Below are 230,686 nucleotides of genomic sequence, written 5' to 3' on the forward strand. Positions count from 1 at the left end.
ATGACCGCTCAGGCGATAAGCATTGACTAGCTGAACAACCTCAACCTGCTTTCGCTCGTGCGCAATATTCTCCGCACCTTCACCGGGCGCAACCATGGGCCGGGCTCTATTTCGGCCCAGTAATTCAAAATATTCGATAATTTCAGAGTGACGAACATCCGACCCCATACCGCCATTAACGGTAGGTAGCTGATCGAAATAATCACGCCATTGCTCCGGAACTGATGCCGGATCCTGAAGATAGGACTCGTAGACTTCCTCAACATAGGCAGCATTACTGCCGGATATGTGGCCCGTTTTCCAAAGGGCCTCCATCACACTTTCTTGCATGGTTTATTTACCACCTTCAAATACCAGCTCTTTTTGGAGCTGCTGAACACGCTAATAATTGTTTGCCGTAGAACTTTTACATTAGCCCAAGCACAATCTGTAGATTGGAAAATGCAAAACTCCCCTTGTCTGGCACGACTCTCAAGCAACCCGGATCACGAGTCCGCTCGAAGCCGCCTCCTTCGCCAATAAGTAAAGATAACCCAATACTCTAGCTTGAAAAACCCCTTACTTATATTGAAAGAAACCGGAGCGGCATTAAGCAAAACTCCGGTAACCTCTTTTTTCTGTAACCCATTTAAAAGTTACGGAAGTACTATAAACCTAGTTTCACTGTACTACTCACTGTGCTACTCACCTAATACTCGCCGAATACCCACTTAACACTCACTGTTATTACTAGGCGCCGCGATGTAAAAGCATACTGCGAATATGACCAATTGCACGTGTGGGGTTCAAACCTTTCGGACAAACATCCACGCAATTTTGAATACCGTGACAGCGGAATACACTGAACGGATCATCAAGTTTAGCCAAGCGCTCATTGGTAGCGGTGTCGCGGCTATCAGCCAGAAAACGATACGCTTGTAACAAGCCCGCAGGGCCAATAAATTTGTCAGGATTCCACCAAAACGATGGGCAGCTGGTTGAGCAGCACGCGCATAAAATACACTCGTAAAGACCGTCCAGTTTTTCACGCTCTTCCAAAGACTGCAAACGCTCGATAGCCGGTGGTGGGTTATCGTTCTGGAGGAATGGATCAACCTTAAGGAACTGTGTGTAAAACTGGCTCATATCGATAATGAGGTCCCGAATAACCGGAAGCCCTGGCAGCGGGCGAAGAACCAATTTATTCTTCTTTACGCAGTCACTCAGGGGCGTAACACAGGCCAAACCGTTTTTACCCGCAATGTTCAGCCCATCGGAGCCGCACACGCCTTCACGACATGAACGCCGGAAAGTGAGCGTAGGATCTTCGGCTTTTAACATTTCCAATACATCCAGCACCATCAGGTCTTTACCTTGAGTGTCTACCTCATAGGCCTGCATGTAAGGCTCTTTATCCGTTTCCGGGTTGTAGCGATAAACTTCAACTTTCAACATAGTTACCTACACCCCTTATTAATAAGTACGAACTTTTGGTTCGAATGCTTCCATGGTTTTTGGCGCAAAATTAACATCGCGCTTGCCCACACGCTTATCGCTTGGGAAGTACATAGAATGGCATAACCAGTTTTCATCATCACGTACTTGGAAATCTTCGCGGGCATGGGCGCCGCGAGATTCTTTGCGTTCCTCTGCTGCAATAGCCGTTGCTTCTGCAACTTCGAACAGGTTTTGAACTTCCAGCGCTTCTATTCGAGCCGTATTAAAGGCATTACTTTTATCGACGAGCGTTAGGTTTTCAATACGACCGCGCAGATCGGCTAATTTCTTAATGCCTTCCTGCATGAACTCACCATTACGGAATACACCAAAGTGATTCTGCATAATATTTTGCAGCTCGGTACGCAAAACAGAAGCGTTCTCGCCTTCGGTGCTGGTATTTAATTTATTCAGCCGAGACATTGAAGCTTCGAGATCAGATTCGGAAGGGTCACGTAACTCAATGCCTTCGCGTAAAGATTTCTCAATATACAAACCTGACGCACGACCAAATACAACTAAATCGAGCAGTGAATTTCCGCCTAAACGGTTTGCGCCGTGAACAGAAACACAGGCTACCTCACCACACGCATAAAAACCTTCAACAACTTCGTCTTCACCCTTGGCATTGGGTACGAGGACCTGGCCGTTAACGTTGGTAGGAATTCCGCCCATCATGTAATGGCACGTGGGCACAACCGGAATAGGCTCTTTTATAGGGTCGGCATGGGCAAAAGTACGGGACAATTCAAGGATACCCGGCAGTCGCTGATTTAGCGTGTCTGCACCCAAATGGTCGAGTTTCAGGAATACGTGATCGCCATTTTCGCCGCAACCGCGCCCTTCGAGTATTTCCATAACCATTGAGCGAGCAACAACATCGCGTCCGGCAAGGTCTTTGGCATTGGGCGCATAGCGCTCCATAAAACGCTCACCATCTTTGTTTACCAAATAACCGCCTTCACCGCGGCAACCTTCGGTTACAAGTACACCAGCGCCGTGGATACCGGTTGGGTGAAACTGCCACATTTCGATATCTTGTACGGGAAAGCCCGCACGTAATGACATACCAATACCATCGCCGGTATTAATGTGAGCATTTGTGGTTGATGCAAAGATACGACCAGCACCACCCGTAGCCAATACCGTGGCCTTGGATTTAATGTGGACAACTTCGCCATCTTCCATGTTAATAGCAATTACGCCACAAACAGCGCCGTCTTGGTTTTTAACCAGGTCTACAGCAAACCATTCGTTTAAGAAAACAGTCTCATTTTTAACATTGCCCTGGTAGAGCGCGTGCAACAGTGCGTGACCGGTACGGTCTGCCGCAGCACAGGTTCTTGCAGCCTGCCCACCGCGGCCAAAGTCTTTAGACTGGCCACCAAACGGACGCTGGTATATACGGCCGTTTTCAGTACGAGAAAAGGGTAACCCCATATGCTCCAGTTCGAATACCGCTTCGGGGCCGACTGAACACATATATTCAATGGCATCTTGGTCGCCAATGTAATCTGACCCTTTTACGGTGTCATACATGTGCCAGCGCCAATCGTCTTCTGGGTCAGAGCTTCCAATTGCGCAAGTAATACCGCCCTGCGCCGATACTGTGTGGGAGCGTGTGGGAAATACCTTGGTGACAACCGCGGTTTTAAAACCAGACTGTGCCATTTGAAGAGCCGCGCGCATACCGGCACCGCCGCCACCAACAACAATACCGTCGAATGAAATTGTTCTGATATTCGCCATTAACTAAACCCCCACAGGATTTCAACACCCCAAACCAGAAATGAAATACTGATGAGTGCATAAATAAGAAGGGCAAGCATACGCAACTTAAGTGCGGCATTACCAATCATACGCGTTGTTATGTAGTCGGTTAATACGCCCCACAGGCCAATCCAGCCGTGGGCAATCGTACAAACCAAAACTAAGAGGCTGAAAATACGCATCCACAGCTGGTCAAACAAACCGCTCCATTCCCCGTACGTCAACCCCGGATGCAGGACAATAAAACCCACTACAACCACGGTATACACAGCCAGCACAACAGCGCTAAAGCGTTGTACTAACCAATCGTAGAGGCCACTGCGCCCCCAGCTTGTAACGGCCGTTACCATACCCAAACTCCCGCACCAATGATGAATACAATTGAGAGAAACAACGTAATTTTCGCGCCCAGCTTGCCCCCTTCGAGACTTTCACCGTAGCCCATATCCATGATCAAGTGCCTAACACCCGCCACAAAATGATAGGCCAGCGCTGCAAGCACACCCCATAGAATGATTTTCGCCCAAAGGGCGGAGAGTATCTCACCAAGCGCGTTAAAACTTTCCTCGGAGGAAAGACTCATATCGAGCATTAACAGCAGCAGGATGACACCCGCCAACATAACAACGCCAGAAACGCGATGGAGTATCGAAACGATCGCCGTTATAGGAAACTTAATTGTGGAGAGATCCAAATTAACAGGTCTGTTATTTTTCACGGTTTTGTCGCACCTTAACTTTACCGGGTTTGTATACAACTAAAATTCAGTAGCCAGAATTCAGTACTGCCCTTGCCCGCTCGCTCACCCGCAAGTGTTGGGCCCGGCCGACCTACTTGAGCATTATTTGCTCAAAAAAACTGGGCGAAGCCACACCAACATCCCTACGAGCTGATGAAAACCGGATCGAGTTTACTGAATATGTTAGGGAAGGCGAAATTAGTGATAAATGCGCCATAACCTTGTGCGCGAATGCGCTGTCGGAAACGCGCCGAATTATAGTGAGCCAATAGTGAAATTACAAATGTTTATAAGCACTTAGGCCTGACCAACCAAGCCTGTTATGGCATTTAACGCACCATTTTGGGGTGCCCCCCCAAAAAAATCACCACAATCGACCATAACGTCTAAAATTCAACCATTCCAGCTTTAGTAAAGCAGGTTTTTTTGATTCTGCTCAGCGCAAGACTACACCTTCTGAGAGAAAATTCTCTATAATCTGGCCTCTTCACGGTGACATCACCCTGAGAGCTTGTGGTATTAGCCCGTTTTTTGGCCAATACCCAAAGGGAACCAGGTTGCAGTCACCGTACATGAGCAAAACCATTGGCGTAATAAAATACTACCAAGGAGGGATGCTCTGAAGTACCTCAGTTGCAATATACTGATCTCTCGATACCTCACCTTCCCACTATAGATACAAGGAATGGCGGGTATCAGCATTAAATAACAAGCGAAGGGGTATAAAGCACCCCATCGCATCTCGAGTGATTGCCCAAAAAGTAGTCGCGCAACTTATAGTTCTTGTGCATTTTCCCTTAGTTTTTTGGTTGCACATTTTTTGTTACACAGGAGTCCGAAATGACTGATAAGAAAGCAAACCTTACGGTCGAAGGCCTGGATGGTTCAATTGATCTGCCCGTTTACTCAGGCACGATTGGCCCCGATGTCATCGATGTCAGAGCTTTAACCGGCAAAGGATACTTCACTTATGATCCCGGCTTTGTTTCTACCGCGTCCTGCGAATCTAAAATTACCTATATTGACGGTGACGCCGGGGTTCTTCTTCACCGCGGGTACCCCATTGAAGTTCTTGCCAATCAGTCTGACTATTTAGAAACTTGCTACCTTTTGCTTCACGGTGAGCTGCCCTCACAAAGCGAATACAGTGAGTTTGTCAAAATCATCACCAATCACACCATGGTCCACGAGTCGATTTCCCGCTTTTTCCGCGGTTTCCACTACGACTCACACCCAATGGCGATGATGTGCGGCATTGTAGGCGCCCTGTCGGCCTTCTACCATGACTCGCTCGACATCAACAACGCGCGCCATCGTATTATTTCTGCCCACCGCCTTATTGCAAAAGTACCGACCCTCGCAGCCATGTGCTACAAGCACTCTCAAGGTCAGCCCTTCATGTACCCAGACAACAACCTGGGCTATGCAGAAAACTTCCTGCACATGATGTTCGGTACACCGTGCAACGACCCAGACGTTAACCCCGTTATCGCCCGCGCCATGGACCGTATATTCCTGCTGCATGCCGACCACGAGCAAAACGCCTCTACGTCCACTGTACGCCTCGCAGGCTCATCAGGCGCTAACCCCTTCGCATGTATCGCAGCGGGCATTGCAACGCTGTGGGGGCCTGCTCACGGCGGCGCCAACGAAGCCGTGCTGAATATGCTCGAAGAAATTGGCGACGAAAAGAATATCGATAAATTTGTAGCTCGCGCAAAAGACAAAGATGACCCCTTCCGCTTGATGGGCTTTGGTCACCGCGTATACAAAAACTTCGACCCACGCGCACGGGTAATGAAAGAAACCTGTGATGAAGTGCTTGAGGAGCTGGGCCTAGAAAACGATCCGCTGCTTAAAATCGCTAAGCGTCTAGAAAAAATCGCTCTGGAAGACGAGTACTTCATCGAGAAGAAACTCTACCCCAATGTTGATTTCTACTCAGGCATTATCATGAAGGCTATTGGTATTCCTACCGACATGTTCACGGTAATATTCGCTACCGGGCGCACCGTTGGCTGGATTGCCCACTGGCACGAAATGATTACCGACGGCTACAAAATTGGACGCCCTCGTCAGCTGTATACCGGTGCACCTACTCGCGACTTCCCAGCGCGAGATTCACGCACCGATGCCAACCCCTCTAATTTCTAATTTTTAGAAATACCGCCAGAAAGGCCGCCTGCTTCGCACGCGGCCTTTTTTATTACCCTTTTTCCACTTTTATTGCACTCTTTCCTTTGGGTTAAGCCTTGAATTTCGATTTCGAGGCACAATTTTTCGGAACTCATAATAACAAAGCATACTCATAGCCCTGCTCAGTCATACTGGGATCAGTTAACAAACGATTACAACAAGATTGGAGTCATTGATGATTCGTGCAAATCGTATTAGCCGGCGATATGGTGATTTCACCGCCGTCGACGGTGTTTCCTTCACTATTGAAGCTGGAGAAATCGTGGGCCTGCTTGGCCACAACGGCGCAGGCAAAACCACCATCATGAAAATGCTAACGGGCTATATAGAGCCCAGCGCGGGCGACATCTCAATTGACGAGCTTACGCTTGCAGACAACGCCAACGCTATTCAGCAGTGGATCGGGTACCTGCCCGAGAACCTGCCGGTTTATCCTGAAATGACGGTTATGGACTACCTCTTTTATTGCGCACAAATGCGCAACATTGCCGAAGCAAAACAGGAAGAGCATGTACTAGATGCCATATCCAAAACAGAGCTAACCAGCAAAGCGTTACAGCCAATCGCCACGCTTTCCCGTGGTTTCAAGCAGCGTGTTGGTGTTGCCCAGGCGTTAATCCATAACCCCAAAATATTAATTCTAGATGAACCAACCAACGGCCTAGATCCCAGGCAAACACACCAGATGCGCGACCTGATTCGCGGCCTAGCCAAACAAGCTACCGTCATTATCTCCACCCATATAATGCAAGAAGTCGACGCCCTGTGTGACCGGGTGCTTATTCTGGACAATGGCGCACTTGCCGTGGACCAAACCATGGAGGTGTTACGCAGAAGCGATACGATTGCGTTAACCACCACAGCAACCGAAGCCAATGTGAACGCGCATTTAGCCGAGTTTTACCTTAAAAACAACTCAGCGGAAACGCCGCCAGCGGTAATGGTTAGCACCACGGACAACCAAAACCTGTATCACCTACCTGTTACCGAACAAGTTAACATTCAGGCGCTCTGTTCGTGGATGAGTAATCAACTAGTACACGACAAAGACGAAATATTTGCCATACACCCACTGTTACGTGATTTGGAAACTGTTTTTAGAAATATCCAAGAACTAAAAAATAACAATGCGCACAACCCCGAAAGCCCGGAGACTGCAGATGTTGCCTGATAACAAAATATTCTCTACCGCTGCCATGCATGTAGCGGCCAAAGAGTTAAAGCTATTTTTCTCTTCGCCTATTGCTTACCTGTTCTTAGGCGTATTTGTTGCGTTTACTTTATTTATTGTTTTCTGGGGGAAAGCTTTCTTTGCGCGGAACATAGCCGATGTTCGCCCCATGTTCGAATCAATGCCTGTACTGCTCATATTTCTTAGCGCAGCACTTACTATGCGCATGTGGAGCGAGGAACGCCGCAGCGGTACCCTTGAGCATGTATTAACCCTTCCTGTTTCCAGCTGGCAGTTTGTACAGGGCAAATTTGCCGCCTGTAAAATATTGTTGGTTATTGCCCTAATATTAACACTGCCACTACCTATAACGGTTTCACTCATAGCCGACCTTGACTGGGGGCCGGTTATTTCCGGTTATTTAGCGGCAGCACTTCTAGGTTCAGCTTACCTGGCCATCGGCCTGTATATTTCCAGCAGAAGCGACAATCAAATTGTTAGCCTTATACTAACCACAGTGGTTTGTGGCATGTTCTACCTACTGGGTACAGGCGTATTTATTAAATTAGTCAGTAACGAAACAGCAGAAGTATTGCGCTCACTCGGCTCTGGCTCACGCTTTGAATCGATTACCCGCGGCGTATTGGATGTTCGCGACTTTTATTACTACATCAGCATTGCCGCTGTATTTTTAGTACTGAACCGTTACGGACTTGAAAAAGATCGCTGGGCAACCGACGGCGACAAAGCCCACCACAATCGCTGGCGCCTAAGCTCCGCGCTGGTACTAGCAAATGTTATCGCATTCAATTTTGTGTTGGCGCCATTTTCTGCCTTACGTATCGATACCACCGAAGGAAAAATATATTCCATTGGCAAGGCCAGCCAGGGCTATTTAAAGCAACTGCAGGAGCCGTTACTTATTCGCGGCTATTTCAGTGCAAAAACCCACCCCTACCTTGCACCGCTTGTACCAGAAATTCAGGATTTATTAAAAGAATATGCAGAAGAAGGCGCAGGCAATATACGCGTTGAAATTGTAGACCCAGCCACGGACAGCGATGCCGAAGCAGAAGCCGGCAGCAAGTACGGCATAAAACCCGTGCCCTTTCGCGTCGATGACCGCTACCAATCTGCCGTGGTTAACTCCTACTTTAATATTCTTATTCAATACGGAGACGAATATAAAGTAATGGGCTTTGAAAACCTCATTGAAGTTAATGCACGCGGTGAAAATGATCTGGACGTAAAGCTGCGCAATCCAGAATACGACATCACCAACACGATTAAGCAAGTACTTTATGCCTATCAATCTGGCGGCAATCTGTTTGATAGCATCAGCGGCAATGTTAGCCTTACCGCCTATATTTCCACCGAAGATCGCTTGCCAGAAACATTGCGCGAATTTAATGGCGCCCTAAAAAATGTACTGACCAAGGCAACTGAAGATTCACGCGGAAAATTCTCTTTTGCTTTTGTCGACCCCGACGCTAACGGCGGAGCAGTCGCCGAGGAAATTGCTGACACCTACGGCTTTCAACCAATGGCATCGAGCATTTTTGACATTACAACCTTTTACTACTACTTAGTGCTCAGTAACGACGAGATCGCTGTGCAAATTGCACTACCAGAAGATTGGACCGAAGACGCCCTTAACCGCGCATTGGACACAGGCCTTAAGCGCTTTGCCACTGGCTTTACCAAAACTATCGGTATCGTTGCGCCGGAATCAAACCCCTATGCAGCACAAATGGGCCAGCCGGTACCCGCCAGCTTTGAAGCACTGCAACAATTACTCAACGAGAATATGACCTCTAAACCGGCCAAAATTAACGCAGGGAAAGTAGCCGAAGATTTGGATTTGCTCATGGTTTTGGCGCCGGAAAATCTCGACGAAAAAGCCGTTTTTGCCATTGATCAATTTCTAATGCGCGGCGGAACCGTGGTAATGGCAACGTCGCCCTACAAGGCGCAAATACAACAACAGGGTTTAGTGGCCAACGCCCACACCTCCAACCTCGAAGGCTGGCTTGAGCACCACGGGGTAACCATTCAAGACTCCCTGGTAATGGACACACAAAATTCAGCGTTCCCGATTCCTGTTGCACGCCAAGTTGGTGCGTTCTCGGTACAGGAAATCAGCATGCTAGATTACCCCTACTTCCTCGAAATAAGAGAACAGGGATTAAATGCAGACAACCCGATCACCTCTACCCTGCAACAACTGACAATCCCCTGGGCATCTCCCATTACGGTGAATGACGAAAAAAACACATCGCGCACGGTTGTGAAACTTGCTGAAAGCTCACCTTCCAGTTGGCTCAGTAAAGCACTAGATATCAACCCCCAAATGACAGAAAGCGGCGAGCCTAGCTTTACGGTTGGGGAATTTGTTGGCGCACAACCGTTGGCTATCGCCATAAGTGGGCGTTTTAATTCTTATTACACGGGAAAAGACTCACCACAACTGCAGAACAAAACCGACACGCCCGAAAACAAACAAGATGACGCTAATACCGACGTTGCCACGGAAGAAAGCCCAGAGGTTATTAGCGGCATTATTGAGCACTCACCTGAATCTGCGCGCTTAATTGTGGTCAGCTCAAACAGCTTTGCAGAAGATAGCGTACTGCGCATTCAAAGCTCTATGGCGGGCAACAATTACGTCAACCCGCAGCAGTTTGTTATAAACGCCGCGGAGTGGAGCCTAGAGGACGAAGGCCTGCTCAGTATCCGTTCACGCAGCCACTTTAACCGCACACTACCGCCACTAACCGACAAAGAGCGGCAGTTTTGGGAGGCCGTAAATTACAGCCTTGCTGTGGCCGGTCTATTACTGATTTACCTGTATGTGCATTGGAGAAGGCGAGCTAATGAATCACGGTATAGACAAATGCTGACCAACCTTGTGACAAAAACACACCGCGAAGAAGAAGGAGCTGCAGCATGAATAAAGCCGTAAAGATTCTCAGCATACTTTTGGCCGCACAGTTAATTTTTGTTCTGGGCACACACCTGTCTAGCCAAAAGGCCGATGGCCTTCCTTCCGCTGCACTTATGGACCCAGACACATTAATGAGCGAAGAAATAATCATTAACGGAGAAGGTAGCGAAACCAAACTGATCAAAACGGAGGATGGCTGGCAGCTGCCCGATTACGGCAACCTGCCCGCTAGCTCATCCAAAGTAGCGCAGCTATTAGACACACTGAAAAGCACCAGCGTAAACTGGCCGTTAGCCAGTTCTGAAGCCGCCGCAGAGCGGTTCGAAGTTGCAGATTCAAACGCACAAAAAAGTTTGACGTTTACCCGCAATGGAAAAGCCCAAGCAACGCTCTATTTGGGCACCAGCCCCAGCTATCGCAAAGTACATGCTCGGCTTTCTGACAACAACGACATATTCTCCATCGAACTGGCTCAGCACGATGTGCCTGCAAAGGCCGAAAGCTGGTTGGAGAAAAATCTGTTGTCGGTAGACGGCGACGTAGAAGCCGTAGCCACCGAAGCTTTCAGCCTTTCAAGGGTAGACGGTAACTGGATGATGGAAGGACTGCCGGAAGGCAAAGCGTTCGACAGCCAAAAGGCGGAAGACTGGACCAAGCTGTTCAATAGGATTTTGGTTAATCGACTGGTGGAAGGCAAGGATCAAATGCAATCCGTTGTTATCCACAACCCGGTATTCACCGCCACCGTTACCACTGCAAATGGAGAAACAAACTATGCTTTCTACCAAAAAGAAGACAAGTGGTATGTTAAAACCTTCGGCGACACACCGCTGTTCGAAATTGCCAAGTACCAGGCGCAGCCGGTTATTGATGTCACGCCAAACAGCTTTACTGTGACGGAGGTAGAACCTCCAGCCGAGGAAGCCGCCAACCTCCCTCTATAACCAAACCGCACAGAAACCCCTCTAAAAACGCTCAACTTCCTATAAGTTGGGCGTTTTTTTATGAAAATTCGGCATAAATGCGGCTAACACTGTCTATATTCTGTCGCTCCTGCTATTATCCGCGCCCATTTTCGCGCCACGGGCCACAAGCTCAACACGGCTCGACTACACTAATCTTTATTCTCCCACCCACAAGGTAAACCATGGCCGAGCCCAGCAAAGGCACCATCGAAAGCTTTAAAGACCTCGATCTGCCCGATTACATTCTTAGTGCCCTTAGCCATGTTGGCTACGAACGCCCTTCCCCCATCCAAGCAGCCACCATACCGGTGCTATTGGCGGGTAAAGACCTTGTGGGCATGGCGCAAACGGGTACGGGTAAAACAGCGGCTTTCGCGCTGCCCATACTCGCAAACATTGATATCAAAAACACAAAACCTCAAGCGCTGGTTTTGTGTCCAACGCGTGAACTTGCCCTGCAAGTTGCCGAGGCCTTTCAGGCCTATGCGTCACAAATGCCCAATTTCCACGTACTGCCTATATACGGCGGTCACGATATGCGCGCCCAATTGAAGGGGCTAAGACGTGGAGTTCATGTCATTGTCGGCACACCTGGTCGCTTGCTAGACCACTTAGACCGTCGCAGCCTCGACCTCAGCAGCCTTAAAACGCTAGTGCTCGACGAAGCCGACGAGATGCTGCGTATGGGATTCAACGAAGATGTTGAGGCCATACTAGACAAAACCCCCGGCACCCAACAAATTGCCCTGTTTTCCGCCACCATGCCAGCGCCTATACGCCGGGTAGCGAATAAATATCTCAAACAGCCGGAAGAAGTGCGCATTGAAACGGCTGTAACCACCAATGAAAACATTGAGCAGCATTATTGGCTGGTTTCCGGTACCAACAAATTAGATGCGCTAACCCGAATTCTTGAATACGAAGAGTTCGATGGCATGCTTATTTTTGTGCGTACTAAAACAGCCACCGTAGATTTATCCGAAAAGTTAAACGCTCGCGGTTTTTCTGCCTCGCCCCTAAACGGCGACATGAATCAAACACTTCGCCAGCGCACAGTAGAGCAACTAAAGAACGGCAAGCTCGATATGGTTATCGCTACCGATGTTGCCGCTCGCGGGCTGGACGTAGAACGCATAAGTCATGTGCTGAATTTCGATATCCCCTACGATGACGAAGCCTATGTGCATCGTATTGGCCGCACCGGCCGAGCAGGACGAAAAGGGAAAGCCATTCTATTTGTTGCTCCCCGTGAGCGCCGCATGTTGCGCTCCATTGAAAAAACAACGCGACAAAGAATCACGCAAATGGAATTACCCTCGCGCGCAGATTTAATCGATAAGCGCGCAGCTAATTTTAAAGCGTCAATTAAAGACGCCATGGAAAACGAAAACAAAGACTTCTTCCAACGCATTGTGGGCGAGATCTGCCACGAACAGGAAGCTAGCCCGGAAGATGTTGCTGCAGCATTGGCGTACCTGCTACAGAAAGACTTACCCATTCTACCCAGCAAAGATCAACCCAAAGCACACGACGACAAACCACGAAAAGACCGCAATAAAAGCCGTGAAGATAGCCGTGGCGATACCCGCGATGATACCCGTAAAGAGAATCGTAGCGAAAAACGAAGCGAGCGAGACAAACCCCGCAAACAACCGAACGACTACATAGACGATAAGGGTATTCCAAACCTAGGGAATGCACAGTCCCTAAAAGAATACCCGGAAATCGTAATGGAACGCTTCCGTATCGGTGTAGGCCATAACGATCAGGTTGCACCCGGTGAAATTGTCGGCGCGATCGCCAACGAAGCCGATATCGACGGCTGCTATATTGGCCAAATTAAGATATACGACGATTTTACCACTGTCGATCTGCCTGCTGGGATGCCAAACGAACTCTTTTCTCAACTGAAGAGAACACGTGTACGCCAGAAGCCGATAAACATTGAACGAATCTCAGCCGACAACGAGAAGAACGCAAAGGCTAAGCAAAGTTCGCACAAGAAAGCTAAACCCGGAACCGCTGATACGGCAAAGAAAAAAGAAGGAAAAAGTATGCAAGCCCGTAAGCCGCGTAAAAAACCGGATGGCAAAACCCAGTAGTCGTGCCACCCAATAGTTTAGGTAGCGCAGGCCTATAGCCTGCCGCTGCGCTTTAATTTTAAGTATTCATTGACCAGATCGATATGCAGATGATACGGAAGGGAATCCGTTATTATCGTACCCTTCCCCTGCAATTGAGCTAAAACCCGACGCCGACGCCGAATGTGATCCGTAGTACCACAAAACGTAAGCGCATCGTTAAAACTGGAAACGGGCTTTTCTAATAGCTGATCCAAATACACATCACGTAAACTGGCAACCATCACGATATGTTTTTTACGCAACAGCTCAACCGCTGTCGCTAGATCTTCAACATCCTCTTCCCTGACATTGGTGATCAATATCACTAACGAGCGCTTTGTACTGCGCTGTAAAAATTGTTCAGCGGCCTGCAGGTAATCGCTGGTATCGGTACTACTGTGCAGGTCGTAAAGTTGATTAAGGATCGTGTTAATCCGCGCGGGCCCTTTAATCGGTGACAACCAGCGCTGATCACCGGCAAAACTCATTATTCCTACCGCATCACCCTGTCGCAATGCAACGTAACTCGTTAGCAATAAAGCGTTAAGTGCGTGATCAAAATGGCTGATGTGATCATCCTTACTGCGCAAACGACGGCCGCAATCGAGCATAAACACAACGTCTTGATCGCGCTCATCCTGGTACTCGCGCGAGATCGGCTTACGCTGCCGAGAAGTGGCTTTCCAATCTATTTGACGGAGTGAATCCCCTTCGCGAAACTCCCGTAACTGATGGAAATCACTACCCTCACCTCGGCGCTGCTGCAGATGTATACCCAGCTGCGCGACCTGGTGCTCCAGGCCAATACTGGCTGAATTGGCAATAGGCGCAAAATTCGGATACACCTTAACGGTCTCTTCATCGCCCAGTTTTTCTAGCCTTTGCCATAAGCCCCAACGGGTATTGACGCGCATACACGTTTGCCCAAAAGTTGCTGGTCCGCGGGTTATAGGCAGTACCGGGTAAGTGACCTTCTTCTTGCTCTCCGGTGCAATGGTTACGGTAACCGGTAACTCCTGCGCTTCAATACACCGTGGGTAAAGGTCCGTTACATCAACCGTAACGGGAAATGCGTAACCATTGCGTAATTCCAACGTAACGGGGGCGTGTACGCCCAATGCAAGGCTATGAGGTAACTCACGAACAACCGAAAGCTTCCAAAAGCGGCGATGACGAAACAAATCGAACACAGCAACCAATACCAAAATTGTCGAGACCAGAGCCCATGCGGTTTCTATATCGCTGAACTGTGAAGAGCCAACCAACATATCGGCCTCTGCAGCGCTCTGTACGGTCATCACACGCACAGCAAACACTACAATGGCCATCACCAGCCATAGCAAAAGTAACCTGAGTAATGTCCGCGATGGCCTCATAAGCGTGGAGCGTCCACCCCGTCTAGAATTTTCGTTAGAACCTGATCAACACTAAAACCATCAATTTCCATTTCCGCAGAGAGCGCAACGCGATGGCGTAACACCGGCAATGCCATTTGCTTCACATCGTCGGGCAGAACGAAGTTGGCGCCACGCAGTAACGCATGAGCCCGCGCACAACGAATCAACCCGATACAAGCGCGAGTACCCGCACCGCGCATCAAAGAGGTGGTTTCGCGCGTAGCACGCACAAGCCGAACCGCATACTCCACGACCTGATCATCGACAACCGTATTGGCAACCACTTTCTGCAAGCTAAAGACCTGAGCTGGGGTAAGCATGGGCTGAGCATCTTTAAAGGCGTCTTGGTCATCGACAAAGCCGGTGGTAACAAACTGGGCCAATTTAACCTCGTCAGCGTGCGAGGGGTAATCAATAATTACTTTTATCAAAAACCGATCAAGCTGTGCCTCCGGTAGTGGGTAGGTCCCCTCCTGCTCAATAGGGTTTTGCGTTGCCATTACCATAAAAGGGGTTGGCAATTCTTTAGCGTTCCCTTCCAGCGTTACTTGTCGCTCCTGCATCACTTCCAGTAAAGCCGCCTGGGTTTTGGCCGGTGCGCGGTTTATTTCGTCTGCCAGCAAAATATTGGTGAATACTGGCCCCTTACGCAGCCTGAATTTACTTTCGTTCATATCGTAGAGAACGTGCCCGGTAATATCGGCGGGCATTAAGTCTGGGGTAAACTGAATGCGCTTAAATTCACCGTCAAAACAGTTAGCCAAAAGCCGTACGAGCAACGTTTTACCCAGCCCCGGTACGCCTTCCACCAACACGTGCCCATTAGACAACAGTGCAATCACAATTTGATCTACAACGCCTTTCTGCCCTACCAATTCAGAATTAATACGCTCACGTAATTTTGCAACAACGGTTTGCGCTTCAATAAACGCTGAAGAATGTTGTGGCTGAGTGGGCTGTGGAGCAGATGTTTCCTGAATATCGGTTTCGTTATTCTCTGTCATAAGCTGTCTCTAATTCGCTGTAAGGTTCTCACCGTTTTCTGAAAATTATCTTCGTTTAATTTATCGCTACTGGTCATTGCGGCCTTTACAGTATCTTCTGTGTGGCCGCTAAGCTCGCTCAACATTTTCAGCCTTTTACTATCAGCCGCAACATCGTAACCACTCACCCGCTTCTCCGCCTGCTGGCGTATGTCCTCACGAACGGGTAATAACAGTTCTGTTTGCCAGTTTCCTCGCCACATGTAGCCAGCACTTGCGGCTATATGCTCCGCTGACGATCGACGTATGCGAATAATTTTTTCTCGCACGGGGCCAAATCGGCGCATACTGAACCAGATCCACATCACCATAAACGTTGAAAAAGCAATGAGCACTTCCGGCATAAATACACGCAACATAAACCCTAGCGAGGGCATGTCCGTGCCATACAAAATCGCCATGCTTGAGGGGCTTGCTAAAATTTGCCAAAGAAACGCATGGTCAAATTTACCAATATTGTCTGACCGAAAAATATTAGTGTCAGACACCACCGTCAGCAGCCCAGCACCGGTTTCGATTTGTAGAAAATGAACACCATAATCACTACCACGCCAGTAAATAGGCTCGTAGTTATCGGCATCATAGGGCTCATCCGAAAACGCCGGATGATCGATGGCAAGAGAGGCATCAAACTCAACCCATACCTGGCCGCTATCTTCTCCAAAAGTTAAAGGCGTAAGTCTTTCTCGATCCACCTCAGACTCGTAGATATCCATTTTCTGTCGGGGCGTTTTTTCTTCTATTTCTTCACGTGCCGCCACGCCCTGCTTTTTCAGCTCCTCATTAAATTTATTTAATCCATCGATAAACTTTTCACTACGTTCCCGCTTTTTCTCTTCCGTTGTTTTTTCTTCGCCTTCAGCTTCAACTTCGCTATCATCGTTAAGCGACTCAAAAAACTCCTCACTCAAAAACTGAGGTTCATAATCGGTTTCATAGGCAGACAGCTCGTAGTATTCGAGTAACCGATCATTTTCAGAGCCTTCTGCCTCTTGAACGCCAACAATAAGATGGCCTCCAGCCTCTACCCAGCTTACGAGTTCGGTTAGCCTTGAGTCCGAAAGGATTTGCCCGGTACCTGCCAAAAGTAACGTGTCGTAATGAGCTAAATCGCCCAATTTCAAATAGCTATCGGCGCTACTAACTTCCGTGCCCAGAGACTCACTGTACATTTGTGCGGCCAAAAACGGATTACGCTTTGCCGCTTTGGTCCAACCTAAATCTTTCTCTTCCTCGTATTGCTCGAAAAAGGTAAAAAACAAATACCCGAGAAGCAGCGTTAACACAGCGGCAAGTAAAATATTCGCACGATTACTCATCAGGGAATACCTCGTGCCACTGGCTACACAATTGCTGAATATCGATACCTGCAGGCGATATATGCCCATAAGCCAGCTGCTGCCAACAATGGGTGAGCGTGGATACATACACAGATAAAGGCGTATTCCCACGTAACGTCACAATTGCCACACACTCGCCTTCGGTATTGCTGTCGGCAAATCGAAATTCATACTGGTGAATTAGACCAACCAATAACGCGCGGTAGAATAAACTAACAGCTTCGCGTTTATCCCCCTGCTCCCATAATTGCCAAACAGCCGTCGGCACATTGTCTGGAATGCTTTCTTTGGTAACATCCAGACCAAACATAACGTCCGGTGGCTGATGGTCATCTATCGCCGACTCAGAGGAAGACACAAAGTCACCAATGGGCTTCCTGAATTTGTAGGCAACAAAAATAATAACCAGTACTAGCAACGCCCACAAAATATACTCAATGTAGGCCAAAGGGGCCGCTAAAAACTTCACTATTGAGGACAGAGAATCGGAGTGCTCGACTAACCACTTAACCATGGCAATAAACCAAGGGGGTATTTCTTCTGGGTCAGATTCTTCAAAATCCTTGAATCGCCAACCGCTAACCGTCTCGATTTTATGGAACTCAGCCTCGGCGAGTACGTCGAAAATTTTGTCCTTAGACGCTTCACCTTCAGCCGACAGCGGGATTTCTCGCTCAAAAACGGGGCTGACTTCTACAAAGGGTAAGTTGATATCACCGGCGACAATTTCAGTGTCATCCCGCACTGGCTCTCCAGCTTGTGCATGGGCTACAGTAGGGCTACCGATAGCAAGCGCTAAACTAAGCACCACGCCACAGAGTAATACACTCAAAGTCGTACCGGGTTTGAAATCCATTTTTTTCTGGTACACAGAGGCAATATGCCTAAAACGAATTTCAACATCCCAAGCTTCCAGCTCTATGCGGCGGCTAATGTACAGGGCAAAACCGGCCGTTGCATAAAAGGGCCCAACAAGGCACATTGCCACTAGACTGGTAAAATTAGTAATCCACACCACCATTTCATCCTGCTCCACCAACAGGTCAAAATAGTCAATATCAACTTGTTCTGGCACCATAATAGCGAGAAATGCAACAAAGCCAATGGTCAGAAAAGACTCCAAATGATATCCCACAATTGTCAACCACGTTGCGGTACCCGTGTGATGCCGATGAAGTAAAGCCTGCCGGGAAGAACGCTGATCTCCCTTCAAATGCTCCAACACAGTTAAAGGCATATCAAACGATCGCGTTGGGCTAAATCGTCGAATGGTGAGCCAGAGGAAAATATCGGTTTTATAAAGTCGCCATAAATTCCTAAACACCTCTCGAGCGCCGACATTTTCACCAAATAGCTTTCGACTAACAATGTAAAGCGGCCCCCTATCCCAAAGCGGTTTTAACCACCAAACAATTAGATAAGGCAACCAAGCCTGTTTTGGAAACAAAAGCACCAGCAGTGTAAATACAGTTGCAGCGGGAACCGCCCAACTAAGGAAAATAGACACCCACCACTGACGTGCCACAACCACACCAAGATCAACGGCTTCCCAAGGAGAGCGCAGACGCGCCTCGACACTAATACGATCGAGATTCATAGCGTCTGCCCGAAAAAATAAAATAGCTAATAACAACAACCCAGAGTGTTAAGCCAACACCGTATTTGAGTAAATTCGGTAACGACGTCGTTGATGACCAAAAAGCTTCAATAAAAGCGGCGATTATCAACATAATAATGGAGCCGTATATAATCACCACGGAATCACGACCAGCATCTCTTAGTGCATGAATCATGCGCTGATTACCGGGGTTAATCATGGCATAACCGAGCTTTAAACCCGCCGCTCCGCTAAATACAATGGCGGTCAATTCAAATGAACCATGCCCCGCTACAAATGGGAAAAAAGTAGAACCGTAGCCCAATTGCGTGAGGTGCCCCGCAACAGCGCCAATGGTTAAACCGTTGAAAAAAATAAAAAATATAGAGCCTATACCAAACAAAATACCGCCCGCGAAACAACGAAAACTCACGCCAATATTGTTCTGAATATAGAAACCAAACATGAACATATCGGTTGAAGAATCGCGCTCTCGCCCGAGCTTCCGGTTGGCGGGGTCGTACATATCCTCCATCATGCCCGCTTCTGGCTGGGACATAAGGCTATAGATGAATTCTTCGTTAAAATAACACGCCAACGCCATACCTAGGAAAGGGATCAAAAACAGCGCCATTGCCGCGTATACAAATGCCCTGTTGCGCCGAATGGCACTAGGAAAACCAAATACCAAAAAATCGAGCCACTGAAAATGGAACCGATTATTGTGTTGGTAAAAGAGATGATGCGCTTTAATAACGCGATCATTCAGCCTATCGACTAGCTGCGGGCTGTAGCGGCGATGCTTAGCAATGGCCATTTGATGGCAAAGCTGACGAAACAGCTTAGGAAAGCGATTATCTGGCGTACCAGAATCGCTTTCTAAAATTTCTTCGAGAGCTTGCCAATCATCTTTATGTTTTGCTTCAAAACTCTGTTGTTTCATTTACAAGCGGAAACCTACGTTAATTCCTATTACCTAATAACCAATTACCAACCCCTTGAAGGTACTTCACAGCACTATCGCCTTCTTTATGGGTGACATCTTTTAGAATATCGGCAATTTCCTGTTTACGCCCCTCCGATAGCTGCGCGTGCCGCTGAGAGAAACCGGTAAAAGCAACTTGATCGTTAATAGAAAGTGCAACAGGAGGAGGATGACTGGCCACATCGGGCAGCGTATCAAGATCTTTATTGGTTTCGTTTCGACGATGAATAACAACGGAGCCTGCCGCGAGATCACCCAATCGTTGAAAATTTTGGGTACTGCACATCACCAACAAACCCAGCGTATAGCCGAAGGGAATGATATCGGCAGCGCGGAGCAAATTCCGTATGAGTGATGTACTCCAGGTAATGGGCGTTAGGTCGTCATTAACAACGGCAATACCCATCGATTTTTTCCCGGGCGTTTGACCTTTGCGTAACACCTCAAAGAGCACCGGGTAAAACCATTCCGCTACAAACCACATAATCAAGAAAATGCCCCAACCGGCTTTCCCGGTAAAACCGAGAACAATCATCAACACGATGAGAGCAATTACGCGGTAGGCAAAATCGATGGCGAACGCCAACACACGTACTACCGGCCCAGCGAGCTGCGCGGTTAAATCGATAGCCTCGGGGGTTTCCACATGATAACTAGTGTCCAATAACGTCTGCATATCCGTCGCCAGGGCCTACTGATGATGTGCTAGGCCACTACTACTGGGCTCCCCTATCTAACGATTTATCACTTTAACTTGGGAATATACCTTGATAGCATCAGGATATTCAAGGGAGCCTCCAAATATTGGTCTTCGAGTCGGTAGCAGATGCGACTTATTAGGGCCATCCGCCAGCCCGAGCGCTATGACTCTACCTCTACACGTCATTCGCACCCAAACCCAGGCAAGTGAATAACGAACCGGAAATCGAACAAAAATACACCAAATCACAGCTTATTGCCGCTTGCAACGCTGCCGTGTACAACCAGCAGCCTAGGGACTAATACATCTAGGAAATCCACCTGAGTATGCCACGAGCGGTACCTATTGCTGAGCTAATATACATTATTTAGGTTCTCACACACCCGTAATAGCCAAATCAACCAAGATGCTGTGCTTCCTCTCTCCCTATGCTCCCTCCTAATGGGTAAATAATAAAAAGCTTTTATCGTGGGTATGTCAATATCGTACCCTAGCCTCCCTTTCCAAGCCGACCAACGTCGTAATGAGGTTGGCGAAAGCGCGTCCTTCGGGGCTATGGGTGTAATTATTTGACTAGTGTAAATAGGCGTCAATACAATGTTCAACACACGCCAGAAATCATTTAAAAATCAGGGAAACAATGATGATCACTCTTTCACAATTAACTGAGCTGTTAGGATGGGCATCCTTAATCAATATCGGCTATCTTTTTCTAGCTACCATAGCACTAACCCTTATGAAAGGAACAATATCATCTATCCATAGCAAAATGCTTAATATAGACGAAAAGGAATTAGGTGCTAAGTATTTTGATTTTTTAAGCCGCTATAAAATAATGACGTTAGTTTTTATGGTTGCACCGTATATCGCCTTAAAAATCATGGGGCAATAACCATAAACGAGCCCAGCCACAACCGTACACATTACAATTTAAGGGTTTATTTCGCGAGCAACGCGGGAATTGAAATGATTTGGCAGTAAAGACACGCAGGGCGTTGTACTACCGTAAACACATCCGCCTTTGCCACCACACTCTCGCTTAGATACCGCTTGAGTATGCCATATTTTAAAAACTGCAATTGATAATTTAACAAGCTTACGCCACTGCGTTTCGCTACTACATTTCGCTACTACATTTGGATAAAAACACCATGTATAAATCAGCAATATTGTTTTTTGCTTTAAGCTGTACACCAATGGTATACGGCGAGAACAACCCTGGTCACGCCGAGCATGCGGATGAACACAAAAGTGCTGCTACACATAAAAACGTTACTGAACATATCCACCCCACCTTAAATCATGGCGCCAAATGGCAAATGGATCACCATACGCGTAAAATGTTCACCTCTATGAGCGAGCGAGTTCACACAGAAGGAGATCTCAAGGACATTGGAGGAAAGCTGAATGACGACCTACAAAAATTAATTGAGGGCTGCACGATGACCGGCGCAGCACACGATCAACTACACATTTTTTTAACACCATACATTCCAGCGGTAGCCAAGCTGGCTGAGCAAGGCACTAAAGAGGCATTCCAAGAAGTAAAACGGGCACTTGATGATTACCAGAGTTACTTCGAATAGTTTAGCGAAAAAAAATCTTGGCATTTAAAATAGGTTCAGATACTACATTAATGAGCCTTATCGTATCGATTCTCTGGGATCATCCAAAAGAAAGCAAAAAAAACTGGGATTGAACCAGAATTAAAGCTGGAGAACTCACCAGTATTGGAAAAACAAAACGCTGCGCTGCAGATCCCAAGGTGAAGCCCTTCGATTGATTAAAGCCAAACCTTACAATAGGACGCAAGATGAAAACTATTGGTATTCTAGGCGGTATAGGCCCTGAGTCTACAATCGACTACTATCGCAAAATCATAGCCGCTTATCGGCAACGTGAACCTAACGGTAACTACCCACAAATAATAATAAACAGCATCAACCTTAAACAGATGTTGGAGCTTATTACCAATGAACAATTTGACGACGTCATCAGCCTTCTTGTCACTGAACTGAAAAAACTTGCGGATGCAGGTGCAGACTTCGCATTACTGGCCTCAAACACTCCCCATGTAGTGTTTGACAAAGTACGGGAATTGTCATCACTGCCACTGATAAGTATTGTAGAAGAGGCGTGCCATAAATCGATTGAACTCAACTTACAACGAGTAGGCCTGTTCGGCACCAAATTCACCATGCAAGGAAAATTTTACCAACAAGTATTCTCGCAACACAGTATTCAAGTATTTACCCCAGACGAAACAGAGCAAAAATACATTCATAGCCGTTACATGGGCGAGCTGGTTGAAGGTGTTGTACGTAATGAAACAAGATCTCAACTGCTCTCTATAGCCGCCAAAATGAAACGTACGCATAACATACAAGGCCTTATTCTTGGGGGCACTGAACTTTCTTTAATACTAAAAAATAGCGACTTTACCGATATGTTTGCACTTGATACAGCGGCAATCCATGTTGAAAGCGTAATCAAAATTCTCGATCTGTAATGGTCGGTATTAATTTTTCACGCAGCGTTAGATTTTTGGGCGCTAACAAGAACCATCCTAATACACCGCTGGCCACTTAGGTTTTACCATTGATGATATAAAACAATATAAATTCCTATCAAACAAGTGGCTGCACCCCTAACCGAACGTCACATTCACTTTAAGCCAACAAACACTATGTACATACGTAAACCTTTTGAAATTACCGACCGAACTGAAATAGACGCATTTATTGAAGCCAATGCATTTGGACAACTTATCTCCCTCTCCGAAGGCCGCCTGCTTTCAACACACCTTCCTTTTTTACTGTCTGAGGATAAAACCACATTACTTGGCCATTTAGCACTTCAAAACCCACAGGCCAGCGACATTCAAAACCAGGAAGTTTTAGTAACACTACAAGGCGCCCATAACTACATATCACCGACTTGGTACTTAACTCCAGGCGTGCCTACCTGGAACTATCAAGCCGTGCATATCTACGGCCGGTGTACACTATTTGACGATACCGAAGTTCTGAGAGACCTAGTTGACGCACTTACTAGCCGATACGAATCTGAACTGCCTACGCAGTGGAATCCTGAGTACAGCTCAGGTATGTTAAAAGCCATTGTCGGTATTGAAATCGCTATGAACGAGGTTCAGTGTCAATACAAACTTAACCAAAACCGCTCTACACAGGACCAGCAGCATGTTATCAATCAGCTGGAATCAAATGGATCACATCAACTGGCTAAGGCTATGCGCGCAAACCAAAAGTAGTGTGGTAAGCCAAGTTACTTTTACTCATATACGCACGTAAGCTAAAAATCTGGGAGGGCCATAGCGCAAACTCACTACCGGTAGAGTGCCTACAACGATTTTACGTTACCCGAACCAGAAATCTTTGTTTCCAGTTTTGGGTTGCCTCTATAGGCAATATCTCCACTGCCCGAAATACGCGTTTTCAGTAATGTCTTAGCATACACTTTTGCATCCCCTGCCCCGCTAATTTTCACGTCTACGTGTTCAGCTTCGAGGTTTTCCATTTTGATATCACCAGAGCCTGATATATTCAACTCTAGTTTGCGCACTTTTCCGTTAGCTTTAATATCTCCTGAACCAGAAATCTGGGCCGTAAAAGTGTCGGCTTGAATATTGTCGATTTCGAATGAACCAGCACCCGATATACGCACACTGTTTAGTTCTCTCACCGAAATTTCGATTTCTATATCGTCACCCCAGCGTCGATTTTTTTCTTCAGTAATGGTCAGTATGCCGTTCTTAAGCTTTAGTTTTAAGGTTTTGAAGACATCTTCATCTGCGATAATCTTTACCCGCTGTTCTTCACCCACTTTCACTTTAACGTCCCCAGGCACCCGCAGCTTTATCGCACTGAAAGGGTCTAAGTCGTAGGTCTTCAAGACATCGGCAAAGCCATTCTGGCTAAGGCATAAAATGGCAGTAGCAAAAAGAGGAGCGAAAAAATTGCGGTTTACTGTGAACAAAGACATGCTTGCGGTTCCTTTTAATGATGGTGTTCTAAGCATTACGCCACTAACGCGTGATGAGCCAGCTATGGTTTACCCAACTACTCTAGGTGCTAGACTTAACATCATGAACTATGCCAAGGTTAACCCCACGCTATCTCATTGATTTTTATAGCAATTTCCACACTGTCGTAAAAACACGCTTCCTTCCGATCATTTCACTTGCTAACATTCAGCCAACTAAACTAACTAGTGGCGCAAATGGCTAACCCACATACCCCCCCTAAAGTCATCGGTGAATCCAATGCCTTCCTTGAAGTATTGGAACAGGTTTCGCAGATGACCCAACTGAACAGACCCGTTCTAGTGATTGGCGAACGGGGGACCGGCAAAGAACTCATAGCCGAGCGGCTTCACTACCTCTCAGACCGCTGGAGTAAATCATTGATAAAGATGAATTGCGCCGCACTCAACCAAGAACTACTAGAATCTGAACTATTTGGGCACGAGGCAGGAGCCTTTACAGGAGCCAGTAAGCTCCACAAAGGACGTTTTGAGCGGGCCGATGGTGGCACATTGTTTTTAGACGAAGTGGGTACCATGTCTATGCGTACCCAAGAAAAACTGCTGCGCTTTGTAGAATACGGGGAATACGAACGCCTCGGTGGTAGCTCAACACTCACAGCGGATGTGCGCCTAGTAGCGGCAACCAATGTCGATTTACCTGAATTGGCTGACGAAGGGATGTTCCGCCATGACTTACTCGACCGCCTCGCCTTCGATGTCGTTACCTTACCCCCCCTCAGAGCGCGCCACGAAGACATATTACTGCTTGCCGAACACTACGCCCTAAGTATGGCAAAAGAATTAGGCCTACCGTTTTTCTCCGGGTTTTCACCCGAGGCCGTCGCACAACTGCACAACCACCCTTGGCCCGGCAATGTGCGCGAGCTTAAAAATGTGATTGAACGGAGTGTGGCGCGGTGGGGAGCAGAGCCAGAACCCATAGAAGAAATTCAAATAGATCCTTTTTCCTCTCCCTACCGGCTGCAACGTAAAACCCAACCCAAGATTGCACACTTAACACCAACGCCCCCTGCAACGGCTAAAGCACCTGCGGTAAAGCCAGAGCTACAGAATTTGCCCTTAGATTTTAAGGAGGAGGTAGAAAACTTCGAAAAGCGCCTGTTAGACCAAGCACTCAAAGAGGCGCGCTTTAATCAACGGAAGGCAGCGGAGCTACTGGGCTTAAGCTACCACCAATTGCGCGGAAGCCTTAAGAAATACTCCTTAGCGAAAGAAGCCGATGCGCAGGAAAACTGACACCTAACCTTCTAGCCCATGAGGTTGAGGGCTTTATCTTCCTCTAGGGCCATTTCATTGCGGTAATCAACACTGTCGTCGGAATGAAAATTTGTCTGTGCATTACCCAATAGGTACTCTTCAACATTGCAATCATAAAAGTGCAAAGCTCAAACGGGTATCGTCGATACTGCGTTGCCACTTTAGGCCTCGTATTTCCAACTCAAATCGTTTCTCAACACTCACATTAACCAAAATACCGATTCACGTCTTTGGTTTACAAGGGATGGCACCATAATCGCCATAAACTTTAACCTAGCCTTCGCTTACCCTTCCCCGCCCCTCAAAAATATTTTATTGCACCGCAAGGTATCTGTTACCTACATTTTCTTTGATTTTCACCATACGCTATCCTTACTTTGTCCTTTTACCCACCCAAGCCGCATTACTCTGCGTGCACCTCCTTGAGGGAACATAACGAGAAGGAATCTTCCATGCACAAACCCTACGTCTTACCCGCCTCTATTATCACGATCGGTGCTCTAGCCATCGCTTTACTGGTTTTTTTTAAACCCACACCCGAACCAGCCCCGCCCGAGACAACGCCCGCAAACGTTAAAGTATCTGTTATCCCTGCACAGAAGCTAGTAACACGCCTCAGCGTTACCACTCAGGGTACCGTCACCCCTCGAAGGGAGATCGATTTACTCTCGCAAGTTGCCGGACAGATCTTGAGCGTGGAAACTAATTTTGTAGATGGCGGCTTTTTCGAAACATCTCAAGTACTTATCCAAATTGATGATCGCGAATACCAGGCTGCACTGCTAAGGGCCAAAGCCCAAGTTGCCGAGGCACAATACCGGCTCGCAGAAGAGAAAGGCGTAAGTCGTCAAGCCAAGCGTGAATGGCGTGACTTAGGCAACCAAAACGCCAACGATCTATTCCTACGCAAACCACAACTGGCCTCAGCACAGGCCAATTTGGAGTCTGCTCGCGGTGCCTTAGACATGGCAGCATTAAACCTAGAACGCACCCGCATAATGGTGCCCTTTAACGGTCGGGTAAAACAAACGTATGTGGATCTAGGCCAGTACACAACGCCTGGCAGCCGCTTAGCAACCGTGTACGATTCAACACTGGTTGAAATACGCTTACCGCTGACTGAACAACAGGCCGCCCTTATCGACCTACCACTGCTTCCCCAGAGCATGGGCGCTACCTTACGCCTGCCGCCCGTTGCCATTCGCGCTAGCGTTGCCGGTGAAAAACACACCTGGCTAGGCGTCCTTACCCGAACGGACTCTTTTGTAGACGCCAACTCCCGAATGTATTACGCCATTGCTGAAGTGCGCAACCCCTTTCTCACCAGTGATGGGCAGGTGGCCCCACTATTGCCCGGTTTATTTGTTGAGGCTGAAATTGAAGGCCGTGAAATCACCGATGTAATTCAACTCCCCAGAAAAGCACTATTCGAACGCGATAAAATATTCTCGTTGGACAGCCATAATAAAATCAGTTCGAACACTGTGCGTGTACTGCGCAAATCCGAAGAGTTTGTATGGATTCAGGCAGGGTTTGACGATCAAACGTTGGTATCGACAGAAAAGCAGGGCCTTACACCCGCTGGCAGCGTTGTCGACCCCATTCACTTAGATGCACCAACACAGCTTGAAATTCAAACGGCCGCAACACCAACGCCAACGTCAATCGATGACGAAACCAAAGGACTATAGCCATGGGCGCACTGATTCGATGGTTCGTAGACAACCCCATCGCCGCAAATTTACTCATGATTGCCATGCTATTGGGTGGCTATTTCAGCGTAGACAGCGTTAAGAAAGAAACCTTTCCCACTTTTACCGGCGATGTAATAAATGTTTCAATGGTATACCCCGGTGCAGGCCCTTCTGAAGTTGAACAACAAATTGTAGTGCGTATTGAAGAGGCCATTTCAGACTTGCCCGGCATTTATCAAATCACTTCAGAGTCACGCGAAAGCTACGGCAATGTAAGTGTTGTGGTTACTGAAGGTTTTGATGTTCGCACCCTCATCAGTGATATTAAAGTACGTGTAGATGCGATTAACACATTTCCGGTTGCAGCCGAGCGCCCCACCATTCAGCAGTTTGTCTACCGCGAATTTTTAATGTGGATGGCGCTCTACGGCGATGCTGATTTACGTACAATGAAAAACCTCGCTTACCAAATTCGCGACGAAATGTCCGTACTCCCCGGTATTTCCGAAGTATTGGTAACCGGACTAAAAACCGACGAAGTGGCGATCGAAATTTCTGAAGCCTCACTTCGCCGCTACAACATTAGCTTTAACGAAGTGGCTGCTGCCATTCGCCAGACATCTCTCAATGTACCCGCGGGAACCATAAAATCAAAAGACGGCGACATTCAAATTCAAACCCGCGCCCAAGCTTATGACTACGACGATTTTGCCCAAATTGTAGTCCGTAGCACGCGTGACGGTCAGCAACTTCTATTAGGCGAAATAGCCGAGATCAACGACGGTTTTTCTGAAGAAAATGTACTTTTCCGTATGAACGGCAAGCCAGGCCTGAATATGGAAGTGAAAATGAGTGACGACCCGCTACTGTTTGAAGGCACAAAAAATGCGAAAAAATATATAGAAGAATTTCAGCAACTTTTGCCACAGGGCTTATCGTTGAAAATAAACTTTGAAGCAAAGTCGATGTTCGACAGTAGGTTCGATCTGTTAAAAGACAATGCCCTCAGTGGTTTAGCCTTAGTTTTTATTATTCTTATGCTTTTTCTACGGCCCATTTTAGCGCTGTGGGTTGTAGTGGGCATAGGTACCACATTTGCCGGTGCCATTTGGTTACTGCCGCTTTTCAACGTATCCATCAATATGCTTTCGATGTTTGCTTTTCTTATGGTGCTGGGTATTGTCGTAGATGATGCGATTATTGTTGGGGAAAGTGTGTACCGCCATCAACAAAGAGGCGAAAAAGGCAACTTGGCCGCTTATTCGGGCACAATGTCTGTTTTAAAGCCAGTTTTTCTTGCAGTAGTGAGTACTATACTTTTCTTTCTGCCTATGATCGACGTTCCCACCACAGTACTAGTCTATACCCAATCGATCTTTTTCGTCGTTCTATTGTGCCTTATCTTTTCGCTCGTTGAAGCTCTACTCATACTACCCTCTCACTTGTCACACATGAAGCCAGAAACACCCAGTCGGTTTGCACCGTTGCGAAAACTGGAAAGCCTCCGCCACTGGTTTTCTTCTCACATGGATAGTTTTGCACATAACACTTATTTACCCTGGCTAAAAAAATGCATGGCCCATAAGGGCAGTACGTTTTTGCTGTTCTTCTTTATTTTCACCGTTGCCGTGGTGTTAGGCCAAACCGGTTGGGTAAAAAGCAGTTTTCAACCAAACGTTCCACGACCGTTTATCATGATTAACGTAGGCTTTGCAGACGGAACACCCTTTTCAACAACCAAAGCCACCGCAGAACATATTAGAAACCAGATGGATGTTGTTTCCGCAGACGAAGAACTCATTGCACAAAATAGCGGTAAGCCATTTACGCGCGAACTCAACATGTCCGTGAACGGCACTTCGGCCACTATCTTTTTTGGCCTAACGCCGGCCGAAGAGAGAACTATTGAACTCGAAGTGGTTGCCAACAAACTGCGCGAACTGATCGGCCCACTACCAGAAGCAAAATCCTTCTCGCTCAACTTTTCCATGGGTGGCGACAGTACCGACATAACGTTAAACATGAATATGCTCGAAAACCGATCCAGCATACAACAGCAAGCCGTCGCAGACGTATTAGCAACGCTGGCTTCTTACCCAGGTGTTTTCAATGTGCGCAGTGATTTAGATTCCGAGCGCACAGAGGTGGAAGTGGACTTAAAACCCTATGCCGAAACACTTGGCATTACGCTCGGCGATGTTGCCAAACAGGTGCGCCAGGGCTTTTACGGTGAGGAAATTCAGCGTATCCCAAGAGCAAAAGAAGACGTACGGGTAATGTTGCGCTACCCGGCGGACGAAAGGCGTACGCTCGACACACTGGATGATATGCGTATCCGCACACAAGACGGCCGAGAAATACCCATTAATGCCGTTGCAGATGTACAGCTGGTACCTGGGTCCAGCACTATTCGCCGAGTAGACCGCAGACGTAACATTAGCATCACCGCAGAAGTGGAAGAAGGTACTGATGCCACTCAAATTGTCGACGAAATACTGGGGGCGAATCTCACTAACTGGAAGCAGCAATACTTGGGCTTCACATTGTCTACAGATGGAAACCTACGAAACCAAGAAGAATTTGGTGCCAACTTCGGCGTTAATTACTTATTAGCACTCATCGTTGTGTACGCATTATTCGCGATAGCCTTTCGATCACTTTACCAGCCCGCGCTCATCATTCTCGCAGTGCCTTTTGGGTATGTGGGGGCTTTAATAGGGCATATGATTTGGGGCACTAATATCAGTATATTTTCGTTCTTCGGTATCCTCGCCTGCTCGGGCGTTGTGGTAAACGATAACCTGGTATTACTTGAACGTATTAATACCCTCAGGGAACGAGGTGAAAGCGTAAAAGACGCTGTGTTAAATGCTGGAATCGATCGCTTCCGCCCGATTGTGCTCACCTCTATTACCACTTTTGTTGGGCTGCTACCCATATTGTTTGAACGCAGTACTCAAGCCATGTTTTTACAGCCAATGGTTATAGCCCTCTCACACGGCGTGGCTTTTTCTTCAATCGTTACCTTGTTCCTCGTTCCTTGTGGCTACTACGCCAGCGAGAAAGGCAAAGAACGTCTTTCTGGGGTTTGGAGCAGGTTTAAGATTAAATACTTAGGGGAGGTAACAGCCATTGAAAACACACCTTCCGATTAGCAAGCAAATAGTATAGCCGTGACAAGCCGTTAACTGTCCACTTTAAGGCACGGCTATTATCAACTTAACGAATAAGTTATTTAGCTAACCACTGAATAACTTGTTCGCACCGGCACCACCATACCACGTCGTAATTCAACTCATGATTTTGAGGGCTCAATCGCTTTTGCCAATCACCTACAGGGCACCGCTATTAATTGAGTTTAGTCGCTACCGCTGGCAGTCGATGTGTGAATGATAGCACTGATCAATCCTAACCAATAAGTGAAACGTTAACCTTCAACCGGAGCAACGCTGGCTTACCGCCAACACACCGTGTGGCAGCGCAAAGTCGTTGCTGAAATCAGTCGACCTATACTATGTATAACCTTAGCGCCGTGCTTTTTTATGGTTTATAGTTTAAGGGCCCCTCTATCAACAAAACACAGCCTGGAGACCAAGTGAAAAACTATCAACTGGTACTCACTGAACACCTAAATCACTACGGCTATTTGTTCGGCGGCACGTTATTAAAATGGGTAGATGAATCTGCGTATATAGGCGCCCGTTTAGATTACCCAGGAAAAAGCTTCGTAACCGCCGGGCTAGAAAAAGTCAGCTATAAAAAGCGCGTTGAACTCGGCAGTATTCTTTCGTTTCAAGTTGAAAAGCAAAAGGTTGGAAATACCAGCATAACCTACAAAGTAGTCGCCAGCGTTGCCAGCTCTACCAGCAATTCCGATGAAGAAGAGCCAGAAATATTCTCAACAGAAGTCACTTTCGTATGTATCGACAAAGACGGCCGTAAATGCTCAATACATTAAGGGCACATCTATTAATTGATTAAAAAGAGCCGTGGCCTTTGAACATTAGCTCAACAATCGGCTAGGCTATTTCGACAAGAATGGGCGGCTGAACATTTGTTCTGCGCTTTTGACTAGATTCAACACGCGGGCGTTTTTGCGCTGTAGCACTTCTAAACTGTGCAACATTATTTTTGGCAGTCAACGGAATTTGCACAATAAACTGTGTGTATTGCTTTAAATGGTAGCGTATATCCACCTTTCCACCCATAGATTTAGTATGCTCCTTTACCAAATCTAACCCTACACCGCGGCCAGCATGCTCCTGTTTTTGTGCAAGCGTACTAAAGCCGGGTAAAAACAATGAATTCAATAAGTCCTCACGCGATAATCGTGCTGTACGCATAACACTGTAATCATATTTTACGACCAAGCGTTTACGCACTTCATCAAGGTCTATACCTCTACCATTATCACGCACCACAACAAACAAGCCCTGCTTTGTTCGCTTGGTATAAACCGATACAGCGCCCAGGCTGGGCTTACCAGATCGGCTTCGTTCTACGGGGGTTTCTATACCATGAGCCACAGCATTACGAATAAGCTGTATAACAATATCCTGCACCTTCGCTTGATACTCTTTGGGGATTTCGGCAATTTTGAAGTTATCGAGATTAAGTGCAACTTGCTTGCCGTAGCTTCTACTCACATTTAATGCCAACACCTGAAATGCAGCATTAATACCCCCATTACTACTATCACGCTTATTTTGTACCGGCGGAGCTTTTCTAGATTTGGCTTTAGATTCGAGCGCGGTTTTTTTTATTTGCTGACACACTTTCACAATTTTTCGCATATACAAGCCGACAACCTGCAATTGCGCTTTCTCAACACGCTGCAGGCGGAGCATACGCTCCAGCGAATCCTCCAAACCGACAATAAGCTTACTCAAACCACCAATGCCAACAACCGTCGCTTCACCCTTAAGTTTATGCGCCACACGAGCCATGGCCCGAATCGTATTCTGGGATGCAGGCTTACGTAACAGCAGGTTTATATCGGTAACACCCTCGTTCATACTTTCTAGTAGCAGGGTTAGGGTGATGGCATCGACTTTCATAACAAGCACTGGTTGAAATTCATTCGACGCCAGTATGTCACAGGGCGTAGCGGCGAGAATAGCGAAACAACGGGCTTGATGCTGGAGTGTGATGGGTGTCGTAACGGCTTGGTGAACCGACGCATAATTCAACAGGCTGACGGCGCAATTAGCCTTCAGCTCTCACCCCTTGGGGTGCTCGATAGCATGGCGAACAACCTGCTGAATGGCTTCGAGCGGAATATTATCCTTCATACGAAAGTTGATACAACCTTGGCCCGCTTTATATTCGGGGTAAGCCAACTTAAACGCTTCGATATGGTGGGCACCACAGGTGTATAGCGACACGTAGCTCTTCTGATTGGCAATTGCCACCCAGCCCTCAGAATAACTATAGGTAGGCATTTTGTAGTGCATGTCGACTTTAGCATCCGGAAAACAAGCGAGTATCGCCTCATGTAGCAGTTTAAGCTTCTCTCTCCGCTTTTCCGGCAAAGCGGCAAAATAGTTTTCTACATCCGTATTCATCTAGCCTCCACCATCATTTTTCGTATTGACTATGCATTATTTTAGAAGCCGATTTGAAAATATAAAGGGAAGCTTAGCGGTATTTTAAAAAAATATAGCTATCCGCCAAACGGTAGCCTGGCCAACAGTCGCAAAACAATAGTTTTTGGGCGCCGAACCAAGGCCAAACTGTCGACCTTCCAGATAGAAGCCTAACGAGCCCTTGGTAGGCGTCATCCGAAATTATTGCCCTCTACCGGCTTTAATGTACACAGGTTATGGGATTCTACTGACGGACACCTCCAATAATTGAATTTTGCCTCTGTAGGGTCTGGCGAGCCTTAGCGTAAGGCACACGGCATAGCGGAAGGCTGGCTGCCTTGCCAATTGGGCCAACGCCGCAATAAGGTTTGCCAGGCCACGCCCTTAGGCGCTTTGTGTGCGATTCATAGAGCAGCCCTTACCGCACTTCATCTATTTTAATACCCCAAAACGCCTGCGCCAATATGAACACACGGCCGCATACAAGCGCAAAGCCTACTCGCCCTGCAATACTTTCCAAGAGACTTCGCAAGTATTATCTTCCATCGCAACATGGAAAGAATCATCCGCAATGGTCACCGCAAAGCTCATAGTCCTACTGACAGATGTAGAGAGATTCTGTAGCTCCGCCCAAGGAAACTGAATAACATTTACCGCGAGGGAGGAGCACTTCTTTTTCGACTGTTCCCACCATGTATCCGACTTCGAATTAAAGGTGTATACCCAAACTCCGCCTGCCTGCCTTGTGGCTTTTTTAATACTGTCTGGGTTCGGCTCACCCACCACGATCCACTGCGCTATTTGACCATCAAGGGTTTTCAGCCATATATCAGGTGCTTCCGGTGTAGAAAGCCCCTTAGTAAACTCAAGCCCCTCACCGGCATGAAGACAAAAACCAAGAACACGAGCCATCATACGTTCAACCTTTTCACTGGGGTGCTGAGCAACAGTAAGATTTAAAGTGCTGTAATAATCACGATTAAGGTCTGAAAGCGATATCGTAAATTTGTAAATAGTTGCGCTAAGAGCCATTGGCTAGATCCGGTTAATGATAGAGAGGTAAGTTATTTAAATGCCTAACTGACGAACGGCATTTCGTGCGGCTTTGTCCACCAATGCAAACAAATGATCTGTCGACGTTTTATTTTTAGATGCTTTATGCCCCTCGAGTTTAAGTAGCTGGCAGTGGATATGCTTACTCTTCAACTTGTCTATGAGTGCATAAAACTGCTGGTAAAGATCAGCATTATTCAAGCGCTTGCCATTTTTCGAAATATAATTATTCGCCTCCAGCTTTTTTCGCCTAGCGGCCAACCCCACCAAGGTTTGACAATCGGTATAACATTCTAAGGAGGCCGGCATGCTGGTGTTGTCGTCACACAACAAACCTAATGCCCATAAGAATGTTTGCAGCTCTAATCGAGTAGAGCTGGTATTCATAAATTGCTTCGTGCGAATACGGCTTTTTAGGCGCTCTAGTGACTCACCCGCATCGAAAACCAACAAATAGGCACCGCAACCAATGCCTGTAGCTGGCTGAACACTTCCATCCGTAAATATTTTCACTTATTAACCTTTTTAACACGTAAATTGTGTTGGTTAACCATTTCTAATGAGCCGTTCCAAATATCCCACACAGCGTGGTTCACCCAACCATCATCCCTGTACTGAGGGTCGGCTATCAATCATCATAAGATCCAGGGTTTTTTGCGCCTTTTCTGGGTTCGTAAGATCTTTAACTTCCAACATTTCACATTCGTCCCTCACCATTTCGTCAATACGAGTGGGGTAATGTCGGCAGTCTTCCGGGCGGTCATGATAAATCGCGCAGGTATACTTTTCCTCATTCGGCAACTTCTCCAACCAAGGACATCGCTCTAACAACACCCCGGTAGCCGGGTCTGTCCAAATATTACCGTTGTTGGTATAAGCATAGATAGGGGGCCGAAACGCATCCCAAAATTCAATTTCTTCGGCACTGGCCGATAAACCGCCGTTGCCGTATTTAAGACAGCACTTTCCACACTGGTTACAGGCTCGCATAAAGTTACCACCCCAAAATAGGCTTGGCTTGCCCGCCTACACCTAAGCAAAGATCAATTCGGCCGCATTGTATCAGCCTATTGCCACGCAGCGCGCGCAGAACACTCTATGTGTTTGATATTATTGACTATTTAACAGGCGACACCCCGTATGGAACACCCCAAAACTGCCGCCGCAGCAGCACTCAACGGTCTGCCAAGCCACGCCCCATCGGACCTACACTCCGATCACCACGGGTTTCTCTATCGTCTCATGCCAAACGGTATTGGATACTGTATCATTCGCGACAATTCAACATTGATTTTTGGCGCGCAGCATTATTTGCCCAGCGCCCCTAGGGTGGTTTAAAAATGAAGGTTTGTGGTATAGAAATTAAGGGGAAAGAGGCTGTTATTTGCCTCCTGAGCAGTGACAACGGCCTGTTTGAAATATCAGATTGCCGCGTACGCAGCCTAACACTAAAAGACCCCGATACCAGCGAAGGTCTACTCGGGTTTCAGACGACTTTGGCAAAATTGGCCGAAGACTATAAAGTAGAGAAAATCATCATTAAAGAACGTCCCAAAAAAGGCAAATTTGCCGGGGGAGCCGAAGGCTTTAAAATGGAAGCCGCCATTCAGCTAATCGACACTGTGCAGGTTAGCCTCATGTCAGCTTCTCGCTCAAAGGTGCTCTTAAAAGCCAAGCCCCTGCCCATTTCATTTTCGGAAACCGACTTAAAAGCATTTCAAGAAACCGCTTTTAAAACAGCCTACGCCGCACTTATTGATATTAACGAAGTGGTAGAGACTAGTAATGACAGAGTTTAGCCAACTAAACCTACACCCGTCTCTGGGTAGAGCGATAGATAAGCTCGGTTTTACACAAGCTACCGACGTACAGGCGAAAACAATACCCGCGGTTATGCAGGGTAACGACATAATGGTATCTGCACGCACAGGTAGCGGAAAAACCGGTGCTTTTGTGCTGCCAATGTTGCACCGATTTTTACTGGACCCCCAAAACAAAACCGCTACACGCGCGCTAATACTGGTTCCCACCCGTGAACTTGCACTGCAAACTGTTAAATCTTTTGAAAGTTTCGCAGCGTACACGCAAATTAAAATTGGCCGCATTATGGGCGGTGAAGCCTACAGGCATCAAGTAGCGACACTACGGAAAAACCCCGAAGTATTAGTGGCCACACCTGGACGCTTAGTGGAGCATATAAAAAATGGCAATATCGATTTTTCTGATTTAGAAATCCTAGTGCTCGATGAATCCGATCGCATGCTCGACATGGGTTTCAAAGAAGCCATGCACACCATTGCAGAAGCCTGTAGCCCTGCCCGGCAAAACCTCTTGTTTTCCGCTACCCTCAAACATAAAGGCATTGGAGGCATAACCGGGCTGCTGAAAAACCCAGAGCGCATCCAAATAGACGATGCAAAAGATGGCCATGCCAACATTACCCAACAGCGCGTACTGGCCGACGACGACCGCCACAAAGAAAAATTGATTGTTCGCCTAGTGGAAGAACAGGAAGCCGAGCGCGTTATTGTATTTTGTGCTACGCGGTTACAGTGCCAAAAAGTAAGCAACATGCTGCGCGCGAACAAGTTAGTATCGGAATACATTCACGGCGAAGTAGAGCAAAACGATAGAAAACAATTGCTCAATCGTTTTAGAGACGGAAAAATACGCGTATTGGTTGCCACTGATGTTGCCGCTCGCGGGTTAGATATTAGCGATGTGGACATGGTAATTAACCATAGCATCGCCTTCTCCGGTGACGACCACGTGCACCGTGTCGGCCGAACCGGCAGAGCTGATAAAGAAGGCTTAGCCATTACCTTGGTTGGCCCCAACGAATGGAATGTCATGTCGAGCATAGAGCGTTATTTAAACATACGCTTAACGCCGCGCAAGGTTACAGGGTTAGAGGCGCAATACGCAGGGCCCAAAAAGCTGAAAAGTTCGGGCAAAGCGGCCGGGCCCAAAAAGAAAAAAAGTAACCTTGCCACCGGTAAAGCAGGGAAAAAAACCACCGGTAAAAAATCGACGGCCGCCAAAAAAACACAGCCCAAGCGCGCGCCTAAGGCCGCATCCAGAACACCCTTAGGTGACGGGTTATCTCCTTTACGTCGTAAAAAACCGTCAGATTAACCCAGCGCTTACCTAAAGCGCTGCTCAATTAAGCGCTTTAGGCACCTCACTTTGCGTGTGGTACCTGCGCAAAGCAAAATGTACGGGGCCCTGTGCCTGATGAAGTCTTTTAACGCCGAGTTGAGGTACCCACAAGACTCTCGAGAGGCACCCGCGTTACTTGCACGTCCTCTTTATTGGTTGCATAGGCTACATATAACGCATTTTGCCACACCACAGCCTTTGGGTAACTGTAGCCTATCCGTTTGTACTGCCCTTCGAACCGCATGGGCTGTAAATCCGCTCCCCCCGAACGCAATAAATAGGCTTTGTTAAATTCTCGCCCGTTTTTACTCAGAGAAATAACCAGCGGAATGCGCGTTTTATTGTGGCTAGGGTTATTCACGAGGTACGCAGTGCCATCCGGTAAATTTCCGGCACACTGTTTTGAGCGAGAGTCAGGAAAATTTGTTACTGTCGGTTTTGTCCATGTTTTTCCATTATCCCTACTGATAGAAGCCAGTTTTTTAAATGTGCTCGCCTGATCCCGAAAAACCATAACCGGGTTACCATCGGCACGGTAAAACCAACTTGGCTCAATCTCCCTGCTAGTATTTTTATTGAACGGCAAATTGGCCATTTCGCCTTTCGTCCAACCCGCTATACCCAGCCTATCATCAGTAAAATAAGGCGCAACTTTTAACCCTGGCGGCTGATGAAACGCACTAATAATTCTACCGTTTGGAAGCGCATGAACATCTTGCTCAAACACCCCGTCTACCGGCTGCCCGGTGTTGGCTAACACCCTCTTGGGTTCCGACCAACGAACACCGTCTTGGCTTAACCTATATTCTGTGTACCCGGCTTTCGGCTCAAGTTCTTTTGGCCACACATTAACGTAAGCCACTAAGATTTCACCATCAGTCCACCAACCACCACTGGTGCGCATGCCGTTGTCCAACGTTGGGGCCAGTACCAAAGGCGACGACCAATTAATACCCCCTAGCGCACGACTATAAGCCACCCAAGTATCAGCGGAGTCTTCGTCACGATTGGAACTTTGCCACTGAGCATAAAGATAGCCTTTAAAACCAATAAGCACCGCTCCGTTAGCGTATTGGTCCGAGTCGCCGGACGGCTTATACACGGTATTGGTTATTGTATGCTTGGCAAATACCAGGCCCAGTGATTCTGGTTGTGAAAAATCGAACAATTCGGAAGTCGCATAAAAGGGTTTACCCTCCGGTTCTTTAGCGAAGGATAAACCGGCAAACCCAATTAGTGTCAGGTAAAAGCAAAATACTGATTTTTTAAAGAATGCCATCATCACAGCCATGAAGGTAGAATTTAGACAACAGACAATCGAAGCTAAACAGAGCTTACAACACGTTAGAGTCGACTAAAACGGCGTTTATCTATCTATTTTTTTAATGACGTTATAGGTCTTTATACTAAGAATGGTGACTGAAAGCACAATCGTCACGCAGTTTGCCACGATTATCACTGGGTCTTTTCGAAGTAAACCGTACGCCAGCCATAATACAACCCCCGCATTAAAGGCAACGTACATCAGTAGCGACAATGAACTGGTATCGCGAGTACGCACCACCTTAATTGCCTGAGGCAAAAAAGAACTGGTGGTTAAGCAAGCGGCGGCATACCCAATAAATTCGGCGTACAGCATTTATTACATCCTTCTACTGGGGCTTGAATAGGTACATGCATAAGTGCGGCAAGTACTTACCTGAGGGTATTCTTGCCTCTAGACACTGTACAGGCATGGTCGAACATCGAAACATTGCTCAATCAACGCTACCCACAAATTGCTCGAGAAAACGTGGTACAAGCAAAAAACTCTGATATTCTGCCACCACTATACTCTAGCCTCTGTATTCTTAACGAGAAAGCCCTATGTCCTCCATTTCAATTGACAACTTTGATGATTTTTTAGCCATAGCGCGGGAGCAAACGGAGCCTCAACGCTTACTCATTGTACTAGCCAAACGGGAATTACCCGATGGCCACACACCCGCTCAAGCCGAACAGTTCGAAAAAGGCGAAGGCGGCCATTTGGCACCTATAGCCGGTGTAGACAAATTACCCGAAGACATAGACAGTTTTGCCACATTCGCAGACGAAACCAAGCAGGTAACAGAAACCTGGGACGCCATATTTGTAGCAGCATTGGTAGGAGAAGCTCAATTACCCAGCGCCGAAGAAACCGACATGGCAATGGAAAAAGTATTACACAGCATTCGCGACGGTAACATTAGCAACCTATTGGTATTCGACAATGAGGGGTTACCGCTGGAATTAATTGCGGGCTAAGTACTTGAACGTTTAGCGTACGCTCTGGCATATACTCCAGTCGCTTGTAAAGGCGCAAGACTATAGAACAAGCCCTACTCACGTAAACGCACCCAGCGTATGGGATGCGCTTAGAGCTCACTACCACTTTAAAACGCCCGATCCGGAACTCGATAACAACCCTATAAAGGATTAAAAGTTAGTTTAGACCTGAGCAACGCCTGATAAACAGCTGATACATTAACGCCCCACTATGGAACGGCCGTTTCAGCTTCAGGGTCAGTACTACTGGCAACGCCGTTTTGTGTCATTTTAAACATGTACCAGTACGTTTTTCCGCTTTCCAACCCTTCATCAATAAACTCACCTGAAATTGTCGCTCCTATTACTATCCGAGTGCGCCCTGTATCAGTATTTTTATCATTGCGATAAAGCTCCAAATAGGTTATATCCGGTACAAAATTTTGCAGATCCCAGGTTACCGTCACATTAGTTCCATTTACCACCGTGCTCAAATTTGTAACCCCGGGCTCGGCAGGCTCAGGATCATTTGACACCGCATCTACCGGAATCGTGGTTTCAGCTTCAGGGTCAGTACTAAAGGCCTTCTCAATTCCATTTTGGTTCATTTTAAACATATACCAATAGGTAGTACCTGGCACTAAACCGGTATCTCTAAATGTACCAGCCAAATCTGCACCGGGAACTATACGTGTTCGGCCTGCCGCCTCGTTTTTATCATTTCTATACACTTCAAGATAGGTTATTTCCGGCTCGAAGTATTTTAGATCCCAAGCCAACTCAATGGCGGTACCATCAACAACCGTCGTTACGTTTGTAACAGGAATTTCATTGACATAAGGCACACGAATTTCAGCTTCAGAGTCAGTGTTATTAACCACGGCTCCTTGAGTAACTTTAAACATATACCAATAGGTATTACCTGACTCTACTGTTGTATCTACGAAACTACCCGAAGCATCAGCTCCAGCAACAACTATAGTACGGCCAGCGGTGTCGTTAATATCATTACGGTAAACCTCTAGCCCAGTGACCACTGGGGAATAATTTTGCAGGTCCCAGCTCAAGATAACGCTAGTACCATCTAACTCAGTCGTTAGATTTGTACTTGGAATACCAAGCCCTTCACTATTATTAAAAACAGCTGTGAGGGCTGTATCAGCATTACCGGAAATGTATTGATACAGCGCACTATCAGAAATTTGTGTGTCATCTTCATCTAACCACTGTGTAAATACATCGCCATCGTTGGCTAACGCCTTTAGGGTAATAGGTGTGCCATCCGGGTAGGAAAACCCGTTCGTAAATGTTCCCGCACTCCCACTAGGGCTGGTAATATCCAAGGCGTACTTAGGCTTTAATGCATCAACTAGAGGCGCTAACGCGACATTGCTACTCAACTCTTCCACACCTTCTGCCACTAAGCGGGCAAGCTCTACAGCACCGGCCTCTTGAAAATGCACGGTGTCAGACCGGCCATCCGCGAAGTTGGCATATTCACCTGCGGCGAAACCCATATAATAAAAGCGGTTAGCGTAGTCCTCTCCAACAAACTCCAACAACGCCTTATTTTTTTCATCTAGATCAATAAGGGCTACGTCAAGATCGGCCGCCAGAGTTCGGACAGCACCAGGATGCTCATGGTAGGCATCATAAGGGCTGCCGTCGTTCCATTGATTACGTCGTACAGTCGATACAAATACTGGCGTTGCACCAAGTGCAATAGTCTCATTGGCAAAACTAGTCATGTAACCTTCAAATACGCCACCCGTTCGTGCCGATCTATCGGGGTCATCAAACGCTCGATCATTAATACCAAACTGTATGAAAACAAAATCGCCTTCAACTATACCCGCTTTAACATCATTCCAGTGATCGTTATAGAAACTCTTTGAGCTCCTGCCACCAAGTGCGGCATTGTCAACACTGATTTTTGTACTATCAAAGAAAGGCTGTAAAACTTGGCCCCATCCAGTTTGTGGATAATAACTTTCCGCATAATTCGCTACCGTCGAATCCCCAATTAAAAATGCTGTAGGTACAACAAGGGGGACCTCACCATTGAATGCAGCTGCAACCTTAAGGTTTCTAGAGGGCATGGCGATTTGAAGAATAGTCTCGTCTTCAATTAACGCACCTAAACGATACCAGGCATTAAATGAATCATCAGTACCCGGAATAGTTTTAAGTGTTAAAGGTGTATCTTTCGGATAAGCGTTATTTTTGGTAATAATACTATCATTTGCGCCTACATTTTCGACTGTTAAGGCATAGCGCTGCTTAATGAGCGGTAATAAAGACTGAATATCGTTACGAGCACTTAACTCTTCAATACCTTCTACTATTAGTCGAGACATTTCGATAGCACCGAATTCTTGGAAATGAGTACCGTCATCACTGCCGTCGGGATAATTCTCATATTCGCCTGAGTCGAGAATTAAATATAAATAATGTGAAGCTTGTTCAACACCGAGAGAGTTTACAAGATCGTAGGACATCATATTCAAATCAACAAAGGCCACATCCAATTCGGAAGCGACTTTGGCCATAGAGCCTCGGTAATCATTACCACTCTCGGTAAAAACATTTCTAAGCACATCGCCACTATAAGCATTCATCACCATTGGGCTCACAAGTATAGGGACAGCCCCGTTGGCAATAATTTCATCGACATACTTTGTTAGATAGCCTTCAAAATCTTCGGGAGAGGTATAACGCTCCGGTTTAGTATCTCTATCATTATGGCCAAATTGGATGAGTACGAAATCTTCAGAGCCAATTTCGTCAACAACACTATCCCAAAGCCCGACTTCGTTATAGTAGCTTCGTGAGCTACGACCACCACGAGCGCGGTTTTCTATTTGTACTTTTTGTTCGTCAAAGTAGTACTCGAGAACTTGCCCCCAGCCAGTTTGAGGATAATACGATGTGCCATAGTTCGCGACAGTCGAATCGCCGATAACGAATATTTGTGTTTTTTCAGGCGCGGCTGTCGGCGCGGCTGTCGGCGTGTCCGTCGGTGCGGCTGTCGGCGTGTCCGTCGGCGCGGCTGTCGGTGCGGCTGTCGGTGTGTCCGTCGGTGCGGCTGTCGGTGCGGCTGTCGGTGCGGCTGTCGGTGTGTCCGTCGGTGCGGCTGTCGGTGCGGCTGTCGGTGTACCAGTCGGCCCTGAAGAACCGCCACCACAACCTCCAATCATAAATACCATTAAAATTAGTACAAGAAAACGACTCATAGTGACTCCCTATTAACATAAGTAATATTATTAAAATATGCCTCAGGTAGGACTATGGCACTAACCCCAAGGCTTTCAGTCAATATAAAACATAATTGGCCACATTCAATCATTTTTATTCGAGATAATAACGTATTGGTGACTGTAAATGATCGATACTGGGTGGAATCTTCGACCAAAGCCGCCCATCTACAGTAAAAATGTTGCAATCCGCTCTCATCTCCCAGAAAAATTGGCGTGTAAATTTACTTATGCCTCCCTACTCAGCGACTAAACTATGGGAATACGTCAATGACTTCTTGAGAATAGATACAACACTAAAACCCCATTTTTTGCTTGCTTACAGCTAAAAGTAAACTGGACCCCATAAACGGCTACGTAAAATGGGTCTATTAAGAGAGCCTGTAATCAAACTTATTCGGTACTCGAGGTAAAGCTTTTGAGTAACCCGGAATCCTAGACTACCAAGAGTTACCTAACCCCTACCCCTTGTTAACCACAGACGGCAAACACCATACTCCCTGACCCTATTCCGTACCCGCTATAGTATTTTGTAGTTAAGGGTGCCCTGCCCGCTGGTGCACTCAAGCTAAATAATTGTACTCGTTCAATTTCAGTATCTACCGTCATTTGGTGTACTGTTGCCAGCTCAACTTTCCTAGCTCACAAAAAACATCCGTAAAAACCTGTAAGCCAACATTAAAGCCGACTCAATAATCGTAATTGAAATAACTCCACCCTAGCCATGCTACAAAAACGAAATAAGCGGTATGTTAAAACTGCGGAACCGCATGGTTACAGATTCTAATTCGTTTACAGCCAATAAAAACAATGGCTTAATTACCGCGTCTTTTCGTTGCGATTTCCAAACCCGTTAACATTATAAGAAACAGGGGTTTTTTGGGATGCTCTGTTCGCAACTCCGAGCGCCTTGCCCTGTGGTCTGGGCATTTCAAACTACAGCAGAGGAAATGCTATGAAACAAGCTAGTTCGCGGGCAATTATTTGCCTGCTGATTTCGTTCGCAACAATCAATATTAATGCGGCCGAATGTGAGTATGAAATCAGTAGTGATTGGAGCGATGGGTTTACCGCCTCCATAAACATTATTAACAGCAGTAACACTCCACTGAATAACTGGGATGCTTCTTGGCAATATTCAGATGGCTCCCGCTTGGTCAACAGCTGGAATGCCACAGTAACGGGTGACAACCCTTACACAGCGTCACCTTTTAACTGGAATAGCAACATCGAACCTGGGCAAGTGGTGTCGTTTGGCTTCCAGGCAGAAAAAGGCGTACCCGGAAGCGCAGCAGAAATACCGCTGGTAACCGGCAGTGTTTGCGATTTAGCTTCAAGCAGCTCATCTAGCAGCTCAAGCTCAAGCTCATCCTCTAGCAGCTCAAGCTCAAGCTCATCCTCTAGCAGCTCAAGCACATCCAGCAGTAGTTCCAGCTCGTCGAGTAGCAGTTCGAGTTCCTCTTCAAGCTCAAACTCCTCGTCCAGTTCGTCTTCGAGTACAGCGGTAGACATTGAGCTGGTGCGCGTATACCCCAATTTGAGCTTTACCCAACCTACTGGCCTATTTCAGGCTCCGGGCGATAACACGCGCTGGTATCTGCTGGAGAAAGAAGGTCGTGTTGTGTGGTTTAACGCAGCCAGTGACACCACTACCGCAGTGAATACCTATATTGATTTAACCACTATTATTGATGATTCCAGTGAAGGCGGACTACTGGGCATGGCGTTTCATCCCAACTATCAAAACAATCGTCAGGTATTTTTAAGTTTTACTGAGCCCGGTGCAAACAACGGGAGTTTAATTTCCTATATCTCCCGCTTTACTGAATCGTCTAACGGCAGCACGCTAGACACATCAACACGACTGGATATTATTTCCGTAGACCAGGTGTTTAATAATCACAACGGCGGCAACATAGCCTTCGGGCCAGACGGTTACCTCTACGGTGCTTTTGGTGATGGTGGTGCAAACGATCCATTCGACAACGGTCAAAATCCCAACAATCTATTAGGCGCATTCATTCGCGTTGATGTCGATAGCGCATCGCCTTACGCTATTCCCTCGGATAATCCATTTGTTAACGGTGGCGGCGCGCCTGAAGTTTACGCCTACGGTTTGCGCAACCCGTGGCGCTGGAGTTTCGATTCTGAAACCGGCGACCTCTGGGCAGGCGATGTGGGTGAAGGTCGATTCGAAGAGGTGGATATAATTTTATCGGGTGCTAACTACGGATGGCGTTGCATGGAAGGTAACGAGGTCACTATCAGTGAATGCTCCACCGGTGGCCCCTACGAACCCCCCATTATAGATTACGGTCGCAGCACAGGCGAAACCGTAACCGGCGGCTATGTATATCGCGGCAGTAATATACCCGGGCTTTATGGCCAGTATGTGTTTGGCGACTACGCGCTTGGCAAAATCTGGCGGCTTGTCGAATCCAACGCTGGCACCTATGAAATGGAATTGCTAACAGACAGTACCGTCTGGATTTCACACTTCGGAGAAGCAAACAATCGCGAGTTATTTGTGGTGGATTACAGCGGCGGCGGCGTATATGCAATCGTTAGCACTACATCGTCGTCCAGTAGCAGCTCGTCAAGCTCGTCCAGTAGTAGTTCGTCCAGCTCTTCCAGCAGCAGTTCTTCAAGCTCTTCCAGTAGCAGTTCGTCAAGCTCCTCCAGCAGCAGTTCGTCAAGCTCCTCCAGCAGCAGTTCGTCAAGCTCCTCCAGCAGCAGTTCTTCAAGCTCTTCCAGCAGCAGTTCGTCAAGCTCTTCTGTAGGTCAGGGTAATAACTGTAACTGGTATGGCTGGGTACTGCCTATCTGTGAAAATAGCGATAATGGTTGGAGCAACGAAAATAGCCAAACCTGTATTGGTCGCACCACCTGTGGTGATCGCGTAGTAAACTAACCACAGCTAAACCCGACAGTGGGCTAATGCTTAACAGCCCACCGTCGGTCTCTTTATCGGTTTTTTTTATCGCCTAATTAAAGCCTTTCTGTACCGCCTAATACCTTAATATTACACCACTCATTAGCCCTAGGTAATTTAGTGCTATTGAGTAGCGTGTAATTTACTCGGCTCGCCTGCACCCCAGAAACTCGTACGAGCGAACCAACCTCCCCTCTAAAGACCAAACCTCAACTCAACTCAATTTTGGCAAGCACATAAGCATGATCACTGGGTTTATCGGTGTCGGCTCCGGGCTCTGCGCCGATTAACTCGTTGCCGTGAATAATTTCATAATCTACTTTGTCAGTATCGACAAACTGCTTGGGTACGATACCGTGCATAAGCACCTGTAATTTGCCTCGGTGGTTATAGTCATAGCGTGTTTCTGGTGGGAGTGAAAGCACCAAATTTGTATTAGATGTACCTACCAGGGCATTCAACGTGCTGCTGTGTTCGTGGTCGTTAAAATCCCCGGTAATATAATAATTTTGGCCTTGCTTTAACAACTGCTCCGTTTCGCGGTGTATCGCCTCTGCTTGCTCAATACGCACACCCTCACGCAAGTCCACGCCCGGGTTTAACGGAGCAAAAATACTTAACTGCTCTCGCTTTGAAACAAGATGAACATTAATAACGGTCATGGTTTTGTCGCTAGCCCGCTCTTTAAAAGTCGCCATTAACGGCTTTCGCGACCCAACAAAGCAGGGCTCGTTGGCGCCAATGAGCTGTACAGAATTTGGCACAAGCGTAACCCGCTTGGGGTTGTACAAATATCCGTTGCGAATATTGCCGCCCGGCTGACCACCATCGGCACCCGGTTCCGGTGGAATATCCACCCAATGATACTCCACCCCGCTTAACTGTTTTATCAGCACAATTAAAGCAATATAGGTTTTAGAAGCATCAACCACCTCGGTTAGCTCTGCACCATCATTGTCTTGAATCTCTTGCAGAGCAACAATGTCAGGGGTATTGGCCTGCAGTACCACGGCCTCCGCAAGCGTATGGAAGCGCCCATCGCCCCAGTCGTCATCCACATCCGTTCTCGGGTTTTTAACAAGCTCAGCGGCCTCCAGATGGCAATCCAAATTAAAACAATTGAGGGTAAGAATCGTTAGCGCACCATCACGGCTACTAATGCGACTTTTCTGCAAAGCAATGGGGTTATCTGTAAATTCAAAAGTCTGTTGCGCGGCAATTTGCCATGCGCCTACACGGTATTGTAAAGGCCCAACCACATCGGTTAATAATGTAGTGCCCACATTCAGCTGGGGCGCTTGCTTGTAGTTGCGAAGACGAAACCCAGGAAACCAACGACCACCGCTACGGGCCTCCACTATTACACCACCCTCTTTGGTTTTAATCACATCGGGCTCGTTAAAATGATGGGGTAAAGCGCACACGTAATCGCCAAATAAATTACTGGGTGCAATAAAAGTGGATTGTGCCGGAATGGCAAGTAACATACCCTCTAAGCTATTAAGCATCACCGCGAGAGCCTCACTCGCAAGAGGCAACAGCTCGGGCGATAAGGTTAACGGCGTTATTAGCGGGCCTTCCTCCTGTACTAAATATAAACTACTAAGCTTTATTTGCGTTACCGGCCGTGCCGAATCGTCCTTTAAAAAATTAACGCATTCGCCAGCAACTTGCACTAGGTGGCCCACCTTAATATTTTTGGTAGTGCCATACACAAAAACAGCATCAGAACGCTGCCCATCCCAAGTTACGTTGGGCGTTTGCATATAAAACCCTCTACGTAAAACGCCAGTGATTACACCCTGCGTTTCTACTTGATCACCGGCAAAACCGGAGTTCAGTGTGTCACCCTGAATTTCTCTAATCGCTAATATACCTTCCACGCTACTCCCACCATTTATAGGGTTCTCTAAATAATACTAATATTTATGCCTTTCGGTAAAAATTCGCTCCCCTTTTTTTACTCAACGCACAGGACAATAAAACCAGCATCCATAGGTTCCACAGCCGTCATGCACATTGCAAACGTATTTCCCACCCTCATTTTCTTAGCAAAAAAACGGAACCGTACGCCCACATTAGCACTTGCACACCAACTTACACCACTGCGTAAGGGCTGACCAATACCGCGCCTAAGAAAAACACAAAATGCTCTTGAAACCACCTTAACCTTTACGCCCCCCTCTTTGACTAACATGGTTTGTGAGCCGCTTGGTTCACGAATGAAACAGCAGAACCACCAACGCCTAAGTGTATATTGCCGCTAGGGGTGTGGCTATGCACTATGAGTCGTAACCACCCTGCGGTTCTGCACAGCAATAGCCCCCTAGCCCTAAGCCAGAGCGACCTGGACACACGCTAGCGCAGGTATAAGATTAAAAAAACAGGTTTTTTATCTTATTTAAAGAAGATCCGTTTAAAGAAAGGTCCACTGGATAAAGGCAATAGGTGAAGGTGAAAAAACCGGCCAAAATATTGCTGGTAGCTTTTCACTGTTCGCCCCCCTATCCTATGTCGCATATTGAATTACACATTAGAGGGAATCTTATTATGGTGTGCAATAGTGTCCCAATAGGTAATGCGCCTGCCCTTATTGACATGAGGTAGCCGTTCATGGCTACGAGCTACTTCTTCGTCTCCACCACCACCACAAAATAATAACAGCCCTTGTCCGGCGTCTGCTTGGGTAAGAGACAAACGCAACAGCTGCTCAGGCCTATCTGCGAAAAAACCTAGCACAGCCGATTGATGCTTCGCATAGCAAGCTTGCAGGTAATCATCACTAAAATCGGTTTTGCGATCAAAGGAAGGAAAAACGGCCTGAAAACAACGCTTTATATCGTCTTCAAAAACTGTGCTATCTCGCACCCATTGCTTACGCATGCTTTTCAGCAAACGCCTTATGGATAAAACCCAATCTACCAATGGCCGCTCCAAGTATACAAATTTCGCTCCGGGGTAACGGCTATATAAGGATGCGTAATCTACAAATACAGGGGTATCCGCAACCACATCGGCCTGATCGAACGCTGTTTCACTATAGGCCGTATGAGCAACCTTAAACCCATAATCGAGCAAGTAAGTACACACGCTTGTGGTGCCTGTTCTAGGCAGGCTTACAACAAATACTTTTTGAGTGCTAATAGAGGCGCCCCTATGCTGCCATGCAAGCCATTACCATAAAACTAGGAAAAATAGTCTTTCATCCAATTGTAATAATGGTTCTGCGTTAATTCTCGCAATTGAATTTCTTCAAATTTGTCAGAGGGATCCTGCTCTATAAAAGAAAATTGAAAACGCACGATACCCGGCATATCGTCATGTAATACAACGATTATACGTTTGCCCGATTTTAAACAATCGATAGTCATCGTATCAGCCATAATCCCCACGGTACGAAGCTTACGGCTTACCCCTACCACAGGGTTTATTTCGCTAAAATCACGTTGAATCCGTGTGTGCGCCTCGGTCACGTAATCTGACAATATTTCTAACGGGTCTGTTTTATTTGTTTCATCGTTCATGGAGTTTCTTATTTCAGTTGAATATTTGCATCGTTGAAGCTAATGAGGGCTTACAACACAGCATTCTATCACCTCTGTATCTTGCCGGAAAACCAACGAAATTGGGCAATCACACTTGAGGATGTCTCTATTAATCGCTTCTGGCCTCGGCTTTGTGTGCGGTTGCTGCGCAAAGCAAAATTTACAGGCATGCTGGTGGCCTAGCGAAATTCATTCATGCCGTACATAACTCGTACATTAAGCCCCGAGGGGTGCATATCGATAGATTCCCGTATATCGTGAAATTACGCAGCGCCCTCTGTATGATAACGAGGAAATTAGTCAACGAATTCCAAATTAAGAAGAGCGAGTAAAAGTAATATTAGAAAATGTGAAGCATTCCAACTTGCGGAGTTACCAGCAGGGCTTTTCGACAATATAAGCGTGGCTTTATCAACAACTATCCGCGCCATTTAGGCGCAACGCTATAAGCTTAGCCGTGAATGACTTAACCTTGCCTCCAGCAACACCGTGAATATGGCCTATTAGCGAATCCACATTGACTTATCTATTTTCAACATCAATAAGAGAGAACCATGAAAACCATTGGAATAGGGATAGCCGGTGCTCAACTGGGCGCACGTATGCATTTAGCAAATTACGCGAACTTGCCCAAGGGGGAAGTTGACGTGCGCGGAGTGTGCTCGAAGAACCTCACCAGTGCTGAAGGTTTTGCGAAAAAAGCCGGTATTGGGTTTGCAACCGATAATTTCGATGACTTGCTAGCGAGACCCGACATTGATGTTATCGACATCTGCGTTCCTCCAGCACTGCATCATGAATTTGCCATTCGCGCTGCAAATGCCGGAAAGCACATCATTATGGAAAAGCCACTCACCGGCTACTTTGGTTCTCCTGGTGATGCCGAACCCATTGGCGAGCACGTAGCTATGTCTGTTATGCGCAAAGGCGCAAGACAAAATGCGGAAGCCATACGCGAGGCCGTTCAGCGCAATGGCGTTAAATTTTGCTACGCCGAGAACTGGGTATATTCACCGCCCATTGTAAAAATGCGCAAATTAATCGCCGCGTCTAAGGGTTCAGTATTAGAGATTCGTGCGGAAGAAAATCATTCGGGTTCCAACTCGAAAGCCTCACAAGAGTGGAAATCGACAGGTGGCGGTGCTCTTTTACGGATGGGCGTACATTCAGTGGGCGCCTGTTTACACCTCAAACAATGGGAAGGCCAAATACGGCGAGGAATGCCAATTCTACCCGTTGCGGTGCTCGCAGACACCACAAATTTAATCCGTAGCCAAGCTTCTGAACTGGCTCGTGATGCCGGTGCTCATCGCTGGATAAGTTCTAACCCAGGAGACGTTGAAAACTGGGCAAATCTCATAATTCACTTTGAAGATGGTAGTCGCGGCAATGTTACAGTGAGCGACTCAGGTCTCGGCGGCCTTAACACCCGTGTTGTGGCCTTTATGACCGACGGTGTTATTAAAGCAAACATGACCGCCAACGATGCAGTAGAAACTTATGCACCCGATGTCGGCGTATTTGGAGATGAGTACTTTACTGAAAAACTCGAAACCCATGCGGGATGGAACAGACCTAGCTGTGACGAAGACTGGTTTCGTGGGTTTGCGCAAGAAATTGCTGATTTTGTTCAGGCATTACGCAATGGAACAGAGCCACTTGCCGGAATTGACCTTGCTATTAGTTGCGTCGATGTTATTTACGCCGGATATCAATCCGCACAGGAAGGAAGGCGTATAGATTTACTTTAGGGCAGTTCCATTAGTCACTTTTAACCCGTGACTTTTGCGCTTCACGGTTTTATTTACAGTTTAATTTCTACAAAGGCAGACGAGTTATTCTGAAGCAAACGCGGGCCCCGAAAACACTAGATTACAGTATTTTTAGGTATGACGAATTCAGCGGTGCGTGCATGCAAGTTTGTAAAAGAAATTAAATTCCACCCGGACACTATTGCCTATAGGAAAAAAATACCGACCTGTAGTATGGGTTAGCCAAAGACACCTCCCACGATTTACTTTTGGGTACTTACACTAACCACCCCACACAAACTTTTAACACCTGCAGAACCGATAAACCCGTTACCTATCGGCTACATTTTCTATAGCGTCGCAGACCAATCTTCTATTGTTACTTATATAGGAGTTTTTCGTGAACACTTTGGAGCACCCCTGGCCAAATATCCATCCAGCAACAACCATGAGTATAGCCAGGGTAGTTCCAGATCTCGCCGCCGTGTTTATCCACATAGGATTGAGTAATATCGCGTGTCACATTGGCATCTTTACCACCAATAATATGGAATTGCAGAATATCCCGTGGGAAAACGTCCAACTCAATGGGGTTAAGCGATCCTTTCAAAGCCGTGTAGTGATGATTTTTAGTCCATAGGGTAGTATTCAAGTTACCCGCCACAGTAACAATAGCGGCTACTTGGGGCACTCGTGGTGCCATAAGGGTTACCAATGCACCTCCGCCGCTAAAACCGAATAAAATAACTTTTTTATTCGGTTGTTCACGCAACAGGGCCTTTAGCGCCTGCACCATACTGCTAACCACTTCTTCAGAGAAGCGCGAAGAAGTCCATAATTTAGTGTTACAGTTTCGACTTTTATCCGGGCCGTAATAACAGGGGCGGCCTATAAAAACCGCAGCTCTGCTATCCTCACCAACCAAATTTAACACGAGCGAACTCTTTGGGGTAGGATTGGAGGCAACAACGAAGCGATGCCGCCAAGGTACTCCGTCACCGGCTACATACACATGTAGGTACGGGCTTTCCTCGACTGTATTGTAAAACAGCTTGTGATCGAATAGCTCGCTAGAAAATACGTTTTCCTGCAGGCCATAATGAGTTACCAACTGCGGAATAAAGCTTGGCCCTGTTGCGCAACCGGCAAGCAACACTAGAAAGCTAAAGAGGTATACAATAAATCTGAATCGCACGTTAAAAATCCCTGCCCTCAAAAATCTAAAATTCGCGCATAAAAAGGTGTCGTAATCAATACAAGCCTATAACGCCAGTGAAAATTATAAAGCATCCATCCATTCGACTACATTTCCCTCGATGCGGCTTGCCAGTATTGTCCAATCGGGGGCGCTAGTGTCGCCCTACTGACTTAAATCTTTAGGATGTATTAAAATCGCTATTACCCGACTTGATACCGAAATGGAAATAGTAGCATTGCGAGGGTACCCACACGCCATTTCGGCTTAATCCCGCCAAAAAATCATACTTATTCCGCTAACCGCGCTCTAACGATGGTTTAAACCGCACGACATGCAGCTTTACGCGCCATCATTCCGCTACCTACAGTCATAAATTGAAACATTTAGTCTTACGTATTCCCCTCCAAAGGGTTTTCACAAGCTCCCTACTGGTAAGCGTCCCTTCCCACTTTCTTTAATTGGCGATAAATAATTTGAACCACATTCATAGTTGCTACGACATAAACATAAGCCCGTTGGCAGTACTCTTAAAACTACCAAAGCATGCCCAACAGACACACTTACTTTTCACTTAAAAATCTTTGGAGAACACCATGAAACGTTTCATATTAATTCTATCCTTGTCTTTACCACTTATTTCTGTAGGCACTATGGCCTACGAGATTTGCAGCGACCCTGACGGCGGATTTGAATTGGATTGTAACGATGGCTATTCCACTAACTGGCCATTACCACCAAATGAAATTTCTGCCAATGCGGTATGCAGTGACCATGGTGGTGTTGCGGCTGGCTACCCTAGGCCCATAATAAAAATAAGTAAACAACCAACAGAGGGTTGTCAAAATACAGGTTTCCTAAACATAGACTTGGGGGCAGTTACACTTAATTCTACTAGCCGAAACCGATAACACCTTAAGTGTCACACTTATAGACCGGCACAAAAGCAACAGTTTGAACCTGCCCAGCTTAACAACACTTCTTTTCGGACTCTGTTCAGCAATTGAAGTGTGCGTTAAGCGGGGAAGTTCAATATACGCTTAGGGTATTCAATTGACGCTAAATGACCATTTCGTGCTCGTACACGCCACTCTTCCAGTATTTTGAGTTACTAACGTAAAACTTTGATCTTACGGAATTTACCCAATGGATTTTCCAAAAATTCTCTACTGGTGGGTGTCCCTTCTAACTGCTTCCCTTAAAGCTGTGCTAGTGGGTGTCCATTCTAGCTGCTTTCGTAAATTCTTTAAGAGTGCGTGTCCCTGCAATTCTTCGTGTCCCTGCAATTCTTTACGTGTCCCTGCTAGCTTTCTAGCTGCTTCTGTCCCTTCTAGCTGAGCTGGTGGGTGTCCATTCTAGCTGCTTTCGCAAATTCTTTAAGAGTGCGTGCCCCTGCTAACTTGTGCTAGCTGCTTTCGCAAATTCTTTAAGAGTGCGTGTCCCTGCTAACTTCTTAAGAGTGCGTGTCCCTGCTAACTTCCATGTCCCTGCTAACTTCGATAACCCCCTCAACCCCTCAACCCCTCAACCCCTCAACCCCTCAACCCCTCAACCCCTCAACCCCTCAACCAAGCCTCCTAAACGCGCCTATCCGAAAAGTAACCATGTAAATTTTTCGTAGGAGCAACCAAGAAAACACCTAAAATAAAATTTTCCACCCACATGCAAGACAAATTATTAACATGTGATATAACTTAATCAAAATCATATAGGAAAAACAAATTGTCATATAAGTTTATACGCGACAAAGGAAACCCATCATAACAACGAAGTTTTTTAATTTTCGCTTCAAATTGATCTAACCAAATATCTATAGCTGATATAAAACCCTAGAACACTGACTTTCATATAAATTCAATTCATGGGGGAACAATACTGTATATAGACCAAAACATTTGCTGCCCATGAAACAAATTGATTAAGATGCTGTCGCCAAATTTAATCTATTAATCATTATATGGATTAACAAAAAAAACAAAAAACTAGAAAATAAATTTTTTCTGCACCTACCTAACACTACGGAAGCACTGTATCGAGCTAGACGTCGACAATTCATTTTGGCCTGACCAAAAAACCGGACAGGAGGGCATATTATTGGGGAATACGTCTACCAAACGAATTAAGCCGCTTATGTCGTTTACATCTTCTAAATTTTTAAACCGGAATAAATGGCCGTTTTCAACCGCACAGCCAAGGGGGGCTATTGCTCTAATCTTTATGCCTTTATAAGGGATTAAGTTTGACAACTTTCTACCGCAGCCAACCGATAAAAAAAATGCGGCCAACGATTTCAACTACCTCACATGTTAGGAGTATGCGTTATGTATAGAGTAAAAAAGCTTTCGAGTGCAGTGATAGCCGTATTATCCGCCACGACAGCCATGCCCTCTTTATCACAAAATGACCAGGTTGAAGAGGTATTAGTGACGGGGATTCGAGCCAGCCTAGAAGCCTCTATGGACATTAAACGGGAGTCTGCTGGCGTGGTAGACGCCATTTCAGCGGAAGATATTGGTAAATTTCCAGACACAAACCTCGCCGAATCCTTACAACGCATTACGGGTGTATCCATCGACCGAGTCAACGGCGAGGGATCTCAAATCACAGTTAGAGGTTTTGGCCCTGCCAACAACATGGTCACCCTCAATGGTCGTACCATGCCAGCGGGTTTCACCTACGGTGGTGGCAGCGGTGCAGGCGGAACCTTTGGTGGCGCAACGCGCGCGTTCGACTTTGCCAACCTAGCATCAGAAAGTGTGAGTGGGGTGCAGGTGTATAAAACCGGCCGCGCTAATGTCTCCTCAGGCGGAATAGGTGCAACAGTCAATATCACCACCACCCGTCCATTAGAAAAAGAAGGTTTAGCCGTGAGCGTGGCGGGTAAAGCGGTAAACGATACCACTACCCGCATTGGCGATAGTATTACTCCCGAATTGTCAGGCCTAGTCAGCTGGAGCGACGGCACCTTTGGCGCCTCGATTGCGGGTAGCTACCAGGTAAGACATTCCGGCGCAGCGGGCGCTTCTGAAAATAATTGGAACATTGCAGAATGGGATTCTGAAAACCCACCGCTCTATGGCTTTACAGACGATGTCGTAATTACAAACCCGCCCGCAGAAGGTCAGTTATTTGGGCGCCCTAACGATTTTAGATGGGCTTATTCAGACAAAGAACGTGAGCGTATCAATACCCAACTTACACTTCAGTGGGCACCTACAGACGCTATTGAAACAACATTGGACTACGTATACGCCGAAAACAAACTATGGGAGCACCGTGGAGAATGGGCCCAGTGGCTATCCAACGGCAATTCAATCGACGCCGTAACCTTTGACGATAGCCAGGTCGCAACACCTATCTATATTCACGAAACACATATCCCCTCCAACAGAGATGTTGGTTATGAGCAGCAATTACGAGAGCAAACAAACACGCTCGACTCCATCGGCTTCAGAGCCGACTGGGAGGTAAATAATACCCTCAGCCTCGGCGTCGACGTGCACAACTCCAGCATGGAGAATTTGCCAACAGGTTTGGGCGATGCCGGCGAAATTGCCATTAGCTTGGGCGCACCTGTTTCCGGTGGTTTTACATACGACTTTAGTGGCGACATGCCAATCGGCAGCTTCGACTTAGAAGATTCAAACACCAATGGCAACGGCGTACTCGACGAAGGAGACGTAGGCAGCGCTCAGGGGCGAATATGGTACGCAGCGCAAACCATGGATATCACCCAAATAAAATTCGATGGCTCACTCACCTTCGACAACGGTCATTTTGATTTCGGTATTGAACGTACCGAAACCGATATGGTGCAGCAAGCCTCCAACCGGCAAGCAGGCCTCGGCAATTGGAACGTCACTAACCCCGGGGAGTTTGAACAAGGGACTTTCGAGACCTTTAATTTCGCCTCGCAATTCGACGATTACAACATGAGCAACTCCTACCAATCAGGTATTAGGGCCAATTCGGTGAAAGACTTATGTCGTCAAACCGAAGCCCTCTACGGTGTTGGGGGCTCGGTAGCCGACCAAGGATGGGTGTGTGAAATCGAACGCAATTTTAGCCAAGACAACCAAGTTGAAGAATCCGTTACCGGAGTATTCTTCCAGCTTGCCTTGGAAGGCGACCTAGCCGGTAAGCCATACCACATCTTGGCCGGCGTGCGCTACGAAGAGACCAACCTAACCTCCACAGCCCGCTTACGTCGTCCACTGTACCGAGTATGGCAAGGTAACAACGACTTTCAAGTAACGGAATATGCCGAAGGCGACAAAGTACCTATTGCTGTTGAAAACGACTACAGCAATATGCTGCCAAGTTTTGACTTCGACTTAGAATTATTAGACAACCTGGTTGGCCGCTTTTCCTTCAGTAACACCATAGCCCGAGCCAACTATGGCGACCTCTACGCGGGTGCCAGCGGATTTGGGCAATCCGACCCAACGGGCTACCGAGGCGCGACCCCAACCGCAAGGCGTACAAGCCCTGAATTACTACCGCTAGATTCAAAGAACCTGGACCTATCACTGGAATGGTATTTTGATGAAGGCAGTTATGCATCGGTAGGGGTATTCGAGAAGCGGGTGAATAACTTTGTGGGAACCGGGCAGTCTGAAGAAAGCCATTACGGTATGGTCGACGCTAGCTGGGCGGGTGATGACCCCAATGCAAACACACGCATGAATACGGTCTACCAAGAGCTTGATGGTATCGGCTACAACGACCCCGATGCCGACCAATTGTTCGCCATGGCCACCTGCGTAACCTACACCGAAGACTATCTCGATGGTCACTCCCTGCAAGATGTACAAACGCTGCAAGCCGCATGCGCCAACCCCGCTAACTTTGATCCAGACAATGAAGATACCATCAATATAGATGGCGAAGACGTTGTATTTTTGAACTGGGTTGAAGGCCCCTATGATGTGAACGGCTTAATGACGGATACACAGCATCCCGATTTTATCGCCGACCCAGAAGCACAGTGGTTAACCTCGTTCCCCACTAACAACAAAGAAGCAAAAATTTACGGATCTGAATGGGCCGTGCAACACTTCTTTGGCGACACAGGCTTTGGTGTACAAGCAAACTATACCGTTGTGAATGGTGATGTAAGCTTCGATGACCTGGCCTCCCCCACCGAGGAACAGTTCGCACTACTAGGGTTAAGCGATACCTTGAACTTAGTCGCCATCTACGAAAAATACGGTTTCCAAGCACGCCTTGCTTACAACTGGCGAGACTCATTCCTGCGTCAGACTAACCAAGGAGGTTCAAGAAACCCCGTTTATGTAGATGAATACTCGCAACTCGACCTGAACGCCTCCTATGAATTTTTTGAAGGCTTTAGTGTATTCATGGAGGGCTTAAACATTACCGGCGAGAATGTACGCTGGTACCAACGTTCAGACAAAATGACCCGCTACGTAGAAGAGCTTGGCCCCCGCTACCAGATAGGCGCGCGCTATAACTTCTAAAGCTACGCAATAGATCAAGCCAGCAATAATTCGTTTAACCTCCCTATTTACCCCGGCCAACCGCCGGGGTTTTTTAAGCTATTTTTCGGTATGAACAAGTAGCATTGATACAACAGAAAAACAATCACTAGAAAAATTCGGCCACCCCTAACGCCAAAAAAGCCAAGCCCACACACAGCAATCAAAACAGACTGAAGCTAGGCACGCGGTGTCGATGGTTTAACCTGACTAATTCGTGCTCGTACGCGCCACTCTTCCAGTAATTACAGTTACTATCCAAAAACATTGATCTTTCGTATTTTTCCCTCATGGTTTTTTCACATACTCGTTACTAGCGCACGTCCTATTTTACTTTATCTCAATGTGGCGCATTTTTCATTAATGTGGTCGCCCGATCTTTCCCAACGACCATTTTCCAATTTTAGTGTGAGCCAATGCTCACCGATTTAACACTATTTGCATTACCTATTTGGATTCAGGAAGAATACTCATACATTACCCGTTATAGTAGGTTTGACTGGCATTAGGAATGCAGTGCTTACAATTGAGCGTTCAGGTACCCCCGCCCCGGGAGCCATAACCCTAATAATGATTAATTACACTAAACATTTTTCTTAACACTTCACCCATCTACTCCCCCTTAACAACACTACGGGTAGCATTTTATTTGAGCGGATCGTTCAAACTAAACTAGATTCGCGGTTTCATTTGGTATTTAAAAAGCACTTGAAGCAAAAATAGTGTTTGAACATTAACAATGCCTAAAAAGCAATTGCCTAAATTCTCAAAGAGGAAGGTTAGCATGACATTCTTGTATCGAAAAATCCTGCTCAATGTCGCCTTTATTGCCTTATCCGGCATGTCCGCGAGCACCTATGCCTGCGAAGGTGTAAATGAGTATCCCAATTGGCCCGCAAAAGATTGGGAAGGCGGCGTTCCCAATCATGCTAATGCGGGCGATCAACTGATTTATCAGGGCTTACTGTATCAAGCAAACTGGTATACCAACTCCATTCCTGCAAGTGATTCCTCTTGGAGCTTGATAAATCGTTGTGATGACAATGCCAGTTCAACCTCTAGTTCCAGTTCCTATAGCTCTAGCTCCTCTAGCTCCTCTAGCTCCTCTAGCTCGGCGAGTGCCAATAGCTCATCTTCAAGTCACTCCAGTAACTCTAGCTCATCGAGTAGCGGTAACACCACGGTTACAATTCAAGAGAACTCCACAGGTTTTTGTGGTGTAGATGGCTCTGTTGACAGCAATAACACAGGCTATACCGGAGACGGTTTTGCCAACACCGATAACGCATCAGGTAAAAAAATCATTTGGAAAATAAACGTCGCCTCAGCAGGGAATTACAGCTTGGAATGGCGATATTCAAACGGCTCTAGCAACAACCGCACTGGCACAATAACGGCAAATGGCTCGCAAGCGAATGTAGATTTTTCAACCACTGGGGCATGGTTTAGTTGGACTACCAGTGGCACCAACGTAGCTTTACAAGCAGGCGACAATGACATCATCTTAAGCGCTGCAACCAATGACGGCTTACCCAATATCGACTTTTTTAGCGTACCTGGCTATGACGTTAGCGCAGCAGAATGCAGCGGTAGTAGCAGTTCAAGCTCAAGCTCTTCTTCATCTAGCTCACCCAGCACAGGCGGTTTTGGGAATGTCTGCCCCGCTGTTGGCCCCTGCAGAATTCTACCCTTCGGAGACTCCATTACGGACGGCTATGGCACACCCGGGGGCTATCGCATTGAATTGTTTGAAATAGCCGTGGAAGCAGGCAAAAGCATTACGTTTGTCGGCGAAAAAGCTAATGGACCAAGCACCGTTGCGGGCAAACCATTCCCACGCAACCACCAAGGGCATAGCGGATGGACAATAGAGAGCGTCGCCGGAAAAACGGGGGTAATCACTAAGCTTCCAAGCCCCGCATTAAACGACGACCCTAACATTATATTGTTACACATTGGCACTAACGACCTTAAAGCAATGCCTTCGGGCATGGATCAAAGGCTAGAGCGCCTAGTTGATAAAATTCTTGTTGAAGCACCTAATGCACTCCTGGTTGTGGCTTCTCTCGTTCCGTCAGACAAATCAAGCTACCCTAACTCGATCATCATCGACTACAACGCAAAAATTCCAGCCATGGTGAAGAAAAAAACGGACATGGGGTACAAAATTATTTTTGTTGACCAATACAATGGCTTTTCTATTCCCACAGAATTAGCCGATGGGCTTCACCCCAACGAAGCCGGCTATGCGCGAATGGCCAACAAATGGTACAGCAGTGTAGAACAGTACCTACATTAGTACGCGTACTAATGTTTTAAAAGGAAACGCAACAGGCTCTCTGGCAAATAATTTGGCGATACATGGTATTCAGCAAAAGCATTTATGCCATCACCGAAATTGTTAATGTAAACCAATAATAGCAACCATAGCATTTCGATTGGTAGTGTTCGCCAATACCGCCAGAGCGCCTAATGTAAGGCCGGCTACCCACTAAACCCGAAAGCCCTGCAACCTTAATTGCAGTAGTCTTCTTCACTCTTTTTTTTCTTCTAACAATGGTTACCCAATTAAAACCAGAGCCAGCGCCGTGTTAATACTGACAACCCAACAACCTTCAGCTTAATCATTGATTTACAAATGCAAATATTAATGGCATGTATCGCATAGCTCTTTGGTGTTGGCTTCAATCAATAGCACAGACTAACTATTCGAGTTTATTTCAATTATAAACGCTTTCTTTTGACCTGGGCATTTTTGATTCAACGACATTACCTTGTAACACCAACCAGATAACCGCTGAACACGCTCAATATGCTGAGAGAATAGCTCGTGACTTGGCAACGCCAATAACACGGCCTGCATCGGAACCCTTGAATGCAAATCCGATGCCTACTTTACTCTAATCAGCGGCTCAATAAAACGTTTGGGGCCTATGGCCAAACCAAGCCGACTTCCAGGTGCCGCTATTTTTGAAAAAGAACGCAGTACCACCACATATTCACTACAGAACGAAAATACCATAGGCGATTCAGTGCCGGCACAACGTCCCTATAGGGAGCATCTTCAATTAAGGTAACCGAATAACGCCTGCACAGTGCAGCAACTTGCTTTCTTATCACTAATGACCAACAGGTGCCCGCTGGGTTGTAAAAGTCAGGTACTGCAAAAAAAATTCATGCAAATTGGGGCTGCAAGTTGGGGCCACCCACTCCCAGCGGAGTCGACTTTATGCTCGCTTGCGCCACTGAAAAACCTGCAAAGCCCTCAAGCAACTAGGGGCCACCAGTACTACCGCATCACCAGTGTCTACAAATGCCCGCGCCAAAAGGTCTAGCGCTAGTTGCGAGCCGCCGCACACCAATGCCCTATGGGTTTCGGGTAGCATTGGCCAAGGTAGTCCAATAAAGGCCGGTAGCCCACGGTTTCACCATATTGAAAAAAAACTGCTTTCTTTGGCCGCTGTGTAATGACCTTTTCCATTAGCGCGAGCGGTAATGGTCTTGCGCAGGTAAACCAACTGCCAAGGATAAAAACCTAAGGAAGACACCAACATATACAATAAGGTTTAACCACTGCCCCACTTACCGAGGCTTAACTACTGCCCACCCTAAACCTCACCAACGCTAACCAAACCATAGTGCCCCCAGTACGCGTTTGCCCCGTCCTATTTGGGTCGAGTCTACCTAATAGTCTTTACGCCCTGCCTTATTGGAATAGATTGCTCACAAAAGAACCTACAACAACATCTAAAACCTTAACCTGTCAGCAGGTTAAGCAACAAGCCGCCTGCACGTTTCGATAAATTGAGTAGTTACTGCTTTACCGAGGCAGAACGGAAAAATATCCTATACTCCAATAGAAATAACACGAAGTACTCAAAAGATCGGTCTACATGAATTCTAGGAACGTACATCTACTCCGCTTAGCACTTGTCGCGGTATCGGTACTGCTCATATTGGGGTACCCGTTAATCCCTGAACGTAAACTTAGCCTTTTTCCATCGGCAATTGACCTCTATACAGACAACGATAGCGCTATAGGTGGCAATAGCCAAGCCGGCTTTATAGCTGCAGACTACAGCCAGTGGTCTTGTACACTTCGGCCTGGGCTCGAGCCGCCAAATTTTCCATCCTGTAGAATTGGATTCACTCTAACCGAGGAACCAGAAGACTGGACACAAGGGCGCGATCTGTCCTCGTACGATCGAATACGTTTTCATTACGACTATGAAGGACCTGCAAAATTCTTACGTGTACATTTCCGGAACTTCGACAAACAGCTATCCAATGCTGAAAACTATAACAGCGCCAAGTTCATACATATCACTTTGCGCGACCCAGGGCCCCACATCAACGAAACCTATCTATTAGCAGAGTTTAGACTCGCAGACTGGTGGATTCAACAATTCTCTATACCGACACAGCAAGCTAAAATATCGTTTGAGAGGGTCACTTCATTGGAGATAGATTTCGGCGAGCCAGTGCCTTTTGGTGACCACAAAATACGACTGTACAATATCGAGCTTATAGGAAAATTTATTTCAAAAGATCGCTGGTATTTACTCATACTCAGCGCATGGATGCTAACAATTGTTTCTGGTATTTTATTGCACTTACGAAACTTGCGCACTCAGTCCATCGAACAGCAAAACCAACTCAAAGAAATGAACGCCTACGCCAACGAACTCAATCAACAATCGAATGAGTATCGCAATCAAGCTATTTATGACACATTAACCGGTGTTCTGAATAGAGCTGGCGCAATGCAAATAATAGAATCGTCATTTAACTGGAGAAAAAACGACGATAAACTCGCCTTATTAATAATTGATGCCGACCTTTTCAAACAAGTTAACGACACTTACGGCCACGGAATTGGCGACATAGCATTACGGCAAGTCGGCCAAATGTTGTTACTAAATACACGTACTCGAGACACGGTTGCCCGCTGGGGAGGCGAAGAATTTATGATTCTTTGCCCGCTTACGCCACGAGAAGCGTCTATGTGCTTAGCTGAAAAGTTAAGGGCAGCGGCTGAAAAACTTTCATTTGATAACCTTCCTGACTTCACACTAACGATAAGCATTGGGCTAACCATCGTATCTAGAAACGAGTCTTTCGACGACGCATTTTCTCGCGCAGACAAGGCTCTGTACGAGGCAAAAAATGGTGGCCGTAATCGGTGGGCTTTTAAAGAATAACCTAAGCGTGAACAGGGTATCCCCAACACCACGAATGCCGTTTATGGAGCATTCATATCCGCACCCACAGTAACACTTAAACCCAAAACGGCAGCACTGCGCCTCTCGCTGTGTTCTCCGCGCGCTTCTCTGTCATTAACAGAATAATTACAAATATCGCCACCAGTGGATGTAAGGCCCTATGTATTCCTGAGGAAAATCTTCTCTATCGATATCTTCGCCTATTCCGTATTGAGTAGGCACCACCATAAGGTGCTGCATATCCCCATAACTGAAATCCACAGCTTGAGTGACATGACATAGGCGACTGCGAACGCGGATACAAGCACTACAAAGGCCCCCTCTTAACCCACAAGTTTGCAAGAGACGAACCGCTGACTGAAGCGCTATGGCATACGCTTAAAGAGAAGCGAGATCAGTCGCCACGCCAACTACCCTGTATCAGTCACTCAGTCACGTCTACCAACAGGCCGCACTGATGTGGGCCTTAATCGAACCCCTTGCTCACAAGGCAAATGACGAAGACCAATAGATACAGGCACGCCAGCGCAACCATTGCCACGGGTGTCTACACGGATGTAGGTAAGGGGTGAGAACATAGATGCGGTAGCTTTGCCCGCCGAAAGCGCCTTTAGGCGACGCACCGGACAGATGCCCCTAGAGCGCCTTCGAGCAAAGCATGTAGTACACATCTAAGCGTTGAGTTTCACATTAAAAACAGCGTCCATTAACAACGTAACTCGCTTTGCATCGGCGCGCGACAGGTCCCGCAGAGACCACATAGACCTAATCAGAAGCTCCCTAAATATAAGCAGCTTGGTTAGCGGTATAGAAAAGCCTGCCATCGATGCAAAGGTGCTAGGGCTAAAAAGTAAAACCGCATAGGCGAATAATACACTCATTTTTCTCTCACACTTAAAGCCCACAACGAATCCCTCTTTGCGCTTTCACTAAGAGAAGATTAAACTCATGCAAAATTTCAATACCTTCGAGAGTTTACGCAAAAAATACAGGACAAGACCTTCACCAACAACATGGTCTGCTGAAAAAGAAACTGCAGTCGTTCGACTAGATATTCCTTTACGCGCATTCCTTTTTTTGACTCATTTGTCCAACAACCAGCATGGGGATCGCGTCAGGGGTTTTGCGCGGGGTAAAGGCCAGTTTTTCGAGCAGCAACGTGTTCACGGTTGGCAATAATCGAGGCTCACGATGGGCGAAAATCGATGCTCACACGGGGCGAAAAAACGCTTAGAGGTCTACACTCTAAAAAACAATTACCAAAGGGGTAAGCATGCGACTATTTACAGCCTTCTTGATGACACTTTGCGTCTGCGCACATGGGGATGTTGAGATGCGCGTCATCGATACAGGCCCAGGCCTCGCCACGGTTACCCGTTTCGACAACGGTGAAATTATGGTATTTGATACAGGCCACTGGTACTACGACGATCACGTGATGGCAGAATTCGCCAAGTTTATTGGCAAAGATACCACCGAGATCTCACTGCTAGTCGCGTCTGCGTCCAACCCCGACCATATTGGTGCCACCGATGAATTGTTCAATAACTATATGGTAAAAAAAGTGATTCGAACCGGCTACCAACGCGACTCTGCCTCTTGGAGAGCCCACAATGCCGCTATTGAAGAAGCTGAACATGCCGGTATGACGCACGACATTGACCTCTCTAAAGTCAACCTTGCCCACGGCATTCATTACACCTTTGGTGATGCCAGGGTTACCTTCCTCTCTGGCTTCCATGAATCTCCATCGGAGTGGGGGCTCGTTGGAGAGCAGTACCGAAACGCTTCCAGTATTGTAATGCGCATTGACTATCAAGGTAAATCCATATTGCTCACGGGTGAAACGATGGGACGAGAAGCACCGAATGCCAGCGACCTCCCCCCCGCCGATGCACCAGCAATCGCAACAGAGCGATTCCTTATTGATAATTCGGGCCTAAGGCCTATTGCAGCGGATGTGCTAATCGCACCCAACCACGGTAGTGATCTGGGCAGTTCCACCGAGTTCATTACAGCCGTTGCACCACGCTGGGTGGTCTTCTCAGCCGGCCATGATAGGGGCTACCCAAAAGCCTCTACAGCCCTGCGCTATAAGGCGCTAGGCTACGACGACACCTGCCTACTGCGCACAGATATCGGTGATCACGAATCCGATAAGGGAGAATGGGAGTATGGTCGAAGCCGCAACCATGTAGATATTCATGGGGATTACCCCATTCAAATCTTACTGCCGGCCACTGGTGAAATAAAAGTCAATTATGATGGTAAAAAACCCATTGCTTGCAAAAGCGTGATTACACCCCAGCGGCGGATAACCAATCGTAAAAAAGTAAGAAAGTCCAATAGTGGCTTCTGCCACACTTTCACCAGTATCTCCTACAAAACCATCAAACCTTTTAAGGAATTCGATAATCTGGAAAGCTGCCTGGCGAGTGGTGGCCGACTTCCCTAATGCCTAAGAGCATCAATTAAATGCATGCGTTTTAGCCACTTAGAGTTTCGTTGGAGTATGGTTTAGTTACCCAAATGAGCAACAAACAACGCAGAGCGTAGGATTTTGGTGACAACCCGAAGGACTGGGCGGGCCTGCATTCCCGCTCCGAAGCACCGCTGCCGAAGGCCAAGTCAGTCACTTGCCTGAACCCCGAGCAATACCGGCGTTTGTATTCAACGAGCACCCTTCAGGCTCAATCTTTGTTCATGCCCACGAACGTGGGCATCGAATTTTTACCTTCCCAAAGCCCCACAAACACTAGACTCATACCTTCACAGGAGTGACTGAAACGGCAAGGTGTGAGCGTTCTAGTTTTCCCCCGAACAATTGTGCCCGCCAGTGTTTTGCTCTTCACTAACATTGGTCAGCTAAATTACGCTACAAGCGTCTATCAGAGTGAAAATACAGGCTTCTGCAGAGCGTATGAAATGAATATCACCAGGTCCTAGCTTTACTACCCATTAAAGGTGACAAAAGAAACCCCTAACCAGCAACGAGATCACTTACCACCGTATAAATTTACACACCATTTATGGTGCTATCAGTCCGCAAATAGAGCTTTCCTCTATCCTTACCTTCAAAACCTCTCAAACTAACACCGCCAAGGCTACCCCCAAGCACGTCAGTATATTTTTTATTCACTTCGACCAAAAAAAAAACTAGCGATATATCATTCAGCGCGCTAAAATCCTCACATTAATACTTATGCATTACTGTAAAGATTATGCGCACGCCACCAGACTAACTTTTGACTTAAAGTGCAGTATTGCGTGAATAACCACGGAGCATCAGGCCGCAGCCCTTCACTGCAAACACCAAATGAGCCCCAGCCCCTCATGTTACAACCAAGAGCCACCTATGCGTGGCCTGGCAAGGGTTTGCGCGAAAGGGTGAAGGGTCTCACGGCCCCTTTCATGCTGCAGTAACGACAAGTTAGAACAGTACAAATAGATTTACACATTAACCTTAATCACGAGGGGATTTAGATGTCAAAAAAGCAAGCCCTAAATACGCAGCGTAAGCTCTTAGCCATAGCGATTTGCTGCCTGTCGTACGGTAGCGGCGCCTTAGCACAAGTAGAGGGTGACCTTGACGGAACCGGATACGACACCCTAGAAGATTTCGAGATGTTAGAAGAGGTTCTAATTTGGGGTGTGCGGGCATCCCAAAGCAAGGCTATCAACATTAAAAGAAATTCAGCCAATATAGTTGATTCGATTGTTGCCGAAGATATTGGTCGCATGCCAGATACAACCATCACCGACTCCCTGCAACGTGTACCGGGTGTACAAATCACCCGTGAAGCCAACGAAGGTACCTCTTTGAACGTTCGAGGTATGCCCCAAGTTCTGACGACCCTCAACGGGGAGCAATTTCTAAGCCCTTGGACGATTACCAGTGTAGGTGCCAACTACAGCGATATACCCGCGGGGATGATTGGCGGTGCCGATGTATTCAAATCTATGTCCGCCAACCAATTGGCGGGTGGCATATCGGGCCTAATCGACCTCAAAACCCTCAATCCAGCTGAACTCGACAGCGGCTGGACAGGTAAATTTAAGCTGGAAGTATCTGAGGGCAGCCTTAAACCCGATCATGCCACAAAGCAAGACAATAACTTTAGCGTCCACCTCGGCCACAAAGGTGATAAATTCGCCTTTATAGCAGGTGGATTTGGTTCCTTTACCAATGCAGCCAACTTCCAAATGAACGCCGAACAACGCCTAGCATTTCTGGATGAACCCGGCGGCTCTCCAGGCGACCCACTGGATTTAGACGGCGACGGTGATCTTGTGAACGATTGGTACATTGTACCCGCCGAATTCGGTGCCAGCTCCAACTTTATGGAGCGTGAACGCAGTGGTTTATCGCTGGGGGTTAACGCTGAACTCAGTAAAAACTGGAACCTGCGCGGAGACATCTTTTACACCGTAATGGATCAGCAAGACTTGGGTATTGGCGCCTATTTCAAAGGCCACAGTAGCGTCGACGCCTATGGCGTGAACAACGAAGACGCCGAGAAAGAACAAGAGTTGTTTAACGTTCTACAGCCGGGCACTATTGTCGGCTCTAGTAATGTCATTAATTACACCGACATTAACGGCGAGTCTCAGACTCGAACACTACACGCGCTTTTGAATGCGAACCTACTGTCTCCAGAGTTTCAGTCTGTTTCTTCAAATACCATCAATCGCACCGGCGCACTCAATACCAACATTCAACTGGATTACTCCAACCAGGATAATCTGGAAGCCTCATTCAGAATTGTGCATTCACGAGCAGAACGAGAAAGCCGAAACGCACAAATGGATCAGGGGACGCCTGCCTGGTACTATGTAGACCAAGACGGAATAGCCGGTAAAGACCCTATAGAAGGTTATTCCGCTAAAATTGATTACACAAAAGACGTTCCAGAGTTTAGTATCTTAGATGACATTTCAAGTGCAGATTTACTCAAAAAATACCAGGGATCTGCAAATGGTGCGAACACCGACGCATCGCTTAGTGTTTTAAGAGCCGATGTCAATTATGACTTTGGTGACGACCACTTCATAGAATCTATTGATGCCGGTATTCGCTATGGCATACGCGATGCTGAAAAGTCCCAAATCATATACGTAACACCCACCGCCCGATATAGCACGTGGGACGACCCTCGTGTACCAACCGACAAACGCTATCTGCTTCGTACTGGCAATGAGATTTGGGAGGTAGTACCCGACGTTCGCGACTTTATTTATGCGGATGAAAGCGAAGAAATACGGTCCATCGGCGGCTTGGAAGACAACGGCTTCGGCATTGGGGATACCATTTCATACAACGAGTTTGGCCCAATCAAGGGCTTTGAGGAAGGTGTTTCTGCAATCGCGCCTACCGCCTGGGAAGCTCCTCTGGCATTCATGAATAGGCTCTACCCCGGTACAAAAACAATCAATGACCCAGGTGCGAGCTATAAGGTAGAAGAGTCTTCGGCTTCTCTCTATTCACAATTAAATTTTCAAACAGACGTAGGCTTTCCCATAGAAGGCAATGTTGGGTTGCGCGTTATTAACACCAACCGAAGTGCTGACAAAGCCGTTGTGCCGTCGCTGTTAGATAAATTTAATTCTATCGGCTACCTCGAATACAACAAAGTACCGTTCGTAAGTGATACTGAAACTATCAAGCATTCGTACACCGATGTATTACCTTCACTTAACGTTAACCTCTTCCCAACAGACAATCTGGTATTTCGCTTCGCCGCAGCAAAAACCGTGGCTCGAAATGATTTAGAAAATATAGGCTCTGGGCTTATTCTGAATTATCAGACTTGTATCAAAACAGATAAGAATGGCGATGTTGTAAATGTTACGGATTCAGACGGGAATCTAGTAGCGGAAAACGTCACCTGTGTTCGAGATGGTAGCGAACGCGGTAACCCGGAAATCAAACCATGGCGTGCGACCGTTGTAAACGGCGCGGCCGAATGGTACTTCGCAGAAGATGCCATTGCCAGCGTCGGCCTATTCATGATCAATGTTGACTCCTCTGTGGAACAGTTCCAAGAGCAACGTAGCTTCCTGGATGCCGACGGTATTGACAGGGGTCACCTGGCGAATGTCTGGACAACAGCTAATGCCGGTGCATCTGACCTTTACGGATTTGAATTGGGCTACCGCCAGCCGTTTACCTTCTTGCCCAGCATTCTTTCCTTCACAGGTGCAGAACTCAACTATACCTATTCCGACAGCCAGTCTGCCGACACCGATGTAAACGCTGATTCTCTGCCGCTACCGTCGAACTCCAAGCACCAATCAAACATGATTTTATGGTACGAAAAAGACGAGCTTAGTTTACGACTGGCCTATAACTGGCGCAGCGAGGAGTATCTTGATCGTGTACAGCTAGTCACCAACGAGGTGCCACTGAGCCTCGGGAACTGGCAAGAATCAACGGGGTATTTGGACCTGTCTGTGGGTTACTGGTTAAACGATAACATAAGTTTCTTTATCAACGTCACCAACTTGACGGAGCAAGACCGCCGTACCTATTCACAGTATACGGATCAGTTCAATTCCCTATGGGTTCAGGAACGTCGTCTCGCAGCCGGCATAACACTATCGCTGTAACAAAAAGCATTAGGCGGCAACCCTTATATTTGCGTTGCCAATATACCTAGCAAAACGATAAAGAATTTATATTGGAGTTCAATTATGAAATTACGGTTAAGCTATCTTGCCCTAACAATAGGTGCAGTACTCTTGTCCGGTTGCGGCGGCGGACTCGCTGGTGGTTCTGATGACGACCTGGATCCATTAAGCCCCATTATCGAAGAGGAAATCTCTTTAGATGGCCCTCGTCCACCAGAGGGCGCAGCAGTTATTACAAGTGAAGGCCCAAGCCTACTGGATGTTTCCGGTAAGCCCATACTCATGCGGGGCGTTAATTTACAATACGGTGACAACCCCGAAGCAGCCATGGCAGGCATCGAGCCAATCGCCAACATAGGCTCCAACGTGGTACGCGTTCTATTAACCGAAGCCACCACAGCCGGGGAGCTGCAAGCCAGCCTAGATGTAATCGTTGCAAACGACATGATCGCGTTGCTCACGCTAGACTCAGCTGAAAAGCTGGCCTGTATGGACGATGATAGCTTCTTTTATGAAGCCACAAATGAGTTGTGGCTTGACCGCTGGTTACCGATACTAGCCGAAGCAAAATACCAAGCACATTTAATGTTTAACATTGCCAACGAATGGGGGCCAATCAATATTTGGAACTCCAATAGCATTGGCTACGACGAATACATTGATGCCTACAAAATCGCCATTCGCCGGTTCCGAAGTGCTGGCTTTCAAGTGCCCCTGGTTATCGACGCACCTCACTGCGGCGAAGACTATAATGCATTTCTTGGTGGTCGCGGCCGAGAGTTAATGGCAGCCGATGAGGCCAACAATATTGTACTTTCGGTTCATGCGTTTGGTAGCCGCTGGGACAGTAGCGGTGAGTTATCTGCCGCTATCGAAAAGCTTTCCTTTGAATCTCTTCCCCTGGTGATAACCGAATTCAGTGATGCCAACATAGACGAAGGCGCAATCGATCACGAAGATCTTATGAAGAGAGCTTTAGGCGGAAAGTCTTTACTCCTTCGTATGCCTTGGGAAACCACTGCAGATACAGCGGGCTATGCCTACACATTTGAGCCACCGGTAGATTTCTCCGAAGGTAGCGGAATTAATTTTGAAATCAATGTACCCAATAATTATCGAGTGGACGGTAATCTGGCGTACCAAGTCTTCCTAATTGACGATCAAGGCCGCTATGGCGCGTTAGGCTTCAACTCGGTAGCTGACTTACAGGCAAACGCTTGGAATGACGTTTCGATAGTTGCTAAATCCGAAAGTGACTTCGGCTATATCGAAGCCGGTTTTGATTTAACCCGTGTCGAACAGCTGGGGTTTGAAGTCACGGCCAATGGCAAACCAGCGGACATACAAGGCGACATAAAATTTGACAACCTGATCGTTGGTGTAGCGGATACTGGCGGCGACACGACCACCGCCGTTTACCAGGAAAATTTTGACGACGGATTACAAGGGTGGGGACACAACAACGGCGCGGGCGATGCTTCATCCGTTCAAAATACAAATGGCGAACTGACCCTTCTGGCTCCCTGGGTAAGCGGTAATAGCTCTTCTCAAATAGGCTTCCCCAACCTCGATACACTCTCACCAGCTATCGATATTACGCAGCCGCTAAACCTCACTGTGGATGTTTTTATCCCCGCAGAATATGCCAACGAAACCGGCTTGAATATTCAGTTTATTTTTAACGGAAACGACTGGAAAGGCTTCGCTGGCTTCGGCTACACAAGCTATAACGGCTTCACATTTGGCGAATGGAATACCCTCACAGTGAAGATTACCAATTTTGCCGCAGATGCGGGATACATCTCTAGCGACTTTCCGTTAGATGCCCCACCGGTGCTGGCAGGCCTTCAGATTGGTGGCATAGCGGTTTCACCCAAAACTGAACCACTCCGTTTCGACAACTTTCGAATAACACCGGAAGAACCCCAAGCTGAGGCTGAAACCATTTACGAAGCGACATTTACCTTTGACGAAGAGTGGAGCTACCTATTGGGTGCCGGCGATGACACATCGGTTTATCAGTACAACGATGCTCTGGCAATACTCGCCCCTTGGGACGCCGATAACACGGGCACCACTGTTAACTATGACGCTGCCGCCTCATTAAGCCCAGCTATAAACCTGCAGAGTCCGTTCGCAATAAGCGTAGACGTTTGGATCCCTCAGGAATACGACTCAGAATCCAGCATGAACATGCAATTCTTTTTCAGCCCAAATAACTATGATGGCTTTGCGGGCTTCGGCTATACCCAGGCTAGCAACCTAACCTTAGGTGCATGGAATACTTTAACAGTGAATATTGCCAACTTTGCCCAGGATGCAGGCTATATTAGCGATGGCTTTATCCTCGACAAACCCCCCCAGCGTGTAGGCTTTCAGGTGGGAGGCATTACCTCTGGAAAATCAGAACCGATACTGATAGACAATTTTAGAATCACCGCAGAAGGTCGGCCAAGTGTTCCCGAAAATATCGTATTGGATCTAAACTTCGAAGAGCAATCGCAAGTTGATACCTTCGCCCTAAGCTATTTCAATAGCCCCGCATGGATGGAGTCATCGTTGGTTGACTCCAAGCTAATGGGAGACGGAGCACAAGCCTACGGCTGGATTGCATGGTCATGGTTTGGTAACCCGTCACCCAATGAGGGGTTAAATATATCCCTGTCGGAAGACACCGCCATACTTACCGAGCGTGGGGAGGAAATAACTAACGGAGAATATGGCATTGAAGCAACAGCAGAAGATGTAAGCTTTCAATAACACTCGGCAATGAATAAAACCCGCTTCGGCGGGTTTTTTCTGGCTTCTATTTGGAATGATTTATGGCTATACGTCTACGCCTTCCTTTCATTGTTAGTCAGCCATGAATACACTACTTCACCGGCCTGGGCTGTTGATTTTCAGCGTAAACACTCACTATCAAGGCCATCAAACTCCGTGATCCAACCCTAAACGGATGAATGAATTAGACATAGCCAACGCTTGCCCCCATAGTCAGGTACCGGCACGTTAAGCAATACCTAAACGCATTATCCGCGCTTTTGGATACCTTATAGGAGATGCATCCAAAACACTTGTAGTCACAAAGACTACCATGCTAACGTACCAATTGTGGCGTCAAAATAAACATACGGCGCCACCCAAAACTACTAACCCTAAACAATAACAACCCGTTCTTTAGCATAGCTTTTTATTACAATACGCAAACGAAAGCATACGCCCTTGCCTAAAGGGCACTCTTCGTCCCATTTGGAGGTTCAAAACAATGCGCTTTTATAAGTCGTTACTTGGTGCAACCGCCTTGGCGGCCACCCTACTACCCGTCGCGGTAATGGGTGCTGGCGATGGCAAGCACAAGCACAAATCAAAACATCACGTCTCCCAGGTAGAATCCATTGCCGACGCAGCGGCAAAAAGCCGTCGCCTCGTCGGTGCGGCCGCAGGCTACAGCCTGCTGAACAATGACCCAGAATTCGGCCAGGTTCTCACTCAAGAATTCAATTACATGACACCCGAAAACGTGGGCAAATGGGGCCCATTACAGCCGGGAAATGCCGATGAGTGGTATTTCGATGCGCACGATGAGTTAGTGGCCTACGCCGAAGACAACAGCATGAAGTACAAAGGACACGCGCTGGTCTGGCACAGCCAGGCGCCCTCGTTTATCAACGACGAGCTAAGCGCAGCCGACTTACAGGCCGCCATCGACAACCATATATTGACCACTGTAGGCCGTTACCAAGGCCAGATATATGCGTGGGATGTGGTGAACGAGGCCATTGGCGACGATGGCGAATTCCGCGACTCCGTATTCTACCGTACGCTAGGGGAAAGCTACATTGCCGAGGCGTTTTACGCAGCCGATGCCGCTGACGACAGCGCCAAACTGTACTACAACGACTACAACATAGCGGGCATAAATGCCAAATCAGACAAAGTTTTTGACATGGTCAAAGGCCTTGTAGAAGCTGGTGTGCCCATCGACGGTGTGGGCTTTCAAATGCATCTAGCGGCTTCCACCGCACCGAGCTATAACGAACTGGTCGAAAACTTCCGCCGCTTTGCTCAGCTAGGCCTGCGCATCAACGTCAGTGAGCTGGATGTGCGCATCAGCAACCTCCCCTGGGACAAAGCCACCAACCTAGCCATTCAGCGCCAAGTCTATCACCGCGTGGTGTCTGCTTGTATGCGTGTTCACAAGTGTGAAGCAATCACAACCTGGGGTATTAGCGATCAGTACTCTTGGATTGACTACACTTTCGGCGCCGACGACCCGCTCCCGTGGAACGAGCAATACCAGAGAAAACCTGCTTATTACGGTATGGTCGACGGCTTTATGGGTATTCGCCCAGACAGCGAAACCACCATGCCTAACCTGATTGCCAACGGTAACGCCGAAGCCAACCTCGATGGCTGGAGTAGCTGGACTGGCGAACTGGAGCGCACCCGCGTACACGGGCGCAAGAACGGCAGCGCGGTGAAGGTAACCAACCGCAGCGATAGCTGGGACGGCGCCATTTACGATATCACCCATGTAGTGCGCCCCGGCCAAAGTTACAATGCGGCCATTTGGGCTCGCCTAGACCGCCAAGAAAAACACAAAAGAAAACATAAAGGGGAAGAAGAAACACTCCAGTTAAACGTAAAATACCAGTGTGCCAATGAAAACGCAGAATATGTTGGTTTAGCTGAATCCAGCGTGCGATTTCATCGATGGTCGCGCCTCACTGGGGAAGTTAATCTGCCCGACTGTGACCTGGAAAACGTGGCGCTCTACGTTTCTGGCGGCGAGATTGATACCGATATTATCGTCGACCGTGCCAGCCTGCGTCCGCAAACATTCGTACCCAGCGATATCGGTTACGGCCCCAACATTGTCAGCAATGGCTTTTTCGAAGAAAACGCCGATGGCTGGTTTGGTTTTGGTGATGCGCAAGTAGATACCACCGATATTGACGCCCAGAGCGGTGCTCAAAGCCTACAGGTTAGCAATCGACTGGCAGGCTGGCAGGGCCCGGCCACCAGCCTGTTGGAAGCGGCTACTCCCGGCGATACCTATGAACTGTTCAGTTGGGTTAGCGTGGATGGTGCTAACGCCTGGGTAAATGCCACCGTTAAAGCAGGCTGCGCCGATGGCGACCAGTACATCAACATAACCGGCCAGAACGTTTACGCCGGCACATGGACTTTGATGCGTGGCACTTTCCAAGTCCCTGAGTGTGAACTGTCTGAGTTGACCCTCTACTTCGAAGGCCCAGGTGCAGAGTTGGATATGTTCCTAGATGACGTCTACGTGCGTAAAGATCTAGAAGCCTCCAGCGATAACATCATCGAAAACGGCGGCTTCGAAAACGGAACCGATGGCTGGCAGGCCTGGGGTGGCTCGAGCATTACCACCGCCAGTGACCGCGCCCACAGCGGCGACCAAAGCGGCCTACTCACAAACCGCACCGGCACTTGGCAGGGCCCCGTATACAACCTGTTGCCTGACGTGGTTGCCGGTGGCACATACGAGGTAAACGCTTGGGGTATGATTGAAGGTGCCTCAGAAGACACCTTAAACATCACCGTGAAAACCGCATGCGCAGCCGGTGGCGAAGCGTATCACCAACTGTACTCCACCACTGTGAACGACACCGACTGGACAGACCTTAAAGGTAGTATTGTATTGCCCAGCTGCGATCTCACTCAGGTATTTCTTTACTTCGACGGCCCTGCAGCAGGAGTAGACATTTACATTGACGATGTTGAGGTTACCGGTACCGCTAGCCCGGAGCCAGAAAACCTAGTAAGTAATGCCGGCTTCGAAGATGGCCTAGCAGGCTGGGTAAGCTGGGGCGGCAATCTATCCATCACTACCGATGTTGCCCACGAAGGTAGCCAAAGTGCATTGCTGATACAGCGTGCCGGTAGTTGGGAAGGCCCGGTTTATGACCTGCTTTCCTCTGGCTTGGACGCCGGTGCCACATACGACATCAGCGCTTGGGGGCGTATTGCCGGCGCCAGCAGTGATTCGATGAGTATTACGCTGAAAGTAACCTGTGATGATGGCACGAGTAACTACCTCTGGGGCGGTGCGGGCGATGTAACAGATGTAGCCTGGGCTGAAATTGCCGGAACTGTCACTGTTCCAGATTGCACACTAACGGAAGCGTCACTTTACTTCGGTGGCCCAGCCCAGGAAGTGGATGTTTATCTGGATAATGTGCAAGTGGTGCTTGCCCAGTAAGAGCTAGCTACAGAAAAAACAAGGGCCAGCACACAACCGTTTGCTGGCTCTTTTTTTGGAGGGTATTTTTTACCAGCAAAATGTTCAGCCAACCAACACAAGCCCGCACCGAATGGGCAAGCCCCGTTAAAACTCTCTCATCAGGCTGCTAATTGCGCTGTTTTAAGCCATAAAAACTAAGGGCAATTTCTGTAGTCGTCTAGTCCAAATACAAACAAGCGGATACACCTGTACAACCAACAACTCGCTCATCTTCTCGACAACGCTTTCCTGAATGTAGCTGTTCGATTTATTCATTTTTTCCGCGAATACCGATAAGCCATCGAAAAATAATGAAAAAAAACGCGAAAAAACAATCAATACCTTGAACCTACCTTAACGAGCCTCCGTCCCATATACAACCGTGTTTGATAGATTTAAAAAACTTAGCAACGGTGCAGGTTACACACAGGTTTTTCCAATCAATCAGCAGCAGGATACCACTGGTTCATTACCCTCTTTCTTAAACGACGATGACTAAATATAGGGTTATTCAATATACTTGCCATGATGCTTTAAAAACCTTAGAAAAAAATTGAAAAATCGATAAAGCAAGCACAATTACTTCTTCTTTGGCAGTATTACTACAATCGACTTGTAGCGTAGCGAGTTCCCCCAAAAAAGAGGAGAGAGAGTTGATGCCACTTATCCGAAAACTAGCGCTAGCAGTCGAGTAAAATTACGTTTTGCTCTGGAAACCTCCCGTTTTCCGTAATGACAAATTCAAACATCCATCAATGCTTTGTCGACATCACCGCAACAACACCAAAAAACAAGCCACAGGCCATGAGACCCAAACAAACAACCGATACTAAACGACTTAAGGCAAACCTAGACGGCAGGAACCGCGCTCATCCTCTTTATTGATGACTTTCCCTGTATAAAGCAAAATTCACGCAAACTGTTGTATTCCATGGCTATCTCATTTTCTCCCAACTTCTTAGTATTATTTATAAAATGAAACACCTTAAAAATCTGAAAACACATAACCAATCACCCTTTAATTTCAGTTTGTCATGTACTGTCGCTGTACACCCAAGAAAGCAAATAAATGATATTTTGCGCCACGGGTTGCTTGAAGCTTATAGGATAGGAAAACAATACCTATTAACCAAAAAAGCATCCCCAAAATCTACTCGCTATATAACGATTAACCGTGGCCACGGAGATACGTCTCCATTTTCTCACGATAACCAGAAATCTTGGGATCACCTCATAAAGATTACGGATCATAATTCGGAAAACTGCACTCACTTACGCCACCAAGATGGATAGTACGCCACCACCTCTCGAGACACTTCAATTACGGTTATAATCCACACTCGAAACTGCACATTAAAATCGATAAAAAAATTTTCATCACTGTTTTTGTAATTATTTGGAAGCGCATACAAATAAATTCTTGACAAGAACACGTTGACTTATGCTTAATCCCAATCAGCCTACACAAGCAGTATTTGCCTTTTCCATTGTTTCGGCACCCATAGTATTTGGCTATACAACAATAAAACTAAAGACAATAAGTCGAATAAGAGGAATACAAATGTTTTTAACTAAAAATTATTATCTGGCCTTGGTCGGTTTAGCCTTAGGTTTACTTGCGAACTATGGCCATACATTAACGTGCTCGGCTTCTTCTGACTCATGGAATAATGGGCACGTAACAACCGTGACCGTTATAAACAACGGAAGCTCTTCCGTAAGTAGCTGGAACGTAAAAGTGCATTTTGATTCTGCGCCAAACATTAAGGGATCATGGAATGTCGAATTGCACACCGTAGGAAATACTGTTGAGGCTAAAAGTATTGGATGGAACGGGAACCTCTCCCCAGGCCAAAGTACAAGCTTTGGAATTCAGGGCACGCATAGCGGAAGTTTTCTAAACCCATCATGTTCGTCGGGCGATAACCCCGGCCCCGGCTTAGAGCTTGGCCCTATCACCTTGGAAATGCGGTCATATAAAAAGCCATGCTTTGGTATGTTTCAACGCCTATGTAACATAACTGATAACAACGGCCATTTCTTTTACGCTCCCATAGAGAGGTTCAACTTTTCCTGGGGCCATCAGTATAATCTTTTGGTGGATGCCACAGAAATTGAGAACCCGCCCATGGATGCATCCAATATTCGGTATGTGCTGACTAAAGTGGTATCTGATATTGAAGATAGCGTAGGGACAGTTTATGAGTATGAGCAGGTCGAATTGTTAGAGCAGACTTTCACCAAACGTGATGGAAGCTACTATTTCCTACGGCAGCCATTTCAATGCTCTAACGAAGTCAATTGTGATGCATTGATCGCATCAAATAACTCAGGTCGCTTGGTTAATGTCAGTTTTCAATACTTAGGAAATGGCGAAATAGCGCTTACCAGCTGGAATTAAAAAAGGGGGAAGAAGGCGCTTACTTGGACTTACTGGAGGAGCCTTTAGCGCACTTCGCCCCATCAAACCAACCTCTTGTTGCGCGACCAAATCGATTGACGTTTTAACCGCGCTTTACCCCATAGAGCGCTAAGGAAAAAGACATATCCTTCACCAAACTGTTTGCATTCCCAAAAAAAACCAAGTCTTATAAATAACACGCCATAAATGGAATTTGGTGGAGTCTTTGTTTAGCAAGGTAAAGAACGGTTTTCTCGACCGGAAAGGCGATTCAGGTTAATGCCCTTACTATAGCAATTACCCAATTAGAGTATCGCCTAACAAAGTAGCCCCCGTCCAACTTAAATTGGGGCGAGAATAAACGCGCCTCATTTTATTCAGATATAAAGTGTGCCATTGCTGCCCCACAAATATTAGGTTAATTGAAATTCGTTTTTGTAAGTCTAGGTCTGGCGGCTTCGGTGGATCTCCGATCAGGAGCATGATCACGCAACGCCGCTCAACTAAATTAAGCTGTAATAGGCGCAGGGATCTGCTGAAGGCTCAGACTAAATGTGTTGCCAAAATTGAGGTATGCCAGCAACAAATACAGCACATGGCAACCCATATACGAGTCAACACCGCATTCTTGAGGTGCCGATAAATGACTTTATTTCCAAATTTCCTTAATCCACTTAAAAGACATCAACCTGCCAGCACACCTTGTAAAGGTCTGCAATCGTTTTTGCGACTAGCTTGAAATCTCAATGCTTTATGTGATTTTAAGCTAGTTTTTACCGTTATCGCGCGTGAAGACTGAACTAACTGTATATAGCGCAAAGCAATATCATCTGCACCCGTTGTGTAGACACAATTCAGCTTTTGAAAAACCGCATACACCTTGTCCATTTCGTAACCTAGCTGCCTTTTTCATTTTGTTATCTGTTTTGAATGACCGATTACGTTAATGATATGTTCAGGTACATTCAACGATACTAATGCTGCACCCGCATTAATACCTACACTTCCTTTTTGTATCATTTTTGGGGCCTGCAATTTTTAGTCTTGAAGTTGAAGTTGAAGTTGAAGTTGAAGTTGAAGTTGGAGTTGGAGTGCGCTTCAACTGTTGTCGGCTAGCGCCATATCCAAGCGCTACTCGACTTAAGCACCTATTTAAATACACCTAAATTGTTCAATAGCCCTTGCGCAATACGCAATACGCAATACGCAATACGCAATACGCAATACGCAAATCATATCGCTTTACTAATTGTTAAAAGGAAACATGAAATTGAAAATATTTAATCTCGGAATAAACGCTTCGCTACTATTGCTTACTTCAGTCGCGCTGGCAGATGACGTAAAAGTTATAGAGGCGTCCTATGGGTTGAATTGTAGTCAGCGATTGCAAGGCAACATGACAGGCACCGTCGCGCGAGCGTGCAGACATAAAGCATTGTGTCACTTCACAATTGATCATGAAATTCACGGCGACCCAGCGAGAAATTGTGCTAAAACTTTCATCGTTGATTACAGGTGTCGTCAAAATTCGGTTACGAAGTCCGCTATGATTTCAGCTGAGGCCACTAAAAACTATGTCACTCTAGACTGCTCTCAATAAAAATGGTTAGCCGCAATATTAATACACGTGGCAACAACAGCTGTAGATCGCACTATTAACCCGACCATGGATTATACGGGGTTAATACGCCGCGCAGAAACACACCCCTCATAAATCAACACTGTCGGCGCACTTGAAGGTTACGAGGATGAAAGCTACGAGGACACCCACTCGCCACTGTTAAACCTCTGATTTCACCTATTTTGCCGGTTGGGTCGCTATCTAGTGGGAAAACACAACGAAAACACTAGATCTTGGGGTTTTTGAGTGCGTGTCCCTTTTACTTTGTATCGAACGGTTCTGGTTTTTGTGTTTTTTTGTGGTGAAAAAATAGTAACAAAAATCAGGGCCGTTTTTTTGTTTTTATTGCAAATTTTGTGTGTTCTGGAATTCACTCAGGGTGAATTCCAGAACACATCGAAAAATCGGCGTTTGGCGCTTTATTGCACCCTCTTAACCCAGAAATTTTTGAAGGGTGAACTTCTCGACGAAGCCCAGATGCTCGCGGTTAAGGAAAATCAACCACTGGCGCCTTGAGCTAGTCAGTATAAGCCGCTTTATGGCGGCCCTAAACGAATCCATTGCCCGTATGGCCAACGCCGAAGATCAATGTACAGGCCGCTTCTGGGAGAGCCGCTTTAAATCACAGGCCTTACTTGACGAAAAAGCCCTAGCCGCTTGTATGGCCTATGTGGATTTAAACCCCATTAGAGCCAAAATGGCCAAAACTCCTGAAACCTCTGAGCACACATCAATAAAACGCCGTATTGAAAGCTTAAAAACACATACCCCACAACCGTTAAAGCTTGCCGAGTTTGTCGGCAATCCAAGAGAACCCATGCCCCAAGGCCTACCCTTTCACCTGCAGGACTATATCCAGCTTGTCGACATTACCGGCCGAGCCATTAGGGAAAACAAACGCGGCTTTATCGACAACAATCAACCGCCTATTCTAGAGCGGCTCAACATTTCTAGCCATGAATGGCGTGTACTCACCACCCAGTTTGAATCCAAATTCAAAAGTTTAGTGGGCTGCAAAGAAAAACTTATGCTTGCGGCAAATGCACTAGGGTTACAACGAAGGCCCGCTTACGCCAATTGCGAAGCAACATTACACTAAGAGCTCTACTCAACATTAAACCCCGCCCCACTTTCTCATTTAGAAAGCATTAACCTCGTTCGTGATTTGGTGATACCAAACATTTCGCGCCAAAACAAGATTCGCAGCCAGCCTAGAATAAAAAAACGAATTAACCGGAAATGCTCCTATTATTCTTCCCTTCTTAGAGTGGCTGTCCTATTTTTCATGGATTACACTATTTTTCATGGATTGAAACCAGCGCTAAGACGAAGTGAAAACTCCCCTACAAAAAGGGAGGCCCTTTTAGAGCCTCCCTTTTCAGCAGACAAAATGCTCCATTAACTTTAATCTTTAATTACAACTAGCAATTAATGCCCAAGAGGCATCACTTCCAGGTACAGAATTGGTGTACCAGTTAGCCTGATATAGATTACCGGTGTACACCATTTGGTCACCACCTTCAGCATGGTTGTAATCGCCACCAGACCAATCTTTGGCCGTCCAATTCGGGTACACATTTACACCGCTGCAATCGCCAGCAGACGATGAACTACTGGAACTAGAAGACGAGCTACTGGACGAGCTTGAAGAGCTGGACGAACTACTTGATGAGCTACTGGAGTTAGAAGATGCAGAGCCTCCGGATATTTTAAGGAAATCAATATTTCCTAACCCCAAGTTATTGGTGGCTTGTAATCGAAGCATCTGAGCTCCACCATTCAATTGCACCCGCACACTTTGTGTCTGCCAGGAAGCCCAACCGCCTGTACCTTCGAAATCTACACGCTGTGCAACCGTATCACCATTCGCTTTTACAGCACCGGTACGGTTTGTTGTAGAACCGTTGGCATAACGGAATTCAAGAGTATAAGTACCACTTACAGGCACCGATACAGACCAATCGACACCGTTACCGCTGCTGTTATCTGTATTTGCAAAACCACTACCTGTATAGCCACTGTTGTTTGAATCAACTGAACCGTCTACACCAACAAACCCCTGTTGGTTTTCTTGAATAGTCAGTGGATTTTTTCCATCGTAAACGGCTCCACCCGTACTACTAGATGAAGAGCTACTGGACGAGGAGCTACTGGACGAACTTGAACTACCGGTTTGAGTACCAACAAATGTCGCTACACTTTTTGGATCGATATACGCAGATGTTGAACCGCCATTAACCGAATAAGTACCACCAAAATCAACATTGAGTGATGATGAAGTCGTGTACTTTTTAAGCTCCGCGACTTGCAAGTTTCTAAAGTTTATATCCAGTGATTTATCGCTACTGGTTGTATTAACGGCTACCACAACAACTTTTCCATCTGGCCCCTTGTACGCCGTTACATACACACCTGAACTTGGCGATTCGGTTGCACCAATGCGCACATAACCAGGCCGCACATAACGCGCATACTGGGACATGATATAACCGCGCTGGCTAATTTTTCCGTCGTCAGTAATCAGGCCGTAACTACGACGTATATACCACCAGATATACGCGTTGTAATTGGCCACCATGCTCTTGTGCAATTCAACACCCACATCCAACGCCAATGGCCATTGGTTTGCTGAATTTTTACTGTCGGTGTAATGTTCGGTCATCCACAACTCTTTGCCTTTTTGCCGGCCCAGAGGGTAATCGGGAGGTGTACTTACACCATATAAATGCCCCCCAATAATATCCAAATGCTGAGCTGCACTGCTGTCATTTAGAATCGGATCAGCGTAGGATTTATTAAACCGTAAAGATTCTGGTGCAATAACTTTTAAAGATCCAAAACGGGAACCTTCACTTCTCAAGAATTTGGAAAAATCATTTCCAGACCACTCTGCAGATTCATAGTCTGGATGCCAATCGGGTTCGTTCTGTATAGAAATTGCGTAAAGGGATGCACCGCTGGATGACATATGATTCGCAAAATCCAATAAATGGGTTGCATAGTCATCGTAATATTCGGATTTTAATTTACCACCGGATACCAAGCTATTGTTGGTTTTCATATAAGCGGGAGGTGTCCAAGGGGTAGCAAATAAAATCGCGCCCTTTTGCTTAGCACGCTTTGCTGCGGGCACCTGGTTATCCCATCGTTGAGGCAAGGGCGATATACGCATGCGCATAATGCTTAAACCTACTTGATCGGTTCCCGTACCGAATGCTGTATCAATTTGACCGGCGGTAAGGTCTGGTATCCAGTCAACACCGTTATGCCCACCAAACCCTCGAATGGTTTGATGTTCAGTGTTGCCATTAACATCAACATCCGCTGCGATTGAACTCGAAGAAGCCACACATAGAAATGAGGCACACAGAACTGCTGTTTTATTGCGTAGAATAATGCTTTCTATTATTTTCATATCTTTTACTCTGTATTAATAGAGATGACTAAGATATCGAAATAGCGATTTTTTCTCCTTGATTAACACTGCACTTGCACAACACAGAACAAATAGACAATAGTGTATGGAGAATCATTACAAAAACATCGGCAATAATCAGCCAAATGGTTTTCGCCATTCCGAATTTGATTTGTGACTCATTAAACAACTGCTGAATCGACCCAATTATTATTATCTGATCGACAATACAAGATACTGCCTACAAATCGATGGCCAGCGAATTCATATTAGCGGGCGAACATTATTCAATCAACTCATTCGTACTCTACATTCGAAATAATCAATACAATCTCGCATATATCGACGAAATATAATCAATACTTATTCTAAAGAGATCTTTTTGTTTTTACGCATAAACTTAAATGTACATTTAAAAAAATAAACAAAAATCGTATACAGCTCTGGTCGAGACAACCCTGGCACTTATTACATTTACGATGCATCAAACCAAAAACTACTGTATGTCGGACAAGAAAAAGAGGGGGTTTTGAGTGCGTGTCCCTTTTACTCTATAACAATCTTCGAGTATTTACGGTTATCACCATAAAACTTTGATCTTTCGAATTTCCCCCAATGGATTTTCCACAAACTCTCTACCAGTGAGTGTCCCATCAATATTTTTATTGTTTCCGTATTGTGTAATACCTACTAGCGGGTGCCCCTAATGATTATCCTAATGATTTCTACAAATCCTCAACCGGTGAGCGCCCTTTCAATATTTTCCCACCAGATTAGGTTTGGTACATTCCAAACCCACTAAGTTACATGTTTTTCAAATAGAAAATAGCTTTACTCTCTGCTTGGTTCGTCCAGCCATCTTCCAGAATAAGCTCTAGCAGGTTTCTCAATGGTTTATGTGATTTCAGGCTTGTTTTTACCGTTATCGCGCGTGAAAACTGAACTAGCTGTATATAGCGTAAAGCAATATCATCCGCATCCGTTGTGTAGGCATAATCGAGTTCTTGAAAAACCGCATACACCTTGTCCATTTCGTAGCCAAAGGTTTGAAACAAGCCGTTTGCTATAGCCGATTCATCCGTAGAAAAAATAGATGTGTGAGGGTCCAAAAACCGTTTTACAAATGCTTTGTTAGAGCCAACAAACTCTATATACACCTCGTCGGCCAATATCGCACCTAGAACACCACCGACAATAACACCAATCGCTACTCCAACTGGCCCAGCCCAAATCCCCACTAATGCCCCGCTGGCTGCTCCACCGGCAAAACCACCGCCTACCCCAGCAGCTTCCCTACCTGCAGCGCGTGTTTTATCCTCTGCAGAGGCAATATTGTAAATGGCAATTCCAGCGCTCAATATCCATAACGCTCGACCTGCTTTACCCAACTTAGCCGCCCTCGCCGAAACTTTTGGGTTTGCACGACCAGAACTTTCAACGATGGCGATAAAAACAGTATCTTGTTCGCCTTTGGTTAAATCTTTAAATAGCTTGCCGTTGAATTTTTTAGCATATTTATTACAAAGAGCATCAAGGTCTAGGCCTTTTGCTTTCATAGCACGGGCTTTAGCTCTACCTATATCACTGCTTTTTGTTCTGGCCCACTCCATTATTTCATTACGCATTTGGTTAGCGGCTGCGGCGGCTTCTTTAGGGCTCAATTCGCCCTTATTCATTAGCTCAGTCAGGCTTTGCGCATAGGCCTTGGTTTTTTCCATATAAACAAGGCGCACGCGCGAATCTTTAATGAACCTAGCACCAAAATTAATGCTTTGGATTTCAAACTGGCTTACCGCTTCATTTGCAGCAATTCGGTTCTCTTCTTTAGTGCTCATACAATTCACTTAAACCTTTACAATTAATTGGCGTGACTTAAAAAAACCGCCCAAATACGATACGTTACTTACACCCTTAAACTGCCACCGATACTGCTTGCAAGCCATGAAACACAACCTCATGGGCTGCTTCGACCAAAATGTAAATGCGATTGAATTTTCACTAACATCTGTAACGCTAAAAATTCCAGGCATATAGGCGGCATACAGCTCTATTTTCTCTAGCTCAGAATAGCTGCTATCCAGCCGTAATATGGTCAGCGTTTCTTCATGTGGCGTATTTTCGGTAAGAAACAACACGTAGCTATTTTGAACTTTAAATGCTTTTTCAAGATCAAATCCATCGTCTAACGTATTTTTCAGCTTTTCAACAATAGTTTCATCTAACAAGGTGAACATAGTTTCCTTAACCTTAAATTTATTTTCATTGCGCAATCAACCATTCAAACCCAATGCTGTAAAAGATGGTAAACGCAAGCCTTTACGATTGGGCAAAAGGCAAGACTTGACCCCGGTGCCGTTACTCAGCCCTCTACTAAAATGTCAAATGCAAGGCCTGCCCTTCAGCCCTGCCCGACCCGAAGTATATTAATCAGTCAATACCAGCTTCGCACACTCTGCAACAAGCTTGTGAGACTCCCCTGTATATCCGCCACTAGTCAATACCACTGTAGGAGCCGCTATTTTTTTAAGCGCCTCAAGCACATACCGATCTCGCTCGACAACATGCTCAAAAGAAACATTTAGCGCCCCGAGAGGATCCCCAGCCAATATATCGCTACCCGCGTTGTAGAACACTAATTTTGCTGTGTTCAGCGTACGCAAAAACCGTGGCAATTCTTCTTTCAAAAATTCGAGATAGCTCTCTCCAGCCGTCCTGCTTTTTAGTGGCACCATAAAGGGAAATTTGTCAATGTCCCCTGTGTGCATGCCTGGGTATACTTGGAAATTGTACATATCAAAAATAGTAACGCTAGGATCATTTTTGAAGAACGATTCAAAACCGTTGCCTCTATGCGCATCTAAATCGATCATAGCAACAAGATCATCCTGCTGAAGCAAGCCATCTGCTTTCAATGTATTTATTGCGAGTGCTGCATCGGCGAAAAAACAGAAGCCTTCACCACGATCAGAAAAGGCATGGTGATAACCGCCACCTAGATTCATGACTGTAGTTTGGTTTTTAACGGCGTATTCAGCGGCTAGCCGTGTACCTTGTGTTGCCAGGCGGATCGGGTTTATTAAATTCCGGTTGAGCATACCCGCCGGAGCCAAGCGAAGTAAACCAAGCTCGATTACCTGCGCAATTGAAGATGATTTTTCCAGAGATACGAGGTAGTCAGGCGTGTGCACCAGCTCAAGCAGCTCATTGCTTGCCATATTTTTTGGAGAAATTTGGTATTTTTCCAAATCGTGAAAATTTGCCTTTAACCGTTTCCACGCTTTACTGAATTTTTTTGCGTCGAAGGGATGCAGCTTGCCTAGCCCCATTACGCTAAAATCGTAGCCGCTTGAGTAAACCAATCGGTTTTTCATGAAAAGCCTTTAGCCGCTTTAATTTGTAAAGCGTAGAGATGTACGTCGTTCGGCGTCCACATTTTAACCCAATGTCCGAGATAGCGCAGCTTCAGGAAGAATCGCGCCACAGGATCACCAATATGTTGGTTAATTCGAACGCAGGGTGTTTTCTTGTAGGGTATATTCGAGCCAAGCTCCAAAAAGGAGGCTACCACTGTTGAACAGTTACGTTTTTGCATATTATTATAGCGTTTTTCTTGCTCTTTAAACTCTCGCCATTGATTTTTAATCGCATCAAAATCTAGGCCGGTAATTTCTATTTTATAGTCTGCATCTTTACGTTCCAGGCGTCGGTCCACTCTATAGCTAGAGGCAAAGCTGGCTTTGTGTGTGGCACCTAGTTTGAAATCATTCAGGTTGCCCTTGCTAGGTGGGTTTTTAACACCGTTTTATAGTGCTGAATCTTCGCTGGTTGACCAATAGCTGATATAGTCTTCTTCTACCTGCATAGAAGCATGACCTGGGTTGGAATCGCTTGTTGCCCAAATATAGACAATGATTGTTCGTCTAACGCTATTCATGAATATGCTTCCTTATTCTATTTTCTCCAAAACTAAACATTCAGTAATCAAATATTTTCGTTACTCATATCAACTAGTGGTCTTACCTTTTTTGACAAATTAAAAACAAAAGAAAATCTATAAACCACGAGTCTAAATAAAGGTTATGCAGAGAACACTCTGGCTATCGTCGCCATAATGGTGTTATCGACCAAGCATTGTAATGTACTCACCGGTCAATTTTGAATCGCTATTACTTGTAACGCTGTACCAATCGATAAGCAGATGCCGTCTTATTTATCTCACTAACGAGCTCTTCCTATTCGGCAAAATAAAGTGGTATCAATACTCCCAGTCTTCATGGGCTAACGGTGCTCTGTTCAATAGTTTTTGCAATGCCTGCCAATTAGGCAGGTGTTTTTCCATTAACAGCTTAAAGCGCTCATTATGATTACGTTCATGCAAATGGATCAATTCGTGTACAACAATGTACTCCAAACACTCCAACGGTTTTTTGGCTAACTCCAAATTCAACCATATCCGGCGTTGTTCAATATTACAGCTACCCCATTTTGTGCGCATTTTTTTGATACCCCAATCAGCCACCCGCTTACCAACCTTGGGTTGCCACTTTTCTAGCAGGCTTGGAATAGCGGCTTTTAGCTGGCCTCGGTACCATTCGGTGATGAGCTTTTCTTTTGTGATCAAGCTAGCACCGGGCTTTACGAACAATTTAAGCTTACCGGATTTTAAATGTCGCACTTCGGGCTTACCTTCGCGCTCAATCACTTCCAAACGGGAACGCTTACCTAAATAATAATGGCACTCGCCAGAAATATATTTGCGCTCTGTTTGCCTGGGCTGGTCTATAAAATCTTGCTGCTGCTTTTTAATCCAACTTAATTTGGATACCACCGCCAAACGCACATTATCGTCAGTAATGTTTTCCGGTGCGGCCACGCGTACATGGCCATTGGGTGGGTACACCGCAAGATGAAGGTTTTTAATGCCTTTCCGTACAATCTGAACATCAATACCGCTAACGGTAATCGTGTGCTTTGGCGCAACCATTAATCGTATTCCGACTGATTTTTTATGAGATCCATTAAGGGATCAATTTCAACACTGTAACCGGCCGCCTGTTCTTCAACAGCATATTTAACATTACGGGTTTTGATAGGGTTAGACTTCCAGCCGTCTTTTTTTGTAGCGTGAACAGCGGTATCTATTTTTGTGACTAGGATTTCATCTTGGCCATAGTTGTCGTACAGGGACTGCTTGCCCCGCGTATCGATAGATCGCGGGTAATTAACCGAGCCTTCCGGCTGGCGTACACTTTGAGCTAGCGCTTTTACCTTTTGCAGATACTCCTCATAACTGATGGCATCTTCCCTGCGTTGCGCGATTAATGCATCCAGCAATTCAGACATCTTTTCGTAGTATTTAGGGTTAATCGGCTGACCGTCGATAATGACTTTACGCACATTATTTTCAATGGTTTCGGCCATGGCCTCGGGCACTTTTTTACTGCCTGGCTTAGTGGGGTTTTGTTTGGCTTTTTCGACAATTAGCTCTATAAGGCCCAATTGCTCAAAATCGATCACTACTTCGCTGTCGTCGGCTTTAACGTAGGTGTCTAACAGGCGGCGCATGGCGGGTTCGTATTGTTTCATATCAACTTCGTCTTGCGAGGCAATTTTGATTTCTTGTCGCATATGAGCAAAGTGCTCTACTTCGGCTTTTATGTCTTTCGCTTGTTTGGCACTGTAACCCGCTGCTTCCATTTCGTTGGCCATGTTGGAATACGCACGTACTAAGGCCGCAACGTTTTTGTACAGAGATACACGCTTGGCTTCGTTTAACCGCAAGTCTTCGCTGTTGGCCACATCGCCACAAAAGTATCGAAGGTAATCAATGAGAGTTTTGGGGTGCAGTACAGGCTCACATAAGGCCTTGATGGCCTCTCGCGCCTCTTCTAGCTTCTCTTTACTCTTATCCAAGCGGTTGGTGAGTAAGCCTGCTACGTCTTCTTTATCGTAGTCGTCAAAAGCGCCGCTGGTGTAGTCACCAATGGAGGTTTCCAAGCTGTGAAATAAATCTTTGTAATCGATAATATAACCGTATTCTTTATCGTCACCATCCAAACGGTTCACGCGGCAAATTGCCTGAAACAAACCGTGATCTTGCATTTTTTTGTCGATGTATAAATAAGTTGCCGAGGGCGCATCAAAACCGGTAAGCAGCTTATCCACCACAATTAACAAGCGCATTTGCCCCGGCTCTTTTTTAAATTGGGCTTTTACTTTTTTCTCAAACTCTTCAGCTTTATTAATGGCTTCTTCTTTGGGTACTTCAAAGTAGTCGGCCAGCATTTGCTGGTATATTTCGTATTGGTGCAGTTTTTCGGTTGCACCTGCGCCGGTCTCTTCGCCTTTAATATCATTGGGTGACGGCAGGTAACTGGTCACAATGGCGCACTTGCCTTTTAATTCTGTTTTGCTAAACAGCTCATACACCTTACACGCCTGATAAATACTGGCGCATACCAACATGGCGTTACCGCGCCCATCGGCTAGGCGGGGTTTAATTTTCATGTCCTTCCAAATATCGTTCACAATCATTTCTAAACGATCTTGGCTAGACAGCACTTTTTGCATGGTGCCCCAGCGCTGCTTTAATTGCACCTTGGCCATATCCGTTAAGCCACGGGTGTTAACCTCAAACCAATCATCGACCTTTTCGGGTGAGCGAATGTATTGGTCAATATCGCGGGCTTCGTACTGTAAATCCAACACTACGCCATCGGCCACGGCTTCATCAAATTTGTAGGTGTGAATAAACGAGCCAAACACTTCAATGCTTTTTTGCTTGTCTTTTTTAAGTAAAGGCGTACCGGTAAAACCCACAAATATAGCTTCCGGTAACAGTGCGGTCATAGCTTTGTGTAATTTACCGGATTGGGTACGATGACATTCATCCACAAACACGAATAGATTGCCCTTGGCGCTAAAATCTTTGGGTAGGCTTTTGGTGAGCGCCGCAAGGTAATCATCCGTTGCTTTATCGTCTTCGTCATCTTTATGCTTATCTTTGGTTTTGCGCCCAAATTTATGCACTAGGGAACACATCAACCATGGCTCGGCTTGGTTTAGCTCGGCAATCAAACCCGCACCATTTTTTGAGCGGCTAATCTCTTCATCTACACCGGCAAACACGCCTTCAATTTGCTCGTCTAACTCGGTGCGGTCAGTAATTACTAAAACTCGCGGATTATCAATATGTTCTCGAATCCATTTAGCCAGCCACACCATGGTTAAGCTTTTACCCGAACCTTGGGTATGCCAAATAATGCCGCCCTCACCGCCTTGCACCCGCGTTTGCGAGGCTTTTACTCCAAAGTATTGATTGTGCCGACAGGTCTTTTTAACGCCCACATCAAACACAATAAAGTTATGAATAATCTCTAAGAAGCGTTCTTTTTGGCAAAGGTTAATAATATCGAAATCGAGAACATCTAGATTCGAAGAATCATCGGCGGCATTTACAGTGTGTACCGATAAATGCTTAAGGCTGCGATCATCCACATCCGGGTTATAGTGTGGGTTCTCTTCCTTCCAGCTGTAAAAATGTTTTTCGGGTGTTTCGATGGTGCCGTAACGTAAACCTTCGGTATCGTTACCCGCCATAACCAATTGCATAGTGCTAAAAAAATCGCGAATAAAAGTCTTTTTTTGGTTATCTAAATTTTGGCGGATGCCTTCGGTAACAGAAACGGAAGAACGCTTAAGTTCAATCACACCCAAAGCAATACCATTAACATAAATAACAATATCGGGGCGTTTGGTGTTTTTACCTTTAACCGTTACCTCTTCAACAATGGCGAACTCGTTGTTATGGGGATTATTCCAATCGATTAGCCATATAGTTTTGGTGTTTTCGCCCTGCCCTTGGCGAACCTTTACCCCGTAACGCAATAAGCTGTAAACCTCTTGATTGGCATGGTAGAGCTTTTTACCATCGCCCATGGTCGCCGCTTGTTTGAATTGACGAATGGCATTAGTGATTAGAGCCTCATCCACGCCCTGCATTGCCAGCCATGGGCGCAAATAGCTTTCTTCGACATTGGTACTATTCGCGCGATCTTGCCAATCACCGTAATAGTGGTAATCCAATTGCTTTTGGAAAAGCTGCACTACCCGGTTTTGGGTAACGCGTTCTCGTTGGCCAACTTTACTCATGGGCTAGTCCGTAAATGTCGCGCAGGGTTTGTAAAACCTCTGCGAGTGAGCGGTTGCGAATATCAAAGTCCCGCAGGTTTATCTTGTCTTCATTCTCAAGCGAAGCTAAAAAATGATTTAAATCTATTTTGATAACGTCGGGTATAGCAACTGTTTGTAACGGTGATAGTAAATTGAATAGCCGCAATACATCGTTGCGGTGTTTTTTTATATCTCTGGAATCAACCTGTTCGCCCTTGGCTTTTCGCGCGCTAAGGTCGAGACAGGCTTTGGCTTTAAACGGCAAAATATACTCCGGGCCAAGAACCGGAATTCCCTCTATGACGGTACGACCTTGTGCAATGCATTGGTAATAGTCATCGTCCAACAAAATGGCCGATAAGCTATCGGCCTGCCCATCCATGGGAATGGGGGTTAATGTGGCGGGTGGCTGCAAATTTACGGCATCCGGAGCACGCGAAAAAAATTCAAGCATAAACGGATAGTTTTTATTCGCAGGTTTAGCAAAACGATAAAACTGTTCACGCCGTTGCGGGTCTTTTTTTTGCTTGCCCATCTCTTGTTCAAGATAGCCACCGGCCGCGATAAATTCCCACAGTGTATTCACAAATTCTGGCGTAATGGCTTCAATGCACAACACGATATCCAAATCTTTGGTGGCTCGAAACGCTAACCCGACGTCGTTCATGGCTAAATGACAGGCCACACCGCCAATCAAGGTGTATTGATCGCTATAGTCTGCAAAGGTGTTTTTAAATAATTCTAATCCTTGAATGGCCATCTTGCTTCCCTATCCGTTTCAATATCCGTTTCAATATCCATTTACCTATCCATAATTTTCTAATTCGTTAATGCAGACTTGCTTAAGGTTATTTTTATAAGGTTATCCAGCGCCTTCGCGGTTCTTTCATCGGCGGTACCCTCCATGCTTAAACTAAGCGATAGCGCATCGACACATTCACCGGCGGCTTTGCCTTTGTGCAAAAGCAGTGCGGGATCATAGCGCCATAATTGCAACTGCCAGTCTTCATCAATAACACTATTTTTAGTGTCGGGGCTTTTCCAGCCTTTCGCTTTGGTCGCAATAAACTGTACGGAAGGTTGAGCCAACTCACCTTGCTTACTGACCGCTGTTTCACCGGCATAAAAAGCCCGCTTTTCTTTCAGCAATCGCAACGCCGCCTTGTCTTGTACGTTGACGGTTTTTTGTATGGGTGAACTTAAGAAAGGTTTGGCCTGCTGCCACAAATCGTTACCGTTTTTGGTAAACGCTAAACGTTTTTCCTTGCCGACCTGCTCAATGCTTGCCAGCTGCAAGGTTACCAACTCATTAATAGCGCGGCTGAGGCTCATTTTGCTGTAATCCAGCTGCTCTGCCAAATCCTGTGCCGATGACGGATTGGGGTAAAGCCCCAGCAGGTAACGCAGCACTAGCAATTGCGCGACCGGGCTAAGCGCTGCTTCCACCTCGGTTTTGTTGGCAAAAGATTCCCGCAAATTCATACCCAGTTGTGGCAAGTACAGTTGCTTACCGGGCACCACAAAGGGCACCCGCTGTGCGATTAAGCGTTTACGATTATGGGAGCTGACCCGCTCCAGCACTACAAACACTTCACCGCCACTGCGACTTTCACCATAGGCTTTTTGAACAATTTGTAGGTGTTTGGCAATGGCAGCGGGTGTGTTGGTATTGTATGTGGCGTTGCTGATATCAGCTGTGGATGCCGTATCCGGCAGCATCACCAGCATCAGAGTGGGCTTATCGAGCAATTGCAGGGTGTAGGCGCTATAGCGATCGGCTAAATAGATTGGCAGAGCAGCTTGTTTGCCCCAGGGCTGAACCCGGCGCGCGGTCTGCTCCCCTAGGGTGTCATTGATATACCCGGCTGCCTTGTCTGCCAATGTTTGGGTGGGTGCCGTCATAGCCTTGATTACTCTCAGTAACACGAAAACGCACAGTAACATCACCGATGTTACTGTGCAAATATTATGTTATTGTAAATACCCCGTGACGTTAACGCAACGTAGTTGATTTTGGGTGAAACAGATAATTATCAATACAATCAATACGTTAGACGAGATCAATTCAGCGTCTTACATCATACTTTTCATTGTTATCTAGGCCCTATTGCCCCCCCTTGGGTTCTCTGCTGGCTTCCTGCAACAAGCTAAGCATTTCATCGCCATGTTGTTTTATTTCTGTTTCTGTCCAAGCCCCATTTAACCCAAGCAGCATTAGCATGGCGTAGAGTTTTAAACTATCAATCTGCTTTTTCGCAATATTGACGGCAAAATGTTCCTGCTTAGCTGTTGGCTGGAAGTTGCTCAGGCGGGAATTTTTGCTGTGACTGATCAAGCACAAATTGCCAAAGGCATGGAGTGATTTCTTTGGCGTCGGCTCATGGCCGTCCATCGGGTGCTGCGGGGAAAAATGCTCAACTGAGCTGCGGAAAGTAAACTCAAACTGCTTTATGATGTCGTTATTACCTCCTTTGCGCCACAGCAAATAATCCAGATAATTAAAAACAAAGTTGTTTTCAATCGCACCAAAATTCAACTTGCTATCGGGTAGACTGTACGAGGTGGATGACCGACCAGTGCTTTCCCCACCATTACCGTAGATCATGTCGTAATAGGACTGTCCTTCATCAACGGCCAGAAAACGCTGAAACACAAAAGATCTGGCCAGCCACTCCAAATAACTCAGGTAGTGAGTAGATTTTATTTGCGGCTGGCGGCACAAATAATACAGCGCCCCATTTAACCAGTGCTTATAAACAAGTGTGGGAGTTGATACATGGAACGCAGACAGCAGCATTAAAATCTTTCTGTTCACTCCCTCAAATCCGTCTTCGCCCTCGCCAAAGGTATTAATGTAGCTGACGCTCTTAGCGGAATAACGATTCAAGCGCTTTAGGCTCCAACCATCGGTTCCTTTCAAAAACTCGCGCTTAATAATGAATTGGTCAAACAAGTATTTGCATTTTAGCAGGGCAAACGTAAAGCTCTTTACCGCTGCAATCTTGTCTTCAGCTTTGAGTATTTTCTCCTCAAACTCATTGAGTAATTGCTTATCATCCAGCGGTACATTTTTTTCGCACCAGACCCGGAGTACGTGTAATAAAAAATTTGAAAAGTTAATAACACCGTTAAAGCGCTCAGAAGCTCCATCGTTTTCTTCGTCGCTGTCATCAACAGCTATCACCGGTTTACCGAGAATGTCTGCCAGTGTCATTGCTGTCGAATCACTTGCTGTGGTCATGGAAGAATCAGCAAGCTTAGACAATATATCTGTAAGTTCTTTAAAGTTATTGAGAACAAAACCACCCCAATCCTTGCCAAATATTTTTCCGCGCTCTGTAGTGGAAAAACCATACTGAACGTAACGCTCCATATTGGCACAAGCTTCCCACACTTTATTCAGCGCCCTTAGACTAACTTGCTTATCTTGAAGATCACTAATTTCATTGAGTGCGGCCATCAGCCTAGATTTCACAACTTCGTGCTTTTCCAGTTGCTCGCCGCGATTATTCATCACTTCAAAATAGTGGTTCAGGTCGGTATCGTCCGGAACTTTCACGCGGGTTATTTGCACGTGGTTGAACAGGTACTCGCAAAAATCAACAAACTTTCCGTCTGGCAACTGCTTTAGCACTTTGCCTATCAGCTCATAGCCGTTAACAACACTGGCGTTATATGCCTCCCCCCTCAACTTATGTGGCTCCACACCTTGAAAAAGCGCATCAAAAGTATCTTTAGATTTAGGTCGGCTTTCAAAATCGATATTGAGTTTTTGATACCAGGCCATATCCGGCTCAATTTTTTCTTTTTCTTCACTCTTCCCTTTGCCCGTACTATTTTTAAGGTAGCTGGTCAGTAAAGATAAAGTGGTAAAGCGCTGCTGGCCGTCTATCACCTCAAAACTGCCATCGCTACGCTCAAATACCACCAGCGTGCCAATGTAGTACGTCTTGTTCTGATCACTTTTTTCCTGGCAATCGAAAACATCCTGAATAAGCTGATTGATCTCTGTTTCGTCCCACGCGTAGTTACGCTGGTACATGGGCACTAAATAAAGAGATGCATCACTCAATAACTGTTTAATGCTGAAGGGTTGAATACCGCTATTCATAGTAGCTCATCCCTCTGAACAAATTCACCAGCTCATCCTGTTCTGCGTTGCCACTCCGAGCGTTGTTTTTATTGTCAGCAGCGCCTATTGTTTCCAGTGGAATGGAGAGCACATCGTTAGGTAGTCTTGCCTCCTTGATAATTCTAAAGAGATTGCTGTTCAACACATGATTGTCCATGGTCGCCAACTGTACGGCCTGCTGTTTTATGCGACATCTGTAGGCCCAAATGAATATTTTTTCAATCGCGCTTGATAGCCCATGCGTACCGAACTTATCCATATAAAAAATCACCGCACAATCAAACATAGAGCGTACATATTGATCCCCCGTACGAGTACGAGCTTTGTAACTGTTTAAGATTTTGATAATTTCACTGGCTTGAGTGCTGAGTTCCTCGTCATTGATAATCACTGGCTGGTCAACACTAACAGGGGTATGTTCGTTGGAAATGATGGCAGACACTTGTTGCTGATAATGTTCGGCCATCTCGAAAAAACGCCGACCGTTGATAATCATCTGATCCAGGCCAAACGGAAACGCCTGTTTCTGACCATCGACTTTACGCTGATACTGATTGTTATAGTCATCCACAAAATGGTGTGCAATGTCCAGTGATTTAACGTAGGGGAAATGATCAACCTTAGCGAGATTCACGCCTTTAAATAAACCCGCCTGCTCTTTACCAAAGTAGCGGGCAGACTTGCCTTGGGCCCATTGGCGTATTCGGTATAGGTAGTTTGCAAACAAATCGGCCAAATCATTACTGTTTAAACTCTCCCAGTGAGCGACAGTGGCCGCTTTTAGCGCCGTTTCATGTTCGGGGAATTCACGCAGATGATAGGCCTTTAGTAAATCGTGGGGATCAAGATCGCGGCCCCGCGCATTTTGCGAGTCAAAAAACTGGAACGCCTCGGAGACATTCTCAAGGGCAAACACCACTACCTGACACTTATGCAACAAGAATTCGATATGTGTTTCGGAGAATTCACTGCGCGATACCAGACGTCTGAGTTCCCTATAATTTTGATGCAAATTTTGTTTCGAAATCTGACTGACGAACTGCTGCTTTTCCATGAATTGCAGAACGATAGGTTTTAGCGTTAACAGAAGCTCACGCAAATCCTGACATTTGAGTTTTTCCAGGCGCTTTTCAATAACAGCCCAAACCGCCAACACCAAGGTCAGCGTACGCTGCTGGCCATCAACAATGTCTAAACACTGAATGTCTTTGTCTTGGTGTGAATGGAATACGACTGTACCCAATCGGTAAGCCGATTTATCCTGATGAGTTTGCAAATCGTGGAATAATTGCGAAACGTTTTTCAGCGTCCATTTATAAGGGCGCTGATAAATAGGGATGGCAATACGTTCCAGACGCTTTAAAAGTTCGCTGACGGAAAGGACTGACTGATCGACTGTCTCGCTCATTAACCCACCTCCCGCTCCACTAATCGTGTTTTACCGGTGAGCAGCTCTTGCATCATGCCTTGTTTGATTTGTTGGGTTTTGTTGAGGCGTTGTTCTAATGCGGTAATTTCGCTATCGATGTCAGATAGAATTTCAGCAATAGCTTTCTGCTCTTCTATTGTTGGGAATAGTAACGAAAAACCCAATATCGTACTCGCCTTCAAAAAGCTAGTTCCTACTTGCGTAGCATTCATTTTCACCTGAGATCTGACTGATTCTGATCGAAGAAGGTAAAAAAGATATTTACTGCAACAATTATTGTTGGCTCGAATTAGCGCAACATTGTGATCATAAACAGTCAATTCATCTAGTAAGTTTACGACCATAACCTTCCCAACCCCTTCAAGCTTTACAGAGGCTAGTGCTATAAATATATCTCCAATGGCTACCTTATAAGCTCTCGATTCTTCAGCAGTAATTACAGTCCGTTGCGTTAATTCAGGGTTGAATTGGTCTAGTTTAAACACATCCCCGAGCTTAATTATTTTTGTCCCAGATCCGTAATACTTTTGATCTTTATATAAACCAGACGGCAGCCTTTGGCTCTCTACAATATTCTTTAGCTCCACCACCTCCCAATCCACCGGTATTTCACCCAGTTCGGTTTGTTTGTAGCCTGGGGTGGTGGTTTTGTTGTTTTGGGGGTTGGCCGGCGATTGGCCATTGGTGGCGTTGCCCGATGGGTGTTTGCCTGTGCCAAAAGGCGGTAGGCGTTTTTTACCGGTGAGCAGTTGTTGCATGGCGGCGGTTTTTATTACGCGTTTTTTGGCGATGAGTTTTTCTAGTGAGGTGATTAGGGCATCGACATCGGAGAGGGCGTTGGCTATGGCGGTTTGTTCTTTTAACGCAGGAACAGCAAGTAGGTACGGGTTTAATTTTTCTAAATTTATATTCAACTGAGCATTGTGTGTAGCAAGCGATTCAAATTCTGACTTCCTGAATTTTAACGTTTGCATTAACCAATACTTATTTATATCTGAATTACTACTAATTGCAATTAAACTATCTGGACAAGCAACAGGAAAAGAAACTATAGCAACATCACCGATATTTGCGGCAATAGTAAAAAAAAGCGTTTCCGCCGGAAAAATCCGACTAACTTTCAGTCCTTCTTCGTTCAACGTCTGACTGTATGTAACTTCGACCCCATTGAATCTCGCTATATCGCCAGTTTGAATGAATGGAATTTTTCCACCAAAATATTTTGGATCATTCCTAGGTCGCGCACTAAACTTTCCCCGTTCCAATTTGGCAACATTATCAAACCTCAGGACGCACCATTCTTCAGGAATAACCCCAACTTCCGTCTGCTTGTACCCCTTCGGCACCTTCTGCAATTCGCTATTCACCCCGCTCACCACTGCAACCCCATCTTTTTCAAATGCTCATCCACTTTTGCACTTAAGGCTTCCACACTTTGCGTTAAGGCAGGCAAGGGTTCGGCATAACGCTCTTCCAATGTTTTAACGCGGTTAGCCAGTTGTTGGGTTACGCGTTCTATTTCGGCAATGATGTTGGCTTGTAAAGTGGCGAGCCATTTATCTTCTACTATCAGCGTAAGGTTTTGTGCTTCTGTTAAGCTGGCGAAGTGTTTAAAGACTTGTTTATCCAAGGCTTCTTGCGCGGTTTTTACGGCTTTTTTATGGGCGGCGTCGGCTTCGAATAATTGTTTGGCGGTGTTGAGTGCGGTAAGTTCATCTTGGATTCCCGCCTGCGCGGGAATGACGGTGGTTAGGTGTTTTAAACGCGCGGCAATACTGGCTTTGTTGACTTTGCCGCTGTCGTTAATGGCGTCTTCCAGTAGGCCGCCTTCTATGCCGTGTTCTTCAATGTATGTTTCTAGCTCTTGAGTACAAGCATCCAGTTCGCTTTGCAGGGTGTCGATAGCGGCCTGTTCTTTGGCGAAGTAGCGTTTTACGATTAATGCTGGGGGAATAAGTTCGGCTTTGTATTTGCTTTTATTAATAATTAGGTCGGGGGTTTCCTTTTGCTTTTCGCCTTTTTTAACTACCAGCTCGCGAATGCTGTTGGCGGCTGCCCAGCCGTCTTGGGTGATAAAGTACACGTCGTCTTGCATGACTTCGGCCCAGTAATCCATGATGATTTGGTACATGTCGTAGCGGTCGAGTAATGGGGCTTGAGTGAATGCCTCTAGCAATTCTTCCGAGATGCGGTAAATAAATTCTTTGGGTAAATCGCTTTGGCTTAGCTTGTGCAATTGCACCTTGGCCTTCCACTGGTGGAATATTTCAATACTTAGCTCGGCGAATTGTTTAAATTCTGAGTGGTCGAGTATGGTGGTTTTTACTGCTGTGGCTTTTACTAGGGCTTGGCTGTAACCGTCGCGGCCTTCTTTATCCTGTAATGGAGCAAACAGGGTTTGGCGCAAGGTAGGGAATACTTGCCAATACGGGGCTAAGGCTTCGATATCGCGGTTAGGTATGCCACCGCTTAAATGGGCGCTTAGGTCGTGTAAGTCTTCTTGGGCAGAGCTGTCTATATAACGCGGAATATTCAGGTTGTATTCGTTGCCTTCTATTTCGCTAAAGCCCACCATGCGGCTGTAGCCAGTTTGTTCGATTTGCTTGTTGAATACATCAACAATTTTATGCAGGTCTTGCTCGCGCAGGCGATTTTTGGGGCCGTCTTTCATGTAGCCTTTGCTGGCGTCGATCATAAAAACCCCGCTTTTTTTAATGTCGCTATCGCGACCGCTGCAGGCGCTGCTTTCTAATCGCGCCTTGGCTCCGGCTTTATCGATAACGATAATACAAGCAGGTATGCCGGTGCCGTAAAACAGGTTGGCGGGTAAACCGATAATGCCTTTAATGTAGCCTTGTTTTATAAGGTTGCGGCGAATCGTGGCTTCGGCATTGCCGCGAAAGAGTACGCCGTGGGGCAAAATAACGGCGGCTTTACCGGTGCTTTTGAGGGATTTAAGAATGTGCAGTAAAAATGCGTAGTCACCATTTTTTTCGGGTGGCTCGCCGTATTCAAAGCGCCGATAAATATCCACGCCGCTGTCGTCGCGCCGAAGGCCGTTGTTCCATGCTTTAAGTGAAAATGGCGGGTTGGCTACGGCAAAGTCAAACAGTTTTAGGCTCTCGTTGCTGTCATTGGTGGCACTTGCGCCATCGGCTTTGTATTCTGGCTCGGCTATGGTGCTGTGGCCACCGGGGGCGATTTCGGCATCGGCATTGTTGTGCAATATCATGTTCATACGGCACAGTGCGGTGGTGGCTACGTCTTTCTCTTGCCCGTATATGCTGAGGCCATTTTTAGCCTCATCGGCGGCTTTTAATAACAGCGAGCCGGAACCTGCAGTGGGGTCGTAAACGGTTTGGTCTTGGGTGGTTTCTTGGGTAATGCCCACCACTTTGGCCAATATGCGCGAGACTTCGGCTGGGGTGTAAAACTGGCCTTTGCTTTTGCCGGATTCGGTGGCGAAGTTACGCATGAGGTATTCGTAGGCGTCGCCCAGTAGGTCATCGCCCTGGGCGCTGTTGCCGCCAAAATCCAGGCCTTCGAATATGCCTACCAGTTTGGAAAGGCGATCGACCATTTCTTTGCCTTTGCCTAAGCGCTCTTCGTCGTTGAAGTCGTTATCTTTGTTGGCCAGCCACGGCAATTCATTCGTTTTGGCGATGCCATCGAGCACGATGTTAAGCTTTTCGCCGATTTCTTTATCGCCCTTTAGTTTTACCATATCAGCAAAGCTGCAACCCTCTGGCACCACGATCATGGCTTTGGGGTCTGTTTGGTATTTGTCGGACACGTACTTTAAAAACAGAAAGGTGAGCACGTAATCTTTGTATTGCGAGGCATCCATACCGCCGCGCAGTTCGTCGCAGCTTGCCCAGAGGGAGGAGTAGAGTTCGGTTTTTTTGATGGCCATGTTTACTTCTTAGGTGTTGAAATCAGCTTCGCTGAAATTTATAGATGCTTTTGAGAGAGAACATACCACGCGAGACCGCACGAACAAATGGCTTGATAGGGGTTTATATGATGTGTGTTGAACTACAAGACAAATGGGTGGCTTTGTGACCAGCCGGAAGGAAAATGTTACGTTTCAAAATACGTGTTGGGCGGCTGGTTTTTTGAGGTGTTTAGTTAGTAGAAACTTGCTTGTAGGACGCAAGGCATAGGGGCTGAAATGTCCCCCAAATTGTCCCCCACCTTTGTTTCAGGCATAAAAAAACCACCGCTAGGGTGGTCTCTTTTTCTCTTTAAATTATTGATATTTAAAGAGTTTTTATTGGTGGAGCCTAGCTCACCCCAATACAGACCCTATCCTATTGATATGTATAGCTTTTACTGTATGTAAAAATATAAAATACCCCTATCGATACCCCCAATAACTTTTTTGCCTATTTTTCGAATAGTTCACAAACGCCATTCAAACGGTACAAAGGCATGATCACACCAACAAAGTCCCGCCAGTGCAACATTCGCATAAGTGAAGGGTTTATGGTTCAACTCCAAGATTGCGCTGATAAACAAGGCATAACGGTTTCAGAATACATCCGCTTTAAGATGGAAGGGGTTGTGCGCCGTCAAAGGGCGATCAAAGCTAAAACACGGCAATGATACGCTCAGTTTCTCAACTGGACGGTGTATAGCAATTCGTATAACAGATATTCGCTATACCCCAAGTAATCAGAGCATTATTTAATCAGGCTAAGGCTTTGCCCGTGAAACTCAGCGTTCAGTTAAACGATGATATTCACCCGCTATTTGCGCTATACACTCACGATCAAGTATTGGCTCAGGAGTGCACTCTCACAGAAAAATTCTATTTTAAATCGGTGTTAGTCGGCTCGAATGATGCCGCTCGGCAACGTGTAAACATCCTTTGGCTATCACCAACCGTATAAACACTTACTGGGCAAGAGCGTTTAAACAACCACTGTTAGCGGTTCCTTACCCGTGAAACCAAGAGGTCAAAGGCCCTCTTTTCTTGTTTAAACACAACCGAGCGTATTAGACGCGAGCCCCCCCCCATTCATTTTGAAATGTTAAACCTTATAATTAACCCTACCCCTCTGCATATAGCTCAGCTCAAAACTAAAAACCAGTGTTTAGTACTTTGAGATAATGGTTGTAACTACTGTTTACCGTAAACCTTGGCAGGCGTTACCTATGGCTTCCCATTCAGCTCTACGTTAAAGAGCATGCGGTAAGCGTGTGGATTACGAATGAAAATATAGGCAGAGTTGAGCAAAAGAGCACTCGCATGAGTAGTTTACAAGCCGAGTGCATACAGCCTTACTGGGCAGACTTCCGTGAGTAATATGTGAGGAGGCTCAAAGCCTAGAAGCACTAGCTACTAGGTGTATGAATACCGGCCGCTATCTACAGGGGTAGCTTTGAGCTAGGCCAATAATTAATCCCATTCTTGCTGTTGTTCCCGCACTGTCTTTTGGGTGGGCTTTAACCCATTTTTTTGTAGCCTTTAACGCTAAGTCAGGTGTAACGCCACCTTCTGGGAGGCAAAACAGCAGCGAAGTAGGCCTTACCGAAAAAATCACTTGTGACGCATCGATAACACCGGCCACATAACCCAAACACTGCGATTCAAGCATTACTTCAGACATTTTTGGATCGACAGGCGCTTCACATGCTTTAAACAATTCATCTAGTGTTTGAAAATTAGCATATGAATTTATTGATAAAAACAGTGCTACCAAGATTAAATACTTTTTCATACTCATTACCTCTACTTAGGAAATTTAGCCACTATGAATCACTACGCGGTACATCGCTGTATAAATGCTTCTGAAAACCGACGAAGGTTTCGCGTATCTTTTTAGGTGCCCCAAGAATAGCGGCTGCGTCGGCTATAGTGTTGTATTTAAGCGCTATCAAACTACTCATTTTATTGGCGGCCAATTCTTTTACGCCGTCTTGAATATATTTATCGAGTATAAAATCAATAAACTCTCGCTGCTTATTGTTTTCATAGGCTAGCGCAATAGAAGGCTTGGCGTGCTCTACTCTTTCTATACGGGTACGGGTTTCTATTGCGTAAGCGACAAAGGCCAATACGTCGTATACGTCGCTGTTTTTCGCGCCGATTACGGTTTTCATGCTGTCTAGCTTTTCTTCGTCGTAGCCTGCTTCGGAAAGATCAATTAATAACTTTTCACGGGTATCAGGATCACTCCATATTTCGCGTAGTTGATCTTCGTTTTCGAAAAACTGCGGCAGGTCGCCGAACATGCGCTTAACAAATTCTGGTGCCGTAATGGGCTTACCCTCTTCGCTCCAATACATAACTGCGGATATATGGTGTATTTGGCGAGCCTTACCGTCGCTCAATGTAATCACGATTTTTTTGTTACAGCTACAGGGCGTATTGCCACATTCGGCGCAGGCTTCTGGTTCGCAAACGCAAGGGTTATTACCGCATACCGCGCAGGGCTCTGGTTCGCAAATACAGGGGTCGCTTCCGCATTTTGGGCATGGTGGATTGGGGCAGTTACAGGGCGTAAAGCCGCAGGTGTCGCAAGGCTCTGGCTCGCATACGCATGGCGCTTCGTTACAAATAGCGCATTCCTCTGGCGGTAGTGGTTCGCCATCCCAATCGGGGTCGGCAAAGTTTTGGTGGGCTTTTACAAAGTCGTAGATGGTGAAGAAATCTTTACCATCGTACATGCGGGTGCCGCGCCCAATTATTTGTTTAAACTCGATCATGTTGTTGCAAAGGCGCATAAGTACAATATTGCGCACGTTGCGGGCATCTACCCCGGTGGATAATTTACGCGAGGTGGTGAGTATGGTGGGTATGGTTTTTTCGTTGTCTTGAAAGGTGCGCAAATAGGTTTCGCCTGCGGCGCCATCGTTTGCGGTAACGCGTACGCAATAGTCGGGGTGGTTTTGCCAGCCCTTTTCGGCGGCGTATTGATTAATGTAATCGCGCACTATACCGGCGTGTTCTTGGGTGGCACAAAACACTATGGTTTTTTCGCTGGGGTTGAATTTATCCATCCAATATTTAACACGCATTTGCTCGCGCTGGGGGATGGTAATAATGCGATTGAAGTCGCCCTCTTTATACAGCGTGCCGGGTTGTGGGTCGCCTTGCACCACTACGCCATCACCGGGGGTATAGATGTATTCGTCCATTGTGCCGACGATGGGGTACACCTTAAAGGGTGTTAAAAAGCCGTCGTTAATGCCTTGCTTAAGGGTGTAGCTGTACACCGGGTCGCCAAAGTATTTATAGGTGTCTACGTTGTCTTTGCGTTTGGGTGTGGCGGTTAAACCTAATTGTACGGCGGGTGCAAAATGGTTGAGAACATCGCGCCATGCGCTTTCGTCGTTGGCGCCGCCACGGTGGCATTCGTCGATAATAATAAAATCGAAAAAGCCTGTGGGGTAATCTTGAAAATAGGCGGTTGCGCTTTCTTCTTCGTTTTTACCGGTGGAAACGGTTTGAAAAATGGTAAAAAATATTGCGGCGTTTTTAGGTACGTTTTTTAACTTTGTTTTGCGCAACTTAGCCGGTTGCGCAACATTCATATCCACTTCGTTTTCTTTGTTTAGCTTGCGTAATTCATCGGGGGCAATGCGCAGTAAGGCATCTTCTGGGAAGGCGGAAAATGAGTTGTAGGCTTGGTTGGCGAGTATATTTCGGTCGGCCAAAAATAGAATGCGGGGGCGGCGAAGTTCGGAATCTGGGGTAAGTTGGGATTTTAAACGCCAGCGGCATTGGAATAACTTCCATGCCACTTGAAAGGCAATGGCGGTTTTACCGGTGCCGGTGGCTAAGGTAAGCAATATACGTTGTTCACCTTTGGCGACGGCATCTAATACGCAGTTAATAGCATTTTCTTGGTAGTAGCGCAGCTTCCAACTGCCGCTTTTGGTTTCGTAGGGGCATTGGGCAAAGCGTTCGCGCCATATTTTGGTGTAATCTGGCTCAGGCTTATCAAAGCTTAAGTTCCAAAGTTCTTCGGGTGTTAGGTAGTTATCAACTAAGCTCTCTTCCCCGGTTTGCATATCCATTTGGTAAATTTCGCGCCCATTGGTGGCGTAGGCTAGGCGACATTTTAAGCGGGTGGCGTAGTCTTTGGCTTGGCGCACGCCCTCGGTATAGTTTAAGCCTTCTCTTTTAGCCTCTACCACTGTTAACTTACGACCTTGGTACACCAATACATAATCGCTGGTAACGCTTTTACCGCGTTTGCCACCGCTAAGAATGGGGCCGGGGCAAATTTGCTCGCGGCGAATATAGCTGTGTTCAACTACACCCCAGCCATTAGCTTTTAGTTGTGGGTCAATTAAATTGGCCCGCGTATCAGCTTCGTTGGCTTTGGGGTGTGATTTTTTCATGCAGCGTTTTCCTCGCTGGTTTTATTTTTGGTGAGTTCGCCGGAGAAGGCCTTTTGGAGGATGGATTTTTTTAGTTCGTCTAGAGCCTTTAGCTTATTAAAATAGACGTTTTCTAGCTGTTTTACATAGCTATCCAACCTATTCAGATTAGCAACATGCTTACGCTGCTCTTTTAACGATGAAGGATATTCGATTGGTATTTTTTTGAGGAGACTTGCTTTTATACCAGTAACGGTAGCTCCTGTACCTTTTTCAAGTATCCTTTTCTGAATAGGCGGTGACATCAATAAATATTTCAAAAAGTCTTCATTAAGAATCGACCTGTCTGGCTGCATAGTTATAAGTCTTTGAGCAAACACCACCTTTTCATCAGTATCAAGTTGAGCGACATTAGCTAAAGGTGCCTCTGATGTAAAAAGAACATCCCCTTTCTGCGGAATTCCTCTGGTCATCCAAGCATCATAAGATTCTGGTGCGACATATTCCTCAGGGGCTTTTCTTAGGTAACCCATACGAACATTTTTTGCTGTAATTAATCTCAAACCACTTTCGGTTTTCTTGGGTGTTTTCCCTCTATAATCAATAAATTTCACATGGTCAAACAGCTCACTTTCCACCCACCCCTCACCCCGCTGACTAAACACCTGCTGCAAATAGCTTTCAAATAATTCACGGGCGTTTTTTAGATTTTGTTCGGCATTGGCGCGGGCTTTTTCGATATCGGCGAAGGCTTGGTCTAGGATGGTTACTATGCGTTTTTGTTCGTGGATGGGGGGCAATGCACATTGATAGTCTTTTATCATTGGCACGGTAAGCTGCGGGATTGATGAACCACTATTCACAAAATCCATTCCACGCAAAATATATTTAAGATAGTTCAATTCAACAAAATCCGGGTTTGGAGTTAAGACGATCAACCTAACCACTGGAAAAAACGGCTCATACCTTACTTCAGAATATCCAATCGTACCTCTAGCAGAGACTGTCATACTAGGTTGAACTACTCTAGCCTTGTCAGTAAATCCATACAGCCCTTTATTTTTTTCACCATTAGAAAAAATAGGGATAAAATATTTATCTGTTTTGAATTTGGAATAATTCCCTTTTGGCACATCACCGCCCGCAAAAATACTTGTGCAAATATACTCCAGAGTTCTTATAGGCCAAACCATCACAACAACTCCTGAATACTTTCAAGAATCACTTCACTCTCTTTATCCAGCGCAATAATTTCAGCAATAATTTCTGAAGGTTCCCGTAGCACTACCTCATCATTTACATTCGGGTTTTTAACCGACAAATCCCATGTGCTTTGATCAATGCTACTGGCTGCCAACGACCATGATTTATCGGTATCGGCAAAGTTTTTTTGCAGCGCGATAAATTCTTTTAAGTCGTTATCGTTTAATGGGTTGGTTTTGCCCATATTACGGCCGGGATCTAGCTGGTAGTACCACGTGTTTTGCGTGGGTGCGCCTTTGGTGAAAAATAACACGACGGTTTTTACACCGGCGCCGATAAACGTACCGCCGGGGCAATCTAATACTGTGTGTAAATTACAACTATCTAATAGCTCTTTGCGCAGGGCGATGGCGGCGTTATCCGTATTACTTAAAAAAGTGTTTTTAATGACGATGGCTGCACGGCCACCGGGTTTAAGGGTTTTTATAAAGTGCTGTAAAAACAAAAACGCGGTTTCGCCGGTTTTAATGGTGAAGTTTTGCTGCACCTCTGGCCGCTCTTTGCCGCCAAAGGGTGGGTTGGCTAATACTATGTCGTGGCGGTTGCTGTCTTGAATGTCGGCGGTGTTTTCGCCAAGGGTGTTGGTGTGAATAACATTGGGGGCCTCTATGCCATGCAAGATCATGTTCATAATGGCTATTACGTACGCGAGGGACTTTTTCTCTTTGGCGTAGAAGGTGCGCTCTTGCAGAATTTTTAAGTGGCTTGTGGTGAGTTTTTTGCCACTGGCGCCGCCTTTGCGTAAGTAGTCGAAGGCCTCGCATAAAAACCCGGCGGAGCCTGCGGCACCGTCGTATATGGTTTCGCCAATTTTAGGTTGTATGATGTCGATCATGGCGCGAATAAGTGGGCGTGGGGTGTAGTATTCGCCACCGTTACGGCCTGCGTTGCCCATGTTTTTAATTTTGGCTTCGTAGAGGTGGCTTAGCTCGTGCTTTTGGTCTTGGGTGCGAAATTCGAGTTGGTCTACCTTTTCTAGCGCGTCTCTTAATGAATAGCCGCTTTGAATGCGGTTTTTAATTTCGCCAAAGATTTCGCCAATTTTGTATTCGATGGTATTGGGGCTAAGGGCACGCTCTTTAAAGGATTTTAAATAGGGGAAGAGTTGGTTGTTTACAAAGTCTATTAGGTCGTCGCCGGTTAATACGTCGTCGTGTATTGGGTTGCCGTGTTCATCTAGGGGCGCGGCCCATGCACCCCAGCAGTATTTTTGGTCGATTATGTATTGGTATTCCCTGCCCTCTAGCTCGGCCTGTAGGGATTTTTCGTACTCTAGATCCTCTAGGTATTTTAGAAACAGCATCCATGAGGTTTGCTCGGTGTAGTCTAGCTCGCTGGAACAGCCAGCGTCTTTGTGGAGTATGTCGTCTATGTTTTTGAAGGTTTGTTCGAACATCTATTATCGACCCTATTACCTTGTGGCTCGGTTTGGCTGAATGTGTGGTTTTACTAGCGCGTGTTTGTTTATTTTTTATACTAAGTGGTTATTCCAATACTTATCGTGCTCTAGTGGCGTGTATGGCGCACGGCGTAAGCCTGTATCGTACTTTAGTATACCTTATAGGACTATGTGAGAGGCTGATTACACGCCCAAGCTATGGCTACATCAAACAGTGGCGTGCACTGAAAGCGCTACAGGGGCTATATGGCTTTCTTGACTCGGTATGAGGTATAGATAGTGGTTTTCCAGTTTCTAGCTGTGTAGGGGTGCGGAACTTGCGGATTTGCGGAAAGCCCCAGTACTTGGGGCTTTGATGGTGCGGGCTGAGTGCGGATGGTTGCGGAAACGCCATTGCAGGGCGCTATTCCACGCATAGCTTCCATACACTGGGCTTGCCTTGCGTGTTGTATTCAACCACCTCCACATAACCCATTTCTTCCAGCAACTTTAGGCGAGCCCTTGCTACACCCGCCGAACGAAGGCCAGAAGGTAAGTTTTTGAAGTCGACCGATTCAATGACACCTGATTGGTTTGCAAGCCATTCAAGCATGCTTGCGGCTTGGTGTAGCTGTTTATCTGCCTCATCGTTGCTATGGCGTGCGGCCATTGTTTCTAGGTGCCATTGAACAATTTGGCCTGCTCGGCTTATATGCTCGGCCTCAACTTTTGGCGCGCCCTCGATGAAGGCGAAAATAGTCGCAATGCGTGCAATCATTTCACCACCCTTGGCAGCCATCGCCTTTACACAATGATACTTACCTTCTGGCGCTAGCAGGCATTCTATTTCGTCGTGGAGGCTTACCCACCGGGTATAGGCTTCGCCCTCTATTGTGTAAAGGGTGGGCTTTAAGGCGCCGGTCTTTTCGTCTATTGGTAAGGGTGTTTCCAGTATTTCACCCAGCCGTTGTGTATAACGAGTGTAAGCTTGGTTGGTGTTGATATCGTTTGCGGGGGTTTTATCACCCAGAAAACGGGTACCGGCAATGCTTTCTACGTATGCTATTAAAAAGCGCGGTAGAAAACCCTGTTGATTAATTAAGGCATCACCAAGAAATTTTGACGCTACTACGGGCTGAATCATTAGGTGGGCCGATAAGCGTCTACCAGACATTACGCCTGATTCACCCATTGCACCGCGCGTTCGGGTAAGCGGGCTACCATCCCATAACTTGCAAAGCTCACCTAGCATTATGCCTTTGGATTCGTCCCGCATGCCGTGACCAGAGAAAAACCCAATTCCTTCATCGGAAAATAGTCCCGCCGTTGGCAAACCATCTTGATAATGTCGCCATAACGCTGCTGGCGTTGGTTCTGCAAATACGATATTTGGAAAAGTGGGTGGTTTGGGTTTGATTTTTTCTAGCTGCCTAAGGTCGTTTTCCAGCATTTCTTTATTATAGTTGGCGACTTTATTTTTACGTTTATACATGCGCAGAACAGATTCGCGTTCGACTTCCCATGCGGTGAGTTCTGCCTCGTACTCTCCCTTCTTTGTATTAAATTCGTTAATGCGTTCTTCTTCAAACGCGCGAATAGGCGCTAGGGCAAGCTTGTCTCCTGAAGATTTTCTATCGCCCGATTCTGCAACAGTGCTGAAAAATAGAGATGTTGGACATACACCAATATTTCCACGCGACACATTCGCATGCCCCTGTGTAACCAAAGCTGCTGCGCTTAAAACCGATTGCCCGGCCATTACAACTGGGGCTTGGACATGGGCTGCAATGACTTTTGCAGCACCACCAAGCACTTCGCCCAAAGCCTCTATTGGGTATATCTCTGTACCTCGTATCGCTTTCATTTCTTCAATCGTTTGCTGAATGGATTCTGGCTGGGGTTGAGCTTTGTTATCCGCAGGCTTTCGCACACTTTCCGCACACCTAACCTCCCCAATGCCCTCGTTTTCCGCAAATCCGCAGCTTCCGCAGTTGGCTTCAATGTTTTTCATTAGAAGCCCCCTGAGTTTTTGCAGTTTGCGTAGTCGTTGAAGTCGGTACAAATGCATTCTGGGCCACAAGCTCGTGGCCATTGAACGGTTGCCCCTACCAACTTGGCAGCTTCGTACGCCTTTGTAATACCGGGGTTTTCTTTGGTTTTGTGGTCGTTGTCGGCGGCAATTACAAATTCAATATTTGGGTATTCCGTACGAATACCAACACATACGGTGCTAATATTTCCGCAGGACAAAGCGCAAACCACCGGCACCTTCTGCAGCTGCCATATTGTTAAACCGGTTGCGATGCCTTCACATACGTATAAAACACCTTTCTTTGGTATTTCTGCTGCGCCAATCAAGGTAAAACAGCCTTTTATCTCGCCGCCCTTTGAGTAAGTTTTAGTACCACTGGCACCTATAAATTGTAGATTTACGATGTTACCTGATAGGTTTTGAATGGGAGCAACGATGAAACCCTTACTTTCTTTTAACCCCAACGCGGGTACGTTCTTACGCTTTATGTACGGGTGCTCTACGGTAGCGGGCTTTGCTGTGCTCCAAATAGAGTTTGCTTTGCGAGCAGCATTATGGTGTTTTACCGCCAGAGAATGGATATTGGTAAGCCTGTCGGCAGCGAGTAGCAGGCGTTTTTCTGCGCACAACCGAGGCTTGTCTTTTACGCTAACCCCTGCGCTGCGCCATGAATATGTAGCCCCTCGTTTCCAACTGCCAAACCAACCAGCTGAAGCGCCATTGGCTCGCTCGCGGAATCGATACCAACATGCTTTATTTCCCGGTTTTCCTTCGGGGTCATCGAAGCGGTGTATTTCGCCATCGGCTATAGGATCTATAAATACACCAAACACTGCTTCTATATCTTTGGCAAATTCGTGTGTTGGGTTGGTATAATTCTGGATATGCTTAATTTTATCGGCCGTGGATAAGCGGCCTTTTTTTATGCTCATGGCCGTCTCCTAGATTGACTCAATCAGTTTATAAATGTCTTCCACACGCCATGCGGTTGAACGCTCGCTCAGCTTTACGGGTTTGGGGTAACGACCATCACGTATACCTTCCCACCATGTGGTTTTGCTCACAGGGATTATTGCGGGAATAGGCGGGGTTGCCGTGGGGTCGCCGAGAATTTGCTTTAGCTTTACAAAGCCGGTTTCTGGAAGGTTGTTCATTGAGGTGTGCTCCTGTGCGTTATGGGGTAGGAGCATGCTCGCCTAAATGAAAAATAAGCTCGAAGATATTCGAGCGAAAAAAATTTGCGAATTTCTTTGCTTTTTTATTCTTTGCTTAAAGCTTTACGCACATCATCATAAGTGACGTCAAAATCGTCAATACAACTAGAAATGTCAGGTGTATTTGCACCACTATTCAGCACAATATTGGCTATTATCGCAATTGCTTTGTATAACTCTTTACTCAGCTCAAAACCGTTTTCTCTTAAGCAAAAGCCGAATGCACGGAGGTATTGCGTTTTGGTGTTATCTTTTCTTGTGCTCAAGGCTGCTCCAGATTTGCCCGTGTGATATGCGTAGCAATCTCTAGCGCTGCTTCCGATTTGCCCAACTATCGAAGAAACACTCGGCGATAGTGACCAGCTATAAACATTATCAAGGCCTTCCAGCAGCTTCTTCGCTTCCACACGCCAAGTAAGGTCAGCGTCCCCCATCGTGTGATTTATAAGCTCACGAAGGCTGGATAATTCAGAGTTAACACTTGGTATTGCCAAGGCGCTTAGCTTCGCAAGGCCCTCACTTAGCAGCCCCGCGTTTTTTTCGATCTGCTTGAGTAGTGCGACAGCTTTTTTAACATTGGCTCTTAATGTGCTGTAATCGAACAACGAAGCCGCTGCTTGTTCTATGAATATGCATTGCTCCTGTTCACTGACTGCATTCTCGTTGAGTATTTTCACCAGTTCTACCATTCTGGAGTCACTGGCAAGGCTTTCCCAGCATTTCAGGTCGATTCTTACTTGGTCAACTTCGCGCAACATATCGGCATATTTCAATCGCGCCACTTCCAGCTGATTAAAATCGTCCTGTTCCAAAAAGCGAGTCATCTGATCCTTCAGTGAAGCGCGCTCAGACTCTAACGAGTGTAATAACTGAACCAAACCTTCATGACCGTCATAGCCTTGTAGCCTTTGGGAAACCTTGTTTTGTAAATAGTCTGGAAGTGCGGATATTGATTTCATTACTCTGTAGCCGCCTTCGAAAATATGGAAACAACCTGACCATTGGATCGAAGCACGCCGAGATAATCAGCCCAGCGTTGCATCATTTTTTTTCTTTGCGGTAAATGCGTTGTTCGGTTATAGGCTCGACCCAAGCTGTCTTTCACTGCATGGGCAAGTTGGTGTTCAATTAAATCAACACGTTCGCCCAGAACTTCATCGAGTAGTGTTCGCGCTATCGCTCTAAAACCGTGGCCTGTCATTTCTGTTTTTTCGATACCCATGTTGCGAAATGCTGAGAGAATCGCGTTATCGCTCATCGGGCGACGAGGGCTACGTGCGGAAGGAAATACGTATTGCCAATTACCGGTTAGTAATTGCTGCTCTTTCAAGATTTCAATGGATTGGGAGCTTAATGGAACGATTAAATCTTCGCCCATTTTCATTTTGCTACCCGGAATTTTCCACTCAGCTGCTCCAAAATTGATTTCTGACCACTCCGCATGGCGTAACTCGTTGGGGCGAACAAATACGAGTGGTGCTAGCTTCATGGCAGCCCTTACCGTGGCGGTACCTTCATAGCCGTCAATCATTCGAAGTAACTGCCCGACTATTACTGGATCGGTAATGGCAGGAAAGTGTTGTTTTCTATGTGCTGGAAGTGCCTTTTTTAAATCGGGTGTAAAATCACGCTTTACTCTCCCCGTGGCCACTGCATAACGCAGTATTTGTCCTGTTACCTGTTTTAAGCGGTGTGCACTTTCAAGGGCCCCTCGCTGCTCTACTTTACGTAACACCCCAAGCAACTGCGTGGGTAGTAACTGCGAGATTGGAACTGTACCAACATAAGGAAACAGGTTTGCTTCCAGTGATCGCAAAACTTTGGCTGAATAACCTTCGCTCCAGTTTTGCGCTTGTTGCTCGTGCCACTCCCGCGCCACTGCTTCAACATGATTGCTAAGCGTTTGGATTTGCTCCAGCTTCTTGTTTTTCTTTGTTTGGGAGGGGTCGATACCTTCCAGTATCATGTCCTTAGCTTCTTCACGGGCTTTACGTGCGGCTTTCAGCGTAACGGATGGATATGGGCCTATAGTTAACAGTTTTTCTTTGCCACCAATCCTGTATTTCAATCTCCATGACTTGGTGCGCTTTCCTTCACCTGCTTTCGGGATAAACAGGTACAAACCTCCGCCATCACTGAGTTTTTGAGTCTTCTCTGTGGGCTTTGCTTGCCTGATTTTGGAGTCTGTAAGAGCCATGCCATTCACCAATTGGGGGTATCTGGAGGTACGGAACAAGAAAGTCGTTTAGTACCCCCAGCTATACCCCCAAACTTAACGGATGTGGGGGTACATTAACGGACGTCGTTGAATGGAGTATAAACGCAAAAAGCCCCGCAATGCGAGGCTTTAGGACGGTATAGGATGCTACCGAATGGGTGTTTGGTGGAGCCTAGCGGGATCGAACCGCTGACCTCAACACTGCCAGTGTTGCGCTCTCCCAGCTGAGCTAAGGCCCCATAGCTTTCCGAAGAAAACGGGTTGAAGACGGTGTCTTCTGAGGGGGCGCATTCTACCAATGTGCTCCCCCATGTCAACACTTTAGTTGGGTTAGCCTTCTACCTTGGGCTGGCCCAACTGGGCGTATTCTTTCTCGTAGCGCTTGAGCACCTTTTTACCGGCACCGCCCAGTATGTCTACGGCCTCGCGCAGGCGCACGCGGCTAAGGTCTGGGCCCAACAGTACCATGGCATCCATTACCGAGAAGCTGGCGGTAGAGCCGCTTATGGCTATAAACACGGGCGCCAGCAGGTCTTTCAATTTCAGTTCCATGCCCTCTGCTAGGGCTTTTAGCTCGTTGAAGATGCTGTCGCGCTCCCAGCTGCGTAGGTTGTCCATTTTCCACTGGGTAAACTGCAGTATTTTCTTCTGGGTTTCGATATCCAACTTGTTCGCGGCAAAGCTTGCTTCGTTTATGTCTAGTTTGCCCGTGGCCAAGAAGGCTACCGTGGGAATAAAGTCGCTTAGGGTTTCCATACGCTTTTTAACGTGGGGAATGGCCTTCAGCAAGCTGTCTTCGTTAAGCAACCAACTGGCGAGCTTTTCGGCCAATTGCTTGTCGGTGTGGTCTTCTCGTATCCACATGCCGTTAAGCCAGCTGAGCTTTTCTACATCGAATATAGGCCCACCGAGCGACACACGGGAGATATCGAAGTGGTTTAGCATTTCTTGCAGGCTAAATTTTTCACTTTCGTCGGGCATAGACCAGCCCATACGCCCTAGGTAGTTTATAACCGCCTCGGGCAGGTAGCCCATACGCTGGTAATACATAATGCTGGTAGGGTTCTTGCGCTTGCTCAGTTTGGTTTTGTCTGGGTTACGCAACAGCGGCAGGTGGCAAAATACCGGCACTTTCCAGCCAAAATATTTGTATAACAGCAGGTGTTTAGGAGCGGAGTTTATCCACTCTTCACCTCGTATTACGTGGGTTATAGCCATTAGGTGGTCGTCTACTACGTTGGCTAGGTGGTAGGTGGGCATGCCGTCGGATTTCATTAAAATCTGCGCATCTACCAACGACCAATCCAGCTCCATGTTGCCGCGCAATAAATCGGCTACGGTGCAGGTGCCCTCTTCTTCTGGCACTACCATGCGTACTACGTAGGCTTGGCCCTGGGCTTCGCGCTCGGCTTGCTCCTGTTCGCTCAGTTTCAGGTCTGAGGCTTTTAGGGCGGTATGAATGCCCGCTTCTTTGCGCTGTGCACGCAGCGTGTCTAACTCTTCGGTGGTGCGGTAACACTTAAAGGCATGACCCGCATCGAGCAGTATTTGTACGTGCTCTTCGTAAATAGTTTTGCGCTCGCTTTGGCGGTACGGCCCGTGGGCGCCACCTACGTCTGGGCCTTCGTCCCATTCCAGCCCTAACCAGCGCAGGGAATCTAATATGGCCTGCTCAGATTCCGGGGTTGAGCGGCTTTGGTCGGTATCTTCTATGCGCAAAATAAACTGGCCGCCGTGCTTACGTGCGAAACACAGGTTGAACAGTGCTATATAGGCGGTACCTACGTGGGGGTCGCCGGTTGGCGAGGGTGCAATGCGGGTTCTAACAGACATGTTTTTTCTCTGATGTTGGCCGGGCGCGAAGCCCAACCAAGCACTTTTAATTTAGGCGGGCAATTATACCCTTCGAAATTTAAAAACGGTAACTCAGCGCTATACCGCCGCCTTTTACCTCTACAAAATCAGCCGACTGATAATCGTAGAATAGCCCCAACTCAACGTGCTTAAACTGGAAGCCCCCTTCAATACCCAGATAGGGGTCAATACCCGTTTCAGTGCGGTTTTCTCGATCGTTACTGTTTCTTTCAGGGTCTATATTTACGGCATAGTCAGACGCCCAGCGCCCAAAACCAAGTTTAGCCCGCAGAAAGGTATTGTTGCTGTAGGCCCAAGTGTATGTGGGTAATACGTACAATATAGAGTGCTCTAAGGTTACATCTGTACCCGGTATCAAAGTAGAGAAAAAGTTGGCATTTACGTACTTCCGAGAACCCAACTCCACGCCGAAACCATTGGGGCTTTCATAACCAACTTTTAAGCCCCACGCAATAGCGATTTCGTCTGAGGGCTCTAGCTCGTTTACCTCCAAAGAGGCTAAGGAAAAATCAAAGCCAGCCCGAAATACACCCTTCTGCTCTTCTGTTTCTGCAAAAGCACTGACGGTCATAATCCCGCTCAGCACAACAACCAATGCTCGAAAACCATTTTTAGAGGTGATTTTAAATTCTTCCATAATTTTCCCTTCTAGAGTGTGTAACAATGTTTGTGTTAATGTTTGTGTTAATGTTTGTGTTAATGTTTGTGTTAATGTTTGTGTTAATGTTTGTGTTAATGTTTGTGTTAATGTTGTCTGCAATTTCAATAGCCACTATATTTACGCCGTATCTATGTAACTGATGCGAGCATAGCACGCCCTCAGGTAAGTAATTTATGAGTACTTCCATTATTGACTTTTTGCTCGAACGTCGTTCCCTTACAGCGAAAGACCTCTGTGAACCTGGGCCCAGCGATGATCAGCTGGACATAATACTCAAAGCCGGGCACCGAGTGCCAGACCACGGCAAAATAGGACCCTGGCGTTTTATTGTTTTCCAAGGTGGCGCCCGAAAAACTTTTGGTAATAAGCTCGCAAGAAAATTCGAAAAAAAACACGAAGACGCCACACAAAAACTGCTGGAATTTGAACGCGATCGTTTTTTACGCGCGCCGCTCGTTATAGCGGTAGTCAGTAGCCCTATAGACCACCCCAAAGTGCCTGAGTGGGAGCAAGTGCTCTCGGCCGGAGCCGTATGTCAGAATATTCTACTCGCCGCCCATGCGCTAGGTTTTGGCGCTCAGTGGTTAACCGAGTGGTACGCCTACGATAAGCGTATTAACAAAAAGCTTTCGCTAACCTCTGAAGAGCAAGTGGCAGGCTTTATTTATATCGGTAGTTATAAAGAGAAACCAGAGGAACGTAACCGCCCCGACCTGAATGAGCGTATTACTTTCTACCGTGGTAAAAAATAGCGCATTCGTGTCTCCGCTTTTATTTTCTGTTTTGTACTTCCCCCAAAACTACTTTACCTGTACTTAGCAGGTGAAGTAGCTTTGCGGCCTGTAGCTTGGCGCTAGATTCGTTAGCTAATGGTTCTTTTTGTGTATCTTCGGGCACACTAGTTTTGTGGGTTTTGGTGTATGGCGGCCACGGGAGTTAAATAATGCTCTCGGCATCAAGCCCACCACGCCGCTCCTCGGCAAGGTGCTCCTGCCTTGCTCTAATACATCACATCCATGTGATTATGTGCATCCTCGACAATTGCATCCTTTACGTACACTGCTCTCGCCATCCATGGCTTCGCAGCATACCGTCCATCCTGTACATACACTGCTCTCCCCATCCATGGCTTCGCAGCATACCGTCCATCCTTGGACGTAAAAAAGGCGGAGCCCAATTTGGGGTCCGCCGTAAGGAGTGTCGAGAGTTTTGGGGAGTTTGGTGTTACCTTTTGCTTACGGTAAATTAGAGGAGCCTACTCCCGTTTAGTTCCGAATTTTTTTGAGTTTTTTTACCGCCCTTAATAATTGGCGCCCGGCTACACATTTTTGCCGAAATTATCTCTAAAAGCTTTAAGCCAGCTCTACTCAGGAAAGAAACAACTGCTCAAACAATGCGCCGGTAATAGCGGTTAATGCCATGGCGGCGGCCCCCCAAAACACAACACGGATAATACCCGGCATCATAGGTGCGCCGCCAAGTCGGGTAGATAAGGCGCCAAGGAACACAAGCGACAACAAGCTTATGGCCGGTACGGCAATTAGCGGGCTTACATAACCCGCTAACAACGCGCTCAATAGGGGCAAAATGGCCCCTATTACAAATGCTAAGGCTGAGGCAAATGCCGCTTGAAACGGCCGAGCAGATGTTCGCTCTATAATACCTAGTTCGTCTCGGGCATGGGCATCTAGGGCGTCGTGCTCCATTAGCTGTATGGCAACTCGCATGGCTAGATCGGGCTTTAACCCACGCCCTTGGTATATGGCCGCCAATTCTTTGCGCTCGTATTCCACGCTTCTGGCAAGATGCCCTTTTTCTATTTCCAGGTCAGCCTTTTCGCTATCGGCCTGGGAGCTAACAGACACATATTCGCCTGCCGCCATAGACATTGCACCCGCCACCAAACCCGCCGTACCCACCAGCAATATCGCCTGCGCATCAGCCCCAGCCGACGCCACGCCAATAACGAGGCTAGCCGTAGACACTATGCCATCGTTCGCCCCCAATACCGCCGCGCGCAGCCACCCGGTGCGATGGGAGTAATGCTCGTTATTGAAAGTCGATTTATTCATACCCACTAGTTTATCGCAGTAGAAACAAAAAGGGCCGACCTAAGTCGACCCTGCTAAAAAATGTTATTGCAAAAACCTTACTGCATGGCGCGCAGCATCCAGGCGGTTTTTTCATGGATACGCATACGATCACCTACCAGGGCAGCCGTGGACTCATCGTCGGCTTCCTGTGCTATTGCCAATACGGCTCTACAGGTTTTAACCACTTTCTCGTGAGAGCCCGTTAGTATTTCGACCATTTGCGTAGCCTCTGGCACACCTTCCACCTCCTCTATGGAGGTCAGGCTTGCAAATGCTTTATAGGTCCCCGGTGCGGGAATATCCAACGTTCGAATTCGCTCGGCTATTTCATCAACGGCTGTTGCCAGTTCGGTATAGTGCTCCTCGAACATTAAATGCAGATCGCGGAATTGCGGCCCGGTCACATTCCAGTGAAAGTTGTGGGTTTGCAAGTAAAGCGTATACGAATCGGCGAGCAGCTTTTTTAACCCCCCGGCTATAGCTATACGGTTTTCTGAGCTAATACCAATATCAATTTTACCCATTGTTCTAACCTCCATAACGTGTGAATGGTTTACCCTGTTACGCCATGATATAAGCAACTGCTTAATCTCCGCGAATACTTATATATTACTCCGACCTTTCGATTAACCAAAATTATTAAACCTTAACCACTTAATAGATTTTTAATATAATGGTTTTATGGTTAGTAACCCCCCAAGCCTGCTGCTCATAAGCATAGATTCTGTATTCCCCCCATAATGGACTGGAGAGGAAGATCAAATTAGTCTTATATTTCAATTGCTTACGACACATCACCAAATAAATGTAGCCTTTTATAGCACAAACACCCAGCGGCACCGCCGTAATCCTACAGATTGACACAAAAACACAATGGAGAGGATGATCAGGCTCAAGCGGCTTGCTGAACGTGTGCCCCCCGCCCAATCGAGCGCCAAAACCCAAAAAGAAAGGCCATTTTGCGCTGCAACTCAACTCCGCTCGGCCAGCCACTCCACCAACATCATGACCATATGTAGACATTACTTCGCCTACATCTACACATAATGGTATAGATATGGGTATTATTCCTATATCTAGGAAGACCCATATTTAAATGTTATGAATTAACTACCTAATGAGAATATATTTATTAGCCATTTTGTTGGCCTCTGTATGTGTCAGAGCTGATATTCAGCAATTAAAGCAGTGGGCAAATCACAATGGTGATATATGTAAAATTGCTGTTGAGGGGCGTATTTTAAATAGGTTGGCTCCAGGTTGGGATGGCGTTGGAGAGCCAACTATTAGTACCGGAGAGGCGTTACGTCTTGCTAAGGAATACATTACGAAAAAATCGGGTAACTCACAGGTCTTGCCAGCATCTATAAAATATTACTCTTATCGGAATCTCGGAATGCGGTCCAATATTTGGATACATGAGGTACATCTGGTGGTTTTCAAAGATAGCAAGCCGATTGATAAATATTTAGTAGTATTGCCCAATGAGGATGTTGTTAATGGGGAGTGTATAAAAACATCATAACAAGGTTATTAACCATCGCCAGCGAGCTGGCTGGACCTCCGCTGCGTCGATTGTTCTGCGGTTTTACGCTACGCTACCGCAAAACAATCAACACAGTTCCGGCCGGTTATAACGACGTTATTTTTTTCTAAAAACTGCTAGGGGGTATATATTAAACAAATAGTATTATGTTTAATTGCATTTTTGGTTGTTGGTTGCACAACGTCTCCAGTTAAAAAAGAGCGTATATCCAATCCACATATGGAAGATGATTATAGAATTAAAAGCTCTGGGTTTATTGGCTGTTCTCCAGAAAGCATTGATGTAGTAAATATAGTGTATTCCGGAGCGGGCAGTTCAAAATCATGGCAGGCGGCATGTAAAGGCAAGGTGTTTTACTGCTCACAAATAGTAATAGGTGGTGATGCAGGCATAAGTTCGCAAGTCAGCTGCGTCGAAAGCATATAGAAAATAATTTAAAAAGCATAACAAATAAGGACATGTCGCGCGGAGACCTAACCCGCTTTCGCACAAAACACACGACCGGGTTTGTTAAATGACCTAGACATATGTGACCAGCTCCATCTCCTCGCCGCCCCAGAAAAACAGCTTACCTTCTAATTCATCAACAAGATTCGATGGGTAGACAACCATGTCTCTTCCCTCAATTTTTACTACACATGCCTCGTTGCTTTGTAAGCGCCCATTAACTAGGGTGTCTTGACATCCTTACATTTAAAATTCCACGGCAATAATTTTTCAAGATCCTCCATCGTCTCTGCGTAAGGCAATTTTTTCAACATATCCTTAAAATAACCATAAGGCTCAAGCCCATTCGCTTTTGCCGTTTCAATTAAACTGTAGTAAATCGCGCTGGCATTTGCCCCTTTCGGAGTATCACTAAAAAGCCAATTACGTCGACCAACACAAAAAGGTCGTATGGCGTTTTCCGCTAGAATATTGCTGATGGGGATTTCCCCCTGCTCGCAGTATAAGGTCAGCTTTTCCCACTGGTTTAAGGTGTAGCTAATAGCTTTCCACGTTAATCCTTCTTTTGATACCCGACTTTCATTTTTTTCTAGCCAAGTTTTTAGTGTGTTGAGTAAAGGGACGCTTTCCTGCTGTCGGGTTTGGATTTTTTCTTCGGCTGTTTTGCCTTGTATCTGGCGCTCAACCAGATAAAGCTTGTTGATAAGCGATAATCCCATGCGGGCCTTGCTGGGAGCTCTCGATTTTGCGTTAGCTTTTAAATCTTTGCTTGCTGCTTTTTCGGCTTCGTCAAACTTGCGGCGTGCATGATCCCAGCACCCAGCATGTTGGAGTTTCTGCTTTTTCACCACAGCATTGTAGCCAGCATAACCATCAGTTTGCAGAGCGCCATTAAACCCTTCTAACAGGCGCAACGGCACATCCTTACTTCGAGATGGATCATACTCAAACAAAACACTGGGATGATCTGGAGGCCCTCCACGGGTTAACCACATCCACTTGTCACTGGTTGCGCTCCGACCGGGTTCTTTGAGCACCTGAACGCGGGTCTCATCGGCTTGTATAAGATCACCATTCCATTGATGCTCTCGCATTAGCTTGATTAGCGGAGCAAGCTGTAACGATAAACGTATTAGCCAATTGGCCAGTGTAGTGCGTGTAACACTGCCACCATAGCGCCCCAAAATGCCTTCTAAACGATAGAGTGGCAACGCATCCATGTATTTAGCAGTAATGATGTAGGCCAATGTGTTGGTGCTGGCAACAGCTTTCGGTAGCGGGTGTTTAGGTAAGGGGGCAGAAACAATTCTACGCTTATTTTCTCCGCCAATATTTTTATCTTCGTCGTCGATAAAAATCGCTTTTTCTTGCATCAGTTCAATCACTTGAACCTGTGCCGGGATAATATCCAGCTCTTCTTTAACTTTGACAAAGTAGGTGTCGATAGCGCCGTCTTTTGCCTCATCACTGAGTTCAATGCGGTGCTGAACACGCGGTATAGTGGGATTTAGCCCTTTGCGGCCCGAGGGCTTTTTCTTCTTGGGCTCATCATCGGCTTCCTGCTCAACCTCTATGGCTTCTGCTTCATCAAACATCCCCAGCTGATTAGGCTGTTGCTCGCTACTGCGGCCATACAGTTTTTGTTTTTGTTGCCGAAGCAGCTCTTCCAGTACGGCAATTCGAGCTTTTTGCGACTGTATGACTTGAGTTTTTTTGCCAATGACCTGATCTTTTTCGTCAAGTAGATTTTCTTTTTGTTCGAGCTGCGTATTTTTTTCCAGCAGCAGATCGCGCCACGAACCTTCATCAAAAGTGGAGTCGCTATCGCTTACATTCTGAGTATTTGGAGGTGAAGTCATGGCGTGGATTATACCAAATTATCCCCCGCTATTTTTAAAATACTGTTTCGTAATGCAGTTTTTTATGGGGTTTCATCGCGCTCAGATCATAGCCATCCAGCAGCCAATTTAATTGTTGTCCGCTGAGGGTGATAATGTCATCCCCCTGCCTAGGCCACTTGAATTTTTCTTCGGCTAAGCTCTTGTAATACAGGACAAAACCGTTTCTTTCCCAAAATAGGCATTTGATTTTGTTGCGGCGCTTGTTGGTAAAGCCATAAAGGCGCCCTTCAAATACGTTATGCCCCAGCTCCCGCTCAACAATGGCACTGAGTCCATTAAACGATTTCCTGAAGTCTACAGGCTTTCGATAAAGGTAGATAACGGGTAGCGACCGCGAGGGTCGCATTACTTCGTTCATTGTAGCGTGCACATTAATGCGCTCACTAGCGGTAAGGTTTGTGTGCTTATCCCTTCGATTGTATGTCCGCTGGCCAGGCGTAAACTTAAACATTCAGCGCCGATGGCATTGGTGCTCAAAACACTAACTTGGCTAAAGCCTGTTGATTGCGCATCTGGGCTAAGTGCTTGGGGTTCATACTTGCGTTTGTAGTATGACAGCTGGTGAGCGACCAAGCCTTGCTCTCGGCAAAATTGAGAAAGTGGTAAACCAGATTCTCGCCATGCTTTGAGTTCGACCCGCCAGTCAATTGGGGGGGTACGCGTTTGTTTTTCCATAATGGACTCCTTGGTTAGGGGGGGCCATTATGAGCTGATGATTGTTGGCTGGGTATTACCCGGGTTAATGGGCGCTTACGTTGCTTTCTAGTATTTCACCGGAAATATGTATTGGCAACAACGTCATGCTCCATGCCGGAGGAGGTTCGTCGTTTACCTCTCCCTTTACAACTGCCAGGCGATACTCGCCTTGCGGAAGTAACGACAAAGCCTCGACATTCTTATCGAGGGTTTCTGATTGGATATTTAGACTACTTTCCATAAAAACATTTAACATTTGAATTAGGCCCATCAGCACGGCGCAATTCAGTCTCACGTTTTATACCCACACTCCAAAAAACCCTATCAGCACTGGTCATCGCATCACGCACCTGCCGACCACCTATGCGCAAGCGAATCTACGCGGTATACGTTACACTGCCGCCCTTCTTGATGAGCGGAACAATCGTCGCCATACTCAAACATTCCTGTGCTACAAATTTTTATCCGTGCTAAATTTTAGCACTCAAAGCACTGAAACAGCCGAAAATAGCACGTCAATCAACATGCAGAAATTGATAGAACCCCCCTTAAAACCAGCCGCAAGCCCAGTAAAGCCGGGACATTCGGGCCTCCACAGGTTTTGCGTTGCCCCGATGATGGAATGGAGTGACAGACACTGCCGGTACTTGTGGCGGTTACTGTCGAAGGAGGCTTTGCTTTACACCGAAATGGTGACCACAGGTGCACTATTACACGGTGACGTTACTCGGTTCTTAACCTACAACAACGAAGAACACCCCATTGCCCTGCAACTAGGCGGAAGTGACCCCGCGGCGCTGGCGCAGTGCGCAAAATTGGCCGAAGAATGGGGTTACGATGAAGTTAACCTTAATTGCGGCTGCCCCAGCGATAGAGTGCAGGAAGGTAGAATTGGTGCGGTACTTATGGCCGAACCCAATTTAGTGGCTGAATGTGTTGCGGCAATGCGTAATGCCTGCACTATTCCCATTACCGTTAAACACCGCATTGGCATAGACGAACAAGATGACTTTCCGGCTATGGCCAATTTTGTTGGAACAGTGGCGGCGGCTGGTTGCTCTACTTTTATTGTGCATGCGCGAAAAGCCTGGCTTAAGGGCCTAAGCCCTAAAGAAAACCGGGAAGTACCACCACTTAAATACGACCATGTTATTAGCTTAAAACAAGAAAACCCGCACCTAAACATTATTATAAACGGCGGTATTACCACCCTAGAGCAGTGTAAAAACCTGCTGAATACGCTAGATGGCGTTATGATTGGCCGAGAGGCTTACCATAACCCTTGGTTACTTTCACAGGTTGATGAGCAATTATTTGAGCACACGGCGCGCGAACTGAACCGCGCCGATATTGTGCGGACTTTCGCCCAATACTGTGAAGCCGAGATCAGCAAGGGCAATCGTCTGCATCATATGAGCCGGCACCTGTTGGGCCTTTATCACGGCCAGTACGGTGCGCGAATATTCCGGCGCTACATCACCGAAAACGCCAACAAACCGGAGGCACCGGCGCAAATACTGCTGGATGCTATGGATAAGATGCACAATGGCATAGCAAAATAGCGGCTCAATAAATTATCATACAATTAAGCAGCTCTTTACCAACCTAACGCCCCTCATATTGTCACTTTGACAATATGAGGGGCGTTAGCGGTTGTTTCCGTTATCGACACGCACGATAATGTGCGCCTTTAAAAAATGTACCTAGGTTTATGGGGAGTAACATGACCAACAAACTTGAGCAATTGAAGCAGTTTTCTGACGTTGTTGCCGACACAGGCGATATCGAAGCCATTAAGCGTTACCAGCCTCTGGATGCCACAACCAATCCATCTCTGCTCTATAAAGCAGCACAAATGGAGCAGTACGCTCCACTCGTGAAGGATACTCTGGCTTCCACCCACTCTATTGATGCCGCCTGTGACAAATTGGGCGTTGCCATTGGTTGTGAAATTCTTAAAATTGTTCCTGGCCGTGTTTCCACTGAAGTAGACGCACGCCTTTCATTCGATACCAATGCCAGTATCGAAAAAGCCAAGCAACTTATTGGTTTGTATGAAGCAGCCGGTATCAGTAAAGAGCGCGTATTAATTAAGCTGGCCTCTACTTGGGAAGGTATTCGCGCGGCGGAAGTCCTAGAAAAACAGGGTATTAACTGTAACCTTACGCTGCTATTCAGCTTCAGCCAAGCTGCTGCCTGTGCCGATGTAGGCGCCTTCCTCATCTCACCTTTTGTTGGTCGTATTCTGGACTGGTACAAAGCCAGCACGGGCCAAAATGAGTACGCACCGTTCGAAGATCCCGGTGTTGTGTCGGTAACCCGTATTTACAACTACTACAAGCAACACGGCTATAATACTGTTGTTATGGGCGCGAGCTTCCGCAACACGGGCGAACTCGAAGCGCTAGCCGGTTGTGACCGACTGACTATTAGCCCACAGTTACTGGGTGAATTGGAAGCCGATACTGGAAAATTAGAGCGCGCACTATCGCCAAGTAATTCCGGCGAAGCTATTGCCAAACTCATTGAAAACGAAGCACAATTCCGCTTCTCCAGTAATGAAGATGCTATGGCCACCGAGAAGTTAGCACAGGGTATTCGCGGCTTTGTCGCCGACCAGATTAACCTTGAAAACTTCCTTAAGGCACAAGCGTAATTCAATCACACAAAACCTATAGAGACCGAGCCCAGCCGTGCTTACAGCGATAAAATCTTTTTTTTCCTCAGAGCTGCAGGGCTCAGACGCCGGTACAAGCGAGCATCAACAGCAGCTCGCCTGTGCCGCCCTCCTTATAGAAGTTGCGGTTGTAGACCAAGAGTTCGACGCCTCAGAGCTTAAAACCCTCACCGGTATCCTCGAACAGAAATTTGGCATCAGTGCAGAAGAATGCTCCACCCTCATTACGCTGGCACAGGCGGAATGCGAACAGGCAACCTCCATGTACCAGTTTACCCAGCTGGTGAACGACTCCTGCACCCCAGAGAACAAGTTTGAGCTGATTAAAGGCATGTGGGCCATAGCCTATGCCGATGGCGACCTCGACAAATACGAAGAGTACGTTGTGCGCAAGGTCTCTGAGCTAATCTATGTAAGCCACAGCGATTTTATTCGTGCAAAACTTGCTGCCCGCCCCTGATCTAGGACACAGATCAAACCAAACAGAAATTCTGGCGCCTCAATTGTGCTATACCTAAGGAGACTACCTGATCACTTGAGGGTTTCCGGTGTCCGACCAAACTACCGCTCAAACATCGAACCGCTACAAACTTGAGTTTGAAGATAAAACATCGCGCCTAATGGGGGTTGTAGAACCCCCCAATACTACCGACGACGATAAGGTTGCCGTGCAGCAACCTATTACCCTGCGCTCACTCAACGAGCACCTTGAAACCGAAGGTTACCAAAGCTACTTCTACTACAGCAACAGTGTTGAGCTATTTCTGCGTAAGATTCAGCGGTTTGAATCTGGCCGCTATCCACTGGCGGAGAAACGCGATGCCAAAATGTCGGTGTCAATATCCCACGACAAATCTACTGCGCGAGTGCAAACAGATAAAGCCTACGGCGGCACAGAATTAACTGAGGCGCTGATTCTAGAAAAGCTCGATAAAGCCAAAATTGACCACGCCAGCATCGATAAAGAGAAGCTGACTCTGCTCACCACAGCCGACGAGCCCGTAGACCTTATAATCGCCAACGCCATTCCCCCTGTACATGGCACCAACGCTACCCTCGACGCAACACTGGACAGCAAAGTACTCTCTAGCCGAGACACGGACAGTAAAACCGCCATCGATCAATTGGACGTTTTCGAGTTTGCGGTAGTTAATCCCGGGGACCCGGTAATGAAAAAAACGCCGGCTACGGCCGGTGCCGACGGCATGGATGTTCAGGGGAAAAAAATACGCGCAAACCCCGGTAAAGACCTGCAATTCAGTAAACCTTATGAAGGTGTAGAACCTAAAGAAGATGACGAAAACACCCTTATTGCCACAATAAAAGGCCACCCGGTTTATACCACTACAGGTGTTAAAGTTGATGCACTCATGATGATTGAGAGTGTAGACATCCACAGCGGGCACATAAACTACGACGGCTCTCTTATGGTTAAACACAATATTGAAGCCGGTTTTAAAGTAACTGTATCCGGCGATATATTTGTAAAAGGTACCATTACCAAAGCCCATGTTCACGCAGGTGGAAGCATAAACGTAAGTGGCGGTGTAAATGCCGACGATATAGATGATGAACACAACTGCTACCTGGAAGCTGAAGGAGATATTAGCGCTAAATACTTTCACCACACCAACGTGCATTGCAAAGGTGACATACACGCCGCCGAATATCTTATGCAGTGTAGAGCCTTTGCCCAGGGAAGCGTTAACGTGGGTCAGGAGCGTGGGCGTGGCTGTATTATCGGTGGGCACACCTCGTCTAACTCCAGTATTAACGCAAAAATATTAGGTAGTGAAGCATACTTAGATACCATTGTTACGTTAGGCAGCGACAACGATCTGCATAAAGAAGCCGCAAGTCTTAGGCATAAACTAAAAAGACGACAACGAGAAGAAGAGCAGCTCTCCAATATACTTAAAAAAATACAAGACCAGGAAAAACCGACTAATATCGGAAAGGTAACACTCGACAAAGCTCGAAAAATTGAGAACACGGTTAAATTACTGCAAGAGCGCGTTAACGCTATGAAGGAGCGATTGGGGGAATTAGAAGCACAGTTAATTCCAACCAATGAATTGGCTGTGCGCATTACTAATCGAATTTTCCCAAACGTACTCATTACGATTCTCGGCCAACCGTGGTCCTGCGAGGAGACTAGGCGCCACTGCGAAATAAAATTACAGGGGGAAAAAATTGTGATGGATAATTTACAGGATTGATTTATGAACGTTGCAGACATAATGAGCCGCCAGGTACACACCATATCGCCCAACGAAACACTAGCGGAGCTGCGCAATATATTTTCTGAGGTAAGTTACCGACACTTACTGGTAGAGGATGAAGGTAAATTGGTAGGCATCATTTCAGACCGCGATGCTTTAGCCTACCTTAGCCCTTTCCTTGGCACAGAAACAGAAAGTGAATCAGACAGGTCGCTGCTGAATCTAGAAGTTTGCGAATTTATGTCCCGAGACCCAATTACCGTCGACACCGAGACCACCATCGATACAGCCTCCATTCTACTGCTTGAAAATGCCATTTCTTGCCTGCCGGTAATAAACGACGAAATGAGCATTGAGGGAATCCTAAGCTGGAAAGATATTCTACAATTTCACATTTATGGCATAGACAACACATTGGAAGATTAAGGGCTCCTCGCTTAGTACATCTTGAACTAGACTTGATAAGACCCTATTTACCGGAGTTCCCCTAGGCATGTCGTTACTTAAAAACGTCTTCTCTAAGAACAAAGAAGAATCAGCGAACCCCGACCAATGGAACGTCGTTCAACCTAAGCTATTTACCATTGCCGATGCCCAGAAAGCTTACTACGGCTACCTGTACCCTAAAACAACCGAAAACCCGTTAACCCTGCCACAAAAACTCGTTGTAGACATGGTTAAAACCTCCTTGCAAAAACAGGAAGTTCGCAACAAAGCCGTGCCACGGCTACCCAGCGTTATTCCGCGTTTACTGCGTAGCTTACGCGACCCATACAGTTCTGGCCGCGACTATGTGAAGATCATTGATAAAGACCCGGTGATGAGTGTAGCTGTGCTAAAACTTGCCAACAGCGTGTACTTCAACCCTATCGGTGCACGTATAGACGACATTGAAAGAGCCGTTGTAAAACTGGGTATTGAAGGCCTTCGCTCGGTGCTTTCAGCCGCGGTAATGCAACCTATCGTGCAGCGTGAATCAGCCTATTTTTCGCAAACCGGGCAAAAAATGTGGCACCACTCATTAGCGTGCGCGGTTGCTTGTGAATTAATTGCCGAACACCGCGGCTTAGAAAAATTTAAAGTTTACGTCATGGGCCTAGTACACGATATTGGAAAAATTACCGTTTTTAGCGAACTCTGTAAACAATTTAAAATGAATGGCGAAAATGTAAACCCCGGTTTTAATGCGTTCACTCCCGTTATGAATGTTCTTTCACCAGCGGTAAGTTATTGGGTGGCCAAAGACTGGGCCTTACCAAAAGATATCTGTAAGGCCATCGCTGAACAACTAAACCTGCAGGAAGGACATAAAATAAGCCCGTATGGGCATGTACTCTATCAAGCCAACATGGTCGCAGAATGCCATGCAACCATTCGAAACCAAAATGAACGCCAAGCACAGATGGTACTGCAAACGCTAGAACTGCCAGAGGACATTTATGATAAGCTGGATATGCTAACGCGCGAATACTGAAGGCTGCCAAGTTTCAATGAAGCTTACCCCCCGCGCCACCAAATCTTGTGCTTTTTTTACATTCACAACATCGTACACGAACCATTGCCAACGGCCCTGCCAAAGCGGTTTAGCGCTTTCTGTAAGCTCAATATAATCAATAATAAGGTATTCTGGCTGGACTCTTTGTGCCTGTAAGCGCGACTGCTCACCAAAATCGTGCAGCACCCAACCAACTCTAAGACCTGACATGCGTCTTGCTAACTCAACCATCGGCAGGTCGTAACTAATAATGGTGCGGCGCTCACCCAGTTTTTCGCTTTGCGCTAAAACCGCTCTAACAAATGTCTCACGACTAAAATAATGGAGCGACTCTTCCTTTAACTCTAAAAAAACCTGAACAGGGAACTCGGCGATAGCGTCGACCAGTCGCGATAATGAGGATAGGTAACAGGGGAAATGCCGTTGGCCGAAACGGTTCGGTTCGTGCACGCTAATTTGTTCGAGCAAATCGGCGTTGTGCTCCGGCGCCATAGCCCCCCAATCAGCCGTACGCATTGTATTTAAGTCGTGTAGCACCATACAAACGCCGTCGCGGCTCATTTGCAAATCCACTTCAACGGCATCGGCACCGAGCGATATGGCAGATATGACTGAATCTATTGTATTCTCTGGAAACTCTGCCGGATTCCCCCGGTGACCAACAATTTTATAGTGCGAATTTAAATCGGACACCGGATTTTACTTTCTACTTTATCGAGGTAGAACTGGTACAAAGCGTCATGTACTGAGGGCTTGAGGGATGGCAGTTCACTTACCGAAACATTCCCGCTAATTTGCTCGACCGAACTAGCGCCCGGAATAATGGTTGTAACCGCCGGTTGATCGAGGATCCAACGCATCGCAAACTGTGCCATTGTGTAATGACTGGGTTTCATGGTGGAAAGTGCTTCCACAAACGCTAAACCCTGGGAGAATTCGATTCCGGAAAAGGTCTCTCCTACGCTGAAGGCCTCGCCATCTTTGTTGTAGTTGCGGTGGTCGGTTTCGGCAAAATGCGTGGTCGCTGAGTACTTACCACTGAGTAATCCGCTGGCTAAGGGCAGCCGCACAATAACTCCGACGTTTTTTTCTGTCGCGATATCAAACAACTGTTCGATTGGACGCTGGCGCAATAAATTAAAAATAATCTGAAGGGAAGCGAGATCTTCTTGCTCGCAACAAATCAATGCCTCTTCCATGCGCTCAACACTGGCGCCAAAATGAGCGATGTGCCCTTCCTGCTGAACTTCCCGTAACCAATCGAATATTTCTCCACGCTGTAATACCGCCGTTGGAATACAATGCAATTGCAGAAGATCTATCGAGTTTCGTTGTAACCTGTCTTGCGCTCGTCTAACCGAATCCCTAAGGTCACTTAGCGTGTAACCATCAGGATAGGTACCGGGCCCACGGCCATATTTTGTCGCTATCTTTATTTCACTACTGGCACCAGCCAAGGCCGCACCTAGATAAGCCTCACTTTTACCCGCGCCATAGACATCGGCTGTATCAAAAAATGTTACGCCTTGCTCTAGGGCCGCGCCAATGATTGCATTGGCGTTGTCGTCGCTTATAGGGCCAAAATCCCCGCCTAATTGCCAGCAGCCAAGCCCAACTTCACCTACTTCAAGGGTAGAGCTGCCCAAAATTCGCTTTTTCATTCTCAATATCCGCACTAACTAATAATTGTTTACGCAGTATCTCCGAAGCTCGCGTTCGAGGCTCGGTGTTTTGTCACAGAATAGATTAAACTTCGTAACAAATGAAAACCTAACCCATCGGCCCCTCTTATGATGACGACCACGGCTATTCCGGGCAGAACTTTACACGCTCTACTGCTCATTGCACTCATTTTTTGCTCCAACACGACACACACCGACACCCCCAACAAACCCCCATGGAATGCGCATAACGCTGCCGTGTCTCTTACCTACGACGACGCTCTAAATGTACACTTGGACACAGCCGTACCGGCTCTGGAGGCTCGTGGGTTTCGGGGAACATTTTACGTTACAGCCTACGCAGAACCTTTTCAAAAACGCTTGAATGATTGGCGGCAAATCGCGAACAATGGGCACGAGCTAGGGAACCACACGCTTTTCCACCCCTGCCTGGGTAATATTCCCAACCGTGAATGGGTAATGCCGCACCGTGATCTGAGTAAATGGAGCAAGCAACAGTTTCTCGACCACGTACAAATGACCAACACCGTTCTCGAAGCGGTAGACGGTAAAAAACAGCGAAGTTTCGCTTACACCTGTGGAGATACAACAGCTGGCGGCGAATCGTTTGAAGAGGCTATTGCTAACCGTTTTATTGCCGCTCGAGGGGTTAGCGGCAACAACCAAAAGTTCACTGAAATCAATTTCGGCAATCTCGCTGCTCATGCCGTAGCCAATGATTCTGCGGAACAATTGATTGCGCAGGTTGATAATGCTATTACCAATAATGCTTGGGTAATATTGTTATTTCACGGCGTCGGTGGCGAACATAGTTTAGATGTTTCAATTAAAGCCCATGAAGTATTACTGAACTATTTAAAAACCAAGCAGAAGACCGTATGGGTTGCACCGGTTTACACGGTAGCATCCTACGCAAAGCAAGCACAAAAACCGGAGCATTAAGGCACCACGGCTGAATATTATTGAGGCCTATCCTTTTCTATTAAAAAAGGCTGTATTACTGATACCCAAATGCCAGTCTCACAGCCTGATAACCTTCGGGATCATATTCTCTAAGCTCGCCTCCATCAAAAGGGTAATAATAATTACCAACATGGATAATTTTGGATAGCTCAGCAAAGTACTCTCGCTCGTTGGTTAGCGCATAGGCCTTCGCAATAACTTTTCCACTTTTTGTTTTTACATTGCGATATCGCCCCTGCTCTATCGTATTTTTATAGGCCTTATTTACTGACCGGTAGATGTTTTTCCAATGGTAATAGTAGTAAGCATGACTTAACTCGTGAACAGCGGTCATTAAAGCCCGATTTTCTGAATACCGCTCTAAATAGTCCTTGGCTGACCTGACAACAATAGCATTGTCAAAGCGATCGGAAATACTATTGCCCTTTCTAAAATACCATTGCCCTCCTCTGCGACCACCCTTTCGAGATTCATCCCCACTAAAAATGAAATACTTAATGCCGTCAAATTCAGGCTGAGCATGCAAAGGAAAAGCCGATATCGCTCTAACAATGGTTTTGTCGAGTTTGCTGGCAGACTGCTGCAGCAGCTGAGGGTGGTTATGAATAAGCTTGCTTTCGGCAATAATATTAATTGTATAACCGGGGATTTTCTCGTAGGCGCGAAAAGCGTAATTGTAATACTCTTCGCTTACCGTAGCCCCATATTGTGAATGCATATTGATAGAATCGAAAGTAATCGTTTCTACTTCCGCATCGACCTTCCCGCCAAAAGCTTTGCAGTTTAATTTACTGTCGGTATAAACTTTTTTGCCGTTATGGCCAATGCAGCTAAAAATAGTTTGCGCGTTCACGCCAGCGGAACATAAAAGCATGAGGGTTAACACGTACTTCAAAAGCGAATCTCCGTACAAATCCGTTTCAGCAATGCCTTAGGGGCAGCTGTATTAAGGGCAGCGCCATTAAATCCTTTCTATAAGTGGCGGCCCTGCGACCGCCACTGTTTCTCTCCTAGCTTGAGGCAATACCGTACGCCTCCTAATCCACAAACACCCGAGCATTACGGAACAATCGCATCCAAGCGCTATCCTCGCCCCAATCTTCTGGGTGCCAAGAGTTACACACCGTTCGGAATATACGTTCGGGGTGCGGCATCATAATCGTTGCGCGGCCATCGACTGAGGTAAGGCCCGTTATACCCAACGGCGAGCCATTCGGATTTGCGGGGTAATCTTCAGTAACGGCTATTTCGTTATCAACAAAGCGCATGGCAATAGCGTCACTTGTTTCACAGCTAAGCTTGGCCGTGTTACCGGAAAACTCCGCACGCCCCTCGCCGTGTGCGACAGCGACAGGCATGTGGCTTCCGGCCATACCCGCCAATAAAACCGAAGCGGTTTCTTGAATTTGAACAAGGCTAAACCGCGCCTCGAACTGCTCAGAAAGGTTGCGCACAAAGTGAGGCCACTGTTCTGCACCGGGAATTAATGACTTTAGATTAGACATCATCTGACAGCCATTACAGACACCCAGACTAAAGGTGTCGCTTCTGTGGAAAAAACCCTCAAACTGCTCGCGCGCGCGCGGGTTAAACAGAATTGTTTTTGCCCACCCTTCACCCGCTCCAAGTACATCGCCGTAGGAGAATCCGCCGCAGGCGGCTATGCCTTTAAATTGATCTAGCGAAATACGACCGGCAAGAATATCGCTCATATGCACATCAATGGCAGAGAAACCGGCTCGATCAAAAGAGGCGGCCATTTCCAAATGACTGTTCACGCCCTGCTCTCGTAATATGGCAACCTTAGGGCGCACACCCGTACTGATGTAAGGTGCGGCAATATCAGCAGCTGGATCGTAGCTTAACTTGGCACTCAAACCCGGATTCGGTTTAGCGATGAGTGCAAATTCCTGATCAGCACAGTCTGGGTTGTCACGCCGTTTCTGAACGTGATAACTAGTTTTAGTCCAAAGCTCCTGCAGCTGAGCACGCGCGGCGGTATAGATTTCACTGCCCTGATTATTAATGCTGAGCGTTTCATCAGCCGTAACACTACCAATATTGGACACCATACCGGCTAGCCCTGCATCGGCAAAAATTTGCATAACCGCAGATACTTTGTCGACAGCGACTTGAACAACCCCCCCCAGCTCTTCGTTAAACAGGACTGCATGGCTATCTTCACCCAGTGGGGTAAGGTCTATATTTAAACCACTGCGGCCCGCAAAGCTCATTTCTGCCAAGGCTGCAAACAGTCCACCATCGGATCGATCGTGATACGCTAGCAACAATTCATTCTGCAAACACAACTGCATAGCATTAAAAAACGCCTTTAGCTGCTCGGCACTGTCGGCGTCTGCCGGGGTCTGCCCAATTTGGTTGTACACCTGCGCAAATATAGACGCGCCTAAACGGTTCTTACCCTGCCCCAAATCGATACAAATGATGGCACTATCAACGTTGGTTTTTAATTCTGGCGTTACCGTTTTACGCACATCCAGCACCGGCGTAAACGCCGTGATAATTAATGACAAAGGTGATGTTACCGCTTTATCTTCACCCTTCTCACCCTGCCAAGCCGTACGCATAGACATGGAATCTTTACCAACCGGTATGGTGATACCCAGCGCCGGACAAAAGTCCATGCCAACCGTTTCTACGGTGCGATAGAGTTTTTCATCTTCACCCGGATGGCCAGCGGCACACATCCAGTTAGCTGAGAGACGAATATCGCTGATCTTTTCTATGCGTGTTGCGGCAATATTGGTAATCGCTTCGGCTACAGCCATTCGCCCAGACGCAGGCCCATCGAGTAAAGCCGTCGGCGTTCGTTCTCCAAGGCTCATGGCTTCGCCGGCATAACTGTCGAAAGACACCGTAGTCACCGCACAGTCGGCTACCGGTACCTGCCAGGGCCCAACCATTTGATCACGCACGACCTGCCCGGTAACCGAGCGATCGCCGATGGTAATCAAGAATTGCTTACTGGCAACACTCGGGTGCTGAATAATACGCTCTGCGGCTTCACCAAGCGAAATAGCACTGTAATCGAATGCTTTGGCCTGCAGCGCTTTCTTATCGGCCGTGCGATGCATTTTGGGTGGCTTGCCAAACAATACATTCATCGGCAGATCAACAGGTTTAGCGTCAAAGTGCTTATCGTTAACAATCAGTATTTTTTCGTCCAGAGCTTCACCCACTACGGCATAGGGGCAGCGTTCGCGCTTACAAATAGCTTCAAAAATAGGTAGCTGATCGGGCGGTACCGCCATTACGTAGCGTTCCTGAGATTCATTACACCAGATTTCTAACGGCGACATACCGGGTTCGTCGTTGGGTACGTTACGCAACTCAAAGCGCGCCCCACAGCCGCCATCTTTCGCTAATTCCGGGAAAGCATTAGAAAGACCACCTGCACCCACATCGTGAATAAAGGCGATAGGGTTTTGCTTGCCCAACTGCCAACACTGGTCAATAACTTCCTGGCAGCGTCGCTCCATTTCGGGGTTTTGACGCTGAACAGAAGCAAAATCTAAATTTTCAGAGGACGAGCCAGATGTCATAGATGACGCAGCACCGCCGCCAAGGCCAATTAACATAGCCGGGCCACCGAGTACGATTAGCTGCGTACCTGCGGAATATGTCGTTTGCGCAATATGCTCTTCCTTTATATTGCCGTAGCCACCGGCCAGCATAATGGGCTTGTGGTAACCGCGGTGCTCGCCGTCAAAATCTTCTTCAAACGTACGGAAATAACCACAAATATTAGGGCGGCCAAATTCGTTATTGAAAGCTGCCCCACCAATTGGACCTTCGCTGATGATGTCCAACGCGGAAACAATGCGGCCGGGTATACCGTAATCGCTCTCCCACGGCAGGTTGTAGCCCGGTATCTGTAAATTCGACACGGTAAAACCGGTAAGCCCTACTTTTGGCTTAGACCCCTTACCTACCGCGCCTTCATCTCGTATTTCACCACCGGAACCGGTTCCCGCACCCGGAAAAGGCGCAATTGCAGTGGGGTGGTTATGGGTTTCAACCTTCATAAGCAAGTGAATAGGCTCTTCATGATAAGCATATTCACGAGAATCGGGATCGGGGTAAAAGCGACCACCAACCGTACCTTCTATAACCGACGCGTTGTCGGCATAGGCGGAAAGCACACCTTCGCCACCCTGCTCATAGGTATTTTTAATCATTTTGAACAAAGAGTGAGACTTTTCCTCTCCATCGATTGTCCAGCTGGCGTTAAAAATCTTATGACGACAGTGCTCTGAGTTGGCCTGGGCGAACATCATCAGCTCTATATCTACCGGGTTCCGCTGTAATTCGGTAAAGGACTCGGCTAGATAGTCAATCTCATCTTCGGCAAGCGCCAGCCCCAACTCTGTGTTGGCTAGCACCAGAGCCGCACGGCCACAGCCAAGCACATCAACCTCTTTGGCTGGCCTTGGCTCATTGCGCTCAAACAATACAGAAGCAGCCTGCAAACCCGGCAATACCTGCTCTACCATACGGTCGTGCAGTTGCGGAATCACTGTACCTGGCGGTACGCCACCGTCTATAACGTAGGCCACTCCGCGCTCTATTCGTTTTACATCAACTAAACCCGCATTGTGGGCAATATCCGTTGCTTTTGACGACCACGGTGATATCGTGCCGGCGCGCGGTACCACCACGGCCAAAAATGAACCACTTGGCCCGGATTGTGCAATAACCTCCTCCGAACTCAGGCCCTTATCTTCGACAGAAGACTTTGGCCCATATTCAAGCAGCTTTTGCAAAACAGCCATTTGTTGCGTAGACAAATCGCTGTCTATGTCGACAAAGTGGACATAAAACGCACTAATCCGGTTAACACCGGGGTGAATTGTTTGAATCTGGTTTTGCAATTTATTGATGCGAAAGTCAGATAGAGCGGGAGCGCCACAAAGGGTCAACATCTTAGGCTCAGGCCTCGTTCAGGTTGGTGATCAGATAATAGATGGGTGTCGAAAAAGGTGAGCATTGTACTTTATTCGACATTTATTAGGGAGTGCCAGAATGCATTCACGCAAACAACCGAAGTAAAAACGCTGCACATAACTGCAAAGTAAGTCGACACTTATAGCGTAAAAACGCACCAAAAATTTTAGTTTTTTAAATATTTAGAACGAACGGTTCTGGCGTTTAAATGTTCATCATCGGGATTGATGAACTAAACTAGATAAAACCGCTTTACACGAAAGCTGTTTGAAAAACAAGCTAGTTACTCACAGTTCATACGTGTAAAATTGAATACTTATTAATCACAGCAAAGTGCGCTTATAACCAGATACAAAAAAAATGCGCGCTTTAAAACGGATTTTGGGGTCGTTTAAAACCGGAGTTTATTAAATTTTTATGTCTAACATGAAAGAAATAACATACAAGCTGGTTACAAAGCTGCTGCACAGTGTAGTGGTGCTTTCCGTTATAACTGTGCTTTGCGTTAGCCAAGTTTCCAGCCGCATACCGACTACGCTCGAGTCTATTCAAGACGCGGGTAAGCTAGTGGTTATTTCCCGCAATGGCCCCACAACCTATTACGAAGGGCCGAATGGCCTTACCGGTTTCGAATACCACATAGCAAAGAAGTTCGCCAAACACCTCGGTGTAAAGCTGGAAATTCGTGAAACAGAAAACCTAGGCGTTATGCTCGACTCCATTGGCACAAAAGCGGGGCACCTGGCTGCCGCTGGCCTTACTATTACCGAGACGCGCAAACAGAAAGTGCTGTTTAGCGAACCCTACTTACAAATCACGCAACAAGTTATCTATCACCAAAAAGAGCAGCGCCCCGAAAGCGTAGCCGACCTGGAAAACAAAACCATACTGGTTATAGGTAATAGCTCCCATGCCGAGCGTTTGCGTGAACTTAAACGTGACTACCCCAACCTGCACTGGCAGGAACGCCACGACATTGAAATGCTCGACCTTATGGAAATGGTCCACGAGCGCGAAATTGATTTCGCCGTCATAGACTCAAACGCACACAGTATAAATAGCAATTTGTATCCGGATGCGCAGGTGGCATTCGATATTAGTACACCACAGGATCTGGCGTGGGCCTTCCCCGACCAAAGCGACGACAGCCTATTTCTCGAAGCCCAAAAGTTTTTCCAAAGCATCAAACAGAAAGGTGTTATCGATGATGCGCTAGAAACCTATTACGGCCACCTTGGCGAAATCAATTACGGTGGTGCAGTGCTGTTTGCCAACCGTTTAGAAACACGTTTGCCTAAGTGGGAAACCCTGCTTCGCGAAGCCGCAGCCGAAAACAATCTTGATTGGCAGTTATTAGCCGCACTCAGTTACCAAGAGTCGCATTGGAACCCCAAAGCCAAATCACCTACCGGCGTGCGCGGTTTTATGATGTTGACACGTGATACCGCCAAATTTGTGGGCATTAAAAATCGTTTAGACCCGAAGCAAAGCATTAGTGGCGGAGCCAAATATTTTAAATCCATATACGGCCGCATTCCCGAGCGCATAATGGACCCAGACAGAACTTGGCTCGCCATGGCAGCCTATAACGTTGGACTAGGGCACCTAGAAGATGCTCGTATATTGACCGCACAACACGGCGGCGACCCCGACAAGTGGACTGATGTTCGAGAAGCACTGCCTTTATTGGCCAAGCGCAAATATTACAAGCAGACCAAACATGGCTACGCGCGTGGCTGGGAGCCAGTAGAATACGTAAAAAATATTCGTAACTTCCAAACGATTATTGCTTGGAATGAAGTTAAGAAAGAGCGCGACACCCAGCTCGCCGCCAATGACACGAAGCATAATGAATTTGAAAGCTTCAGCCCGGTAATGAGCGAAGCGGTAAAAAATGCTGTAGGTGCCTTTGACACCCCTAGCGATACCTCGTCGCTCTAATAGCCGGGTATTTCTGGGTGACACCCCCAACGTTGATAGGTGATCAGAAAAAGGGACTAGTCGCTTTTTTTTGTATTCGCTTTTAAGCTTTTACGCCCTTCCCGTCTGCGCGCAAAGAATTCCGTCATTAGACTTGAGCATTCGTCCTCACACACACCTCCTTCCCATTTAATTGAGTGGTTGTAAAAACCCGCGTGGAGAATGCAGTTGTTACTGGCCAAAACACCCGCTTTTGGCTCCGCAGCACCAAATACAACGCGTGTTACACGCGCATGTATTAGCGCGCCAAGGCACATTGTGCACGGTTCAATGGTGACATACAGTACCGTACCGGGGAGACGATAGTTTTTGTCGTGTTGCGCAGCATTCCTTAAAGCACAGATTTCCGCATGCCCCGTTGGATCGCAACTGGATATAGGCTGATTCCAACCTTCGCCCAGCACTTCACCCTCTCTAACCACAATAGCACCCACCGGCACCTCGTTTAATTCGGCCGCTTTTTTGGCTAAGAGCAATGCCTTTTGCATCCAAATAATGTCGTTAGGAGTTGGCATAACGTTTAGGATTCTTCGATAATGTTACGGATGTATTTGGCCATTCTCAGAGGCCCCCCTAATTACCACCAATTATGTGTTCGTGATTTAGCCAGCACTTGCACATCAAAATCTATTTCAACTTCCAGTGCATTTTTTTGTAATAGCTGCTCTTTTGCCTCACGATCCCCATGCCAATTGAGCGGTGTCATCGTGAGCAAACTTCCAATAGCGGTAGCACTCGGTAATTGGATTTTGAATGCCGTGCTATAACGCGCAATAAGTTTGAGCTGCGGTTCAATTTCAGTACGCTGGTGAAGTCGAACGTCCCCATATAATGCCTGTTTTATTTCATATAGGTGACGAGGCCCTGGCTGTACACGAACCAAAAGCCCTTGCGCGGACAGAACACGCTGCACCTCAGTTAAATCCATGGGAGCAAAAACGTTCAAACACAGATCTAGCTTTTCCGCCACCAAGGGTAGGTGAAGATTACTCGCAACGGCATAGTGAAAATACTGGGCAGACTTCTCGCTCGCTTCTTTCTGCATGCTATTCGCCGACGCTGATGCTCGGCGCACGGCATCCTTAGAAATATCTACACCGAAATAATGCTGCACCGGAGCGTTTTGTTTCCGGCCTAGAGCTTGGGCAAAATTTTCTAGGTAATAGCCTTCGCCACAACCAAGGTCTAACATAGAAAAACCGGTACCACTAAAAGAGACATGCTCTTCAGCAATTTCAGCCAAACGGTTTACCAAAGGCTGATAGTAGCCTGCCCGCAAAAAATCTCGTCGAGCAACGATCATCGCATCACTGTCACCGGGCTGTAAGCTATTCTTTTGATTGGCGAGCAACAAATTGTAATAACCCTGCTTCGCCCTATCGTAACAATGATTGTTAACGCAACTTAGGCTCACGCCCTGTTCAACTAGGGGTTCTTTACATTTAGGGCAGCTCCAGATCATGACAGGCCGCCATCATCTGCACTGCGTATAAACTCGAATCGAGGCACCTGGGTTACGCCGCCCTCCGTCGTGATATCGACCCTATCCATGAACATTGGCAGCGGCCTAACAGACAGTCCAAAATCACCGTACAAATAACGGTACACCACGAGAAGCTCATTGGTTTCTGTGTGGCTGGCAATTTCGTAAACACGGTACTCATTACCTTTGTAGTGGCGATAGATGCCGGGCTTTATCTTTTGTGTTGCTGAAGACATTGAATTCGCTCTTCTACCTTCTAGAATTGAGATTAGCTCACCAAACGACTAACATACGCGCCGCAGGTCGCGAGCGCATATTGCCCCGCCCAAACAAATTGAACAAGCCCCACCCATAAACTTAACCCGCAACCGACAAAAATTAGTAGATGAACACTTCTGGACGTGCCCAAATTGGTCTTTTTTATGGCAGTTCCACCTGCTATACCGAGATAGTCGGCGAAAAAATTCGCGCCCAAATCGGCGAAGCCAACGTTGATATTTTCAATATCAGCGACGAACCCATTGCGACGGCACTCTACTACGACTTATTAATAATGGGCATCCCCACGTGGGACTACGGCGAACTTCAGGAAGACTGGGAAGAAATTTGGGATGAGCTAGACGAGCTCGATTTTAGCGGTAAGGTTGTCGCGCTTTACGGATTAGGCGACCAAGTGGGCTATCCAGAATGGTTTCTTGATGCTATGGGTTATCTACACCATAAGCTAGTAAAGCTGGGGGCTCAGCTCGTTGGCTACTGGCCAAGCAAGGGGTACGAATTTGAGGCCAGTAAAGCACTCACAGATGACGAGCAATTCTTTGTAGGCTTAGCGCTTGATGAAGAAAATGAATTTGCTGAAACAGACACCCGCATTGCCGCGTGGTGTGATCAAGTGCTCGCGGAATTTGGGCAATGAACAAAGCGCGGCCAGCTAAAAACCCAACAACTTGCCCTGCCGATATTACTTGGAATGAGAACAGCCAGCCTATTTCCACACAATTCGATGATGTGTATTTCTCTACAACAGACGGGCTAAAAGAAACAGAATTTGTGTTTTTACAGCACAACAACTTACCCCAGCGCTGGCAAACCCCAACGTCGAACAACCATTTCACTGTTGCCGAAACAGGGTTTGGTACCGGCCTCAACTTTCTTGTAACTTGGTACAACTGGCAAAAACAAACACCGCAAAATACAGCCGACGGTCCCGCACGCCTACACTTCATTTCCGTGGAAAAGTACCCGTTACTGCGTGCTGACCTAGCCCGAGCCTTAGCGCTATGGCCAGAGTTTGCTGCCCTCAGCGAGCAACTGTTATCGCAATACCCACCGCAGCCCATTGAAGGCACTTTTCGGCTTACGTTCGACGATGGCAAAGTATTACTAACACTCATATTCAGCGATGCCGAAAACGGCCTTACACAAATAGCGCCCTGCTCTACGCTGGCCCGTCACGCAGGGGCCGAGTACACTCTGGGCAATGGCCCTCTTGTTGTAGACGCTTGGTTTCTCGACGGTTTTTCACCGGCGAAAAACCCCGAAATGTGGACGCCGACGCTATTTCAGTCCATGGCTAAGCTCAGCGGGAAAAACACAACATTTTCGACCTTTACCTCTGCGCGGGTGGTACGCGAGGGTTTAAAGGAGGCGGGGTTCCATTGCATTAAAGTGTCGGGGTTTGGCCTAAAGCGAGAAATGCTCTACGGCCACTTCCAGCCGGTCAACCACACAGACCAACCCGCTACAACCGACAACAGCCAACGCCGCGACGCCGCCCACCACTACTGGCACCTTTGTGCGGCGGCTAGTCACGAACAAAGCTCAACGGCCACCATCAAAAACAAAAATGCCGCTTCAGCCATTGTGGTTGGCGGAGGCTTGGCTGGCTGCCAGGCAGCACATGCACTGGCCCAACGCGGCATTCGCGTAACCTTGCTTGAAAAAAACAGCTGTCTTGCAGACGAAGCTTCAGGCAATCGTCAAGGCGCGCTCTACACGCGGCTTTCTCCGCAAGACGACCCCCTCAGCCGCTTTAACTTATCGGCACAAATATTTGCTAACAATTTTTACTCCAGCAAAAAAGCACACGGCTCACTGTTCGACCTGTGCGGTGACCAATGTGGCGTAATCCACCTTTGCACCCAGGACAGGCAAAAAACCTATTACCAGCAACTGGCTAACCGGTTTCAGGTCGATGAACATTTTTGCCAATGGCTCGAGTGTGATGCTGTATCAGAATTAAGCGGCCTGAAGATAAAGCTACCGGGGTTATTTTTACCACAGGCCGGATGGATCTCTCCCGTAAAGCTGTGCGAACAGCTATGTGCGCACCCGCTGATTGACGTGCTCACGAACACCGAGGTTAAAGAACTCAACATTAGCGGTAAAGGTTGGGCGGCGATTGACACACGCGCCAACACAGTTTGCGAAGCAAACTACGCCATTATTGCGAACGCACATGCGGCACAAAACTTTGAGCAGACCGCTCACCTACAGCTAAAAACCATTCGCGGGCAAGTGAGCCATATTCTTGAGGATTGGCAACCGCTCTCACAGTTGAAAACGGTGCTTTGCGGCGAAGGGTACATTTCCCCCTCGCAAAACGGTATTCACTGCGCGGGGGCCACGTTTAACTTAAGGGACGCCTCGGTAGAAATCAGCCAACAAGATCATGACACAAACCTGCATAACCTGAAGCAAATGATCGAGCTACCCAACTCTCCACCACCGCGTAATATTGAAGGGCGCGTAGGGTTTCGCACCACAACACCCGACTACTTTCCGATTGTCGGCCCCGCGCCCATGGCAGCCCCGATGGAGCAAAACTTCGCCTCACTTCGCCATAGAGCCAACGCTGTACTCTCGGCGCCAGGTGAGTTCTATCCTGGTTTATACACCTTGCTAGGCCTCGGTTCTCGAGGGCTGGCCTACAGCCCTATCGCAGCCGACTTACTTGCCAGCTTAGTTTGCTCTGAACCCTTGCCCGTAGACCAAAAGCAATACCGCCAACTGCACCCCGCGCGCTTTCTGATACGCAACCTGATGCGAAATAAACCGTCTACACTGTAAGAAGAGTTAGACTTTAATGAGGGGAACACCATGCTTCTGGGTGCAGGGCGCCATCGCGATGGAGTTATGTCTGCGCGCGATAGTGTTCACAACTACTATGAAAACCTGGTAATTGAACAATTACTCCGTGCCAACGACCGAGCAACCCAGGATGCAGAGTTTTTAGCGGATGTTACCTGTGTTGCACTCAACCGATTACCACCACGCTACATTCGTCATGATGTCGACATGACCTTCTTTTTATCACCGCAGGAGCTAGATGAAATAAACGACAAGGTCGCAAGAGCGGTAAATGATGCGGTGGATTACGTTATGAGCCGAGAACGACCCGCTGTTCCACCAGCAGAACCGCCTATAGAAACACCTGCAGAACCTTCTGAAGATGAGCGAGAAGTAGGTTAATTCGGTAGAATAGCCCCCTAAGTCAAAATACAGGCAACGCCTACCCTACTCCCATGACCTACAATTTCTACGCTTTGAAGCGCGCAACACTTCAGTGCTTACTGGCTTTTACGGTATCTTCATCAACAGCCGCGAGCTTAGGCCAGGATGAAATTGAGCAAAAACCCGCCTACACGGTTCTAAAAACGCTCCCGCACGATACTGCGATTTTCACCCAAGGGCTGATCAGCAACAACAAGACCCTGATTGAAAGCAGTGGCCTTTACGGTAAGTCCTTTATCCGTATTTACACTGCCGAAACCGGTGAAACCCTTAAGCATCACAATTTGTCGCCCGAAATCTTTGCCGAAGGCCTGACGCTTTTCAATCATCAGCTCTACCTACTCACCTGGCGCGCTGGCGTATTGTTCGTGTTAGACCCAACCTCTCTCTCGGTGAAAAAAACCCTTAGATACAAAGGCGAAGGCTGGGGTATTACACACGACAACGCCTTCCTCTACACCAGCGATGGCTCCCAACAGATCACCCGCCGAGATCCGGCTTCATTCAAGCCTTTGTCCAAAATAGCGGTTACCGATACAGTAAGCGGCAAACCTGTGCTCCAGCTTAACGAGCTGGAATATGCCCACCAGCGCCTATGGGCGAACCAATGGCGTAGTAACACAATATGGTCCATCGATCCGGCCACCGGTAAAGCCCAAGCCATAGACCTATCGGAACTGGTGCCAGCTGAGCTGCGCGTTCGCACTGACAAGGTATTAAACGGCATCGCCTACGACCCGCAAGCCGATGCTTTCTGGGTTACGGGTAAAAATTGGCCTGTTCGCTATCTTGTGGATATACCCTAATTCCCACACCAACCTTGTATCCCGCCTTCTAAACCGTACAATGCGCCCTGCTAATAGTTGAGTACAATTTATGACCACCGAACTTTTGTCCCCCGCCGGTACACTGAAGAGCATGCGTTACGCCTTTGCGTACGGGGCCGATGCGGTCTATGCAGGCCAACCGCGCTACAGCCTCCGTGTTCGCAACAACGAATTTAACAAAATCGAAAACCTGGCCTCCGCCATTGAAGAAGCACACCAGCAGGGCAAACAGTTTTATCTCGCCAGTAACCTGTCACCCCATAACGACAAAGTGCGCTCCTACCTCCGCGATCTAGAGCCGGTCATTGCGATGAAACCGGACGCTCTGATCATGTCCGACCCAGGATTGATTATGATGGTGCGCGAGACCTGGCCAGACCAACCCATACACCTGAGTGTTCAGGCCAATGCCGTTAACTACGCTACCGTTAAATTTTGGGCTAAGCAGGGTATAGAGCGGGTCATTCTTTCACGGGAACTGTCGATTGACGAAATCGAAGAAATTCGTCAACAGGCACCTGAAGTGGAGCTGGAAGTCTTCGTACACGGCGCTCTCTGTATCGCCTATTCGGGCCGCTGTTTATTGTCCGGCTACATGACCCACAGAGACTCCAACCAAGGCGCGTGCACCAATTCCTGTCGCTGGGAATATAACGCACACGAAGCAAAGGAAAACGACCTTGGCGACCTCATTGCAGTAGAGTCAGATACGCCTAAAAGCTGGTCTCCTGAACTCGACGAAGTAAGCCCTGTTCTGTTGCAGGAAAAGCATCGCCCTGGCGAATATATGCCCGCCTATGAAGATGAGCATGGCACCTATATCATGAATTCCAAAGACCTTCGCGCGGTGCAACATGTAGAACGCTTAGTCAACATGGGCGTGCGCTCTCTTAAAATTGAGGGGCGCACTAAATCGCACTATTACGTAGCACGTACGGCACAGATATACCGGCGCGCTATCGACGCAGCTGAGGCAGGTCAAGCTTTTGACATGCAGCTGATGAATGAGCTGGAACATCTGGCCAATCGAGGGTATACAGAAGGCTTTTACCGCCGCCATGTGCCCAGCGAGTACCAGAACTACGAAAAAGGTGTGTCGAATAACAGCGCCCAGCAGTTTGTCGCTGAAGCGACGGCCTACGATAAAGCATCGGGCTGGCTCACGGTGGATGTAAAAAACAAATTTGAAACCGGCAATAGCGTAGAGCTCATTACGCCTCAGGGTAACCTTTCATTTTCGATTGATGCACTTGAAAACAACAAGGGTGCCGCTATCGACGTTGCCCCAGGCTCTGGCCACGTTGTAAAAATACAAGCGCCCGGATTGGACCTAAACGAATCCGGTGGCTATGCCATGCTCATGCGTCACATTTAACTGGAAATAAATACAATGTCAGAATCACCCGAGATATTTCGCCGCGGCGAATTGGATGTCATCCGAATTGATAACGCTGCCTGCAGCGCTGAAGTCACGCTATTTGGCGGCCATATTCTTCACTGGCAACCCTCGGGACAAAAACCGGTTTTGTGGATGAGCGAAAACTCCGCCTTCGATGGGGTCACGGCGCTGCGCGGAGGTGTTCCCATTTGCTGGCCTTGGTTTGGAGAAAAAGAAGGCCAAGAAAAACACGGTATCGTGCGAAGCCAGTTATGGCAGTTAGACCATTATCAAGAAAGCGCAGACACCACCACCTTGCAATTGAGCATTACTTTAGACTCCTCGATGGGTAGCGGGCCCTTCCCGAAAAAAGTCAGCATGCTACTCCGATTCGGCGCAACCCTAGAGCAAACACTAACCTTCGAAAACACCTCGGAAGCTCCCCAATGCTTTGCATACGCGCTGCACAATTATTTTCGCGTGAGTAGTCCAGACAATATTGCGATTCCACAACTGGAAAACAGTATTTACCACGACAAAGTTGAGCAGCTTAGCCAGCAGATCGATACCGGTTCGCGCGACCACTGCGGGCCTATTGATAGGGTCTACCTTAATGATAAGGCCGCCACACTCGTTGACTCCGGCTACGATAGAACCATCGCCATTGAAAAAACGGGCTCTCAAAACTGGGTGCTCTGGAACCCAGGTAAAGATGCTGGCGGAATAGCTGATATTCACCCCGGCGGCGAAAAAGAATACCTGTGTTTCGAAGTAGCCAATACCGCAGATGTCTCCCTGCCGCCCGGAGAAAAACTCACCATTGGCCAGGTAATCTCAATCTCATAACAGCCAGCGCAAACGTAATGAACTTACCCGATCCTCGTCATTTTAAAAACATTGTTGTTTTGACGGGCGCAGGCGTTTCTGCCGAATCGGGATTGCGCACTTTTCGTGATAACAACGGTCTTTGGAGGGAGTACCGAGTCGAAGAACTCGCTACTCCCGAAGCCTTCACAAAAAACCCTAAATTGGTACACGCCTTTTACAATTCCCGCCGCCACACATTACTTCAGTCCGCCAAAGCCAATAAAGCACATTTTGCACTCGCGAATTTTGAATCAACATTTGAGGGTAACTTCCTTCTCGTCACCCAAAACGTAGACAACCTGCACGAGCAAGCAGGCTCAAAGAACCCACACCACCTGCACGGAGAATTACTAAGGGCACGATGCGGCCTTTGCGAACACTCGGTTGATATTGAAGGCGACTTAACCTGCCAGTCTATATGCCGTCATTGCGGCGGGATTGGCGCCATGCGACCAGACATCGTGTGGTTTGGAGAAATGCCGCAGCAGTTAGAACTTATTGAACCAGCGCTCTCGCGCTGTGACCTTTTCGTTTCCATAGGTACGTCGGGCACAGTCTATCCCGCCGCCGGGTTTTTACGATTGGCAAAAACCAATGGCGCAATCACCGTTGAACTCAACCTCGAAGCTTCAGCCAATAGTGGTTTTTTCGATTACTGTTCCCTCGGCCTTGCCTCGGATGTGCTGCCCAATTTCTTCCACACCGCCTAAGCTGTTTGATTTGTACTGCAACCCACTCAATAACCTTAATCCTCCTTCCCCTACCGTTGATTTCCATCAAAGCAGCAAAACAAGCAAGAACTAGACTGGCCTCATGCACAACAATGAACACACCACTAACATCGCAGAGCATCCAACGATGCAACGCCGGCAGACCAAAATTACGGAATTCGAAGCCACTCGGCTACTCGAAAACTTTCGTCGTCAGCCCGCTCGCCCAATTAACATTTGTATTGATGGCAATGCCTTCGCATGGGTAAAGCAAAACAACAATATTACCTCCACAGGCAACACCCTTTGCCGGGAAATTCACGCGTGGGCAGAAGCCATTGGCCAGCGCAATGTTGACACCCTTATGCTTTGCTACCCGTTTCAATACTGGCAGCCCTATGAACTCACTGAAGTAATGCACGCTTTGGCGTCCCACTTTTGTTTATCGGAATCCACACAACGGTGCCACCGGGTTGCCACAAAAATCAGTGAAATCAACAATGAACACGTCGCGCTGCTTAAAGGGCTCGGCTTCAACCATTACCACATCGTTCTTAGTCGAGACGATTTGGTGGACATTCCACGGCTGGAATCGCTGGTGAAACTTATACGCCAGTACTCGTTTTCGGGTATTGGCATCCAAATCCACGATGCCGATTGCCTAGATGATCTTCGCGACCACGTAAAAGATGTACAACAGAAGGTTGCGCCAGACTATATCTACATTGGTTTACACCCAAAACTACTGAACAGGGAGATACAGAGCAAAGGTGCCATGATCTTCGACGGCGAAGAAGAACTTGAAGAAGATTGTATCTATATGGGCCTCGAAGGCACGAGTCGACTACAAAGTTTAGTGTTACAAAACTTTTGTAGTCCGCAACGATATCTGAGCGCCCTAGAGTCGGGCCATCTACCGGTGAACCCAGGCCCTCTCAGTATCTAACGGTATTTATCTAATCTAGCACGACGGCCGGCGACATTTTCCTATATAATGTAGCGCCATATCAGCCTTTGTCGTGGATTTAACTATGCCTCCGCAAACCATCGCCAGTCATCAATGTCACCAAAACCCTCAGGTAAATTGTGCAGACTGCCGTCTGGCTGGAATTTGCTTGCCTATTAGCCTTCATGTAGAAGACATTAGTAAGCTAGACGACATCATTCAGCGCGGTCGACCTGTACAAAAATCAGACCATGTCTACCACGCAGGTGAAGCCTTCCGCTCGGTCTACGCCCTGCGCTCCGGAGCCATTAAAACGGTAAAAGTAACGCACGACGGCCAAGAGCAAGTCACCGGCTTTTATCTTCCTGGCGAGATCATTGGTATGGACGGACTAGCCTCCAACCATCACACTAACTCGGCCATTGCCCTGGAAACCTCTGCGGTGTGTGAAATACCTTTCACCCGCCTGGAAGAGTTGAGCACACAGGTACCTCACCTTCAGCGCCGCTTCTTTCAGCTTATGAGTAAAGAAATCACTCAAGAGCAACAATTGATCACACTGTTAAGTAAAAACAGTGCTGACGAACGTATTGCAGCACTATTGATGAGCATCTCTACCCGTAACCACAACCGCGGACTATCGGCAAAAGAGTTCTACCTGCCAATGTCCCGCTCCGATATAGGCAACTACCTAGGCCTAACGATCGAAACGGTGAGCAGAGTACTTAGCCGGCTACATAAACAAGAAGTGATTATTCTGGATAAAAAGCACGTTATCATCGACGATATGGATGCATTGAAAAACATCGCCTCTGTCGCTTTCGACTAGATCACATTCCCAATGAGCGATAACCCTCCCGGCTCAGCCTTGTCGTCACACTCATAGACGAGGCTAACGCTGTAGATCCCAACATTGAGCTTTGCCCAGATACCGGCTCACCTGCCCCGAAAGAGTTACTATACGGGCAACGCATGTCCCGAATGCTCGGCGAATTTAACCCTGAAGCATCTGAAAACCTTAGAATAGCCGCGAGAGCCCAGCATATAGAACGCTGGAAATCACCGCGCACAAACTTCCCCGAGGGGCGCACAGGTTATAAAAAGTGGCGCTCACAATTATCCGTGTTTCATGCCGACCGAGCGACCGAGCTAATGGCTCAGGCTGGGTACAACCATGAGGAACAGCAGCGTGTTCGCTACCTTATCCAAAAACGGCAGATAAAAAGAGACCCAGAAACCCAGGCCCTCGAAGATGTTATATGCTTGGTATTTCTCAAACATTATCTCGCTGGTTTCGCCGGTAAGCACGATGAGCCCAAGCTGATTGATATTATTCAGAAGACGTGGGCCAAAATGTCCGAAACTGGCCATAGCGCGGCACTAAAGATTCAGCTTCCCGACACCCTCCAAGCCCTTGTGGCTAAAGCTCTCGCCTGAGAACCTACCCGGTTAATAAAAATTGTGATAAGCGCTGTAAAACATTTCCATGTCTGGTTTGCGATATTTAGTTTGGCGGGGTTCGTCATCCGTGTCATCTGGCTCACCTCTCGCCCCGACCTGCTTCAGCGGAAGGCCATCAAGGTTCTTCCCCACATCAACGACACAGCGCTATTTGCCACAGGGTTGCTGATGGCGTTCAGCATGGGCTACCCGTTTACCGGCTTTTATTGGCTAACAGCCAAATTAGGGCTGATAATTCTGTATATTCTACTAGGGTTTATGACCTTAAAACAGACCTCAAATAGCCTATACCGTTTTGCTCTCTTAGGCGTTTCATTTATTACTTATTCATCTATTATATTTTTAGCCGTTTCTAAGCCTCACTTCTAGCAAACCCCCATCACACGTACGCTGTGACTCATTTCTCATACATAAAGAGTTGGCACCTATTACCCTTTTCGACCCTGCTTATAGCCTTTATGACAAGGGCCTAGATCACAAAGGGTTGACATTAGTTATATAGGCCACTTTAATAACCTCAAACACCATACAAATTTACTAAAAACTCTGGCTAGAAAAACTGGTGACCTAGAATGAAATACTTGGCAATGATCTTTACCCTCGCACTGACGGTATTAGCATCTTCAGCCTATGGATGTGACGAGAAATGCGCAAAGGATAAAGCAGAAGCTGAAAAAAACGTGCAATTCCCAGGCTATATGTCCTGGAAGTTTTGTGAAGATACGCGCATGGACTTCATGACCTCCTCGATGGAGAGCCTGGACAAATACCGCAGCAAGCACTTCGACACCCGCTACAAAGGCGGCATACGCAACATCAAGAACTACATGGTGCAGCGTAAAGCTTGGCTAGTAGAATGTGATACCTACATGCAGCTAACCGGTAAAGGCAGAATTTTTGAAGACAACAAAACCACAAAGAAAATTTTCAAAGCAATGGACAGCGTAACCAAGGAACTTGGCGATTTAATCGCAGGGGTGACCTACTCTTCATCTTTAGGCCAAGATTCCAGTGTGGTTCTAAACGGACACTTTGAGACCCTATTTACGGCAGTAGACGACCACAAGAACATCATGCTGCTTAAAGGGCGCTATGTAACCCGCTAAAACACCACCCACAGTGCATTTACCACACAATAAAAAAGGCGCCCTATTTAGGCGCCTTTTTTTGATGGGTAGCTTACATCAGGAGTGTAAAACCTGTTGTTTCAGCTCACTTTTCACTGCGAGAGCAGCGTCTTTAATCGCTTTCATCCCACACCGAAGCAATCGAGCCTGCTCTACAGCCGACATCCCTTCGGGGAAGTGGCTCGGCGATACACCAAGCGGCTGAAGGGGGCTACCCTCAATTGAAATTCTAAAACCCGTCACATGAAAAGCCGAAAGGCTATCCAGGTCGACATTCCAAGCATCAAAATCCATTTTTAATTCCTCTAACTAACCGCTTCCAATTATAAAGCTTGTCGAGATTGGCAATTCCCTGTTATCACTAACGCCTGCCTCAACAAAATACATCCTATACCGTGCCTTTGCACCTACTTACTTACTATCTACTCCCTAGAGAATGGCGCGAAAACAGGCGAACCTTATATAAATACGGCTTAAAGTGCCAGCAAAATTTATCTAGCGCCCCTGTTTTCATACTATGGTACCAACTTGCTCTAATGTAATTCTAAATAGTCTAGCTACTCCCACTCAATGGTGGCTGGCGGCTTACTGGAAATATCATAGGTTACACGTGATACGCCCGATATCTCATTAATAATTCGACCAGAAACTTTTTCTAATAACTCATAAGGCAAGTGAGCCCATCGAGCCGTCATAAAATCGACCGTTTCAACAGCACGCAAGGCAATTACCCACTCGTACCGACGCCCGTCTCCTACCACCCCTACGGACTTAACAGGCAGAAAAACCGCAAATGCCTGACTGGTTTTTTGGTACCAACCAGACTCATGGAGTTCTTCAATGAATATGGCATCGGCTTCTCGTAAAATATCGGCATAGCCTTTGTTTACTTCACCCAAAATTCTTACGCCTAAACCCGGCCCGGGAAATGGGTGCCTGTAAACCATGTCGTAGGGAAGTCCTAACTCTAACCCTATTTTCCTTACTTCGTCCTTAAACAACTCACGCAGTGGTTCAACCAGCTCCATCTCCATATCATCGGGTAAACCACCAACATTGTGGTGGCTTTTTATGACATGCGCTTTACCTGTTTTAGCCGCGGCAGACTCAATGACGTCAGGGTAAATAGTTCCCTGGGCGAGCCAGCGTACATCTTGTATCTTTGCGGCTTCAGCGTCAAAGACCTCAATAAAGGTATTGCCAATTGCTTTCCGTTTTTGTTCCGGATCGGCGATGGACTTTAGCTTACCCAAAAACAACTCTTCGGCATCGGCACGGATAACTTTGACGCCCATATTTTTAGCGAACATATCCATAACCTGGTCACCTTCATTCTTGCGAAGTAGACCATTATCGACAAATACACATGTGAGCTGATCACCTATCGCTCGGTGAAGCAAAGCCGCTACAACCGAAGAATCAACACCTCCAGATAACCCTAACAGCACCTTACCAGAACCCACTTGCTGCTTAACTCTAGCAATAGCATCTTCTACAATATTTGCGGCTGTCCACAGAGGGGCACAGCCAGCCAGCTCAAGCACAAAATGTTCGAAAATCCGCTGGCCCTGCAAGGTGTGCGTCACTTCGGGGTGAAACTGAATACCGTACATGCGCTTCTCTTCACAGGCCATTCCGGCGATTGCGCAGCTGTCTGTAGAAGCAATCAAAGAGAAACCCTCAGGCATCTTGCTGACTTTATCACCATGGCTCATCCACACATCCAGCAGCGCTTCTCCGCCCTGATCTACATGGTCTTTAATGTCATGAAAGAGGCTGTTTTCTGCTTCAACCTTAATCTGTGCATAACCAAATTCACGCACACTGGAGCCTTCCACTTCACCACCTAATTGCTCGGCCATGGTTTGCATCCCATAGCAAATTCCCAACACCGGCACACCCAACTCAAAGACCAGCCCCGGAGCTCGCGGCGATTCGCCTTCGGTCACAGACTCGGGCCCTCCAGCGAGAATAATAGCTTTGGGCGCAAATACTCTAATATCTTCTTCGGGCATATCAAAAGCACGAATTTCCGAATAAACCCCTATCTCACGCACACGCCGTGCAATTAGCTGGGTGTACTGAGACCCAAAATCGAGAATAAGAATGCGTTGGGAGTGAATATCTTGGCTCATGAATTACTCAACATTTACAGGCTATAAAAAAGTTGGGCCCACTCTTAAAGCGGGCCCAATAAACTCATTTTGACCGTTTAGCGGCCAGAGACAGGGTAATTCGGCGCCTCTTTGGTAATGCTCACATCATGAACATGGCTTTCACCCATACCCGCTGAGGTTACCCGAACAAACTGCGGTTTGGTTCTCATCACTTCAATATCGACAGAACCGGTATAACCCATTGCTGCGCGCACACCCCCCATCAACTGATGGACAATCGCCGATAGCGGGCCTTTGTAGGGAACACGCCCCTCAATACCCTCGGGTACCAGCTTTTCCATACCTTGACTAGAATCCTGAAAATAACGGTCTGAAGAACCCTGGTTTTTTGACATGGCCCCCAAAGAGCCCATACCACGATACGACTTATAGGTACGCCCTTGATAAAGCTCCACCTCGCCCGGCGCCTCTTCGGTACCTGCGAACATTGACCCCATCATAATGGCGTGAGCACCCGCTACTAGCGCTTTGGCAACATCACCGGAATAGCGAATACCGCCATCGGCAATAAGCGGCACACCCGAGTCTTTCAGCGCAGCCGCAACATTGGCAATGGCTGAAATCTGAGGAACACCCACCCCGGTAACAATACGTGTAGTACAAATTGACCCAGGGCCAATACCCACTTTAACGGCATCTGCACCGGCTTCTATCAGCGCCAGCGCGGCTTCGGGCGTTGCAATATTACCGCCGATAACTTCAACTTTGGGGTACTGTTCTTTTATGAGCCTAACGCGATCAATCACATTTTTAGAGTGGCCATGGGCCGTATCAACAACAAGTACATCAACACCGGCATCAACTAGCGCAGCGACTCGATTATCGGTGTCTGGACTGGTGCCAACCGAAGCGCCCACCCGCAACCGGCCATCTTCATCTTTACAGGCGTTTGGGTAGTTTTCGGCTTTATTGATGTCTTTAACTGTGATTAAACCACACAGATCGAAGTCATCATTAACCACTAGAATTTTTTCAATTCGATGCTTGTGCAACAATGCCTGAACTTCGGTTGCACTGGACCCTTCTTTTACCGTTACCAGCTTTTCTTTAGGGGTCATGATACTGGCAACAGTGGCCTCCAGATTGGTCTCAAAACGAACGTCTCTGCCCGTCACAATGCCCACTAGATCACCGTTTCGTAAAACAGGAACACCCGAAATACGGTGCTTTCGGGTCAACGCTATCAATTCGCTAATGGTTGCCGAATCATCAATGGTTATCGGGTCGCGCACCACGCCGGCTTCAAATTTTTTCACCGCCAGAACTTCAGCTGCCTGCTTCTTAATGGTCATGCTTTTATGGATGATGCCAATACCGCCTTCTTGCGCGAGCGCGATCGCCAACGAAGACTCCGTCACGGTATCCATCGCCGCAGAAAGCAGCGGAATGTTAAGCGAGATACGCCGGGTTAACCGTGTTTTCAAACTGACATCCTTGGCGGTAACAGCAGAGTAACCGGGAACCAACAGAACATCATCGAAAGTCAGCGCTTCTTGAGCAATCCTTAACATAGAAATAACAACCTCAGGAATAGGGTGTAACGCCTTAACTCCCCGCGAACAGGAAAAGGCTTAGCCAGTAGTATAGACATGGGATAAAACCGGGCATTATAAAGCTGATAAAGCAGTGGGTAAACAAAGACTTAGCTTAGAATGACGAAAATTTGGCGGCATCCCCTTTACTTCGCCCCCGCGGGTGGACATCATAAGCGCCCCTCTAGCCTCTACGCCGTGCACGCGCTATGACCAATATGGAATTCACCCCAAATACCCCCTCTTCCAGCCATAGCGGCCGACAGGTGTTTTCGGTAACCGATCTCAACAGAAAGGCTAAGCAATTATTAGAAATTCACCTGCCACTGATTTGGGTGGAAGGTGAAATATCCAATTTTACCCGCCCCTCCTCTGGGCATTGGTATTTCACCCTAAAAGACGACAAAGCCCAAGTGCGCTGTGCGATGTTTCGCAATCGAAACAGCCTGCTGAAAACAACGCCTAAGTCAGGCGACCAAGTGCAACTACGCGCGCGCGTCAGTCTTTATGAGGGTCGCGGCGAATATCAGCTGATTATTGAACATCTCGAAGAAGCGGGTTTTGGTATTCTGCAAAAGCGGTTTCAGGAGCTAAAGCAAAAACTTGAAGCCGAGGGGTTATTTGAGGCAACCGCCAAAAAACCCATCCCTGCGGTGCCAAAGCATATTGCCGTCGTTACCTCGCCCACCGGCGCCGCAGTGCGCGATGTGATATCTGTTCTTCAACGCCGCTTTGCGGCTACCCCGATAACAATCATACCCTCGCTTGTACAGGGAGACGGCGCTATCGACCAGCTTTGCCAAGCGGTGACGCTCGCCGATCAGCAGGAAATATTTGATGTGATTTTACTTTGTCGCGGTGGTGGCTCAATTGAGGACCTTTGGTGTTTTAATAGCGAAAAACTCGCACGCACTATCGCCCAGGCACGCACCCCGGTAATGAGCGCTGTTGGCCATGAAATAGATTTTACTATCGCTGATTTTGTTGCAGACCAGCGCGCAGCAACACCCTCCGCAGCGGCAGAATTATTGAGCCCAGACGCCACTGAAATTCGCCAGGCATTTAACAGCATAAGCCTTAGATTGCAGGCTAGCGTACGTATCGGCATACAAAACCAAAAGCTTCGCTTGAATCATGCCCGACAACTTTTACGCCACCCAGGGCACCGTCTACAAGTGTGGTCCCAACGCCTCGACCAGCTTGAGCTGCGCATTAGCGGGGCAATACGCTCTCAGCTAAACAACAAAAAAAGTTCACTTAACCGCGAGCAATCGCAACTCAAACTTCACAACCCGGCAACAACTCTCGCCCTGCGCACCGCCCAAGCGAAAGAGTTAGAAAATCGTTTAAAACGCGCACTGACCCATGCCGTTACGGATAAGCGGTCTGCACTGGCTAAAGCCGCTGACAAGCTCGACATTATTAGCCCGCTAAACACCCTAAAACGCGGATATGCCATAACGCGAGATAAGAGCGGGAATATTATTCGCAATGCAAAACAAGCCTCGCCCGGTGAAGAGCTAGAGATATTACTAAGTGAAGGAACATTACAGGTAAACGTAAAAACGTTAACTTAGGGCTAGCAGTTCAGCTTGAGCATCTAACACTACTTGCATTAAGGCTTTATCACCGAGCTTATCCAGACCCAAATCGCCTCGGCATATTAGCCTAGCAATATCCAATGGCAGCCCTTTCGACGACACCAAAGGGAATAACCCCGCCACTATCATGTCTACAGGATGGTCTAAAATCTCGTCGTATATTTCCGGCCTCAGCGGGCGAAGGGATTCGGCACAGGCTTTGCGAATTGCGGTGTTGTATACAATTTGGCGCATTCCGCCTACGCAAGTTACGCCCTCAGCAAACATTAATTGCGAAAAAACCAATGCCATACCCGGAATAATCGCCCCGCTTTCAAGTGCTCCAATAACCTTATCTGGCGTCAAAGTAAGAGAGGCGTTTTTACCCAGCAACTCCCCCGCATTATAAATTGTAAACGGCTGCATACGTTGCGCCTCTACCGACCAGAACAACACCGAACCCTGCTGCCTCACCAAACTCCAGCAACCACCCACCTCGTCTAATTGACGTATAAATGATTCCGTCACCAGCGGATTAAAAAGCAGTTGGTAAATAATTGATTGCTCATCCTGCAATTGTGCGATTAATAATTCAGTTGCCAGCTCACTGATATTGATAAATACAAATTCTTTTTCAGGTAAGATTTCTTTACACATTTTGTAGTTAATAAGCGCACATTGCTCTCCATAACTTCCCTGCGCAAGCACACCATCATCACCGTAAAACTTAGATACAAGCTCAATTGAACGCACAAAGTGCTCGGCATCCATATCGCCTGAACCTGAAATCTTTTCAATTCCTTCCAATACTTTTTCATACTCTTCAATCGAAAATGGCTCCATACCCGACACCACACGTTTTCGGGCACTTTTCCCAAACAAGTTTATACAGTGGGTATGCTCCTTTCCCGGTATCAATATTCCGCGAGGGTAAAACAAGTTATCCATTGGAATCCAATCGGTGCATAGCACCGGCACTACATCAGGCGAGCGACTTCCTGCTACTGCGGCTAGCAGCGCCTGAATAGCAATTGGATGAAACAACGGAGCCGTGTGGTGAGCACTAAGCACAACAGGCTGATTATGCAGCTGCGTGCGAATATCAACATGCATCCCAAAACGTTTATGGCATATCCGCTCGATTGCCCCCATAAAACCCGGCGACACCCTATTTTCACTCCCCAACGGCGAACCTTCCCATATCTGATTTGAATATTCACCGAGCGTTCTGTTTTGCCATTCACCAAAATGTGCGGCTAGCAATGGATTTCTTTCTTTCAATTTATCAAAAAAAAGACTGTTATCGTTTATATCCCACTGTTTATTTAAATGCATTTAGGCACAGGCCTCCATTTCAATATTGCCCGAAAACCAAGTAAGCGCCTTACCCAAAATTCGAACAGAATGGCCATCGACAAAACAGGGCACGGGGCCACCTCGCTCGGAAACCGAATATCCCAACAACTCAGATTTCTTCAGTTTGTAATTCCATAACGGCCCTAAAGCACCGTTTGCAGAGCCACAAAAATAGTCTTCATTCACCCCAATAGACGGCGCAAAAACACGGTAACAATAATCTGAATTGGCGCCGGGCGCTGTAACCAATAACGCGCGAATAGACTCTACAAGCGGCACAGAAAAATCCGGCTTGAGGGCACGCACCGCATACTCAGAAGGAAACTCTGCGATCACGTCGTAAAAACTTTTATACATCTGGAAAGCGTTCACACCAAGGAATTTTGTAACGCAGGGAACGTCGTTAATTGGCTTGCAGAGAAAGTTCGGCATTTCAAGCTCGAAGGCATCATTAATAATACCTACCCTTATCCGAAAACGACCGAGGCAAAACTGAATACTATTCGACTTGTGCCCTAGAGACTCTCTAACCACGTGAGCGGCAGCCACCGTTCCATGGCCACAGATTTCCACTGGATTTTTTGGGCCAAAATGCCTTAGTTGATATATGCCATTTTTTTCGCGAACAACAAAAGACGTAATCGGCTGATTTAGCTCCCGCGCAATTTGCTGGAGCTGCATATCGGGCAGGAGCTGGTCAAGCACACATACAGCTGCCGGGTTACCAGTAAAGAACTGACTGGCAAATGCCTTAACGATAAATAAATTGTTATTTGCGCCCACAAAACACCGCTAGTGACAAAAACATAGCAAGGAATCACAAAAACTCAAAGAGAGTGTGCTCATTTGAGCTTAGCACAGCGAATTTAGGGGAAATTTTGAATATGCCTTATTGATAAATTGTTTTGTTTTTGAAAACACAAACTCCATAGTCATTCGGAATTACGTTAACAAAGGCTAATAAACTGTAAACTTCCACATTGGCACCAAAATCTTTATCATAAGCGGACCAAAACACTTTCACCCAACAGCCCTACCCAATGACTTGCGTTACGGATCAACTGCTAACTACGTATGAAACCTACACACGAAAACATCATTAGAATTCATAATGCAACGGTATTCCGGGGTATGCATAAGGTTTTCTCCTCGCTAAGCCTTTGTTTAAAAACCGGAGAAAACACGGCCATACTCGGCCCGAATGGATCGGGCAAATCCACATTATTGAAACTTATTACCCGCGAGGTTCTCCCTGTGGTTGCGAGTAACAGTTATTGCCACCTATTCAGTGAGGACCGCATCACAATTTGGGATCTACGAAAAAAAATTGGCATTGTTTCTCAGGATTTCCAGAATGACTATCGCGCATTGGCAACAGGTAAAGACGTGGTGATATCGGCTTTTTTTGGTTCCATTGGCTTGCATGAACACAACATTGTCACGCAAGCAATGGAGAACCAAGCCGACAAGGTGCTCAACAACTTAGATCTAGTGCACCTGGCCAACAGGCAGTACCTTCAACTCTCCACTGGCCAGCAGAGGCGCCTACTGCTCGCACGCGCGCTAATACATAAACCCAAAGTGTTAATATTCGACGAACCTACAAGCGGCCTTGATATGAAAGCCAGCTTTCAGGTTATTGAGGATATGCGTGAATTAACACAAAATGGCACAACATTAATCGTTGTTACTCACCATATACACGAAATCATTCCTGAAGTTGAACGACTAGTGCTGTTAAAAAATGGCGCTATAGCTGCCGATGGTAAAAAAGATAAACTCTTGACTGACGCAAAAATCAGCGAACTTTTTGACATACAGATTCAACTAAAACAAAGTGGTGGTTTTTATCAAGCGTTCCCCGCTTAGCTGCGTGCACGGACGCTATTGAACCTCTGCAACAGATTGCAGCCCCTTGACTGATAGCCGATCATTAATACTGACCAGCAAATTAAAGCCAGGTAACACAACGTAACTTGGCTGCCCCATCTTGCCAGAATAGCGCCCTACAGAGATTAAGGCGCCAACAGGCTCAAGCCCATTTTAATACCAATAAGCAAAAGCAGCAGCGCCAGTAAAATTCCAAGTAAATGGCTTGATAGGCGCTTACCGATTTTGGCACCAAATGGCGCAGCCATAACAGAACAAACCGCAATCGCAAAAAACGCGGGGAAATTAATTAGCGAATAACTGAGGGCTGGAGCATCCACTCTGGTTTCACCCGAAATCAAGATCAACGCTACAGCAGGCGCAGAAATCAGCAAGCCAAACCCACCGGCCGTGCCAATCGCGCGATGGGCTGAGTACCCCCAAGCAATTAGCAGTGGCCCGCCTAAAGCGCCACCACCCACTCCAGCCATCGATGACAAACAAGCGATGCCGTACACCACGGGGTAAATCAACACCTTTCGAACAGCTGGCCAAGCGCTGGCCTCATCGGTGGTGCGCCCCATGCCAGATGTCATCGTTCTAAAAATTAACGTCAAGGCTACAAACACCACTAAAAGCGAAAACATAAACCGAAGCCACCATTCATCTACTTGGTACAGCAGCAAAACACCACTTAGGGCGCCCAATACAAGCGCAGGAGACCACCTGAGCAAGTGCAGACCATCAAGATTGCCCAGCTTATAGTGCGATCGAAGTGATGATAGAGACGTTGGTATTATGCACATCAACGATGTGGCTACAGCCATAGAGGTGGCCGTTTGGCCACTGGCACCGAAATACTGAAAAAGAAAATACAAGGCGGGCACAACAACAATACCGCCACCAATACCAAACATTCCCGCTAGGAATCCCGACAGCACACCTGTCGCGCAGGTTAACAATATTAACAGGTAGATAGATTCGATCATCAGTGGTTATTGGCGCGCAGAATTAGACAAATTTAATGGCGGCAAGCCGGTTTCGGTAATAAACTCTAGTGCTTAACGACAAAGGAGTCTTACACATGAAATTAGAGTCTACTTGGAAAATGCTAGCAAGCTTTGCCGCTGCATCCGTTTTTTGCGCTACAAGCGCATTTGCAGCCCACCACGCCACCGACGAAAACACAGCTGAAGCCATGGATGCGACGACTGAGGCTATGGAAGCGACGGTAGAAAAAACGGCTACCGCAGAGACTGCTGTAGCAAAAACAACCACACCCACGAGCACCTCCCCGTCAAAATACAGTTGCTCACTTCAAGGGCTTGTTCGCCGAGTAGAAATCATTTACTCAACTGACACGTCCGTGCCCTGTGATGTCACTTATTACAAAGATAACGAAGCTCCAGATGAAGTGAATACGCTATGGAGCGCGCAAAATCTGGAGGGCTACTGTGAACAAAAAGCAGCAGAATTCGTAGAAAAATTACAGTCTTGGGGTTGGGCCTGTAAAGGCGAATAAACTCTTCGCCTTATTGATTATACGTTGATCGAAACCCGCTGTTCTACTTCTTCTTTTTTACATGCTTCATCAACCGGCTCTTGCTGGTATGCTGTCGGTCGGTGAGCTTGTTTTTCCTTCCGGCGAAGGGGTTTTCACTGGATCTGAATTCAATTTTTACCGGCGTGCCAGTTAGATCCAACGCTTTTCGATAGGCTTTTTCCAAATACCGTACGTAGTGTTTGGGCACTTCGTTGGTTTGGTTACCGTGAATAACGATCACCGGTGGGTTGTGCCCCCCAGCATGCGCGTAGCGTAACTTAATCCTCCGTCCTCGAACCAAAGGCGGCTGGTGAGCTAATACTATCTGTTCCAGAATTCGCGTTAAGAAGTTTGTAGAATATTTCTCGGTTGCCGCTTTATAGGCTTTTTCCACGGATTTATAGAGATTACCTACACCCGTACCGTGTAAAGCAGAAATAAAATGCAGGTCCGCAAATTCGACGAAACGCAACCTACGCTCCAACTCTCGTTTGATGTGGGCCTTATGGTCTTCTTCCAATCCATCCCATTTATTTAGCGCTACAACCAACGCGCGGCCACTGTCAATTGCGTGACCCATCAAATGAAGATCTTGGTCAACAACGCCTTCTTGTGCATCCATTACCAAAACAACCACATTGGAATCACCCATCGCTTGCAAGGTTTTGACGATGGAAAATTTCTCTACGGTCAATTTAACGTTTTTACGCCGACGCACACCCGCCGTATCGATAATGGTGTAGGGCTTACCGTCACGCTCGTAGTCAATATAAATACTGTCTCGGGTGGTACCAGGCAAATCAAAAACAATAACCCGCTCTTCTCCAAGCATACGGTTAACGAGCGTCGATTTGCCCACATTGGGCCGGCCAACAATCGCCATTTTTATGCCGCGCTTATGTTCTTCGTCCTCTAATTCTTGAACCTCGTCAACGCCCGCCAACACACAATCGAGCATATTGTTGATGCCGCGACCATGGGCAGCGGCAATACTGATTATCTCGCCCAAGCCCATTTCGTAAAATGGCGCGGTAGCAACATCTGGGTTCAGCCCGTCCACTTTGTTGGCGATCACAAAAGCAGGCTTAGACAAACTACGCAGATGCTCGGCAATTTGTTGGTCCGCAAGGGTTATACCGTCACGGCAATCGACCATGAAGAGTACGATATCCGACTCCTCCATTGCCTGCAGCGATTGCTCGGCCATATAGCTATCGATGCCGTCTTCGTCGCCACTGATCCCTCCGGTATCCACCACAATAAAACGCTTATCCCCGTGCACGGCATCACCGTATTTACGGTCGCGAGTCAGGCCCGAAAAGTTAGCGACAATAGCATCACGCGTTTTGGTCAAGCGATTAAATAGCGTGGATTTACCCACATTCGGACGGCCCACTAGGGCGATAGTTGGAATCATTACGGTTCTCTTGAACGTACTCTCTAAAAAGGAAAAACCCCGCCGAGAATAATCTGGCAGGGTTCTCCGCACTTACTCTACCGTAAATTACTCTTCAGTTTTTACAGTGTAGGCACTCAATTTGCCGCCATCAGCGTAGGTATACAGAATTTCACCATCGCTCAATAGGGGAATTCTTGGCATGCCACGACTCCTTTGCTTACCACCAGGCATTTTAAAACGGGCAGCAAATTTGCCATCACTCTGATTAAGCACGTGAACATAACCATAGCCATCGGTAACCGCTAGGAAAGAGTCAAACACTACGGGTCCACTGGTATTACGGCGTTTTAGCTCAAAATTTTCCCACTCCAGCTCACCGGTAATAGCATTAAAGGCCTGAATACGAGAGTCTTCAGTGCTAACAAATACTTTACCTTGGGCAGCGGCCATGGAATAGCTGGTTGACGCAGCTTTGGTCCACATAACGCGCCCGGAGCCTCGGCTTACTGCAGCAACATTACCCTGGAAGCTTCCAGCATAAAGGTAGCCGCCATCGATAATGGGTGTACCGTCAATATCGACAATTCGGTCTAACTCCGTACGTCCTTGAGGGCGCGCAACACGGAACTCCCACTGAGTAGAACCATCACTGGCCGAAAGACTGAGCACCTGACCATTATCAAACGCGACAATAACCTGACTGGCGGTTACCACAGCAGATGCCGTACCACGCACCGTCAACACCGGTAAAGCGTGGTCGTAAGACCAGCGCTGTTCACCGGTTTTAGTATCTAGCGCAAACACGCGACCATCGATAGTAGTGGCAACAACGAGATCACCGTTACTGACCGGTGCCGACAACACTTCACTACTGATTTCGACCTGCCACAACTGCTCGCCACTACGGCTGTCTAGGGCATGCACAGTGCCGTTGTAGGTACCAAAATATACGGTATTTGTGTCAACACCCACACCGCCAGAAATTGGTTCATCGGTATTGATGGACCAACCTTTTTTCCCCGTATTCGCCTCGAAAGACTGAACATCGCCTTTATAGCCAGCGGTGTATATGTTCCCTTGCCCATCTAAGGCTACTGAAAAACGGGTGTAGCGATTATCTTGGCCGGAGCCGGCTTTGCGGCTCCAAATTCGATTTAGCTTGACTGACGCTTCAAACTTAACCAAATCCACTGCTTCCAGATCCAGCTCTTTCTCGTTCTTACTGCTACAGCCTAATAAGCTGATGAAAACAGCTATTGGAAGCAAATACCTCAACATCAGGCATCGCCCTCCGCATCACCTGCGGCAGCTTCTTCCACAGGCGATTGCTCTGGGGAGGCTACCTCTGGCTTAGCAACCGAGTCCTGCTTCAGCTGAATGAAACTGGTGCGATTAAACTCTGATGCTGGCAGCGCGCGAAGCGCGTCAGCATAGGCGGTGTGCGCAGCACCCTCATCGCCTTGGGCAAGATAAATATCACCGCGTATTTCTGCAAAAAGCGCTTTGTAAGCTTGACTAGAAGCAGAGCTCACCAGAGCCAAAGCCGCTTCATTATCACCTTGTGCAGACACTACACGCGCAAGGCGCGCTTTTGCCAGTTGGCTTATCGATTCGTTAGCACCATTGTCAACAACCATCTCCAGGCGAGCCACAGCTTCGTCCAACTGATTATCTTCTACGTGCAACTTAGCCAGAAGCAAGTTGGCCATATCAGCGTAAAGGGTGTCATCGTGCTCGGCCACCAATGCTTGCGCCAATTCTGAAACCGTTAATTTTTGCTCCGCAGACATTGCCGCACCGGGCTCAACTTCTGCCGCTGCACTCAAGCCTTCGAACTTATCGGAAGCCACCTGGGCCTCAGCGAGTTGATGGTTGTTCCAACCATTCCAGCCGAAGTACCCCACCAACACCAGCGCAACCGGTAGCACTATCGACAACCAATTTTCATTCCACCAGCGCTTTAACGCCTCGACTTGCTCTTCTTCAGTTAAGTGTTCAGCCACTTGTTTGCTCCTAAACGATTATGTCTGTTATTTGTTCTTGTTTTATGGTCTGCTGCGGTTCATCCGCACGCAAGTATTTAACGGTAACTTCACCGCTTTGCGCTTCATCTTCACCCAGAATGAGCGCTATCTCTGCCCCACTTCTATCGGCCTTTTTCATTTGGCTTTTAAAGCTGCCGCCTCCACAATTCATTTGAACGCGAAGGTAAGGGGCATGCTCTCGCAGGTATTCGGCTAACTGAAATGCCTGGAGCGTCACGTCGCCCACAGCCACCAGATAGACATCAACCGTACGGGAAAGATCCTCTGGAAATAAATTCAATTCTTGCAACAACAGCACCAGCCGCTCCATACCCATGGCAAAGCCCACCGCCGGCGTTGGCTGCCCCCCCATTTGTGACACTAGGCCGTCATAACGGCCACCCGCACACACTGTTCCCTGAGCACCGAGTTTATCGGTAACCCACTCAAACACGGTCCGACTGTAATAGTCCAGTCCACGTACCAGCCTGGTATTAACCTCGAAAGTCACACCTGCTGCCGTAAGGTAGGTCTGCAATTGCGAAAAATGTTGCTTCGATTCGTCATCAAGAAAATCAGATAAATCTGGGGCACCTTCAAGTAATGCCTGGGTATTTTGATTCTTGCTGTCAAGAATACGTAAAGGATTAGTACCCAATCGGCGCTGACTGTCTTCGTCGAGCTGATCTTTTCGCTCGTTGAGGTAAGCCACTAAAGCCGCCTTATACTCGGCGCGAGATTCCGCTGTACCCAGGCTATTGATCTGTAGCGATACCGCCGAATCCAGCCCCAAAGTGCGCCAAAGACGTGCCGTCAAAATCAATACTTCAGCATCGACATCGGCGCTAGCAATACCGTAGGCCTCAACGCCTATTTGATGAAACTGCCGCAGCCGCCCCTTCTGCGGCTTTTCGTAACGGAACATCGGCCCAGAGTACCAAAGCTTTTGCACCAGAGTACCGCGATTATAAAGTAGTTGAGCTTGCTCGCTGGCCCGCACACAACTGGCCGTGCCCTCTGGGCGCAATGTTACACTTTCACCATTACGGTCATCGAAGGTGTACATTTCCTTCTCAACAATGTCGGTAACTTCGCCAATGGTACGCTTGAATAACTCTGTGCTTTCCAATATTGGAAATCTAATTTCCTGATAGCCGTAGCCCTGCACAACTTCGGTAACAACCGACTCTAGGTACTGCCAATACGGCGTCTCAGTGGGTAGAAGGTCGTTCATACCCTTGATGGCTTGCAACTTTTTCAACGTGTGGCCCTATACATTTTAAATACGCCAGCCCCTCTAGGCCTTGGCGATTAAATCTTTGTCCTGCTCAGCTTTTTCAGCTGCGCGCTTTCGGATTAAGCGTTCCAAGTTATCGACAAGGTTGCCCTGCTCCAGCTTTTCACTTGGCTCACCCGCCACGTATATCAGGTTTTTTGGCGTGCCGCCGGCAAGTCCAATATCGGCTTCTTTCGCTTCTCCTGGGCCGTTAACAACGCACCCTATCACCGCCACATCAAGCGGCGTCTTAATATCTTCGAGGCGGGTTTCCAGCTCGTTCATCGTTTTAATGACATCGAAGTTCTGACGAGAACAACTGGGGCAGGCAATAAAATTGATACCTTTATTACGCAGTTTGAGACTTTTGAGCATGTCCCACCCAACCTTTACTTCCTCTACCGGGTCTGCCGCAAGGGATACGCGAATAGTATCGCCAATGCCATCCATTAACAGCATACCCAAACCAACCGAAGACTTAACAGTACCGGCTCGCAATCCTCCCGCTTCGGTAATGCCTAAATGCAAAGGCTGCTCAATCTGAGCCGCCAGCTTGCGGTAGGCTGCAACGGCCATAAACACATCGGAGGCCTTCACGCTAACTTTAAAATCGTGAAAATTAAGCTTATCGAGAATATCCACATGGCGCAGTGCCGACTCCACCATGGCATCGGGCGTTGGTTCGCCGTACTTTTTCTGTAGATCTTTTTCCAAAGAACCGGCGTTAACACCAATTCTGATGGGAATGTTTAAATCTCGAGCCTTATCTACCACCGCCTGAATACGCTTTTCTCGACCAATATTACCGGGGTTGATGCGCAGGCAATCAACACCGAGATCGGCCACTCTCAGCGCTATTCGGTAGTCGAAATGGATGTCTGCAACCAGCGGTACACTTACCTGTTGGCGAATTTTGCCGAACGCCTCGGCAGCATCCATCGTTGGCACTGAGACACGCACAATATCAGCGCCAGCGTCCTGAATTTGTTTTATTTGGGCAACAGTGGCCGCAATATCGGTGGTCTCGGTGTTAGTCATGCTCTGCACACTAATAGGTGCGTCACCACCAACAGCGACATTGCCGATCATGATCTGACGTGACTTACGCCGCTTAATGGGCGATTCAAAAAACATGGGGTAAACCTGCTTGAATTTGCTTCTGAAGGCGGGCTGGGGCCGATTCCCTATAAGTTTAGGGCTCGACCCTTAGCTTTAGTGAATTGTTGCCAGGTATGGGGGTAATCGTAACGGGTTGACCGTTAATCAATATATCCACTGCCCGGGCATTACCCAGCATGACATCGAAGGGTGCCTCGCCAGAAAGCTGCAGATTATCCCCTGTACGCTGCAGTTGCGCAAACAATACCTCGCCTGTGGCATCACTGATTCGGACCCAGCAATCTTCAGTAAAGGTTAAAGCCAGTCTATCTTGGTCATTTGAGCCTAATTCTGGGGGGGCAGCAGCTGCGGGTTCGGGGGTAGTATCCAGGGCAGCAACAACCGCCTCCTTAACTATTTTTTCAGCAACGGCGCCTTGCATATCTACGCCCTGCTCATGCGTACTCGGTATAGGTGAAGCGTCTTCCACCTCTACAATCTCAGCCTTTGCGGCCGATTCTGGCTCAACAATCGGCAACTCTACGGCGGGAGCATCTTTCTGTGCAGGCTCCACAGCTTCATCGCTCCCAGACTGCAGCAATAAAACTGAACTCATCCACACCGTAAGTAAAATAACTACCGCCAACCAAATAGGGACTTTCTTGACCCTAGCCATTAAATTTTCAAGCGCTCCGGGTGCGCGAGGCAAAGCTAGCTCAGCAGAAGATACAGAAGGAAAACGAATTGTATCCTTGACCGCCGAGTGCCCAGCCTGATGGTAGGAGGCTACCAGCGGGTCGGAATCGACACCCAATATTTTGGCTATTTTCCGAAAATAACCAACAACAAAAATTTCGCCTCCCAGCTTGTCATATACATCGGTTTCCAAATCCCTAATTTTTGAATCGGGAATCAAGGATTCAGTCGAAATCTGCTCAACAGAAACACCTTTTTGCTCGCGTAATAAACGGAGCGCCTCACCGGGCTTATGCTGCTCTAGAAGTAACCCAATCGCTTCAGATTGGTCTTGAATATCGTCTTCGCCAGTCATTTTTTTGTTCTTTTTCTCAGTCGAGTAATATCGGCTCGATACTAGTTTTGCTCGATAAAGCGCTTATAGTCCAAATACTCTTTAGAATAAGGGTACAGATTTTTCAGCGCCATTGCATAACTGGCTTCCCTGTCCTTGTTTTCAAAAATGCGTTCAATCCTGATGCCCAACCACAAACTCCGTGGCTCGTGACGGGAATCACTGCTGAACTGGTCCAAATATTTTTTAGCTTCAGTGTAGTCACGCGCCCTAAAGGCTAATTCGGCAAGCTCCAACGCCGATTGAGCCATTCGCGGCTCTAGGTTAAGGCTGTACTCAAAAGCGCCCTTCGCACGTATATTATCACCTAACTTCAGCGCCACACGGCCAACATTTAACAGCGCCTCAGCCCTGCGAACATAAGCATAATCACCCGCTGCAGCCTGAAATAACGCCATGGATTCTTCGTAGCGCTCCTGCTCATATAACAACCGACCATAACTGTATTCGATACTCGCACGGGAAAAATCGACACGGCTGCGCAGGGCCTTTTTAAAGTTTGCTTCAGCCTCTGGTATTTCGCCATTCAGCTGGTGGAGCAAAGCCATACCGAGGTAGGCCTCTGCCGATTTCTTGTCGATTTCGAGTGCTTTTGAAAACGACCGAACCGCTCCCTCGCGCTTATTTTGCTGCAGGTAGGTCATACCCAACTTAATGTTGGCCTCCAGCGCTTGGCCTTTATCGACCTTACTTTCAGGCTTATCGAGAGTGCGTATACACCCACTCAGAGTCAGCATTGCGCACAACAGTACAACAACGGTTGATAATTGGTTCAGGAATCTACGGTGATTAAACACTACTTCCCCCTAACAGACCTTATTTTTATTAGTTGACAATTCGCACTGGAATTTCGTCATTTTGCGCATCCAAAAATGCCTGTTGATCAAGCTTGTAGCGCTGACTGCGTTTTGTACGGTCGTTCACTTGCCCTGCTAGCTGCCCACAGGCCGCATCAATATCATCACCACGTGTGGTACGAATGGTAGTCGTATAACCGGCATCAATCAGAATTTGCTGGAAACGCCGTAAGGCATTATTACTGACACGCTTGTAATTAGACAAGGAGAATGGATTAAAAGGGATCAAGTTAATTTTTACCGGCACATCTATAAGCAATTGAGCCAACTCTTGTGCATGCTCAGGCCGATCGTTTACGTGATCAATAAGGGTGTACTCAATCGTGATTTTTCGATGTGAATCTGGCAGCCCCTCAATGTAACGTTTGGCTGAGGCCAGCAACTGGGCAATAGGGTATTTTTTATTGATGGGTACCAGCTCGTTACGTAATGCATCATTAGGTGCATGCAGTGAAATGGCCAAACAAGCGTCTGTGTATTTACCCAACCGGTCTAGCGCAGGCACCAAGCCCGAAGTACTCAACGTTACACGGCGCTTCGATATCCCATAGGCATTGTCGTTCATCATCAAATGCATGGCTTCAACAACATTATCGAAATTAAGCAGCGGCTCTCCCATCCCCATCAGCACAACATTGGTAACTCTACGGACTCCTCGAACAGGCACCTCCTGCAACTGCCCGAAAGACTTCGCCGCAATCCAAACCTGGCCAATAATTTCGTCCGACGTTAAATCACGGTTAAAACCTTGCTTACCGGTAGCGCAAAAACTGCAATCCAGAGAACAGCCTACCTGCGAGGACACACACAAAGTTCCACGATCACCTTCAGGTATAAAGACGGCTTCGACGGCATTACCGCCGCTAATATTGATAAGGAACTTACGGGTGCCATCGGTTGAATCCCACTGGCCCATCACCTCCGGCGCCCGTATTTCTGCTACTTCATCAAGCTTATTGCGCAGTAATTTACTGATGTTGCTCATCTGCTGAAAGTCCGTAACACCCAGCTGATGAATCCACTTGAGCATCTGAGTCGCGCGAAACTTCTTCTCACCCAGGGATTCAAAAAACGCTACCAGCCGCCCCTGAGACATACCCATAAGATTGACCTTAGCCACCTCCGTTTGGGTATCGATGTTTTCTTTGTTTTCACAACTCACTTATTTACAACCTCTTTATATACAAACTAACGACAACTATTGACTCAGCACCGGCTTAGCGCGGGCAAATATCGGCAGCCGCAAAAAAGTAGTCTATTTCACGTGCAGCCGAGACCGGGCTATCGGAGCCATGAACCGCATTCTCACCCAACGAATCGCCAAAATCCTTACGAATAGTGCCTTCAGAGGCATCGGCCGGGTTAGTAGCACCCATGATTTCTCGGTTCAAATCAACGGCATTCTCACCTTCAAGCACCTGCACGAGCACCGGGCCAGACGTCATAAAGTCAACCAATTCGCCATAAAAAGGCCGATCTTGGTGCTCAGCATAAAAGCCCCCGGCCTTTTCGGCACTCAGGCGCATCATACGTGCAGCAACAATCTGTAAACCCGCCTCTTCAAAGCGGCTGTATATTTTGCCAATAATGTTCTTATTGACTGCGTTCGGTTTAACAATGGACAAGGTGCGTTCGATAGCCATGTACAATCATCTCTAATAGGTTATGCAGTTAGGCCAGTCTTTGCTGGCCCCCACCGTGAAAGTGCGCGATTATACGTTGAACAACCCAAAATTAGTATGGATCAACCCATGTTAAGGGTTGCCCAACATCCCCTCCACCACGGCCAACAGCTGTAAGGAAATACCTATGAAATCGCCCATGGCATTCGCACTGATCTTCACCTTGTTTAGTGCTCCGCTTGCCGCTGTAGCTGCCGATGGTTCACCGGAGGAACCTGGAGCCCCAGCCTCGGGCTGCCCAGAATATCTGAACCACTCTTTTAAAAAGTTGCACAGCAGCGATATGGTTAATATCTGCGACTTATATACCGGCGGCCCGATGGTCATTATCAACACCGCAAGCCACTGTGGCTTCACACCGCAATTTAAGGATTTAGAAAACCTGAATCAAAAATATCAAGAAAAAGGCTTAACCGTAATCGGATTCGCTTCCGACGACTTTAACCAAGCCGCAAAGGATGAGGCCGAAGCAGCAACAATTTGCTACAAAAACTTTGGGGTAACCTTCACCATGCTGGCACCTACTTCAGTGAAAGGCAAAAACGCCAACGCTGTTTTTCAGCACTTAAACGAGGAAGCAGGAGAGCCTGGCTGGAACTTCAACAAATTCCTGATTACCAACCAGGGAACAACAATTAAAAAGTTTGGCAGCCGAACAAGACCAATGAACTCACGGCTTGAGGACACGCTTAAAAAGTCGCTTTAGCCCAAAACAGCTAGCCAGCCAAAGTCTGAATACGCTCGACCATAGACCTCAATCCATTCCCTCGGGTTGGACTGAGGTGCTTTAACAGCCCCAACTTGTCAAAATAAGCATTGATATCAAAATCGAGAATTTCGGCCGAAGTTTTACCGTTATACGCCGCTAATACAACGCCGAGTAATCCTTTCACAATGAACGCATCGCTATCGGTAGCAAACCAGATACTACCCTCTACTTTTTGGTGATCTATCCAAACCTGGCTTTGGCAGCCCTTAATCCGGTGGGCCTCATCTTTCACACTATCATCCATTACGGGTAATTCTTTACCCAAATCGATAATATATTTGTATCGGTCTTCCCAACCGTCAAAAAAACTCAGAGTATCAATAATATCTTCCGCTGAAATACTATTGCCGAAAGGGTTTTGAGTAATATCATTCATAATTATTTCTGGCTGGATCTAAAAAAACATGCCCGTTTCTAACTGTGCTTCTTCAGACATCATATCGCGATGCCAAGGCGGGTCGAACACTAACTCTACTTCCACATGACCAACATTTGGCACCATACCAACACGGTACTTTACATCGCCAACCAGTACCGGGCCCATACCGCAAGCCGGGGCCGTTAAGGTCATTTCAATCGCGACAGCTTTACCTTGCTGGTCAATATCAACTTTATAGATCAACCCAAGACTACGCAAATTCACCGGAATTTCAGGATCATATACAGTTTCCAATGCCTGCCAAACCTGGGCCTCATCAATACCACTACCTGCAGACTTATCGAACGTTAATTCATATTTTTCCAAGCCCAGGGCATCGGCATCGGTGCCATCCACACGTAACATATTGCCTTGATAGACAACGGTATAGTTACCCCCTAGCGACTGGGTAATGGTAATAAACTGGTGGGCGGGAATGGTAACGGGATCTCCCACCGGCACCAGCCGTGCGGGACAATCGCGTAAAGTGGTTACCATGCGTTGTTCAGCCATAGAAAATTCCAACTAGCTCATTAATTTCCAACTAACTTTTTACCTGACAAGCGTTTTACACACTAAAGCTTTCACCGCAGCCGCAGGCGTTTTTAACATTTGGATTATTTAAAACAAGGTTACGGTTAATACCTTGCCTTACGTAATCCACAACAGTGCCTTGAATAGCCTCTAAGTGCGAAGAATCCACAAACAGCTGAACGCCATTTTCTAAGGCAATCGATAAATCACTTGCCTCTGCCGCATCCACTTCGTCTATCACATATTTAAACCCGGTACAGCCACTTTCTTCTAGGCTAATACGAATCGCTCTAGCATGCTTTTTTTCAAGTTGCTGGCGAAAGTGTTCAGCCGCTTCTGGTGTTACATTCACCGTTTCATTTATGCTAAATGTTTCTACACTCATATCCTGCACCTTATTTAGCTTCACCACAGACAGCTCACTAGAAACTATTTGTTCGCCCTAATCATTGCCCGATCAAACCAAAAATGATTTAACTTTTTCCAGCGCCGAGAACAGACGATCAACATCTTCGCTAGTGTTGTATATCGAAAATGACGCCCGTACTGTACCCGGTATATGCAACGCCTCCATTAACGGTTGCGCGCAATGATGTCCTGTTCGAACAGCAACACCTTGCTGATCCAACAACATACCCACGTCAGAGGGGTGCGCGCCATCCAATAGAAAACTGAATACACCTGCAATATTTTTCGCCTCTCCTACGCGCTTGAGGCCCTTACACTTTTCCGCGAGCAAATGGCAATATACCAGAAGGTCGTGCTCGTGCTGCGCAATTGCCCCACGATCAAATTGATTCAAGTAGTTAATCGCGGCCGCGAGACCGATGGCTCCAGCAATATCTGGCGTACCCGCTTCAAACTTATAAGGCAGCGTATTGTAGCTAGTACCGGCAAAACTACAGCTCTCAATCATTTCGCCACCACCGTGGTACGGCGGCATTGCATCCAACAATTCTTCCTTGCCCCAAAGCACGCCGATGCCCGTTGGACCAAACAGCTTGTGCCCAGAAAAACCGTAAAAATCACAACCGAGCGACTGCACATCCACAGGGAAGTGGGCAACGGCTTGGGCGCCATCAACAAAAACTTTTGCCCCTACTTTTTTGGCTGACGCAACAATGTACTCTATTGGGTTAATGGTTCCCAACGCATTCGATACATGGCCGACAGACACCATTTTCACAGAAGCATCCAACAGCACATCAAACGCAACAAGATCAATGTCACCCGCACTGGAAATAGGAATGGGAACAACACTAGCCCCCTTCTCCTCAGCTAGCATTTGCCAGGGCACAATATTAGAGTGATGCTCCAATGTAGAAACAAGAATTTTATCACCGGCGCCAATGTTGGATCGGCCCCAACTATGAGCAACCAAATTGATGGCTTCGGTGGTACCACGCGTCCAGATTATTTGCGCTTTTTCAGGGCTATTAACAAACTCTGCCACCGTTTCGCGCGCACCCTCAAAGGCCTCTGTGGCGCGGTCGCTTAAACTGTGGGCACCACGGTGCACATTTGAATTAATGTTTCGATAATAATCGCTAATGGCATCAATAACGGCATTAGGCTTCTGCGTTGTGGCAGCATTATCAAGATAAACCAAGGGCTGCCCATTCACCTCTTGATGAAGTATAGGGAAATCATTGCGAACTGATTGCACGTCAAACGCCTTTGCCAAAATGGCAGGGGTCGCCTCAACGACACTCATACGATGTGCCTCGTCAACTTTTCTTCACTGGAAAACATTTCGGCTAACAGTGGCCTTAAATAGGCCGCTACCGGCTTCAGCTTAATATCATTAATCAACTCATTAATAAAACCGAAACTTAACATGACCCGAGCCTCAGCCTCCGACACACCACGTGTTCGTAAGTAGTGCATGGCCTCGTCATTAAGCTGTGCAACAGTAGCGCCATGAGCACACTGAACATCATCTGCGTAAATCTCCAGCTCTGGCTTGGTATCCACTTCGGCCTTATTGCTGGTAAGCAAATTTTTATTGCTCAACTGTGCGAACGTTTTTTGCGCATGCGGGTGAATATGAATTCGGCCGTTAAATACCGCACGGGAACTATCGGCGATAATGCCGCGAAAGACTTCGTTACTCGTGCAATGTGGCACCGCATGCTCAATACAGGTGTGGTAATCAATATGCTGGCTGTTGCGCGTAAGATATACGCCGTTTATCTCACAGTGAGCACCCTCCCCTTGATGGTGAACAATCATATCTGTGCGCTTAATTTTCCCCCCAACACCCAAGGTAAAGCTGTTTAGCGTCGCGTTCCTCTGCAGGCCAACATTAACAGAACCAATATGGATAGCACTTTCGTGCTCTAGCAACAATCTATAATGATTAAGTCGGGCATTTTCACCCACAAGCAATTCAGTAACACTATTGGCAAAAGTATTTTGCTCGTTGTCACCACGGGCAAAATGCTCAATAACGGTAGCTTCACTTCCAGACTCTAACTGCACCAACACCCGAGGGTTCAGCGAATAACCTTCAGACTGCTGAGTATTGCTATAAACAATATGCACCGGCTTTTCAAAGTGAACATTTTTACTCACATGCAGAAAAACACCATCGCCTAGCTGCGCAGCATTTAGAGCGGCAAACATATGTTTTTGCGTGTCTGTAAGCGAATCCAGAGAACGCTGAATGGCAAGCTGCTGATCTTTACTAGCCGTGGAAAACCGAACAAGCTCTACACCCTTTGGTAAAAGACTTATATCGCTAGACAGGGCTTCGCTATAATAACCATTGATAAATACCAGCTCATAGGCGTGTAGATCTGGAATTGATAACGAATCAATTTGGCTACCGTCAATATCCAGCGGCTGCCCAAAGCGCAGGTAATCGCCCTGCTCCAGTGCGCGCAGGTTTGTGTACTTCCAGTTTTCTATTTTACGGTCTGGCAGGGCATGGCTTTGCCAGCTGAACAAACCTTCACGGTTAAACCCTGCCAACCAATCAAGTGGCGAGCCAAACGGTTTCGCCGCTTGCTGTATAAAACCTGACATTACGCAGCTCCACTCAACGACGGGTCTAGCCAGCCATAGCCTTTTTCTTCAAGCTCAAGCGCCAGTGATTTGTCGCCCGACTTAATGATTCGGCCGCCTACCAGAACATGAACATAATCGGGTTCAATGTAGTTCAATAGGCGCTGATAATGGGTAACGACTATAAATGAACGCTCAGCGCTACGCAGTGCATTGACACCATTGGCGACTACCTGCAGTGCGTCAATATCTAAACCAGAATCGGTTTCGTCAAGGATGCAAAGCTTGGGCTCAAGCAGCATCATCTGCATAATTTCATTACGCTTTTTCTCGCCACCCGAAAAGCCTTCGTTAACACCTCGCTTCAAAAAGTTTTGATCGAGATCTACGGCTTTACAGTGCTCACGAGCCTTCTTCATAAAAGCAACAGCATCGTAAGCGTCTTCACCGCGATGCTCGCGTACGGCATCTACCGCCGCTTTCATAAACTCCATATTGCTCACACCAGGAATTTCCACAGGGTACTGAAAAGCAAGAAAAAGACCTTCTCTGCCGCGCTCCTCTGTATCCATTTCCAACAGGTTTTTGCCACAAAAATCGACTGACCCCTGGGTAACTTCATAACCATCACGGCCCGACAAAACATGACCGGTGGTGCTTTTACCCGAACCATTGGGCCCCATAACCGCATGAACTTCACCCGGCTTAATGTCCAGGCTCAGGCCTTTTAAAATAGCTTTATCTTCAACGCTGGCGTGAAGATTTTTAATAGAGAGCATCTAACTAACTCCGAAAAAAAACGTATAGAAACAAATTACCCGACGGAGCCTTCCAAGCTAACTTCTAGCAGCTTTCCGGCTTCAACGGCAAATTCCATTGGCAGCTCTTTGAACACCTCTTTACAGAAACCGTTGACAATCATAGATACGGCTTTTTCTGTATCAATCCCACGCTGTAAACAAAGATAAAGCTGATCTTCGCTTACCTTCGAGGTGGTCGCTTCGTGCTCAATAACAGCAGAAGGGTGTTTACTTTCAATATAGGGGAATGTGTGCGCAGCGCATTGATCGCCAATTAACAAAGAGTCGCACTGGGTGTAATTGCGCGCGCCTTCGGCACCGGAGTTCATTCGCACAAGGCCACGGTAAGCATTGGAACTACGTCCTGCCGATATTCCTTTAGAAATAATGGTCGACTTGGTATTTTTGCCCAAGTGAATCATTTTGGTTCCAGTGTCGGCCTGCTGAAAATTATTGGTTAAGGCTACAGAATAGAACTCACCCACACTGTTATCGCCCTTCAATATGCAACTAGGGTATTTCCAGGTAACCGCGGAGCCGGTTTCCACTTGCGTCCAAGACACACGGGCATTGGTATGCGCTATTGCGCGCTTGGTGACAAAGTTATAAATCCCACCTACCCCTTCCGCATTTCCGGGATACCAGTTTTGTACGGTGGAGTATTTAATATTGGCGTTATCCAGCGCAACCAATTCAACAACCGCTGCATGCAGCTGGTTCTCGTCGCGCATGGGTGCAGTACAACCTTCGAGGTAACTGACGTGACTACCTTCATCGGCAATGATCAGTGTTCGCTCAAACTGCCCGGTTTTCGACTCATTAATACGGAAATAGGTAGACAACTCCATTGGGCAGCGAACACCCTTAGGAATATAAACAAATGAACCATCACTAAAGACCGCACAATTCAAGGCCGAGTAAAAGTTATCTTTTTGCGGCACTACACTGCCGATATATTTTTTAACCAGCTCTGGGTATTCGTGAACAGCCTCTGAAATCGGGCAAAAAATCACACCGGCTTCTTTTAACTTACTGCGGAAGGTTGTTGCAACAGAAACAGAATCGAATACCGCATCAACGGCAACACCGGCCAATGCTTCTTGCTCATGCAAAGGAATGCCAAGCTTCTTGTAGGTCTCCAGCAACTCTGGGTCGACTTCGTCTAGGCTTTGAGGACGGTCTTCCATGCTTTTCGGTGCGGAATAATAGGACACCTCACCAAAATCTATTTTGGGGTATTTTACATGAGCCCACTCAGGCTCAACCATTTCGCGCCATGCGCGATAGGCCTTTAGCCGCCACTCCAGCATCCATTCCGGCTCATTTTTTTTGGCGGATATAAAACGGACTACATTTTCGTCCAGACCCGGCGGCAATGTATTGGATTCAATATCCGTTACAAATCCCGCGGCGTATTCCTTTTTGATGAGATGGTCAATTTGTTCTTGAGGCATATTATTTACAAAGGCCTGATGATCACAACTAAACGGGGCACTCTCATGCCGCCGCATTTATCTGGTTAGGCGTTAGCACCCTCGCGGGCCTTCCAGGCGGCTGAATTTTCTCGAAGCTTATTAACGACTTCGACGACTTTTGCAGCAGCAAAATCAACTTCCTCTTCCGTGGTGAAGCGACCAAAACTAAAACGAATGGAACTGTGCGCCAGTGAATCTTCCACGCCCAGAGCCTTTAATACATATGACGGCTCAACACTCATGGAGGTACAGGCTGACCCAGTAGATACGGCGAGATCCCGCAACGACATCAGCAAGGTTTCACCATCGACATAAGCAAAACTAATATTCGCGTTACCCGCAACGCGGTGCTCTAACGAGCCATTTAACGACCAACCTGACAGATCACAGAAACCGCTTAAAAAGCGATTGCGCAACGTCAAAATGTTAGCGTTATCTACACCCATCTGCTCGCCAGCAATTCTAGCCGCCATGCCGATGCCCGCTAGCTGGTGGGTAGGCAAGGTGCCAGAACGCAACCCGCGCTCGTGGCCACCACCGTGAATTTGCGCCTGTAAAGCGACGCTACTACTGCGCTTGATATACAGTGCGCCAACGCCCTTGGGGCCATAAAACTTGTGGGCAGACATGGACAACATATCGACCTTCAATGCCGCTGTATCAATTGCTAGCCTGCCAACACTCTGTGCGGCATCAACATGAAAACAGACACCGCGACTTGCACATAGCTCGCCAATCTCATCAATGGGGTTAATCACGCCTATTTCGTTATTAACGTGCATTACCGAAACCAATACGGTTTCCGGTTTTAATGCGGCTTCAACCACCTCTGCCGTAATACGACCTTCAGCCGTCGGAATAAGATAAGTAACGTCAAACCCCTGCTGCTCAAGAAACTTAAACGAATCCAGAACCGCTTTATGCTCTATTACAGATGTAATCAGGTGCCGACCTTTGGACTGGTTTGCCAGCGCCACCCCTTTAATCGCTAGGTTATTGGCTTCTGTAGCACCGCTTGTCCAAACGATTTCACGTGGGTCAGCATTGAGTAAATCAGCAAGTTGACCCCTCGCCGCTTCAACGGCCTCTTCAGCCTTCCATCCGTAGATATGTGAACGCGAAGCCGGGTTACCAAAAATGCCATCCTGTGTAAGGCAACGGCACATAAGCTCTGCTACACGCGGGTCCACCGGTGTAGTAGCAGCATAATCGAGGTAAATTGGCTTTCGCATTTACAGACTTCAATAGGGTTTTCAACCAGCCCGGCGTTGAACTGGGAAGTTAATTAATACCAGTAACAGAAATAGTCGCAATGCCATCATCTAAACCCAATGATTCAATGCTGCCTTCTCCGTCCTGACGCTGTGCAACCTGCTGCACATCCTTGCGGTCAACGAGACTTTGCAGGCTAATGTCACTTAAAAACCGGTGAATTTGATCACTCAGATCGCACCACAGATAATGCGTTAAACACACATCACCCTGATGGCAATTACCTTCACCAGCACAATTGGTAGCATCAATCGATTCATTAACGGCATCGATTATTTGAGCCACAAAAATCTGGTTGGCTTCCCGACTTAGTCGGTAGCCTCCACCTGGACCACGTACGCTGGACACCAAGGTATTCTGTCTTAATTTTGCAAACAACTGCTCCAAATATGAGAGCGAAATTTCTTGTCGTTTGGAGATGTCGGCCAGACTCACTGGGCCGCGCTGGGCGTGCAGAGCCAAATCCAGCATTGCAGTAACCGCGTAGCGGCCTTTAGTTGTTAGACGCATAGTCCCAACCTCAATCGTTAAGGTAGCGGCATTATCGAATAACCAAGTAATTTAGTCAACTATTAACCCCGACATTTTGGCGGGTTATTTATGCTTGCTTTCGAACTCTTTTTGCTTGCCCTCAGAGTGATAAATAAAGTTTTGGATCGAGGTGAGCATGCCCCGCAAAATACTCAATTCCATTTTGTCTAGGCGGACACGATTAAACAGGCGTCGCATTCGGGTTATTGTCTGCCTTGGATTTTCCGCGTCTAGAAATTTGAGTTTTTCCAGCGTTTCCTGCAAATGGGCATAGAAATGCTCCAAGGCTGCTTGGCCCGCTGGCGGCTGATCCCAGTCGTCAAAATGCAACTCTTTACCCTGCTCGGCTTCCAGCCAAGCAATGCGCACTTCGTAACAGATAACCTGAAGTGCAGCCGAAATATTTAAAGAGCTGTACTCCGGGTTTGCCGGAATATGAACGTGATAGTTACACTTATGTAACTCTTCATTGGTAAGACCGCGATCTTCACGCCCGAACACAATGGCCACCGGGTGCTTACCCGCCTCGGCCCAAGTTCGCTCACCACATTCGCGAGGGGTTAACAGTGGCCAGGGTATGCGGCGTTCCCGCGCACTTGTACCAATGACCAAGCCACAGTCGGCAATGGCTTCGTCCAGTGTGGACACCACTTTGGCGTTTTCCAGCACGTCTACGGCACTAGCCGCGCGCCACATGGCCTTATCGGCCGGGTAATCTTTCGGTTCTACTAGATACAGCTCCGAAAGCCCCATATTTTTCATGGCTCTTGCGGCGGCACCAATGTTACCGGGATGGGTGGTATTCACCATCACCATGCGAATGTTTAGTGGGCGGTTTTCATTCATTGAAGTAATCACAGAAATTATGAGCTAATTAGAGGGCGCGCAGTTTACCAGAGGGGCTGCGTCGAGCATAGATTACCGCTATAATCGCGCGCCTTCCCGATCCGTTCTTTTAAAATTTCCATCCGCCCAGAGGTTTTCCCATGGAACCCATGTTGAATATTGCACTTAAGGCCGCTCGCAAGGCCGGCGAAGTACTCGAGCAGTCATTTGAGCGACTCGACCTGATTAACATTGAAGAAAAGGGTCGCAACGACTTCGTTAGCGAGGCCGACAGGAAATCCGAAAGAGAGGTGATTTACCACCTTAGCAAGTCTTACCCCGACCACAAATTTATAGGCGAAGAAACCGGTGTTTCCGGCGCCGAAGACAGTGAATACGAGTGGATAATCGATCCACTCGACGGCACCACCAACTTTATTCACGGCGTTCCACAGTTCGCGGTATCTATCGCCTGTAAATACCGCGGCCAGCTAGAGCACGCCGTTGTGCTAGACCCGATCAAACGCGAAGAATTTACCGCCAGCCGCGGCAAGGGCGCCATGCTAAATGGCCGCCGTTTACGGGTGACCAACCGCAAAAGCCTCGATGGCGCGCTCATCGGCACCGGCGTGCCCTTCAACGGCTTTGCCCTAGAGCACATTGACGACTATTTGAATTGCCTGCGTGAAGTTGCCGGGCAAACAGCCGGCATACGCCGCCCAGGCTCAGCAGCACTAGACCTAGCCTATGTAGCCGCTGGCCGATTTGACGGCTTCTGGGAAATGAACCTGCAACCATGGGATATGGCTGCAGGTGTATTACTGGTGCGCGAAGCAGGTGGCCTACTGAGCGGCTTCAAAGGTGACAGCGATTACCTAGAAAGAGGCCATATTGTGTGTGGAACACCAAAAGTTTTTAAACCTTTACTGCAAATCGTTAGTAAGCATATGAGTAAAGTTTACTAGGGCAACGCCCCACACTACTGACTTATACAAGTAAATCGTTAAACACTTCAATTAATTGCTTTAAATCCAGCGGCTTTGTTAAATAGTAATCAAAGCCGCTGGCCTTACCCTTCTCAATATCATGCACCATGGCGTTTGCGGTCAGTGCTATTACCGGTATCTCACGCGTAGAAACATCCTGTTTCAGCACTTCAACGGTTTCAAACCCGTCCATGCCCGGCAAGTTAATATCCATAATAATAAGGTCTGGCCGCGTCGTTCGCGCTAGGTATATCCCGCGTAGCGGCTCGCCTGAAATATCCAGATGTAAATTTGGGTAACGCACCAATAACTGCTTCATTAAGCGCTGGTTCGGTGGGTTATCCTCTACGTAAAGAATGCGCTTCTCCTCGCTCACAGCAAGGTCTGGAATCTCGCTACTCAGTTCAGATGTTATGCGGTCATACTGATCGGCCAACTGCTCAATGGGCTGACCCATGTACATCGGCAATTCAACCCAGAAGGTGCTGCCCACATCCACAGCGCTATTAAAATCGATAACGCCATGCATCTGCTCCACCAACTGCTTGGTGATAACCAAACCAACGCCACTACCGATAATATTGGTGCCTTCTGCACCCAGCCGATTAAAGGGCTGAAAAAGCAGCTTATGTTGGTGCTCTGGAATACCTTTGCCGGTGTCACACACGGCAATTCGCATCATTTCGCCATCGGCCTTGCTTACAGTAATCGTAACGGTACCGCCATCACGGTTGTATTTGACAGCATTACTCACCAAGTTGAGTAAAATTTGCTTTAGGCGCACCGCATCAGCCACCACAGCATTCTCTTCTAAGCTATTAGTCACTATTTCTAAGGTAATCTGATGGAACTCTGCCTGCGCCTGCAGCAGCATTTCAACTTCCCGTAACAGTCGAATAGGTGCCACCGGCTCAAGTGAAAAGCCCATGCGACCAGACTCAATTTTAGCCAAGTCGAGCACATCACCGACCAATTGCAGCAAGTGCTCACCGGCCTGCTTTATTTCAAGCACATTGGATTTTTGATCTGGGGACAAACCAGTATCCATATCGAATAGCTGTGCGAAGCCCAAAATAGCATTTAGGGGCGTTCTCAATTCGTGGCTCATACTGGAAAGAAAGTCAGACTTGGCGCGGTTGGCAAGCTCCGCATCTTCCTTCGACTTTATCACACGCTCTTCGGCACGCTTAATTTCGGTTATATCCATATTGGTACCCGACATCCGCGTGGCCTTACCTTCCTCACTGTAGGCCATTTGTCCTCGGGCCCGAATCCAGCGCCACGCTTCATCCTTACCGAGAATGCGGTACTCAATATCGAAGGGCTCGTTATTCCGAATATGGTGCTTTAGCGCAGCGTCAAATGTGGGTAAATCGTCTTCGTGAATGCGTTTGCGCCACGCCTGTACCCGATCTATACCCTGATTAACGTTATCGTCGTGCTCACTGTAACCAAGGTGCTCCCAACAGCGGCTGGAGAAGTGGAAACCGCCATGCTCTGCCGACCACTCCCAAATACCGTCACTGGAAGATTGAATAATACGCGCATGGCGTGCCTCAGAAATGAGCAGCGCCTGCTCTGTTTGCTTAAGCCTAGTAACATCAAAAACTATGCCGGAAATATATTCCACCCAGCCCTTTGAATCACGTACGGCATCTACCCGCACCTCAGTCCAAATATGGCCGCCTTTCTTTTTACGGATGCGAAAAGTGGATTCACCAAGCCCAAGGCCACGCAGCAGAGCGTGCATTGCGTTGGTTAATTTTTTTCTGTCGTCTTGGTGTACGTACTCCATGAACTTGTCGGCATCGCAGATATGCACCATATCCGAATCGCCGTAACCCAAATTGGCCCATAAGTTGCCATTCCACTCCAAATGGCCACTTTTTACATCCCAATCCAGAAACCCATAGCCGTGGCTACTACCCCGAAATATACGCTCGTAGCGATCGACAGACTTCCCCAGAAATTGCAGTTGCTGGTCGAGCGCGCTAGAGGGAGCCTCTGTAGACTCGGATTTTTCCGTATTTTTGTTTTTAAACCAAACCATTAGAACCTTCTATATCGAACAGCAGGGTCAAACTAAGGTTTTATCACTGAAACCTAGAAGCCAAGCACAGTTTAGATGAAAAAACACTAAGGCCGCTACTCTGCACTATGAAGCACTATAATTTACAGAAGAACAACCATCGCCAGTAAAAAATATACATGATGACTGATAAAGAATCATTGGCAGGCAAAGCCAAACACAATATTACACAACTCTTTATGCTACTGGGCGACGCGAGCACCACTGAGCGCAGCCACCCTATTGGGCAAGAATTAAGCGCCGAGGCTGAAGACACCACTACGCCTCACTCGCCAACCGACACATACCCACCAAAAAAAACGGGGTTGGCCAAAGCCAACCCCGCCGTTAAATAGTTTTTAGCCAACCTTCGATAGTGGCCAGGTTTAGGGCATCAGGGTTTCCTGGTCCTCACCTTCCTTTTCAACCGACATCAAGTCTTCATTCGATATATTCAAGGCAAGCAATACATTTGCCGCAACATAAATAGAAGAATAAGTACCCACTACAACACCCATAATGAGCGACAAAGCAAAGTTATGGATTAGCTCGCCACCTACCAAAAACAAAGCGAGTAATACGAGCAAGGTGGTTAACGAGGTGATTAACGTACGGCCCAATGTCTGGGTCAAGGAAATATTCACTATTTCAATCGGCTCAGACTTGCGTATCTTACGGAAGTTTTCACGAATGCGGTCCGAGACCACAATAGTATCGTTTAGCGAGTAACCGATTACCGCCAACACCGCAGCGAGAACAGTAAGGTCGAAGTCAAACTGAAATATAGCGAAGCAACCCAATACAATTAATACATCGTGAGCCAGCGCCACTACCGCTCCTACAGAAAATTTAAACTGGAATCGAATACCAACGTACGCCATCACCACAATAAGTGCGAACAACATACCCAGGCCACCATCGTTGGCAAACTCTGCCCCAACTTGGCCACCCACGTACTCCACACGCTTAAGCTCAGCTTCGCCTTCACCTACGTATCCGTCTTTCAACTCTTCAGCAATTTTACCGCCCACCTCGGCTTCATCAGACTGAATACGAATAACCACATCGCGGTCTGTACCAAAGTTAGCCACCACCGCACCAGGGTAGCCTTGCTCGCGCAAATCGTTCCGAATATCGGTAAGGTTAGCCGTTTGCGGGTAATGCATCTCTATAAGGGTACCGCCGGTAAAATCTAGGCCAAAATTCAACCCTTTTACCGCCAACGCACCAATAGACGCAATAACCAGCAGCAGTGAAAAAACTGCCGCCAGCTTACGTTGACCCATAAAATTAATTACTTTTTGTTCACTCATTTTTTTGTCTCTTTATAGGGTCAATTAAATCCAGAGTTTCTCAACACGACGACCGCCGTACATAAGATTAACAATCGCGCGTGTACCCATAATGGCGGTAAACATGGAAGTAACAATACCAATTGCCAAGGTAACCGCAAAACCCTTCACCGAGCCGGTACCAATGGCGTAGAGAATAATCGCCACAATAAAGGTTGTAATATTGGCATCCATAATAGTTTCGAATGCGCGATCAAAACCTGTTTTAATCGCCGTTTGCGGCGGCACAGCGTTGGCAAGCTCTTCTCTAATTCGCGAGAAAATCAAAACGTTTGCATCTACTGCCATACCCACCGTAAGCACAATACCGGCAATACCCGGCAACGTTAGCGTTGCGCCAAAAATGGACATTACCGCAATCAGCAACACCATGTTGGTGGCAAGAGCAATATTGGCCGCAAGCCCAAAGGCGCGGTAATAAAACAACATAAATATTAATACTAACGCCAAGCCAATTTTTACCGACTTAACACCCAGCGCAATATTTTCAGCACCCAAAGATGGGCCAATGGTTCGCTCTTCCACAAAGCCCATGGGCGCGGCCAGTGCACCGGCACGCAGCAATAACGCCAATTCAGAAGCCGCTTGGGGGTTTTCTAAGCCGGTAATCCGAAAAGATTTACCCAGCGCACCTTGAATGGTTGCCAAACTAATAATGCTGGTTTCTGGCGTTTGACTGTAGGTGATTTCTTCCTCACCATTTTCATCGATCGTGCGCTTAGTTTCGGTTTTATATTCGATAAACAATACAGCCATTCGGCGTTTAATATTATTACGTGTTTTCTTGTGCATTAACGAGCCGCCCTGGCTGTCCATGGTGATATTCACCTGAGGCTGACTGGTATCGGGGTCGAAGCCCACTTGCGCATTAGTAACATTTTTCCCCGTTGCAATGGGTCGTTTTTCAATGGTAGGGCTGCCGTATTGGCGCTGCGTATCTTCATTGCGATACGGGTAGGTTTCACGCTGTGAAGCCAGCGTTTTGGCATCAGCTTCTAAGCGAAATTGAAGATTAGCCGTTTTACCAATAATAGCTTTTGCACGTGCAGTGTCTTGAATACCCGGCAATTCCACCACAATTCGATTACGTCCCTGGCGTTGTACCATGGGTTCGGCTACACCAATTTCATTCACTCGATTACGCAGTGTGGTTAAGTTTTGGGTAACCGCATAATCTTCTTTCTCACGAATATAAGCTTGGCTTAGCTGCGCGCGCAGAAGAAACTTGCCATCTTGCTCTGATTTTTCGTACTCCAGCTCGCGCAAGTCCGAACGCAGCATAGAAGTAATCGCCTGACGCTGCTCATCAGATTCAGTAGAAATAGTAATAATACTGTCTCGTACCCGCACTTCTACACCGCGCAACCGCTCTTTGCGAATGTGCTTGCGAATATAGTCTTCGGTGCTCTCCATCTCTTCCGCCAACACCTTAGGCGTATCGACCTCCAACAAAAAGTGCACGCCGCCGGCCAAGTCGAGGCCCAGCTTCATTGGCCCTGCGCCAATGCCCAGCAACCAATCTGGTGTGGTAGGCGCCAGGTTTACGGCTACAACAAAATCTTTGCCTAGGGCTTCCTGAATTTTACGCTGCGCGGCCAATTGATCAGCCTGTTCACGCAAGCGAACCAGGCCATTGCCCTTATCAAACTCTGCACCAAAATATTCAATACCGAGGTCCTTAAGCACTTGCTCGGCCTTTTTCATGTCTCGCTCGGTAATCTCAAGGGATACGGAGGAGCCTGAAATTTGTACAGCGGGGTCGGGGGCGTAGATATTGGGAAGTGCGTAGAAAAAACCTACAACCACAATAACCAAGATCAGTAGGTATTTCCAAAAGGGGTAACGGTTCATGTAGAAGTCCAAAAAGCAATGCGATTATTGGTCGCTTTTTAAGCGTTATAGTGGGCCCTATTCACTGCTAGAGCCGTAAAGTGGCGGGATTATACCCGCTTCGACCCAAAGATGGGCGCCGAGCAGGCATTATTCAAGGGCGAATCTCGTTTTGTCCTGACGCAGGTAAAATTCTGCTACGTAGGCATCTAACCTATTTTCAGCAATGGCATCCCGCAATTCTTGCATAATCAGCTGATAGTGACGGAGATTATGAATAGTATTCAACTGGGCGCCCAAAATTTCACCGCACTTGTCTAAATGGTGCAAGTAGGCACGGCTGAAGTTCGTACAGGTATAACAATCACAACGGGCATCAAGTGGGCCAGTATCGTGGCGGTGCTTTGCATTGCGTATTTTAATAACGCCTGTGCGCGTAAACAGGTGGCCGTTACGGGCATTTCGGGTGGGCATAACGCAATCAAACATATCCACACCGCGGCACACGGCTTCTACTATGTCCTCGGGCTTACCCACACCCATCAAATAGCGCGGCTTATCGGCTGGCATTTTATCGGCGAGGCTATCGAGAATTCGAATCATATCGGCTTTCGGCTCACCCACAGACAAACCACCAATGGCGTAACCGTCAAAACCAAACGCCTCCAGACCCGCCAGCGATTCAGCTCGCAGCTGCTCGTACATACCGCCCTGTATTATGCCAAACAGCGCCGAAGGGTTGCCCTCGTGGGCATCCTTACTGCGCTTGGCCCAGCGCAACGAAAGCTCCATGGAAGTACGCGCTTCCTGCTCAGTTGCGGGGTATGGCGTACATTCATCGAAGATCATTACAATATCCGAACCCAGATCCCGCTGCACCTGAACCGCGCGCTCGGGGTCGAGGAAGACCTCGCTGCCATCAATAGGCGAGCGAAACTTAACACCTGCTTCGGTAATTTTTCGAATATCACCCAGGCTGAAAACCTGAAAACCACCGCTATCGGTAAGTATTGGCCCATGCCACTGCATAAAATCATGCAAATCACCGTGGGCCTTTATAACCTCAGTACCGGGGCGCAGCATCAAGTGGAAGGTGTTCCCCAAAATAATCTCGGCACCCACGGCCTGAATATCCCGTGGCAGCATACCTTTTACCGTGCCGTAAGTGCCCACAGGCATAAACGCCGGCGTTTCAACGTTCCCGCGCGGAAACTTCAACCGACCGCGACGGGCTTTACCGTCCGAGTTATCTAATTCAAATTGCATGAAGGTGTCTGTCATAACGAGGTACTGGGAGTATGTGTATCAGGAGAATTGCCAACGCTTTCGTCAGCCGCACTGGGGTTGCGAGAAATAAACATCGCATCACCGTAGCTGAAGAAGCGGTAGGCCCGTGTAACGGCTTGGTCGTATGCCCGCATCGTATTGCTATACCCTGCAAACGCCGACACCAGCATCATCAGTGTCGATTCGGGCAAATGGAAATTGGTTAAAAGCGCATCCACTACCCGAAATTGGTAACCCGGATAAATAAAAATATTGGTATCGCCCTGAAAAGGCTCAATCTCTTCCCCTGCAGCGGCCGTTTCTAAACAGCGAACACTGGTAGTACCCACAGCAATTACCCGCTTGCCCGCCGCTTTAGTCGATTTTACCTGCTCACAAAGCTCAGACGACAAAGCCATCACCTCCGAGTGCATTTCGTGCTGCAGAATATTGTCTACACGTACCGGTTGAAAGGTACCCGCGCCAACGTGAAGGGTCACAAAGGCTATCTGTACACCCTTTTCGGTTAACTGCTGCAGCAAGGCTTCGTCAAAGTGCAGGCCAGCGGTTGGTGCAGCTACCGCACCTTCATTTTTGCCGTATACGGTTTGGTAGCGCTCCTTATCGGTATCATCGTCCGGCCTATCGATATACGGGGGCAAAGGCATATGCCCTAGGCGGTCGAGAAGCGCTAAAACTGGAGAACTATCAGGGAAAATAAGCTCGAACAACGGCCCCTTTCGCCCTGCCACCGTTAGCGTTGTTCCGTCTTCCAATATAATGACAGAACCCGCCTGCGGCGACTTACTGGAACGGATATGGGCGAGCACCCGCTCACGGGACAACACCCGTTCCACCAAAATCTCCAGTTTTCCACCGGTTTCTTTCTGACCGAATAACCGAGCCGGAATAACCCGCGTATCGTTAAACACCATCAGGTCGCCTTCATCTACCAGCTGGAGAATATCAGCAAACGTTCCATCCCCTAACGCACCGGATTCACCGTTAAGCGACAACAAACGACTACCACGGCGTTCGGCCGCAGGTTGGCGGGCAATAAGTTTATCTGGGAGGTCGTAGAAAAAATCTTGGCGGCGCATGGCGAAATAATAATCAGACGTGTAAGTTGGAGGGCCGCAAGGTTAATAGAATTTCGGTCGATTTTCCATGTTTCAAACAACCGGAAATGGTTGACCCAACAAAAAGCACTGTTATAATCTCGCGCCTCAGACGGTTTGGCTAGAAAAGCCCGGCCGCGATGCAATATCGAATTAAATGCCAGCGTGATGGAATTGGTAGACATAGGGGATTCAAAATCCCCCGTCCTCACGGACGTGGCGGTTCAAGTCCGCCCGCTGGTACCAAATTTTTCCCTTTATATATCAACAAGTTAGCGGCTCAGCCCGCCAACCGTCAACAACGCCCTTCTCCCCAAAACAGACCAAATATCGCCAAAGTGTCTACGCATTTTTTTTATCGCACTTAATCTTCACTTCTTTTCTGCTTTGTTCATTATGTGAAATAGGGATAGAGGGCAATGCTCAAACACCGTAAGGCCTGCCGTAAAATCCCAATTTCAGTGGTCGCTAAAACGTGCTTGCGCCGCAGGGGGGGGAGGAGTGCTTTTATTGAGGGTTTTGGGTGGGTTTGAATAAACATGAATTTAAAACGTAAGGCCTGACCACGGTCATTTCGTTCAACACATCGCCGTATGTTTCTACAGCGATGTGTTTAATGACTAAAATATTACGCTTTTTTACGACTAAACCCGAGGCCAATAATACCAAGACACAAAAGCACTAAGGACGAAGGTTCGGGAACAGGAACCGAGTTAATGCTAAATTGAAGAGCAGACCCTGCCAAGAAGCCACCAGACGCCATATCCAAAGTGATGCTATTCGCATCAAAACTAAAGTTATCGACAATTCCACCGCTGAAGCCATCGTTGGATAAAAGCGAAAAATCAGTAATAATTTCATCAAAATCGCTAAACACATAATCACCAAACCCGCCCCAGCCCAAACTGGAGGAACTTGATGTTATGGTCAGTATGTCGTCAGAAAAATCAAAGCTCAAATAACCGTGAGTACCAATAAACTCAACACCTGCGCCCACGGTTGCTGAGCCAGGGTTAAGGCTGACTCCCGAGGCTGAAATAGTGTCGCCCATTAAGCCAGCATGAGCAGGTATGGCTAACAACACAAGAAGCATTGACGCAATAACTGATTGCACTGCAGATTTTCGGGTAAGCATAATAATCTCCAAATTAAATAATTTTATTATTCGCTCAACCCATGGCAATTTTCGCGCCAACACCTTTTTTTATTATAAAATCAATACGTTAGCCTTACATCTTCCCCCACGCCGATTGTTGTGGCGCGTATTCCGTAAACTGTACCGACGCTTTCAACCTTAGCATCCACCTCCTTACCCCTTAATTTTTTAGACGTTTGGCTAAGCCGCTCGAGAATGTTGCACTTACCCCTTGATGTAAAAACCAAGAATGGCACACGAGGACACCCACTCACCATGATTTGAAAATGGATGGTTCTAGGTGCTATTCAAACAGAATCACAAAATGTATCACCAGCCGTTAAGGCATTATTAACGGCAAAAGGGAAAGTGGTTTTCGGACACCCACACCAATACTTGGGCGCCCATTTGTGGCACACAGGTAACGAGGGAAAATATCAACAACCTAGCCTACAAACCCACTAACTATTCGGCTGTACTTTTTCTTAATATGGCTGTCTTATTTATTTCCGCTGTCTTATTTATTTCCGTTATTTATTTCCGAGCTTCATTGCTTACCTACAACGGCATTTCTTGAGGGTTATAGACCCGGTATAGGGTACAAATAGCGATTAGAACGTTTTAAAAAATCAGCGTATCACCAGTAACAATTCAAACCTCGCACATTGAAATTGTGCGGGGGTTTTTTGTCTAAGCCTGATCTAATCTTGCCTGTTTTTCTTGCTGCTGCCGCTGCTGCTGCCGCTGCTGCTGCCGCTGCTGCTGCCGCTGCCGCTAAACGGGCATTTTGGGGTATGCAACCTATACAATCAGAGTCTAAGCACTTAACATGAAGAATGAATAACGTTTCAAGCATATGAGGCTTAAAGAATGACAAGAAAAGATTACCGTAAGTTTTTAAGGGGAATTCTAGCAATAACCATTGGCCTAATGGCCGTAAGTGCTTTTGCCGCGCCAAAGCCGAACATCCTGGTGATTTGGGGCGACGATATAGGCATGTACAATATTAGTGCCTATAACCACGGCATGATGGGCTACAAAACCCCTAACATTGACCGCATCGCCAAAGAAGGCGCACTGTTTACAGATCATTACGCCCAGCAAACATGTACAGCAGGCCGCGCGTCCTTTGTGCTAGGCCAACACCCCTTTCGTACAGGCTTGCTTACCATTGGTATGCCAGGCTCAGAGCATGGTATTCCAGACTGGGCACCAACCATTGCTGATCTATTAAAAGAAAAAGGCTACGTGACGGGTCAATTTGGGAAAAACCACCTAGGTGATCAAGATAAGCATTTACCCACAGCCCATGGCTTTGATGAGTTTTTCGGTAACCTATACCACCTTAACGCCGAGGAAGAACCCGAAACGTATTACTACCCCAAAGACCCTGAGTTCCTAAAGAAGTATGCGCCTCGTGGTGTTATTCGAGCTTACGCTGACGGTAAAATTGAAGACACTGGGCCGATGACGCGTAAGCGCATGGAAACGGCTGATGAAGAATTTTTAGCCGCTGGCTTGAAGTTTATCGATAAGGCTCACACAGCGAATAAACCCTTTTTTATGTGGATGAGTGCTACCCGCATGCATGTGTGGACTCGGTTAAAGCCCGAATCTAAAGGTAAAACGGGTATAGGCCTCTACCCTGATGGCATGGTTGAGCATGATGGCCATGTGGGTGTGTTATTGAAGAAGCTTGATGACCTTGGCATCGCCGATAATACTATTGTGGTCTACAGCACCGACAACGGCGCAGAGAAATTTACTTGGCCTGATGGCGGTACTACCCCGTTCCACGGTGAAAAAGGCACAACCTGGGAAGGCGGAATGCGTGTTCCTCAATTGGTACGCTGGCCCGGTGTCATTAAGGCAGGCACCAATATCAATGCCATTATGTCTCAGGAAGACTGGTTACCCACCTTACTGGCCGCTGCGGGTGATCCCGATATTGTAGCGAAGCTGAAAAAGGGGCATAAAGCCAATGGAAAGAAATTTAAAGTGCATGCTGATGGCTATAACTTTTTACCCTACTTCAGTGGTAAAACTAAAGAGTCACCGCGCGATTCCATCTACTATTTTAGTGCAGACGGCGACCTGAATGCCGTTCGATGGAACGACTGGAAGGTAACCTTTGCCTATACAGAAGGTGATATTGCTAATGGTGTAAGAGTTATACCGGGGTGGCCTCGTATCGCCCATTTACGTGCAGACCCATTTGAAGACGCTCAGATAGAATCACCTATGCATCTCCGCTGGATGGCTGACAATATGTGGCTATTTGTTCCTGTTCAAGAAAAGTTGATGGAATTTTTCGGTACTCTTGAAAGCTATCCATTCCAGCAAGGTCAGTCACTTAATGTAGATGTTAATTACAACACGATTAAGTTACAAAAAGTCATGAAGGAATTAGAGATATCATCACCCATCAATTAATGTAGCTCTGGCTGGCGCCTATACCCTTTTTCAAAATAGGAGCCTCAGTGTCGTAAACAAATTTAACACCAAGGCTCCTTCAGGAGCCTTTTTTATACTATAACTAGACGCTCACGAGGACACCCACTCCCCTTTGATTGACGGGAATAATTCTCTTAGTACGTGCCCCTTTACGTTTTTCTTACGGACACCCACACAAACACTTGAACCCAACAAAAAACTACTGTACATTAAAACAGCATTAAGGATCTCAAGGAATGATCCATGCCCCGCCCAAGGAAGCAACAAATCTCCCTAGAAGCCACACCTTACTACCATTGTACCTCTCGCTGTGTACGCAGAGCCTTTCTCTGTGGCCTTGATGCGTTAACAGGCAAAGATTACGAATACCGCCGTCAATGGGTTGAAGACCGCATTCTATTTTTGGGTGAGGTCTTCTGCATTGACGTATGTGCCTATGCCGTAATGAGCAACCACCACCACGTAGTGTTACACATTAATAATGCTGAAGCCCAAAGCCTGACGGACCTAGAAGTATGCGAACGCTGGCACAAGCTTTACAAAGGCACCCTCTTAACTCAGAAATTTTTAAAGGGTGAACTACTCGACGAAGCCCAGATACTCGCCGTTAAAGAAAAACTGGAGCACTGGCGCCGTGAACTAGCCAATATCAGCCGCTGGATGTGGGCTTTAAACGAACCTATTGCCCGTATGGCAAATGCCGAAGACCAGTGTACCGGGCGCTTCTGGGAAAGCCGATTTAAGTCACAAGCCTTACTCGATGAAAAAGCCTTAGCCGCCTGTATGGCCTACGTGGATTTAAACCCCATTCGAGCCAAAATGGCAAAAACCCCAGAAAGCTCTGACCACACCTCAATAAAACGCCGTATTGATACCCTAGAAACAGATAACCCTCAGCCTTTAAAACTCGCCGAATTTGTGGGTAACCCAAGAGAACCCATGCCCCAGGGCCTACCCTTTCATCTACAAGATTACGTGCAGCTTGTGGATATTACCGGAAGGGCTATTCGTGAAGACAAACGTGGCTTTATCGACAACAACTTACCCCCCATTCTTGAGCGCCTCAATATCTCCAACCATGAATGGCTTGTACTGACCACCCAGTTTGAATCCAAATTCAAAAGTTTGGTTGGCTGCAAAGATAAGCTAATGCTTGCAGCAAAGGCATTAGGGCTGCAAAGAAGACCGGCTTACGCCAATTGTGAAGCGATACTCAACTAAAATCCCCAACCGATATTAAGCCCCGCCCCACTTTCTCCCCAAGAGAGGATTAAACTCGTTCGAAAATTGGCTACTTTAGCCATTTGGCGCCTATTTTTGGCACACAGGTAACGAGGAAAAATATCAACAACCTAGCCTACAAATCTACTAGCTATTCGGCTGTACTTTTTCTTAATATGGCTGTCTTATTTATTCTTTTAATTCCACGATGTACTCTCCTATTGAAGCTAACATTTGCATATACGTCATCCCAGATGTAGACATAACGTCTACATCTATATCTTTATGGCCACATCCAAGTGTTAGTGTGGGTGTCCGAAAGTGTTTCCCCCCGCTTCATCCATATACCTTCCAGTTTATTTTCTCTAGATTATCCAAAACAACAGGGTGAACGAATTCGTTGGATTTTTTTGAAAATGCAATCTGGTGTTCTAATTATTTTGCTGATACTGGGGAGTCGGTTCGATGTTTTATTTTGTATTGAGACTCAATGGGCAGCGTGTTACTTCAGAGATCTAATAGTATATATGTCGTGTTAAGCTTCTTTTTGAGTTCGTTCTATAGTTGAATTTCCTAGGTGATAATTAGGGGTAATAAAGTGCTAAATATGTTTAGCGTGTTGTTTTTTAAAGGTTTTTTCGTCGTTCTATGCGGTGTGGTACTAATTGCTTGTGGAGGTAGTGAAGAGGAGCTTCTGGGTGTTGAAGAAGTGCAAGATGACCTTACTGCTCCAATTATATCCATTAATGGCGACGCTATAGTCATTCTCAATCAGGGTGATGAATACCTAGACGCTGGTGCAATAGCCGTTGACGATACCGATGGCAGCGTGGAAGTGACAACGACGGGAATAGTGGATAGCAATGAGGTTGGCACTTATATTGTGGTTTACAGTGCAGTTGACTCGTCCGGGAATTCAGCGATAAAGCAGCGAACAATCAAAGTTGAATTTGTCGATATTACTGCACCACTAATTACCCTAATTGGCAGCGCGGAAATGTCGATTATATTTGGATCTACGTTTGTAGATCCCGGTGCAACGGTAGCAGATAATGTTGATGAAAAAGTGCTTGTGGTTGTCGAAGGACGTGTTGAATCGAATAATGCAGGACAATATACGCTAACTTATTCAGCAGAAGATGCGGCAGGTAACAGAGCGAGTAAAATACGGCTTGTTGAGGTGTTAACTGCAGCGGATACAGTAAAACCAATTATAAAAATAAACGGTGAAGAATCTCTTAGTATATATGAAGGAGATACATATACTGACGCGGGAGCAACAGCTACTGATAATGTTGATGGGGATATTCTTGTTGCTACTAGTGGAGCGGTAAATAATCGTATACCGAATATTTATAGTATTACTTATACCGCTATCGATAAGGCGGGTAATGTTGCCACTAAGATACGTCGCGTTGCTGTTGTCGCGAAAGCAATAGATGATTATGAAATTGTTGGTAATTTTTTGGTCGGGCAAGTAGTTGTACCGCTAGGGGACGAAGTTAACGGGTCGTTTGTATTACATGTGCAGCGACACAAGAAAAATGGAAGTTCCTGGACGGATGAGCCGTTGGTCTTCGGTGATGGTCGTGACGCTCCCACAGTATATTCTGATACAAAAATACGGTTTCAAACGTTTTATCAAGATATGATTGATCGAGGTATGCCTTTAAGTCAAATGCAACAAATGTTAAGAGGGATTACCGGTGGTGGTTCAGCTTCTGGGGTGCATATTCAAACTGGCGCAAGTGTTTGCGGATATAGCGGCGCGCCTCGAACGATTAGCTGTGGCCCAAATGCGGGTTGGTTTACGATAGCACACGAAAGTATGCATGGTTGGCAATGGGGCGCAGTAGAGGACCCTAGAAATGACGAAGTGGGCATTCTCTTTCAAGATGTGTTTACAATGTGGGCGAACTTCGTGTATCACACGCGTGAGTCAAATCCGGATATACTGAAAGGGAGAAGTGCTGCCGGAAATTGGGAATTAGATTATCTAAATTATGGTTTACAGAACGACGCTGAGTGGTTAGCAAACGTATTTTCAGGTTGGTTGTATAGCCCAACTAAATTGAATGGAGCAAGCTGGGAGGCAATGCTACAAAGCGCCCCGGAGTTCGTGGAGTTTTTTGATTGCTTGTGGGAGGACGGGGGTTCACCAAGTGTGTGTAGTAGTGAAGCGTTTGGAGACATTACTATTAAACACCCTCAACATCGAGCCACAGGCGGGATTGCCGCTGTGGAAGGATTTACCGATGAAGATTCGACGGCAATATGGAAAGTGTGCCTAGGCGCTGCGGACAGCAATAGCTATAAATCTCATTTTGACGAAATTGTGAAAAGGGTTGCGCCTAACTTACCTGGGTCGCCAGCAGACAATTATTCTCTTGGTTATGGTGATTGCAATCACGATGGCACTACCGACTGGGTTTGCACATATACAGGCAGCGGACCTAGTGGGATTGGCAACGGGAAGTATCTTTGGAATAGAGATAATCGTGTTGGGGCGTATACATTTATTGCAGGTGGTAATGAGTTTGATACTTATGCCGAATATAAGCAGGACCCTTATTCCACCCTCCCATCTATGGCCGGAGGTGCTCTTTCGCAGCCGTGGTATCGTGAGTGGCAAGGCGAGTATGGTAGTTGTAATGGCGCTAGTGTTTTCAAATATCGACGTCAAGATTGGATTGATCTGTACCTGAAAGATATCAGACCGTAAAATAGAATCAGATAGTTTGCCGTTGAAGCACGAATATCATGATTATCCCATTACGGGGAACAATGCCTTTTTCGCCGTCATAACCGCTACCCGGTTTGGTCGATTATCACTTGTCGCTGGGTAGCCACTACAACCGTAACGCTTGCAGACACCCACACTAACACCTCCTCCAAAAACATAACGCCGCCCAGTTGCGGCCGTAGTGGAGGTCGAGTGCGAAGCTCCGAAACGGAGTCCGGGGAGCGAACGAGGAAAAAATTTTCTTAACATGGCTGTCCAATTTGTCTGATTTGTCTTCGTGTTCCTCAATTGGTACGCTGGCCCGGTGTCATTAAAGCAGGCACCAATATCAATGCCATTATGTCTCAGGAAGACTGGTTACCCACCTTACTGGCCGCTGCGGGTGATCCCGATATTGTAGCGAAGCTGAAAAAGGGGCATAAAGCCAATGGAAAGAAATTTAAAGTGCATGCTGATGGCTATAACTTTTTACCCTACTTCAGTGGTAAAACTAAAGAGTCACCGCGCGATTCCATCTACTATTTTAGTGCAGACGGCGACCTGAATGCCGTTCGATGGAACGACTGGAAGGTAACCTTTGCCTATACAGAAGGTGATATTGCTAATGGTGTAAGAGTTATACCGGGGTGGCCTCGTATCGCCCATTTACGTGCAGACCCATTTGAAGACGCTCAGATAGAATCACCTATGCATCTCCGCTGGATGGCTGACAATATGTGGCTATTTGTTCCTGTTCAAGAAAAGTTGATGGAATTTTTCGGTACTCTTGAAAGCTATCCATTCCAGCAAGGTCAGTCACTTAATGTAGATGTTAATTACAACACGATTAAGTTACAAAAAGTCATGAAGGAATTAGAGATATCATCACCCATCAATTAATGTAGCTCTGGCTGGCGCCTATACCCTTTTTCAAAATAGGAGCCTCAGTGTCGTAAATAAATTTAACACCAAGGCTCCTTCAGGAGCCTTTTTTTATACTATAACTAGACGCTCACGAGGACACCCACTCCCCTTTGATTGACGGGAATAATTCTCTTAGTACGTGCCCCTTAACGTTTTTCTTACGTAAGCGCCAAACGAACTACACCCTTCAGTCAGCTTGAATCACTCACTACTCTACAGCCTCACTTATCAAGGAGGCTGTATGGCTTACCAAAAATACAATTGGCCCGAGATTTTCGAAAAATTCGATTCGTCAGGGCTCTCGCAGACAGAGTTCTGCAAACAACACAATCTCAATACCAAATATTTCAACTTAAAGCTCTCCAAGCGCAAAGCTCAAGACGGTGGTGCTTTTGCGAAAGCTATTGTGCAGTTGGAGCCAGCCTCACCTGAAGGCCTGACTGTAGAGGTGGGCCATTGTAAAATCCATTGCCCTGCGACCATGTCCATACCGTCCTTCGTCTCATTGGTGCGCTCTCTGGCATGATCCAGTGGCGAGATTCAATTCCAATCTACTTACACCGTGACCCTGTAGATTTCCGCAAAGCCATTAATGGATTGGCCGTCATCGTCAGCGAAGAGATGGCGCTGGATGTTTACGATAGTGCCTTGTTTGTCTTCTGCAATAAGAACCGTAGCCAGCTTAAAGTCCTGTACTGGGATAGCACCGGTTTTTCCCTCTGGCAGAAGCGTTTAGAAAAAGCTAAATTCAAATGGCCTAGGAAAGCGCCGCTGGCGACGGTTTCAATAACCTACGAGCAATGGTGTTGGTTGTTACGCGGCTTCGACTTTGCCAAATTTATGCCCCATCAGCAATTAAAGTATACCGAAGTCGTTTAAATATTTTGTATAATAGCCGCTATGAACGATGCAGCGGCCTTACAAAAAGAAAATGATTTATTGCGTGAGCAGCTCGCCGCTGAAAAAGTAAAAAGTGGAGAAAGAATAGCCGCGCGTGATGCACAAATATCGGCTCTTCACGAAAAAATAAAACATCTTCTCAGTAAGCGCTTCGGCACCTCTAGTGAAAAATCATCGCCAGATCAGATGGGCTTATTTAATGAAGTAGAAGAATGCCTGGTTGATGAAGCTTTAATCTCAGAATCTGAAACTACGGTTGTTAAAAGCCATACACGTAAAAGTAAACCTCGGATCACCCTTCCAGACAACCTCCCACGTGAAGACATTATCCACGACCTGCCGGAAGAGGAGAAAGTATGCCCGCACGATGGCTCCGAGCTTAAAAACATTGGCAGTGACGATCATGAGCAATTAGAGATCATTCCAGCCAAGATCAAAGTGATACGGCATAAGCGGCTCAAATATGCTTGCCCCTGCTGTGACAATCATATTGTTACTGCGAGCAAGCCAAAACAACCCATCGAAAAAAGCATTGCTAGTCCTAGCTTACTTTCCTACATCGCCACTCAAAAATATGCTGACGCCTTACCGCTGTACCGCCAAAGCGAGATGTTCAAGCGCATAGGCATTAAGCTGGATAGAACGAATATGGCCAACTGGATGGTCAAATGCGGTGAGCGAGTACAACCACTTATTAACTTACTGATCGATCATCTCCATAGTCAACCGTGCTTGCATGTAGATGAAACCACGCTGCAGGTATTAGATGAGCCCGGAAAGGCAGCGCAAAGTAAAAGCTACATGTGGGTAATGACCAACACCGGCCACCAGCCCGCATGCGTGTTCCATTATGCTGATACGCGTAGCCAGCAAGTACCACTAAACCTGCTCAGTCAAGATAACGCTGCGATTATGGTGGATGGCTATGAGGGTTACCAAAGAGCGTGCACTGAGTACGGCATTACTCGTATAGGTTGTTGGGCGCACGCCAGAAGAAAGTTTAAAGATGCACAAGCATTACAAAAGAAAGGAAAAACGGGCAAAGCCGATCAAGCTTTAGCCTATATCCAAAAGCTCTACGTCATTGAGAAGAAAATCAAAGGCGAACCGCCGGATAAACGCTACCAAATTCGTCAAAGCGACGCCTTGCCGATCCTCGAAAAACTAAAAACATGGATGGAGAAAAGCCTTGTTACTGTGCCACCACAAACGGCAATCGGTAAAGCCTTGGTGTACCTGAATAATCAATGGGGTCGCTTGGTTGGCTATGTCGACGATGGTCGATACCCAATTGATAACAACGCGGCGGAGAGATCAATACGTCCGTTTACAATTGGTCGAAAGAATTGGATGTTCAGCAAAAGCCAAGCGGGTGCCAAAGCTAGCGCCAACCTTTATAGTTTGATCGAAACCGCCAAGGCGAATGAGCTAAATGTGTATGACTACCTCGTACAGGTTTTTAGAGAGCTTCCAAACGCTCAAAGTGTCGAACAGGTTGAGGCCTTACTGCCTTGGAATACAAGCCTGTAGTCGGATTGGCGCTTACTTTCTTACGGACACCCACACAAACACTTGAACCCAACAAAAAACTACTGTACATTAAAACAGCATTAAGAATCTCAAGGAATGATCCATGCCCCGCCCAAGGAAGCAACAAATCTCCCTAGAAGCCACACCTTACTACCATTGTACCTCTCGCTGTGTACGCAGAGCCTTTCTCTGTGGCCTTGATGCGTTAACAGGCAAAGATTACGAATACCGCCGTCAATGGGTTGAAGACCGCATTCTATTTTTGGGTGAGGTCTTCTGCATTGACGTATGTGCCTATGCCGTAATGAGCAACCACCACCACGTAGTGTTACACATTAATAATGCTGAAGCCCAAAGCCTGACGGACCTAGAAGTATGCGAACGCTGGCACAAGCTTTACAAAGGCACCCTCTTAACTCAGAAATTTTTAAAGGGTGAACTACTCGACGAAGCCCAGATACTCGCCGTTAAAGAAAAACTGGAGCACTGGCGCCGTGAACTAGCCAATATCAGCCGCTGGATGTGGGCTTTAAACGAACCTATTGCCCGTATGGCAAATGCCGAAGACCAGTGTACCGGGCGCTTCTGGGAAAGCCGATTTAAGTCACAAGCCTTACTCGATGAAAAAGCCTTAGCCGCCTGTATGGCCTACGTGGATTTAAACCCCATTCGAGCCAAAATGGCAAAAACCCCAGAAAGCTCTGACCACACCTCGATTAAACGCCGTATTGATACCCTAAAAACAGATAATCCGCAGCCATTAAGGCTCGCCGAATTTGTGGGTAACCCAAGAGAACCCATGCCCCAGGGCCTAGCCTTTCATCTGCAAGATTACGTGCAGCTTGTGGATATTACCGGAAGGGCTATTCGTGAAGACAAGCGTGGCTTTATCGACAACAACTTGCCTCCCATTCTAGAGCGACTCAATATCTCCAGCCGTGAATGGCTTGTACTTACCACCCAGTTTGAATCCAAATTCAAAAGCTTGGCTGGCTGTAAGGAGAAGCTAATGCTTGCAGCAAAGGCATTAGGGCTGCAAAGAAGACCGGCTTACGCCAATTGTGAAGCGATACTCAACTAAAATCCCCAACCGATATTAAGCCCCGCCCCACTTTCTCCCCAAGAGAGGATTAAACTCGTTCGAAAATTGGCTACTTTAGCCATTTGGCGCCTATTTTTGGCACACAGGTAACGAAGAAAAATATTAACAACCTAGCCTACAAACCTACTAACTTTTCGGCTGTACTTTTTCTTAATATGGCTGTCTTATTTATGTTATGTTACTTCCTTCGGCCAAAAGCGGGCATTTATGGTATGTCACATTCAAGGTGCAATCCCTGGTGTCCAATTAAGGCCTCGACTTATTAAAAATTAAAGTACTTACTATCCCCGGCCAGACTGGAATCCTTGCTCTCAACCAGTTGTTTTCCATATCTGAAATCATCTAAATATCTAGCGGAAATAATTTCCTTTATGCTAGCTTCTGAAAGCCCATACAAACAAGACTTCTCAATTGTTTCATTCAGGAGTAGCGTCGTATGCGTAGGTGATAATTTTCGAAACAATATACTCCTTGCTATTTTTTCACACTCAATATCAATTAATTGATTGTAGCTTTCATCGATAATATTTTGCGGATGTATTGCGATGTGATTGTCTAAGACCTCTTGCATTAATTCTAGCAGGATGTTGCGAATAGACGTTGCGTTGACCTCAATAATATTAATAGAATTTATCACATCATCTGCCGGTAACGTTCTTACAGCAATACTAATCCACTTATCATCTATATTTTTTAACTTCGCCATCAGCATGCAATACGAGTGGTATTTCACTAGATATTTAGGTATCTCAATGGCGACTAAAAGCTCCCCTTCCGGTAAGTCAAAAATGCGCCTTGCGCGCGGAATGTAGTAATGCTTGTAGTAACTATATGAGTCTAGCTCTTTGAGAAATTCTAGGACCGCTCCAAAAACTGAAAACAAGCGTCTGTCGTATACGCATTTTGTGTAAAATTTTTCTTTTACATTTTCGGAAAGCGAAGTTGAAATGAAGTAGGCTGAAAAATACTCCTGTATGCTTTTGTGAGTATAGCGATAATTATCATACCCATCTTCAATTAACAGGTTTGTAATTCCTTTTATATCGTTAAAGAGATCTTCGCTACGCGATTTTAGTTCTGCATAAAACTCTAGCGCAAATGATACATACCTTACTATTTTATCCTTAGAGAACTCAGTGACTTCGTCTCTCAGGCTAAAATAAGATGCAGCAGAGAAAACATTTTGATAGATTTCGCTTTGCCTAGAAAACATTCTTTTTCTTGATACCCGACCCTTAATATTGTCGTGCCGAAAGAGCAATGTATCAAAAATCTTCGAGTAAAACTGGGTTAAATTCGAGGGTATGTTGTCGCCAATGCTGAAGCTAATTGAGAATAAAGTTACTAGAATTGGCGTTTTTAATACTTCAGCGATGTCAATATTCTCAACTAATGATATACCTCTTATTAGATCATCTGCCTTTTCCTCGCAGGAGGATGCAAGCCTTATTATATTTTCGCTTTGTTCTTTGGTGAGGTCGCATACATAATAAATGGAGAACCCTGTTGTGTAGCTAAGTTCAGTATCAGGCCTAGATGTGCACACGACGCTTGTATCAGGAGATCTGGAAAACCTGTTTATTTCTGTTGCAAGAGATTGTTGATGTTCTACTGGGCATTCGTCAAACGCATCTAAAAACAATATGGAATTCCTATTAGCGAGCAGGACGCACAGCTCGTCGCAAGACATAGATATTCCAAAGGTTCCCAAGTACACCGATATCTCTTCTTCAATTCTGCCTCCACAATAGTATTTCAAAGGGTAAAATATTGGCAATTTTTTGTTTTGTATATTATTGAATACCAGTCTTCGCAGAATGGTGGTCTTACCACTGCCCGCATTCCCCACGATGAGAATACTCTGGGGGCTATGCCCAACCAGATTGTTGTCCTTTATATTAATTCTATCGGCGAACCCGGATTTCTTTATGTCAATCGGTATAAATGCAGTACCAATAAATAGATTTTTATCAGGACTGTGGATAGACCTGTATTGCATCACCGTTTTGGTGTAGACAGGGTACGCCCGCTTTAGATTGGAGCTATCCTTGATAGTAACTCGCTTTGACAAAGAGTCTAGCGTGGCGGTAACCATTTTTTCTGCCGCTTTTTCAACGGTAGTCAATGCAATTCCACCTAATATAGTTTCCATACGTGAATCCCGCTTTGTGCACTATTAAATATCAATCATCTCATGCTCAACCCCACATCAAAAAGTGGGGTCCTTTCTTCCATTTGACTCGTCGAGTTTCGCACCAACAACTGAATGTCCGCTTTGGGTCGATAGCAGACACAAATCTCCATATTCACCTACGTGATCACCAATCATATAATCACAATCTGCACCCGCACAAATGGCCGTAAAACATCAATACCTTATTGATCACGCGCTATTTATTTTGTATAACTATAACTTCGATAACTCAGTATTCACGGATTGAAACCCCACATGAAAACCCTACAAGAAAAAACAAAAACCGTTAAATCAGACTTCCCCAACATCAGCAACAAAGAATTGTTACGCATTCTCATTTACGATGTTATCGAAGAACTCAAACACCACAAACGCCGCGACGTGTTAAACATGATGCGTGAATGGGCGTACAGTGGACGCTCGCTAGCTTTGATGATAGCTACCATAAGGTTAAGAAGGAAGCTTTACAGCCGTAAGAAGTGGCGCTGAATTCGTTAACGGCGCACTGTTTGAGTTTTATTTGATTTAGACGACAAGCCCGCCCTACTTCACCATGGAGTCTAGCTTGCCTTTAGCGGTGCTGGTGTTGCTGCTAGCCGTTGTAAAGCTGGCCGCTTGTGCTGGCGCGCCACTGTTTGCGGTGCCAGCCGTCACGTTTTTATGGGTATGGGTTGCCAGGGTGTTAGCCAATTGCTGCACAATGCCCATTAAATTACTGAGCAATTGCAGGCTGTTATCACTGCCATTCCCTAGCCATAATTTCGGTGCTTCTAGGTGTTGCTCTGTTCCCGCCAGGCTCGTTTTTATAGCGTCTATTTGTTCCAGATAATTTGCGCAGGTGTCGGCAATATCGGCCGGGGTTTTACGCTCCCAGTTGCGTTGTTGTCGGCTTGAATATGTACCCCGTCGCTGTGCTGAATAAGCACGGCTTTTTCTTCTAGGCTTGGCAGCGTTATGCCCTCCACTAAAACGCCGTATTGAAAACCAAGACACTAATAACCCACAACCGTTAAAGCTCGCCGAATTTGTGGGTAACCCAAGAGAACCCATGCCCCAGGGTCTACCCTTTCATTTACAAGATTACGTACAGCTTGTAGATATTACTGGCAGGGCTATTCGTGAAGACAAACGTGGCTTTATCGACAACAACTTGCCTCCCATTCTTGAGCGACTCAATATCTCCAGCCGCGAATGGCTTGTACTGACCACCCAGTTTGAATCTAAATTCAAAGGTTTGGTTGGCTGTAAAGAAAAGCTAATGCTTGCTGCAAAGGCCCTAGGCTTACAAAGAAGACCCGCATACGCCAACCGTGAAGCGATATTCCACTAATATCCCCTACCGACATTAAAACCCACACCACTTTGTCCTCGAAAGAGGGTTAACCTCACTTTAAACTTCAATAAACTCTGCTTTTTTGCGTCAAAATTGGTCTCGCACTCAGCGGGGAAAAAGAACAACACCTTTATCCAAAATCTTACCGTTAATTAAATGCATTTTCCTTACGATGACTGTCTCATCTATCCTTGGTGCTACAAGTAGGTAAACCGCACGTTACCCGCATAACTGCACGGCTATTAACGCAATATTTTGACCGCTTTCGTTATTTATACTCTGTCATCTGGATTTTTTGTATGTATATCAATCATTTATATTTACGCAAATGCCATTCGGTTCTGATAGTGTTTAATCAGTGTTAATGCGTGGGGCTTCACAATTGTGAAGCCCGGTCTGTGTTGTGTACAGAGAATGGCGCTATAATCATCAACGATAATAACTCCTTGATCTACTAATTCCCATTCAGAGCGGCCACTTTATGAAAAGATCTACCTTTGCGTCATGCGCTCACATGTATCGAACTCTTGCCTTGCTGTCTTTATTTATCGCTAATGCATCTCTTGCGTTTACCTACACCCCAGACGGTCAGTCGAAAACTATTTTAAAAAGCTATTTGGTTGCCGCTGAACAGCAGGGACGGAATATTCAATATCCGTTTTGCTTTGGTGGTGAAAGCGTTGATGAAGAAACGCTCGCCACCATGAAGTTAGAAAGTGCTGCCGTGCTAACGGAAGTGGCAAATGGTTGGAATGTTGTAACCAAGCAGGTGATGTCAGACCTTAACGAGAATTGGCCGGTTGACAGTATTAACTTTGTTTATTCGTGTACGCCAAATAACGGGCTTAAAGTTGTAACGTTGAACGTTAGCATTAAGGGCGGAATGTCTGCTGGTAATCATAGTATTAGAGCCGCCAGCAGCGCTTTTGCTACTGCACCACTGCATATATCAGCTTTTTATCACGAGTATGGCCATTTGCTTGGTTTGCCCGACGATTACAAAGGTGCTTGGGAGCAAGCCGCTCGCCCGCCTAGTATGATGAAAATGCATAACGAACTTCAGCCGGAAGATAGGGTTTCTTTGCGTACTATGTGGCAATATCGCGATACGCCTACCCAAGCGCAGTGTCCAGAAGGCTATTTTACTATTGATCAGGCAGAAAGAACGGGTGGTGTAGGTGATGGGCTAATCACCTGCATTCCTTATATTCGACATGAGATCACCGATGCAATTGGCGATAGCTGTATTGCGTTTTTTGATGACAATGAAAGAGACTGGGCGACGCGTGAGCAAAACCCACAAAACTATTTTCGCAATCAAATCGGCGACGCCATGTGCATCGATGGTCAATCGACATCATTGATTCTTCCATTTTCCCACGAATCGGAATTGCCAGATTCGGTATGGGTGGGTAAAAATGTAAAAGCCCAAATACGGGGGCTCTACCGCGCTAGTCAAAATGAACGTTTTTTGACAATTACCGAAAATATATTGCTTTACTCATACGCGTGGTTTCACTATGCCTATGAGCCACGATTCAAGCAAAAAGGTGGTTATGAAGGGTTAAGTATTTCAGCGCTTGCGGTTGATATTTTACCTATTGATGACACTATCTCAGAAGAGACTATTGCAGATATTGACGTACCTGCATCTAAAAAATGGAGTGCGGGCGCTTGGGATAATAGCATTGAGGCACTCTCGATGAATGTCCCAGGGCGTTCATGCTCTCACCTTTTAGCGAACGATGCGGTATTAAAAAACAAAGATGGTGTTTATCGCATTAGCCGCGATAAATACAGTGACCAAGAAGTTTTTTGTGATATGACCACAGATGGTGGTGGCTGGACTTATGTTAGCTATTTATCCGGCGAAGCGAGGATTGATACTGTATTCTACAAAAAACACGGTGTATTTCAGCTAAACCCCATGCATCCCGCTAAACCCGACGGATCACACTGGGAGGATGATGACGCTGAGCGCCGATTTGTTTTGGGCTCGGAGGGTTACGAAAACTATAATACTCAAGCTTACAGTAATGGATTACCCGCTAAGCTGTCCGACAACGAAATGATGCTGCGAATACATGACTATCAGTCTGGCCCAAATCTATTCCTTAAATATGCAAAAGACTTCCCGCTGTTTAATCTGCGTAAACATGATCTATGCATGCTTCAGCAGCCTGAAGAGCTGCTATTAAAACAAGCTGTAAATGATAACTACGAAGTTGGCGAAATTAGCTGTCCTCGTAATCATCGCGCGCATAGGGAAATCTTTTTTTCTAAAAACGGCGAACGGATAGTGTCCATGAAGAAAAAATGGGCCCATGGCGTTAGGATGTTTGACGAGGCCTTTGTTGCTGAAAACCCTACTCGTACACAGCCTAAAGAAAGAGGCTATCGCGCGTGGGTGTTTGTACGCGATACTGAAGCAAAAGCGGCCGTCATCACACCAACCGTCGAGCCGACAACAGTACCGACGCCAACCGTCGAGCCGACAACAGTACCGACGCCAACCGTCGAGCCGACAACAGTACCGACGCCAACCGTCGAGCCGACAACAATACCGACGCCAACCGTCGAGCCGACAACAGTACCGACGCCAACCGTCGAGCCGACAACAGTACCGACGCCAACCGTCGAGCCGACAACAGCACCGACGCCAATCGTCGAGCCAATAGCAACTCCAGGACCGACACCGGAGGCTGTGACTTCGGGCGGCGGTAGTGCCGATCTTTATTGGTTTTTGATGTTGGGCCTTTTAGTTGGGGTGATGAGAACAGTTAGAAAGTAAGCGAGGTAAGGGTTGTAAACCTTATTAGGCGTAGAAGCAGCCTGAAAACACTCGTCTAGCCCCTATAAATAAAGTATCAAACACAGATCTTTCGATGTGTTCTGGAATTCACCCTGAGTGAACTCCAGAACACATAACACTTACGGACACCCACATTAACGCTTGAAATCAAAAAAATCGCTGTGCATTAAAACAGCGTGATGAATCTCAAGGAATGAGCCATGCCCCACCCAAGGATGCAACAAATATCCCTAGAGGCCACTACCGCTCGGCTTTGGCTCCTAAACGAGTAAAGATTACGAATACCGTCGTCAATGGGTTGAAGACCGTATTCCATTTTTGGGTGAGATCTTCTACATTGACGTATGCGCCTGAGCAACCACCACCATGTGGTACTACACATCAATATGGCAGAAGCCCACAGTTTAACTGACCTAGAAGTATACGAACGCTGGCACAGGTTAGTCAGCGACGGTTTAAGCTCAAGCCTTACTCGATGAAAAAGCTTTAGCTGCCTGCATGGCCTATGTCGACTTAAAGCCCATTCGAGCCATAATAGCAAAAACACCAGAAAGCTCTGACCACACCCCAATAAAACCGCGCCCTCTTCATCAGCCATAATCAAACGAGACTTTCACGAGGACACCCGCTCCCCTTTGATTAACCGGGGTAATACTCTTAGTGCGTGCCCTTTAATAATCTGCTTTCTAATAATCTGCTTTCTAATAATCTGTGCCAAAAAATAACCCCAACATTCCCTCCCTCCAACTCACCTACTCCAGCAAAAAGCCAAAAGGCACTTCAACGTAGTAAGTGATGATATTATTGTTACCGCCGTCGATGCCAATATCAATAATATAAGTTCGGGTATCTCTTTTGGTTGGGGATGGTTTTGAATAGGCGTATGGCACGCGATACGAAGTCAGATGTAAAAAAGCATTATCGAAAGCCAGTTCATCATAGGTTGGAATCACTCCGCTCGATACCGTGCCATCGGCATACCAAGCATAAACCACTTCGTTCTCGTAGTATTCTCCGGGTACTTTTTCAACCTTAACCCCGTCAATTGCAACCGCAATAATATCGGTAAAACTTTTGTGGGGTGGCATAACGTATTGATACGGCCCCCTATGCCCTAAATCATCACTGTTCCCTAAAAAGAAATTACCGTCATCCATGAATGTAAATGTCGTCATGCTGGCATACTCGGGTGTTTCAGTCACACCAATGCCTACGATATTGTGCAGCGTATAGCCTTTGGGTAAAGTGGTTTGATAGGGCTTTCTGTAAGCATCCAGATCATCGCTAGCGCCTGCCATAACATAATCCACACCACCACAGAACCATGCAAAGTTATGATTGTTGGAACCATCTGTAGCGAAGGCTGCCAGACGATTCACCGATATATTGGGCAGCGTTGAAATGTAGGGCCCGATTTTAGCGTCTAGATCCTCGCTTGTACCAACAGCCACCATTAAATTCAAATCGTGCGGGATATCGGCTAACGGGCAAGCACTTGGCGCATGGAATTTTAAATCATCCAATTCAAAGTTCGCCGGCTGATAGTCCGATTGCCGTTCAAAATTTTCTTGTGCGGTAACCGGCATGGCCGCAGCCATCGACAACGCAGTACCCAAAAGAGCCGTACGGATGCAAGTGTAAGTGTATTTTTTCATGACGCTTTCTTCCTTAAAATATAACGGGCAGCTCTACTCATTGATTTTAGGATCTGCGTAATATGGCAAGCCTTAATGTAAGGCGAACTAAGCAGCGGACGGCCGACTGCATTTCCCAGCAGGCCAACACTGCAATAAGGTTTGCCATGCTGCGCCCTCCGACGCTTTGTGTGCGGGTCCATGCACGGCGTTAAAAATTTTCGCCAGACTACACCCGCATGCCGGTAAATTTTTCCTTGCGCACGAGTCACAAAGCCAGAGACCAAAAGCAATGAGTAGAGGTGCCCCTAAGTCCATTTAAACAACTTCACTCTATGTAATTGCATTCTCAAGCCCAATGAGAAAATCACATTATTCGAGCGTATTATTCACGTTTTATTGCGAGGGCTAATGAACACCAACCCCCTGGAGAGGAAAATATAGGCCAACCCCATGGCCCCAAAAATAGCTATTTTGCAGGTCGACACTGAGGCGAAATACCTTCGCTCAATCCAAAGCCCCACAAGCACATGCACACAGGCAAACATCAACCCGCATTTCGATTTGACTAATGCCCTGCAACGGGTAGCCGTTCACCGAGTAAAAGACGTTGCTAATCTTACATCGAGAATATGGAGGGAGGTATTGGGCAATAGCCCCATGCGTTCTGAGATAGATGAATTAAAGGCATAACCCTGCGGAATAAAAGGTTACAGCACGGATGGATTGCAAAGCGCATTCACCTGCTCTCCACCATTTTTGCTATCAATATCGGTCGGTATTTCGTATTGAGCAATCACCACCCTACCGCAATCAAAATTGACGCCCAAACACCCTTGCGTGGCTGGCCTCACAGGCCCCTTACAAATCTGATATTTTTTATGTGCTTCGATCACCTAAACTAGAATTTTCAATAACTCAAAGCAATAAGAAAGATGATTTCGATGAAAAACGAATGACATTCAGAACCAATCAATCTAAAACCGCATAGTTTAATAAAGTCACTGCGCCAAGCTACACTATACTGCATACATAATCGCAACCCGAGCAATTTAAATGACATCTGTTTTAGCTTAATTGCAGCGACAATTTACAACCATGAGAGCCATTGGTTAAATTTACACACGCATAGTGTAGGGGGATTACGTCTGCGTTCGACACATCTCAACTATTGTGGGTCAAAGAGGGCTTGAGATTTTTTACAGTGGTAAAAGGAGTAGAGGTAAAAGGAATATATGGAAAATTGGAAGAACGAAAATCCTGCACTTTTTAAGGCGGGCGACGAGATAAAGCTTTTAGATAATTCTGCACCAGGCGAATTCCCCTCAGTTCCAGCAGGCAAACGAATAGGGATTTTGGAATCAAATCAAGCGGCGGCCAAGCAGCTTGCATCGGTCTTAATAAAACAGGGTTATCGTGTAGGCATTCACAGTGACGTCAATCAACTCAAGAGCAAGATGAATGACTGTGATTACGATGTGGTATTGGTGGACTTACTGCTACCACAATGCCCTCTAGGTAGCGCAACGTCAGTCGAAGAATTCTTTTCCCATAACAATGCCCATATTCCCGTTGTAATGATCTCTGCTCTTGCGGACATTTCAACGCGCCTAATTGCATTACGTGCTGGTATTCGAGCTTTTGTAACAAAACCCATTGATGGTAATGAACTTTTACAAAAGCTCGCCGATATAATCAAAAAGCGCTGCGATGAAAACACTAGAGTATTGGTTGTCGATGATGACCCGGTCTCTACCTATTACTATGACGTTTCACTTGCGAGCGAGGGCTTTCTAGTCGAAGCAGTAAATGACCCGCTTACCATCCTCGACAGAATAGAGCACTTTAAACCGGACATTATCACCTTGGATTATTCTATGCCCGGTTGCAATGGGCTAGAGATTGCCGAACTACTACGCGGTGACCCGCGTTATATGAAAATCCCCATATTATTCATTTCCGCCTCTGAAGAAGCGCTAAAACTTCAGGGAGTAATAGGCACATTCGGAAATGCCTTTTTAAAAAAACCCGTGGATACCGATGAACTTGTTTACACATTAAAGGATATAGCCGCGAAAACAAAAGCAAAAGAAAAGCCAAAAGAAACAGTGAAAGAGAAAGAAGTTATTCCTCATAACAACTTCCACAGCCTTAAAACCTATGAGCAACTTATTCGAACCCTGGAAGTTACGCGAGATAAACAGCTGCAATCACTTAAATCCACACCTCAAACATTCGCTGCTCTCGTAACCGTGGACAATTATCACCTTCAGCTGGAAGAACGTTTCGAATCATATCTAGCCGCACATAGATTCGTTCACGGTCGTATTTGTAAAACCGATGAAAACCAGTATTTACTACTTGCATTCGATAAAGACGGTATTGGTAAGACCAAAGTATTCTCGACTTTAAGGCAGGAGTTTAACCGCCAGCGGTTTAGCAAACAGCTTGTTCCCGGAGACGATACTGTTTTTACCCTGAGCATAGGCGCCGCACCGGTGGACAATAGCTTACCCACTAACCCAGTGGAAGCACTTAAACTATTGAAAAGCGCTCAGAAAGAGGCATTGAATGCCGGCGGCAACTGTACTGCCTGGCCTGACCTTCGTGATGACGCGAAAAAAGACAAAGAAAATATTTTTCAGGCTTTAGAGGAAAGCGCTTTCTCACTGGTTTTTCAGCCCATTGTAAATCCAGAAGGTGATGAGCATTTATTTGAAGTACAGGTGCGGCTCGTTGGCAGAAACGAACAGATCTATACCCCAGAACAATTTATGCCTTATCTCAACGAGGTTATTGAGGATGGTTTTTATATCCTTGACCGGTGGGTGATAGAGCATGCATTCTCTACACTCGAAAACACTCACGGGCGTGGCTCAGCTGATTACTCTATCACAATAAAACTTAGCCCGAACCTCAAGCAAGCCGCGAGATTATTACCACTCGTTTACAACCTAACGAGTAATTCTCGGCTAAAAGGTTTTAGGCGCATTAATTTTTCTATAACGGAAGAAGCCGTGTTATCCAATATTGGAAGCGCCACCACCATTGTTAACGCCATCCATAAAGCTGGATGTGGCTTTATGATGGAAAAATGTCAGGGGAACACCAAAACGATAGAGGCTGTTATGGCGCTTAAAAATATAGACTATCTAAAGTTAGACTCCAGCGTTTGCCTAGCCAGCGGGGATTACAATAAAAACATAAAATCTTTACAAAACTTTATGGGCAAAGGCAAAATTATTGCTGGCATGCTAGAAGATGCCAAAACATTTGCATACTACTGGGATTTAGACGTCCGATTTTTTCAGGGCTATTTTTTCCACCACCCCAACAAAAACATGTTTTACGAACCGATTAAGTCAGAAAACCTTGTACTTGGTGCTTAACACCGTAATTACTTGAGCTTTATTGTCTTTTACGGGGTGCATGGCCTGCGGTGGAATATACTGCCGATACGTTGAAGAGCCATGAATAAACATCGATAGAGTTTTTGACTTTTTTTTGCATTTTTTTACGCTACCATGTTTAGGGCAAAGTGAATCGAATCTACTGTGCTATGCTGTGCTGTACTGTTCTTTGCTCATGGGATCATTCTTTTAGTTGTCGTGTGGGCATGCACCTAGAGAAGTCATTTTAGATTTTGGTTTTTTTGCCGCAGAGCGGCTTCGTTCAGCAACGCGTGAAAACCGACATTAATCAGGCGTATAGAGCCCCTTCAATTGATCGTATACCTCTCTTAACATGACTACTCTACATTTTTAAACCTCTTTTTATCGCCACTCAATTAGCCTTGTGACGGGGTTGCCGTGTGCTTTTTAGTCGCTGGTAGCCACTGCGAAGTCCTTAGCCCGCCAGAACCACCCCCCCGCTATCGCCAAATATGTGGCAATGACCTATTAGCGTGGGTACTATTAGTTATAGGACACCTCTATTATTTGATTCTAGCTATCAACCATCGAGATAAGGTATGGCGCTGCTTCTTTTTTATCTGGCACTGGCACTGTGTGTGTCTTTTCTCTGTTCCGTACTGGAGGCCGTATTACTGAGTGTTACCCCCAGCTACATCGCCAGCGAGCAGGAACTGGGTAGTTCCGACGGCACACGCTGGGCGCACATCAAAGCCAATATTGACCGCACTCTTGCGGCCATACTGAGCCTGAACACTATTGCTCACACTATAGGCGCTGCTGGCGTTGGTGCACAGGCGGCCAGCGTTTTTGGCGAAGCCTATTTTGGCGTCATTTCCGCCATTTTAACCCTACTGATATTGGTATTTTCGGAAATCATCCCTAAAACACTGGGCGCAAACTACTGGAAATCCCTTGCCCCTGCCTGCCTGCGCATTCTAAAGCCTGTCGAAATCTGTATGTGGCCCCTCGTTGTTCTCTCACAGGGAATCACCGGCTTTTTTTCTCGCAAGGAAGACTTACATATGATTAGCCGCGATGAAATTGCTGCGCTTGCTTGGATGGGAGAAGATCAAGGTGTACTTAATAGCAATGAGTCGGCCGTTGTTCGCAGCATTATGCGAGTACGTACACTTACCGCAAAAGACATAATGACACCGCGAACGGTGATTTTTTCACTCGATGCACAACTCACCGTAGAACAAGCACTTAAAATTGAAGATACCTTTCGTTTTTCTCGTATACCACTTTACGACGAGCACTCCGATAAAATTAGAGGCCTTGTTCGCAAAGACGACATTCTGGCAAAAGCCGCAAAAAACCTGCACCAAACAAAGCTGAAGAACCTGGAGCGAGAACTGCTCACGGTATTGTCCAATAAAGCCCTGTTGGACTTACTGCAAAAAATGAGTGGCAGACACTTTCAGATGTGCCTAGTAGTGAATGAATTTGGCGATACGCTTGGCATTGCTACCATGGAGGATGTGGTAGAAACCATGCTAGGCTTGGAAATTGTTGACGAAACAGATAACCACCCAGACATGCAAAAACTGGCCAGAAGTTTATGGCTTAAACGAGCAAAAGAATCCGGTTTAAATTAAGGGGGGCGGCTACCCACTTACAATACATCTATTGATAATGACGGCCAATTTTTCTTAGAAAAATTTTGCCTTGTGCATAAACCACACACAAAGCCAGAGGCCAAAAACCATTAGTAGAATTTCCCTTTTGTAAACATCACCACGCGGTGATGTTTATCAACATTACTAAAACATAGGGTTTGAATGTTAGGCCGATATGCGAGCGTTGGCACAAGCTAAAAGGAACAGGGTTTACTCAAAGGTTTTTGAACCTGTGCGTTTTGAGTAGCAACCCTACTTTTAGTAGCCCTGAGCTTCGTAGACAACGCTTATTCGAGCGGTCTTTGTGTGCCCTTAGTTGGCAGCGGCAGTCATTACAATATTGCCACTTCATCCGTTTTATAGAATTCAATTGCATCACCATCGACACCACTAATAAAGCCTTTGTCGATGAGGGCCTTACGCACTGATTCGTGAACCAAGATGGTCATCAAGTTTTCGGCTAATCGAAATACTAACAAGTCCTGTATTTCATCTTTTCTCAGTACCAATTCTTCGAAAGAAACATCAATCAAGGGAATACCATCTGAAAGAAGGTATTTCGATTTTTCCATATCGGCGGCCGCAACTGCACCAATAATATTAACAGCCTTGTAATCGGTATAAATTTTTCCACTATCTGGATCGGATATTTCTACGGGGTATGTGTCAAAATTGTCCACTCCACACGCAAATAACGTTTGAAGTAGATCATCTCGAAAAAAATAATTGGAACAACCCTCGATATATGGCGGCATATATTCAGCATGATCTGGATTTCCATCCTCCAAGGGTAACAAGCGCAATTGCAAGGGGGCCGGAACAGCGGCTTCAAACGGTGCACCACGAAACCACTTTATCCCTAACTTCTTATACCCTCTCGCACGATAATCACTGCGGTCTAACCTGCGACGCGGGCGTGAAGAACATCCTAATACGTAAAACATGTGTAACTCCTATTTCATTCGCTCAGCCAGAGCACTACTCAACGTACTTATCCCCATATATCTCTTCGCAAATGTATCGTTTGGAAAAACGGGAGGTGTATACATCTTTTTTCCAGGACTTACAGGGATTTTCCAGCATTGGTTTCAGTCGCCTTGAAATGGTATTTAATCGCATTACCAGCATAGGTAACTGGGGTGGCTTCCCATCACTTTTTTTACCGTCGCTGCACCACACGTCCTCAGTTGTTTCATATTTTTCGGCGACCAAATCCAGAGTCTTTATTAACAACTCGTTGTAATCGGTATGCGCATCATGAAACTGACATTTACTTTTTGTAATCGCTCGTTTGGCGTATTCATAGGGTTGAAGCTTGGTATCTTTGGTGAAATCTTTACCTTCCTTCCCCCATTTCGGCATTCCACTACCACCTCTTAAGGCATAGTTCCCAGATAGCCATACGCCGTTTTCATAGTTGTTAACGTTGTAACCAATATTGCCCTCTGCCATATCGTCCGTATGTAAATACTCCATAATATCGGATTCTACTAAAGAGGCATTGCCAGGAATTATATGATGGGCTGCGCTATTCACTTTCAACGGTTTCGTGAACTTTGCTGGTAAGCTCACAGGAAACTGGCTTAGGTCTAGTTCATTCGATTTTTGAGCATACCCCGCCTCGACTAAGGCAGAGCCAAGATCGCCGGAGCTGTTCTTGTGCTCCAGCCCCTCCTTATTTACTCCAGGAACTTCGCTTTCATCTTCATCGAAATGGTCTACCAAAGTGTTTTTTTCGGAAGTGGGCTCCGGTGTAGCATTACAAAATGCACATGAATTTTCGTCGTGATCTTCATGTGAAAGTATTGAGAGAGAAACGGCTTCGCCTAGTTGCGTCATTACAGGTCAAGCTCCCTAAAGTGTGTTTGAAGTTTTCATTTGATTATCACCACGGCACCGCGCTGCGTATGGTCGGAAGAACCACTGACTAGAATTGGCCCTTCATACTGCTTTCCCCTAAGCCCCAAACAAGCAAGTGCAATATTAACTGCTCCAGCGGCAGCACCGGTATCACCCAGACAATCGGCTGGATGAAGATGATTATAATCCTGCTTAAAATGGGCGCTGTTACGCATAAACGCCACCCCCAACTCCCTCGCCCAGTAGGCTTCACCATTCAAAGTACTGAACAAGGCCTCTATTTTATTTCCTGCCAAACTTTGCAATGCTTGTTTCCAGGCGCTGTCGAGACCATCACCCAAGCAGGGCTCATCGGAACCGATATGAGCCTTCTCCAATGCTCTACCGGGCGTAGCCAACTGAATAGCCGACGGGCTTTTTACCCCGGACACACGAAAGAAAACCGCGGCTTCACCCGGAATAAACGCGTGCATGGCGCTGCCACTTGCAACACGCTGTTCGGTAGACTGCTTAGCCAGCCAGCGGGTGTCGAAAAAAGTATCGGCAGCACCGATGATGACCTCTTTACAGCCTTGAGCAAGCAACTGCTGCGCTTCTGCAAGCGCTTGAAAAACACCCGCTCTTCCGTAGGCCAAAACTTTATTGTGCACAGCATTAAACTGGATAGAAGCCTGCTTCGCCAAATAACCGTGGGCTTTTTCGGAAAAACCATTTTGAGCTTGAATAACTTCGGGGGCTACTACCAGTAGCACTGGCGTGTTCAGCTGCCCATCACTGTCGGCCATTGCCGCGAATGGCGCACTGCATAAACGAAGCAACCGACGTTGACGGCTTGTCAACCCACTGGCCGCTAGGGCTTCGTTCAATGGCTCTAACGTATCGGCTGGTACCGCAGCAGATTTAATTTTTTCGTACCGACCGGTAACGAACAAATCTTCCTTAAACCCGCTAATGGACGCCGAAAATGCGGCAAAGGTCGCTGGGCCAGAGTTCCCCAGCGGTGAGAGTATTGCAATGTCATCGATATAGAGCGGAGAATCAGTATTAGAAGTTGTCATCGTTATTATTCAATATACAGCTTACGGCGGTAGGCCCAAGTACATCTTTAGAAGTAGCGATTGCCACTCCAAGTGCACAAACAACCATCAACCTATTACGTGTTTATGAAAGCCATTGCTCAGATTGCCGGCAATTGAATGGGTGATAATACGCCACAACACAATAGAACTCTCTACCTGCCTGCAGCAATTTTACCCATTAGGCGCACTGCACCCAACTAACTGCACATAGAGTACCACGGAAGCGCATTCATGCCCTCCCACGGGGGGAGTACGCCATCGTAATGGCACAAAATAGTGAACCAACTATCATTATATTCGCTTAATTCGCAGCGATGTTAACCCAACCACCCACGGGGCAACTGCGGGTAACGGCTTCCGCCTAACTCTCTCCGAGAAAGTAGTCTACGTCGTCCTCCATATTTGCAATATGCCTAAATGCCGTTTCGCTAGAGCCGCCCACCATCGCCAGCATTTTGTTTGAATCCGGGTATTCACAAATTTCATTGGGCTCATTGGTGCTCAGGCAAAGGTAGCGGATATCGGTAACGCCGGTATTCATGATTTGATGCGCGTGCTCACGCCCTCCTGGGGGGCAAGCGATAATGTCATTTTTACGGATGGGGTACTGCTTTTCTCCATACCTCAACGTGCCCTCGCCTTCCAGGATCAGGAACATTTCTTCATTAACTCTATGGTTATGAAACGGACAAACTTTGTGCCCTGGCGGCACCACCGCAATACTGTAACTGAGCTTCTTAGCCCCTATATGCTCGCTTACGCCTGCGCGCTTCGATTTGAAAGCGTTGTGCTCATGGCAATCATAATTTTTTATTTCGTCCAAATTAAAAAGCGGTGTCATAAAAGCTCCATTGGTTGACGCGTGCGTTAGTACACGATGATGTGAAACATTTCGATTTAAATCCTACCACTTACTCACGTCAAACATTGCACTATAAACGACAACACAATGGTGTTGTTCGCTCGCAATCCTAGCACCGCTTTTTTCCCCGTTGAACATCGCTTCCTGCCCATGGGAACTGATCAATAGTGAGAACACCGAGCACTGCACAGCTTGAGCAATTGATCGACCTACACCCTGTATTTCCCCCTCCATCTGGGTTATAAAACACCTGTGAGTAATAGCACTCCCTAACCGTACACCTCTCTCAAATCGTCAGATGATTTATATGCCAAGGTTGGCACTTTTCAGTTGTTTTTTATAACAAGGAATTATATATACATCATCCTTACATAATCTTTGGGACTAAAGTACAATTCCTGACCAATCACACTTCTCCGGAGCTCTGTTCAAATGAAACCTTTACGCATGGCCATGTGCCTGCTGTCTGTCGTAATAGCCTGCGCCCTTGCCAACCTTGCTGCAGCCGAAACATCTTCTGAACTCCGCGCAAAAGCTGATCGCTATCGTGCCGCTATTCCAAACAAAGTGAGCGCACTAGAAACTATTCAGACCAGAATAAAGGCCTACGAACAGAAAAAAGTTGAAGCTCAGGCACAGCTAGATCAAGCCCGCAAAGACCTCATTGAAGCGCAAACCAACATGACCATTGCCAAGGCAGACACTTCGGATGAAGCCGAACGCCTGCAAAGCATAGGCGAAAGGCGGTTGGAGCTAGCCGAGCGCACCTTAAAAAGCCGCGAAAAACGCAGCGAGCGCGCCGTAATTAAGCATACCGAGCTAACGGCCGAACAGCAAAAGCTGCAAGATGAAATGAAATGGATGGAGGGCCAAATCCCTGAACTTTTGACCAAGGCCGACAACCAGGAAACCGCCGAAATTCGCAATGCCAAACAGAAAAAAGAAGCCCAATTGGCAGCTCTAGCCCCACCACCGCCGGTTTCGACACCCAGCCCCACAGCAGAACCAACACCCGAGCCAATAGAGCTAGCCTCTGCCGACGGCCAGAGCTTTATACTGCCCGCTTCCGCTAGCAATGCAGAAGGTGCATCTAATGCGCGCCAACAGTATGCCCGAGGCGAAATGAAGAAACTGTTAGAACTCACCCGCAACGCAGACCGAACCAACAAACCTCGCCGAGATGACCCAGTACTTAATGTTGACGGTGAGGAAATAGAAGAGCTTGAATATCTCGGAGCAAAGCAATACTACACCGAGGTGCCATTGGCTGCCGGCAGATACAAAGTCGCTATCGGGGCACGTAAGTTTGTGGCAACAATACCGGCTTCTGCCGACGGCAATATTTTTGTTGTCATTTTTGATACTGCCGACACCCGCACCGGGCGTGTTGCATTTTTTAATAAAAAGCACCTCGAGTAAACCTACAAGAGCCCCGCTAACGGGGCTCGTCTCTCCCCAGCCCCTCCCCAATATCCCCACAAACACCGAAGCTGAATAGCTTTGCTGCTAGCGACTAAATGGTCACTGTGCTCAATTTGAACAGCTCACCACTGCTAGTCAGAGTTAACACCCACGCTAAAACCGCCAAAGGTTGTTCGACCACAGTGGATGTAGATCAAAAAAAATCTGCTACCAAAGCAAGAACAGATGGCGTATGAAGATCTATACTCAATGGGTTGCTCCATTAAAACTGCCCCACTCACCTGCGCGAGGCTACCTTTATGAGTCTGATAAAACGTATTCCTATCAACAAAATTGAGTTGGGTATGTATGTATCAGATCGAACCCCTGGCTTGGAAGACACAGAACTTAGACCCAAGGGTTTTATACGACGCTGGGAGACGGTAGACAAACTTTCCGGGTTCGGCCTAGAAGAAATTTATATTGATGTCCACCGAGGCCTCGACTCGCCTTTCACCTTGCCTATCGCCGGTACAGACGCACTAAAACCCCGCGTTGAACTGCAAAAAGAACGAGAACAAGCCGACAAAGTTTATGCCGAGGCTCGAGGCTTAGTCACGAGCATATTGCGGGATGTAAAGATGGGTAATGCTATTGATGTTGGTCCGGTGGAAAGCCTTGCCGACGATATCAATGAATCCGTCCTTAACAACCACAATGCCCTACTCTGCCTCGCGGCTATTCGCGAGAAAGATCAGTACCTGCTGGAACATTCCATTAATGTGGGTATTTTGATGGGCGTCTTCGCTCGCTTCTTGGGCTACGAGGACGAACTCATCCACATGCTGGTAACCGGCGCATTGCTACACGATATTGGCAAGATCCGCGTGCACCATCAGATCCTCAACAAACCAGGCAAATTGACCGACGAAGAATGGATGGAGATGAAACGGCATGTAGTATACGGGCAAGAAGTACTATTGAAATCCGAGGGTGTATCGGCGGTTGCGCTATCCATATGCGGCATGCATCATGAGCGACTGGATGGTGGTGGCTACCCAATGGGTGTGAAAGAGCACGAAATTGACAACTTTGGCAGGCTCGCAGCCATAGTTGATGTATACGATGCCCTTACCGCAGACCGGGTATACCACAAGGGTAAACCCCCCGCCCACGCCATGCATTTCCTAATGGGGTTAACAGAAGGCCACCTCGACCGCCAATTGGTGAACATGTTCGTACGCTGCATAAGTGTCTACCCTGTTGGTTCGCTAGTAGAGCTAAGCAATGGCCGCGCAGGGGTTGTCATTAGTGTGAATCATGCTCACCCCGAAAGCCCGATTGTTAAAACGATTTACAACCTGCTCCATAAAAACTATGAAACGCCAAAAATTTGCGACCTTAGACGCAACCTTAGCGAAACCCACATTGAGGGGGTACTTAACCCCGAAGATTACGGTATAAAAATTAACGACTTTATCTAAGGGTATCTCTATTAACTGTTTGGGGCCAAAAGCAATTAATAGAGGCGCCCGTATGTTTTTTACTACTGTCAGAATGCTAGCGTTTCTCACAGCTTTTATGTTGTCTGCGCTGACCGCTCATTACCACTCTCGATGGCCGTTGCACCTAGCACCGATCACCATTATTCCTGTAGGCTTGCAGACATCATTATAGGAACCTCTGTTTATCTCAAAGCGTCCTCTCGGTTTTGGCTACCTGCGTTGCCCTGCATCTATGCAGTGGTGCGCAACCTGCTACCCAGATCAGCTTAGGCTTAATTGGAGACCCGCATACAAAGAACTGGTCAATACCTATGTATCTGTACACCCAATATACTCTACCGTTAGCGTTGCGGTTAACGCTTATTTGCCTAACATGCTCACTTATTGGCTGCGGTGACACAGCACCCAACAGTCCGTTGGGCGCAGCAACTAACGCCTGTGAAGATAAATGGCTTGTGTGCGAATCATTTGAGTCAAGCTCAGATTTAGCCGATTGGCAGCCAAGTAATATCGAAAATATTCAGCTTTCACATAAATATGCGATAGACGGTAAACGATCACTGGAGTTCAAGGCGACGGGCGGCGGATACAACGCCAGCTTTATTCGTAAAAACCTGGCCAATATCCCTCAGCTGCAACAGAGCCTGTATGGCCGCTTATGGCTGTATTTAGATGAGAGTAACAAACTCAGTGGTGATTTTACTTTTATCCAAGCAGCGGGCCAGCCAAAGCCAGGCACTGGCGCCCCAGACAATACCCGCGTTATGTACCGCGCGCGTATCGATGGTCGACACGATCATTTTATGGCGAACTATGAAACGCAGATCGACACAGACGGAGATTCTATCAGTGACTGGCATACCGACTGCTGGAAGCACCCGAATGCCGACGGCGCTGCGGAACCACCAACAGAGTATAAAATCCCACACAACCAATGGAGCTGTGTGCAATGGGAATACCATGTGGAAAACAACGAAATGCGCTATTGGCTAAACGGCCAAGCACTAAGTGACATACAGGTAAATGGCGCCGGTGACGGTTGTATTGGCAGCGACCAACAAGGCGCTTGGACCGCACCCAACGCCTTCGATGAAATAAAGCTCGGTATTGAGCAATATCATACCTGGGTAAAACCAAGAACCCTCTATATGGATAAAATTGCGATAAACGATAGTCCTATCCCCTGCGACTGAGTTATTGAACTATGTCCGTTTGGATACGCTCGCTTCTGATACTCATCGGTTGGATAGCCGTGATTTTAGGCGTTATCGGCCTATTTTTACCGGTATTGCCAACAACACCTTTTCTTATCCTTGCCGCTTCTTGTTTTGCAAAAAGTTCTGACAGGTTTTATTCGTGGTTACTTAGCAGCCCACTGTTAGGCCCCATTATTAAGGACTGGCGAACCCACCGCAGTTTAGATCCAAGGGTAAAACGCTGGGCCATCTGTGTAGTGATTTTTACTTTTGGAGTGTCCATTTATGTGGTACCACTTGCGCCTATAAAAATAGGTTTAGCGGTAATAATGACTATTTGCCTCAGCTTTATTTGGCGACTTAAAGCGCGTAAAAGAACACAGGTGGAATAATAATAACAGCAGATAAAATGCTACTTAAATGTAACCGGTCATTCCCCCCGGCTATTGCTTTAAATCATCCAATACAGACCGCATAGGGCTTTGCCCATACACCTCTTTCCACACTCTCGGCGTAAGATCAGCAACATCCGGGGGCTTGGGGTAGGACGGGGTGGAATGAACGGTTACACTTAAATAAACAATGCCGGGCAAAGTCTTTGGTTTCACTTTCATTTTCCCCCACCCTGCTTTTGGCACACAGACGGCCACCAAAATACCCACAAGTAATCGCCATATAAATGGTACTTTCAATTTATATAGCGCAATAAAAAACGGCAAGCGGGATAACCCAGCTTGCCGTTTCGTTTAACTCGTTAGAGTTACCGTATATTAAGCCTTGGAAGCCATGTACTGCATCAACTCAACAACCTTGCAGGAGTAGCCCCACTCGTTGTCGTACCAGGAAACCAGTTTAACGAACTTCTCGCTTAACTGAATACCGGCGTCGGCGTCAAAGATAGAAGTGCGAGAATCACCGATAAAGTCGCTAGAAACAACGGCATCTTCAGTGTAGCCCAGCACGCCCGCCATGGGGCCTTCAGAAGCGGCTTTAATAGCTGCTTTAATTTCATCGTATGTAGCTGGCTTCTGCAAACGTACAGTTAGATCAACAACCGATACATCGGGAGTTGGTACGCGGAATGCCATACCTGTGAGTTTGCCGTTCAGCTCAGGGATTACCTTGCCAACAGCCTTAGCCGCACCGGTAGAAGAAGGGATGATGTTCTGGCCAGCGCCACGGCCACCACGCCAGTCTTTCATTGAAGGACCGTCAACAGTCTTCTGCGTAGCCGTCGTTGCGTGAACGGTAGTCATGAGAGCTTCTTCAATACCCCAGTTATCATTGATAACCTTGGCCAAAGGAGCAAGACAGTTAGTGGTACAAGAAGCGTTGGAAACAATGTCTACGTCTGCTGTGTACTCGGTATTGTTAACACCCATTACAAACATTGGGGTAGCGTCTTTGGAAGGCCCAGTCAAAACAACTTTTTTGGCGCCAGCTTTCAGGTGGGCTTCTGCGGTTTCTTTGGTGAGGAAGATACCCGTAGCTTCGGCTACGTAGTCAACACCAATTTCGCCCCACTTCAAGTTAGCGGGATCGCGCTCGGAAGTTACACGAATGTTTTTTCCGTTAACAATCAGCTTGCCGTCTTTTACTTCAACATCGCCCTTGAATTGACCATGAGTAGAATCATATTTCAGCATATAGGCAATGTAGTCAACGTCCAGCAGATCGTTGATTCCGACGACTTCTACGTTGTCGCGCTCACAGGCGGCGCGAAAAACGAGTCTGCCGATACGGCCAAAGCCATTGATTCCGACTTTAATGGTGCTCATAGATTTCTCCTAGGTTGTAAATAAATAAGCCCATGAACCGGGGCCTATATTGTGCGTGGGTTTAGGGAACTTCAGGTTCAGTCCTTCTTGGTATCTCGCTAATGAACCTTCATGCATGGACATCAGAGAGTCGGCAATGGCTCAAACACACTGTTCCTGCCGCCAAAAACGGTCGCCATTCTAATGCTTTTCCAGGGCTTCCTCCATACGGAAGATATAGCCAAGATCAAATAAACGCCGATTATGGTCAATTAGACACTAATTCACGTGAATTAAGGTGTGATTGCCCCTTACTCGAGCGCACACCAAAGTTCAAAATCTTCGTTCAGCCAATTTCTGCCGTCTTTTTGCATCAGGTTTTCAGCATTTTCCGGGCCTCGACTGCCCGACTTGTAGGGCTGAACTTCCATACCGGTAGACTTCCAACCGGCGAATATTTGATCGACCCAACGCCAAGCAGCCTGTACTTCAGCAGCACTTACGAACAATGTTGGGTCGTTGCGCAGTACATCAAAGAATAGACGTGAATACGCATCGTACTTCACTTTTTGTCCATCTTCGTCCAAGGAAAAGTTAAGCACCCCATCCTCAACCGGAATTCCGGCATCCAAGCCCTGAACTTTATGCATCATTCGTAGGGCAACGCCGGAATCCGGCTGCAATTGAATAATTAACTGATTAGCCCTGTGTTCTGAATGGTTTTGTTTAAATATCTGGTGTTTACTCTGCTTAAACTGAATCACAATTTCCGAATGACGCTTGTGTAGGCGCTTGCCTGTCCGCAGGTAAATTGGAACACCCGACCAGCGCCAGTTTTCAATTTCAGCTTTGATTGCAACAAATGTTTCCGTTTGACTGTTGGGGTTGACCTCGTACTTATCCGAAACTTCCTGCCGATAGCCAGGCACTTCCACGCCATCAACATAGCCACCAGCATACTGACCTCGAACAGTCAGTTCTTGCACCTCGTGATCAGGAATCTGTCTTAACGCGTTAAGCACCTTTAGTTTTTCAGCCCGTACAGATTCGGCATTTAAACAAGCTGGCGGCTCCATAGCGACGAAACATAAAACCTGCAGGAGGTGGTTTTGCACCATATCGCGAGTAGCGCCCGTTTGGTCGTAGAACGCCCAACGATTGCCAACGCCCACTTTTTCGGTAACGGTAATTTGAATATGGTCGATATAGCGTGCATTCCACAGCGGCTCAAAAATATCGTTGGCAAACCGCAGTGCCAATAGATTTTGAACCGACTCTTTACCCAAGTAATGGTCGATGCGAAAAATTTGATCTTCTGTAAAAGTACGCGCTAATTCGTTATTGATAGCAAGAAATGTCTCTTGGCTATCGCCCAATGGCTTCTCTACAACTAAACGCGTCGTTGGCCGATTCAGGCCGCAGGCATTGATAGCACTGCAAACCTTGCCAAAAATCATGGGAGGAATGGCTAGGTAGATTACAAGGTGGTTATCATTGTCGAAATAGTTTTTCCCCACCTGGCCTAAAGACTCGGGATTTGTTGCATCTGCCTGGCCAAACCAAATTTTGCTAGCGAAGCTTTGCCACTTTTCTTCGGAATAGAGTTCTTCTTTAATGGAGGATTTCAACCACTGATGGATTTTGGAGTGAAATTCCTCGCGAGTTTGACCCGTACGCGCCATACCAATAATACGAGTGTTTTCTGGCATTCGATTGTTCAGCTCAAGAAAATAAAGCGATGGGTAAAGCTTGCGTAAAGCTAGGTCGCCATCACCGCCAACAATCAACAGGTCTGTATTCATCCGTAGGATACCTTGTTTAAATTACTGCAAATATCAATCTATACAACACGTTCGCACAGCTTTTTTGTGAGACAACGAATACCCGCGCGCCCTGCAGGTTTTATCACGGGCATTAAACGGCTGGTTTAGAGTGGAATCTATGTGCCTTTCATTGTTCATATAAAATGTGCCGACACTATACCGGTGCGTTACCGGTGCGTTACCGGTACAGCACCGCTACTATACCGGTACTATGAGCACAGCATTCGAAAAATTCACTCTGCAAAAATCACTATGACAGTTTCGAGTGTTGCCCTAAAGCGGGCAGAATAGGGAGCCAAGGGGAGTTTTTGAAAGCCCCACCATAGTGCAATGCCTGAAGCTGCTTCTCCGGATAGTGCAGCGGTACCGGCCTAATCTGAGTAAAAACTAGCCTGAGCAAAAACAAGCCTGAGCAAAAAAGAAGTAGCGCTACTCTGCCACTGTTAACTCTGCCACTATACGGCGACCACCTGGGTCCAACCCGCCGTTTAAACCAGCCAGCACCCCTCAGCCCATAAAGCGTCGCCATTTTAGACGTTGAACGGAACTCATTCAACTGCCCCTACCCACAGTAAAAACGCTATAATCTCGCTCTAAATCAAGGGCTTATGCTCGCAGAGCGCGCCAACGCTTCATTCAGTTGGCATTCACCCGCTGCGGGTATGCTGCACGGAAGAACCTCAAGGGCTACAAAAATATAATGACTCCGCTACTTAACTCCATACGCTCAACGCCTATATTGGCTGCCCTACTCCCGGCGATGGCTCTACTGCTAGTCCTTTGCTCTAATGTATCTCTCGCCGAAGAAACCCTGTTTCTCGCGAAATACAAAGGCAAATATTCAGGTATGACCATTAAATCCAGCCGAAAGCTGGTGGCAAAAGAAGATGGAAGCTTCGCCATGCTCTCCAACATAGAGAACATGATGGCTTCTATCTCAGAAACCAGCCTATTTACGCTTGAGGACAATCAGCTTAAGCCATCTAGCTATCACTACAAACGCAAAATCATGGGGTTCAAAGCGGACGAAAAAGTCACTTTTTTATGGGATAAGTCTGTGGCCCAGTATCGCCGTAAAAACAAGCCAGAAAAAAATAAAGACCATGCTATTGCGCTAGGTGTGCTCGACCCCGCACTCTATCAATTCCAGCTACAGCGGGAGGCTCAGGCTGGTGAAAAAGCATTTAAACTGGTTTTCGTAAAACCGGGAAAAGTGAAAACGCTGCTCTTCCAAGCAACCGGTGAAGAAACACTCAAGGTTGCAGATAAAGATTACCGCGCACTGAAAGTGGAGCGCATTAACATGGACGACTTGAAAAAAACCGTGATTTGGCTAATACCAGAATTTAATTATCAAATTGGCCGAATAGAGCATACCGAAGAAAAAGGTGATTCTTACGCCATCCACCTTACCGATTATGAATATTCCCCAAAACTGGCGAACACCCTGTATTCGCTGCCAAGTAAATAGATAAAAATTGTATCTTTACTCCCCAGGCCACAGCGCATAGTGAAAAAAGGTGTATGATTCCGCTGCACGGCAATAGCGGATAACCAGATAAATTTTGTTTTCTACAGATACTTCAGACAATTTCGAACTTAATGGCAGCGAGGAACATGTCGTCCTTTTCGCCGATATTGTTGGCAGCTCCCGGCTTTACCAGGAGCTGGGCAACACCCGTGCGCAACGAGAAATAGATCGCCTGCTTACCCTGATGATTCAGGTTATCCAAGCCCACGGTGGGCAGCTGGTAAAAACTATCGGCGATGAAATCATGGTGACTTTCACCGACCCCGAATGCGCCTCCGAATCTGCCATTGCACTGAACCTTAAAGTACTTGAACAAGGCCAAGCCATTCGCACAGGATTAGCTTTCGGCTCCTTGGTATTTGATGGCCCGGACGCTTTTGGCAGTACGGTTAACAGAGCAGCCAGCCTAGTGCGCGCCGCACAGAGTAAACAGGTACTAATGGACCAAGGCATGTACGAAGAAATGCCCTATTGGTTGCTAAATTTCTGTGAATTGTACGACCGACTGGTACTAAAAGGCAGTGATTCAAGGGCCTCGGTATATCGCTTAAACTGGCAAAACGAAAGTTCAGCCGATTTACAGGCCACTCAAGTCGGCGGTGCGCTTGCGGCAACCCATACACACTTCTCCACCGAGCTTGAACTTACCGTCAATAACGAGACCTTCTTTTATTCCGCTGCGGATAACCCGATAACATTTGGCCGAGACCCGGCTGTCGCCCATTGTGTAATCGCCTGCCCTAAGGTTTCACGCCTTCACGGTATTATTTCGTTTCATCGCGGTAAATTTATCTACGAAGACCGCAGTACCAACGGCAGCTTTTTAGAGGGCGGAAGTAAAGACCAACTGTATTTGCGAAGGGAATCGGCGCCGCTAGTGAGCCAAGGCCGAATTTTACTCGGCAGCGCGAGTCAAACGGGTCACAATGTCATCTTATTCAACTATGTAACCGACACTACAGGCTTACCTCACCCCACCTCGGAAGAAAGTGAAAAATAACGCCTTAGGCGCCATAACCACACTTTTTTACTATATTGTTTTGTCATATCGTCACGCAAATCATCATAAAATCATTATAAAGACCTAGCTAGCGCACGCTCTTTACTGACCTAATGTTAACGGCCACTAACCCTCACTAACGGTTGCCTACTGAGTTCACCGGACCCCCCGTTTAAAACGTGATCAATTCCACCTGAAAGTACGCATCTGGATTACAAAACGATATAACCAGACCCCTTTTTTATTTCCAGGAACACCGTAATCTGACCTCATCAACGCATGTGGAGGCATCTGGAAATGACATCACTTTTTATCAATAGCGTTCAATTCTGCTGTTCAAAGCTGGTACTGGCTTTATGCAGCCTGGGCATCTGCTGCCCTTGCCTCGCGGAAATGTACAGCGACGATGGAAGTTTTGAGTCTAGTCAGAGCCTCTTCCAAAACGCTCAACAGGCAACACGCCTAGAGTTTACGCCGGTAAGTTTAATGCATGACGACGCGCTAATCTCTTCAGCCGAAATGCGCCGCGACTCCAGTATGAACAACAATGTACGTTTGCTTAACAGCCAATGGCTACTGCAAAACAACTACAACACATGGTCTGGTGGTCGTGCGGTAGGCAAGGTGCTTAAAGCCGGTTTTAAACAGTTCCTCGCCACCCGCTACCAAACGAAAAGTGGCTTGCTAGAACGACACGGGCAAGCCGACGCCACAACATTGTGGCAAAACTATTCTGTGTCCCTTTCCAGCAACAAAATATTAGTCGGTATGCAATACCGGTTCTGATCGATATACCTAGATTGCCCGTTAATCCGGGAACCCAATGCAGACGCGTCCCCAATTCGTCTGTTACCTCTTAGCCCCGCACTCGTGCGGGGCTTTTTTATGCCCAAGGATGGGCTGTATCCTGCGGGCGCATGGATGCGCAAGAGCAGGGTTCCTCCCTTAGGCACAAATATTAGCAAACCATGGATGCCCGAGAGCCGTGTATGCCCAAGGATGGGCTGTATCCTGCGAGCGCATGGATGCGCAAGCGCAGGGTTCCTCCCGTAGGCACAAATATTAGCAAACCATGGATGGCCGAGAGCCGTGTATGCCCAAGGATGGGCTGTATCCTGCAGGCGCATGGATGGCCCGAATACGATAAAAGCCCTACTGACACCTCCAACCGCAGTCCGTAGAATACCCCCCTCATTTTGTTGAGCTATACCCATGTCCGAATTCGAATTAAACCTCAACCACGGCGCCCCACTGTGGCGCCGATTCGCCTCCATGGTCTACGACAGTTTTCTACTCGGTGCTTTAAGCATGGGGTATTTCGCCGTCGTCACCGTTCTCTCCTACCTTACGGGTGGCGATACCACAGGGGGAACAAACCACCTTATGATCACCAGTGAGATAGGCCAAACCTTGTCACTGCTTGGCTGGATTCTAACCCTGGCTGGCTTCTATATTTTTTTCTGGTGTAAGGCAGGGCAAACCGCTGGAATGCGCGCGTGGCGACTGCAGGTAGTGCGTACTGAAAATACCACACAGGCTCAGCGACCAACGCTACGGGAAAGCTGTATCCGCGCGCCATTGGCACTGCTATCAATGTTATTGGGTGGCGGCGGTTATTGGTGGTGTTTGCTCGACAGCAACAGCGACTGCCTACACGACAAAATGAGTAAAACGCGGGTTATTCTCACCGAGCCACGCAAAAAAAAATAATAACTACCGAGAGCGGTGGATCAATAACCAGCCAAAGCAAAAACAAAACACAATTGGAATCAATACGGCAAACATGGGAGAGAACCCCATGATGATGGAAATGGGGCCCAGTAACTTTTGACTGGTTTGAAAAGAAAGCCCGACAATAACCCCAATAAAGACCCGAAACCCCATGGTTGTTTGCCTTAAAGGGCCAAAAATAAAGGAAATCGCTATCATCACTAGGCTAAGCGTAGCCAAGGGCTGCAATGCTTTCTGCCAAAAGGCCAATCGGTATTCACTGGAATCTATATTTTGCTTTTCCTGGTAGTTCGCATAGGTATACAAACGCTGCATGGGCAGCTCGTCTGGCTCTAGAACCAAAACATTAAGCAGCTCTGGCGAAACCTCCGTATACCAACGGCGAGTCACAAACTCTTCGCGACGAAGCTCTTCTCCAGAAAAATAGGTGATCTCTCCATCCTCCTCAGCCCAGTAGTCTCGCTGGTGAATAGCCGAACGAATAAAACTAGCCTGTATTAACTTCCCCGTTTGATCAAACCGATAACGGGTTATGCCATAGAGCTTACCGTTTGGTAGCACGGCGTTAAAGTGCATATATTCATCGCCTTCCCTAAACCACAGGCCGCGCTCACTTTGCAGGGCTTTTTCATGCCCCTGCGCTAAATCTCGACGGCTATCGGCATACTGATCCGTGTACGGTGCCACATATTCGCCTAGTAGTGCGCCACCGAAAATAAAAATCAATACCGGCCGCATCACGGCCCAGATTATCTGGCGAACAGAAACCCCGGCTGCGCGAATGACAACTAATTCACTGCTATTCGCCAACACCCCTAAACCAATCAAACAGCCAACCAAAGCGGCCAGAGGAAGAAAATCATAGATACTGGAAGGCACGTAGAGCAAAACGTAGAAGAAGGCTTCGGCGAAACCATAATTGCCTTTTAGCTGGCTAAGCTGATCCACTAGGTCGGCAATTGCATCTAGGGATACAATGACCAATAGCACTCCAATAACCGCACCCCATACCTGCTGCGCTATGTAGCTTTTGATTTTTCTCACGCGGTGGCTCCCTTTTCAGAAGCCTTTTTACTGCGACGAAAGATAAAACGTTTATCCGCCAACAGAATCAAACCAAAGCCGAAGAAAGCGCCATGCACCAGCCACAGAATACCGGGGACAGGCTCGTTGCCCTCTTCAATCACGCCTCTCGCCGCATTTACACACACCAAATACAGCATATACAGCACAACCGCCGGTAGCATTTTCGCGTACCGCCCTTGGCGCGGCTGCGTT

At 46.9% G+C, this 230,686-nt stretch carries 184 protein-coding genes, 2 tRNA genes and 1 pseudogene (2 of these 187 cut by a window edge); 81 read left to right on the forward strand and 106 right to left on the reverse strand.

Annotation, left to right across the window (positions count from 1 at the left end; genetic code table 11):
* The 5 genes from H5336_RS20305 to sdhC form a co-directional block, all read right to left on the reverse strand.
* On the reverse strand, positions 1-330 hold the 5' end (the start) of the coding sequence (locus H5336_RS20305) for a 2-oxoglutarate dehydrogenase E1 component (protein WP_185236285.1). The gene continues 2,508 nt to the left of window position 1, outside the view; 330 of the gene's 2,838 nt are visible here — the first part of the coding sequence; the start codon lies at positions 328-330; the stop codon falls past the left edge of the window.
* A 399-nt stretch (positions 331-729) separates the two neighbouring features.
* Entirely contained in the window at positions 730-1,434 is a 705-nt protein-coding gene (locus tag H5336_RS20310; protein ID WP_185236286.1) for a succinate dehydrogenase iron-sulfur subunit, read from the reverse strand.
* An 18-nt stretch (positions 1,435-1,452) separates the two neighbouring features.
* Entirely contained in the window at positions 1,453-3,225 is a 1,773-nt protein-coding gene (sdhA, locus tag H5336_RS20315; protein WP_185236287.1) for a succinate dehydrogenase flavoprotein subunit, read from the reverse strand.
* Positions 3,225-3,596 carry a succinate dehydrogenase, hydrophobic membrane anchor protein gene (gene sdhD / locus H5336_RS20320; RefSeq protein ID WP_185236288.1) on the reverse strand — a complete coding sequence of 124 codons (372 nt, stop codon included), beginning with the start codon at positions 3,594-3,596 and terminating at the stop codon, positions 3,225-3,227. The genes sdhA and sdhD overlap by 1 nt, the downstream gene beginning before the upstream one ends.
* Positions 3,590-3,964 (reverse strand): succinate dehydrogenase, cytochrome b556 subunit, encoded by a 375-nt coding sequence (gene sdhC, locus H5336_RS20325; RefSeq protein ID WP_185236289.1) that lies wholly within the window; start codon positions 3,962-3,964, stop codon positions 3,590-3,592. The genes sdhD and sdhC overlap by 7 nt, the downstream gene beginning before the upstream one ends.
* Positions 3,965-4,825: 861 nt before the next feature.
* On the opposite strand from sdhC, the gene gltA reads away from it, so the two are divergent.
* The 5 genes from gltA to H5336_RS20350 all read left to right on the forward strand — a co-directional run bounded on the left by gltA (position 4,826) and on the right by H5336_RS20350 (position 13,363).
* Entirely contained in the window at positions 4,826-6,139 is a 1,314-nt protein-coding gene (gltA, locus tag H5336_RS20330) for a citrate synthase (protein ID WP_185236290.1), read from the forward strand.
* A gap of 217 nt (positions 6,140-6,356) precedes the next feature.
* Positions 6,357-7,352 carry an ABC transporter ATP-binding protein gene (locus H5336_RS20335; RefSeq protein WP_185236291.1) on the forward strand — a complete coding sequence of 332 codons (996 nt, stop codon included), beginning with the start codon at positions 6,357-6,359 and terminating at the stop codon, positions 7,350-7,352.
* Complete coding sequence (locus tag H5336_RS20340; RefSeq protein WP_185236292.1) at positions 7,342-10,302, forward strand: Gldg family protein; 2,961 nt, start codon at positions 7,342-7,344, stop codon at positions 10,300-10,302. Before H5336_RS20335 ends, H5336_RS20340 begins: the two co-directional genes overlap by 11 nt.
* Positions 10,299-11,240, forward strand: a complete 942-nt coding sequence (locus tag H5336_RS20345) for a DUF4340 domain-containing protein (RefSeq protein WP_185236293.1) — start codon at positions 10,299-10,301, stop codon at positions 11,238-11,240. The genes H5336_RS20340 and H5336_RS20345 overlap by 4 nt, the downstream gene beginning before the upstream one ends.
* 203 nt (positions 11,241-11,443) lie before the next feature.
* Positions 11,444-13,363 carry a DEAD/DEAH box helicase gene (locus H5336_RS20350; RefSeq protein ID WP_185236294.1) on the forward strand — a complete coding sequence of 640 codons (1,920 nt, stop codon included), beginning with the start codon at positions 11,444-11,446 and terminating at the stop codon, positions 13,361-13,363.
* A gap of 32 nt (positions 13,364-13,395) precedes the next feature.
* Here the strand turns inward: H5336_RS20350 and H5336_RS20355 are convergent, their stop codons facing one another.
* From H5336_RS20355 to H5336_RS20380, 6 genes are read right to left on the reverse strand one after another with little or no spacing between them, the layout of a single operon-like run.
* Positions 13,396-14,760 (reverse strand): DUF58 domain-containing protein, encoded by a 1,365-nt coding sequence (locus tag H5336_RS20355; RefSeq protein ID WP_185236295.1) that lies wholly within the window; start codon positions 14,758-14,760, stop codon positions 13,396-13,398.
* Positions 14,757-15,785, reverse strand: a complete 1,029-nt coding sequence (locus H5336_RS20360) for an AAA family ATPase (protein ID WP_185236296.1) — start codon at positions 15,783-15,785, stop codon at positions 14,757-14,759. The genes H5336_RS20355 and H5336_RS20360 overlap by 4 nt, the downstream gene beginning before the upstream one ends.
* Positions 15,782-17,143, reverse strand: a complete 1,362-nt coding sequence (locus H5336_RS20365; protein ID WP_185236297.1) for a DUF4350 domain-containing protein — start codon at positions 17,141-17,143, stop codon at positions 15,782-15,784. Before H5336_RS20365 ends, H5336_RS20360 begins: the two co-directional genes overlap by 4 nt.
* Entirely contained in the window at positions 17,136-18,761 is a 1,626-nt protein-coding gene (locus H5336_RS20370; RefSeq protein WP_185236298.1) for a DUF4129 domain-containing protein, read from the reverse strand. Before H5336_RS20370 ends, H5336_RS20365 begins: the two co-directional genes overlap by 8 nt.
* Positions 18,742-19,704, reverse strand: a complete 963-nt coding sequence (locus tag H5336_RS20375; RefSeq protein WP_185236299.1) for a stage II sporulation protein M — start codon at positions 19,702-19,704, stop codon at positions 18,742-18,744. The genes H5336_RS20370 and H5336_RS20375 overlap by 20 nt, the downstream gene beginning before the upstream one ends.
* A gap of 19 nt (positions 19,705-19,723) precedes the next feature.
* Complete coding sequence (locus H5336_RS20380) at positions 19,724-20,422, reverse strand: RDD family protein (RefSeq protein WP_185236300.1); 699 nt, start codon at positions 20,420-20,422, stop codon at positions 19,724-19,726.
* A 667-nt stretch (positions 20,423-21,089) separates the two neighbouring features.
* Here H5336_RS20380 and H5336_RS20385 point away from each other — a divergent pair.
* The 4 genes from H5336_RS20385 to H5336_RS20400 all read left to right on the forward strand — a co-directional run bounded on the left by H5336_RS20385 (position 21,090) and on the right by H5336_RS20400 (position 23,717).
* Positions 21,090-21,338: a DUF6868 family protein gene (locus H5336_RS20385; RefSeq protein ID WP_185236673.1), complete on the forward strand. Its 249-nt coding sequence runs from the start codon at positions 21,090-21,092 to the stop codon at positions 21,336-21,338.
* A gap of 259 nt (positions 21,339-21,597) precedes the next feature.
* Entirely contained in the window at positions 21,598-22,032 is a 435-nt protein-coding gene (locus H5336_RS20390; RefSeq protein ID WP_185236301.1) for a hypothetical protein, read from the forward strand.
* 227 nt (positions 22,033-22,259) lie between these two features.
* Positions 22,260-22,955: an aspartate/glutamate racemase family protein gene (locus tag H5336_RS20395; protein ID WP_185236302.1), complete on the forward strand. Its 696-nt coding sequence runs from the start codon at positions 22,260-22,262 to the stop codon at positions 22,953-22,955.
* 177 nt (positions 22,956-23,132) lie between these two features.
* Complete coding sequence (locus H5336_RS20400) at positions 23,133-23,717, forward strand: FMN-binding negative transcriptional regulator (RefSeq protein WP_185236303.1); 585 nt, start codon at positions 23,133-23,135, stop codon at positions 23,715-23,717.
* An 89-nt stretch (positions 23,718-23,806) separates the two neighbouring features.
* Here the strand turns inward: H5336_RS20400 and H5336_RS20405 are convergent, their stop codons facing one another.
* Complete coding sequence (locus tag H5336_RS20405) at positions 23,807-24,448, reverse strand: head GIN domain-containing protein (protein ID WP_185236304.1); 642 nt, start codon at positions 24,446-24,448, stop codon at positions 23,807-23,809.
* Between the two features lie 237 nt (positions 24,449-24,685).
* Here H5336_RS20405 and pspF point away from each other — a divergent pair, with 237 nt between their 5' ends.
* The 4 genes from pspF to H5336_RS20425 all read left to right on the forward strand — a co-directional run bounded on the left by pspF (position 24,686) and on the right by H5336_RS20425 (position 31,420).
* Entirely contained in the window at positions 24,686-25,747 is a 1,062-nt protein-coding gene (pspF, locus tag H5336_RS20410) for a phage shock protein operon transcriptional activator (RefSeq protein ID WP_185236305.1), read from the forward strand.
* Positions 25,748-26,220: 473 nt separating this feature from the next.
* A complete protein-coding gene (locus H5336_RS20415) occupies positions 26,221-27,459 on the forward strand; it encodes an efflux RND transporter periplasmic adaptor subunit (protein ID WP_185236306.1) in 1,239 nt (412 codons plus the stop codon).
* A 2-nt stretch (positions 27,460-27,461) separates the two neighbouring features.
* The gene (locus H5336_RS20420) at positions 27,462-30,617 is read left to right on the forward strand and encodes an efflux RND transporter permease subunit (protein ID WP_185236307.1); all 3,156 of its coding nucleotides are present in this window, start codon (positions 27,462-27,464) and stop codon (positions 30,615-30,617) included.
* A 440-nt stretch (positions 30,618-31,057) separates the two neighbouring features.
* Complete coding sequence (locus H5336_RS20425) at positions 31,058-31,420, forward strand: acyl-CoA thioesterase (protein WP_185236308.1); 363 nt, start codon at positions 31,058-31,060, stop codon at positions 31,418-31,420.
* A gap of 61 nt (positions 31,421-31,481) precedes the next feature.
* Here the strand turns inward: H5336_RS20425 and H5336_RS20430 are convergent, their stop codons facing one another.
* From H5336_RS20430 to H5336_RS20450, 5 genes are all read right to left on the reverse strand, one after another.
* The gene (locus tag H5336_RS20430; protein ID WP_185236309.1) at positions 31,482-32,651 is read right to left on the reverse strand and encodes an Hpt domain-containing protein; all 1,170 of its coding nucleotides are present in this window, start codon (positions 32,649-32,651) and stop codon (positions 31,482-31,484) included.
* A 30-nt stretch (positions 32,652-32,681) separates the two neighbouring features.
* Entirely contained in the window at positions 32,682-33,026 is a 345-nt protein-coding gene (locus H5336_RS20435) for an iron chaperone (RefSeq protein ID WP_185236310.1), read from the reverse strand.
* A 516-nt stretch (positions 33,027-33,542) separates the two neighbouring features.
* Complete coding sequence (locus H5336_RS20440) at positions 33,543-34,079, reverse strand: YaeQ family protein (RefSeq protein WP_185236311.1); 537 nt, start codon at positions 34,077-34,079, stop codon at positions 33,543-33,545.
* A gap of 36 nt (positions 34,080-34,115) precedes the next feature.
* On the reverse strand, positions 34,116-34,613 hold the full coding sequence (locus tag H5336_RS20445) for a ribonuclease HI (RefSeq protein WP_185236312.1): 498 nt from the start codon (positions 34,611-34,613) through the stop codon (positions 34,116-34,118).
* Positions 34,614-34,703: 90 nt separating this feature from the next.
* Entirely contained in the window at positions 34,704-35,090 is a 387-nt protein-coding gene (locus H5336_RS20450; RefSeq protein WP_185236313.1) for a YkgJ family cysteine cluster protein, read from the reverse strand.
* Between the two features lie 350 nt (positions 35,091-35,440).
* Between H5336_RS20450 and H5336_RS20455 the strand changes: the two genes are divergently transcribed.
* Positions 35,441-35,899: a DUF3010 family protein gene (locus tag H5336_RS20455; protein WP_185236314.1), complete on the forward strand. Its 459-nt coding sequence runs from the start codon at positions 35,441-35,443 to the stop codon at positions 35,897-35,899.
* Positions 35,886-37,235 (forward strand): DEAD/DEAH box helicase, encoded by a 1,350-nt coding sequence (locus tag H5336_RS20460; protein ID WP_185236315.1) that lies wholly within the window; start codon positions 35,886-35,888, stop codon positions 37,233-37,235. The genes H5336_RS20455 and H5336_RS20460 overlap by 14 nt, the downstream gene beginning before the upstream one ends.
* A 109-nt stretch (positions 37,236-37,344) precedes the next feature.
* On the opposite strand, the gene H5336_RS20465 is transcribed toward H5336_RS20460, so the two are convergent.
* Both H5336_RS20465 and H5336_RS20470 read right to left on the reverse strand, forming a co-directional pair.
* Positions 37,345-38,538: a sialidase family protein gene (locus H5336_RS20465; protein ID WP_185236674.1), complete on the reverse strand. Its 1,194-nt coding sequence runs from the start codon at positions 38,536-38,538 to the stop codon at positions 37,345-37,347.
* An 87-nt stretch (positions 38,539-38,625) separates the two neighbouring features.
* On the reverse strand, positions 38,626-38,898 hold the full coding sequence (locus tag H5336_RS20470; RefSeq protein ID WP_185236316.1) for an SWEET family sugar transporter: 273 nt from the start codon (positions 38,896-38,898) through the stop codon (positions 38,626-38,628).
* Between the two features lie 227 nt (positions 38,899-39,125).
* Between H5336_RS20470 and H5336_RS20475 the strand changes: the two genes are divergently transcribed.
* Positions 39,126-39,542: a ribonucleotide reductase subunit alpha gene (locus H5336_RS20475; RefSeq protein ID WP_185236317.1), complete on the forward strand. Its 417-nt coding sequence runs from the start codon at positions 39,126-39,128 to the stop codon at positions 39,540-39,542.
* Positions 39,543-39,772: 230 nt separating this feature from the next.
* Here H5336_RS20475 and H5336_RS20480 read toward each other — a convergent pair whose 3' ends face one another.
* The gene (locus H5336_RS20480; protein ID WP_185236318.1) at positions 39,773-42,775 is read right to left on the reverse strand and encodes a GDSL-type esterase/lipase family protein; all 3,003 of its coding nucleotides are present in this window, start codon (positions 42,773-42,775) and stop codon (positions 39,773-39,775) included.
* 976 nt (positions 42,776-43,751) lie between these two features.
* Here H5336_RS20480 and H5336_RS20485 point away from each other — a divergent pair.
* On the forward strand, positions 43,752-45,707 hold the full coding sequence (locus H5336_RS20485) for a PQQ-dependent sugar dehydrogenase (protein ID WP_185236319.1): 1,956 nt from the start codon (positions 43,752-43,754) through the stop codon (positions 45,705-45,707).
* Positions 45,708-45,937: 230 nt separating this feature from the next.
* Here H5336_RS20485 and H5336_RS20490 read toward each other — a convergent pair whose 3' ends face one another.
* From H5336_RS20490 to H5336_RS20500, 3 genes are all read right to left on the reverse strand, one after another.
* On the reverse strand, positions 45,938-47,611 hold the full coding sequence (locus H5336_RS20490) for a DUF8508 domain-containing protein (protein ID WP_185236320.1): 1,674 nt from the start codon (positions 47,609-47,611) through the stop codon (positions 45,938-45,940).
* Between the two features lie 643 nt (positions 47,612-48,254).
* A complete protein-coding gene (locus H5336_RS20495; protein ID WP_185236321.1) occupies positions 48,255-48,818 on the reverse strand; it encodes a sulfotransferase in 564 nt (187 codons plus the stop codon).
* A 95-nt stretch (positions 48,819-48,913) separates the two neighbouring features.
* On the reverse strand, positions 48,914-49,252 hold the full coding sequence (locus H5336_RS20500; protein WP_185236322.1) for a hypothetical protein: 339 nt from the start codon (positions 49,250-49,252) through the stop codon (positions 48,914-48,916).
* Positions 49,253-49,827: 575 nt separating this feature from the next.
* Between H5336_RS20500 and H5336_RS20505 the strand changes: the two genes are divergently transcribed.
* Positions 49,828-51,024: a Gfo/Idh/MocA family protein gene (locus tag H5336_RS20505; protein WP_185236323.1), complete on the forward strand. Its 1,197-nt coding sequence runs from the start codon at positions 49,828-49,830 to the stop codon at positions 51,022-51,024.
* A 379-nt stretch (positions 51,025-51,403) separates the two neighbouring features.
* On the opposite strand, the gene H5336_RS23195 is transcribed toward H5336_RS20505, so the two are convergent.
* Entirely contained in the window at positions 51,404-52,219 is an 816-nt protein-coding gene (locus tag H5336_RS23195; protein ID WP_185236324.1) for a dienelactone hydrolase family protein, read from the reverse strand.
* Between the two features lie 596 nt (positions 52,220-52,815).
* On the opposite strand from H5336_RS23195, the gene H5336_RS20515 reads away from it, so the two are divergent.
* From H5336_RS20515 to H5336_RS20565, 11 genes are all read left to right on the forward strand, one after another.
* Entirely contained in the window at positions 52,816-53,130 is a 315-nt protein-coding gene (locus H5336_RS20515) for a hypothetical protein (protein WP_185236325.1), read from the forward strand.
* Between the two features lie 1,410 nt (positions 53,131-54,540).
* The gene (locus H5336_RS20520) at positions 54,541-57,699 is read left to right on the forward strand and encodes a TonB-dependent receptor (RefSeq protein ID WP_185236326.1); all 3,159 of its coding nucleotides are present in this window, start codon (positions 54,541-54,543) and stop codon (positions 57,697-57,699) included.
* 802 nt (positions 57,700-58,501) lie between these two features.
* Complete coding sequence (locus H5336_RS20525) at positions 58,502-60,016, forward strand: cellulose-binding domain-containing protein (RefSeq protein WP_246439455.1); 1,515 nt, start codon at positions 58,502-58,504, stop codon at positions 60,014-60,016.
* Between the two features lie 1,594 nt (positions 60,017-61,610).
* Positions 61,611-62,918, forward strand: coding sequence for a GGDEF domain-containing protein (locus tag H5336_RS20530; RefSeq protein ID WP_185236328.1), 1,308 nt, complete (start codon positions 61,611-61,613; stop codon positions 62,916-62,918).
* Positions 62,919-63,887: 969 nt separating this feature from the next.
* Complete coding sequence (locus H5336_RS20535; protein WP_185236329.1) at positions 63,888-64,118, forward strand: hypothetical protein; 231 nt, start codon at positions 63,888-63,890, stop codon at positions 64,116-64,118.
* Positions 64,119-64,212: 94 nt separating this feature from the next.
* Positions 64,213-65,394: a ComEC/Rec2 family competence protein gene (locus tag H5336_RS20540; RefSeq protein WP_185236330.1), complete on the forward strand. Its 1,182-nt coding sequence runs from the start codon at positions 64,213-64,215 to the stop codon at positions 65,392-65,394.
* A gap of 1,028 nt (positions 65,395-66,422) precedes the next feature.
* Positions 66,423-69,545, forward strand: a complete 3,123-nt coding sequence (locus tag H5336_RS20545; protein WP_185236331.1) for a TonB-dependent receptor — start codon at positions 66,423-66,425, stop codon at positions 69,543-69,545.
* 84 nt (positions 69,546-69,629) lie between these two features.
* Positions 69,630-72,326: a cellulase family glycosylhydrolase gene (locus H5336_RS20550; protein ID WP_185236332.1), complete on the forward strand. Its 2,697-nt coding sequence runs from the start codon at positions 69,630-69,632 to the stop codon at positions 72,324-72,326.
* Between the two features lie 505 nt (positions 72,327-72,831).
* Positions 72,832-75,795 carry an endo-1,4-beta-xylanase gene (locus H5336_RS20555; protein ID WP_185236333.1) on the forward strand — a complete coding sequence of 988 codons (2,964 nt, stop codon included), beginning with the start codon at positions 72,832-72,834 and terminating at the stop codon, positions 75,793-75,795.
* Positions 75,796-77,377: 1,582 nt separating this feature from the next.
* The gene (locus H5336_RS20560) at positions 77,378-78,217 is read left to right on the forward strand and encodes a cellulose binding domain-containing protein (protein WP_185236334.1); all 840 of its coding nucleotides are present in this window, start codon (positions 77,378-77,380) and stop codon (positions 78,215-78,217) included.
* Positions 78,218-80,376: 2,159 nt separating this feature from the next.
* Positions 80,377-80,937 (forward strand): hypothetical protein, encoded by a 561-nt coding sequence (locus H5336_RS20565; protein ID WP_185236335.1) that lies wholly within the window; start codon positions 80,377-80,379, stop codon positions 80,935-80,937.
* 312 nt (positions 80,938-81,249) lie between these two features.
* On the opposite strand, the gene H5336_RS20570 is transcribed toward H5336_RS20565, so the two are convergent.
* From H5336_RS20570 to H5336_RS20630, 14 genes are all read right to left on the reverse strand, one after another.
* Complete coding sequence (locus tag H5336_RS20570; RefSeq protein WP_185236336.1) at positions 81,250-83,253, reverse strand: cellulose-binding domain-containing protein; 2,004 nt, start codon at positions 83,251-83,253, stop codon at positions 81,250-81,252.
* 803 nt (positions 83,254-84,056) lie between these two features.
* Complete coding sequence (locus H5336_RS20575) at positions 84,057-85,088, reverse strand: hypothetical protein (RefSeq protein ID WP_185236337.1); 1,032 nt, start codon at positions 85,086-85,088, stop codon at positions 84,057-84,059.
* Between the two features lie 9 nt (positions 85,089-85,097).
* Positions 85,098-85,487, reverse strand: a complete 390-nt coding sequence (locus tag H5336_RS20580) for a hypothetical protein (RefSeq protein ID WP_185236338.1) — start codon at positions 85,485-85,487, stop codon at positions 85,098-85,100.
* Positions 85,488-85,676: 189 nt separating this feature from the next.
* Positions 85,677-86,624 carry a histone deacetylase family protein gene (locus H5336_RS20585; protein ID WP_185236339.1) on the reverse strand — a complete coding sequence of 316 codons (948 nt, stop codon included), beginning with the start codon at positions 86,622-86,624 and terminating at the stop codon, positions 85,677-85,679.
* On the reverse strand, positions 86,621-86,965 hold the full coding sequence (locus H5336_RS20590) for a hypothetical protein (RefSeq protein ID WP_185236340.1): 345 nt from the start codon (positions 86,963-86,965) through the stop codon (positions 86,621-86,623). Before H5336_RS20590 ends, H5336_RS20585 begins: the two co-directional genes overlap by 4 nt.
* A gap of 90 nt (positions 86,966-87,055) precedes the next feature.
* A complete protein-coding gene (locus H5336_RS23510) occupies positions 87,056-87,187 on the reverse strand; it encodes a hypothetical protein (RefSeq protein WP_281385717.1) in 132 nt (43 codons plus the stop codon).
* 321 nt (positions 87,188-87,508) lie between these two features.
* Positions 87,509-88,237 carry a M48 family metallopeptidase gene (locus H5336_RS20595; protein WP_185236341.1) on the reverse strand — a complete coding sequence of 243 codons (729 nt, stop codon included), beginning with the start codon at positions 88,235-88,237 and terminating at the stop codon, positions 87,509-87,511.
* Positions 88,237-91,404, reverse strand: coding sequence for a type I restriction endonuclease subunit R (locus tag H5336_RS20600; protein WP_185236342.1), 3,168 nt, complete (start codon positions 91,402-91,404; stop codon positions 88,237-88,239). The genes H5336_RS20595 and H5336_RS20600 overlap by 1 nt, the downstream gene beginning before the upstream one ends.
* Positions 91,397-92,185, reverse strand: coding sequence for a hypothetical protein (locus H5336_RS20605; RefSeq protein WP_185236343.1), 789 nt, complete (start codon positions 92,183-92,185; stop codon positions 91,397-91,399). Before H5336_RS20605 ends, H5336_RS20600 begins: the two co-directional genes overlap by 8 nt.
* A gap of 59 nt (positions 92,186-92,244) precedes the next feature.
* Positions 92,245-93,327, reverse strand: a complete 1,083-nt coding sequence (locus tag H5336_RS20610; RefSeq protein ID WP_185236344.1) for a hypothetical protein — start codon at positions 93,325-93,327, stop codon at positions 92,245-92,247.
* 202 nt (positions 93,328-93,529) lie between these two features.
* Complete coding sequence (locus tag H5336_RS20615; protein ID WP_185236345.1) at positions 93,530-95,536, reverse strand: GmrSD restriction endonuclease domain-containing protein; 2,007 nt, start codon at positions 95,534-95,536, stop codon at positions 93,530-93,532.
* Positions 95,529-96,965: a DUF262 domain-containing protein gene (locus H5336_RS20620; protein ID WP_185236346.1), complete on the reverse strand. Its 1,437-nt coding sequence runs from the start codon at positions 96,963-96,965 to the stop codon at positions 95,529-95,531. The genes H5336_RS20615 and H5336_RS20620 overlap by 8 nt, the downstream gene beginning before the upstream one ends.
* Positions 96,965-98,353 carry a restriction endonuclease subunit S gene (locus H5336_RS20625; RefSeq protein ID WP_221628257.1) on the reverse strand — a complete coding sequence of 463 codons (1,389 nt, stop codon included), beginning with the start codon at positions 98,351-98,353 and terminating at the stop codon, positions 96,965-96,967. The genes H5336_RS20620 and H5336_RS20625 overlap by 1 nt, the downstream gene beginning before the upstream one ends.
* A 5-nt stretch (positions 98,354-98,358) precedes the next feature.
* On the reverse strand, positions 98,359-100,899 hold the full coding sequence (locus tag H5336_RS20630) for a type I restriction-modification system subunit M (protein WP_185236348.1): 2,541 nt from the start codon (positions 100,897-100,899) through the stop codon (positions 98,359-98,361).
* A gap of 796 nt (positions 100,900-101,695) precedes the next feature.
* Here H5336_RS20630 and H5336_RS20635 point away from each other — a divergent pair.
* Positions 101,696-101,878, forward strand: a complete 183-nt coding sequence (locus tag H5336_RS20635; RefSeq protein ID WP_185236349.1) for a hypothetical protein — start codon at positions 101,696-101,698, stop codon at positions 101,876-101,878.
* A 474-nt stretch (positions 101,879-102,352) separates the two neighbouring features.
* Here the strand turns inward: H5336_RS20635 and H5336_RS20640 are convergent, their stop codons facing one another.
* The 12 genes from H5336_RS20640 to H5336_RS20695 form a co-directional block, all read right to left on the reverse strand.
* Positions 102,353-102,709 (reverse strand): Rap1a/Tai family immunity protein, encoded by a 357-nt coding sequence (locus H5336_RS20640; RefSeq protein ID WP_185236350.1) that lies wholly within the window; start codon positions 102,707-102,709, stop codon positions 102,353-102,355.
* Between the two features lie 31 nt (positions 102,710-102,740).
* Entirely contained in the window at positions 102,741-105,338 is a 2,598-nt protein-coding gene (gene hsdR / locus H5336_RS20645) for an EcoAI/FtnUII family type I restriction enzme subunit R (protein ID WP_185236351.1), read from the reverse strand.
* A complete protein-coding gene (locus H5336_RS20650) occupies positions 105,335-106,510 on the reverse strand; it encodes a restriction endonuclease subunit S (RefSeq protein ID WP_246439509.1) in 1,176 nt (391 codons plus the stop codon). Before H5336_RS20650 ends, hsdR begins: the two co-directional genes overlap by 4 nt.
* Complete coding sequence (locus H5336_RS20655) at positions 106,510-107,976, reverse strand: class I SAM-dependent DNA methyltransferase (RefSeq protein WP_185236353.1); 1,467 nt, start codon at positions 107,974-107,976, stop codon at positions 106,510-106,512. The genes H5336_RS20650 and H5336_RS20655 overlap by 1 nt, the downstream gene beginning before the upstream one ends.
* 406 nt (positions 107,977-108,382) lie before the next feature.
* Positions 108,383-109,969, reverse strand: coding sequence for a YfjI family protein (locus tag H5336_RS20660; RefSeq protein WP_185236354.1), 1,587 nt, complete (start codon positions 109,967-109,969; stop codon positions 108,383-108,385).
* A complete protein-coding gene (locus tag H5336_RS20665; protein WP_185236355.1) occupies positions 109,969-110,922 on the reverse strand; it encodes a toprim domain-containing protein in 954 nt (317 codons plus the stop codon). Before H5336_RS20665 ends, H5336_RS20660 begins: the two co-directional genes overlap by 1 nt.
* 9 nt (positions 110,923-110,931) lie before the next feature.
* Positions 110,932-111,144, reverse strand: a complete 213-nt coding sequence (locus H5336_RS20670) for a helix-turn-helix transcriptional regulator (RefSeq protein WP_185236356.1) — start codon at positions 111,142-111,144, stop codon at positions 110,932-110,934.
* 104 nt (positions 111,145-111,248) lie between these two features.
* Entirely contained in the window at positions 111,249-112,163 is a 915-nt protein-coding gene (locus H5336_RS20675; protein ID WP_185236357.1) for a hypothetical protein, read from the reverse strand.
* Positions 112,163-113,401, reverse strand: a complete 1,239-nt coding sequence (locus H5336_RS20680) for a tyrosine-type recombinase/integrase (protein ID WP_185236358.1) — start codon at positions 113,399-113,401, stop codon at positions 112,163-112,165. Before H5336_RS20680 ends, H5336_RS20675 begins: the two co-directional genes overlap by 1 nt.
* A gap of 184 nt (positions 113,402-113,585) precedes the next feature.
* A tRNA-Ala gene (locus H5336_RS20685) sits at positions 113,586-113,661 on the reverse strand.
* A gap of 91 nt (positions 113,662-113,752) precedes the next feature.
* Positions 113,753-115,255 (reverse strand): glutamate--tRNA ligase, encoded by a 1,503-nt coding sequence (gene gltX, locus H5336_RS20690; protein WP_185236359.1) that lies wholly within the window; start codon positions 115,253-115,255, stop codon positions 113,753-113,755.
* A 79-nt stretch (positions 115,256-115,334) separates the two neighbouring features.
* Positions 115,335-115,934, reverse strand: a complete 600-nt coding sequence (locus H5336_RS20695) for an outer membrane beta-barrel protein (protein ID WP_185236360.1) — start codon at positions 115,932-115,934, stop codon at positions 115,335-115,337.
* Positions 115,935-116,131: 197 nt separating this feature from the next.
* Here H5336_RS20695 and H5336_RS20700 point away from each other — a divergent pair, with 197 nt between their 5' ends.
* Positions 116,132-116,710, forward strand: a complete 579-nt coding sequence (locus H5336_RS20700) for a nitroreductase family protein (protein WP_185236361.1) — start codon at positions 116,132-116,134, stop codon at positions 116,708-116,710.
* Positions 116,711-117,325: 615 nt separating this feature from the next.
* On the opposite strand, the gene H5336_RS20705 is transcribed toward H5336_RS20700, so the two are convergent.
* Together H5336_RS20705 and H5336_RS20710 are read right to left on the reverse strand one after the other, a co-directional pair.
* Positions 117,326-118,030, reverse strand: coding sequence for a VIT1/CCC1 transporter family protein (locus tag H5336_RS20705; RefSeq protein WP_185236362.1), 705 nt, complete (start codon positions 118,028-118,030; stop codon positions 117,326-117,328).
* A gap of 77 nt (positions 118,031-118,107) precedes the next feature.
* Positions 118,108-118,575, reverse strand: coding sequence for a Dps family protein (locus tag H5336_RS20710; RefSeq protein ID WP_185236363.1), 468 nt, complete (start codon positions 118,573-118,575; stop codon positions 118,108-118,110).
* A gap of 593 nt (positions 118,576-119,168) precedes the next feature.
* Here H5336_RS20710 and H5336_RS20715 point away from each other — a divergent pair.
* Complete coding sequence (locus H5336_RS20715) at positions 119,169-119,576, forward strand: hypothetical protein (protein ID WP_185236364.1); 408 nt, start codon at positions 119,169-119,171, stop codon at positions 119,574-119,576.
* Between the two features lie 689 nt (positions 119,577-120,265).
* On the opposite strand, the gene tnpC (H5336_RS20720) is transcribed toward H5336_RS20715, so the two are convergent.
* The 4 genes from tnpC (H5336_RS20720) to H5336_RS20735 all read right to left on the reverse strand — a co-directional run bounded on the left by tnpC (H5336_RS20720) (position 120,266) and on the right by H5336_RS20735 (position 122,936).
* On the reverse strand, positions 120,266-121,903 hold the full coding sequence (gene tnpC / locus H5336_RS20720) for an IS66 family transposase (protein WP_221628031.1): 1,638 nt from the start codon (positions 121,901-121,903) through the stop codon (positions 120,266-120,268).
* A gap of 34 nt (positions 121,904-121,937) precedes the next feature.
* Positions 121,938-122,303 (reverse strand): IS66 family insertion sequence element accessory protein TnpB, encoded by a 366-nt coding sequence (gene tnpB / locus H5336_RS20725; protein ID WP_185233961.1) that lies wholly within the window; start codon positions 122,301-122,303, stop codon positions 121,938-121,940.
* A complete protein-coding gene (gene tnpA, locus H5336_RS20730) occupies positions 122,300-122,620 on the reverse strand; it encodes an IS66 family insertion sequence element accessory protein TnpA (protein ID WP_185233959.1) in 321 nt (106 codons plus the stop codon). Before tnpA (H5336_RS20730) ends, tnpB (H5336_RS20725) begins: the two co-directional genes overlap by 4 nt.
* 64 nt (positions 122,621-122,684) lie before the next feature.
* On the reverse strand, positions 122,685-122,936 hold the full coding sequence (locus H5336_RS20735; protein WP_185236365.1) for a hypothetical protein: 252 nt from the start codon (positions 122,934-122,936) through the stop codon (positions 122,685-122,687).
* Positions 122,937-123,255: 319 nt separating this feature from the next.
* Here H5336_RS20735 and dusA point away from each other — a divergent pair, with 319 nt between their 5' ends.
* The 6 genes from dusA to H5336_RS20765 all read left to right on the forward strand — a co-directional run bounded on the left by dusA (position 123,256) and on the right by H5336_RS20765 (position 129,014).
* The gene (dusA, locus tag H5336_RS20740; RefSeq protein ID WP_246439510.1) at positions 123,256-124,203 is read left to right on the forward strand and encodes a tRNA dihydrouridine(20/20a) synthase DusA; all 948 of its coding nucleotides are present in this window, start codon (positions 123,256-123,258) and stop codon (positions 124,201-124,203) included.
* Positions 124,204-124,364: 161 nt separating this feature from the next.
* Positions 124,365-125,297 (forward strand): transaldolase, encoded by a 933-nt coding sequence (tal, locus tag H5336_RS20745; RefSeq protein ID WP_185236367.1) that lies wholly within the window; start codon positions 124,365-124,367, stop codon positions 125,295-125,297.
* Between the two features lie 37 nt (positions 125,298-125,334).
* Positions 125,335-125,778 carry a tellurite resistance TerB family protein gene (locus H5336_RS20750; protein ID WP_185236368.1) on the forward strand — a complete coding sequence of 148 codons (444 nt, stop codon included), beginning with the start codon at positions 125,335-125,337 and terminating at the stop codon, positions 125,776-125,778.
* 88 nt (positions 125,779-125,866) lie between these two features.
* On the forward strand, positions 125,867-127,537 hold the full coding sequence (locus tag H5336_RS20755; RefSeq protein WP_185236369.1) for a flagellar assembly protein A: 1,671 nt from the start codon (positions 125,867-125,869) through the stop codon (positions 127,535-127,537).
* A 3-nt stretch (positions 127,538-127,540) separates the two neighbouring features.
* The gene (locus H5336_RS20760; protein ID WP_185236370.1) at positions 127,541-127,966 is read left to right on the forward strand and encodes a CBS domain-containing protein; all 426 of its coding nucleotides are present in this window, start codon (positions 127,541-127,543) and stop codon (positions 127,964-127,966) included.
* Between the two features lie 67 nt (positions 127,967-128,033).
* Entirely contained in the window at positions 128,034-129,014 is a 981-nt protein-coding gene (locus H5336_RS20765) for an HDOD domain-containing protein (RefSeq protein WP_185236371.1), read from the forward strand.
* Here H5336_RS20765 and H5336_RS20770 read toward each other — a convergent pair.
* Together H5336_RS20770 and H5336_RS20775 are read right to left on the reverse strand one after the other, a co-directional pair.
* Positions 128,997-129,728: a glycerophosphodiester phosphodiesterase family protein gene (locus H5336_RS20770; RefSeq protein WP_185236372.1), complete on the reverse strand. Its 732-nt coding sequence runs from the start codon at positions 129,726-129,728 to the stop codon at positions 128,997-128,999. The two genes, H5336_RS20765 and H5336_RS20770, sit on opposite strands and share 18 nt — an antisense overlap.
* Positions 129,716-130,696: an aldo/keto reductase gene (locus tag H5336_RS20775; RefSeq protein WP_185236373.1), complete on the reverse strand. Its 981-nt coding sequence runs from the start codon at positions 130,694-130,696 to the stop codon at positions 129,716-129,718. The genes H5336_RS20770 and H5336_RS20775 overlap by 13 nt, the downstream gene beginning before the upstream one ends.
* 129 nt (positions 130,697-130,825) lie before the next feature.
* Here H5336_RS20775 and H5336_RS20780 point away from each other — a divergent pair, with 129 nt between their 5' ends.
* Complete coding sequence (locus H5336_RS20780; protein ID WP_185236374.1) at positions 130,826-131,659, forward strand: polysaccharide deacetylase family protein; 834 nt, start codon at positions 130,826-130,828, stop codon at positions 131,657-131,659.
* A gap of 55 nt (positions 131,660-131,714) precedes the next feature.
* Here H5336_RS20780 and H5336_RS20785 read toward each other — a convergent pair whose 3' ends face one another.
* Both H5336_RS20785 and purL read right to left on the reverse strand, forming a co-directional pair.
* Positions 131,715-132,575, reverse strand: a complete 861-nt coding sequence (locus H5336_RS20785) for a DUF4124 domain-containing protein (protein WP_185236375.1) — start codon at positions 132,573-132,575, stop codon at positions 131,715-131,717.
* Positions 132,576-132,717: 142 nt separating this feature from the next.
* Complete coding sequence (gene purL / locus H5336_RS20790) at positions 132,718-136,623, reverse strand: phosphoribosylformylglycinamidine synthase (RefSeq protein WP_185236376.1); 3,906 nt, start codon at positions 136,621-136,623, stop codon at positions 132,718-132,720.
* A gap of 439 nt (positions 136,624-137,062) precedes the next feature.
* Between purL and mltF the strand changes: the two genes are divergently transcribed.
* Positions 137,063-138,586, forward strand: coding sequence for a membrane-bound lytic murein transglycosylase MltF (gene mltF, locus H5336_RS20795; protein ID WP_246439458.1), 1,524 nt, complete (start codon positions 137,063-137,065; stop codon positions 138,584-138,586).
* 56 nt (positions 138,587-138,642) lie between these two features.
* On the opposite strand, the gene tadA is transcribed toward mltF, so the two are convergent.
* The 3 genes from tadA to H5336_RS20810 all read right to left on the reverse strand — a co-directional run bounded on the left by tadA (position 138,643) and on the right by H5336_RS20810 (position 140,344).
* Positions 138,643-139,140 (reverse strand): tRNA adenosine(34) deaminase TadA, encoded by a 498-nt coding sequence (gene tadA / locus H5336_RS20800; RefSeq protein WP_185236377.1) that lies wholly within the window; start codon positions 139,138-139,140, stop codon positions 138,643-138,645.
* Positions 139,141-139,202: 62 nt separating this feature from the next.
* Positions 139,203-140,087: a putative RNA methyltransferase gene (locus H5336_RS20805; RefSeq protein WP_185236378.1), complete on the reverse strand. Its 885-nt coding sequence runs from the start codon at positions 140,085-140,087 to the stop codon at positions 139,203-139,205.
* Positions 140,084-140,344, reverse strand: coding sequence for a DUF1653 domain-containing protein (locus tag H5336_RS20810; protein ID WP_185236379.1), 261 nt, complete (start codon positions 140,342-140,344; stop codon positions 140,084-140,086). The genes H5336_RS20805 and H5336_RS20810 overlap by 4 nt, the downstream gene beginning before the upstream one ends.
* A 149-nt stretch (positions 140,345-140,493) precedes the next feature.
* Here H5336_RS20810 and fldB point away from each other — a divergent pair, with 149 nt between their 5' ends.
* From fldB to H5336_RS20870, 12 genes are all read left to right on the forward strand, one after another.
* Positions 140,494-141,024, forward strand: a complete 531-nt coding sequence (fldB, locus tag H5336_RS20815) for a flavodoxin FldB (RefSeq protein WP_185236380.1) — start codon at positions 140,494-140,496, stop codon at positions 141,022-141,024.
* A complete protein-coding gene (gene mnmC, locus H5336_RS20820; RefSeq protein ID WP_185236381.1) occupies positions 141,021-143,177 on the forward strand; it encodes a bifunctional tRNA (5-methylaminomethyl-2-thiouridine)(34)-methyltransferase MnmC2/FAD-dependent 5-carboxymethylaminomethyl-2-thiouridine(34) oxidoreductase MnmC1 in 2,157 nt (718 codons plus the stop codon). Before fldB ends, mnmC begins: the two co-directional genes overlap by 4 nt.
* A gap of 30 nt (positions 143,178-143,207) precedes the next feature.
* Positions 143,208-143,579 (forward strand): late competence development ComFB family protein, encoded by a 372-nt coding sequence (locus H5336_RS20825; RefSeq protein ID WP_185236382.1) that lies wholly within the window; start codon positions 143,208-143,210, stop codon positions 143,577-143,579.
* Between the two features lie 53 nt (positions 143,580-143,632).
* The gene (locus tag H5336_RS20830; RefSeq protein ID WP_185236383.1) at positions 143,633-144,427 is read left to right on the forward strand and encodes a glutaminyl-peptide cyclotransferase; all 795 of its coding nucleotides are present in this window, start codon (positions 143,633-143,635) and stop codon (positions 144,425-144,427) included.
* 70 nt (positions 144,428-144,497) lie between these two features.
* Positions 144,498-145,823 carry a prephenate-dependent tRNA uridine(34) hydroxylase TrhP gene (trhP, locus tag H5336_RS20835; RefSeq protein ID WP_185236384.1) on the forward strand — a complete coding sequence of 442 codons (1,326 nt, stop codon included), beginning with the start codon at positions 144,498-144,500 and terminating at the stop codon, positions 145,821-145,823.
* 15 nt (positions 145,824-145,838) lie between these two features.
* Complete coding sequence (locus H5336_RS20840; protein ID WP_185236385.1) at positions 145,839-146,672, forward strand: D-hexose-6-phosphate mutarotase; 834 nt, start codon at positions 145,839-145,841, stop codon at positions 146,670-146,672.
* 17 nt (positions 146,673-146,689) lie between these two features.
* Entirely contained in the window at positions 146,690-147,403 is a 714-nt protein-coding gene (locus H5336_RS20845) for an NAD-dependent deacylase (RefSeq protein ID WP_185236386.1), read from the forward strand.
* A gap of 103 nt (positions 147,404-147,506) precedes the next feature.
* The gene (locus H5336_RS20850) at positions 147,507-148,349 is read left to right on the forward strand and encodes a P-loop NTPase family protein (protein ID WP_185236387.1); all 843 of its coding nucleotides are present in this window, start codon (positions 147,507-147,509) and stop codon (positions 148,347-148,349) included.
* An 85-nt stretch (positions 148,350-148,434) separates the two neighbouring features.
* Complete coding sequence (gene fnr, locus H5336_RS20855; RefSeq protein WP_185236388.1) at positions 148,435-149,178, forward strand: fumarate/nitrate reduction transcriptional regulator Fnr; 744 nt, start codon at positions 148,435-148,437, stop codon at positions 149,176-149,178.
* A gap of 53 nt (positions 149,179-149,231) precedes the next feature.
* Positions 149,232-149,786 carry a DUF4202 domain-containing protein gene (locus tag H5336_RS20860; protein WP_185236676.1) on the forward strand — a complete coding sequence of 185 codons (555 nt, stop codon included), beginning with the start codon at positions 149,232-149,234 and terminating at the stop codon, positions 149,784-149,786.
* A gap of 24 nt (positions 149,787-149,810) precedes the next feature.
* Entirely contained in the window at positions 149,811-150,179 is a 369-nt protein-coding gene (locus H5336_RS23940; RefSeq protein WP_185236389.1) for a SirB2 family protein, read from the forward strand.
* Positions 150,180-150,382: 203 nt separating this feature from the next.
* Positions 150,383-150,916: a hypothetical protein gene (locus H5336_RS20870; RefSeq protein WP_185236390.1), complete on the forward strand. Its 534-nt coding sequence runs from the start codon at positions 150,383-150,385 to the stop codon at positions 150,914-150,916.
* 78 nt (positions 150,917-150,994) lie between these two features.
* Here H5336_RS20870 and H5336_RS20875 read toward each other — a convergent pair whose 3' ends face one another.
* The 3 genes from H5336_RS20875 to guaB form a co-directional block, all read right to left on the reverse strand.
* Entirely contained in the window at positions 150,995-151,231 is a 237-nt protein-coding gene (locus H5336_RS20875; protein ID WP_185236391.1) for a hypothetical protein, read from the reverse strand.
* A gap of 263 nt (positions 151,232-151,494) precedes the next feature.
* On the reverse strand, positions 151,495-153,072 hold the full coding sequence (gene guaA, locus H5336_RS20880; RefSeq protein ID WP_185236392.1) for a glutamine-hydrolyzing GMP synthase: 1,578 nt from the start codon (positions 153,070-153,072) through the stop codon (positions 151,495-151,497).
* A gap of 77 nt (positions 153,073-153,149) precedes the next feature.
* The gene (gene guaB, locus H5336_RS20885; RefSeq protein ID WP_185236393.1) at positions 153,150-154,625 is read right to left on the reverse strand and encodes an IMP dehydrogenase; all 1,476 of its coding nucleotides are present in this window, start codon (positions 154,623-154,625) and stop codon (positions 153,150-153,152) included.
* A 230-nt stretch (positions 154,626-154,855) separates the two neighbouring features.
* Here guaB and xseA point away from each other — a divergent pair, with 230 nt between their 5' ends.
* Positions 154,856-156,223: an exodeoxyribonuclease VII large subunit gene (gene xseA, locus H5336_RS20890; protein ID WP_246439461.1), complete on the forward strand. Its 1,368-nt coding sequence runs from the start codon at positions 154,856-154,858 to the stop codon at positions 156,221-156,223.
* On the opposite strand, the gene H5336_RS20895 is transcribed toward xseA, so the two are convergent.
* Together H5336_RS20895 and H5336_RS20900 are read right to left on the reverse strand one after the other, a co-directional pair.
* Positions 156,215-157,561 (reverse strand): hypothetical protein, encoded by a 1,347-nt coding sequence (locus H5336_RS20895; RefSeq protein WP_185236394.1) that lies wholly within the window; start codon positions 157,559-157,561, stop codon positions 156,215-156,217. The two genes, xseA and H5336_RS20895, sit on opposite strands and share 9 nt — an antisense overlap.
* Complete coding sequence (locus H5336_RS20900) at positions 157,562-158,365, reverse strand: PhzF family protein (RefSeq protein ID WP_185236395.1); 804 nt, start codon at positions 158,363-158,365, stop codon at positions 157,562-157,564.
* Between the two features lie 291 nt (positions 158,366-158,656).
* Between H5336_RS20900 and H5336_RS20905 the strand changes: the two genes are divergently transcribed.
* Positions 158,657-159,451 (forward strand): ABC transporter ATP-binding protein, encoded by a 795-nt coding sequence (locus H5336_RS20905; RefSeq protein ID WP_185236396.1) that lies wholly within the window; start codon positions 158,657-158,659, stop codon positions 159,449-159,451.
* Between the two features lie 146 nt (positions 159,452-159,597).
* On the opposite strand, the gene H5336_RS20910 is transcribed toward H5336_RS20905, so the two are convergent.
* Complete coding sequence (locus tag H5336_RS20910) at positions 159,598-160,440, reverse strand: sulfite exporter TauE/SafE family protein (protein ID WP_185236397.1); 843 nt, start codon at positions 160,438-160,440, stop codon at positions 159,598-159,600.
* 95 nt (positions 160,441-160,535) lie between these two features.
* On the opposite strand from H5336_RS20910, the gene H5336_RS20915 reads away from it, so the two are divergent.
* Entirely contained in the window at positions 160,536-160,973 is a 438-nt protein-coding gene (locus H5336_RS20915) for a hypothetical protein (RefSeq protein ID WP_185236398.1), read from the forward strand.
* Between the two features lie 43 nt (positions 160,974-161,016).
* Here H5336_RS20915 and der read toward each other — a convergent pair whose 3' ends face one another.
* The 9 genes from der to ndk all read right to left on the reverse strand — a co-directional run bounded on the left by der (position 161,017) and on the right by ndk (position 170,381).
* Positions 161,017-162,411, reverse strand: coding sequence for a ribosome biogenesis GTPase Der (gene der, locus H5336_RS20920; protein ID WP_185236399.1), 1,395 nt, complete (start codon positions 162,409-162,411; stop codon positions 161,017-161,019).
* Positions 162,412-162,498: 87 nt separating this feature from the next.
* Positions 162,499-163,671 carry an outer membrane protein assembly factor BamB gene (gene bamB / locus H5336_RS20925; RefSeq protein WP_185236400.1) on the reverse strand — a complete coding sequence of 391 codons (1,173 nt, stop codon included), beginning with the start codon at positions 163,669-163,671 and terminating at the stop codon, positions 162,499-162,501.
* A complete protein-coding gene (locus H5336_RS20930) occupies positions 163,671-164,396 on the reverse strand; it encodes a YfgM family protein (RefSeq protein ID WP_185236401.1) in 726 nt (241 codons plus the stop codon). Before H5336_RS20930 ends, bamB begins: the two co-directional genes overlap by 1 nt.
* A 10-nt stretch (positions 164,397-164,406) precedes the next feature.
* Complete coding sequence (gene hisS / locus H5336_RS20935) at positions 164,407-165,678, reverse strand: histidine--tRNA ligase (RefSeq protein WP_185236402.1); 1,272 nt, start codon at positions 165,676-165,678, stop codon at positions 164,407-164,409.
* Between the two features lie 36 nt (positions 165,679-165,714).
* Positions 165,715-166,827 (reverse strand): flavodoxin-dependent (E)-4-hydroxy-3-methylbut-2-enyl-diphosphate synthase, encoded by a 1,113-nt coding sequence (ispG, locus tag H5336_RS20940; RefSeq protein WP_185236403.1) that lies wholly within the window; start codon positions 166,825-166,827, stop codon positions 165,715-165,717.
* Between the two features lie 58 nt (positions 166,828-166,885).
* A complete protein-coding gene (locus H5336_RS20945; protein ID WP_185236404.1) occupies positions 166,886-167,842 on the reverse strand; it encodes a RodZ domain-containing protein in 957 nt (318 codons plus the stop codon).
* A 41-nt stretch (positions 167,843-167,883) separates the two neighbouring features.
* Complete coding sequence (gene pilW / locus H5336_RS20950) at positions 167,884-168,618, reverse strand: type IV pilus biogenesis/stability protein PilW (protein ID WP_185236678.1); 735 nt, start codon at positions 168,616-168,618, stop codon at positions 167,884-167,886.
* Between the two features lie 88 nt (positions 168,619-168,706).
* Entirely contained in the window at positions 168,707-169,900 is a 1,194-nt protein-coding gene (gene rlmN / locus H5336_RS20955; RefSeq protein WP_313558189.1) for a dual-specificity RNA methyltransferase RlmN, read from the reverse strand.
* Between the two features lie 55 nt (positions 169,901-169,955).
* The gene (ndk, locus tag H5336_RS20960) at positions 169,956-170,381 is read right to left on the reverse strand and encodes a nucleoside-diphosphate kinase (RefSeq protein WP_185236405.1); all 426 of its coding nucleotides are present in this window, start codon (positions 170,379-170,381) and stop codon (positions 169,956-169,958) included.
* Between the two features lie 166 nt (positions 170,382-170,547).
* Between ndk and H5336_RS20965 the strand changes: the two genes are divergently transcribed.
* Positions 170,548-171,126 carry a glutathione peroxidase gene (locus tag H5336_RS20965; protein WP_246439463.1) on the forward strand — a complete coding sequence of 193 codons (579 nt, stop codon included), beginning with the start codon at positions 170,548-170,550 and terminating at the stop codon, positions 171,124-171,126.
* Between the two features lie 10 nt (positions 171,127-171,136).
* On the opposite strand, the gene H5336_RS20970 is transcribed toward H5336_RS20965, so the two are convergent.
* The 10 genes from H5336_RS20970 to trmJ form a co-directional block, all read right to left on the reverse strand.
* Positions 171,137-171,565, reverse strand: a complete 429-nt coding sequence (locus tag H5336_RS20970) for a SufE family protein (RefSeq protein ID WP_185236406.1) — start codon at positions 171,563-171,565, stop codon at positions 171,137-171,139.
* An 18-nt stretch (positions 171,566-171,583) separates the two neighbouring features.
* Positions 171,584-172,120, reverse strand: a complete 537-nt coding sequence (sufT, locus tag H5336_RS20975; RefSeq protein ID WP_185236407.1) for a putative Fe-S cluster assembly protein SufT — start codon at positions 172,118-172,120, stop codon at positions 171,584-171,586.
* A gap of 55 nt (positions 172,121-172,175) precedes the next feature.
* Complete coding sequence (locus tag H5336_RS20980) at positions 172,176-172,526, reverse strand: HesB/IscA family protein (RefSeq protein WP_185236408.1); 351 nt, start codon at positions 172,524-172,526, stop codon at positions 172,176-172,178.
* A gap of 72 nt (positions 172,527-172,598) precedes the next feature.
* Positions 172,599-173,855 carry an aminotransferase class V-fold PLP-dependent enzyme gene (locus H5336_RS20985; protein ID WP_185236409.1) on the reverse strand — a complete coding sequence of 419 codons (1,257 nt, stop codon included), beginning with the start codon at positions 173,853-173,855 and terminating at the stop codon, positions 172,599-172,601.
* A complete protein-coding gene (gene sufD / locus H5336_RS20990) occupies positions 173,852-175,168 on the reverse strand; it encodes a Fe-S cluster assembly protein SufD (RefSeq protein WP_185236410.1) in 1,317 nt (438 codons plus the stop codon). Before sufD ends, H5336_RS20985 begins: the two co-directional genes overlap by 4 nt.
* Positions 175,168-175,926 carry a Fe-S cluster assembly ATPase SufC gene (sufC, locus tag H5336_RS20995; protein WP_185236411.1) on the reverse strand — a complete coding sequence of 253 codons (759 nt, stop codon included), beginning with the start codon at positions 175,924-175,926 and terminating at the stop codon, positions 175,168-175,170. The genes sufD and sufC overlap by 1 nt, the downstream gene beginning before the upstream one ends.
* Before the next feature lie 35 nt (positions 175,927-175,961).
* Entirely contained in the window at positions 175,962-177,401 is a 1,440-nt protein-coding gene (gene sufB / locus H5336_RS21000; RefSeq protein ID WP_185236412.1) for a Fe-S cluster assembly protein SufB, read from the reverse strand.
* A gap of 65 nt (positions 177,402-177,466) precedes the next feature.
* Positions 177,467-178,654 carry an IscS subfamily cysteine desulfurase gene (locus H5336_RS21005; protein WP_185236413.1) on the reverse strand — a complete coding sequence of 396 codons (1,188 nt, stop codon included), beginning with the start codon at positions 178,652-178,654 and terminating at the stop codon, positions 177,467-177,469.
* Between the two features lie 49 nt (positions 178,655-178,703).
* A complete protein-coding gene (gene iscR, locus H5336_RS21010; protein WP_185236414.1) occupies positions 178,704-179,204 on the reverse strand; it encodes a Fe-S cluster assembly transcriptional regulator IscR in 501 nt (166 codons plus the stop codon).
* A gap of 84 nt (positions 179,205-179,288) precedes the next feature.
* Positions 179,289-180,071, reverse strand: a complete 783-nt coding sequence (gene trmJ / locus H5336_RS21015; protein ID WP_185236415.1) for a tRNA (cytosine(32)/uridine(32)-2'-O)-methyltransferase TrmJ — start codon at positions 180,069-180,071, stop codon at positions 179,289-179,291.
* Between the two features lie 140 nt (positions 180,072-180,211).
* Between trmJ and H5336_RS21020 the strand changes: the two genes are divergently transcribed.
* Positions 180,212-181,015: an inositol monophosphatase family protein gene (locus H5336_RS21020; RefSeq protein WP_185236416.1), complete on the forward strand. Its 804-nt coding sequence runs from the start codon at positions 180,212-180,214 to the stop codon at positions 181,013-181,015.
* A gap of 22 nt (positions 181,016-181,037) precedes the next feature.
* Here the strand turns inward: H5336_RS21020 and H5336_RS21025 are convergent, their stop codons facing one another.
* On the reverse strand, positions 181,038-183,086 hold the full coding sequence (locus H5336_RS21025) for a hybrid sensor histidine kinase/response regulator (RefSeq protein WP_185236417.1): 2,049 nt from the start codon (positions 183,084-183,086) through the stop codon (positions 181,038-181,040).
* A 158-nt stretch (positions 183,087-183,244) separates the two neighbouring features.
* On the opposite strand from H5336_RS21025, the gene H5336_RS21030 reads away from it, so the two are divergent.
* Positions 183,245-183,460, forward strand: a complete 216-nt coding sequence (locus H5336_RS21030; protein ID WP_185236418.1) for a hypothetical protein — start codon at positions 183,245-183,247, stop codon at positions 183,458-183,460.
* Positions 183,461-183,490: 30 nt separating this feature from the next.
* Here H5336_RS21030 and secF read toward each other — a convergent pair whose 3' ends face one another.
* The 4 genes from secF to queA form a co-directional block, all read right to left on the reverse strand.
* A complete protein-coding gene (secF, locus tag H5336_RS21035; RefSeq protein ID WP_185236419.1) occupies positions 183,491-184,417 on the reverse strand; it encodes a protein translocase subunit SecF in 927 nt (308 codons plus the stop codon).
* 24 nt (positions 184,418-184,441) lie between these two features.
* The gene (gene secD, locus H5336_RS21040) at positions 184,442-186,307 is read right to left on the reverse strand and encodes a protein translocase subunit SecD (protein WP_185236420.1); all 1,866 of its coding nucleotides are present in this window, start codon (positions 186,305-186,307) and stop codon (positions 184,442-184,444) included.
* Positions 186,308-186,436: 129 nt separating this feature from the next.
* On the reverse strand, positions 186,437-187,552 hold the full coding sequence (gene tgt, locus H5336_RS21045; RefSeq protein ID WP_221628273.1) for a tRNA guanosine(34) transglycosylase Tgt: 1,116 nt from the start codon (positions 187,550-187,552) through the stop codon (positions 186,437-186,439).
* Between the two features lie 11 nt (positions 187,553-187,563).
* Complete coding sequence (gene queA, locus H5336_RS21050; protein ID WP_185236422.1) at positions 187,564-188,652, reverse strand: tRNA preQ1(34) S-adenosylmethionine ribosyltransferase-isomerase QueA; 1,089 nt, start codon at positions 188,650-188,652, stop codon at positions 187,564-187,566.
* Between the two features lie 177 nt (positions 188,653-188,829).
* On the opposite strand from queA, the gene H5336_RS21055 reads away from it, so the two are divergent.
* Positions 188,830-188,916, forward strand: a tRNA-Leu gene (locus tag H5336_RS21055).
* A gap of 382 nt (positions 188,917-189,298) precedes the next feature.
* Here the strand turns inward: H5336_RS21055 and H5336_RS21060 are convergent.
* Entirely contained in the window at positions 189,299-189,805 is a 507-nt protein-coding gene (locus tag H5336_RS21060; protein WP_185236423.1) for a PEP-CTERM sorting domain-containing protein, read from the reverse strand.
* 870 nt (positions 189,806-190,675) lie between these two features.
* Here H5336_RS21060 and H5336_RS21065 point away from each other — a divergent pair.
* The 8 genes from H5336_RS21065 (at position 190,676) to H5336_RS21100 (ending at position 200,637) form a co-directional block, all read left to right on the forward strand.
* On the forward strand, positions 190,676-192,238 hold the full coding sequence (locus tag H5336_RS21065; protein WP_185236424.1) for an arylsulfatase: 1,563 nt from the start codon (positions 190,676-190,678) through the stop codon (positions 192,236-192,238).
* Between the two features lie 264 nt (positions 192,239-192,502).
* Entirely contained in the window at positions 192,503-193,480 is a 978-nt protein-coding gene (locus H5336_RS21070) for a hypothetical protein (protein WP_185236425.1), read from the forward strand.
* 607 nt (positions 193,481-194,087) lie between these two features.
* Positions 194,088-196,202: a DUF5011 domain-containing protein gene (locus H5336_RS21075; RefSeq protein ID WP_221628258.1), complete on the forward strand. Its 2,115-nt coding sequence runs from the start codon at positions 194,088-194,090 to the stop codon at positions 196,200-196,202.
* A gap of 309 nt (positions 196,203-196,511) precedes the next feature.
* Complete coding sequence (locus H5336_RS21080) at positions 196,512-197,102, forward strand: alkaline phosphatase family protein (protein ID WP_185236427.1); 591 nt, start codon at positions 196,512-196,514, stop codon at positions 197,100-197,102.
* Positions 197,103-197,367: 265 nt separating this feature from the next.
* Positions 197,368-197,652 carry an IS66 family insertion sequence element accessory protein TnpA gene (tnpA, locus tag H5336_RS21085; RefSeq protein WP_185231924.1) on the forward strand — a complete coding sequence of 95 codons (285 nt, stop codon included), beginning with the start codon at positions 197,368-197,370 and terminating at the stop codon, positions 197,650-197,652.
* Positions 197,649-198,005, forward strand: a complete 357-nt coding sequence (gene tnpB / locus H5336_RS21090; RefSeq protein ID WP_185231926.1) for an IS66 family insertion sequence element accessory protein TnpB — start codon at positions 197,649-197,651, stop codon at positions 198,003-198,005. The genes tnpA (H5336_RS21085) and tnpB (H5336_RS21090) overlap by 4 nt, the downstream gene beginning before the upstream one ends.
* A gap of 21 nt (positions 198,006-198,026) precedes the next feature.
* Complete coding sequence (gene tnpC / locus H5336_RS21095) at positions 198,027-199,556, forward strand: IS66 family transposase (protein ID WP_185236428.1); 1,530 nt, start codon at positions 198,027-198,029, stop codon at positions 199,554-199,556.
* A gap of 103 nt (positions 199,557-199,659) precedes the next feature.
* Complete coding sequence (locus tag H5336_RS21100; RefSeq protein ID WP_185236429.1) at positions 199,660-200,637, forward strand: hypothetical protein; 978 nt, start codon at positions 199,660-199,662, stop codon at positions 200,635-200,637.
* A 283-nt stretch (positions 200,638-200,920) separates the two neighbouring features.
* On the opposite strand, the gene H5336_RS21105 is transcribed toward H5336_RS21100, so the two are convergent.
* Complete coding sequence (locus tag H5336_RS21105; protein WP_185236430.1) at positions 200,921-202,810, reverse strand: NACHT domain-containing protein; 1,890 nt, start codon at positions 202,808-202,810, stop codon at positions 200,921-200,923.
* 297 nt (positions 202,811-203,107) lie between these two features.
* Here H5336_RS21105 and H5336_RS21110 point away from each other — a divergent pair, with 297 nt between their 5' ends.
* Entirely contained in the window at positions 203,108-203,341 is a 234-nt protein-coding gene (locus H5336_RS21110; protein WP_185236431.1) for a hypothetical protein, read from the forward strand.
* 54 nt (positions 203,342-203,395) lie between these two features.
* Here H5336_RS21110 and H5336_RS21115 read toward each other — a convergent pair whose 3' ends face one another.
* On the reverse strand, positions 203,396-203,902 hold the full coding sequence (locus tag H5336_RS21115) for a hypothetical protein (protein ID WP_185236696.1): 507 nt from the start codon (positions 203,900-203,902) through the stop codon (positions 203,396-203,398).
* Between H5336_RS21115 and H5336_RS21120 the strand changes: the two genes are divergently transcribed.
* The 3 genes and pseudogenes from H5336_RS21120 to H5336_RS23200 all read left to right on the forward strand — a co-directional run.
* Positions 203,901-204,182 carry a hypothetical protein gene (locus H5336_RS21120; protein WP_246439464.1) on the forward strand — a complete coding sequence of 94 codons (282 nt, stop codon included), beginning with the start codon at positions 203,901-203,903 and terminating at the stop codon, positions 204,180-204,182. The genes H5336_RS21115 and H5336_RS21120 overlap by 2 nt on opposite strands.
* Before the next feature lie 517 nt (positions 204,183-204,699).
* Entirely contained in the window at positions 204,700-206,976 is a 2,277-nt protein-coding gene (locus H5336_RS21125) for a fibrinogen-like YCDxxxxGGGW domain-containing protein (protein ID WP_185236432.1), read from the forward strand.
* A gap of 221 nt (positions 206,977-207,197) precedes the next feature.
* Positions 207,198-207,579, forward strand: a pseudogene (locus H5336_RS23200) (hypothetical protein); the annotation flags it as partial.
* A 170-nt stretch (positions 207,580-207,749) separates the two neighbouring features.
* Here H5336_RS23200 and H5336_RS21130 read toward each other — a convergent pair.
* Positions 207,750-208,652 (reverse strand): hypothetical protein, encoded by a 903-nt coding sequence (locus tag H5336_RS21130; RefSeq protein ID WP_185236433.1) that lies wholly within the window; start codon positions 208,650-208,652, stop codon positions 207,750-207,752.
* A 1,214-nt stretch (positions 208,653-209,866) separates the two neighbouring features.
* Between H5336_RS21130 and H5336_RS21135 the strand changes: the two genes are divergently transcribed.
* A complete protein-coding gene (locus tag H5336_RS21135; RefSeq protein ID WP_185236434.1) occupies positions 209,867-212,020 on the forward strand; it encodes a response regulator in 2,154 nt (717 codons plus the stop codon).
* Between the two features lie 581 nt (positions 212,021-212,601).
* Positions 212,602-213,642, forward strand: coding sequence for a CNNM domain-containing protein (locus H5336_RS21140; RefSeq protein ID WP_185236435.1), 1,041 nt, complete (start codon positions 212,602-212,604; stop codon positions 213,640-213,642).
* A gap of 353 nt (positions 213,643-213,995) precedes the next feature.
* Here H5336_RS21140 and H5336_RS21145 read toward each other — a convergent pair whose 3' ends face one another.
* The 4 genes from H5336_RS21145 to H5336_RS21160 form a co-directional block, all read right to left on the reverse strand.
* Positions 213,996-214,607 (reverse strand): imm11 family protein, encoded by a 612-nt coding sequence (locus H5336_RS21145; protein ID WP_185236436.1) that lies wholly within the window; start codon positions 214,605-214,607, stop codon positions 213,996-213,998.
* Positions 214,608-214,641: 34 nt separating this feature from the next.
* Positions 214,642-215,502, reverse strand: coding sequence for an AHH domain-containing protein (locus H5336_RS21150; protein ID WP_185236437.1), 861 nt, complete (start codon positions 215,500-215,502; stop codon positions 214,642-214,644).
* 35 nt (positions 215,503-215,537) lie between these two features.
* Positions 215,538-216,581 carry a hypothetical protein gene (locus tag H5336_RS21155; RefSeq protein WP_185236438.1) on the reverse strand — a complete coding sequence of 348 codons (1,044 nt, stop codon included), beginning with the start codon at positions 216,579-216,581 and terminating at the stop codon, positions 215,538-215,540.
* Positions 216,582-216,963: 382 nt separating this feature from the next.
* Entirely contained in the window at positions 216,964-217,443 is a 480-nt protein-coding gene (locus tag H5336_RS21160; RefSeq protein WP_185236439.1) for a cupin domain-containing protein, read from the reverse strand.
* A gap of 453 nt (positions 217,444-217,896) precedes the next feature.
* On the opposite strand from H5336_RS21160, the gene H5336_RS21165 reads away from it, so the two are divergent.
* The 4 genes from H5336_RS21165 (at position 217,897) to H5336_RS21180 (ending at position 221,958) form a co-directional block, all read left to right on the forward strand.
* The gene (locus H5336_RS21165) at positions 217,897-218,883 is read left to right on the forward strand and encodes a hypothetical protein (protein ID WP_185236440.1); all 987 of its coding nucleotides are present in this window, start codon (positions 217,897-217,899) and stop codon (positions 218,881-218,883) included.
* 302 nt (positions 218,884-219,185) lie between these two features.
* Complete coding sequence (locus H5336_RS21170; protein WP_185236441.1) at positions 219,186-220,349, forward strand: cyclic di-GMP phosphodiesterase; 1,164 nt, start codon at positions 219,186-219,188, stop codon at positions 220,347-220,349.
* A 332-nt stretch (positions 220,350-220,681) separates the two neighbouring features.
* Positions 220,682-221,563, forward strand: coding sequence for a LamG domain-containing protein (locus tag H5336_RS21175; protein WP_185236442.1), 882 nt, complete (start codon positions 220,682-220,684; stop codon positions 221,561-221,563).
* 11 nt (positions 221,564-221,574) lie between these two features.
* Positions 221,575-221,958 (forward strand): YbaN family protein, encoded by a 384-nt coding sequence (locus H5336_RS21180; protein ID WP_185236443.1) that lies wholly within the window; start codon positions 221,575-221,577, stop codon positions 221,956-221,958.
* Between the two features lie 51 nt (positions 221,959-222,009).
* On the opposite strand, the gene H5336_RS21185 is transcribed toward H5336_RS21180, so the two are convergent.
* The 3 genes from H5336_RS21185 to zwf form a co-directional block, all read right to left on the reverse strand.
* Positions 222,010-222,180, reverse strand: a complete 171-nt coding sequence (locus H5336_RS21185; RefSeq protein ID WP_185236444.1) for a hypothetical protein — start codon at positions 222,178-222,180, stop codon at positions 222,010-222,012.
* Between the two features lie 156 nt (positions 222,181-222,336).
* Positions 222,337-223,344 (reverse strand): type I glyceraldehyde-3-phosphate dehydrogenase, encoded by a 1,008-nt coding sequence (gene gap / locus H5336_RS21190; protein ID WP_185236445.1) that lies wholly within the window; start codon positions 223,342-223,344, stop codon positions 222,337-222,339.
* Positions 223,345-223,634: 290 nt separating this feature from the next.
* Positions 223,635-225,125 carry a glucose-6-phosphate dehydrogenase gene (gene zwf / locus H5336_RS21195; protein ID WP_185236446.1) on the reverse strand — a complete coding sequence of 497 codons (1,491 nt, stop codon included), beginning with the start codon at positions 225,123-225,125 and terminating at the stop codon, positions 223,635-223,637.
* A gap of 721 nt (positions 225,126-225,846) precedes the next feature.
* Here zwf and H5336_RS21200 point away from each other — a divergent pair.
* The 4 genes from H5336_RS21200 to H5336_RS21215 all read left to right on the forward strand — a co-directional run bounded on the left by H5336_RS21200 (position 225,847) and on the right by H5336_RS21215 (position 229,387).
* Positions 225,847-226,617, forward strand: a complete 771-nt coding sequence (locus tag H5336_RS21200) for a DUF3108 domain-containing protein (protein ID WP_185236447.1) — start codon at positions 225,847-225,849, stop codon at positions 226,615-226,617.
* A 94-nt stretch (positions 226,618-226,711) separates the two neighbouring features.
* Positions 226,712-227,677: an adenylate/guanylate cyclase domain-containing protein gene (locus tag H5336_RS21205; protein ID WP_185236448.1), complete on the forward strand. Its 966-nt coding sequence runs from the start codon at positions 226,712-226,714 to the stop codon at positions 227,675-227,677.
* A gap of 297 nt (positions 227,678-227,974) precedes the next feature.
* Entirely contained in the window at positions 227,975-228,463 is a 489-nt protein-coding gene (locus H5336_RS21210; RefSeq protein WP_185236449.1) for a hypothetical protein, read from the forward strand.
* Between the two features lie 426 nt (positions 228,464-228,889).
* Positions 228,890-229,387, forward strand: a complete 498-nt coding sequence (locus H5336_RS21215; protein WP_185236450.1) for an RDD family protein — start codon at positions 228,890-228,892, stop codon at positions 229,385-229,387.
* 3 nt (positions 229,388-229,390) lie between these two features.
* On the opposite strand, the gene lptG is transcribed toward H5336_RS21215, so the two are convergent.
* Positions 229,391-230,452 (reverse strand): LPS export ABC transporter permease LptG, encoded by a 1,062-nt coding sequence (lptG, locus tag H5336_RS21220; protein ID WP_185236451.1) that lies wholly within the window; start codon positions 230,450-230,452, stop codon positions 229,391-229,393.
* Positions 230,449-230,686, reverse strand: the 3' portion of a protein-coding gene (gene lptF / locus H5336_RS21225; RefSeq protein WP_185236452.1) for an LPS export ABC transporter permease LptF. It continues 908 nt past the right edge of the window; the window shows 238 of its 1,146 coding nt (coding positions 909-1,146); its start codon lies off the right edge, out of view; the stop codon is at positions 230,449-230,451. Before lptF ends, lptG begins: the two co-directional genes overlap by 4 nt.

The sequence above is a fragment of the Teredinibacter franksiae genome (assembly GCF_014218805.1).
In the GTDB taxonomy this organism is placed as follows: Bacteria; Pseudomonadota; Gammaproteobacteria; order Pseudomonadales; family Cellvibrionaceae; genus Teredinibacter; species Teredinibacter franksiae.

Excerpts from the sequence above, each read along its gene's own strand:
- H5336_RS20310 (WP_185236286.1), bottom strand. The coding sequence starts at position 1,434 with ATGTTGAAAGTTGAAGTTTATCGCTACAACCCGGAAACGGATAAAGAG.
- sdhA (WP_185236287.1), bottom strand. The coding sequence starts at position 3,225 with ATGGCGAATATCAGAACAATTTCATTCGACGGTATTGTTGTTGGTGGC.
- sdhD (WP_185236288.1), bottom strand. The coding sequence starts at position 3,596 with ATGGTAACGGCCGTTACAAGCTGGGGGCGCAGTGGCCTCTACGATTGG.
- gltA (WP_185236290.1), top strand. The coding sequence starts at position 4,826 with ATGACTGATAAGAAAGCAAACCTTACGGTCGAAGGCCTGGATGGTTCA.
- H5336_RS20335 (WP_185236291.1), top strand. The coding sequence starts at position 6,357 with ATGATTCGTGCAAATCGTATTAGCCGGCGATATGGTGATTTCACCGCC.
- H5336_RS20340 (WP_185236292.1), top strand. The coding sequence starts at position 7,342 with ATGTTGCCTGATAACAAAATATTCTCTACCGCTGCCATGCATGTAGCG.
- H5336_RS20345 (WP_185236293.1), top strand. The coding sequence starts at position 10,299 with ATGAATAAAGCCGTAAAGATTCTCAGCATACTTTTGGCCGCACAGTTA.
- H5336_RS20350 (WP_185236294.1), top strand. The coding sequence starts at position 11,444 with ATGGCCGAGCCCAGCAAAGGCACCATCGAAAGCTTTAAAGACCTCGAT.
- H5336_RS20355 (WP_185236295.1), bottom strand. The coding sequence starts at position 14,760 with ATGAGGCCATCGCGGACATTACTCAGGTTACTTTTGCTATGGCTGGTG.
- H5336_RS20360 (WP_185236296.1), bottom strand. The coding sequence starts at position 15,785 with ATGACAGAGAATAACGAAACCGATATTCAGGAAACATCTGCTCCACAG.
- H5336_RS20365 (WP_185236297.1), bottom strand. The coding sequence starts at position 17,143 with ATGAGTAATCGTGCGAATATTTTACTTGCCGCTGTGTTAACGCTGCTT.
- H5336_RS20370 (WP_185236298.1), bottom strand. The coding sequence starts at position 18,761 with ATGAATCTCGATCGTATTAGTGTCGAGGCGCGTCTGCGCTCTCCTTGG.
- H5336_RS20375 (WP_185236299.1), bottom strand. The coding sequence starts at position 19,704 with ATGAAACAACAGAGTTTTGAAGCAAAACATAAAGATGATTGGCAAGCT.
- H5336_RS20380 (WP_185236300.1), bottom strand. The coding sequence starts at position 20,422 with ATGCAGACGTTATTGGACACTAGTTATCATGTGGAAACCCCCGAGGCT.
- H5336_RS20385 (WP_185236673.1), top strand. The coding sequence starts at position 21,090 with ATGATCACTCTTTCACAATTAACTGAGCTGTTAGGATGGGCATCCTTA.
- H5336_RS20390 (WP_185236301.1), top strand. The coding sequence starts at position 21,598 with ATGTATAAATCAGCAATATTGTTTTTTGCTTTAAGCTGTACACCAATG.
- H5336_RS20395 (WP_185236302.1), top strand. The coding sequence starts at position 22,260 with ATGAAAACTATTGGTATTCTAGGCGGTATAGGCCCTGAGTCTACAATC.
- H5336_RS20400 (WP_185236303.1), top strand. The coding sequence starts at position 23,133 with ATGTACATACGTAAACCTTTTGAAATTACCGACCGAACTGAAATAGAC.
- H5336_RS20405 (WP_185236304.1), bottom strand. The coding sequence starts at position 24,448 with ATGTCTTTGTTCACAGTAAACCGCAATTTTTTCGCTCCTCTTTTTGCT.
- pspF (WP_185236305.1), top strand. The coding sequence starts at position 24,686 with ATGGCTAACCCACATACCCCCCCTAAAGTCATCGGTGAATCCAATGCC.
- H5336_RS20415 (WP_185236306.1), top strand. The coding sequence starts at position 26,221 with ATGCACAAACCCTACGTCTTACCCGCCTCTATTATCACGATCGGTGCT.
- H5336_RS20420 (WP_185236307.1), top strand. The coding sequence starts at position 27,462 with ATGGGCGCACTGATTCGATGGTTCGTAGACAACCCCATCGCCGCAAAT.
- H5336_RS20435 (WP_185236310.1), bottom strand. The coding sequence starts at position 33,026 with ATGAATACGGATGTAGAAAACTATTTTGCCGCTTTGCCGGAAAAGCGG.
- H5336_RS20440 (WP_185236311.1), bottom strand. The coding sequence starts at position 34,079 with ATGGCTCTTAGCGCAACTATTTACAAATTTACGATATCGCTTTCAGAC.
- H5336_RS20450 (WP_185236313.1), bottom strand. The coding sequence starts at position 35,090 with ATGCGAGCCTGTAACCAGTGTGGAAAGTGCTGTCTTAAATACGGCAAC.
- H5336_RS20455 (WP_185236314.1), top strand. The coding sequence starts at position 35,441 with ATGAAGGTTTGTGGTATAGAAATTAAGGGGAAAGAGGCTGTTATTTGC.
- H5336_RS20460 (WP_185236315.1), top strand. The coding sequence starts at position 35,886 with ATGACAGAGTTTAGCCAACTAAACCTACACCCGTCTCTGGGTAGAGCG.
- H5336_RS20465 (WP_185236674.1), bottom strand. The coding sequence starts at position 38,538 with ATGGCATTCTTTAAAAAATCAGTATTTTGCTTTTACCTGACACTAATT.
- H5336_RS20470 (WP_185236316.1), bottom strand. The coding sequence starts at position 38,898 with ATGCTGTACGCCGAATTTATTGGGTATGCCGCCGCTTGCTTAACCACC.
- H5336_RS20475 (WP_185236317.1), top strand. The coding sequence starts at position 39,126 with ATGTCCTCCATTTCAATTGACAACTTTGATGATTTTTTAGCCATAGCG.
- H5336_RS20480 (WP_185236318.1), bottom strand. The coding sequence starts at position 42,775 with ATGAGTCGTTTTCTTGTACTAATTTTAATGGTATTTATGATTGGAGGT.
- H5336_RS20485 (WP_185236319.1), top strand. The coding sequence starts at position 43,752 with ATGAAACAAGCTAGTTCGCGGGCAATTATTTGCCTGCTGATTTCGTTC.
- H5336_RS20500 (WP_185236322.1), bottom strand. The coding sequence starts at position 49,252 with ATGAACGATGAAACAAATAAAACAGACCCGTTAGAAATATTGTCAGAT.
- H5336_RS20505 (WP_185236323.1), top strand. The coding sequence starts at position 49,828 with ATGAAAACCATTGGAATAGGGATAGCCGGTGCTCAACTGGGCGCACGT.
- H5336_RS20515 (WP_185236325.1), top strand. The coding sequence starts at position 52,816 with ATGAAACGTTTCATATTAATTCTATCCTTGTCTTTACCACTTATTTCT.
- H5336_RS20520 (WP_185236326.1), top strand. The coding sequence starts at position 54,541 with ATGTATAGAGTAAAAAAGCTTTCGAGTGCAGTGATAGCCGTATTATCC.
- H5336_RS20525 (WP_246439455.1), top strand. The coding sequence starts at position 58,502 with ATGACATTCTTGTATCGAAAAATCCTGCTCAATGTCGCCTTTATTGCC.
- H5336_RS20530 (WP_185236328.1), top strand. The coding sequence starts at position 61,611 with ATGAATTCTAGGAACGTACATCTACTCCGCTTAGCACTTGTCGCGGTA.
- H5336_RS20535 (WP_185236329.1), top strand. The coding sequence starts at position 63,888 with ATGCAAAATTTCAATACCTTCGAGAGTTTACGCAAAAAATACAGGACA.
- H5336_RS20540 (WP_185236330.1), top strand. The coding sequence starts at position 64,213 with ATGCGACTATTTACAGCCTTCTTGATGACACTTTGCGTCTGCGCACAT.
- H5336_RS20545 (WP_185236331.1), top strand. The coding sequence starts at position 66,423 with ATGTCAAAAAAGCAAGCCCTAAATACGCAGCGTAAGCTCTTAGCCATA.
- H5336_RS20550 (WP_185236332.1), top strand. The coding sequence starts at position 69,630 with ATGAAATTACGGTTAAGCTATCTTGCCCTAACAATAGGTGCAGTACTC.
- H5336_RS20555 (WP_185236333.1), top strand. The coding sequence starts at position 72,832 with ATGCGCTTTTATAAGTCGTTACTTGGTGCAACCGCCTTGGCGGCCACC.
- H5336_RS20560 (WP_185236334.1), top strand. The coding sequence starts at position 77,378 with ATGTTTTTAACTAAAAATTATTATCTGGCCTTGGTCGGTTTAGCCTTA.
- H5336_RS20565 (WP_185236335.1), top strand. The coding sequence starts at position 80,377 with ATGGCGGCCCTAAACGAATCCATTGCCCGTATGGCCAACGCCGAAGAT.
- H5336_RS20570 (WP_185236336.1), bottom strand. The coding sequence starts at position 83,253 with ATGAAAATAATAGAAAGCATTATTCTACGCAATAAAACAGCAGTTCTG.
- H5336_RS20575 (WP_185236337.1), bottom strand. The coding sequence starts at position 85,088 with ATGAGCACTAAAGAAGAGAACCGAATTGCTGCAAATGAAGCGGTAAGC.
- H5336_RS20580 (WP_185236338.1), bottom strand. The coding sequence starts at position 85,487 with ATGTTCACCTTGTTAGATGAAACTATTGTTGAAAAGCTGAAAAATACG.
- H5336_RS20585 (WP_185236339.1), bottom strand. The coding sequence starts at position 86,624 with ATGAAAAACCGATTGGTTTACTCAAGCGGCTACGATTTTAGCGTAATG.
- H5336_RS23510 (WP_281385717.1), bottom strand. The coding sequence starts at position 87,187 with ATGAATAGCGTTAGACGAACAATCATTGTCTATATTTGGGCAACAAGC.
- H5336_RS20595 (WP_185236341.1), bottom strand. The coding sequence starts at position 88,237 with ATGGTTGCGCCAAAGCACACGATTACCGTTAGCGGTATTGATGTTCAG.
- H5336_RS20600 (WP_185236342.1), bottom strand. The coding sequence starts at position 91,404 with ATGAGTAAAGTTGGCCAACGAGAACGCGTTACCCAAAACCGGGTAGTG.
- H5336_RS20605 (WP_185236343.1), bottom strand. The coding sequence starts at position 92,185 with ATGGCCATTCAAGGATTAGAATTATTTAAAAACACCTTTGCAGACTAT.
- H5336_RS20610 (WP_185236344.1), bottom strand. The coding sequence starts at position 93,327 with ATGACGGCACCCACCCAAACATTGGCAGACAAGGCAGCCGGGTATATC.
- H5336_RS20615 (WP_185236345.1), bottom strand. The coding sequence starts at position 95,536 with ATGAATAGCGGTATTCAACCCTTCAGCATTAAACAGTTATTGAGTGAT.
- H5336_RS20620 (WP_185236346.1), bottom strand. The coding sequence starts at position 96,965 with ATGAGCGAGACAGTCGATCAGTCAGTCCTTTCCGTCAGCGAACTTTTA.
- H5336_RS20630 (WP_185236348.1), bottom strand. The coding sequence starts at position 100,899 with ATGGCCATCAAAAAAACCGAACTCTACTCCTCCCTCTGGGCAAGCTGC.
- H5336_RS20640 (WP_185236350.1), bottom strand. The coding sequence starts at position 102,709 with ATGAAAAAGTATTTAATCTTGGTAGCACTGTTTTTATCAATAAATTCA.
- hsdR (WP_185236351.1), bottom strand. The coding sequence starts at position 105,338 with ATGAAAAAATCACACCCCAAAGCCAACGAAGCTGATACGCGGGCCAAT.
- H5336_RS20650 (WP_246439509.1), bottom strand. The coding sequence starts at position 106,510 with ATGGTTTGGCCTATAAGAACTCTGGAGTATATTTGCACAAGTATTTTT.
- H5336_RS20655 (WP_185236353.1), bottom strand. The coding sequence starts at position 107,976 with ATGTTCGAACAAACCTTCAAAAACATAGACGACATACTCCACAAAGAC.
- H5336_RS20660 (WP_185236354.1), bottom strand. The coding sequence starts at position 109,969 with ATGAAAAACATTGAAGCCAACTGCGGAAGCTGCGGATTTGCGGAAAAC.
- H5336_RS20665 (WP_185236355.1), bottom strand. The coding sequence starts at position 110,922 with ATGAGCATAAAAAAAGGCCGCTTATCCACGGCCGATAAAATTAAGCAT.
- H5336_RS20670 (WP_185236356.1), bottom strand. The coding sequence starts at position 111,144 with ATGAACAACCTTCCAGAAACCGGCTTTGTAAAGCTAAAGCAAATTCTC.
- H5336_RS20675 (WP_185236357.1), bottom strand. The coding sequence starts at position 112,163 with ATGAAATCAATATCCGCACTTCCAGACTATTTACAAAACAAGGTTTCC.
- H5336_RS20680 (WP_185236358.1), bottom strand. The coding sequence starts at position 113,401 with ATGGCTCTTACAGACTCCAAAATCAGGCAAGCAAAGCCCACAGAGAAG.
- gltX (WP_185236359.1), bottom strand. The coding sequence starts at position 115,255 with ATGTCTGTTAGAACCCGCATTGCACCCTCGCCAACCGGCGACCCCCAC.
- H5336_RS20695 (WP_185236360.1), bottom strand. The coding sequence starts at position 115,934 with ATGGAAGAATTTAAAATCACCTCTAAAAATGGTTTTCGAGCATTGGTT.
- H5336_RS20700 (WP_185236361.1), top strand. The coding sequence starts at position 116,132 with ATGAGTACTTCCATTATTGACTTTTTGCTCGAACGTCGTTCCCTTACA.
- H5336_RS20705 (WP_185236362.1), bottom strand. The coding sequence starts at position 118,030 with ATGAATAAATCGACTTTCAATAACGAGCATTACTCCCATCGCACCGGG.
- H5336_RS20710 (WP_185236363.1), bottom strand. The coding sequence starts at position 118,575 with ATGGGTAAAATTGATATTGGTATTAGCTCAGAAAACCGTATAGCTATA.
- H5336_RS20715 (WP_185236364.1), top strand. The coding sequence starts at position 119,169 with ATGAGAATATATTTATTAGCCATTTTGTTGGCCTCTGTATGTGTCAGA.
- tnpC (WP_221628031.1), bottom strand. The coding sequence starts at position 121,903 with ATGACTTCACCTCCAAATACTCAGAATGTAAGCGATAGCGACTCCACT.
- tnpB (WP_185233961.1), bottom strand. The coding sequence starts at position 122,303 with ATGAACGAAGTAATGCGACCCTCGCGGTCGCTACCCGTTATCTACCTT.
- tnpA (WP_185233959.1), bottom strand. The coding sequence starts at position 122,620 with ATGGAAAAACAAACGCGTACCCCCCCAATTGACTGGCGGGTCGAACTC.
- dusA (WP_246439510.1), top strand. The coding sequence starts at position 123,256 with ATGATGGAATGGAGTGACAGACACTGCCGGTACTTGTGGCGGTTACTG.
- tal (WP_185236367.1), top strand. The coding sequence starts at position 124,365 with ATGACCAACAAACTTGAGCAATTGAAGCAGTTTTCTGACGTTGTTGCC.
- H5336_RS20760 (WP_185236370.1), top strand. The coding sequence starts at position 127,541 with ATGAACGTTGCAGACATAATGAGCCGCCAGGTACACACCATATCGCCC.
- H5336_RS20765 (WP_185236371.1), top strand. The coding sequence starts at position 128,034 with ATGTCGTTACTTAAAAACGTCTTCTCTAAGAACAAAGAAGAATCAGCG.
- H5336_RS20775 (WP_185236373.1), bottom strand. The coding sequence starts at position 130,696 with ATGAAAAAGCGAATTTTGGGCAGCTCTACCCTTGAAGTAGGTGAAGTT.
- H5336_RS20780 (WP_185236374.1), top strand. The coding sequence starts at position 130,826 with ATGATGACGACCACGGCTATTCCGGGCAGAACTTTACACGCTCTACTG.
- purL (WP_185236376.1), bottom strand. The coding sequence starts at position 136,623 with ATGTTGACCCTTTGTGGCGCTCCCGCTCTATCTGACTTTCGCATCAAT.
- mltF (WP_246439458.1), top strand. The coding sequence starts at position 137,063 with ATGTCTAACATGAAAGAAATAACATACAAGCTGGTTACAAAGCTGCTG.
- tadA (WP_185236377.1), bottom strand. The coding sequence starts at position 139,140 with ATGCCAACTCCTAACGACATTATTTGGATGCAAAAGGCATTGCTCTTA.
- H5336_RS20805 (WP_185236378.1), bottom strand. The coding sequence starts at position 140,087 with ATGATCTGGAGCTGCCCTAAATGTAAAGAACCCCTAGTTGAACAGGGC.
- H5336_RS20810 (WP_185236379.1), bottom strand. The coding sequence starts at position 140,344 with ATGTCTTCAGCAACACAAAAGATAAAGCCCGGCATCTATCGCCACTAC.
- fldB (WP_185236380.1), top strand. The coding sequence starts at position 140,494 with ATGAACACTTCTGGACGTGCCCAAATTGGTCTTTTTTATGGCAGTTCC.
- mnmC (WP_185236381.1), top strand. The coding sequence starts at position 141,021 with ATGAACAAAGCGCGGCCAGCTAAAAACCCAACAACTTGCCCTGCCGAT.
- H5336_RS20825 (WP_185236382.1), top strand. The coding sequence starts at position 143,208 with ATGCTTCTGGGTGCAGGGCGCCATCGCGATGGAGTTATGTCTGCGCGC.
- H5336_RS20830 (WP_185236383.1), top strand. The coding sequence starts at position 143,633 with ATGACCTACAATTTCTACGCTTTGAAGCGCGCAACACTTCAGTGCTTA.
- trhP (WP_185236384.1), top strand. The coding sequence starts at position 144,498 with ATGACCACCGAACTTTTGTCCCCCGCCGGTACACTGAAGAGCATGCGT.
- H5336_RS20840 (WP_185236385.1), top strand. The coding sequence starts at position 145,839 with ATGTCAGAATCACCCGAGATATTTCGCCGCGGCGAATTGGATGTCATC.
- H5336_RS20845 (WP_185236386.1), top strand. The coding sequence starts at position 146,690 with ATGAACTTACCCGATCCTCGTCATTTTAAAAACATTGTTGTTTTGACG.
- H5336_RS20850 (WP_185236387.1), top strand. The coding sequence starts at position 147,507 with ATGCACAACAATGAACACACCACTAACATCGCAGAGCATCCAACGATG.
- fnr (WP_185236388.1), top strand. The coding sequence starts at position 148,435 with ATGCCTCCGCAAACCATCGCCAGTCATCAATGTCACCAAAACCCTCAG.
- H5336_RS20870 (WP_185236390.1), top strand. The coding sequence starts at position 150,383 with ATGAAATACTTGGCAATGATCTTTACCCTCGCACTGACGGTATTAGCA.
- H5336_RS20875 (WP_185236391.1), bottom strand. The coding sequence starts at position 151,231 with ATGGATTTTGATGCTTGGAATGTCGACCTGGATAGCCTTTCGGCTTTT.
- guaA (WP_185236392.1), bottom strand. The coding sequence starts at position 153,072 with ATGAGCCAAGATATTCACTCCCAACGCATTCTTATTCTCGATTTTGGG.
- guaB (WP_185236393.1), bottom strand. The coding sequence starts at position 154,625 with ATGTTAAGGATTGCTCAAGAAGCGCTGACTTTCGATGATGTTCTGTTG.
- xseA (WP_246439461.1), top strand. The coding sequence starts at position 154,856 with ATGACCAATATGGAATTCACCCCAAATACCCCCTCTTCCAGCCATAGC.
- H5336_RS20895 (WP_185236394.1), bottom strand. The coding sequence starts at position 157,561 with ATGCATTTAAATAAACAGTGGGATATAAACGATAACAGTCTTTTTTTT.
- H5336_RS20905 (WP_185236396.1), top strand. The coding sequence starts at position 158,657 with ATGAAACCTACACACGAAAACATCATTAGAATTCATAATGCAACGGTA.
- H5336_RS20910 (WP_185236397.1), bottom strand. The coding sequence starts at position 160,440 with ATGATCGAATCTATCTACCTGTTAATATTGTTAACCTGCGCGACAGGT.
- H5336_RS20915 (WP_185236398.1), top strand. The coding sequence starts at position 160,536 with ATGAAATTAGAGTCTACTTGGAAAATGCTAGCAAGCTTTGCCGCTGCA.
- der (WP_185236399.1), bottom strand. The coding sequence starts at position 162,411 with ATGATTCCAACTATCGCCCTAGTGGGCCGTCCGAATGTGGGTAAATCC.
- bamB (WP_185236400.1), bottom strand. The coding sequence starts at position 163,671 with ATGTTGAGGTATTTGCTTCCAATAGCTGTTTTCATCAGCTTATTAGGC.
- ispG (WP_185236403.1), bottom strand. The coding sequence starts at position 166,827 with ATGTTTTTTGAATCGCCCATTAAGCGGCGTAAGTCACGTCAGATCATG.
- H5336_RS20945 (WP_185236404.1), bottom strand. The coding sequence starts at position 167,842 with ATGACTGGCGAAGACGATATTCAAGACCAATCTGAAGCGATTGGGTTA.
- pilW (WP_185236678.1), bottom strand. The coding sequence starts at position 168,618 with ATGCTGACTCTGAGTGGGTGTATACGCACTCTCGATAAGCCTGAAAGT.
- ndk (WP_185236405.1), bottom strand. The coding sequence starts at position 170,381 with ATGGCTATCGAACGCACCTTGTCCATTGTTAAACCGAACGCAGTCAAT.
- H5336_RS20965 (WP_246439463.1), top strand. The coding sequence starts at position 170,548 with ATGAAATCGCCCATGGCATTCGCACTGATCTTCACCTTGTTTAGTGCT.
- H5336_RS20970 (WP_185236406.1), bottom strand. The coding sequence starts at position 171,565 with ATGAATGATATTACTCAAAACCCTTTCGGCAATAGTATTTCAGCGGAA.
- sufT (WP_185236407.1), bottom strand. The coding sequence starts at position 172,120 with ATGGCTGAACAACGCATGGTAACCACTTTACGCGATTGTCCCGCACGG.
- H5336_RS20980 (WP_185236408.1), bottom strand. The coding sequence starts at position 172,526 with ATGAGTGTAGAAACATTTAGCATAAATGAAACGGTGAATGTAACACCA.
- H5336_RS20985 (WP_185236409.1), bottom strand. The coding sequence starts at position 173,855 with ATGAGTGTCGTTGAGGCGACCCCTGCCATTTTGGCAAAGGCGTTTGAC.
- sufD (WP_185236410.1), bottom strand. The coding sequence starts at position 175,168 with ATGTCAGGTTTTATACAGCAAGCGGCGAAACCGTTTGGCTCGCCACTT.
- sufC (WP_185236411.1), bottom strand. The coding sequence starts at position 175,926 with ATGCTCTCTATTAAAAATCTTCACGCCAGCGTTGAAGATAAAGCTATT.
- sufB (WP_185236412.1), bottom strand. The coding sequence starts at position 177,401 with ATGCCTCAAGAACAAATTGACCATCTCATCAAAAAGGAATACGCCGCG.
- H5336_RS21005 (WP_185236413.1), bottom strand. The coding sequence starts at position 178,654 with ATGCGAAAGCCAATTTACCTCGATTATGCTGCTACTACACCGGTGGAC.
- iscR (WP_185236414.1), bottom strand. The coding sequence starts at position 179,204 with ATGCGTCTAACAACTAAAGGCCGCTACGCGGTTACTGCAATGCTGGAT.
- trmJ (WP_185236415.1), bottom strand. The coding sequence starts at position 180,071 with ATGAATGAAAACCGCCCACTAAACATTCGCATGGTGATGGTGAATACC.
- H5336_RS21020 (WP_185236416.1), top strand. The coding sequence starts at position 180,212 with ATGGAACCCATGTTGAATATTGCACTTAAGGCCGCTCGCAAGGCCGGC.
- H5336_RS21025 (WP_185236417.1), bottom strand. The coding sequence starts at position 183,086 with ATGGTTTGGTTTAAAAACAAAAATACGGAAAAATCCGAGTCTACAGAG.
- H5336_RS21030 (WP_185236418.1), top strand. The coding sequence starts at position 183,245 with ATGATGACTGATAAAGAATCATTGGCAGGCAAAGCCAAACACAATATT.
- secF (WP_185236419.1), bottom strand. The coding sequence starts at position 184,417 with ATGAGTGAACAAAAAGTAATTAATTTTATGGGTCAACGTAAGCTGGCG.
- secD (WP_185236420.1), bottom strand. The coding sequence starts at position 186,307 with ATGAACCGTTACCCCTTTTGGAAATACCTACTGATCTTGGTTATTGTG.
- tgt (WP_221628273.1), bottom strand. The coding sequence starts at position 187,552 with ATGCAATTTGAATTAGATAACTCGGACGGTAAAGCCCGTCGCGGTCGG.
- queA (WP_185236422.1), bottom strand. The coding sequence starts at position 188,652 with ATGCGCCGCCAAGATTTTTTCTACGACCTCCCAGATAAACTTATTGCC.
- H5336_RS21060 (WP_185236423.1), bottom strand. The coding sequence starts at position 189,805 with ATGCTTACCCGAAAATCTGCAGTGCAATCAGTTATTGCGTCAATGCTT.
- H5336_RS21065 (WP_185236424.1), top strand. The coding sequence starts at position 190,676 with ATGACAAGAAAAGATTACCGTAAGTTTTTAAGGGGAATTCTAGCAATA.
- H5336_RS21070 (WP_185236425.1), top strand. The coding sequence starts at position 192,503 with ATGCCCCGCCCAAGGAAGCAACAAATCTCCCTAGAAGCCACACCTTAC.
- H5336_RS21075 (WP_221628258.1), top strand. The coding sequence starts at position 194,088 with ATGTTTAGCGTGTTGTTTTTTAAAGGTTTTTTCGTCGTTCTATGCGGT.
- tnpA (WP_185231924.1), top strand. The coding sequence starts at position 197,368 with ATGGCTTACCAAAAATACAATTGGCCCGAGATTTTCGAAAAATTCGAT.
- tnpB (WP_185231926.1), top strand. The coding sequence starts at position 197,649 with ATGATCCAGTGGCGAGATTCAATTCCAATCTACTTACACCGTGACCCT.
- tnpC (WP_185236428.1), top strand. The coding sequence starts at position 198,027 with ATGAACGATGCAGCGGCCTTACAAAAAGAAAATGATTTATTGCGTGAG.
- H5336_RS21100 (WP_185236429.1), top strand. The coding sequence starts at position 199,660 with ATGCCCCGCCCAAGGAAGCAACAAATCTCCCTAGAAGCCACACCTTAC.
- H5336_RS21105 (WP_185236430.1), bottom strand. The coding sequence starts at position 202,810 with ATGGAAACTATATTAGGTGGAATTGCATTGACTACCGTTGAAAAAGCG.
- H5336_RS21110 (WP_185236431.1), top strand. The coding sequence starts at position 203,108 with ATGAAAACCCTACAAGAAAAAACAAAAACCGTTAAATCAGACTTCCCC.
- H5336_RS21120 (WP_246439464.1), top strand. The coding sequence starts at position 203,901 with ATGCCCCAGGGTCTACCCTTTCATTTACAAGATTACGTACAGCTTGTA.
- H5336_RS21115 (WP_185236696.1), bottom strand. The coding sequence starts at position 203,902 with ATGGGTTCTCTTGGGTTACCCACAAATTCGGCGAGCTTTAACGGTTGT.
- H5336_RS21125 (WP_185236432.1), top strand. The coding sequence starts at position 204,700 with ATGTATCGAACTCTTGCCTTGCTGTCTTTATTTATCGCTAATGCATCT.
- H5336_RS21130 (WP_185236433.1), bottom strand. The coding sequence starts at position 208,652 with ATGAAAAAATACACTTACACTTGCATCCGTACGGCTCTTTTGGGTACT.
- H5336_RS21135 (WP_185236434.1), top strand. The coding sequence starts at position 209,867 with ATGGAAAATTGGAAGAACGAAAATCCTGCACTTTTTAAGGCGGGCGAC.
- H5336_RS21140 (WP_185236435.1), top strand. The coding sequence starts at position 212,602 with ATGGCGCTGCTTCTTTTTTATCTGGCACTGGCACTGTGTGTGTCTTTT.
- H5336_RS21145 (WP_185236436.1), bottom strand. The coding sequence starts at position 214,607 with ATGTTTTACGTATTAGGATGTTCTTCACGCCCGCGTCGCAGGTTAGAC.
- H5336_RS21150 (WP_185236437.1), bottom strand. The coding sequence starts at position 215,502 with ATGACGCAACTAGGCGAAGCCGTTTCTCTCTCAATACTTTCACATGAA.
- H5336_RS21155 (WP_185236438.1), bottom strand. The coding sequence starts at position 216,581 with ATGACAACTTCTAATACTGATTCTCCGCTCTATATCGATGACATTGCA.
- H5336_RS21160 (WP_185236439.1), bottom strand. The coding sequence starts at position 217,443 with ATGACACCGCTTTTTAATTTGGACGAAATAAAAAATTATGATTGCCAT.
- H5336_RS21165 (WP_185236440.1), top strand. The coding sequence starts at position 217,897 with ATGAAACCTTTACGCATGGCCATGTGCCTGCTGTCTGTCGTAATAGCC.
- H5336_RS21170 (WP_185236441.1), top strand. The coding sequence starts at position 219,186 with ATGAGTCTGATAAAACGTATTCCTATCAACAAAATTGAGTTGGGTATG.
- H5336_RS21175 (WP_185236442.1), top strand. The coding sequence starts at position 220,682 with ATGTATCTGTACACCCAATATACTCTACCGTTAGCGTTGCGGTTAACG.
- H5336_RS21180 (WP_185236443.1), top strand. The coding sequence starts at position 221,575 with ATGTCCGTTTGGATACGCTCGCTTCTGATACTCATCGGTTGGATAGCC.
- H5336_RS21185 (WP_185236444.1), bottom strand. The coding sequence starts at position 222,180 with ATGAAAGTGAAACCAAAGACTTTGCCCGGCATTGTTTATTTAAGTGTA.
- gap (WP_185236445.1), bottom strand. The coding sequence starts at position 223,344 with ATGAGCACCATTAAAGTCGGAATCAATGGCTTTGGCCGTATCGGCAGA.
- zwf (WP_185236446.1), bottom strand. The coding sequence starts at position 225,125 with ATGAATACAGACCTGTTGATTGTTGGCGGTGATGGCGACCTAGCTTTA.
- H5336_RS21200 (WP_185236447.1), top strand. The coding sequence starts at position 225,847 with ATGACTCCGCTACTTAACTCCATACGCTCAACGCCTATATTGGCTGCC.
- H5336_RS21210 (WP_185236449.1), top strand. The coding sequence starts at position 227,975 with ATGACATCACTTTTTATCAATAGCGTTCAATTCTGCTGTTCAAAGCTG.
- H5336_RS21215 (WP_185236450.1), top strand. The coding sequence starts at position 228,890 with ATGTCCGAATTCGAATTAAACCTCAACCACGGCGCCCCACTGTGGCGC.